The sequence below is a fragment of the Noviherbaspirillum album genome (genome assembly GCF_035916955.1).
GTDB classification, from domain to species: Bacteria; Pseudomonadota; Gammaproteobacteria; order Burkholderiales; family Burkholderiaceae_D; genus Noviherbaspirillum; species Noviherbaspirillum album.
This window is the reverse complement of sequence record NZ_JAWIIV010000010.1, coordinates 1-212,347: the sequence shown is the minus strand read 5'-3', so window position 1 is coordinate 212,347 and position 212,347 is coordinate 1. Positions and strand designations below refer to the sequence as shown.

Genomic DNA, 212,347 nt, shown 5'->3' with positions numbered 1-212,347 from the left:
GACGCAGGTTAACAGCCCTCGCGACCGTTTACAACACCCGAAAAGAAAAATGCCGCTCAGTCTTAACTGAACGGCATTAGCGGCAGCGCCGCTCTTTTTCATTCTTTCTACTCTGCCGGGCCGGCATCAGGCCGCGATGACAGCTTCGGCTTCGATGTCTTGTGCCGGGGCCTGGGTCGGGGGCTCGTTCTCCCGGCTAGCGGACTTGCCGGCCTGGACCTCGTCCGCGGCCTGCGCCAGCTTGCGCAGCGCCTGCGCTGCAGCCACCAGGCCAAAGCTGGCGGTGACCACCATGGCGGAGCCGAACCCGGCGCAATTGAGTCCGGTAATGCCGGGCTTGCCGTCCGCGTTGCCGTCGATCTCGCAGGCCTCTTCCGTTTCCGGGGAGCGCAGGGGCTCGGTTGAGAAAACGGCATCGATACCGAACTTGTTCTTTGTCCCTCGCGGGAAACCGTATTGGGCGCGCAGGCGCTTGCGTACCTTGGCCAGCAGCGGCTCCTGCTCGGTCCGGCACAGGTCGCGCACTTCGATGCGAGTCGGATCGACCTGCCCGCCGGCCCCGCCGATGGTGATTAGCGGAATCTTGCTGGCGCGGCAATACGCGATCAGCGCGGTCTTTGCTTTCACGCTGTCGATCGCGTCGATCACGTAGTCGTAGTTGCGGCTGCCGATCATGGCATCCAGATTGTCCGGATCGATGAAGTCTTCGATCTCGGTCACCTTGCAATAGGGATTGATCTGGGCGATGCGCTCGGCCAGCGCTGTGACCTTGGCCTTGCCGATGGTGTCGGTGAGCGCATGGATCTGACGGTTGACATTCGATTCGGCTACGTTGTCGAGATCGATCATCGTGATGCGTCCGATGGCGCTGCGCGCGAGCGCTTCGACGATCCAGGAGCCTACGCCCCCGACGCCGATCACGCAGATGTGGGCATTACGGAAACGGGTAAGCGCAGCTTGGCCATACAGGCGCGCAATGCCGCCGAAACGACGATCGAAATCGATATCGTTGCTGGCGCCGCTGCTGCCGTTGTCATTCGAGCCAGTCTGCTGGGGAAAGGGAATAATGGCGTTCATCCCCTTATTTTAACGCGAGGCAATCGCGGAATTTTTCCCTAGAATGTTTTTTCTTGACCTGTAGTATCGTTGCCTTGATCGATTGTCAGCGTTTCCGACTCCTCTGTCTTTAAACTGATCCCACAGAAGAGTGTCGGCATCCGCGTTCTTCGCTCAGGGATGGAGGTGACTCCGGGTCCGAAGCGGCCGCCTCGACTGACGTTGGTCTCGTTTCCTGCAAACATTGATGTGGGACAAGGAATTTGCAAGACGGGACGATTATCTTGTTTGAGTCGTCTCCCGCCTGCCTCATCAAGTCCCGCTATGCCCCGCAAATCCTTGAAGGTCCTGAAGACCCGAAGTCCATCGAGGCTCCGGCCATAGCCCGGCGCTGATTTGCGATAATGGTTTCATTTGGCGCCCGGCTTTGGCTCGTGCGCCGGTTCAGCGTAAAACACCACAGGAAAAAATGATGTCGATAGCGGATCTACGTAAGGACTACAGTCGCGCCAGCCTGTCCGAACAGGATGTCTTCCCGAACCCGATAGACCAGTTCTCGAAATGGTTCTCGGAGGCACTGGCCGCAGAAGTGCCCGAAGCCAATGCGATGAGCGTTTCCACGGTCGATGCCGGCGGCAGGCCGTCGTCGCGAATACTGTTGATCAAGGATGTCGACCAGCGCGGCTTTACCTTCTTCACCAATTACGATAGCCGCAAGGGCAGTGAACTGCAGAACAACCAGTTCGCGGCACTGCTGTTCTACTGGATCGAGCTGGAAAGGCAGGTGCGCATCGAAGGCCGGGTCGAGCGGATTTCCGCTGACGAAAGCGATGCCTATTTCAACAGCCGCCCGCTGAAGAGCCGGCTGGCGGCAATCGCATCGGCGCAGAGCCGCCCGATAGATAGCCGCGAAACGATGGAACGGCATTATGCCGAGGTGGAACAGGCATATGGCGGACAGCCGGTGCGCCCGCCGCATTGGGGCGGCTATCGCCTCGTTCCGGATTACATGGAATTCTGGCAGGGGCGGCCATCGCGCTTTCACGACCGCATCGCCTACCGCCTGCAGCAGGACGGTTCCTGGCAACGGCAACGGCTGCAGCCGTAAGGCCTTTTTGATCCGCCATCAATGGTGCGGGTTATAGCTGGGCCGGCGCCTTGAGCTTGTCGGTGAAGATCTTGCGGAACTTCGTGACCTTGGGCGCCACCACAAAGGCGCAGTAACCCTGGAGCGGATGCTGGCGGAAATAATTCTGGTGATAGTCTTCCGCCTTGAAATACGGCTGCAGCGCGCTGAGTTCGGTCACGATGGGCGCATCCCAGACGCTGGCCATGCAGGCGATCACCTGTTTGGCGATGTCTTGCTGTTCGGGAGTGTGATAGTAGATGACCGAGCGGTACTGCGTGCCGACGTCATTGCCCTGCCTGTTGAGGGTGGTCGGATCGTGAATCGTGAAAAAGATCTCGAGGATCTCCCGGTAGCCGATCTGCGCCGGATCGAATTCCAGCCGCACCACTTCCGCATGCCCGGTGTTGCCTTCGCAGACCTGTTCATAGGTCGGGTTCGCCACATGTCCGCCGGTGTAGCCCGACTCCACATGCTGCACACCCTTGAGTTCCTGATAGACCGCTTCCAGACACCAGAAGCAGCCGCCGCCGAGTGTTGCAATTTCCGTCGTCATGATGAACTCCACATGTTATGTCATGACTTTAGCGTAAATGCATGACCCTGCCTATGTAAGAATGTTGACTTCAATCAACTTTGTGCGCCCGTTCATGGCATCGGGAGCCGGATCAGGCCAGCACGCGGCATCCGGCAATTCCATGGTGTAATGCGCTTTTGACTTTCGGTTTCCCTTCATGCGACAAGCCATTTCCCTAGTCGATTCCCTGAAACGTGAAATGAAGGCGCGCGGCATTACCTATGCGGAACTCGCAGCGCGCATCGGCATGTCGGAGGCCAGCGTCAAGCGCATGTTTTCGCAAAAGAACTTCACGCTGCAGCGCCTGGATGAAATTCTGCAGGCCACAGGCATCGATTTCCGCGACGTGGCCATGTCCGCACAGGACGAATCGCGGCTGATTTCCGAGCTGAGCCATGCGCAGGAAAAGGAAATCATCGGCGATACCCGGCTGTTCGCCGTCGCCGTTTCGGTACTGAACCAGCTGACGGTGGAACAGATCGTGCAGACATATACCTTGAATGAAGCGGAAGTCGTAAGGCACCTGGTGCGCCTCGACCGCATCGGCTTCCTCGAACTGCTGCCGAATAACCGGGTCAAGCTGCTGGTATCGCGCACCTTCCGCTGGATTCCCAACGGGCCGATCCAGACGTTCTTCCGGCATCAGGCCTACAGCGACTTCCTGGCTTCGCAATTCGATGGCGACAACGAGGCGCTGCGCCTGGTCAACGTGATGCTGTCAAAACGCTCGATCGCCGCCCTGCTCGATCGCATGAACCAGCTTGCGCGCGATTTTGCGCAGCAGCACCAGGAAGATGCGCGCCTGCCCTACGAGGAACGCTTTTCCCTCAGTTTTCTGCTGGCGGCGCGGCCCTGGATGCCCACGCTGTTCCAGGACCTGCTGCGCCCGCCCGCGCCCCGGGTCAAGTCAGTGCGTCAGCGGTAACGTCAGCGGTAAGCCCCCGCATGGCCGGGGCTTTTTCGGCATAATGGGCAAAATTTCCTGGATTTCCGATGTCTTATTCATTTCCCGGCGCGGAGCCGCCGGCATTCGATTCAACCCATTTCCGCCAGGCGCTGTCGCAGTTCGCTACCGGCGTGACCGTGATCACCACGCGGCTGCCGGACGGCACTTTCGTCGGCCTGACGGCCAGTTCCTTCAATTCCGTGTCCCTTGATCCGCCGCTGGTGCTCTGGAGCCTCGCCCAAGGTGCAAGCAGCATGCCGGTGTTCAGCGTCAATTCGCATTACGTCATCAATATCCTGTCCGGCGACCAGGCGGTGCTGGCCGAGCGCTTCGCGATGCGCATCGACAACCGTTTCGACGGCGTGGATTTCGACCTGTCGTACACCGGCCTGCCCATCCTCAAGGGCGTGTCAGCCTGGTTCGAATGCCACAACCGCAGCCGCTACCCGGAGGGCGACCATGTGATCTTCGTGGGAGAAGTGGAGCGATGCGACGTATCGCCGAAGCCGGCGCTGGTTTTCCACGGCGGAAAATTCACTTCGACCAGGCCGTGACGCAACAATGAGCTAATGCCGCCTTGTCCGGAAGAGCGTGCCGGATCAGGCCGAATCAGCGCGCATTCAGCAAGCGCTCAAGTACGCCTTGCGAATCATGGGCGGCGCGCCGCAACCTGTCATTCACGCCCTGCCATGCCGACGCCCGGGGCGGCGCTTCGACCAGGATGATGTCCGCACCGGCGGCATCGGCGCTGCGCAGCGCCGCATACAGACCATGCGCATAACCGTCGGCCGCGGCCGGCAACATGAAAAGACTTGCGGCGGGAAGCGCGAGCGCATCGCCATAGCCGATGAGCGCCGCCTGCCTGCCTTTTCCGTTCAACTGCTGCATGATCGGGCCCAGGTCCGATGGTTCGACCAGCGCCACCGGCGTACGCGGCGCGTAGTGGGCTTCCAGCGTGCCGGAAGCGCGCGGCGCGGCCGCATCCGGCTGCCTTGGCACGATGCCGATGACAGCGGCGATCTGCGCTGCGCCGAGTTGCCCGGGGCGCAGCAGCACCGGCCCGTGCGTTGCCATGCGGGACAGATCGACAATCGTGGATTCGATGCCCACCTCGCTCTGCCCGCCATCGAGCACGCAGGCAAGCGGTCCTTCATCCATGCTTCCGAACTCGTCGCGCACATGCTGGGCGGTTGTCGGGCTGACATGGCCGAAGCGGTTGGCCGAAGGTGCCGCAACGCCTCCCCGGCCGCCCTTAAAGGCCCGCAGCAGCGACTGCGCGACCGGATGCGAGGGGCAGCGCAAGCCGATCGAATCCTGTCCGCCGGACACCGCGTCCGGTATGTGGCTTGCGCGCTTGAGGATCAGCGTCAGCGGTCCCGGCCAGAAGGCGGCGATCAGCTTGCGCGCTTCCTCGGGAACGGCCTGCACCCAGTAGCCGATATCGGCATCCGGCGCGACATGCACGATCACCGGATGATTCGACGGGCGCCCCTTGGCGGCATAGATGCTGGCGACCGCTTCCGGGTTTTCCGCGTCGGCCCCCAGGCCGTATACGGTCTCGGTCGGAAAGGCGACCAGCTTCCCCGCCTCCAGGAGGCGGGCGGCTGCATTGATGGCGTTCTGGTCTGGTTCGGACATGGCGGTGATGATGACGAAGGACGCGGCTGTTGCAGGTGACGTCAGGGCGCGATGCCAAGAATGCGGCAAGCCGCCTGCAGGCCGGCCTGCGCTGCCTCCAGCGTGGGGGCGACGAAAGTGACATGGCCCATCTTGCGGCCGCGGCGCGGGTCGTCCTTGCCGTACAGGTGCAGGTTCGCTCCCGGCAGGGCCAGAACCTGGTCCCAGGCCGGCTCGCGCGGCTGATCGCTGCCGTTCTCGAACCAGACATCGCCGAGGATATTGAGCATGACCGCCGGCGAATGCTGGCGCACGTCGCCCAGCGGCAGCATGGCCATGGCGCGCGCCTGCTGCGCGAACTGGCTGGTGACGCAAGCGTCGATCGTGAAGTGTCCGCTATTGTGCGGACGCGGCGCCATCTCGTTGACAACCAGCGAGCCGTCCTGCAGCACGAAGAATTCGATGCACAGCACGCCGACGTAACCGAGCGCGGCAATGATCTCCAGCGCGGCATGCTGGGCCTTCGCTGCCGACTCGGCCGACACGTTCGGACCGGGCACGGTGGTGGTGAACAGGATGCCGTCGCGATGCACGTTCTCCGCAATCGGATAGACCACCGACTCGCCGTCGGCGCCGCGCGCCGTCAGCACCGAGACCTCGTAGGCCAGCGGCAGCATCTTTTCCAGCACGCAGGCCACGCCCTTGAGCGCGGCGAACGCCTGGCGCACCTCGTCCTTGCTCCTGACCCTGACCTGGCCCTTGCCGTCATAACCCATCCGCACGGTCTTCAGGATGCCGGGGAACAGCGCATCCGGAACGGCGTCGATATCCTGTTCGCTCGCGATGACGTGGTAGGGAGCGGGAAGCACGCCGGAAGCCTGGCCGCATTGGGTGAAGAAGCGCTTTTCCTCGATGCGGTCCTGCGCAACCGATACGCAGGAAGCCGACGGCGCGACAAAGGTGCGTTCGGCAAGGAAGGACAGGCTTCGCGCCGGCACGTTCTCGAATTCGGTGGTGACGGCCCTGCACTGCAGCGCCAGTTCGGCCAGCGCCGCTTCATCGTCATAGCCGGCGCACAGCAGGTGGTCCGCGGCATCGCCCGCCGGGCAGTCGCGCGCGGGTTCCAGCACGGCCACCTTGAAGCCCATCTTCTGCGCCGCGTGCACGAACATGCGGCCGAGCTGGCCGCCGCCCATCACGCCCAGCCAGGTGGCCGGCGCGGCAGACGGCAGCAATGGTTGAAACTTGTCGTTCATGCCGGCAATGTCATGTCGAGTGCGGCCTGCGTCTGGCGGGCACGGAATGCCTGCAGCCGCTCGGCCAGTTGATCATCGGTGGCGGCGAGTATCGCAATCGCCGTCAGCGCCGCATTGGCCGCGCCGGCCTCGCCGATGGCGAAGGTCGACACGGGTATGCCCTTCGGCATCTGCACGATGGACAGCAGCGAATCCTCGCCGCGCAGGTACTTCGAAGGCACCGGCACGCCCAGCACCGGCACGATGGTCTTGGCGGCTACCATGCCCGGCAGGTGGGCCGCGCCACCGGCGCCGGCGATGATCGCCCGCAGGCCGCGCGAGCGCGCCGACTCGGCATAGGCGAACATCTGGTCCGGCATGCGGTGGGCGGAAATCACTTTCGCCTCATGCGGAATGCCGAATTCCTTCAGCATCGCGACCGCGTGCTGCATCACGTCCCAATCGGAGGACGAACCCATGATGACGCCGACGACCGGCGTCGCAGAGGAAGCTGCGCTCATCTCGATTCCCAGTTCAGTTCTTTAGTTCTTCAAGGTGGTACCGGTCAGGCGCTCCAGGGCCTCGCGGTATTTCGCGCCTGTCTTCTCGATCACGTCGGCCGGCAGCGCCGGCGCCGGCGCGGTCTTGTTCCAGTCCTTGAGGGTTTCCAGGTAGTCGCGCACGAACTGCTTGTCGAAGGACGGCGGCGAGATGCCGGTCGCGTAGGAATCCGCCGGCCAGAAACGGGAGGAATCGGCGGTCAGCACTTCATCCATCAGGTGCAGCGTGCCGTTGTCGTCGAGACCGAATTCGAACTTGGTGTCGGCGATGATGATGCCGCGCGTGGCCGCATAGTCGGCAGCGGTCTGGTAGAGCTTGATGCTGACGTCGCGCATCCTGGCGGCGAGTTCCTTGCCGATCCGGCTTTCCATTTCCTCGAAGCTGATGTTCTCGTCATGCTCGCCGAGATCGGCCTTGGCCGCCGGCGTAAAGATCGGAGCGGCCAGCCTCTCGGCCTGCTTCAGGCCGGGCGGCAGGGCGATGCCGCAGATGGCGCCGGATGCCTGGTAATCCTTCCAGCCGGAGCCGATGATGTAGCCACGCACCACCGCCTCCACCAGGATGGGCTTGAGGCGCTTGGCGACCACGGCGCGGCCGCGCACCTGCTCCGCTTCGTCTTCCCGCACCACCGATTCCGGCGCGATGCCCGTCAGGTGATTCGGCACGATGTCGCCGAGCTTCTGGAACCAGAAGTCGGACATCTGGTTGAGCACCTTGCCCTTGCCGGGGATCGGCTCGTTCATCACGACGTCGAAGGCCGACAGGCGGTCGGTGGTCACGATCAGGATCTTGTCGTCGCCGACGGCGTAGTTGTCGCGGACTTTGCCGCGGCCCAGCAGAGGCAACGACGAGATGGTGGATTGGTAAAGACTGTTCATCGTATTTCCAAAAAAGCCAAACCGGCGGGTGCCGTGGCAGCCCGCCGGTTGATTGAATGCCGAACCCGAATTTTACTGCACGATCTGCGCGAGTTCGCCTTTTTTGTATTTCTCGGCAATCTTTTCGAGCGGGATCGGCTGGATCTTTCCTGCCTGTCCCTCGCAGCCGAAGGCGATCATGCGCGACTTGACCACCTTCTTCGCGGCTTCGCGGGCCGGCTTCAGGTATTCGCGCGGGTCGAACTTGGACGGATTTTCAACGAAGAAACGGCGGATCGCGCCGGTCATCGCCAGGCGGATGTCGGTGTCGATGTTGATCTTGCGCACGCCGTGCTTGATGCCTTCCTGGATCTCTTCGACCGGCACGCCATAGGTTTCCTTCATGTCGCCGCCGAATTCGCGGATCTCGGCCAGCAGTTCCTGCGGTACGGACGACGAACCGTGCATCACCAGGTGAGTGTTGGGGATGCGCGTATGGATTTCCTTGATGCGCTCGATCGCGAGGATGTCGCCGGTCGGCTTGCGCGAGAACTTGTAGGCGCCGTGCGAGGTGCCGATGGCGATGGCAAGCGCGTCGCACTGGGTCTGCTTGACGAAGTCGGCCGCCTGGTCGACGTCGGTCAGCAGCTGTTCGCGGGTCATGGTGCCTTCCGCGCCGTGGCCGTCCTCCTTGTCGCCCTTCATGGTTTCCAGCGAACCGAGCACCCCGAGTTCGGCTTCAACGGTAACGCCGATGGCGTGCGAGAACTCGACCACCTTGCGGGAGACTTCGACGTTGTATTCGTAGCTGGCAACGGACTTGCCGTCTTCCATCAGCGAACCGTCCATCATCACCGAGGTGAAGCCGGACTTGATCGCGGCCATGCAGACCGCCGGCGACTGGCCGTGGTCCTGGTGCATGACGACCGGGATGTGCGGATAGGCTTCGACCGCGGCTTCGATCAGGTGGCGCAGAAAGGCTTCGCCGGCATACTTGCGGGCGCCTGCGGAGGCTTGCATGATCACCGGGGAGCCGACTTCGTTCGCGGCTTCCATGATCGCGGTGACCTGCTCCAGGTTGTTGACGTTGAATGCGGGCAGACCGTAGCCGTTTTCAGCGGCGTGGTCGAGCAGTTGACGCATGGATACGAGAGGCATGATGTTCTCCAGACAATGAAATTAGTATTCGCCGATCTTCATGATCTTCAGGGCATTGGTACCGCCGACTTGGCCCATCGGTTCTCCCCAGGTCAGGACAATCATGTCACCTTTTTGGACCACACCTTTGGCAAGGAGCAAATCCTGCGCGCCTTTCAGCACCGCTTCCCTGTCGGTGGAATGCGCCAGCTCAAAGGTGCTGACATTGCGGTACAGCGCCGCCTTGCGCTGCGTGGCGAGGATGGGCGTGATCGCGAAGATCGGGATATCGATATTGTGGCGGCTCATCCAGAGCGCGGTCGAACCGGATTCGGTCAGCGCCGCGATGGCCTTGACCCGCAGGTGATAGGCGGTGAACAGCGCACCGTAGGCGATGGACTGGTCGATGCGGGTGAAGGTGGCATTGAGGAAATCGGCGTCGAGCTTGACCGCGTCGGATTTCTCGGCTTCCTGGCAGACCGCGGCCATGATCTCGACGGTTTCGACCGGATACTTGCCGGCGGCGGTTTCCGCCGAGGTCATCACCGCATCGGTGCCGTCGAGCACGGCGTTGGCGACGTCGGAGACTTCCGCGCGCGTCGGCACCGCGTTGACGATCATCGATTCCATCATCTGCGTGGCGGTAATCGCCAGCTTGTTGGATGCGCGCGCCATCTTGATCATGCGCTTCTGCAGCGCCGGCACGGCCGCGTTGCCGACCTCGACCGCCAGGTCGCCGCGGGCGACCATGATGCCGTCGGAAGCGTCGAGGATTTCCTGCAGCACGGGAATGGCTTCGGCGCGCTCGATCTTGGCGATCATCTGCGGCCTGTGGCGCACGCCTTCGCCGGCGATATTGGCCAGCTGGCGCGCCATGATCATGTCGGTCGCGCTCTTGGGGAAGGACACCGCGATGTAGTCGGCCTGGAAGCTCATCGCGGTCTTGATGTCGTCCATGTCCTTGGCGGTGAGCGCCGGCGCGGACAGCCCGCCGCCGAGGCGGTTGATGCCCTTGTTGTTCGACAGTTCGCCGCCGATCCTGACGGTGGTGTGGATGGCGCTGCCGATGATGCGGTCGACCACCAGCACGATCAGGCCGTCGTTGAGCAGCAGCACATCGGCCGGCCTCAGGTCGCGCGGCAATTCCTTGTAGTCGAGCCCGACCTGCGCCTGGTTGCCCATTTCGCAGTCGGCATCGAGGATGAACTTGCTGCCGTTCTCAAGGAAGATCTTGCCCTGCTCGAACTTGCCGATACGGATTTTCGGTCCCTGCAGGTCCGCCATGATGGCGATCTCGCGGCCGCATTCGGCGGCGACCTTGCGGATCATCTCCGCGCGGTCGATATGGTCCTGCGCCTTGCCGTGCGAGAAATTGAGGCGCACCACGTTGACGCCGGCCTTGATCATGCGGCTGAGTATCTCGGGGCTGCTGGAAGCAGGGCCGATGGTGGCAACGATTTTGGTAGCTCTGATCATGTGGAAACCTTCAGGGAGCGGAGAGCGGAGCGGCGGCGGATGCAGTGCAGTGGACCGGTGATACAGCGGGAGCGTGCGGCGCGCAAGGCGCCGCAGCCCCGCCTGATTATTTCGCCCGCTGCAGCAGGATATCGACCGCAGGCAGGGTTTTGCCCTCCAGGAATTCGAGGAAAGCGCCGCCGCCGGTCGAGATGTAGCCGACCTTGTCGGCAATGCCGTACTTGGCGATTGCAGCCAGCGTATCACCGCCGCCGGCGATCGAGAAGCCCTTGGATTCGGCAATTGCCATGGCCAGCGTCTTGGTGCCTTCGGCGAACTGGTCGAATTCGAACACGCCGACCGGGCCATTCCAGACGATGGTGCCCGACTGGGCGATCTGCTGCGCCAGCTGGGCCGCCGTCTTCGGGCCGATGTCGAGGATCATGTCGTCGTCGGTGACATCCTTGACGTCCTTGACGGTGGCGGCCGCCGTCGGGGAAAACTCCTTCGCGCACACCACGTCGACCGGAATCGGCACCGAGGCGCCGCGCTTGGCGAGCATGTCGATGATGGCCTTGGCTTCATCGACCAGGTCGGCCTCGACCAGCGACTTGCCGATCTTCAGTCCGGAAGCCAGCATGAAGGTGTTGGCGATGCCGCCGCCGACGATCAGGTTGTCCACCTTGTCGGCCAGCGATTTCAGGATGGTGAGCTTGGTGGACACCTTGGAGCCGGCGACGATGGCCACCAGCGGGCGCGCGGGCTGGCCGAGCGCCTTGCCCAGCGCATCGAGTTCGGCTGCCAGCAGCGGGCCGGCACAGGCCACCGGAGCGAACTTGGCGATGCCGTGGGTGGTCGCTTCGGCGCGGTGCGCGGTGCCGAACGCGTCATTGACATAGACGTCGCACAGCCTGGCCATCTTCTGCGCGAGTTCGTCGCTGTTCTTCTTCTCGCCTTTGTTGACGCGGCAGTTCTCGAGCAGCACGACCTGGCCCGCCTCTACATCAACGCCGTCGACCCAGTTCTGCTTCAGTTCGACCGGCTTGCCGAGCAGCTCGGACAGGCGCTTGGCGATCGGCGCCAGCGAATCTTCCGGCTTGAACTCGCCTTCGGTCGGACGGCCCAGGTGAGAAGTCACCATGACTGCGGCGCCGGCCTGCAGCGCCTGCTGGATCGCGGGAACCGAGGCGCGGATGCGGGTATCTTCAGTAATGTTGCCGGCGTCGTCCTGCGGCACGTTGAGATCGGCGCGGATGAATACGCGTTTGCCTTGAAGTTGGTTGCTTGCGGTGAGGTCGCTCAGACGGTTGAATTGCATGGCAGGCAGACAATTATTGAAATAATGGAAAAGCCGCTATTCTACTCCAGCGCATCTGGCCGGGAACCGTTTTCCGCTCACAAGATGACGCGGAGCAAAGTGTAGAGGCCCATGCCGACAATGATGGTGCCGAGCAGGTGGCGCGTGGTTAAAAAGAAAACCGTTGCTCCCAGGCCAGCCATCAGCTTCGGATTCATCCAGTCCAGCTGCACCGCCCCGTTTATCGTCACCAGGTCGGGCATGACGATGGCCGCCAGCGCTGCTGCCGGCGCATAGCGCAGCGCGTGCTGCACCTTGGGCGGCAGGCGCACCGCGTGGCCGAACATGAAGAAGGAACCGCGCGTGATGAGCGTGGCGAGCAGAAGCAAGCCGATGGCCATCCAGATTTCAAGATCGCTCATGCCGCCCCCTTCCCGCCCGCTTTTTTCTTGCCGAACAAGGCATCGAACCCCATGGCCGCCGCCATCCCGAGCACGACGGCGAGCAGCAGCCCGAGCCGGTAAGGCAGGCCGGCGGCTAGCACCGAGGTGGCGCCTGCCACCACCACGCCGGCCAGCGCGGCGAGGTTGGCCGTTAGCGGAATCATGATGGACAGCAGCGCCAGCGTGCCGGCAAAGCCGATGCCCCAGCTCTGCGGAATCTGGCTTGCCAGCAGGATGCCCAGCACGGAGCCGCCCTGCCATGCCAGCCAGTTGGGATAGGCGATGCCGTTGAAGTAGCCGACCTTGCCGGCGGTCTCGCCGGCGGTATGGCTGGAAAAGCGCAGGGGAAAGATGCCCATGGTGAGGTCGGCGGTGAAATAGGAATGCCACAGGCGGCGGTGCCATGGCAGGTGGCTGAAATGCGGCGCCAGCGCGGCGGAGAAGATGACGAAGCGCAGGTTGACCACCAGCGCCGTCACGAAGATCACCCACAGCGGCACAGCGGCCGCGATCAGCGGCAGCGCCGCCAGCTGGGCGGAGCCGGCGAAGACGACGAAGGTCATGCCCAGCGCCTGTCCCAGAGTGAGCCCGCTCTTGACCATGGCCATGCCGGTGACCATGCCCCAGGCGAATATGCCAGGTATCGTGCCGGCAGAAGCCTTGACGGCTTCGCGAAATGCCTGCTTCTCCACATCGGACGAAGCGGCCTGGTTGGTGTTCGCTATTGATTTGCTCATATTCCGGCACTTGCGAACCTTGCAAGGCGACGACCTTGCAATGCTCGATGGAGGGCGGCAGCCATGCCCCATGTGCAGGCTGCCGCGAGATTGAAAGGCAATGAAAATGCCAAAGGCAACATTCTACAGACGAATTTTCTCGCCCGTTGGGATGGGCTAAAATCGACGTTTTGCCACAATTGACTATTCTTTGGAGAAGCTCACATGTCCATGGCCGACCGCGACGGGAAAATCTGGAAAGACGGCGAACTCATCGACTGGCGCGATGCCACCATTCACGTCCTGACGCATACCCTGCACTACGGGATGGGCGTATTCGAGGGCGTCAGGGCCTACAAGACCGAACAGGGCACGGCGATCTTCCGCCTGAAGGAACACACGCAGCGCCTGTTCAATTCGGCCAAGATCTTCCAGATGAAGATTCCCTTCGACATGGAAACCCTGATGGAGGCGCAGCGCCAGGTGGTGCGCGAGAACAAGCTCGAGTCCTGCTATATCCGCCCGCTGGTGTGGATCGGTTCGGAAAAGCTCGGCGTGTCGGCCAAGGGCAACACCATTCACGTGGCCGTCGCGGCCTGGCCGTGGGGCGCCTATCTCGGCGAAGACGGCATCGCCAAGGGCATCCGCGTCAAGACGTCTTCCTTCACCCGCCATCATGTGAACGTGTCGCTGGTGCGCGCCAAGGCCTGCGGCTATTACATCAATTCCATCCTCGCCAACCAGGAAGCGCTGGCCGACGGCTACGACGAGGCGCTGCTGCTCGACACCGAAGGTTACGTGTCGGAAGGCTCCGGCGAGAACGTCTTCATGATCAAGAACGGCAAGCTGTACACCCCCGACCTCGCGTCCTGCCTCGACGGCATCACGCGCGACGCGGTGCTCACCATGGCGCGCGACCTCGGCATCGAGGTCATTGAAAAGCGCATCACGCGCGACGAGATGTACTGCTGCGACGAAGCCTTCTTCACCGGCACCGCGGCCGAAGTCACGCCGATCCGCGAACTCGACAACCGCCCGATCGGCGAAGGCAAGCGAGGCCCGATTACCGAAAAGCTGCAGTCCCTGTTCTTCGACGTCGTCGCCGGCAGGGCGCCCCAGTACGCGCACTGGCTGACGCCGGTCTGACCCCGATCCCTCACCATTTCATTTGCATATACCAAATACAACCATGAGCCACGCACCGGAACCGCACAACATGAGCTACGTCGAACTCGACGGCAAGGACCTTCCCGCCTATTGCCCCAACCCGGCAATGCCGATGTGGTCCTCGCATCCCCGCATCACCATTCCGCTCGACCATCACCACACCGGCAAGTGCCCGTACTGCGGCACCGTGTACCGACTGAAGGAAGGCGCGGTGGTCAGGGGGCATTGATTCCTTGACCGCACGCCCTGCGGCCGGGTCATGCCTGTCCTGACCCGGCCGCAGCTTCATCTCCCGCACGCCGTCAAGCTGCGCTCCCTGCGTTTCCCCATTGCTCTATACTGTCCGTCTCCGGCGTTACCTTTCGTCCCCTGATCGTCGGACATCGTTCCGCCCGGAAAGGACACCGATCTACCATGCCCACCACACACAGCAAATTCCTGGAAACACCCGAAGATACCGAGGCCGCGTTCTACGAAGCCATCAGCCGCGCCGACGTCGATGCCGTCATGTCGCTTTGGGCCGATGAGGAAAATATCGTCTGCATCCATCCCGGCGCTCCTCGCCTGATTGGCCATGCCGCCATCCGCGCTGCCTGGGAATCGATCTTCGAGCAGGGCGGCGTGCAGATCCGTCCGGTGCAGCGGCATATCACGCAGAACATGATGACCTCGGTGCACAATATCATCGAGGAAGTGCATCGTACCGTGTCGCGCCAGGCTGATATCCACATTCTCGCGACCAATGTTTATATAAAAACGCATGTAGGCTGGCGGCTGGTCACCCACCACGCATCGGTGGTCCCGGGCGAAGCGCCGCCGGACATCTCGGTCGCCGCGCTGCTGCATTGAGTTTTGGCGGCAATGAAATATCTTCCCCCGTCCTGGCTGCCGGGCGGCCATCTGCAGACCATCTACCCGGCGACCTGCGCGACCAAACCGGCCGTCGCCTACCGCCGCGAACGCTGGCCGACGCCGGATGGCGATTTCATCGATCTGGATTTCGTCGACGGCCAGCCCGGGCAGCCATTCGTGGTGCTGTTCCATGGGCTCGAAGGCTCGTCCGACAGCCACTATGCGCGCGGGCTGATGGCGCACCTGCAGACGCTCGGCTGGTGGGGCGCGGTGCCGCATTTCCGCGGCTGCTCGGGCGAGCCGAACCATGCGCCGCGCTTCTATCATTCGGGCGATGCGGGCGAAGTTGACTGGATCATCCGCCGCCTGCACGACATGCGTCGCCAGCAGCATGCCGGTACGAAATTCTATGCGGCCGGGGTCTCACTCGGCGGCAACGCGCTGCTGCGCTGGCTGGGAGAATCCCAGCACCAGGCCGATTTCGTCGATGCCGCCTGCGCGATTTCCGCGCCGCTGGACCTGGCAGGCGGCGGCGCGGCGCTGTCGAAAGGCGTGAACATGATCTATACGCGCGTTTTCCTGCAGACCCTCAAGCCGAAATGCCTGCACAAGCTGAGCCAGTTCCCCGGCCTGTTCGACCGCGACCGGATGCTCGGCGCGCGCAACCTCTATGAATTCGACAATATCGTCACCGCGCCGCTGCACGGCTACCGCGATACCGACGATTACTGGAACCGAGCCAGTGCCAGGCACATCCTAGATGATATTACCGTGCCCACCCTGGTGCTCAACGCAAGGAACGATCCTTTCCTGCCGGCGAGGCATCTGCCGCAAAGCGCGGCGCCTTGCGTCACGCTGGAGTATCCCGAGCATGGCGGCCATGTCGGCTTTGCGGTCGGCGGGCCGCCGGGAAGGCTGCACTGGCTGCCGCGGCGCATTACGGCATTTCTCCAGGCTGCGGGCTGACATCGGGTTGAATTCAGGTTGAATTCGGGCGGAAACGAAAGGATAGAACATGGATGACATCGTCAGGCAAGCGATGGCCAAATGGCCGAACGTGCCGCACTGCTATGGCTGGCTGGGACTGGATGCGCGCGGCGTCTGGCGTATGCGCGACGAGCGCGCGCAGGCGCAGGGGCTTGCGGGCGACAAGATCGCCAATGCCGCCCTGCTCGGCTTCATCAACCGCAACTATACGCATGACGACCTGGGCCGCTGGTATTTCCAGAACGGCCCGCAGCGGGTCTATGTGAATCTCGAAGCGGCCCCCTATGTCGTGCGCACCGATCCGGAACAGGGCCTGCTGGCGCATACCGGCGAAGCCTGGCCGGCGCTCGATGCCGCGTGGCTGACCGATGGCGGCCTGCTGGTATTCCAGGGCGGCGGCAAGGTAGGCATCATCGACGACCGGGACATGGCGCAATGCCTGCCGCAGCTGCAGATGAACGGTGCGCCGGTCGATGACGACGCACTGCTGGCTTGGCTAGGTTCACGCGAAGAAGGCCGGCTGTCCTTCGAATATCAAGGACGCAGCCTGCCGGTGTCGTTCATCGAACGCGCGCAGCTTGCCACAACATTCGGCTTCGTGACCGAGCCACAGCCGCAGGGCGGGGAAGAAAAGGCCTGAGCCTGCTGGCGCGAGCGAACGAACAAGCAGCCACGCGCCCTAGAGCGGATTGCGAATTGGTGTACGGTCGCTTCGGCCTGCCTTGGGCCCACTTCACCATGGCAGCGTTGTTCGTCGCTTGTGTGGCCCGCTACACGGCGCTCCTCTTGCCTTGCCCTGCATCCCAGGACAAACCGATTCTCCTCTACACCCACCCGCAATCCACTCTAGCGCTCGCGCTGCTGCTCTTCTTTCATCTCTTCCATCCAGCGCGCCTTGAATTCCCGCTCGCGGGCATCGATCATCGCCTGGTCGTAAAAGGAGGCGTCTCCCGCGCGGCGCGCAATGCCCAACTGGTCGATCGCGGCCGGCATGCTGCCATTGATTGCATAGGCTTCGGCCAGTGCCAAGTGCTGCAGCGCCTGCTTGCCCTGGGCTGCATAGGCGCGGGCCAGGAGGTCTTGCAGCTTGGCATCCTGCCGGTATAGCTGCGCCTGGTCGCGTAGATAATTGATCGCATCGTCATTGCGGCCGACACGCAGCAGCGCATCCGCATACTGCCGCGCGATGCCGCGCGAAACCGGGTATTTCGTCCTTGCCGCATCGGCTTCCCTGACCGCGCCTGCAGCATCGTTCGCGGCCAGCTTGATATCGATGGCCATGCTTGCGATCAGCGGGCTCTGCACCGGCGCCGAAGCGCCGTTGGCCGCGGCGACCGATTCCTGCAGCAGGCTCTGCGCCTTGGCGGCATTGCCCTGGCGCAGCGCAATGAATGCCTGGCCGTACTTGGCTGACATCACCGGCACCCTGGCCTTTAGTTGCAGCTGGCTGTCGAAAGCAATCGAGGCTTCCCGCAAGCCTTGCGCCGACGGATCCTGCAGGACGCGCAGGCGCGCGCGCGCCAGGTGGAAATCGATGCTGTCGGCGCGCTGCTTGTAGCGCAGGTCGCGGGTACGGGCCTGAATGTCGGCGATGCGCTCGGTGGTCATCGGATGCGAGCGCAGGTAGGCCGGCGCCGAATCGGTGTAGGAGCGTGTCGCATTTTGCATTCTGGCAAAGAAGGAAATCATGCCGGAAGTGTCATATCCGGCTTCCCGCAGAATCTGCAGGCCGATGCGGTCGGCCTCGCGCTCCGCGTCGCGGCTGAAATTGAGCTGGCGCTGCAGGGCAACACCCTGCCCGCCCATCAGCAACGCGGCAGACGTATCCGGACTGCCGCGCACCGCCAGTGCCGCCAGCAGTGCCGTGGCGAGCGGAATCAGGGAGTCCTGCTTTTGGCGGCCGAGCATGCGCGCAATATGGCGCTGGGAAACGTGGCCGATTTCGTGCGCGAGTACAGACGCCAGTTCCGATTCATTTTGTGCTGCAAGGACCAGCGCGGAATGCACCCCGATGAATCCGCCCGGCAAGGCGAATGCATTGAGCATCGGATCGCGCACCGGGAAGAAAAAGAAGTCGTAGCCCGCCTCCCCGCGCGCCTCGGGATGGGCCGTCAGCAGGCTGGTACCGAAGTTGTTGAGATACTCGAGGACGGGATCATCGTCGAGATAATCCTTATCGCGCCGGATGTCGCGCATGATCTGTTCGCCGAGCTTGCGCTCCATCTGCGGCGACAGCGATTCGCGCTCGGTGTCGCCCAGGCTGGGCAGGTTCTGCGCATGCCCGGGTAATGGTTGCACTGTGGCACTCATGGCGATGATCGCCGCGAGCAGCATGGCACGTACTCCGGGCATTCTGGGCACTCCAGACACTAGGTGAAGGGAAAGGAATTTGGGGTTCACGATGCTATGATACCCCGACCTCAAACCTATGCACCACGCGATCAAGTTTGTTACCTATGGACACAAAAAACTACACGCCGGGAGACGGCGCCAATGGCGGCCTGACGCATTTCGACACAGCGGGCCAGGCTCACATGGTGGATGTCGGTGCCAAGGATGAAACGCATCGCGTCGCCGTCGCCGCCGGAAGAATCGGCATGAAGCCTGAAACGCTGGCCATCGTGCTGTCCGGCTCAGCAAAAAAGGGCGATGTGCTGGGGATCGCGCGCATCGCTGCGATCATGGGCGCAAAAAAGACCAGCGACCTGATTCCGCTTTGCCATCCTCTCGCCCTCACCCGGGTAAAGGTCGAATTTCAAGCCGATGAAACTTCGTCGTCCATTCTCTGCACCGCGCAGGTGGAAACCCGTGGCAAGACCGGCGTCGAGATGGAAGCGCTGACGGCGGTGCAGGTCGGGTTGCTGACCATTTACGATATGTGCAAGGCGGTGGATCGCGGCATGGTGATGACCGACGTGCGCGTGCTGGAGAAGCGCGGCGGCAAGTCGGGAGACTGGAACGCGGACGTCGAGCCCGCGCGCTGACGAGGCGGCAAACTTTCAAGCCGGCGGGATGAAGCGGGCCTGGCTCAGCCGCAGGAAAACATCATCTTCACGCCGGCGATGTCCAGCATGTCGCCATCGTCAAGTGCGCAGCTCTCGCCATCCATTGATGCACCATTGATCAGCGGCCGGATCCTGCCTTCCACATGCACGATCCGGTAAGCATCCGCCTCGCGGATCAGGCCGGCCACGCCGATGCCGGGCCGGCCGATGGTCGTCAGCGTTTCCCGCACCGTGACTTCCCTGCCCGCCGTCGGACCGCTCAGCATGCGCAGACGGGCGCCGGCGGCTTTCGCACCTTTCCGCGGTGAAGATGCTTCTTCACCCGCAATGAACTGCAGCCGGTAATGCGCAAGCATGACGACATCATCATGCTGGAGAAAGTGCTTCTTGAACGGCTGGCCGTTGATCTGGGTGCCGTTGGTGCTGTTCAAGTCTTCGATATACGGGCCGTCGGCACCCGGCACGATCATCGCATGCATCGCGCTGATGGCGAGGTCTTCCAGCACCAGGTCGTTTTGCGGCGCGCGTCCAATGGTCACGCGCTCGCTTCCGAGAGCGAGCTCCTGCAGAACAGTTGTTCCCGAAGACACGATGATCTTTGCCAAGCCGCCTCCCGCTGCCAGAATTCCGCCAATGCTCAGCCTATCCACCTGAGCATCCGGCTCAAGACCCCGCCCGGCTGCGAAGCAAGGGTCTGCACCCGGATCAGGATCACTGAGATATTGTCATGACCGCCCTTCGCATTTGCTTCGGCGACCAGCGCTTCGCATGCCGCTTCCAGCGAGGCCCGATGCTCCCGCAGGATGCGTCCCATGCCGTCGATGTCGAGCATGTCGGACAGGCCGTCGGAACACAGCAGATAGATGTCGCCCGCCTGGACGGAATGCGCATGCAGTTCGACCTCCATCTCTGGATCAACGCCCACCGCCCGCGTCACGAGGTTACGGTGCAAAGCATAAGCCGCGGACGCAGGATCGACAAGGCCGGCATCGATCTGCTCCTGCACCAGGGAATGGTCTTTCGTGATCTGAACCAGTGCCTCGCCGCGTAGCCGGTAGGCGCGCGAATCGCCGACATGCGCGAGGGTAAGCCGGTCTTCGTCGAAGACGGCGGCAACGATGGTGGTGCCCATGCCCCGACAATCGGCGTCCGCTTCCGCTGCGGCGAGAATGGCCTTGTTGGCTTCGTGAATCGAGGCATTCAGGAGCTGGAGCACCTGGGCATCCCTGCGCCGCTCGGACAGGCTGGGCAGGCCGGCCTGCAGGCGCAGGCGCACCGCATCGACCGCCATCGCGCTCGCCACCTCGCCGGCGTTGTATCCTCCCATGCCGTCGGCCAGGACGGCGAACGCATGCTCCGGACTCGCATGGATGGCGTCCTCGTTATGCGAGCGCACCATTCCGGTATCCGTCCGGGCGGCGAATTCAAGGTCGGGTCTGGGAAGCATGGGGGAGATTATACGTCCACGCCGGGCGCATATTTTCAAACTGGCAAGGAAACTTGGCAATTCGACCGATCCCTCGTGTCGTCACGCCCTGTCCACCCCTTGCTTCAAAGCGATAGGCACAGAAAACGCATAAAAAACGGGGAGCTCGAAAGCTCCCCATTTTCACGCACTGCTGCGGCTGCAGCCGCATGGATCCTGATTACAGCGCGGCCTTCAACAGCTTCGCCATCTCGGACGGGTTCTTGGTAACCTTGATGCCGCAGGCTTCCATGATTTCCAGCTTGGCTTGCGCCGTGTCGTCGCCGCCGGAGATCAGCGCGCCTGCATGGCCCATGCGCTTGCCCGGGGGAGCGGTAACACCGGCAATAAAGCCGATAACCGGCTTCTTCATGTTGTCCTTGATCCAGCGCGCCGCGTTGGCTTCATCCGGACCGCCGATCTCGCCGATCATGATGACGGCATCGGTCTCGGGATCGTCATTGAAGGCCTTCATGACGTCGATGTGCTTGAGACCGTTGATCGGGTCGCCGCCGATGCCGACTGCGGAGGACTGGCCCAGGCCGAGCGCGGTCAGCTGGCCGACGGCTTCATAGGTCAGCGTGCCGGAACGGGACACGACGCCGATGCGGCCCTTCTTGTGGATGTGGCCGGGCATGATGCCGATCTTGATTTCATCGGGCGTGATCAGGCCGGGGCAGTTCGGTCCGAGCAGCAGGGTCTTGCTGCCGGCCTTGGCCATGCGGTCCTTCAGTGCCAGCATGTCGCGCACCGGGATGCCTTCGGTGATGCAGATGGCCAGGTCGAGTTCGGCTTCGACCGCTTCCCAGATGGCGGCGGCGGCGCCGGCCGGCGGAACGTAGATGACCGAGACGGTCGCGCCGGTCTTCTCTTTCGCGTCCTTGACGTTCGCGAAAATCGGAATGCCTTCGAAATCCTCGCCTGCCTTCTTCGGATTCACGCCGGCGACGAATGCATTCTTGCCGTTCGCGTACTCGCGGCACATGCGTGTGTGGAACTGGCCGGTCTTGCCGGTGATGCCCTGCGTGATGACTTTGGTATCTTTATTGATCAGAATCGACATATTTCTTCCCTCGATTATTTACCGTTGGCCGCGGCGACAACCTTCTGCGCGGCTTCTTCCATGGTGTCGGCCGAGATGATCGGCAGGCCGGATTCGGCCAGCATCTTCTTGCCCAGGTCTTCGTTGGTGCCCTTCATGCGCACGACGAGCGGCACCTTGAGGGAAACGGCCTTGGATGCGGTGATCACGCCTTCGGCGATCACGTCGCAGCGCATGATGCCGCCGAAGATGTTGACCAGGATGGCTTGCAGGCCGGGATTCTTCAGCATGATCTTGAAGGCTTCGGTCACTTTCTCCGCGGTGGCGCCGCCGCCGACGTCGAGGAAGTTGGCCGGCTCGCCGCCGAACAGCTTGATGGTATCCATGGTAGCCATCGCCAGGCCGGCGCCGTTCACCAGGCAGCCGATGTTGCCGTCGAGGGAGATGTAGGCGAGGTCGAACTTGGAAGCTTCGACTTCAGCCGGATCTTCTTCGTCGATGTCGCGCATCGCGACGATCTCGGGCTGGCGGAACAGCGCGTTGGAATCGAAGTTGAATTTCGCGTCGAGGGCGATGACCTTGCCGTCGCCGGTGAGAATCAGGGGGTTGATTTCTGCCAGGGAAGCGTCGGTTTCCCAGTAAGCCTTGTACAGGCCCTGCAGCTGCGTGCGCGCATCGGCGATGGAGCCGGGCGGCACGCCGATCTTGGCGGAGATGGAATCCGCGTCGGCATCTGTCAGGCCGGTGGCCGGGTCGATCACGACCTTGTGAATGAGTTCAGGGTGCTTTTCGGCGACTTCCTCGATGTCCATGCCGCCTTCGCTGGAAGCCATCAGGACCACGCGCTGGCTGAGGCGGTCGGTCACCATGGAGACATACAGTTCCTTCTTGATGTCGGCGCCTTCTTCGATCAGCAGGCGGCGCACCTTCTGGCCGTCCGGGCCGGTCTGGTGCGTGACGAGCTGCATGCCCATGATGGCGTCAGCGTATTCCTTGACCTGGTCGAGCGACTTGGCAACCTTGACGCCGCCGCCCTTGCCACGGCCGCCCGCATGGATTTGTGCCTTGACGACCCACACCGGGCCTCCCAGGGTTTCGGCCGCCTTGACCGCTTCTTCAACGGAAAAGCACGGGATACCGCGCGGAACCGTCACTCCGTACTTGCGGAGGATTTCTTTGCCCTGATACTCATGGATTTTCATGCGAGCTTCCCTTCAGACGCTTAGTAAAAAATTGAAACTTGTGGGTTAACTGGGTTCATTTGTGACTTCGGAGCGATCCGCCCAGCGCGGATAGAACCGTGCGACCGCGGGGCCATCGGTGCGCAATGCATGGCAGCGGTCGAGTTGAAATGGTTTGTGCTGCTGGCCATCCGCCCGGTCGCCATCACGGGTATCGATGACATCGCCGGCGAAAGCCTGGATCGCGGCGGTAGGCAGGACCTGCGCGAGTTCTGTCAGATGGGTGCAACCCTGGATGCCGGCCATGCGCTGCCTGACGCCTTCGCGGAATCCCTTCATCAGGTTGAGGCCGACCAGCTTGCCGTAGTCCGGGCCGATGGTATCGCAATAGCCCGGATAAGGTACCGCGTCGGACGCGGCTTCGGCCGCAACGACATTGAGGTGCAGATCGATGGTCAGGCGCAGCGTCAGGTCATGGATGGGTGCGCCGGCCGGCCGCACGCCGGATGCCAGCTTGCTGTCGCGGGTTTTTGTGTCGGTGATGCGCGCGTCGATGTCCCACAATCCATCATCGCGTGCGAACGCTTCGATATGGATTGCACGAATGTGCCTGAGGGCACGGCGTGATGACGGCGGAGATAAGGGCATAACAACCAATGCCTGCGAAGCGGCCAAAGTAAGCCGCATTTGCGTGTCGCTGCCGCAGCTTCTACGGCAACAGCCGCTCATGCGGCGCTGCAAAAACCCCGAAAGTGTAGCACAGGTCAGGATCGCATAGCCAACCCGATATTTCAGAAATGAAAGTTAGCTGGAGTTACCAATGACTTGTGGCGCTTTAACGGTGTAGTTAGGCTTGGCATTCACGAGGCGAATATCATGACTTTCGCCCTGCCGATATCTCGATGCGGCACTGCAACCAGACTTATTCGTCGTCGCCGGAAGTTTCGGCCGCGCGCAACGCGGCACGGATCGCGGAATGGGAAAAGCCGCGTTGCTGCAGGAAGCGCATCTGCTTCGCACGCTCCGCCGCGTCGGCGGGCGCTTGGCGGAAACGCCTGGACCATACCTCCTTCGCACGGGATGCTTCGTCCTGCACCAGGCTGGTCTTGATCTCGCTTAGCGCATCGCCGCCAATGCCATGGCTTTGCAATTCGGAGAGGATGCGGGAGTTGCCGAAGCGCGAGGCGCGGCGATGAACCAGGGATTCGGAAAAACGGGATTGGGAAAGAAACTTGGAGGATTCCAGCCAGTCGAGCAAAGCTTCGATATCGTCGCCTTCCTGGGCATAACGCGACAGCTTGCGTGCCAGTTCTAGGCGGCTGTGCTCACGGTTAGACAGATACTTCAGAGCCCGCGCTTTCAGGCTCATTTGAGGCTTTGCCATGATGGGTCAGAAGGAAGTTTGCACAGGTACGCTGTATTGCAAGTATTGAAGCACTGTTACCGGAAAATCATTGCAATGCAAGCGAAAAACTGGATATCGCCCAACCAGGCGGCTCGCGATCCGCCAAGCCGGACAACATCGAAAAGTGCCTTGCCGAATTCATGCTAATTCATGCCATGGGATGGCTTGCTGCGGCTTGGCACTTCTCTGCAACTTCAAACTGCAGCGCGGGCTCTCTCACGCGAAGTAACCACATTAACTGAAAAAGGCAGAAGCACTCCTGCTGACTGCTTCTGCCCTGCTACCCGATTGCTTGATTACTCTTCTGCGGCCTGAGCAGCCACGGAAGCGCTTGCACTTGCCGGGGGCAATTCCCGCACACCAAGCGAGGCGCGAACCTTGTTTTCGATTTCGCGCGCCAGCTCCGGATGCTCCCTCAGATAGGTACGCGCATTGTCCTTACCCTGACCGATACGCTCGCCGTTATAGCTATACCAGGCGCCCGATTTCTCGACGATCTTGGCTTCGGCACCCAGATCGAGGACTTCACCTTCGCGGGAAGTGCCTTCGCCATACAGGATGTCGAAGTGAGCTTCCTTGAACGGCGGAGCGACCTTGTTCTTGACGACCTTGACCTTGGTCTCGTTGCCGATCACTTCGTCACCCGACTTGATGGACCCGGTACGACGGATGTCCAGGCGAACCGATGCATAAAACTTGAGTGCATTACCGCCGGTCGTGGTTTCCGGATTGCCGAACATGACGCCGATCTTCATGCGGATCTGGTTGATGAAGATGACCAGCGTATTGGTACGGTTGATGCTGCCGGTCAGCTTGCGCAGCGCCTGGGACATCAGGCGAGCCTGCAGACCCGGCAGGGAGTCGCCCATGTCGCCTTCGATTTCGGCGCGCGGTGTCAGTGCCGCCACGGAGTCGACCACCACCAGGTCAACGCTGCCGGAACGTACCAGCGCATCGCAGATTTCCAGCGCCTGCTCGCCTGTGTCCGGCTGCGAAATAAGCAGCTCGGACAGATTGACGCCCAGTTTCTGTGCATAAACCACGTCCAGCGCATGTTCCGCGTCGATGAAGGCGCAGGTGCCGCCAAGCTTCTGCATTTCCGCAATGGCTTGCAGCGTCAATGTGGTTTTACCGGAGGATTCAGGGCCATAGATTTCAACCACGCGACCCCGCGGCAAGCCGCCGACGCCAAGCGCGATGTCCAGACCAAGAGAACCCGTCGAAACTACCTGCACTTCCTCGGCGACCGCGCCATCGACCATGCGCATGACGGAGCCCTTGCCGAACTGCTTTTCAATTTGCGCCAGCGCCGCAGCGAGTGCCTTGCCCTTTTCCGAGTTTTGCGCTGTTTTCTTGTCGTCCATAACTGTATTCTTTCGACGGTTGAGTATTCACATAGAGCTCATTGAGCTGAGTCTCTTATCTGGAGGCGGCATTCAAAGTCACAAGCCATACTGTATAAAAAAACAGTGATTGGCGCAAGCACCAAATACCACTAATTTTCATCCGGAGCAAAGTTGACTAATATGAATGGCAAAGTACCAGCGTGGTGCGCCTTGCTGCTATTAACGAAAAGCAATAGACTTGCTGCAACCCAGTTGTCTCAATTGTCTCACCTTGATTGCCGGTCCCGACCATGCGTATCCTGCTTGCCGAAGACGATAGTGTACTTGCCGACGGACTCACCCGCTCCCTGCGCCAGTCCGGCTATGCGACCGATTGCGTCAAGAACGGCCAGGAGGCCGATTCGGCGCTGTCGACCCAGGATTTCGACCTGCTGATCCTCGACCTGGGCCTGCCCAAGATGCCCGGCCTCGAAGTCCTGCGCCGGCTGCGCGCCCGCAATTCCCGGCTACCGGTGCTCATCCTCACCGCCGGCGATTCGATCGAGCAGCGCGTCAAGGGGCTGGACCTCGGCGCCGACGACTTCATGGCCAAGCCCTTCGCCCTGTCCGAACTCGAAGCCCGGGTGCGTGCGCTGACCAGGCGCGGCGCCGGCGGCGGACCGACCGTCATCAAGCATGGCCCTCTGTCGTATGACCAGGTCGGCCGCATCGCTTACATAAACGAGCAGATGCTCGACCTGTCGGCCCGGGAGCTGGGTTTGCTGGAAGTGCTGCTGCAGCGAACCGGCCGCCTCGTGTCGAAGGAGCAACTGGTGGACCATCTGTGCGAATGGGGCGAGGAAGTCAGCAACAACGCCATCGAAGTCTACGTGCATCGGCTGCGCAAGAAGATCGAGGTGGGCGGCGTGCGCATTGCCACCGTCCGCGGACTCGGATATTGCCTTGAAAAGTTTTCCGATGCCGCGCATCACGCCGCGCCTCCCGGCTGAAATTCCCCATGGATGATGCACGCCATGCAGATGCCGATGGCAAGGAAAAGCCTGCCGCGGCATCGCCCATTCAGCATGACCTGATGGACACGCAGCCCGAGGAACGTATCCAGCGTTCGCTGTTCGGCGAGATCCTCGACTGGATGCTAGTGCCGCTGCTGCTGCTGTGGCCGATGAGCATTGCGATCACTTACCTCGTGGCGAAATCGATTGCCAATCATCCTTTCGACCGCGCGCTCGATGACAATGTCATCGTCCTGGCGCAGCAGGTCAAGGAAGTCAACGGCAAGGTCGTCGCCCCGCTGTCGGGCGCGGCAAGGGATATCCTGCGCGCCGACGATATTGACAACGTCTTCTTTCAGGTCGTCGGCCCCGGCGGCGAACTGATCGACGGCGACCGGGAATTGCCGCTGCCGGTCGACGAGGAAAAGCCGGTGTCGGGCTCGGTGCAGTTCCGCAACGACACCATACGCGGCGCGGATGTGCGGGTGGCCTATGTCTATGTCGACCTGCGCCGCACGCGCACGCGCACTCCCGTGAGCGGCAAGCAGGAATCGATGGTCGCCCTGATCCAGGTTGCCGAAACGCTGGACAAGCGGGCCTTCCTGGCCAATGAAATCATCAAGGGCGTGATCCTGCCGCAGTTCATCATCCTGCCGGTGGCCCTGGCGCTGGTGTGGTTCGCGCTGTCGCGTGGACTGTCGCCGCTGGCGGAACTGCAGCAGCGAATCCGCGCGCGTCGCTCGGACGACCTGAGCCCGATCGATTCTGGCCAGGTGCCGGAAGAGATCACGCCTCTCGTGCGCTCGCTCAACGAGCTGCTGGAACGCCTGTCGCAAAGCATCCAGATGCAGAAGCGCTTCATCGCCGATGCGGCGCACCAGATGAAGACCCCGCTGGCCGGCATGCGCATGCAGTCGGAGCTGGCCCTGCGCGAGGAACGCCCGGAGGAGATCCATCGCTCGCTGGAGCAATTGTCGAAAAGCTCGGAAACGGCGACGCGCCTGGTCAACCAGCTGCTGTCGCTGGCCCGCGCGGAGAACCAGAACCCGGAATCGAACCTGTTCGTGCCGGTGGAATTGTCTGAACTGGCGCGCAACACGGTGCACGACTGGGTGCAGCAATCGTTTGCGCACCGCATCGACCTCGGTTTCGAACAGCCCGGCCATCCGATCATGGTCAAGGGCAATCCGATCATGCTGCGCGAAATGCTGACCAACCTGATCGACAATGCCCTGCGCTACACGCCCGCGGGAGGAAGCGTGACCGTGCGGGTGCGCGCCAACGCCGCCGACGAGCTGGCGATCCTGGAAGTCGAGGACACCGGCCCCGGCATTCCGCCCTCGGAGCGGGCGCATGTGTTCGAGCGCTTCTACCGCATCCTCGGTAGCAACGTCGAGGGAAGCGGGCTCGGCCTGGCCATCGTGCGCGAAATCGCGCAGCAGCACAATGCGATCGTCGACATCTTCAATAATCCCCACTCCCATGATCCGAAGCATCCCGGCAGCCTGTTCCGCGTCACCCTGCGCATGGAGCAGCGTCCCGAATTCATCGAGGACATAGGCTGATGAGCGCCGAGAAGATCCAGCACAACCGCGCGCTGCACTGGCGGCGCACGCGCCGCCTGACCGCCATCCTCATCTTGACCTGGTTCCTGACGACCTTCGTCTTCATTTTCTTCGCCCGTGAATTTTCCGCACTGACGATACTCGGCTGGCCGGTCTCCTTCTACATGGCCGGCCAGGGGCTGACCGTGCTCTACCTCGCCATCATCGCGGTCTACATGCGACGCATGGGCAGGCATGACCGGCTGCTCGAGAACGAGATCGACGATGCCAAATAGCACTTTCTTCATTCGACTGGTGCGCTACTACGGCTGGTACACGCTCGGCTTCATTGCCCTCCTGGCCGTGCTGTCCATCCTGGAGAACGAGGGTTTCCCGCGCGCATGGATCGGCTACATGTTCATGTTTTCCACCATCGTGCTGTATGCGGGCATCGGCGTGCTCAGCCGTACCTCGGACGTTTCCGAGTACTACGTCGCCGGCCGCCGCGTCCCGCCCATGTTCAACGGCATGGCGACCGCCGCGGACTGGATGTCGGCGGCCAGCTTCATCAGCCTCGCCGGCGGACTTTACGTGCTGGGGTTCGACGGCTTGGCTTACATCCTCGGCTGGACCGGCGGCTTCTGCCTGGTTGCGCTGCTGATCGCGCCCTACCTCAACAAGTTCGGCCAGTACACGATTCCCGATTTTCTGGCGGTGCGCTACTGCGGCAGCAACAACGGCAGCATGGTGCGCGTACTCGCCGTGATGGCCACCGTGCTGGTGTCCTTCACTTACGTGGTGGCGCAGATCTACGGCGTCGGCCTGATCACATCCCGCTTTACCGGCGTCGATTTTTCGGTCGGCATCTTTCTCGGGCTGGCGAGCATCCTGGTTTGCTCCTTCCTCGGCGGCATGCGCGCCATCACCTGGACCCAGGTGGCGCAGTACATCATCATGATCATCGCCTACATGATTCCGGTGGTCTGGCTGTCGGCCAAGCACACCAGCGTGCCGATTCCCCAGGTGGCCTACGGCTCGGCGCTGGCAAAATTGAGCGAACGCGAAAAGGCACTGAATCTCGATCCGGGAGAACGGCAGGTGCGCACCATTTTCCTGGAGCGCGCGCGCCAGTACGAGGAAAAGCTGAAGGCCCTTCCCAAGTCATGGGAGGACGGACTGCAGGATGCCCAGTGGCATGTCGACAGCCTCAAGCGCAGCAACGCCACGCTCATCGAGATCAAGGCGGCCGGACGCGCGCTCGCGAGTTATCCGAAGGATCCGAACGAAGCCAGGCGAAAGTGGACGGAAGCCCGTGCCTATAACCTGGCGCGGTCGGAGCCGCTGGTGGCCCACGAGGAACCGTTTCCGGGCAAGACCAAGGAAGCATCGGACAACAAGCGCAACAATTTCCTGGCGCTGGTGCTGTGCCTGATGATGGGCACGGCGGCGCTGCCCCATATCCTGGTGCGGTTCTACACGACCCCGACGGTGAAGGCGGCGCGCCGGTCGGTGTTCTGGTCGCTATTCTTCATCATGCTGCTGTACATCACCGTGCCGGCATTGGCGGTGCTGGTCAAGTACGACATCTACACCTCGCTGGTGGGTACATCCTTCTTGAAGCTTCCGTCCTGGGTATCCTACTGGGCAAGCATCGACAAGATCAACCCGCTGGTCACGATCACCGACATGAACCGCGACGGCATCGTGCAGCTGGCGGAAATCGTGATGGACGGCGATATCGTCGTGCTGGCCACGCCGGAAATCGCCGGCCTGCCCTACGTGATTTCCGGCCTGATCGCCGCCGGCGGCCTGGCCGCCGCGCTGTCCACCGCCGACGGCCTGCTGCTGACCATCTCCAATGCCCTCTCGCACGACATCTACTACAAGACCGTCGATCCGAAGGCGTCCAGCCAGAAGCGTGTGACGATTTCCAAGCTGCTGCTGCTGGTGGTGGCGCTGGTCGCGGCCTATGCCGCCTCGCTCAAGCCGGGCGACATCCTGTCCATGGTGGGGGCGGCCTTCTCGCTGGCTTCCTCGGCCCTGTTCCCTGCCCTGGTATTGGGCGTTTTCTGGAAACGTGCGAACCAGCAAGGTGCAATCGCCGGCATGCTGACCGGGTTCACCATCTGCGTTTATTACATGGTGCGCACCTATCCCGCGCTCGGCGGCTCCTCGCTCAACCAGTGGTTCGGTATCGCCCCGATCTCCGCCGGCGTCTTCGGCGTGCCGGCCGGGTTCGCGGCCATCGCCCTGGTCAGCCTGCTCACGCGCGCGCCGGACCAGCGTACCAGCGCGCTGGTCGACCACATCCGGACGCCCTAGCGCGGATTGCCCATGCCGGCATGCCTGCTGGCACGCTTCTGGCATCACTCATGACGAAGCGCAGCGAGCAGGCGGCTGGCTTGCGCTAAGCTGCAGCTGTTTACCCTCAATTCGAACTTGCAAGCAGAACAGGCCATGCCCAATTTTTTCAACGAGATGTACTCGGACGGATCGGCACAGGTGCGGGAGCACTATCGCGAACTGCAGGCGTGGCTGGGTGAGCAAACCCCCGACACGGTGGCCCGAAAGCGAGGCGAAGCGGACCTGATCTTTCGCCGCGTGGGCATTACCTTCGCCGTCTATGGAAACGATGCCGGGACCGAGCGCCTGATTCCCTTCGACATCATTCCCCGCATCATTCCCGCAGCCGAATGGACCACGCTGGAAACCGGCCTGGTGCAGCGCGTAAAGGCGCTGAACATGTTCATCCATGACATCTACCATGAGCAGAACATCGTCAAGGCGGGCGTCATTCCGGCCGAGCAGCTGTTCAGGAATGCGCAGTACCGTCCCGAGATGCAGGGCATTTCCGTCGTTTCCGACATCTATGCGCATATCGCCGGCATCGACATCGTGCGCGCCGGCGAAGGCGAGTTCTACGTGCTGGAAGACAATCTGCGCGTGCCGTCCGGCGTGTCGTACATGCTGGAAGACCGCAAGATGATGATGCGCCTGTTCCCGGAGCTGTTCTCCCGCTACAAGGTCGCGCCGGTCGCCCATTATCCCGACATGCTGCTCGACAACCTGCGCTCGGTGGCGCCGATGGGCGTTACCGATCCCACCGTGGTGGTCATGACGCCGGGCATGTACAACTCGGCCTACTTCGAACATGCTTTCCTGGCCCAGCAAATGGGCGTGGAACTGGTCGAGGGCAAAGACATGTTCGTCGACGACAACGCGGTATTCATGCGCACCACGCGCGGACCGAAACGGGTCGACGTGATCTACCGCCGCATCGACGACGACTTCCTCGATCCGCTGGCGTTCCGCCCCGATTCCTCGCTGGGCGTGCCCGGGCTGCTGTCGGTTTACCGCGCCGGCCGGGTAACGCTCGCCAACGCCATCGGCACCGGCGTGGCCGACGACAAGTCCATCTATCCCTTCGTGCCGGATATGATCCGGTTCTACCTATCGGAAGAACCCATCCTGAACAACGTGCCGACCTTCCAATGCCGCAAGAAGGACGAACTGGAATACACCCTGGCCAATTTATCCAAACTGGTGGTCAAGGAAGTGCATGGTGCCGGCGGTTACGGCATGCTGGTCGGGCCAGCTTCCACGAAGGCCGAGATCGAGGCCTTCCGCGAGCGCGTGATTGCCAAACCGGACGGCTACATCGCCCAGCCCACGCTGGCCCTGTCGGCCTGCCCCACCTATGTGGAATCTGGCGTGGCGCCCCGCCATATCGACCTGCGGCCCTTCGTCCTGTCGGGCAAGACCATATCGATGGTCAAGGGCGGCCTGACGCGCGTGGCGCTCAAGGAGGGCTCGCTGGTGGTGAATTCGTCGCAGGGCGGCGGCACCAAGGACACCTGGGTTTTGGAGAAATAAGATGCTGAGCCGTACCGCCGATCATTTGTTCTGGATGGCCCGCTACACCGAGCGCGCCGAAAATACCGCCCGCATGCTGGACGTCAACGTGCAGACCGCCCTCATGCCGCAATCCGCCCATGCCGCCGAACAGGGCTGGCGGGCGATGCTGGGCATTTCCGAATTGCTGCAGGCCTTCGACGACAAGTACGGCCTGCTCACCGCCCGGGATGTGCTCAATTTCATGGTGCGCGACCCGGACAATCCCTCGTCGATCGTATCCTGCCTGACCCAGGCCAGGGAAAACGCGCGCGCCGTGCGCGGCACGCTGACCACCGAGGTGTGGGAAACCCAGAACGCGACTTACCTGGAGCTGCAGAACAAGCTGCGCAGCGGTCTGCTCGAACGCGATCCCAGCCAGTTCTTCGAATGGGTCAAGTACCGTTCCCACTTGTCGCGCGGCGTCACCATCGGCACCATGCTCAAGGATGAGGCGTTTTACTTCATCCGCCTCGGCACCTTCCTTGAGCGGGCCGACAACACCGCGCGCATCCTGGATGTGAAGTTCCACGGTGCGAAGTCGAGCGCCTATGCGGATGAAGCGGAGGAAGTCGCCGAACCGCCCGAGGAAGAGTCGCGCCGCGACTTCTACTACTGGGCGGCGATCCTGCGCTCGGTGTCGGCCTTCGAAATCTACAGGAAGGTGTACCGCGACGTGATCACGCCGGAACGGGTGGCCGAACTTCTGATGCTGCGCGGCGACATGCCGCGTTCGCTGCTGGCCTGCCTTGCGGAAGTGGTAAGCAACCTGGAGCAGGTGCGCAACGACGTTTCGGCGGATACCGAACGCTTCGCCGGGCGCCTGCATGCGGAGCTGAAATTCGGCGACATTCACGAAATCCTGAAGGAGGGGCTGCACGACTATCTGACCGAGTTCCTGGAACGCATCTTCGAACTCGGCAACCGCGTCAGCCGCGACTTCCTCGTTCCGCTGGCGGCATGAGCATGGCACTCTCGATCCGCCATGAAACGGTGTACCACTACACCGCGCCGCAGAGCTACACCATCCAGCAGCTGCGCCTGTCGCCGCGCACCGAGCCGCACCAGCAGGTGCGGTCCTGGTCCATCGCCACCACCGGCCGGCGGCATGCGTTCAACGATGCCTTCTGCAATCACTGCCACATGCTGACCATTACCGGCCAGCATGACGAGGTCCGCATCATTGCCGGAGGCATCGTCGAGGTGGCGCCGCTCGACCGCGGGCGGCTGCCCGACGCCTCAGGCTTCTCGCCGCTGGTCTTTACCGTGCCGACGCGGCTTACCGAAGCCGATGACACTGTCACTGAATTTGCCCATGCATTCCTGCCGCAAGGCGCCAGCGGAAGCCAGCTGCTTGCCTTTTCGGAAGCCATCCGCGACAGGGTGACCTACCAGAGCGGCGCCACGGTGGTTACATCCACCGGCGCGGAAGCCTTGAAGCTCGGCCGCGGAGTCTGCCAGGATTACGCGCATCTTTTCCTTGCCTGCTGCCATGTGCGGGGCATCCCGGCGCGCTATGTTTCCGGATACATCGACCCGGGCGACAGCAGCCATGCGGAAAGCCACGCCTGGGTCGATGTCTGGGTCGAGGAAAGCGGTTACGCCGGCTGGTGCAGTATCGATATCACGCATGCACGCTATGCCGACACCTCGCTGTGCCGGCTGGCAATCGGGCGCGATTACGATTCCGCCGCGCCGATACGCGGCGTACGCCGTGGCGGGGGCACCGAAACCCTGGATGTCAGGGTCGATATCGTACTGAAATGATAATCCTGTTGCATGCGGACAAAATCTGCGGCATGGCGCGCCAATTCGGACAGCAGCATAAGGGCATCCTGTAGAATTTCGATTTTGCATTCCCGTTTGCAACCATGACTTACTGCGTCGCCATACGCCTCGATTCGGGGCTGGTCTTTCTGTCCGACTCGCGCACCAATGCCGGTGTCGACCAGGTGAGCACCTTCCGCAAGATGACGGTGTTCGAGAATCCGGGCGACCGCATGATGGTGCTGATGACTGCCGGCAACCTGTCGATTTCGCAATCGGTGCGCCAGATGCTGAACCATCCGGCGTCCACCGGGGGCAGAAGCATCTGGACCGCGAACAGCATGGATGAAGCGGCCCAGATCGTCGGCGATGCGGTGCGGGCCGTCTATGAACGCGATGCGCGTTCGCTGCGCGAGTTCGGCATCGACTTCAATGTCAGCCTGGTATTCGGCGGCCAGATCAACGGCGAACGCTGCCGCCTGTTCCAGATCTATTCCGCCGGCAATTTCATCGAAGCCCAGAACGAGGCGTCCTATTTCCAGATTGGCGAGGCCAAGTACGGCAAGCCCATCATCGACCGCGTGATCACTCCCGCCACCAGCCTCGACGAAGCGGCGAAATGCGCCCTGATCTCGATGGATTCCACCCTCAAGTCCAACGTCTCGGTCGGCCTTCCCCTCGACCTGCTGATCTACGAAAAGGATTCGCTGGCGGTCACGCGCTTCGTCACCATCGACGAAAAGAACCAGTACTTCCAGATGATCCGCGATACCTGGGGCCAGCAGCTGAAGCGGGTATTCGAGAGCATCGACGATCCGGTCTGGAATGCCGCGCCGGATGCGCAGACCAATGTGCTGTCCACCAGCGCGGTGCGCAACCAGCCGGTGCGCATGGCGCCGCCGCAGAATATCGCCAATGTCGATCCGCATCCGGCGCCCCTGCAGACGCTGGCGCAGCAGAACCGGTCGCGGCAGCAGCACTGAGACATAGGACAGGATGACGCAAGCTCCTGTCTGCGCAATTGATTCAGGCGTTACGGTGCGCGCCAGCTAACGTGAATCGGACCATTCTTCGAAGTTCTCGACAACTGGACAAGATCAAATCCCCTACCCGAACCATGGCGAGCGGCCCAATCGACTCTTATCAATAAATCTTCACTGCCGTCCTGATCGAAGTCTGCTCGAGACATGATGATATAGGTACGTTCATCTTCATCAGTCGCTATCTTGATCCCGCCATGCGCGGCCCGAGAAGCACGCCATCCCTTTCGATTGTGCCGAAGGGATGTTCCTGTCACCGATTCGCTGTGACCACCGATATTCACCGTCGCCGTCGCCGGAAATACCGAGACAAGAGACTCGGACAGTTGCGGTGGGAAGTAGCTTCGCGTTGCGGGCAAGCCTTGAGCGTGCCGTTTCAATGCAAGGCAATTTATTGCAAGGAGACGAAACAATGCATATTGCGGCTCGACGATGGACGCGCTGCTGGTATTTTCTACTTGCTGACAATTCGAGAAATGTATGGCACCCGACACGCCTTCCAGTTCGTAGTCCAACCTTGCGCTTGCATAGTGAGCAGCGGGTATGTCGTGTACAAGCCCGGCAAATGCATGCCGATTGAATACGCGCTCCGGCATGGGCCGTCGAGTTTGCGCTGTCGCTTCTGCCGCTAGGGCAAGAGTAAATAAAACCAATATTAACCGCGACTGAAAAGCGATCATTGCAAGGCCTTTTCGCGTGCTGCAGAAAGAAACAATTGCATAACATACTGATTCCTCGCCACGCTCAACTGCGGACGATAAGACTGTTGAGCTGCACGCCGCCACTCACCAGCCCGGATGCTGGCATTCAATAATGGGAACTTGTTGATCAATCCGCGTGCACCGAGATTAAATATCAAGTCGAACAATGCCATTTGGACGCTGTGCGACATGTGATCAAAATCGTTCGGGTAACCTTTGCTCTTTTTATAGATATTGCATAAATCCAGATAGAACCTTTCAAGGTGCTCATCCAAAAGCCTGTCGATGTCGATGTCGCTGTCTTTCATGAACAATCTGGCGTGCTTCTTGTACCACGACGCGCTATAGCCGACTAGCTGTCTAGCCATGTTTTCATATTCGGATTGCTTCTCGTGTGTGCTGGCGGCGACATTCTCGCCATGTGCCCCAAGCTTATACATCGGCAGAACAGCCATTGCAGGTTTAGCAGATACAAGGTGTCCGACACCTACAGTTACCTTACCAACCGAATCCAGATAAAGATGTTTGACCCGGCCCTCATATGTTTGAAGATTTTTTAAGACTTCCTGCTTGATATAGGGATGCAGAGACATTGTGAACACCGCAAAGAAGGTGGACTAAATGAAATTTGAAAAGAGAAATTCCCAGCACTAGATTAATAATTTTATAACTTTAATTGCAAATAGTGCAATAACTTATGCAGTTGGGAACTAGGGTGGTGTCATCCAGACCGAAATAACCAAGGCGGTACACAGAAGCAAGAACACATGGCCTCTCTTCGGTATGCAAGGCAGAAAAACTGATACTGGAAGACAGCCGCCATGGAAAAACAGCAGCGACCCGGTACAGCGGGACAAGGAAATCGGCGACTGTGATTGAACTCGGCTTAAACGGTTTTTGTATATACGGGAATACAGGAAGGCCAAAGAAAAACGGCTGCCGGTTTTTTCACCTGGCAGCCGTTTTTGAGTTCCTATCTGGCGTCAAAGCACGATGGTCTGCGCCTCGCCTTCCTTGCGCTCGCGGATTTCGCCGATCCGGGTGACCGTCTCGCCGGCCGCCTTGAGCTGGGCGACGGCCGCATCCGCGTTTTCCTTCGACACGATGACCACCATGCCGATGCCGCAGTTGAACACGCGGTGCATTTCATCGTCGGCGACATTGCCGTGCTGCTGCAGCCAGGTGAACAGCGGCGGCATGGTCCAGGCATCGCGGTGCAGGACGGCGGTGAGATTGTCGCGCAGTACGCGCGGCACGTTCTCGACCAGGCCGCCGCCGGTGATGTGGGCCATGCCCTTGACTTCCAGCGTCTGCATCAGCGCCAGCAGCGGCTTGACGTAGATGTGGGTCGGCTCCAGCAGCACGTCGGCCAGGCGGCGGCCATGGAAATCGGCGTTCAGGTCGGGCTGGGCCACCGAGATGATCTTGCGCACCAGCGAATAGCCGTTGGAATGCGCGCCCGAAGACGCCAGGCCCAGCACCACGTCGCCCGGCACGATCTTGCTGCCGTCGATGAGCTGCGACTTTTCCACCACGCCGACCGCAAAGCCCGCCAGATCGTATTCGCCGTCGGGATACATGCTCGGCATTTCCGCCGTCTCGCCGCCGATCAGCGCGCATCCCGCCAGTTCGCAACCCTTCGCGATGCCCTTGATGACATCGGTCGCCGACGGCACGTCGAGCTTGCCGCAGGCAAAGTAATCGAGGAAGAACAGCGGCTCTGCACCTTGCACCAGGATGTCGTTGACGCTCATCGCCACCAGGTCGATGCCGACGGTGTCATGCTTGTTCAGGTGGAAGGCCAGCTTGAGCTTGGTCCCAACGCCGTCGGTGCCGGAAACGAGCACCGGTTCCTTGTATTTCTTGCTGATTTCAAACAGCGCGCCGAAGCCGCCGATGCCGCCAAGCACGCCTTCGCGCATGGTGCGCTTGGCAAAAGGCTTGATGGCTTCGACCAGGGCATCGCCCGCGTCAATGTCAACACCGGCATCGCGGTAGGAAAGGGAGACGTTGGAAGTGGAACTCATGATTAGATTGGGTGCAGAGGCGGTAAAATAGGCGGTTGATAGCCAAATCGGCGACCAAACCGCTATTTTAACAAACCGATCAGTGCAAGCTTCCAGTTTCATGCCATTTTCTTTCCCTCCCCAGCAGGAATGCGGCCGGACGGGCAGCTTTTCCCTTCCGTCATGAGGCAAATGCTGCTCGACCTGGGTGCGGAAAAGCCGCAGACCCTCGATACCTTCGTTGTCGGCCGGAATGCCGAACTGCTGCAGCGCCTGCGTCTTTTCGCACAGCGCGGCGCCCCGTCCGGCGACCGCTTCCTCTATTTATGGGGAGAGACCGCAGCCGGCAAGACGCACCTGCTGCGGGCGCTGGCGGCGCTGCCGGACGCCCGCTACATTTCGGCCGGTGCACCCGCGCACGATTTTTCCTTCGACAGCCGTATCGGCCTGTACCTGATGGACGACTGCCACGACCTGCCGGCGGACTCCCAGATCGAGGCATTCGCGCTCTTCAACCAGGTCAGGGAAAACGGCGCGCTGCTGGTCAGCGCCGGCAACAAGCCGCCGCTGGGGCTGGAATTGCGCGAAGACCTGCGCACCCGGCTGGGCTGGGGGCTGGTGTACCAGGTGCAGGGATTGACCGACGAGGAAAAGATCGCCGCCCTGACCCAGGCGGCGCAGGCACGCGGCATTAGCCTTCCGCCCGGCGTGTTACCCTATCTGATCACCCATTTTCGCCGCGACATGCGCTCATTATCGGCAATGCTCGATGCGCTGGACCAGTATTCCCTGGAAACCCAGCGCCCGATCACCCTGCCCCTGCTGCGCAGCCTGCTGCAACTCGAAGGTGAACCCAAACCATAATGAATATTGCCCTCTTCGACCTAGACCATACCCTGATACCGCTGGACTCCGATTATGAATGGGGCCAGTTCCTCGTCCGCATCGGCGCCGTGGACGGCGAAGCCTTCTCCCGGCGCAATGCCGCGTTCTACGCGCAATACGAAGCCGGCACCCTCGACCCGGTCGAATACCTGGAATTCGCGCTCGGCACGCTGGCGGCCTTTCCGCGCCGCCAGCTCGACGCCTGGCACGAGCAGTTCATGGCGGAAGTGATCCGCCCGGGCATCCGCCAGTCGGCGCTCGACCTCGTGCGACGCCACCAGGATGCCGGCGACGAAGTCGTCATCATCACGGCGACCAACCGCTTCGTCACCGCCCCGATCGCCGCCGCGCTCGGCGTGCGCCACCTGATCGCCGCACAGCCGGAGGAAACGCCGGAAGGCGAAATCACCGGCAAGCTGATCGGCATCCCCACATCCGGTTCCGGCAAGGTCGTTCATCTCAACGACTGGCTGGCCGCGCAGGGCAAGTCACTTTCCGGCTTTGCGCGCAGCTATTTCTACAGCGATTCCCAGAACGACATTCCGCTGCTGTCCGCCGTGACCGATCCCGTCGCCACCAACCCGAACGCCTTGCTCAGAGCGCATGCCAGCGCACAAGGCTGGCCCATCTTGTCCCTGTTCGAATGATTAAAAAGCTTATCAAGCGCATCCTCGGCGTAAAGAGTAAAACCGAAAGCCCGAACCAGCCGGCCATTCTCGGGCCGAACGAGCATGGCATCGATCCGCAGCTGCTGTCGCCGAACGCGGTGCGCGTCACGCAGGCGCTGCAGGAAGCCGGCTTCAAGGCCTTCGTGGTCGGCGGCGCGGTGCGCGACCTGCTGCTCGGCGTCAAGCCCAAGGATTTCGACGTCGCCACCAATGCCACGCCGGAGCAGGTGAAGCGCCTGTTCCGCCGCGCCTTCATCATCGGCAAGCGCTTCCAGATCGTGCATGTGATGTTCGGCCAGGAAGTCATCGAGGTCACGACCTTCCGCGGCACTTCGGCCGACAACGCGCCCAAGGACGAGCATGGCCGCGTGCTGCGCGACAATACCTTCGGCGAGCAGCATGAAGACGCCGTGCGGCGCGACTTCACGATCAATGCCATGTACTACGACCCGGCCACGCGGCAGGTGCTCGACTATCACCAGGGTATCGCCGACATCCGCAGCAAGACCCTGCGCATCATCGGCGTGCCGGAAGCGCGCTACCGGGAAGACCCGGTGCGACTGCTGCGCGTGGTCCGGTTCGCCGCCAAGCTCGGCTTCTCCATCGATCCGCACACCCGCGCGCCCATTCAGGTGATGGCGCCGCTGATCAACAACGTGCCGGCCGCCCGCGTGTTCGACGAAATGCTCAAGCTGCTGATGAGCGGCCAGGCGCTGGCCTGCCTGCAGCAGCTGCGCCAGGACGGCCTGCACCACGGCCTGCTGCCGCTGCTCGACGTGGTGCTGGAGCAGCCGCTGGGCGAGAAATTCGTCACCCTCGCGCTGGCCGGCACCGACCAGCGCATCCGTGAAGGCAAGCCGGTATCGCCGGGCTTCCTGTTCGCCTCGCTGCTGTGGCACCAGGTCCTGGAAAAATGGACGGCCTACCAGGCGGCCGGCGAATATCCGATTCCCGCGCTGCACCTGGCGGCCGACGATGTGCTCAATACCCAGACCGAAAAGCTTGCCCTGCAGCGGCGCATCGCTTCCGACATGCGCGATATCTGGGCCATGCAGCCGCGCTTCGAGCGGCGCATAGGCAAGTCACCCTACAAGCTGCTCGAACATCCGCGCCTGCGTGCCGGCTACGACTTCCTGCTGCTGCGCTGCGCCTCGGGCGAGATCGACCAGGAAGTCGGCGAGTGGTGGACAGACTTCATGGCGGCCGACGGCCCGGAGCGCGACGCCCTGCTCTCGCGCAAGCCGAAGGCCGAGGGCGAGGCAACGGCGGCCCGCAAGCGCCGCCGCCGCGGCGGACGCAGCAAGCCCAAGGACGCTCCGGGAGCAGGCCCGACGGAAGGCTCGGCGCAATGAGCCGTGCGCGGCAGGCATGCTGCATAGGCATCGGCGCCAACCTCGGCAATGCGCAGGACCAGGTCGAGCAAGCCATTGCCCGCCTGGCGCGGCTGCCTGATTCGGCGCTGCTTGCGCGGTCGAGCCTGTTTTGCAGCGCGCCCCTCGATGCCGGCGGCGACGACTACATCAACGCCGTCGTCAAGCTTGAAACCGGCCTGAGCGCGCAGGCACTGCTCGCGGAGCTGCAAGCCATCGAACAGGAATTCGGCCGGGAAAGGCCGTACCGCAACGCGCCCCGCACCCTCGATCTCGACCTGCTGCTGTACGGGCGCGAACAGATCGAAAGCGAAACGCTGAGCGTGCCGCACCCGCGCATGACGCAGCGCGCCTTCGTGCTGATTCCCCTGCTGCAGGTCGATCCCTTCATCGACATTCCCGGCCAGGGCCCTGCCCACTCCTTCGTCCCGGGTGTCGCCGCGCAAACCATCCGAAAGATTTGATCATGCAGATTCCCGTTTCACTGCAGACCGTCGGCCTGCTGGTGCTGTCGAACATATTCATGACCTTTGCGTGGTATGGCCACTTGAAGAGCCTGGCCAGCAAGCCGTGGTGGATTGCGGCGCTGATCAGCTGGTCAATTGCGCTGTTCGAGTACCTGCTGCAGGTGCCGGCCAACCGCATCGGCTACACCGAGTTCAGCGTGGGCCAGTTGAAGATCATGCAGGAAGCCATCACCCTCACCGTGTTCGTCCCGTTCGCGATGCTGTACATGAACGAGCCGTTCAAGCTCGATTACGTCTGGGCGGCGCTCTGCCTGGTCGGCGCGGTGTATTTCATTTTCCGCGCATGAACCCGGACCGTTATCGAAGCATTGTCGTCGAAGGCCCGATCGGCGTCGGCAAGACCTCGCTCGCGGAAAGACTGGCCGATGTGCTGCATGCGTCGAAGCTGTTCGAGCGTCCGCAGGACAATCCCTTCCTCGAGAGGTTCTATCGCGACCCGGCGCGCTTCGCGCTATCGACCCAGATGGCCTTCCTGTTCCAGCGCATGAACCAGCTGCGCGAACTGGCGCAGGCGGCCGCGGGCAACACCCGTGTGGTATCCGATTTCCTGCTTGACAAGGATGCGCTGTTCGCGCGACTGACACTCGATGCCGACGAACTCAAGCTCTACGAGCAGCTCCGCGATCATTTGCAGCCGCAGGCGCCCGCACCGGACCTGGTGATTTACCTGACAGCCGAACCGGCGACGCTGACCGAGCGCATCCGCAAGCGCGGCATTGCGATGGAAGCCGGCATCTCCGAGACCTACCTGGAACGCCTTTGTGAAAGTTACAGCCGATTCTTTTATCATTACGACGCCGCGCCCCTGCTGATCGTGAATACCGAGCATTTCAATCCGGTCGGGCGCGACGAGCACTTCACCCAGCTGCTCGCCCGCATTGATGCAATGCGTGGCAAACGGGAATATCTCAACCTCGGGGAATAATGATGGCAGCCTATCTGCAAGACGGTGAATCGGCCGGACGCACCAAGGCCGTGACGGCACCGGCGCTGCTGGCCATGCGCGCGGCCGGAGAAAAGATCGCGATGCTGACCTGTTATGACGCAAGCTTCGCCGCATTGATGGACCGCTGCGCGGTCGATGCGTTGCTGGTCGGCGATTCGCTGGGCAACGTCTGCCAGGGCCATACATCGACCCTGCCGGTCAGGCTTGACGATATCGCCTATCACACCGCGTCGGTCGCGCGCGGCAACAAGCATGCGCTGCTGATCGCCGACATGCCCTTCGGCACTTATGCGACGCCTGAATCGACCTTTGACAATGCCGTCAGGCTGATGCAGGCCGGCGCGCAGATGGTCAAGCTCGAAGGCGGCGCCTGGCTGGCCGATACCGTGCGATTCCTGACCGAGCGTGCAATACCGGTCTGCGCGCATCTCGGATTGACGCCGCAATCGGTGCACCAGTTCGGCGGATTCAAGGTGCAGGGCAAGACCACCGAAGGCGCCGACAGGCTGAAGGCGGATGCGCTTGCGCTGCAGGCTGCAGGCGCTTCGCTGCTGGTGCTGGAAGCGATTCCGAGCGCGCTCGGCAAGGAAGTCACCGACTTGCTGGCGATACCGACCATCGGCATCGGCGCGGGCGTGGACTGTTCCGGGCAGGTGCTGGTCATGCATGACATGCTGGGCGTGTTCCCCGGCCGCAAGGCGCGCTTCGTCAGGAATTTCATGGACGGCCAGACCAGCATCGAAGCCGCCGTCCGCGCCTATATCGCCGCGGTGAAGGACCAGTCCTTCCCTGCCGCCGAACACTGCTTCTGAGCGGATGGCTGAAGCGGGTAGTGGAAGCGGATAGCCGAGACGCGTCGCTCAAGCTTGCCCCTGGAGCGGCCGGCACTGGCTTGCCGGCCGGTCTCTATCCCTGCATCCGGTTTTATTTGATCGCTTCGGTCGCTTCGCCGCGCTCTTCGTCGTACCGGTTCAGGATGCCGGCCATCCTGGCGCCCAGGTCTTCAATGCTTCCCATCGTCAGCCCGAGGTCGCGCAGCAGGCCGTCCTGGAGGCCGTAGATCCAGCTGTGCACGGTCAGTTCCTGTCCGCGTTCCCAGGCATCCTGCACCACGGTGGTCTGGCAGACATTGATCACCTGCTCCAGCACGTTCAATTCGCACAGCCGATCCTGCTTGATCTTGGCCGGCAGCGCGTCGCCGAGATAGCGTTCATGCTTCTGGTGCACGTCCTGCACATGGCGCAGCCAGTTGTCGGCCAGGCCGACGCGGCGCCGGGCCAGTGCCGCATGGACGCCCGAGCAGCCATAGTGCCCGCAGACGATGATGTGCTTGACCTTCAGCACGTCGATCGCGAACTGCAGCACCGACAGGCAGTTGAGGTCGGAATGCACGACCACATTGGCGATATTGCGGTGGACGAACAATTCGCCCGGCAGCAGGCCGACGATTTCATTGGCGGGCACGCGGCTGTCGGCGCAACCTATCCAGAGATACTCAGGGGATTGCTGGCGGGCCAGCGTTTTGAAGAAATTGTCATCCGTGGCCACCATGGAGGCAGCCCAGCTGCGATTGTTGTCGAACAGTTGCTCCAGCAGCTGGATGGTAGGTTTGGGAGAATTCATGGCGCCTGCCGGTTGGTGAAGTGGCGGCCCGGACGCGCCGGTTCCGGATCGGACTCGGCGGAAGAGCGGGTCAGCGCCGCGGCAAGCGGCCGCGGGCAGTGCGCATTATAACGGCGGGAACAGTTGCAAGAATGGAAAAGCACGAGCGGCAGAAAATGTCCGCCACGGGCAGCCGGCGCACTGACGGGACCGGGCTATTGACCCAACTATTGAATCAGCTATTGCCGCGCTGCGGTTCTTCTGGCTTTTCGCCCAGCATCGCGGGTTTCAATCCTGCGTCGACGGGTTTGTCACCCAGCCAGATCTTGAGCAGGGCATTGTAGAAGGCCGGATCAGGCAGCGCATCGGACACCTTTCTGCCGTTGACATGGATGACCGTCCCGCTGCCGGGGACCCAGTCGGTGGTCAGGACATCGCCCTTCTTCAATTCCGGAATCGAAGCGAAAATCTCGCCGAACTTCTGCAGCTGCGAGATGAACCTGGCTTTTTCGGACTTGTCGCTGTTTTGCTGGATGCCGCTCATGAAGCCTCGCGCCAGTTCCTCGTTGCCGACATTGCGCAGCATGACTAGGGTCACCCGCTTGGCGCCGGGAGCGTTCAGCACTTCCGCCGCCGTTGCCTTCCTGTCGTTGAGATACAAGGCGGCGACATACACCTTGAAGATGGCCTTGTGGCGAATGCCTGCCCCATTGAGCTTGAGCTCCTGGTTGCCGACATGCGCGATGTCGTCGATCCTGACGCCGGCCACTTCGGCGGCGGAAACGGATGAGGTGATCAAGGTGAGCGAGGCGGCAGCAAAAGCCAGCGCAGCGGCAAAGCCTGATCTGCGGACGAACCTGACGGCGCTTTTCATTTCATTGTCTCCGGTAAGTTGGATGCGTCAACAGTCACCGACGAAACCCGGCGAAGTCCAGCAACGCCCAAGCATGATTATTGGAAGCAACTGATTATCCGCAGAAATACTAGAGGCCGAATTCTAATGCCTGCGCTGATTGCGCCGGGTTTGAGAAAAAGCAAAAGCCGCGGGCTCCGAAGAAGCCGCGGCTTTTGATTATCAACTCGCGTTGCCGGCGCATGACACATGGCACATCCTGCATGCGCCTCGGCAGGCGGTTTATTCGAAGAACTCCTTGACCTTGTCCTTCCATGACTTGCTTTGCGGACTGTGCTTGGACCCGCCTGCATTGGTCAGCTGCTCGAATTCCTGCAGCAATTCCTTCTGCCGCTCGGTCAGCTTCACCGGCGTTTCCACGACGACGTGGCAGAACAGGTCGCCGGCATAGCCGGAGCGCACGCCCTTGATGCCCTTGCCGCGCAGGCGGAAGGTCTTGCCCGACTGCGTGCCTTCCGGCAGGGTGAACGATGCCTTGCCGTTGAGCGTGGGCACTTCCACCTCTCCGCCCAGCGCGGCCTTCGCGAACGACACCGGGATCTCGCAGTGCAGGTCGTCGCCGTCGCGCTGGAATACCGGATGCGCCTTGATGTGAATCTCCACATACAGGTCGCCCGGCGGCCCGCCGTTCATGCCCGGTTCGCCATTGCCTGAGGAACGGATGCGCATGCCGTCGTCGATGCCGGCAGGGATCTTCACTTCCAGGGTCTTGTTGCGCTTGATGCGTCCCGCGCCGCTGCAGGTCGAGCATGGCGTCGGAATGATCTTGCCTGTGCCGTGACATTTCGGGCAGGTCTGCTGGATGCTGAAGAAGCCCTGCTGCATGCGCACCTGTCCCTGGCCGCCGCAGGTGGTACAGCTGGTCGGCGAGGTGCCCGGCTTGGCGCCCGAGCCATGGCAAGTCTCGCACTCGTCCCAGGAAGGTACGCGAATCGTGGTGTCATAGCCGTGCGCGGCCTGTTCCAGGGTGATTTCCAGGTTGTAGCGCAGGTCGGCGCCGCGATAGACCTGCGGTCCCGCACTGCGGCCGCCGCGCGCGCCCTGCCCGAAGATGTCGCCGAAGATGTCGCCGAACGCATCGCCGAAGCCGCCGAACCCCGGGCCGCCGGGACCGCCGCCGCCCATGTTGGGATCGACGCCGGCATGGCCGTAGCGGTCATAGGCTTCCCGCTTGCTCGCGTCGGAAAGCATCTCGTAAGCCTCTTTGGCTTCCTTGAACTTGTCTTCAGCGCCCTTGCTGTCCGGATTGCGGTCCGGATGGTATTTCATCGCCAGCTTGCGATATGCCTTCTTGATTTCATCATCGGAGGCATTCTTCGCTACACCGAGTATTTCGTAATAATCACGCTTTGCCATATGGGAGGCATCCTGAATTTAAGCAAAAACGCCGAGTCGAGGATCGCTTGACGATCTTCGGCCCGGCGGGGTCACCACGGCGCAAGCCGAGGCCCATCGATTATTTGTCTTTCACTTCCTTGAAGTCGGCGTCGACAACGTCTTCTTCCTTCGCTTTCGATTCCGATGCGCCGCCTGCTGCACCCGCTGCGCCGGCAGCACCTGCCTGCTGCGCCTGTGCGTCGGCATACATCTTCTCGCCCAGCTTCTGGGCAGCGGTCGAGAGAGCGGAGACCTTGTCGTCGATCGCGGACTTGTCGTTGCCCTTGAGGGCTTCTTCCAGGTCCTTGATCGCGGCTTCGATTTTTTCCTTCTCGCTGCCTTCGAGCTTGTCGCCGTATTCGGCAACAGCCTTCTTGGTCGAGTGCACCAGCGCATCGCCCTGGTTGCGGGAATCGGCCAGCTCCTTGAGCTTCCTGTCCTCGTCGGCGTACAGCTCGGCATCCTTCACCATCTTCTGGATTTCATCCTCGGAGAGACCGGAGTTGGCCTTGATGGTGATCTTGTTTTCCTTGCCGGAGGCCTTGTCTTTCGCGCCGACGTGCAGGATGCCGTTGGCGTCGATGTCGAAGGTCACTTCGACCTGCGGAATGCCGCGCGGTGCCGGCGGAATGCCTTCCAGGTTGAACTCGCCGAGCAGCTTGTTGCCGGTGGCGATTTCACGCTCGCCCTGGTACACCTTGATGGTGACGGCCGGCTGATTGTCGTCGGCGGTCGAGAACACCTGGCTGAACTTGGTCGGGATCGTGGTGTTCTTCTGGATCATCTTGGTCATCACGCCGCCCAGGGTTTCGATACCCAGCGACAGCGGAGTCACGTCGAGCAGCAGCAGGTCCTTGCGGTCGCCGGCCAGCACGGAACCCTGGATGGCGGCGCCGACGGCGACGGCCTCGTCCGGGTTGACGTCCTTGCGCGGCTCCTTGCCGAAGAATTCCTTGACCTTTTCCTGCACCTTGGGCATGCGGGTCATGCCGCCGACCAGGATCACGTCCTGGATGTCGGACACCTTGACGCCGGCATCCTTGATCGCGGTACGGCACGGATCGATGGTGCGGGAGATCAGTTCCTCGACCAGCGATTCCAGCTTGGCGCGGGTGATCTTCATGTTCAGGTGAACCGGCGCGCCGTTGGCCATGGCGATGTACGGCTCGTTGATCTCGGTCTGCTGCGAGGACGACAGTTCGATCTTGGCGCGCTCGGCGGATGCCTTGATGCGCTGCAGTGCGATCGCGTCCTTCGACAGGTCAAGGCCGTTGATCTTCTTGAATTCGTCGATGATGTAATCGATGATGCGCTGGTCGAAGTCCTCGCCGCCGAGGAAGGTGTCGCCGTTGGTGGACAGCACTTCGAACTGCATTTCGCCGTCGACGTCAGCGATCTCGATGATGGAGATGTCGAAGGTGCCGCCGCCGAGGTCATACACGGCGATCTTGCGGTCGCCCTTGCCGCTCTTGTCGAGGCCGAATGCCAGCGCAGCCGCGGTCGGCTCGTTGATGATGCGCTTGACGTCGAGACCGGCGATACGGCCTGCATCCTTGGTGGCCTGGCGCTGCGCGTCGTTGAAGTAAGCCGGCACGGTGATCACGGCTTCGGTGACTTCCTCGCCGAGATAGTCTTCGGCGGTCTTCTTCATCTTGCGCAGGGTCTCGGCGGACACCTGCTGTGCGGCGAGCTTCTTGTCGCGCACCTGTACCCAGGCGTCGCCGTTGTCGGCCTTGACGATCTGGTACGGCATCAGGTTGATGTCCTTCTGGACTTCCTGTTCCGCGAACTTGCGGCCGATCAGGCGCTTGACAGCGTAGAGGGTATTTTTCGGATTGGTGACGGCCTGGCGCTTCGCAGGCGCGCCGACGAGGATCTCGCCGTCTTCCTGGTACGCGACCACGGAAGGCGTAGTGCGCGAACCTTCGGAGTTTTCAATGACTTTCGGCTGACCGCCTTCCATGATGGCGACGCAGGAGTTGGTCGTGCCGAGGTCGATACCAATGATCTTGCCCATGATGTGTTCCTTTATAAAGCTGGATTTCTGATGTGTTGTATATGTGGAACGAGACGCCGGTTTCAAGCGCCTCTCAAGCCAATTTTTACTGTGCGACAGTGACCAGGGCCGGACGCAGCAGGCGGTCCGCGATCGTATAACCCTTCTGCAGCACGCTGACGATGGTGTTGGCGTCCTGCTCGGCGGGCACCATGGAGATCGCCTGGTGCTTCATCGGGTCGAGCTTCTCGCCGGCGACCGGGTTGATTTCGATCAGCCGGTTGCGCTCGAAGGCGGCCGACAGCTGCTTGAGCGTCATTTCAACGCCTTCCTTCAGCGACTCGACGGCCGGGGTCTCGAGCTTGAGCGCCATTTCAAGGCTGTCCTTGACCGGCACCAGGGCCTCGGCGAAGTTCTCGATTGCAAACTTGTGAGCCTTTGCAATATCTTCCTGCGCGCGGCGCCGGATGTTCTCGGTATCCGCCTTGGCACGGAGGAAGGCATCCTGCAGCTCCGCCAGCTTGGCTTCCGTTGCGGCCAGTTTTTCCTCGAGGGAGGCATTTTGCTGGGGCGACGCGGCAGCCTGTGCCTGGGAAGCGCCGTTATCCGATGCCGGTGCCTCGGAGGTCTGAGCAGCCTGCGGATTCTGAGCGGCCTGATTGGCCTGTTCGGTCTGTTCGTGCATCTTTTCTTGATCTTGCATCACAAAAAGTCTCCAACAATCAATGGCTTAGCGTTTGTTGCCTTCATACATGAGGGTAGCCCCCACTTTTTCAAGGGGAATTTTGAAACATGTCGCGAAGAATTTTTCGGGCATTCCAGCCCATGGCTCCAAGCCATTGCAAGCAGCGGGAAATCCAGGCTTTCAATCCTGGCTTGGCGTACTACGATGAAGTTAGGGCTGCCTCAATCCGGTTCAAGGCCGAAATTCACAAGCGTTCACAAAATGCAACCCGCATGGCCTTGATCTTGCATCGGATCCGAAACCGTCAGGCCCCTATGGATGAATATGATGAAACTGCCACTGATATCCGCGGGCGTCGTTGCATACTCGCTATTTGCCGCCGCCTGGATCTGCGAAGCGCGGCTGATACCCCTGCTGTAAAGGCGCCCCGCTCCCTGCAGCGCCCTACTGCTCGGCGCCGTGCAGCAGCGCCTGCTGCCGCGATACCGCCGCTTCAGCCTGGCTCTCGGCCTGCATGGCAGGGGTCAGCATGGTCGGCCAGCCGATAAGATGCTGCTCGGTGATTTCCGCCAGCGCGGTGATCCATGCCGGGTCTTCATTCAGGCAGGGGATGTAATGAAATTCCTTGCCGCCGGCATGCAGGAACTCCTGCTTGCCTTCCATGGCAATTTCTTCCAGCGTTTCCAGGCAGTCGCTGACAAAGCCCGGGCAAACCACGTCGACGCGCCGCTTGCCTTCCTTGCCCAGCGTCTGCAGCATCGGCGCGGTGTAGGGCTGCAGCCATTCCGCCTTGCCGAAACGCGACTGGAAGGTCACGACATAATCATCGGCCGACAGCTGGAGCTGCCTGGCGAGCAGGCGCGCGGTCTTGTGGCATTCGCAATGATAAGGATCGCCCAGCATCAGCGTGCGCTTGGGCACGCCGTGAAAGCTCATCACCAGCTTATCGGGACGTCCATTCAGGTCCCAATAATTCTGGATGGATTTCTTCAGGGCGAGAATGTAAGCCTCATGGTCGTGGTAATGCTTGACCAGCCGCAGCTCGGGCACATTGCGCACCCTGGAAAAGTGGCGGAACACGACATCGAACACCGACGCGGTGGTGGTGCCGGAATACTGCGGATAGGCCGGCAGTATCAGGATGCGGTCGCAACCGTCGGCCTTCAGCTTGTCGAGCACATCGGGCAGCGCGGGCTGGCCGTAGCGCATTGCATGCGCCACTTCCACCTGGTGGCCGCGCTCGCCGAGATAGCCGCGCAGCAGCTTGGCCTGGCGCTCGGTATGCACCTTCAGCGGCGAGCCGTCGGTGGTCCAGATCGACGCGTATTTTTCCGCCGACTTCGCCGAGCGCAGCGGAAGAATGATGCCATTCAGAATGCACCACCAGACCGCGCGCGGTATCTCCACCACGCGCGGATCCCACAGAAATTCCTTCAGGTAGCGGCGCACCGCCGGTGCCGTCGGCGACTGCGGCGTACCTAGATTGACCAGCAGAACGGCGGTCTTCGGGATGGCGCCATGGGTATAAGAAGGTTCCTTGTCGGGGCGCATTGGGTGTCGGTTGTCCTCGGATGTTGGCCGGGTGGCGGCGGATGCAGGTTGTCGAAGCGAGCGGTCTGGTCAGGAAACTCAGGAAGCAAGCAGTTCGCGCGCATGCTTGCGGGTGGTCGCGGTGATTTCGATGCCGCCGAGCATGCGCGCGATTTCCTCGATGCGGGCCTTGGCGTCGAGGAAATCGATGCGTGACATCGTTCGCCCTTCGCTGCTGCGCTTGCTGACCTGGAAATGCTGGTTTGCCTGGCTGGCGACTTGCGGCAGGTGAGTCACGCACAGCACCTGGCTGTCGCGCCCGAGGCGCTTGAGCAGGCGCCCCACCACTTCGGCGACGCCGCCACCGATGCCGCTGTCGACCTCGTCGAAAATAAGGGTCGGCGTTGCAGTGGCGCTCGAGGTGATGACGGAAATCGCCAGCGAGATGCGCGCGAGTTCGCCGCCGGAAGCGACCTTAGCCAGCGGCCGTGCCGAGGTGCCGGCATGGGCGGCCACCATGAATTCCACCTGTTCGACGCCGTAGCTCGCCGGCTCGCATGAACGCAGGGCGACTTCGAAGCGCCCGCCCGTCATGCTGAGATCCTGCATGGCGGCGGTCACTGCATCGCCGAGCGCGCTGGCTGCCTTGGCACGGGCCTTGGACAGCTTGGCGGCGACCTCCAGGTAGGCGGCCTTGAGTTTTTCCTCCTGCGCGCGCATGGCATCGAGATCGGTGACGCTGGCGAGCTGCCTGAGCTGCGCCGACAGGCTTTCGTATTCCTGAGGCAGGTCTTCCGGCGCCACGCGGAACTTGCGGGCGGTGGAATGGATCGCGTCCAGGCGCGACTCCACGAGATGCAGCCGCTCGGGGTCGAGCTCGACGCGGCCGAGATAATCATTGAGGCCGTACACCGCCTCCTGCAGCTGGATGCGCGCCGGTTCCAGCGCATCCACCACCGGCCTGAGCGCGGCATCGATGTCGGCCAGGCGGGACAGCTTCAGCGTCAGCGCCGACAGCTGCGACAGGATGGGGCTGCTCTCGGATTCGGAGATCGCGTTGAGCGCTTCCTGCGCGCCTTCGATCAGGCTGGCCGCATGCGACAGCCGGCTGTGTTCGGTGCTGATGTCGCCCCATTCGCCGGGCTTGACGGCCAGCTTCTGCAGCTCGTTGACCTGCCATTCCAGCCGTTCGCGTTCGAGCAGCACGCTCTTGGCGTTGGCCTCGAATTCCTCGCGCTGCTTGGCCAGCGCGCGCCAGGTCTTGTAGGCCGCGGCCACGGCGCGCGCGTCGTCGAGCAGGCCGGCCTGGCTGTCGAGCAGCACGCGCTGCGCATCGGTCTTGAGCAGCGACTGGTGCGCATGCTGGCCATGGATGTCGACCAGCATCTCGCCGAGTTCGCGCAGCTGCGACGCGGTGGCCGAGATGCCGTTGATGAAGGCCTTGGAGCGGCCCGCATTGTCGATCACCCGGCGCAGCAGCACGCCGCCGTCCTCGTTGCTGAATTCATGCTCGGCAAGCCAGGTGTCGGCGGCGGCGCCGGTGCTGAATTCGGCGGTGATATCGGTTTTTGCCGCACCTTCGCGGACCACGCTGGCATCGCCCCGTCCGCCGAGTGCCAGCGCCAGCGCGTCGATCAGGATGGATTTACCGGCGCCGGTTTCGCCGGTGAAGACGGTGAAACCCGGGGCAAATTCCAGTTCTATCGAATCGACAATAACAAAATCGCGTATGGAAAGTGTGCGAAGCATAACCCGTTCAAATTGAATAACAACGGCGAATCGACAAGAGCCCGCCGGTATCTTTCCGATGCCTGGCCGACTCTGGGACAGCCGCTATTTTAACTTGCCCGTCACGGATGGATATTCGTTCCAGTGCAGCTTCTCGCGCAAGGTGTCGTAATAGCTCCAACCTTGCGGATGCAGGAAGGTAATGGTGTAGGCGGACCGGCGGATCACGATGCGGTCGTGGTGCTGCAGGCTGGCCAGCGACTGCATGTCGAAATTGGCGCTGATGTCGCGTCCTCCCATGATTTCGATCTCGATGGTGCTCGAATCGGGCACGATGATGGGACGGTTCGACAACGCATGCGGCGCGATCGGCACCAGCGCCAGGCCCGACAGGCTGGGATGCAGGAGGGGGCCGCCGGCGGACAGGGCATAGGCGGTCGAGCCGGTCGGCGTCGCGACGATCAGGCCGTCCGAGCGCTGGTTGTACATGAACCGGCCATCGACTTCGACCTTGAGTTCGGCCATGCCGGTGGTGGCGCCGCGCGCGACGACGACATCATTGAATGCGAGTGCATGGAAAATCTGTTGTCCGTCGCGCAAGACGGAACCTTCGAGCAGCGTGCGTTGCTCGGATTCAAGATTGCCGTTCAACATTTCCGCGAGCACGTTGAACATGCTCTCCTGCGGAATGTCAGTCATGAAACCGAGGCGTCCCTGGTTGATGCCGACCAGCGGAACGCCGAAACGCGCCAGCTGCCGGGCGATGCCCAGCATGGTGCCGTCGCCGCCGACGACGATGGCGACGTCGGCATGCTGTCCGATTTCCTCCGGTGTCATCTTGGTCAGGCCGGGCAGCGCAACATTATTGGCCGTTTCCGACTCAAAGACGATTGCATGCCCGCGCTTGACCAGGAACGAGGCAAGGTCCGACAGGGATTGCTCGATACCGGCGGCCATGTACTTGCCGATGACGGCGATCGTCTTGAATGCGGGTGGAGAGGAAAGTGGCGTGGCGGGCAACATGCTGCAGATTAGACCATAATTTCGCTGTGCCATGCAGGTGCGCTGTCAGTCGCAACGTCCGTCGCTCCTACAGTTGGTCCTTCGGCCGCTCCGTGCGGCACGCCGTTGAAAACCCGTTTCCGGAAATCCTATGTCAGTGATAAAAGCGGTTCTGTTCGACCTTGACGATACCTTGTGGCCGATTGTCCCCGTCATCAGGCGCGCCGAAAATATTCTGTTTGAATGGCTCCGGCAGAATGTGCCCGGCGTGGCCAGCCGCATATCGATCGACGGCATGCGCGCGCGGCGCCAGGCATTGATGGACACCGATCCGGTCTATCAGATCGACCTGCGCGCATTGCGGCATGTGGTGCTGCTGGAGGCCTTCAACGAAGCCGGCGAGGATGTGCGCCTGGTGGAAGAAGCCATGGAGGTGTTCTCCCGCGCCAGGAATGAAGTGACCCTGTTCCCGGATGTCGTCCCAGCGCTCGGCCGGATGCGGCCCAAGCTGGCGCTGGCCTCGGTGTCGAACGGCGTCGCGGACCTGGAAGCCATCGGCATTGCGCATCTGTTTGACGCCTCGATCGCGGCCTACAGCTTCGGCCGGGCAAAACCTGACGCCGCGATATTTCATGCCGCATGCGACGCCTTGAAAATCAGGCCGGCCGAGGCCATCTATGTCGGAGACGATCCCTTGCTCGATGTCGTCGGCGCCCAGAAGGCGGGGTTGCGCGCGGTATGGATGAACCGGCATGAGCTGGGACCGTCCCGCACGCTGCCCGAACATGTCAGGCCGGACGCGATTTGCGGCGACCTGATCGAACTGGAACGCTGGATCGGTCATTGAAAACGACGGATGGCGGCCCCGGCGGTGCGGGCTCCCGACTGTTCTCGACTGTATCTGCAATGCGATAAAACTCTGATAACTATCAACTTTTTCTGACCACAAGCAGCAACAGACGGTGGCACGCGGCGTGTGGCATCGTTAGAATACCCCTATGCAACTCGATACTCGCGCACAAACTTTGCTTAAGGCCCTCGTGGAACGCTACATCGCCGATGGTCAGCCGGTGGGTTCCCGTGCGCTTTCCAAGATCTCCGGCCTGGAGCTGTCGCCGGCCACCATTCGCAACATCATGGCGGACCTGGAAGAGATGGGATTTGTTGCAAGTCCGCACACCTCGGCCGGCCGCGTTCCGACTCCGCGCGGCTACCGCATGTTCGTCGACACGCTGCTGACCGTGCAGGTGATCGACGAAACCACCGTGGAGTCCAAGCTGCAGCCCCGGCTGCAAACCAAGTCGCCGCAGAAGATCATTTCCAATGCCGCCCAGGTGCTGTCGTCGCTGTCGCAGTTCGCCGGCGTGGTGCTGACGCCGCGGCACGAGTCGGTATTCCAGCAGATCGAATTCCTGCGCCTGTCGGAAAAACGCATCCTGCTGGTGATCGTCGCACCCAACGGCGACGTGCAGAATCGCCTGCTCCTGACCGACGCCGACTATTCGCCGTCGCAGCTGGTGCAGGCGGCCAATTACATCAACCAGCATTTTGCCGGCCACAGTTTCGATGAAGTACGCGCCCGGCTGCACGGCGAGCTGAAGAAATTGCGCGACGACATGACCAACCTGATGCAGGCGGCGGTCGAAGCCGGCAGCGATGCCATGGCGGAAAGCGCGGAAGAAGTCGTGATTTCCGGTGAACGCAATCTGCTCAGCGTCACCGACCTCGCGTCCAACATGACGTCCCTGCGCAAGCTGTTCGACCTGTTCGAGCAGAAAACCAGCCTGATGCAGCTGCTCGATGTGTCGAGCAAGGCGACCGGGGTGCAGATTTTCATTGGCGGGGATTCGCAATTGCTGCCGGTCGACGATATGAGCGTGGTGACCGCGCCCTATGAAGTCAACGGCAAGATCGTCGGCACGCTGGGCGTGATCGGACCGACGCGGATGGCTTACGAACGGGTGATACCGATCGTGGACATCACCGCGAAACTGCTCTCGAACGCCCTGAGCCATACCTGACCCCTGCCCCCTGACCGGCTGCGCCTCTCCTGCACGGGAAGCGTCATCCCATCATCAGCTGGGCGACGGTCTTGCTGTTGGCGGCATCGATGTTGGTGAACTGAAAGCCGATGCGAAAGCCGTCGGCTCCGGCAAGAATGCTGTACACCACCTTGCCCTGTCCCATCACTCTCACCATTTTCCCATTGAGCGGCGCCTCGAAGCCGACCGTGCATTCCTGTCCCACCCGCAACTGTTCACTCACCAGCATGCTCAGCCCTCCGAGGGAAATGTCGAGCGTGCGGCAGCGCACCGGGTTATTGCCGGGCACGACAATGATTGCCTGGCAACGCATGACCTTGCGGGGAAAGCTTCTCGGTTCAGGTTTCATGCGGAATTGGGCTGTATGCCAGGGCCGGGAGTTGGACTCGCCCTGGCAGTGTCATGGAATGCCTTGCGGCACAGTTCAGGTTGGCGATCAAGGCGGAGCCGGAAGAACTATCTCGAGCGATGCGGGCAATCGGTCTTGGTGCAGTGGGCGTACAGGGCAAGCGCATGTTCGGAAATGGAAAAACCGCGCTCCTTGGCAATGCTCTGCTGGCGCTTTTCGATTTCTTCATCGAAGAACTCCTCAACGCGGCCGCAGTCGAGGCAGACCAGGTGATCATGGTGTGAGCCTTCATTGAGCTCGAATACCGCCTTGCCGGTTTCGAAATGATTGCGATGCAGCAGGCCTGCCTGTTCGAATTGCGTCAGGACACGATAGACCGTTGCCAAACCGACATCCATATTTTCGGTCAGCAGGATTTTATAGACATCTTCCGCACTCAGATGGCGCACCGCGCTATTCTGGAAAATATCGAGGATCTTCAGGCGCGGCAGGGTCGCTTTCAGGCCGCTTGCCTTTAACTCGGAGGGATTGCTGGGCATGTTGTTGATCGGAATCGGATTATCTGCTTTATCATATAGCGTTTTGGGCCAATTGCCCAATGACCCAATTGCTCAACGAATTGAGATCCACTATGCGACCGTTGTTTTCTTCCATTGATCGTACACCAGTTACCGTCCGTATGGTGTGCCTGGCCATCGCCGCTTGCCTGGCCGGATGCGCGTCCAAGAATCCGCTGATCGACGAACCCGCAAGCGTTTCCGCTCCTGCAGCCAAACCGGCCCAGGCCGATACCGCGAACGCAGGCACGGCCGCAACCACAACTGCGCAGGCAAGATCCGAGGCATCGTCTGCTTCGGCTCCCGCAGCAAGCGGCGTCACAACCACCGGCCCGACCGGCATCCAGCGTTTCCTCGGCATCATTTCGCCATACAAGATTGATATCCAGCAGGGCAATTTCATTTCCCGCGAAATGGTGGCGCAGCTCAGGGAAGGCATGCAGCGTCCCGAGGGCGTCACCCGCGAGCAGGTGCGTTTCGTGCTCGGCACGCCGCTGCTGACCGACATCTTCCACTCCGACCGCTGGGATTATCCGTTCCGCCTCAAGAAGCGCACCGGCGAAGTCATTTCCAGCCACGTGACGGTATTCTTCAAGGACAATCGCCTCGTCGATATCGACGGCGGCACGCTGCCGACCGAACAGGAATATCTCGCATTCATCGCCGGCTCAGCGCCGGGCAATAAATAACAAGCAACAGGTAACGGGTTTCGACATGACTCCATTGAAAATCGCTGTCGCGGGCGCATCGGGCCGAATGGGCCGGATGCTGATCGAGGCCATCCAGAACGCCGATGACGCCGTACTCGCCGGCGCGCTCGACCTGCCGGGCTCACCGGGACTCGGCAGCGACGCCGCCTCCTTTCTCGGCAAGCCGGCCAATGTGCCGATCGAGTCGGACTTCGCCAAAGGCCTTGCCGACGCCGAATTCCTGATCGATTTCACGCGCCCCGAGGGCACGCTCAAACATCTCGAATACTGTGCCGCGCACGGCATCAAGATGATCATCGGCACCACCGGTTTCGACGAGGCCGGCAAGGCCGCCATCGCCGCCGCCGCCCAAAAGACGGCGGTGGTGTTCGCGCCCAACATGAGCGTGGGCGTCAATGTCACGCTCAAGCTGCTGCAGATGGCGGCGAAAAGCTTTTCGCACGGCTATGACATCGAGATCATCGAAGCGCACCACCGCCACAAGGTCGACGCGCCGTCGGGAACCGCGCTCAAGATGGGCGAAGTGATCGCCGAGTCGATCGGCCGCGATCTCAAGGATGTCGCCGTCTATGCGCGCGAAGGCGTGACCGGCGAACGCGACCCGTCCTCCATCGGCTTCGCCACCATCCGCGGCGGCGATATCGTCGGCGACCATACCGTGCTGTTCGCCGGCATCGGCGAGCGTATCGAAATCACGCACAAGTCGTCCAGCCGGCTCAGCTATGCGCACGGCAGCTTGCGCGCGGCCCGCTTCCTGGCCGACAAGAAGACCGGACTGTTCGACATGCAGGCGGTGCTCGGGCTGGAATAGGCCATGCGCGCACGGTGCGAACGCGGATCGGCCTTCGCATGAAACCCGCGACGGCGATCCTGTCCGCCATGGCAGCCCTGCTGCTGCATGGCGGCCTTGCACTGATTGCCGTGAACCTGCTGTCGCCGAAGGACAAGGCACGGGAACCGCCGAAGCCGATCGAGGTGGCGCTGCTTTCCGAAGAGCCGCCGGCTCAAGCCCCTCCGGCGGCTCCTGCTCCCACCGCTCCCTCTCCTCCGCCCGCACCGCCCGCGCCCCTGCCGGCACCGCCGCCGGTCCCGGCACCCGCAGTCGAGCGAAAGCGGCCTCCCCTGAAGCCGCCCGCCAGGCCGCGTATCGATCGCAAGCCGCCGCGACCGCAGCCCGAAGCGCCCGCCGCCCGGCCTGAAGAACGCCCCTCGCAGTCCAGCGCCGGCAACGCCCCGCCGGCAGCTGCCCCCGTCGCCGAGCCGCCATCCGCCGCGCCGCCCGCGCCGCCTTCCGTGCCGCGCACCCCGGTTTCGATCTCCGCCAGTTATGCCGCCACCAACCGCAAGCCGGAATATCCGCGCCTGTCGCGGCAGCTGGAAGAACAAGGTACCGTGGTATTGCGCGTGCTGGTCAGGGCCGACGGCAGCGCGGGCGCCGTCGAGATTAGGACATCGAGCGGATTTGCGCTGCTCGACCAATCTGCAAGAAGCGCGGTGCAGACATGGCGCTTCAATCCCGCCACCCAGGAGGGCAAGCCGGTGGATGAGTGGTTTCTGATCCCCATTCCGTTTAAACTGCAAAACTAATTTCATTCTGACAAGCACCATGAAAGATACTCTCGGATTCGCGCACTACTGGGCTCAAGGCGATGCCGTCACCCATTCGGTGGCCTACCTGCTGCTGCTGATGTCCATCGCCAGCTGGTATTACATTTTTTCCAAGGCCTGGAGCTCATGGCGTATCCGCAGGAGCGCCGGCGCGCTGGATGGCTTCTGGAAAGCGCCGACCCTGAACGATGCCATCGATATCGTCAGGAACGCGGATACCGAGGATGTCTATGCCCCTCTGGCAATACAGGGCGCGCAGGCCGCCAATGTGAAGGCCCAGACTGGTTCGCTCAACGCCAATGTCGATCCGGGCGAACTCATCACCCGCACGCTGCGCCAGGAAATCAACCGCGTGTCGGCGCGCCTGGAAAGCGGCCTGACGCTGCTGGCGTCGGTCGGGTCGACGGCGCCTTTCGTCGGGCTGTTCGGTACGGTATGGGGCATCTACCATGCGCTGGTGGCCGTCTCGAGCAGCGGCACCGTGCAGATCGACAAGGTGGCCGGCCCGGTCGGCGAAGCGCTGATCATGACCGCGCTCGGCCTGCTGGTCGCCATTCCCGCGGTGCTGGCCTACAACGCTTTCACCCGCGTCAACCGGGTGACGCTGGCGGAACTCGATGCCTTCGCCCATGATCTGCATGCATATCTCACCACCGGCGCGCGCGTCGGGAAATAAAGGAGCCTGCGATGGCATTCGGCGGTTTCAATGACGACAAGAAGCAGGCGCCGATGGCGGATATCAATGTCACGCCCATGGTCGACGTCATGCTGGTGCTGCTGGTGATCTTCATCATCACCGCGCCGCTTTTCACGCATTCGATCAAGCTGGACCTGCCCAGCGCCGAATCGACTGTTTCACCCGACAAGCCCGACACCATTTCGGTGTCGATCGACGGCGAGGGCAAGATCTACTGGAACAATGAAGCGCTGGACCAGGCGGAACTCGGCAAGCGGCTTGAAGTCGCAGCAAAGAAGCAGCCGCAGCCCGAACTGCAGTTGCGCGCCGACAAATCCACCCGCTATGAGATCATTGCGCAAGTCATGTCGGCCGCGCAGGGCAGCGGCATGGCGAAGATGGGCTTCGTCACCGAATCGCAGCAAAAACCCTAGGCTTCACGAACCCAGACAGCAAATAGTAAACGCCTGCCAAATTGACAACCGGAATCCATGCCCTCCATACAGATCGACGGCCGCCAGCTGACCAACTGGGACCAGTTCCACGATACCTGCAAGACCGCCTTCGGTTTTCCCGACTTCTACGGGCGCAACATGGACGCCTGGATCGATTGCATGAGCGGCCTGCGGGATGACGACGGCATGTCGTCCTGGGTGCTCGCCGAGGATGAACAGCTGCAGATCCAGGTCCTGAATTCCGATGTCCTGCGGCGCGACGCCCCCGATATCCTGTCGGCGCTGGAGGAATGTACCGCCGAAGTGAATCAGCTGTGTTCGGAAAGCGGCGAAAAGCCGGCCCTCGGCTTGGTACTGCGCTGATTTTTCAGGACCATTGCCGGCGATTCAGACTGCGCCGGGCGGCAATTGCCGGCGGCAACCCAGTATAATGACGGGTTCAATTCCACTTCCGGCTTCATCCGTCATGCAAGAAAAATATCTCCCCGGCGACGTAGAAAAAGCGGCGCAAGACCATTGGCAGGCCGTCGACGCCTACAAGACCGTCGAACACGCGAAGGACAGGAACGGCCAGGACAGGAAGAAATTCTATGCCTGTTCCATGCTGCCCTACCCGTCCGGCAAGCTGCACATGGGCCATGTGCGCAATTACACCATCAACGACGTGATGTACCGCTACCTGCGGATGAACGGCTACAACGTGCTGATGCCGATGGGCTGGGACGCCTTCGGCATGCCGGCCGAAAATGCGGCGATGGCCAACGGCGTGCCGCCTGCGCAGTGGACCTACTCGAACATCGAGTACATGAAGAAGCAGATGCAGGCGATGGGCCTGGCGATCGACTGGTCGCGCGAGATGACCGCCTGCAAGCCGGATTACTACAAGTGGAACCAGTGGATGTTCCTGAAGATGCTCGAGAAGGGCATCATCTACAAGAAGACCGGCACCGTTAACTGGGACCCGGTGGACCAGACCGTGCTGGCCAACGAGCAGGTGATCGACGGCCGAGGCTGGCGTTCCGGCGCGCTGATCGAAAAGCGCGAGATCCCGATGTACTACGCCCGCATCACCTCCTACGCCGAGGAGCTGCTCGACTTCGTCGACAACAAGCTGCCCGGCTGGCCCGAGCGCGTGCGCATCATGCAGTCGAACTGGATCGGCAAGTCGACCGGCGTGCGCTTCGCTTTCCCGCACGACATCAGCGACGAGAGCGGCGCCAGGATCAACGACGGCAAGCTCTGGGTGTTCACCACCCGCGCCGACACCATCATGGGCGTCACCTTCTGCGCGGTCGCGCCCGAGCATGCGCTGGCCACCCATGCCGCGCAGTCGAATCCGGAACTGGCCGCCTTCATCGCCGAATGCAAGAAAGGCAGCGTCATCGAAGCCGACATGGCGACGATGGAAAAGAAAGGCATGCCGACCGGCCTGTTCGTCACCCATCCGCTGACCGGCGACAAGGTCGAGGTCTGGGTCGGCAACTACGTGCTGATCACCTACGGCGACGGCGCCGTGATGGGCGTGCCGGCGCACGACGAACGCGATTTTGCGTTTGCCAAGAAATACAATCTGCCGATCAAGCAGGTGGTCGCAGTCGAAGGCAAGGCCTATTCGACCGACGCCTGGCAGGAATGGTATGCGGACAAGGAACACGGCATCTGCGTCGCCTCCGGCAAGTACGACGGTCTCAATTACCAGGCGGCGGTCGAGGCGGTCGCGGCCGACCTCGCCGCCCAGGGCATCGGCGAGAAGAAGATCACCTACCGCCTGCGCGACTGGGGCATCTCGCGCCAGCGCTACTGGGGCACGCCGATCCCGATCATCCACTGCGAATCCTGCGGCGACGTGCCGGTGCCGGAGAAAGACCTGCCCGTGGTACTGCCGGAAGACTGCGTGCCGGACGGCAGCGGCAATCCGCTCAACAAGCATGAGAAGTTCCTGCACGTCGACTGCCCGCAGTGCGGCAAGCCGGCGCGCCGCGAAACCGACACCATGGACACCTTCGTCGATTCGTCCTGGTACTACATGCGCTATTGCTCGCCGGGCAGCAGCGAGGCGATGGTCGATGCGCGCAACGATTACTGGATGCCGATGGACCAGTACATCGGCGGCATCGAGCATGCGGTGCTGCACCTGCTGTACGCGCGCTTCTGGACCAAGGTGATGCGCGACTTCGGCCTGGTCAAGTTCGACGAGCCCTTCGTCAACCTGCTCACCCAGGGCATGGTGCTCAACGAAACCTATTACCGCGAAGACGCCAGCGGCAAGAAGACCTGGTTCAATCCGGCCGATGTCGAGCTGAGCTTCGACGACAAGGGCCGCCCGGTGTCCGCGCTGCTCAGGAGCGACGGCCAGCCGGTCGAGATCGGCGGCACCGAGAAGATGTCGAAGTCGAAGAACAACGGCATCGACCCGCAGGCGCAGATCGACCAGTACGGCGCCGACACCGCCCGCCTGTTCACGATGTTCGCCTCCCCGCCGGAGCAGACGCTGGAATGGTCCGGCGCCGGCGTCGAAGGCGCGAACCGCTTCCTGCGGCGCGTCTGGGCGTTTGCTCATGCGCAGGCAGGCCGCTTCGCCGCTGCAAACAATCCCGGCAGCGACTTCGGCAACCTGCCCGAAACGCACAAGACGCTGCGCCGCGAAGTGCACAAGATCCTGCAGCAGGCCGACCACGACTTCAAGCGCATCCAGTACAACACCGTCGTTTCCGCCAGCATGAAGATGCTCAACACGCTGGAAGCGGCCAAGTTCGACGACTCGGCCGCGTCCAATGCGGTGATCGCCGAAGGCTATTCGATCTTCCTGCGCATGCTGTATCCGGTCGCGCCGCACATCACCCATGTGCTGTGGAAGGAGCTGGGCTTCGACGGGCTGCACGGGGATATCCTCGATGCGCCATGGCCGCAGGTCGACGCCTCCGCGCTGGAACAGGCCGAGATCGAGCTGATGGTGCAGGTCAACGGCAAGCTGCGGGGCAGCGTCACGGTGCCCAAGGAAGCCGACAAGGCCGCCATCGAAGCCGCTGCGCTGGCCAACGACAACGTGAAAAAGTTCGTGGAAGGCACGCCGAAGAAGGTCATCATCGTGCCGGGCAAGCTGGTCAACATTGTCGCCTGATCGGAGAACATTCATGCAACGACGCAGCCTTGTCCTCGCGCTGTCCGGCGCCGCCCTGCTGTCGGCATGCGGCTTCCGCCTGCGAGGAGCCGACGGCAAGTCGGGCCTGCCGTTCAGGACCGTGTACATCGGCGTGCCGGAGCGTTCGCCGCTGGGCGTCGAGCTCAAGCGCTACATACGGGCGAGCGAGGACACCACCATCGTCGCCGAACCGAAAGAGGCCGAAGCGGTCATCGAGATTCTCAGCGAAACAAGGGACCGGGCCACGCTGTCGCTCAACACCCAGGGACGCGTGCGCGAATACTCGCTGTATTACCGGCTGACTTTCCAGGTGAAGAACGCCGCGGGAGGCGTGCTGCTGGCGCCGACCGAACTCGTTCTCAAGCGCGACATCAGCTTCAATGAATCGCAGGTGATCGCGAAGGAGAAAGAAGAGGACATGCTGTACCGCGACATGCAGTCCGACGCGGTACAGCAGATACTGCGCCGCATGTCGGCGCTCAAACCCGCTTGAACGGACGCACCGATGCAATTGCGCGCTGACGCACTCGAATCCCACCTGGCGAAGGCGCTGGCGCCGCTCTACGTCATCACCAGCGACGAGCATCTTCTGGCGCTCGAAGCGGCCGACAGGATACGCAAGGCGGCCCGCGCCAACGGGTATTCGGAACGCGAAGTGCTGGTGGTCGAGCGCAGCTTCAAATGGGGAGCGCTGCTGGCAGCCAACCAGTCGCAGTCGCTGTTCGGCGACCGCAAGCTGATCGAACTGCGCATTCCCACCGGCAAGCCGGGCAAGGACGGCGGCCAGGCGCTGCAGGAATACGTGGGCGGACTCAATCCGGACAACGTCACGCTGATCACCCTGCCCAAGCTCGATTGGCAGACGCAGAAGGCGGCCTGGGTGGCGGCCCTGCAGCAGGCAGGCGTGTACATCGACATTCCCCTGGTCGAACGTGCGCAATTGCCGGCCTGGATCGGTGCCCGGCTTGCCGCGCAAAAACAGAGCGCCGACCGGCAGAGCATCGATTTCATTGCCGATCGGGTGGAAGGCAACCTGCTCGCCGCGCACCAGGAATTGCAGAAACTTGCCCTGCTGCATCCGGAAGGCAAGCTTGGTTTCGAGCAGGTGCAGGATGCGGTGCTCAATGTTGCCCGCTACGATGTTTTCAAGCTCAATGAAGCCATGCTGTCCGGCGATACGGCGCGGCTGGTACGCATGATCGAAGGCTTGAAAGGCGAAGGCGAGGCGCTGCCGCTGGTGCTGTGGGCGATGGCCGAGGAAATCCGCACTTTGCTCAAGATAAAATCCGGCGCCGCGCAGGGAAGGCCCATCGGCATGCTGCTCAAGGAGTACCGGATATGGGGCCCGAGGGAGCGGCTGATGGAGCCGGCCGTCAAGCGGCTGCGCCTGTCCACGCTGGAAACGGCGCTGCAGGAAGCGGCGCAAATCGATAAGATGGTCAAAGGCTTGAGAGCCCGGGCATTTGCCGGCGATGCCTGGGACGCCCTGCTGCAGCTGGGCCTGAAGGTGGCGCGCGGCTGAACGCCATGGGCCATGGCGCTCCGCGCGGCCAGCCACGGTGAATTCGCAATTTCACGATTTCGGATTGACATTGATTCGCATAGAAAAGAGCAGGAACATGGACATCAAGCACTACATGAACGACGTCGGCCAGCGTGCCCGCAAGGCTTCCCGCGCCATGGCCAAGGCCGATACCGGCGCCAAGAACAAGGCGCTGGCGCTGATCGCCGCCGCCATCCGGCGCGACGCCGATGCGCTGCGCGCGGCCAACCAGAAAGACATGGAAGCGGCGCGCGCCAACGGCCTGGCGCCGGCGATGCTGGACCGTCTCGCGCTGTCCGACAAGGCGATCGCCACCATGGCCGAGGGCCTGGAGCAGATCGTGTCCCTGCCCGATCCGATCGGCGAAATGTCCAACATGAAATACCGCCCCACCGGCATCCAGGTCGGCCAGATGCGGGTGCCGCTGGGCGTGATCGGCATCATCTATGAAGCCCGGCCCAACGTGACCGTCGATGCCGCCGGCCTGTGCATCAAGAGCGGCAATGCGACCATCCTGCGCGGCGGCTCGGAAGCGATCCACTGCAACCAGGCGCTCGCGAAACTGGTCAAGGAAGGCCTGGCCGGCGCCGGCCTGCCGCAGGACGCGGTGCAGATCGTTGAAACCACCGACCGCGCCGCGGTGGGCGAACTGATCACCATGCCGCAATACGTGGACGTGATCGTGCCGCGCGGCGGCAAGGGCCTGATCGAGCGTCTGATGAAGGAATCCAAGGTGCCGATGATCAAGCACCTCGACGGCATCTGCCATGTCTACATCGACGACAAGGCCGACATCGACAAGGCATTGAAGATCGCCTTCAATGCCAAGTGCCACCGCTACGGCACCTGCAACACCATGGAAACCCTGCTGGTGGCGCGCGGCATCGCGGCGCAGGTGCTGCCGAAGCTAGCCGAGCTGTATGGCACCAAGGAAGTCGAACTGCGCGCCGACGAGGAAGCGGGCAAGGTCCTGGCCGGCTATCCGCGCCTGGCCCGGGCCACCGAGGAAGACTGGCGCACCGAATACCTGGCCGCGATCCTTGCGGTGAAGATCGTCGGCGATGTGGGCGAAGCCATCGAGCACATCAACACCTACTCTTCCCAGCATACCGATGCCATCGTCACCGAAGACTACAGCCGCGCAATGCGTTTCCTGCGCGAAGTCGATTCGGCCTCGGTGATGGTCAATGCCTCGACCCGCTTTGCCGACGGCTTCGAATACGGCCTCGGCGCCGAGATCGGCATCTCCAACGACAAGCTGCATGCGCGCGGCCCGGTCGGCCTGGAAGGATTGACCTCGCTGAAGTACGTGGTGTTCGGCCACGGCGAAGTGAGGGAGTAGCCATGGGCATGCTTTGGATCAAGGCGCTGCATATCGTTTTCGTCGCTTCCTGGTTCGCCGGCCTGTTCTACCTGCCGCGCATTTTCGTCAACCTGGCGATGGAAACCGATGCAACCGCCACCACCCGCCTGCTGCTGATGGCGCGCAAGCTGTATCGCTTCATGTCGCTGCTGGCGATCCCGGCAGTGCTGCTCGGCCTGTGGCTGTGGCTCGGCTACGGCATCGGCAAGGGCCCGGGCAACGGCTGGCTGCATGCGAAGCTGGCGATCGTCGTGCTGCTGATCGGCTATCACCATGCCTGCGGCTCGCTGCTGAAGAAATTCGAGAACGGCCGCAACGCGCGTTCGCACACCTGGTACCGCTGGTTCAACGAAGTACCGGTGCTCGGCCTGCTGGCGGTCACGATACTGGTGGTGGTCAAGCCGTTCTGACGGCCCCGGCTTTGCTACAAGCCCCGTTGCAAGCTTCGTTGCAACATTGTTCGCATACTTAACCGATAGGAGGCCGCCATGGCCCAGGTCTGCCAGTATTTCTTTGCTCCGCAATCTCCTTGGACTTATCTCGGCCATGAGCGCTTCGTCGCGCTGGCGAAGAAGCACGGCGCGCAGATCGAACTCAAGCCTTGCGATCTCGGCAAGGTCTTCAGCGTATCTGGAGGCGTGCCGCTGGCCAAGCGGGCGCCGCAGCGGCAGGCTTACCGGCTGGTCGAGCTGAAGCGCTGGAGCGAGCACCTGCAGATGCCGATGAACCTGCAACCTGCATTCTTCCCGGTGGCCGGCGATGCGGCGGCCATGCTCATCATCGCGGCGCGTCTTGCGCATGGCACCGATGCCGCGCTCGCACTGGCCGGCGCCGTCATGCGGGCGGTCTGGGCCGAGGAGCGCAATATCGCCGATGCGGCGACCCTGGCCGCGATCGCGCGGGAATGCGGCCTTGACGGCCAGGCGCTGGTCAAGACAGCGGAAACATCCGGCGTGCAGGAAGAATACAACCGCCATACCGAGGAAGCGATCGCGGCCAATGTCTTCGGTTCGCCCTGGTATGTGGTCGACGGCGAAGGCTACTGGGGCCAGGACAGGCTGGACTTCGTCGAGCGGGCACTGCAGAAGTAGGACAGCCGCATCGTCGCTCCAGGTCGCAAGATAGATTCAAGCAGCAGTACAACGGAAAAAAGGTACCCCATGACATATTCATATTTCTGCCCCTGCCCGCGCGGGCTGGAAGCGGCACTGGCCGAAGAGATCAACGAGATCGCCCAGGGCAGCCGCACGCTGAAGGTGCACAACCAGGTGCCCGGCGGCGTGCACTGCTCCGGCTCGCTGGCCGACAGCTACCGCCTCAACCTGCATTCCCGCATCGCCTCGCGGGTGCTGCTGCGCATGGCGCAGCGCGCCTATGCCAATGAAAACGACATCTACGACCTGACGCTGGAGCAGCCCTGGGAAGAATGGTTCGGCGTCGATCACACCATCCGTGTCGACCTCACCGCGATCAAGTCGCCACTCAAGAGCCTGGAATTCACCACGCTGAAAATCAAGGATGCGGTCTGCGACCGCTTCCGCGACCTGTACCAGGAACGGCCGTCAGTCAATACCCGCACGCCGGACATGCGCATCGTCGGCTTTCTCGATGCACGCAATTACACCGTCTATCTCGACACCTCGGGCGAAGCGCTGTTCAAGCGCGGCTGGCGCCAGGAAACCGGGGATGCGCCGCTGCGCGAAAACCTCGCCGCCGGCCTGCTGCGCGTGTCCGGCTGGACGCCGGGCACCATCCTGTTCGATCCGATGTGCGGTTCCGGCACCATCCTGGTGGAAGCCGCGCAGATCCTGGCCGGCATTCCGCCCGGCGCCAACCGGAGCTTCGGCTTCGAGAAATTTCTCGGTTTCAAGGCTGCGGAATGGCAGGCCATCAAGGCCGAAGTCAAGCCGAACGCCCTGCCGCGCACGCCCACCCTGTTCGGCAGCGATATTTCCGGCGACATGGTGGTCATGACGCGCAACAACCTGAGCAATGCCGGCATCCAGTTCGATGTGCCGCTCAAGCAGATCGAGGCGCAGGAAGTCAAGCCGCCGAGCGGCATTCCCGGCATCATGCTTACCAATCCGCCGTATGGCGAACGCATCGGCGTGCGCGGCGACAGCAGTCAGCCGGCCGACGAACTCACCACCGCGTTCTACAACGCGTTCAGCACCACGCTCAAGCAGCGCTTCCCGGGCTGGAAAGTCTTCCTGTTCACTGCCGATCTAAGCGTGCCGAAACTGCTGCGTCTGAAGGAAGCGCGCAAGACGCCATTCTTCAATGGCGCGCTGGAGTGCCGGCTGTTCCGCTTCGACATGGTGGCGGGCTTCAACCGCCGCCCCGAAGCGACGCCGAAACCCTCCTGAGAAGCCAAACGGCGCAGATCCGCGCCGTTTGACCCAGCGCAAGCATTTCGACCCGCCTTTTATTTCCATGTGTCAATAAAAGGAAAATATTGCTATATTGCGCCTTTGGAAAAAGGTGCATCGTGGCAGAACTTGATCCGCGCTCGTTGATCTTTGTTGCCGGCCTGCTTGGCCTGCTGTGCTCGGCCATTCTCTTCATGCTGCGCCGCAGCTTTCCGCCTTCCATCGGCGGCCTCAATGAATGGAGCTGGGGTTTGTCCGGCATGGTAGTCGCCAGCGGCCTGTTCGGCATGACCGGCGCCATCCCGGATCTTTTCTGCGTGGTGCTTGCCAATGCCATGCTGGTCGGCGGCATCATGTGCTTCTATGCCGGTTTCCGCCATTTCGCCGGCCTGCCCAGCCGCAGCAGGCTGCTCAAGACGGTGCTGCTGCTGGTGACCGCCTATGTCGCCTGGTTCACTTACGTATCGCCGCATTACCCGTCGCGCGCATTGCTCGTGACCTTCGCCAATACCATCCTGTTCCTTGCCTGCACCGTGCTGGTCTACCGCACCACCGGCGCCTCGCTGGCGGGCCGCTTTACCTGCATGGTCTTCACCGGCATTGGCATGGTGTCCGCCTTCCGCATCGGCGTGCTGCTCCTGCATTTCGATGCGACCACCAGCGTGTTCGGCGCCACCCCGATGCAGAAAATCTATCTGGCGGCGCTGGCGTTTTCTGTGCTGGCCATCACCCTCGGTGCGATCATGCTGGCCAATGAGCGCTTGCGCGCCGAACTGGAATTCATCGCATCGCATGACCAGCTGACCAAGGCTTATTCGCGCGGGGCCTTCATCGACATCCTGGCACGCGAACTTGGCCGCAGCCTGCGATCCGGCCGTCCGCTGGCCCTGCTGATGTGCGACCTCGACAGCTTCAAGTCGATCAACGACCGCTTCGGCCATGCGATAGGCGACCGCGTGATCATCGATTTCGCGCAGCGCGTGCAGGAAGTGCTGCGCAATATCGATTGCCTCGGCCGCTACGGCGGCGAAGAATTCGTCATCCTTCTGCCGGATGCATCACCGAAGGATGCCGAATCCATTGCCCGGCGCATCTGCGGCCACATCGCGGCAACCGCGCCCGACGCGGCACTGCCCCACTACACGGTCAGCATCGGCCTGGCCATCGCGCAGGAAGGCACGATGCAGGTCGACACCCTGCTGTCGGCGGCCGACGGCGCGCTGTACCGCGCCAAGGCGAACGGACGCAACCGGGTCGAACTGGCGTTCCCCCCGCCCCAGCAGCGGCGGGGGGAGCGCTGGGCGGCCGCCTGACATCAGGGGCATTTCCCGTACGCGTAATACCCGGCCGAGGTCCTGCGCACATCGGTATAGGCAGCCGTCGAATAGTAGCCGAGATACTGGTTGGAATTGGTGGCGTAGACATTCCCCGCATATGCATAGGCGCGGCCGTAATAAACATGCTCGACATTGCTGCCGAACCACTGCGCGCAGGTGTAGGGCGCCGAGGCGCTGCCGCTGACGACGCGGTCGATCATGGTCTTGACCGCCACCATCTGCCCGCCGCTCTTGGCGGGGAAATTCACATCGTCATAGCCCCACCAGTCCCAGCAGCCGTTCGGATTGGCAAACGTCGCATTCGCCTGCGGATAGAGAATGATCATGTTATTGGTGTCGGCCCAGCGGTTATATCCGGTCCTCTGGTAGAACTGCGTGCCGACAGTGGCGACATTCTGCTTGCAGCCATGGAAAACGACATGCAGCTTGCAGGCCTGTCCGGCGGCGCAGTTAGCCGGCACATAGGCCCAGCCGTCATTGGCCATGCCGTGATTGGTCGGGTCGCCGTTGCCCCAGAAGGACCGCTGGTTGAAGTTGACGAAGCTGCCGCCAAGCGTACCCGCGTTCTTGGCATTCAATGTACCGTAGATCCATTTCAGGATTTCCCCGGCCGTATCGAAGTTGCAGTCGTTGATGTAGGGACTGGCATTGACGCTGCAGTCATTTCCGTAATCATCGGTCGCCAGCGCATGTTCCGCGGCGATGTTGTTCTTGTAGGTGACGTTGGCCGCGGGCACATAGTTGGCGTACATGGTTTTCAGGTCGTTCATCACCGGCTGCTTCACCGTCGAGTCGATGGTGCCCGAAAAGAGATAGACCTTCGACGTGGACAGGTTCGACGTTGGATCGATATAGCCGTTGCCGGACCAAGTATTGATGGTGGAAATGAGATAGGACAGATTGCGCGAACCGGTGTCGGCCATGCAGGGCCCGGTCGCGATCGTTACACTGCCTTGCGAGCAATACACCGGCCCGCCTGCGATGATGCCGGCACCCTTGCGGATCGTCTTCGAATACGCGAAATGCATCTGCGCCGCCATGTAGCCGCCGGAGGAAATGCCGGATACCGACACCTCGGCCACGTTGACGTTGTACTTCGGCAGCGTCACGACTACGGCGCCGGCGGAATGCGAAAGGACTGCGCCGCCGGCGAGCATTAATGCCCCGGCGGTCCGACCTAGAGTGGATACCATGCTGTCTCCTGAAATTGTTCGATTCCGAGCCGATCGTTGCCGTCTTGGCGGCAATCTGGAAGATAGGCGAGTTTTGGGCACAGTCAAGATGAATGGTAGTTCTACGGGAGCAATGCGCATAATCAACATCCCGCAATTTTTCACTTGACCACATGCCGAGCCCTTGCAGCGCAACATCGGATTCGCGTCCGCAATGCGAAATCCAGTGAACCTGACAGGCCGCAAGTTATCTCATCGCTATCACCGTGACAGAGCGATTGAGATCGCGGTCACTCCCATCGCAGTCAAATCATTCCATTGCATAAAGGAGCTTGTTTCATGAACCTATTGCTTACCGGCCAGCATGTCGACATTAGCCCGGCCCTGCGCGAATACGTAGAGACCAAGCTGGAACGCGTGATCCGCCATTTCGACCAGATCATCGATATCGCGGTCGTGCTCGGCGTGGAGAAACCTTCAGAGAAGGACAAGCGCCAGCGGGCCGAAGTCAACCTGCGCGTCAAGGGCAATGTGATCCACCTCGACCACTACGCGGAGGATCTCTATGCAGCCATTGATGGGCTCATCGACAAGCTCGACCGGCAGGTGGTTCGCCACAAGGACAAGGTGCAGAGCCACAAGAACGAATCGCTGAAGAGCATCAGCGCAAACATCAGCGCGACCGATATGTAACGAGGTTGCACAACGCACTCGCAATGAGTGCGTAGAGTTTGAACGGCCGCGCAAGCGGCCACTCCCGGTTTGTCCCCTTCCCATTTGCAGACACATACATTTTCAGCATTGCCATAATTGCAATTAAATGTTATTTTTGCAATTTCCGGTGTTCATGATTCGTCCCGAACCATGCGCCGATCACTGCTTTTCAAAGAGGCGGCAAAGTGGCGATGCTGAGAAAAGGGTCAACAGGCGGCAAGGTGCGAGAGCTTCAGCAAGCGCTTGCAAAGCATGGCGAAAAACTTTTTATCGATGGGAGATTCGGAGCCCAGACAGATAGCGCGGTAAGAGGTTTTCAGCGGCGAAAAGGCATGCTGCCCGACGGTATTGCCGGGCCCAAGACCTTCGGTGCGTTGGGGCTTTCGGCAACCAATACGGGCCTTGTCCATCGCCCGGCGCTCTTCACCGACGATGCGATCAAAAACATCGGCGGCACCATTATTCATTCATCCGCCGCAGCGAGAATCCTCCCTCTTTCCCATGGCGTATCGCGTCCCGCGTCCGCACTTTGGACATCTGCGCAGGGTTTGGATTTCATCTATGGCCATGAAGCTCTGGCCGGCGTAAGCAGCCGACTTCATTGGCCGCGAGGGGCTAGCGGCGTGACCCTGGGACCGGGCTATGACATGAAAGAGCGAAGTGCTGCGTCGGTGGTCGCCGACATGCAGGCCATCGGTCTTGCGCCAGCTATCGCCGGGCAAATATCAAAAGCGGCAGGCCTGGCCAATCAAGCGGCGGCCAAATTTGCCGAGCACCATCGTGCGCTAGTCAAGCTCAGCCGCATGCAGGAAGTGCAATTGCTGAGACACGTCATTCCGCGTTACGAGTCGCTGGTCAAGCGGATGATCAGCATTGATCTGCTCCAGCATGAATTCGATGCCCTCGTATCGTTTGCCTACAATCCCGGAGGCCAGTTCCGTACCGTCGCCCATCATCTCAATCAGGGCCATGTTGCCGACGCCATGAAAACGATCAGGTCTGTCGTGACCTCAAAGGGGATTGTATTCAGGGGACTTGTTCGGCGCCGCGACCATGAGGTTGCGTTATACCTCTATGGTCATTACCACAGCATCTGAGGTCGGGCCAAAACATGATCCTTCAACTTCTTCTGCGCCCCTCTCATTGGCGGCATGCGATCACATCGCTTGCCTTGTGCATGGCGGCAGCTTCGCATGCCTCGGATACGCTAAAGACACCTGGCGCTGGAATGCCTTCCGATATTGTCGGCACCTGGGAAGTGGTTGGCATTCACGTCGATACAGGGGCAACCCGTACTCTGCACTATCGGCCGGATGACTTCCGACTCAACGGCAGGATCTTCCACTTCTCTCATGAAGCCATTGCGTCGAATACGCCCGAACGCCAGGATTGCCCATCACCCGGAATTGCGGCGTCGATACCGGTTGCTGGATTGATCGAGTCCAGCATGGCCGGACGGGCCACTCCGCCGGCAAACCCTACCGCCGAAGACTATCAACTGCAGCTTCCCGCCGATCCGGGCGCATCGGCTATAACGGTGAAATGCAAAGGCAAGCTTTGGGGTTTTGGTTTGGGGCGCGAAGACGGCATCCATGGTGCCTGGCTCTTGCCTCTTCCAGGCGAAAGACTAGCAGTGCGCTGGCATGATGAAACCATACTCGAATTGAAACGCGTACCGGAAAACGCACGTCCGATCCCTTCCTTCGATTGCACCAGGACATCGGTCGAAAGCGAGCGAGCAATATGCCATTCGATCCCGCTAGCCAAGCTGGATGTCAGTGTCGCCAAATCATATGCCGCTGCGACGCGTGAGTTGCAAGAAGCCAAGCTGCAGAATTCGCTGACTGTTCTGAAGGCGGAACAACGCGCATGGTTATTGAAGAGGAATCGCTGCAAGTCCGATGCGGCCTGTTTGGAAAATGCAATGTCGTTGCGCCTCGAAGCCATTGACCGCATGCAAAGAGAAGACTAAGCAAACCTTATCACGTAGACCAGGGCTATCGCATAGAAGCTGGCTAGTTTTCAATGCGTTGCGTAGAGGGTGGCCGATGCTGACTGAACTTTGCCAGCTGGGGCCATGCGACGGACGAGCGAGGGCATGGTCGCCAGGAGAAGCGGCGCTGCATTGCACTTGCATGCCTACCAGGTGAACCGTTCAATGCCTGGGCAGGCATGCGAACGATGGCGGTGGACGAACCGATGCGGCAAACCGAAGAGGGAGTATCATCCGAAAGGCGGTACTACGTCAGCTCGCTGCAGCCGGCTTTGGAAGAATTGGCGCGGGGCATACGCAGTCACCAGTAGATTGAGAACCGACGGCACTGCTGCCTAAACGTGACGTTTTTTGAAGATGCGTGCCGCACTCGCACTGACCATGCGCCGTAGAACCTGAACATGTGCGCAATATCGGCATGAACTTTTTGCGCTTGAGTTCATTGAAAAGCCCCCTACGCAAGAAGCGTCTGAGGGCATGCCTGATCGGTCAGTATATCGAGGAGTTACTGGGAGCAACGCAATGAATCATCACGGAGCCATTCATCCTCTCCGGCTAAGCCATTGAAGTGACTTGCGTTTTAATGCGATAGCCCTGGAGTGGGTGTTAATCCCTGATGTCGCCACGCTGTGCAGCCTGGGTAGCCTCCCCAGGCTGCACAGGCTGGAGAGCCTGGAGAGGTTCAGGCTCGGGCTCAAGGGATTTCCGCAAATCAGCCTCTGAAAACCACGGATCCCCCTTTGGATTAATCACGGTCGGTCCGCCGTTATCCAAGATGGTCTGTGCCGCATTCCTGACATCATCAGAGACGGGTACTAGGTCGCCATTAGCGCTTCTCAACGTTCCATTCTTTACTATGTGATCGAGACTTTGCTGATCGAGTGTAACCAGAGTCGACTTAGTATCCATAACGCTGTCGGGATACAGGCGCTTCATTTCATCGGCCATAACTCTTTTTGCATGGTTGAAGTCTTCGTTAAGGGGGTTGGCCTCTTTATTAACAGCTGACGTTTGCGAGTTAGGTGAAGCGAATCGGTTAGGAGATATGGTTGACATTTCAAGCTCTCTTGATAAGCATTGTTAATTAATGTATTCCGCTTACCTCTTGCGTAAGCCGTCGAAGCAGCTTCGTCTTCCACATGCTCCCCCGACCTTGCCCAAGGTTAGGACAAGAGCCTGATCCGGACTGGGTACAAGAACCGCGTTCCTTCTTATGTGGCACCTGCAATGAGAAAGTTCCAGATGCTCTCGATGCCGGCTTAATCCTTCACCCGCTATCCGAAAAGGCGCCCTGCCGTCGCACCAATACTGCAGCAGTAACAGCAGTATGGCTGCCGAGCCTGATGCAACGAGACATTGGCGGTATGCGATCACATCGCTTGCCATTTGGATGGCAGCAGCTGCGCGTGATATGCATGCATCGAAGCTGCAAAATTCTCCGGCTGCTCTGAAGGTTGAGCAACCCGCAAGGCTGCTCCAAAGAAAACGCTGCAAATCCAATCTGAGTTGTTTAGCGAAGACAATGTCTCCACGACTTGAAACCATCGAAAATACATCGACTTATGAATAAAACCCGAAAATGTTCATGGTTTGCGAAAACTTATACGGAACAAGCAATCTGGCTGCTCTTCTTTGAATCCAAAGGAAATATCCCACTGCGAACGTTTAACCGTCCACACTGCCGTTTCCTGTCGTGATTTGCCTCGAGGGATTTGTGCTAGCTCGACATCACCGAAATTGCGACGTACATCGTGAATTGTGACGCAGGTGCCACGTAACTCCATCGCAAATGCGCGCTTGTTTCCCAAATTTGGTGAAGACTCAAGCATCAAATTCAGTTTTGAAAGAATGATGCCATCCCGCAGGGTGGGACCCGGCCCGGCCAGCTTGATAAAATTTGGGTCGTACTCAATTTCAAACAACGTCGTCCCCAGCAACTTTTCAATGCTTGCTTTGGAGAGTGGCATTTGCTGTTCCAAGTTGTAGATCGCATCCCATAAACTTAGCTGGACCTTGTTATTTAATCGTTCACTTGCATATGCATTTGTAAAGATCATCGTGGCCAATATGATTATCTTGTAACCGAGCCAGTCTCTCTTGGCGGTAAGTCTTCTCATACCTGACTTAACCATGGCCTGTGAACGATGGATTGAAGATGCGGGATGTTTTTCGTTAGGTTGTTTTTCATTAATTGTGCATATGACAGCGAAATCAACAGTCTCGTCATGTCGCGGTTTTTTGTGAATTTTATGATCGGGCAAAGTCTGGACGGCACAATTATCTTGCCTGCTATTGGGACTAATTCCTGTTGCAGGTTCCGAAACTTTTTCATTTTTTATGTGGGTCAAATGCTATATAAGCAAGGCAGTTTGGATTCTTTTCCCTGAATCCGAAAGAAAGCGTGCTGCGGCTTTGCATGGTGGTATGGACAGTAGCTTCCTCAACTGAGTGTCCAGAGGGAATCTGGGCAATCTTTGTGGCATTGAAGTTAGATTGAACATCCGTCAGGGTAAAGCACGTTCCACTTAAATCAAGCACCAAAAATCCGGGGGCACCTTCATCCAATCCAATACGCAGATCAATCTTCTCCAGGACCGCACCATCACTCAGCCCTACTGGCTGACCTTCATAAAAAATTGTATGTATAGTCTTTCTGGTTTCCATAAATGGAATACGAAGAAGTTCTTCCAGTGAGGATTTTGTAAATGGAACTCTTTTGATTAGCTCCTCAACCAAATGCCAGAGAGTTTTGTTAATTTGTTTTTCATCTAGTGGTTTCACTCTGCTATTTGTATCTACCCCTGCCGCAAATCCTGGAGCGACCGAAATTATTAAAAGTGCTGCAAGAAGATAGCGGCGTTTCTTATTTATTTCCACGATAGTTCTTTCATGCCTGAGCTTCCATCGGTTGTTTACCTTCCAACTGGTTCCTGTTATTCAGCCTGCTCTTCGTCAATCACAGGATGTCCACCCTCTACGTCGATATAAACGGCGCGCTAGAGCCTGTTATGAACTAAAGCCGAAGATGGACATTGTTTTACTGAGCATGAGGCAGACGAAGGCGACATAGTGAAGTCCGGCCAATGTCTGTGCCATGCGTTCATAGTCACGAGCCAATCTTCGAAATCGTGCGGCCCAGGCGAAACTGCGTTCAACGACCCAGCGCCGTGGTAGCAGCACAAAGCCCTTCTTGGCCTCAGTATGCTTGACCACCATGAGCTCCATGCAGAAGTCCTGTGCCTGCTCGGCCGCAGCTTCGCCGGTATAGCCCTGATCGACATATGCGATCTCGACATTAAGGTTGGTTGCTTCCTGTACGCTTTTGGCCAGCTGGGCTACCTGATCCCGATCCTGTTCATTGGCCGGCGTTACATGCAGCGCTAGTAATTGACCCAAGGTATCGACGGCCGCATGCACCTTCGATCCTTTGCGGCGTTTTGCACCGTCATAGCCGGCACGAGCACCACTTTCCGGTGTGGATTGAATCGTTCTGCTATCGAGAATCGTCGCCGTCGGTGCCGGTTCGCGTCCGGCAGCCAGGCGTAGTAGTGAACGCAGATCATGCGCAATCGATTCGAAGCAACCTGCCTTGATCCAGCGCTGCGTCTGTTGATACACGGTGTACCAGGGCGGGAAGTCATGCGGCAACATACGCCATGGCGCACCACTTCTCACCAGCCAGCGTAAGGCATTGAACACCTCACGCAATGAATGCTCACGTTGCGCTGCGTCCAATGGCAGCAATGACAAATAAGGTGCAACGAAGTCCCATTCTTCGTCTTGCACATCGCTTGGATAAGGTTTTCTGGCAGTCATGCCGCCATGGACTTGTTGCTATTTCATTAGTTCATAACAGGCTCTAGAGTTGAATGTCTATTCGCATGACTTAACAAGTAGCGTCGCTACTCTCGCGTTGACCCTCTTTATGCCTTATTACCGCACCAGCGCCAGCCGCGATTTCTTTCGAACCTTGTCCTCCACAGGCAGCCGACGCCAGGTGGAATGAGCGTTGTTACATTTACGATATCGAAAATCGATCAATCAGCATCCTGGCCCTTGGCTGATTTAATGGTTTTGTCAAGTCCGGATTCGCAAGCTCGTAAAGGACTTCCTCAACCAATTGTTCACAACCAGATTCAAATTGAACATCCTCGCGTCCTTCAATTTGATTTGCCCAAGACTCAATATCGGAATGAGACAATACACCTTGAAGATATCGCTGCAGTGCCAAGGTCAAATGCTTTTTCTTTAGCTCAATACCATCCCCTTCGTAGTCCAAGTCCAAAACAGCAAGCTGCGGCACAATTTCTTCCAATGGTTTAGACAACTCAAGCAAATCGCGAACTAAAGTGAGCCTTTTCGTTTCATGAGAAGTCATGGGAGCATTTCTCCATTCATAGTTTGAGAAAGATATTGGCCTGTCAGCGGTCCAAGCCCATGATGATGCAAGAGGTGAAACATGGGCATGAGCAAGGACGACGATGGCTGGCGTCTCCCGGACAGACTGTGGGCGCAGATGGAGCCGCTTTTACCACCACGCAAGCCGCACCTGACGCTCGAATTACTGCCAGCATAGCGCCCGTCCTTGTTGGCTGTGCGGGCACAGGGTTCGTGCATAGACAAGGTGTACGACTATCCGCATAGGACGTGTCAGGAATTCTGTGTGCGAGGTCGATTTAGTTGATGGCGTTGGTAAAGCGCTCACCGAACATGATGGCGAACTGATTGGCCGCCTGCTTCCACGTCCGCTGTAACTGTGGCCGCGTCCAGTCTTTTTCAATATTGCGCAAGGCCAGGAACTGTAGCTTGGTTGCAGCCTCGTCGCCGGGGAAGCGCCCCCGGTTCTTAACGATCTTGCGTAGCCGCATGTGCAAGCTCTCTATCGCGTTTGTTGTGTAGATGATGGTTCTGACCTCAGGCGGATACGCAAAGAACGGAATCACTTGCTGCCATTGACGCTTCCACATCGCTGCCACCGTCGGAAACTTGCTGCCCCAAGGGCCAGCGCAAAACTTATCCAGAGCCGCTTGCTGCCAAGTCTGCGTGGCCGCCTGGTAGACTGGTTTGAGCGCTGCAGCGAGCTCCTTGCGGTCCTTCCACGCTGCCAGCGTGGTTGAGTTGCGGCTCAGGTGCACGATGCAAGTTAGATCCGCGTACTCATTTACTCATCCATTTAAAGGAAATTGAGCAGTGCTGACCTCAACTGCCAGGTAAATCCTTCTGACGGCAAAAGATCTGCTATGGCTATTCAAACATTTCCATGATTTCTCGGGGAATAGCTGTTCTGCGCTGCCCAATTTTCAATTTCTTCAGCCAGATTCCCGCATTCAGATCCACATCATCTATTCCATTTGAAGAAAATGCTCTGGTGACATCTTCACAAAATTTCTGGAAGCCCTCTTCGTAAACACGATACTGATATGTTTCATCCTGTTGCTTCACTGTTTTTCCAAGACAGAAGTCGTCGCTTGATATCAAATAATTAGCCAATTTAATTGCATCCGACATACGTTTTTCAGGTGTCTTATCAAATGGGTTATCATTTTCGTCGTAGCTCACGACGCCTAATATTTGGCCAAAAAATATTAGATCTCTATCCCCTTCTTCATAGAGATAATCAACCATATCAATTACATATTGAGGATTCTTCATAAGTTATTCCGGGTTGACATGAACCTTGTAAGGCTTTCCGCTAATAGGGAACACATCGATAGTCTGACCGCCAGTTGTTGACACATTTCGTAGTCCAATTCGGGTTCCATCTGGCAGAACTTTCATGGTGCCATCATATTTGGCGGTAACATGTTTAGCTTCAGTAGTAATTTTTTCGAACAGCGCATTCAGTTCAGTTTCTGATCCTATATTAAAAGCTTGCCCACTTTTCCCAAACGGTACGCTAGCTTCTCGCACAACTGCTCTTACTTCAGAGGAGCTTAGTGCTGATATCTTATTTGCACCTTTGGTCAGATTGTCTCCGTTACTTGCAAGTACTTTCCCCATCGCCTTAGGCACTTTTCCAATCGCCCCCGTCGGCAGAAATCCGGTTGCCGCCATCGCAATGTCTGTCGGATTGCCGCTCTCGATGCCATCCCAGAAGTCCCGTGCCGGCCCTTTGTACATTTCTTCGACAATCTGCGCACCTGTACGGATATGCTTGCCCAGAGTCTGCGTCGCAGATGACTTTTCCATCACCGACGTCTCGCCCCGCAAACCCTGCATCAGTCCGGCCATCCCTGATGCTGAGTCGGGCGGAACGAAGCCTGCAGCATAAACAAGATTTGGCACAGCACTGTTTTATGCCTGAGTTGCCCCATTCGTGTTCAGATCAATCCGATTCGTTCCAATCACATCCACATGCAAGCCCTGTATCGTGATCTTCCCATTCGCCCCCATCCGTATCCGGCTAGACCCCACCTCCAGCACGATCTCCGTCGCCGCCTTCAACTGGATGAACTCCGTCTGCGACTCCAACTCAACCCGCTTCTTCACCTTCGTCACCTGGAAGCCGTTAGTCACCGTGTTCATCTGGTGCGGCCCGTTCACCACCGTGGCCTGCGTGTGCTGAACCGTCGTGACCATGTCCTTCTGCGAATGGATGTTGATCAGCTCCTGACCCTTTTTGTCATGGATCACCATCTCGCAATACCCGCCTCCGCCAGGCGTCGAGCGGCTCTTGAAGCCCATCACGTGTGCAGCACCCGGCATTGAATACGGCAACGGCTGCGCGCTGTTGTACAGCCGCCCGGTGCAGATCGGCCGGTCCGGGTCGCCTTCCAGGTAATCGATGATCACTTCCTGGCCGATGCGTGGTATCGCAACCGTCCCCCAGCCGGCACCGGCCCATGGCTGTGACACCCGGATCCAGCACGAACTGCGCTCGTCATGCCGGCCATACCTGTCCCACGGAAACTGCACCTTGATGCGGCCATACGGATCGGTATGGATTTCCTGTCCCTTCGGACCGACCACCGTGGCCGTCTGCGGGCCCGGCATGCGCGGCTTCCTGTGCTGGCGCCGGGGGCGGTACGGGATCTTGCGGCGGATGCAGCTGAAACTGTTGGCATACACCGGCGCGCTGCCGCGGTCGGCGAAGTTATTCCTGGCATCGATGCTCACCGACACCACCAGGAAGTCGGCATCGGTGTCGTCGTGGGCATCGAACCAGTGGTGTTCGCTCAGCTTGAAGCTGCGCCCCGGGCTTAGGCTGCGGCAGTCCGACGCGCCGCCGAACTGCTTGGCCTGCCATTCCAGCNATGCTCACCGACACCACCAGGAAGTCGGCATCGGTGTCGTCGTGAGCATCGAACCAGTGGTGTTCGCTCAGCTTGAAGCTGCGTCCCGGGCTCAGGCTGCGGCAATCCGACGCGCCGCCGAACAGCTTGGCCTGCCATTCCAGTACTTCCAGCCGCTGCTTCGCCTCGCGTACGCCTTCGCTTGCATTGCGGTAGGCGAAGGCCGGGTTGCCGTCGAAGATTTCCAGTTGCGGCACGTCGCCCTGTCTGGCCAGCGTGGGCTGCTCGACATACTGGGGCGCGGACGGCGCCTTGAAGTCGAAGGTGTTGAGCGCCACGCGCGAGGGCTGCAGGCTGCGCTGGGCCGACAGCTGGGTGATGCCGCCGCGCTGGTGGGTGCGATGGCCGCCATTGAACTCGACTGTTGCATGGTGCTCATGCGGCGGGCAGAAGGCGGCGTTGCAGGAGTCGTCGCAAATGACCAGGGTATGGCCGTCGGCGCGGTGCTCGTAGAAATAAAACAGGCCGTGGCGCTCCATCAGGCGGGCGAGGAACTGGGCGTCGGACTCGTGGTACTGGACGATGTAATTCTCCGGCTCGTACTTGCCGCCGAGGCGGAACTGGACATCGGCGATGCCCTGGTAGTCCTCGCGCAGGACGCGGTCGATGACTTGCTCGACAGTCTGATCCTGGAAGATGCGGCAGTTGACGCGGTGCGAGAGAAACGACATCCAGGGCAGGACTTCGGCGTGGTAGCAGGCGAAGCCGCCGTCGGCATGGGAGAAGGCGAAGTGATGGATGTAGCCGTTGAGGTAGTGCTCGCTGCCGTCGTCCTGCTCGATGCCGATGGTGACGTTCTTGCCGATGAGTTCCTTGAGTTCGATGCCGGCATGGGTGGAGAGCAGTTGCAGGCGGATGTGGAAGGCTTCGGACAGCGCGGCATGGGCATGCAGGGTGTCGATGAGGAGCGTCTTGTCGGGTGGCAGCGGGGAGTAGAAGCGCAGCAGGCGGTTAGTGTCGGTGAACTGGGGGATGTTGACCAGGGCGGCCAGGCTTTCCTCGACGGCGTCGGCCTGTTCGGTGGAGGCGAAGGTGGGGAAGAACGGCGTGGCCGGGGTGGCGAAGTCGCGGATGGCTTGGCCGTGCAGCGGGTGGCCGGCGATCTGCAGGACTTCGGCGGCTTGCGAGCCGTCCGCGGGGATATCGGCTCGGTCTGCGGCGATCGCTTGACGTGCCGAGGAAGCCGGCTGCGCTTTCCTAGACACTGATCTGGTCGAGGCGACAGCGTCTGGCGCGAGCGCGGTTAGCGATGAAGAGGAAACCAGACCTCTGAGCGGGTTCTGCTCAAGGTCATCGAACGAGTTGGGCGACATGTGTTGATCCCGGCGACAGCATCATTCTTGCTGCTCTCGATCGCCTGCCTTGCTGTGATGGTAGAAAAGATAGGCCAATCCAACCGGTGCAATGAAGATCGCCAGGAGCCAGCAGAGCATTATTGTCACGGCTTTCGTGATCAACATGAAGAAAGCGTTGACGACAAATGTATTGTTGCCCAGGATGAAATCGATGATGCTTTCGTAGACAAACCTGGAATAGGGATAGAGCAGGGTGCTGAGGGCGAAAAACAGATATTTGTCTGTGGGGATGCTAGGCGTTCCATCGTTGCTTCCGATTAGAAACATCCCTACCGGAAAGATCATGCCGAATAGAAAGTGGCGGAAATAATACGGCGCAGACAAACCCCCAAAGGTTTTGGCAATCATTGGATGCATCATGTTCCTTTACATGAGTTTCTAGATTTATGAACGTCGATCGGCTCTCGATGTGGGAGGACCGGAGCGACTTCGTTCAAGTGTTAAGGAAATGATAATATTTTCTAGATTGCAATCATGTCAACATCGTAGTCGTTAACATTCAGATGAGAGTTGTCTGATCGCGGTCCATACACGAGGCTTTGTCGCGGTTGCGGTGAGTCCGAAGAGGCGATTGCCGTCTCTGCGACAAAATGGGATGGATCAGAAGTCGAGGAAGACTGGAGTGCCGGTTCGGAGTCAGGGGAGTTGCGGTGCCACCCCGGTTTGGCGCGCCGCCATATGAGTGGCTTCCGAAGGAGTTCCTATTTGAGGACAGTGTTCAGCCGTGCATGAGTTATGAGAAGCTTCTTGGCCTCGATTTGATCGACTGCCGCGCAGCTGAGCCTTGGGCTGCAGCGCCCGGCCTAGCCCGTCCACGCAGGAGCGCCAAAGCCGAGCCGGCTAGCCGCAGTTGGAACAACGAAGCAGAAGACTGTTATTTGCAGTCTTCCGCAAATCACTCAGGGGCAATCTCCGCAATCGCGGCATCAATCCACTTCCCGCTTCCTGCCCTTTTCCCAAAGCACGTCGCTCCCGCCGGCAAACCGGTTGAGCACCCGCGACAGCACAAACATCAGGTCCGACAGCCGGTTCATGTACTGCCTGGGATTGTCGTTGATCTTTTCAGTATTGCCGAGGCTGACGATCGCGCGTTCGGCGCGGCGGCAGATGGTGCGGCAGACGTGGGCGAGGGCGGCGCCTCGCGAGCCGGCGGGCAGGATGAAGTCCTTCAGCGGCGGCAGGTCGGCATTGTATTTTTCCAGCAGGATGTCGAGCCGGCCCACGTGCACATCAGTGATCAGCGTGTAGCCGGGAATGCAGAGTTCGCCGCCGAGGTCGAACAGGTCGTGCTGGATGGAAACCAGTTCCTCGCGCAGCGCGCTCGGCAATTCCTCGCACAGCAGCAGGCCGATATGCGAATTGAGTTCATCCACGTCGCCCATCGCATGCACCCGCAGGCTGTCCTTGGCGACCCGGCTGCCGTCGCCCAGTCCGGTGGTGCCGTTGTCGCCGGTGCGTGTCGCAATTTTGGAGAGTCGGTTGCCCATGGCTTTTCATCGAATTGGGAAAGCGGCCAGCATACGTCAAAAACCCTGCCTGCGCAGTCGTCCGGGTGACGATGTCACCGGCCGCAGGCAGGGTCAACAGAGTAGAATCAGGCAACGCCTGCAATCACACAGATTACATCGGAGACGATCATGAACCACCCCGCCCAACTGGCCGCGCTGAGGAAGCCGGTGCCCGCCGAGCTGCTCGCTGCGCTCGAATCGATTTTCGAGGATCGCTTTTCCACGTCGCAAGCCATGCGCGAACATCACGGCCGCGACGAGTCTTCCTATGACCCGATGCTGCCCGATGCGGTGGTGTTCGCGCAGACCACCGAGGAAGTCGCGCAGGCGGTCAAGCTGTGCCACCTGCATGAAGTACCGATCATTCCATACGGCACCGGCACCTCGCTGGAGGGGCATATCCTGGCATTGCGCGGCGGCGTGACCATCGACCTGTCGCAGATGAACCAGGTGCTGGCCGTGCATGCGGAAGACCAGACTGCCACGGTGCAAGCCGGCGTCACCCGCAAGCAGCTGAACCAGGAAATCCGCGACACCGGCCTGTTCTTCCCGATCGATCCGGGCGCCGATGCCTCGCTCGGCGGCATGGCGGCCACCCGCGCTTCCGGCACCAATGCCGTGCGCTACGGCACCATGCGTGAAAACACGCTGGCGCTGACGGTAGTGACCTCCGACGGCCGCATCATCAAGACCGGCACCCGCGCCAAGAAATCCTCCGCCGGCTACGACCTGACCCGCGTCTTCGTCGGCAGCGAAGGCACGCTCGGCATCATCACCGAAGTCACGGTGCGCATCTATCCGCAGCCGGAAGCGGTGTCGGCCGCCGTGTGCTCGTTCCCGACCACGGCCGACGCGGTCAATGCGGTGATCCAGACCATACAGATGGGCGTGCCGATCGCCCGCGTCGAATTCCTCGATGAGAAGAGCGTGCATTCCATCAATGCGCACGACAAGCTCAACCTGCCGGAAAAGCCGCTGCTGCTGTTTGAATTCCATGGCAGCGAACGCGGCGTCGAGGAGCAGGCGCAGACGGTGCAGGAAATCGCCGCCGAGTTCAATGCCATCGGCTTCGAATGGGCGACACGGCCGGAAGACCGCACCCGGCTCTGGGCGGCGCGCCACAATGCCTACTTCGCGATGCTGCAGATGCGCCCCGGCGGCAGGGCGATTTCCACCGACTGCTGCGTGCCGATCTCGCGCCTGGCCGAATGCATACTCGATACCAAGGCCGACTGCGAAAAGAACGAGATCATCCACGCCATCATCGGCCATGTCGGCGACGGCAATTTCCATGTGCTGATGATGGTCGACCCCAATGACCCCGCCGATATCGCCAAGGCCGAAGGCGTGAATGCCCGCATGGTGGCGCGCGCGATCTCGATGGACGGCACCTGCACCGGCGAACATGGGGTCGGCCTGCACAAGATGGATTTCCTGATCCAGGAGCATGGCGAGGAAGCCATTGCCACCATGCGCCTGCTCAAGCATGCCCTCGATCCGAAGAACATCATGAATCCGGGCAAGATCATTCAATGGTAGGACGACTTCCCATGGCAACCCGTCTTCCTCCCGTACATGCCCTGTCCGCCTTCGAGGCGGCGGCCCGGCTCGGTTCCTTCGCGCTGGCGGCCGAGGAACTGTGCATCACGCCGTCGGCGCTGTCGCACCGCATCCGGCTGCTGGAGGAATTCGTCGGCGAACGCCTGTTCCTGCGCGACGGCCGCGCGGTCAGCCTGTCCGAATTCGGCAGGCGCTATCTGGACGTGGTGCGGGCGGCATTGCGCACTCTGACCGAGTTTCCGATGCCGCATCGCAGCGCCCCGGCGCAGCCGCGCATCAAGGTAACGGTGCCGCCCACCTTCGCCCGCTACTTGCTGGTGCCGCGGCTGGGCGACTTTACCCGCCAGTATCCGGATATCGTGCTGGAACTGTTCCTGTCGGTGCCGCTGTACGACCTGGCGCTGTCGGAAAGCGACGTCGAAGTGCGCTTCGGCGCCGGCAACTACACCGATACCGTCACCGAAAAGCTGTTCGAGGAACCGACCTTCGCCGTCGCCAGCCCGGCCTACCTGGAAAAGATCGGCGGCCTGGAGCAGCCGTCGGACCTCGCCAGGGCCACCTTGCTGCGCTCGGCACTGGAGCCCTGGCAGCCATGGTTCGAAGTCGCCGGCCTCGACTGGCCCGAACCCTCCAATGCGCTGCGCCTCGACGACCTCGGCCTGCTGCTGGAAGCGATCCGCCACGGCTATGGCGTCGGCCTCACCCGCAAGCATTTCGTGCAGGAGTCGCTGGAGCGCGGCGAAGTCGTCCACCTGTTCAAGGATGTGGAACTGAAGACGCCGCCGCATGCCTATTACGTCGTCTATGAGCCGCAGGCCCGGGTGCGCCCGGAAGTCGGCGCTTTCATCGACTGGCTGCGGAAAAGCTTCGGCCGGCTGTGAAGTTGTTCGGCCGGCAATATTCGTGAAAAGAATTCAAGCGGCGCTTCCGCAGCTTTCACCTCAGGCAGGGCCATTGCACGGATAATGGCCCCGTCATTGCATTGATGCGCGCATTGATGACTAATGCATCGCCGACCCTCCCTGGAGCAGCACATGAACGCCCCCGCACCCGCCACTCCCCGATTCACCCTGGAGCGCCAGCGCCAGGTCGCCAGCGCCCTCGACCGCCTGCTGCCCGCCGGCTGCGTGCTCTTCAACGAGGAAGATACCCGTCCGTATGAATGCGACGGCCTGACCGCCTATCGCCAGCTGCCGATGGTGGTGGTGCTGCCGCGCACCGAGGCGCAGGTGATCGATATCCTCAAGACCTGCCGCGAACTGCAGGTGCCGATCGTGCCGCGCGGCGCCGGCACCGGCCTGTCCGGCGGCGCGATGCCGATCGCCGACGGCGTGGTGCTGTCGACCGCCAAGCTCAACAAGATCCTCAAGCTCGATCCTTATTCCCGGACCGCCGTGGTGCAGCCCGGCGTGCGCAACCTCGCCATCTCCGAGGCGGCGGCGCCGCACGGGCTTTACTACGCGCCCGATCCCTCGTCGCAGATCGCCTGCACCATCGGCGGCAACGTGGCCGAGAATTCCGGCGGCGTGCATTGCCTGAAATACGGCCTCACCGTGCACAACGTGCTGCGGGTACGCATGGTGACCATCGAAGGAGAGGTGGTCGAGCTCGGCGGCGAAGCGCTCGATGCGCCCGGGCTGGACCTGCTGGCGGTGTTCATCGGCTCCGAGGGCATGCTGGGCGTGGTCACCGAAGTCACGGTCAAGCTGGTGCCAAAGCCGCAGCTGGCGCGGGTCATCATGGCGTCGTTCGACGACGTGGTGAAGGGCGGCGACGCGGTGGCCAGGGTGATCGCCGCCGGCATCATTCCCGCCGGCCTGGAAATGATGGACAAGACCTCGTCGCGCATGGTCGAGCCTTTCGTCAAGGCCGGCTACGACACCGAGGCCGAAGCCATCCTGCTGTGCGAGTCGGACGGTATCCCGGAAGAAGTGGAAGAGGAGATCGCGCGCATGACCGAAGTGCTCAAGGCTTCGGGCGCCACCGCCATCGCCGTGTCGCAGAACGAGGTCGAGCGCTTGAAATTCTGGTCCGGTCGCAAGAATGCCTTCCCGGCCGCCGGCCGCATTTCCCCCGATTACTACTGCATGGATGGCACCATCCCGCGCAAGCAGCTGGCCCATGTGCTGATCCGCATCACCGAAATGGAAAAGAAGTACGACATGCGCTGCGCCAACGTCTTTCATGCCGGCGACGGCAACCTGCATCCGCTGATCCTGTTCGATGCCAACACGCCCGGCGAATTCGAGCGGGCCGAAGCCTTCGGCGCCGACATCCTGGAACTGTGCGTCGAGGTCGGCGGAACGATCACCGGCGAACACGGCGTCGGCATCGAAAAGATCAATTCCATGTGCGTGCAGTATTCGCCGCAGGAACGGGAAGCCTTCTTCGCCGTCAAGCGGGCCTTCGACACCGCCTTCCTGCTCAACCCGGACAAGGCGATTCCCTCGCTGCACCGCTGCGCCGAGTACGGCAAGATGCATGTGCAGCGCGGACAGCTGAAGTTCGCCGACCTGCCGCGCTTCTAGGAGACTTATGGAACACGGATTGCGACAATTCCGCGAAGCGGTCACATCTGCGACATCGGCAGGCAAGCCGTTGCGCATCCGCGGCGGCGGCACCAAGGACTGGTACGGGCAGACGCTGCAGGGCGACATACTCGATACCCGCGAGTACGCCGGCATCATCGCCTACGACCCGACCGAGCTGGTCATCACCGCGCGCTGCGGCACGCCGCTGCTGGAGATCGAAGCCGCGCTGGCGCAGCAGAACCAGGCGCTGGCCTTCGAGCCTCCGCAGTATGGCCCCTCATCCACCATCGGCGGCGTGGTCGCCGCCGGCCTGTCCGGTCCCCGGCGGCAGGCGGTCGGCGCGGTGCGCGACTTCGTGCTCGGCGCGGTGCTCATGGATGCGCAAGGCGAGGTGCTGCATTTCGGCGGACAGGTGATGAAGAACGTCGCCGGCTATGACGTGTCGCGCCTGCTGGCCGGCTCGCTCGGCACGCTGGGGCTGATCCTCGAAGTTTCGCTCAAGGTGCTGCCGAAGTCCTTCGCCGAAACCACGTTGCGCTTCGAGATGCAGGAAGCGCAGGCGATCGAGCAGCTCAACCGCTGGGGCGGACAGCCGCTGCCGGTTTCGGCCAGCGCCTGGCATGGCGGCGTGCTGATCGTGCGCCTGTCCGGCGCCGAGGCGGCGGTGCGCTCCGCGGTGCAGAAGATGGGCGGCGAGGAAGACACCCAGGCCGAGATGTTCTGGAGCGAACTGCGCAACCACAACAACGCCTACTTCGCCGCAACCACCGGGCCGACCGCGCTGTGGCGCCTGTCGCTGCCATCGGTGGCGCAGCCCTTGGCGCTGGAAGGCGAACAATTGATCGAGTGGGGCGGCGCCCAGCGCTGGCTGCGCAGCGATGCCGATGCGGCCAGCATACGCACTGCGGCCGAGCGCGCCGGCGGCCATGCGATGCTGTTCCGCGGCGGCGACAAGAGCGCCGGCGTATTCCATCCGCTGGCACCGGCGGTGGCGAAGATCCACCGCAACCTGAAACAGGCTTACGATCCGGCCGGCATCTTCAACCGCGGCCGGATGTACAACGAGTTCTAATATGCAAACCAATCTTGCCGATTTCATCAAGAACACGCGCGAAGGCGAGGAAGCCGACGCCATCCTGCGCAAGTGCGTGCATTGCGGCTTCTGCACCGCGACCTGTCCGACTTACCAGTTGCTGGGCGACGAGCTGGACGGCCCGCGCGGACGCATCTACCTGATCAAGCAGGTCCTCGAAGGCAAGCCGGCGACGCAGAAGACCCAAACCCATCTCGACCGCTGCCTGACCTGCCGCAACTGCGAATCGACCTGTCCGTCGGGCGTGCAGTACGGCCGCCTGGTCGACATCGGCCGCAAGGTGGTGGAAGACCAGGTGCCGCGCCCGCTGTCGCAACGCATCGTGCGCAATGCCCTGAAGGAAGGCTTGCCGCGCCAGTGGCTGTTCAAGCCGGCGATGGGCGCCGGGCAGATGGTCCGCCCGCTGCTGCCCAGGGTGCTGCAGAACAAGGTGCCGAAAAAGCAGAATTCCGGCGCCTGGCCGCGCACCGGGCATGCGCGCAAGATGCTGGTGCTGCAGGGCTGCGTGCAGCCTTCGATGGCGCCCAACATCAATGCCGCCACCGCGCGCGTGCTCGATGCGCTCGGCGTGCAATTGATCACCACGCCCAAGGCCGGCTGCTGCGGCGCGATCCGCTATCACATGAACGACCATGACGGCGGCCTGAACGACATGCGCAACAACATCGATGCCTGGTGGCCGCTGGTCGAGTCGGGCGTGGAAGCCATCGTCATGACGGCATCCGGCTGCGGCGTGACAGTGAAGGATTACGGCCACCTGTTCGCGCATGACGAGAAATACGCGGCCAAGGCGAAACGTATTTCCGAACTGACCAGGGACCTCAGCGAAATCCTGCCGGCCTTCGAAGCCGAGCTGGCGGCGAAGCTGCATGGCAAGTTGAACAAGCGCGTGGCCTACCATCCGCCGTGCACGCTGCAGCACGGCCAGCAGATCCGCGGCAAGGTGGAAGGACTGCTGCGCGCCATCGGGGTCGACGTGCAGCTGTGCGCCGACAGCCACCTGTGCTGCGGCTCGGCCGGCACCTACTCGGTGCTGCAGCCGGAAATGGCTTACCAGCTGCGCGACAACAAGCTGCAGAATCTGCATGCCACCAAACCGGACATGATCGTCTCCGCCAATATCGGCTGCCAGACCCACCTGCAGTCCGGCACCGATACGCCGGTCAGTCACTGGGTTGAACTGGTCGACCAGGCGCTCGCGCAGGCACGCTGAGCGGGCGCCTGCCACCGCCACTGTTACAATGGCGCATGTTCAGCGGCGTCCCGTCCCGGTAATGCCGGAATGGCAATCCGCTGACAAGACTCCTGGAAACGGGCCGCGGCGGTAAGCGCCGCGGTCCGGTTTTCCGCTCCTCCCGCCTGCCCCATCCCCGCAGTCGATGTTTCTGAAGAGAACCAACCGGAATTCATCCGGTCAATGTTCCGGTGCCCGGCATGTCCGGCATTTTTCGCTCCCAAGCAATGAAGCGAAGCACGCCATCGCATGGCAAGCGCTCGGCAAAGGCGTATAGCCGCATAGCCGTATAGCCGGCTTGCATCGATGACATCGACATTCAACGCCAGCAGGGCAGGGCAGTCGGCCCGCCGGCTGGCAGCAGGGGAATACGCACCGTGATTACAGAACGAGACGATCTGTTCCTGCAGGCGTTCAGGTTCACCTCCATGGGCATGGCCCTGGTGGCGCCGGACGGACGCTGGCTCGATGCCAACGAGGCATTCACCAGCCTGGTCGGCTACACCAGGATAGAACTGCGGGAATTGACCTTCCAGGACATTACGCACCCGGACGACCTGGCGGCCGACGTGCACCTCGCCAACCAGATGGTCAAGGGACTGATCCCGTCATACCAGATGGACAAGCGTTACCTGCATCGCAGCGGCCACTCCGTCTGGGTATCGCTGACGGCGTCGATGGTGCGCGACCGGGACGGCGATCCCGATTTCGTGGTGGTGCAGGCCGACGACATCTCGGCGCGCAAGCGGGCCGAGGCCGACCGCGATGCCTACTTCGATCTCTCGCCCGACCTGCTGGTGATCCAGGGCCGGTCCGACTGCTTCGAACGGGTCAACGACCGCTGGACCGCCGTGCTCGGCTGGACTCCGCAGGAACTGACATCCCGCCCGTTTCTCGACTTCGTGCACCCGGACGACCGCGCGCGCACCATGACGGAAGCGCAGGCCACGTATCGGGGACAGCCGCTGAGGGGCTTTCGCAATCGCTACCGCCACAAGGACGGCGACTATCTCTGGCTGGAATGGAGCAGCCGCGTGGTGGGCAGCGGCCGGCTGTACTGCAGCGCGCGCGACGTCAGCGCGCAGCAGCAGGTGCTGGAGCGCCTGCGCGTGCAGGGAGACGCCTTGCGCGCCGCCAGCAACGGCATCGTCATCACCGATCCGAATGCGCCGGAACGTCCCATCATCTACTGCAATCCGGCGTTCGAGCGCATCACCGGCTACAGCCAGGCAGAAGTGCTCGGCCGCAACTGCGCCTTCCTGCACCGCAACGACAAGAACCAGGAGCCGCTGCGGCAGCTCAATGAGGCCATGGCCATGGGCCGCGAGTGCCAGGTCGTGCTGCGCAACTACCGCAAGAACGGCGAACTGTTCATCAATGAACTGCTGATGGCGCCGGTGCGCGACAAGGACGGGCGGCTGCTCAATTACGTCGGCATCCTCGAGGACATCACCGAGCGGGTACGGGCGCAGGATGAACTGCGGCACCGCGAACTCCACCTGCAGCAGATCATGAAGCGCGTGCCGGCGCTGATCTTCCAGTGGCATGCCCGCCCGAACGGCAGGCAGGGTTTCAATTACATCAGCGAACGCTGCCAGGATGTATTCGGCGTGCCGGCCAGGGCGCTGATGGCCGACTGGAGCCGCGTGCCCATCCATCCCGATGACATGACCTGCTTCACCGACTCGATCGAACTGGCGATCGCCGACCGCAGCGACTGGTATTTCGAGGGCCGGCTGCTGCGGCCGGATGGCGAGCTGCGCTGGATCAAGGCGACTTCCTCTCCCACCGAGACGACGGCCGACGGTATCACCTTCACCGGCATCGTGCTCGACGTGACGGCGGAAAGGCATGCGCAGGAGCATCACCGGGTGCATGAGCATCGCATCCGGGAAGTGGTCGAGACCGCCAACGAGGCTTGCTCCACGCGCAAGGAACTCGAACGCAAGCTGGAACAGGAGCGCCAGCTGCTCAACACCATACTCGAAACCATCGACGTCGGCGTCAAGGTATGCGACGCCGACGGCCTCATCGTGCTGGTCAACCGCGCCGCGCGGGAGCTCAGCGGCATTGCCGATGGCCGCGGCATGGCGCTCGCCGAGTGGGCCGATGCATCGGGCATGTACGGCACGAGCGAATCCGGCGAGAAGCAGGAGATGGGCCTGTCGCAAGCCTTGCAGGGCAGGCCGGTGCGCAATCTCGAACTCGAGGTCAAGCGCACGGAGGACACGCGGAAAGTCAACGTCAATGCCAAGCCGCTGCGCGACAGGGCCGGAACCCTCTATGGCGCGGTGGCCGTGCTGACCGACGTTACCGAACTCAAGGCGGTCGAGCAGCAACTGACGCTGCTGGCGCGCTATGACACGCTGACGGGATTGCCGAACCGCCGCCATTTCGATGAAAAGCTGGAGGAAGGCCTGGCGCGCTCAGGTCGCACGGGGCAGATGCTCGCGCTGATGTACATCGACGTCGATTACTTCAAGGAGATCAACGATACGCGCGGACACGCGGACGGCGATGCGGTGCTGCGCGAGATGGCGATGCGGTTCAAGCGCCATGTGCGCGCGACCGACACCGTGGCGCGCATCGGCGGCGACGAATTCGTCATCATTCTCGAAGGCTTGCGCAGCGCCGACGAGGCGGCGCTGATTGCCGCCAAGCTGGTCGATGCCGGCAGGCAGCCCTTCATGCTGCGCGAAGGCAGTGTCGGCATCAGCATCAGCATCGGCATCGGCCTGGCGTCGCCCAACCGGCACAACGACAAGGATGTGCTGATGCTCGAAGCCGACAAGGCGCTCTACCAGGCAAAGAAAGCCGGCCGCAACTGCTTCCGGCGTATGGATTGAAATTACCGCAGGTAAGCAATGCATCCGGCCTGCCCGGGCCCGCCCGGATTACACTAGCACCGTTATCGTTCGAGTCCGGATGCAAGACGTGATCTATACCTTTGCCACCCTGCTGGTGTTCCAGACGCTGGGCGAAAGCCTGGCCTTCGCGCTTTCCCTGCCGGTCCCCGGGCCGGTGATCGGCATGCTGCTGCTGTTCTGCTACCTGCTGCTGCGGCCGGCGGTGGCCGAGCGGCTGGCGCCGTCCACGCTGGAGTTCCTGAAGCACCTGTCGCTGCTATTCATCCCGGCCGGCGTCGGCATCATGGTGCATGCGCAGCGGGTCGCGTCGGAATGGCTGCCGCTGGCCGCCGCGCTGCTCATCAGCGCCACGGTGTCGCTGGTGGTCACCGCGCTGGTATTGAAGGCGCTGCAGAAATGAAGTCCGAACTCAACCAGGTCTGGGTTTACCTGTCGGCGTCGCCGCTGCTGTGGCTGACCGCCACCCTGCTGGCCTACCAGTTCGCCTACACGGTCTATGCGCGCGCCAAGTTCAATCCGCTGGTCAATCCGGTCGCGATTGCCGTAGCGCTGCTGGTGTTGGTACTGGTCGGCACCGGCACCCGTTATCCCGCCTATTTCGAAGGCGCGCAGTTCGTCCACTTCCTGCTCGGTCCGGCGACGGTGGCGCTGGCCATACCGCTGTACCAGCAGCTGGAAAAGCTCAGGCGCAACTGGTTCGCATTGATCGTCAGCGCACTGGTCGGCGGCGCGGCGGCGATCGCCACCGCGATGGGCGTGGCCTGGGCGCTGGGCGCATCGCCGGCCACGGTGCTGTCGCTGGCGCCGAAGGCGGTGACCATGCCGATCGCGATGGGCGTGTCGGAAAAGATCGGCGGCCTGCCTTCGCTGACCGCGGTGCTGGTGATGCTGACCGGCATCCTCGGCGCATCCACCGCGCGCTGGATCTTCAACCTGATGAAGATCGACGACCACGGCGTGCGCGGCTTCGCGCTCGGCGTGACATCGCATGGCATCGGCACGGCGCGGGCGTTCCAGGTGAGCGAGGAAATGGGTGCGTTCTCGGGGCTGGCGATGGGCCTGTCAGGGGTGCTGACGGCCTTGCTGCTGCCGTTCGTGCTGCGGCTGCTGGGAGCGGCCTGAGCGCTTTGAGGTTTCTTCGGACAGAGGTGTTTTGTGCAGGCGCGGAGGCCTGCACTACCTGGGCGGCGGTGTTTTATTCTGCCAGCAGCTTTTCGATGTCGTCGGCCAATTCCTTGGGCGCGGTCTGCGGCGCATAGCGCTTGTACACCGTGCCGTCCTTCTTCACCAGGAACTTGGTGAAATTCCACTTGATCGCCTGCGTGCCCATCAGGCCGGGCGCTTCCGCCTTCAAATGCTTGAACAGCGGATCGGCATTGCCGCCGTTGACGTCGACCTTGGAGAACAGCGGGAAGGTGACGCCGTAATTCTTTTCGCAGAAGGCGCCGATCTCTTCCTCGCTGCCCGGTTCCTGCGAGCCGAACTGGTTGCAGGGAAAGCCGAGCACTTCCAGGCCGCGTCCCTTGAACTGCTTGTAAAGCGCTTCCAGCCCCTGGTACTGCGGGGTGAAACCGCACTTGCTCGCGGTGTTGACGATCAGCAGCACGCGGCCGCGATAGGTCTTGAGGTCGACCGGCGCGCCGGCGATGCCCGCGGGGCTGAATTCGAAAACGCTCATACGATTCCCAGGTGTTCGGTGCCCTTGCTCAGGTCGCGGCCGTGGGCTTCCTTGCCGTGCAGCTTGATCGACAGGCGCAGGTCGTTGACGGAATCGGCATTGCGCAGCGCATCCTCATAGGAAATCTTGCCGGCTTCGTGCAGGTCGAACAGCGCCTGGTCGAAGGTCTGCATGCCGAGCTCGCGCGATTTCTTCATGATTTCCTTGATCTCGTGGACCTCGCCCTTGAAGATCAGGTCGGAAATCAGCGGCGAATTGAGCATCACTTCCACCGCCGCGCAGCGGCCCTTGGTGTCTTTCAGGGGAATCAGGCGCTGCGAAACCATCGCTTTCAGATTGAGCGATAAATCCATCAAAAGTTGCGCCCGCCGTTCCTCGGGGAAAAAGTTGATGATGCGGTCCAGAGCCTGGTTGGCGCTGTTGGCGTGCATCGTGGCCAGGCAAAGGTGGCCGGTCTCGGCGAAGGCCACCGCGTAGTCCATGGTCTCCCGGTCGCGGATCTCGCCGATGAGAATGACGTCCGGCGCCTGGCGCAGCGTGTTCTTCAGCGCGGCGAACCAGTCGGCGGTATCGACCCCGACTTCGCGCTGCGTGATGATGCAGTTCCTGTGCGGATGGATGTATTCGACCGGGTCTTCGATGGTAATGATGTGGCCGTAGCTGTTTTCATTGCGGTAGCCGATCATGCCGGCCAGCGTGGTGGATTTGCCCGAGCCCGTCGCGCCGACCATGATCACCAGGCCGCGCTTGGTCATCGCCACGTCCTTGAGCACCTGCGGCACGCCAAGATCTTCCAGCTTGGGAATGGTGGTGGTGATGGTCCGCAGCACCATGCCGACCCGGCCCTGCTGCACGAAGGCCGATACCCGGAAGCGGCCCAGCCCGCCGGGGCTGATCGCGAAGTTGCATTCCTTGGTCGCCTCGAATTCGGCGGCCTGCTTGTCGTTCATGATGGCTCGCGCCAGCTCGACGGTATGCGTCGGCGTCAGCGGCTGGTTGGACACCGGCGTCATCTTGCCGTCGATCTTGAAGGCCGGCGGAAATTCCGCGGTGATGAACAGGTCGGAGCCGTTCTTGCTGAGCATCAGCCGCAGCAGGTCGTGCATGAATTTGGTGGCCTGGTCGCGTTCCATGTTGCTTCCTTGTCGTATTCGGTCAACCGGGGTAAACCCGGAATCAGCCCGGGAAATTTTCCGGGATCTTCGCCGCGGCGCGCGCGGCGGCGGACGAAATCACGTTGCGGCGGACCAGGTCGGTCAGGTTCTGGTCCAGCGTCTGCATGCCGACATTGCTGCCGGTCTGGATCGCGGAGTACATCTGCGCGATCTTGGCTTCGCGGATCAGGTTGCGGATCGCCGGCGTGCCCAGCATGATTTCATGCGCGGCAACGCGGCCGCTTCCGTCCTTGGTCTTGAGCAGGGTCTGCGAGATGACCGCCTGCAACGATTCCGACAGCATCGCCCGCACCATTTCCTTTTCTTCCGCCGGAAACACGTCGACGATACGGTCGATGGTCTTGGCCGCCGACGAAGTGTGCAGCGTGCCGAACACCAAGTGGCCGGTCTCGGCCGCGGTCAGTGCGAGGCGGATGGTTTCGAGGTCGCGCAGTTCGCCGACCAGGATCGCGTCCGGGTCTTCGCGCAGCGCCGAGCGCAGCGCATTGTTGAAAGACATGGTGTGCGGGCCGACTTCGCGCTGGTTGATCAGGCATTTCTTCGACTCGTGCACGAACTCGATCGGATCTTCCACGGTGAGGATGTGCGCGTATTCGGTTTCGTTCAGATGGTTGATCATCGCCGCCAGCGTGGTCGATTTGCCGGAGCCGGTCGGGCCGGTCACCAGCACCAGGCCGCGCGGCTTGAGCGCGAGTTCGGCGAAGATCTTCGGCGCATTCAACTGTTCCAGGGTCAGCACCTTGGAGGGAATGGTCCGCAATACCGCAGCCGCGCCGCGGTCCTGGTTGAAGGCATTGACCCGGAAGCGCGCGAGGCCGGGGATGGCGAAGGAAAAGTCGCACTCCAGCACTTCCTCGTAAGCCTTGCGCTGGCCGTCGTTCATGATGTCATAGATCATGCCATGCACGTCGCGGTGCTCCAGCGGCGGCAGGTTGATGCGGCGCACGTCGCCATGCACGCGGATCATCGGCGGCAGGCCTGCCGACAGGTGCAGGTCGGATGCCTTGTTCTTCACGGAAAAGGCAAGGAGTTCGGAGATGTCCATTTATAATCCCGGGGATTGGCGAAAAGCCATGAATGTTAAGCAACACGCGCAGGCCGGTACGAAAGCGGGCCGAGTGTGCGGGCCGATGCCGCCGACTGGCGCCGATGGTCGCCGATTGTTGCGAAATGCCGCAGTATCGCGAAATGTTGCTTTGTGCAAACTGATTATGTCCTCAATCTCCAGCAACTTGCAAGCCGTCAACGAACGTATCACCAATGCCGCCCGGGACGCTTCCCGCGACCGCGGCGGCATTCGTCTGCTCGCCGTGTCCAAGACTTTCGGCGCGGAAGCGGTGATCGAGGCGGCGGCATGCGGCCAGAATGCATTCGGCGAGAACTATTTGCAGGAAGCCTTGGACAAGATGGCCGTGGTGAAGGCGCAACGCCCGGACCTGTTGCTGGAATGGCATTTCATCGGACCGATCCAGAGCAACAAGACCCGGCCCATCGCCGAGCATTTCGACTGGGTGCATTCGGTCGACCGCGAAAAGATAGCGCAGCGGCTGTCGGAACAGCGGCCCGCGCACCTGCCGCCGCTCAACATCTGCCTGCAGGTCAACATCAGCGGCGAAGCCAGCAAAAGCGGCGCGATGCCGGCCGAAGCGCCGGTGCTGGCGCAGCGCATCGCCGGCTTGCCGCGCCTGAAACTGCGCGGCCTGATGGCGATTCCTGAGCCGGCGCAGGACGAAGAGGCGCAGCGCGCGCCGCACCGGCGGCTGCGGCAGCTGGCGGAAGAGATCAAAGGGCAGGGCATCGAACTCGACACCCTGTCGATGGGCATGTCGGCAGACTTGGCGGCAGCGGTTGCCGAAGGCGCCACCATCGTCAGGATAGGAACCGCAATTTTTGGACAACGACACTATGGCTAACTTGAAGATCGGATTCATCGGCGGCGGCAACATGGCGACCGCATTGATCGGCGGCCTCGCCGGCAGGCTGACGGCGGGAGGCAACATCCACGTGGTCGACCCCAATGCGGAGGCGTTGGACCGGCTGAAGCAGCAGTTCGGCGTCACCACCGCCGGCGGCATCGACGCCGCGCTGGCGCAGAGCGATGTGATCGTGCTGTCGGTGAAGCCGCAGCAGATGAAGGACGTGGTCGCGCAGTTGCGGCCGCATGTCGCGCGCCAGCTGATCCTGTCGATCGCCGCCGGCATCCGCGCGGCCGACCTGTCGCGCTGGCTAGGCGGGCATCGCGCCATCGTGCGCACCATGCCCAATACGCCGGCGTTGATCGGCAAGGGCATCACCGGCATGGTGGCGATGGATGGCGTGTCGCAGGAACAGCGCGATGCCGCCGACGCCATCCTGCGCGCGGTCGGCGCCACCGTCTGGCTGAGCGATGAAGCGCTGATCGATCCGGTGACCGCGGTCTCCGGCAGCGGTCCGGCCTACGTGTTCTATTTCATCGAGGCGATGCAGCAGGCGGCCCAGGAAATGGGGCTGACGGCCGAGCAGGGCAACGAGCTGGCGATCGCCACCTTCGTCGGTGCGTCACAGCTGGCGGCGCAATCGACGGAACCGGTATCGCTGCTGCGCGAGCGGGTCACGTCCAAGGGCGGCACCACCTATGCCGCGCTGACCAGCATGGAGGAAAGCGGCGTGAAGGAGTCCATCGGCAGGGCCTTGAAGGCGGCCGCCGCGCGCGGCAAGGAACTGGGCGAGGAATTCGGCAGGGACTGAATCCGTCGGAATCCGTCGGATTCAGTTCCGATCATGAGATGATCGGGATCAGTCGAAATCCCGCGACGGCCGGTAGCGGCGGCTGATGCCGATCGCGACGCCGAGCGCGATGCCGGCGAGAGCGCCGACTGCCACCGCCTGCCACGGGTTTTCCTTCACGTAGCGATCGGTGTTTTCCATGGTTTCGCGCGCCGTCACGCTCAACTGCTCTTCCAGGTCCGATATGCTGTCCTTGGCGCTGCTGAGCGTCGATTCGAAGCGTTCGCGGGCGACCTGGTAGCCTTCGCCGGCCTGCTGGCCGGTGCTGCGCAGCAGTTCCTCGGCTTCCCGCATCACCATCTTGATGTCGTCCAGCAGGCGGTCGCGCGTCTGACCGCCCTGGCCGTTACCACTGCCCTGGCCGTGGCCATCGTCGTATTCGTTGTTCATGGGTGCGCTCCGCTGGTTGGTAAATTGGTGGGTTGATCCGGCAGTGTATAGGTCTGCTCGAAGGGCGCACTTTGCGCGACATCAAACTATTTCCCGCTGTTCACATCCATCGCTCATCCATTGGGATCTATCGCAGCGCATAGTCGAGCGCGATGCCGCCGAAGATCGCCGCGCCCAGCCAGTTGTTATGCCGGAAAGCGGCGAAGCAGCCCATGCGGTCGCGCTCGCGGATCAGCCGGTAGTGATAGATCGCGCAGACGGCCGCCACCGCCAGTCCGGCAACGAACCAGAAACGCAGTCCGACCTGCCAGCCGACGACGAGGATGATCGCAAAGCTCACCGCATAGCACAGCATCACCGCCGCCACGTCGTAGCGGCCGAAGGTGATGGCCGAGGTCTTGATGCCGATCTTGAGGTCGTCGTCGCGGTCCACCATCGCATACTCGGTGTCGTAGGCGACCGCCCAGAAGATATTGGCGATCAGCAGCAGCCATGCCGCGGCCGGCACGCTGCCTTGCACCGCCGCGTAGGCCATCGGAATGCCGAAGCCGAAGGCGATCCCGAGATAGGCCTGCGGTATGGCGAAGAAGCGCTTGAAGTAGGGGTAGCTGGCGGCAATCAGCACCGCCGCGACCGACAGCTGCTTGGTCAGCGCATTGAGCGGCAGGATCAGCGCGAAGGAAACCAGCGCCAGCACCGCGGCCACGGCCACCGCTTCCCAGCCGGCGATCTTGCCGCTCGTCAGCGGACGTTCGGCGGTGCGCTTGACATGCCTGTCGAAATCGCGGTCGGCATAGTCGTTGATCGCGCAGCCGGCCGAGCGCATCAGGATGGTGCCGAGCGTGAATATGGCGACCAGCTTCCAGTCCGGCCTGCCTTCCGCCGCCAGCCACAGTGCCGCCAGCGTCGGCCACAGCAGCAGCAGGATGCCGATGGGCTTGTCGATGCGGACCAGGCGGGCGTAGAGGACAAGACGGTTCATGGGCTGCTATTTACATGAAAGTTGATGGGGGCGGCAACGCGGAAAGCGGAACGCGGCTACACTTGCGTGCGTTGCTGGCGGACCGATTTTGCGCTGCAAAATCGAATTATAAGCGCCGCGTGCGGGGTTTCAGTTATCGTAACGGAGCTGTCACATCGCACCAATACACTACAAAATTTCTGGAGACAAGACATGCAATTCCGATGGAAGGCGCTGGCCGCAGCCAGCCTGTGCGCGACATTCACCGCCCCCTCCCTGGCCGCCACCGAAATCGCCTGGTGGCATTCGATGACCGGCGCCCTCGGCGAACGCGTCGCCGGCCTGGCCGAGCAGTTCAACAAGAGCCAGAACGAATACAAGGTCAACCCCATCTTCAAGGGCAACTACGAAGAGGCGATGGCCGCCGCGATCGCCGCCTACCGCGCCGGCAACGCGCCGCACATCCTGCAGGTGTTCGAGGTGGGCACGGCTACCATGATGTATTCCAAGGGCGCTATCGTGCCGGTCACCGAAGTGATGAAGACCGCCGGCGAAAAGTTCGACTCGTCGGTCTATGTGCCCGCGGTCGCCGGCTATTACACATCGCCCAAGGGCGACATGGTGTCCTTCCCGTTCAACAGCTCGACCACGGTGTTCTATTACAACAAGGACATGTTCGCCAAGGCCGGCCTCGATCCCAACAAGCCGCCGGTCACCTGGCAGGAAGTGGTGGCCGCCGCCGCCAAGCTGAAGGCCGGCGGCGAGAAATGCGCGTATACCACCGGCTGGCAGTCCTGGGTGCACCTGGAGAGTTTCTCGGCCTGGCATAACGTCGAGCTGGCGTCGAAGAACAACGGCTTCGGCGGCCTCGACGCCAGGCTCAAGTTCAACAGCCCCTTGCATGTCAAGCATATCGAGAACCTCGCCAACTGGTCCAAGCAGGGCTACTTCACCTATGCCGGCCGCAAGAACGAGGCGGAAGCCAAGTTCTATTCGGGCGAATGCGCGATGCTGACCTCGTCCAGCGCGGCCTATGCCAACATCACCAAGAACGCCAAGTTCAAGTTCGCCGTCTCGACTCTGCCTTACTACAATGACGTGCAGGGCGCGCCGCAGAACACTATCATCGGCGGCGCCTCGCTGTGGGTCATGAGCGGCAAGAAGACCGACGAATACAAGGCGGTTGCCAAGTTCTTCAAGTTTCTGTCGCAGCCGGAAATCCAGGCCAAGTGGCACCAGGAAACCGGCTACCTGCCGATCACCAGCGCCGCCTACGATATGACCAAGAAATCCGGCTTCTATGAAAAGACGCCGGGCCCCGACATCGCGGTGCAGCAGATGATCGTCAAGACCACCGACAAATCGCGCGGTCTGCGCCTCGGCAACTTCGTGCAGATTCGCACCATCATCGACGAGGAACTCGAGATGGTGTGGAACGGCAAGAAGACCGCCAAGGAAGCGCTCGATACGGCCGTCAAGCGAGGTGATGAGCTGCTGGTGCGCTTCGAGAGGGCGAACAAATAAGGCGCCGTCCTGGTAGTGCGGGCCTCCGTGCCCGCACATAGCGGTAGCCGATGCATCAAGTGCAGGCACGGAGGCCTGCACTACCTTATTCTATTCGCCTGAAACACATTCATGGAAAAACGCGCCCGTTTCAAATCGGCCTGGCTGCCGTATGCGCTGGTGGCCCCGCAAATCCTGGTCACGCTGCTGTTTTTCTTCTGGCCTGCGGCGCAGGCGCTGTACCAGTCGGTGCTGATCCAGGATGCCTTCGGCGTCTCGTCGCAATTCGTCTGGTTCGATAATTTCAAGGACCTGTTCAACGATCCCAACTACCTTGAATCGTTCAAGACCACCGCGATGTTTTCAGTGATGGTGGCCTTCTTCGGCCTGTCGCTGTCGCTGATCCTGGCTGTCTTCGCCGACCGCATCGTGCGCGGCGCGTCGGCCTACAAGACCTTCCTGATCTGGCCCTACGCGGTTTCGCCGGTGGTGGTGGGCGTGCTGTGGATGTTCCTGCTCAATCCGACGCTGGGCGTGATCGCCCACGCGCTGCGCGGCATCGGCATCGAATGGAACAACCTGCTCAACGGCCGCCACGCCATGATCCTGATTGTGCTGGCGGCGATCTGGAAGCAGATCAGCTACAACTTCCTGTTCTTCCTCGCCGGGCTGCAGGCCATCCCGAAGTCGCTGATCGAGGCGGCCGCCATCGACGGCGCGGGACCGGTGCGGCGCTTCTTCACGATCGTCTTTCCGCTGCTGTCGCCGACCACCTTCTTCCTGCTGGTGATCAATATCGTGTATTCGTTCTTCGATACCTTCGCCATCATCGAGGCCACCACCCACGGCGGACCCGGCAAGGAAACCGAGATCCTGGTGTACAAGGTGTTCCAGGACGGCTTCCGGGGCGGCGACCTCGGCAGCGCCGCGGCGCAGTCGGTGGTGCTGATGGTGATCGTCATCGCGCTCACCGTGGTGCAATTCAAGTACGTGGAAAAGAAGGTGCAGTATTCATGAACACATTCAGCATGCGCATCGATATCCGTAGCGATCTGGAGACGCGCCATGATTGAGCGCCGTCCCATCCTCGATCTCATCAGCCACCTGGTGCTGATCCTCGGCGTGGCCATCGTCGCCTTTCCGGTGTACGTGGCTTTCGTCGCCAGCACGCAGACGCCGGAGCAGGCAGCGATGGCGCCGATCTCACTGATCCCCGGCGACCAGTTCTTCCACAACTATGCCTCGGTCATCATCAGCGGCGCCTCCGGCAACGCGGCGGTGCCGCCGGTGGCGCGCATGATGTGGGTCAGCCTGGTCTCGGCGCTGATCATCGCCTTCGGCAAGATCGCGATCTCGATGCTGTCGGCATTCGCGATCGTGTATTTCCGCTTCCCGGGGCGCAGCTTCTTCTTCTGGATGATTTTCGTCACGCTGATGCTGCCAGTGGAGGTGCGCATTACGCCGACCTACCAGGTCGTATCCGACTTCGGCATGCTCAACAGCTACGCCGGCCTGACCATACCGCTGATCGCCTCGGCCACCGCCACCTTCCTGTTCCGCCAATTCTTCCTCACCGTGCCCGACGAGCTGGCGGAAGCGGCGCGCATCGACGGCGCGGGACCGATGCGCTTCTTCAAGGATGTGCTGTGGCCGCTGTCGCGCACCAACATCATTGCGCTGTTCGTAATCATGTTCATCTTTGGCTGGAACCAGTATCTGTGGCCGCTGCTGGTGGCGACCGAGCAGAGCATGTATCCGATCGGCATCGGCATCAAGACCATGATCACCGGCGGCGACGCGGCCATCGAATGGAACATGGTGATGGCCACGCTGATTCTTGCGATGCTGCCGCCGGGACTGGTGGTGGTCATCATGCAGAAGTGGTTCGTCAAGGGCCTGGTGGACTCCGAAAAATAAGAGAATGAACAAGACAGGCGAGTCGGCGCTCCGGCGCCCGGCCGCCAAGGGATGCAGGCACACATGGCACAAGTACATCTGAAAAACATCACCAAGACCTACGGCAAGGGAGACAAGGGCGTCGCCGTCATCCACGGCATATCGATCGATATCGCCGACGGCGAATTCATCGTGATGGTGGGGCCGTCCGGCTGCGGCAAGTCGACGCTGCTGCGCATGGTGGCGGGGCTGGAGGAGATCACCGGCGGCGACATCGTGATCGGCGATCGCGTGGTCAACAACCTGGAACCGAAGGACCGCGACATCGCAATGGTGTTCCAGAACTATGCGCTGTATCCGCACATGAGCGTGTACGAAAACATGGCGTACGGACTGAAGATCCGCAAGTTTTCCAAGGCCGACATCGATACGCGGGTGCAGAAGGCGGCCAAGATCCTGGAACTCGGCGCGCTGCTCGACCGCACGCCGCGCCAGCTCTCCGGCGGCCAGCGCCAGCGGGTGGCGATGGGCCGCGCCATCGTGCGCGAGCCGGCGGTATTCCTGTTCGACGAGCCGCTATCGAACCTCGATGCCAAGCTGCGGGTGCAGATGCGTCTGGAAATCCAGAAGATGCACCGCGCGCTCGGCACCACCAGCCTGTATGTGACGCATGACCAGGTGGAAGCGATGACGCTGGGCCAGCGCATGATCGTGATGAACGCCGGCCGCGCGGAACAGATCGGCACGCCGGCCGAGGTGTATGGCCGGCCCGCCACCACCTTCGTCGCCGGCTTCATCGGCTCGCCGCCGATGAACCTGCTGCCCGGCAAGCTCGGCATCGACGGCACGCAATTTCTGCTCGGCGATGGTACGGGCATCACCTTGCCGAGCGCGATGGGATCACTCGCCAACCGCGATTGCATTCTCGGCGTGCGGCCCGAGCACCTGGTGCTGGGCAGGCCGGGCATTGCGATGCGGGTGGAGATGGTGGAGTCGCTGGGGGCGGACGTGCTGGTGCATGCGCTGGCGGGAGGCCAGCCGCTGGTGATACGGGCGCCGGCGGGTATTGCGGTGGAAGCGGGACAGCAGGTGCAGGCGGGGTTCGATGCGGGGGCGATGCACTGGTTTGATCCGCAAAGCACGCGGCGGATCGAGGAGTAGGAAACCTTAATCAAGTAAGTGAAAATCTCAGAAGCTTGTGTACCGAGAGCGACGCCCCTCTCCCGCAGGCGGGAGAGGGGCGGGGGTGAGGGCGGTATTAACACTGCAGCAGGTAGTTCGAAGCCCCTCATCCCCAACCCTTCTCCCGCCTGCGGGAGAAGGGGGTAATCCAAGCTGGCTTCTTGAGACAAGGGCGCTAGCCTGCGCCATGCATCGTCTCAATCAAGCCTCCGCAGTCTCCGCCTCATCCAGCATCACCACCCCGTGCAAGTCACAAGCCAGCACCGCCTGACGCACCGCCTCGATCGCCGGCCTGCGGGTGAAGCTCTTGCGCCAGGCAATCACGACGCGGCGCGACGGACCCGGCTCCTTGAACGGCACGTAGCGCAGCATGCCGTCCTTGGCCTGCATGTCGGGCACCGAAGCCTGCGGCAGCACCGTGATGCCGATGCCGGAAGCCACCATGTGGCGGATGGTTTCCAGCGACGAACCCTCGAAGGTGCGGGCAATGCCGTCACCGCTGGTCGAGAAGCGCGCCATCTCCGGGCAGACTTCCAGCACCTGGTCGCGGAAGCAATGGCCGTTGCCGAGCAGCAGCATGGTTTCCGATTTCAATTCTTCCGCATCGATGGCGTCGCGGCTGGCCCAGGCATGGTGCTTCGGCAGCGCCACCACGAAGGGCTCGTCGTACAGCGGCTGCACCATCAGGCCCTGGTCGGCGAAGGGAAGGGCCATGATGGCGGCGTCGAGTTCGCCCTGGCGAAGCAGCTCGATCAGCTTGGTGGTGAAATTTTCCTGCAGCACCAGCGGCATCTGCGGCACGGTTTCGATCATGGTCTTGACCAGCGGCGGCAGCAGATAGGGCGCGATGGTGTAAATGACGCCAAGGCGCAGCGGGCCGGCTAGCGGGTCCTTGTTCTGCTTGGCAATTTCCTTGATCGCCGCCGTCTGTTCCAGCACCCGCTCGGCCTGGGCCACGATCTGGGAGCCGAGCGGCGTCATCGAGATTTCCGTGCCTCCGCGCTCGAAGATGGTGACGCCGAGTTCGTCTTCCAGCTTCTTGATCGCCACTGACAGGGTCGGCTGCGCAACGAAGCAGGCTTCGGCCGCATGCCCGAAATGTTTTTCACGTGCAACGGCAACGATATATTTCAGTTCAGTCAGAGTCATGTGTGCTGCTTACCTCAACGCTTAACGGATAAGGAAAATAAGGAAATCGGGACAGGCGCATCCTTGTTTTCCAAAATCAATCGTTTTTTAAATATTGATAGTGACAGTATATAAGCAATTCCGGAATTTTCAGCAAGCGGATGTAGCGTCGCCGCCGGCGGTCGCATTCGATGCCAAAACCCCGGCGGCGTTCGCTTGTCGAACCAGGGAACCGCACGGCGTCATACCTTCAGGAATTCCTCGCGCCCGCCCAGCCAGCGCGCAAGGTGAGCCTCGACGGTGGCCGGATCGGTCTGAAGCAGCTCCTGGGCCAGGCCACGCGCCTTTTCCACCAGCCACTGATCCGCTTCCAGATCGGCAAAGCGCAGCATCGCCTCGCCCGACTGCCGCGCGCCGAGAAATTCCCCGGGGCCGCGTATTTCGAGGTCGCGCCGCGCGATCTCGAAGCCGTCGGTGGTTTCCCGCATGGTCATCAGGCGCTGCTTCGCTACCTGTCCCACCGGGCTCTGGTAGAGCAGCAGGCAGATGCTGGCGGCCGAACCCCGGCCCACGCGTCCGCGCAACTGGTGCAGCTGCGACAGGCCGAAGCGTTCCGCATGCTCGATCACCATCAGCGAGGCATTCGGCACGTCGACGCCGACCTCGATCACGGTGGTTGCGACCAGCACATGCACTTCCGCCCGAGTGAAGGCATCCATCACGATCTGCTTCTCGGCCGGCTTCATGCGGCCGTGCACCAGCCCCACCCGCAGGTCCGGCAGCGCGGCCGACAGAGCGGCATGGGTGTCGGTGGCGGTCTGCAGCTGCAGCGCTTCCGATTCCTCGATCAGCGGGCAGACCCAGTACACCTGCCGGCCTTCCAGCGCCGCCGCGTGCACCCGCTCGATCACTTCCTCGCGCCGGTTCTGGTCGATGACACGGGTGACGATCGGCGTCCTGCCCGGCGGCAGCTGGTCGATCACCGACACTTCCAGGTCGGCGTAATACGTCATGGCCAGCGTGCGCGGAATCGGCGTGGCCGACATCATCAGCTGGTGCGGCACGGTCTGTGACACTTGCGCGGTCTGACCGGTAATTCCGCCCGCCGCATCCAGCCCCTTGTTGCGCAGCGCCAGCCGCTGGCCAACGCCGAAGCGATGCTGTTCATCAACGATCACCAGGCCCAGCCGGGCGAATTCCACGCCTTCCTGGATCAGCGCATGGGTGCCGATCACGAGATGGGCCTCGCCCGACCCGATCAGCGCCTGCGCCGCTTCCTTTTCCTTTTTCTTCAGGCTGCCGGTCAGCCAGGCCACCCGCACGCCTAGCGGCTCCATCCACTGCGCGATCTTGCGGAAATGCTGCTCGGCGAGGATCTCGGTGGGCGCCATCAGCGCCGCCTGGAAGCCGCTGTCGATCGCCTGCGCCGCCGCCATCGCGGCGACCACCGTCTTGCCGCTGCCGACGTCGCCTTGCAGCAGGCGCTGCATCGGAAAGGATTCGCGCAGGTCGGCGCGAATCTCGCCCAGCACCCGTTGCTGGGCATCGGTCAGCTGGAAGGGCAGGGCCTTGAGGAAGGATTCCGACAGCGCGCCGATCACCGGCAGGGCGGCCGCGCCTTTCGCCCGGCGCGCCTGCTGCGCCCGCTTCAGCGACAGCTGCTGCGCCAGGAGTTCGTCGAATTTCATCCGTGTCCAGGCCGGATGGGTGCGCTCCATCAGCGCATATTCGTCAACGTCTGGCGGCGGATTGTGCAGCAGCTTCACCGAAGCCTCGAAACCCTGCAGCTGCAGCGATTCCAGCAGCGCCGGCGACAGGGTGTCGCGCCAGTCGACGCGTTTCAGGGCATTGGCAATGGCCTTGCGCAGGTAAGTCTGCGACAGGCCTTCGCCGGCCGGATAAACCGGCGTCAACGCATCGGGTAGCGGATCGCCTTCCTCCACCACCTTGTAGGTCGGATGCACCATCTCGGCGCCGAAGAAGCCGTGGCGCACCTCGCCGCGCGCCCGGATGCGGGCGCCGACCGCGAACTGCTTGACCTGGCTGCCGTAGAAATTGAGAAAGCGCATCACCAGCGGGCCGCTGTCGTCGGCGATCGTCACCACCAGCTGGCGGCGCGGCCGGTACTGGATGTCGCAGGCGGTAACCAGGCCTTCAACCTGGGCCGCGTTGCCGCCCATGAAGCCGGCCTCGCTGATCGGCCGGATTTGGGTTTCGTCCTCGTAGCGCATCGGCAGGTGCAGCACCAGGTCCATGTCGCTGCGCAGCCCGAGCTTGGCCAGCTTGCTCTCGTTGGTGGCTTTCGGCTTGGCAGCAGGTTTGGCCTTGGCGCCAGCCTTGGCCTTGACCTTGTCCGGGGTCTTTTCTATGTCGGCGGGACTTGGCTTGGCGTCGGGCATACGTGAATCGGGCGGCAAGGCGTAAAATAGCGGGTTTTGTTTGCGGAAGTCGGCGGGTTGCTGCCGGATTGCTGCGCCGGGAAGGCGCAGCTGTCATTGTATGGCAATCTTGTTAAGTCCGGATGCGGTATGCAGTCCGGATATATTCGCACCGCGCCGGCCGCAGCCACCTTGTATGCGATCCTGAAGCATGTATTCCCTTTCCGATTTCGATTTCGACCTGCCGCAAGATTTGATTGCGCAGCTGCCGCTGCCCGAGCGCAGCGCCTCGCGTCTGCTCCATGTGGACGGCGACCGCGGCGACCGGCTGGTCGACCGCGCCTTTGCCGACATTGTCGATCTGCTCATGCCGGGCGATCTGCTGGTGTTCAACAATACCCGGGTGCTGAAGGCCCGCTTCTTCGGCGCCAAGGAAACCGGCGGCAAGGTCGAGGTGCTGGTAGAGCGGGTGCTCGACAGCCGCACCGTGCATGCCCAGGTGCGCGCCTCCAAGACGCCTCAGCCCGGCAGCCGCATCCGCCTGGCCGATGCCTTCGACGTCACCGTCGGCGAGCGCGCCGGCGAATTCTTTACGCTAGTCTTCCCCGATGATGTGTTCGAGCTGATCGAAGCCCACGGCCGCCTGCCGCTGCCGCCGTACATCGAGCACGCCGCCGATGCGGTCGACGAACAGCGCTACCAGACTGTCTATGCGAAGGAACCGGGCGCGGTCGCAGCGCCCACCGCCGGACTGCACTTCGACCAGGCGCTGCTTGACCGGCTGCAGGCGAAGGGCGTGCGCTTCGCCTACGTCACGCTGCACGTGGGCGCCGGTACTTTCCAGCCGGTGCGCACCGAAAACCTGGCCGAGCACAAGATGCACAGCGAGTGGTACACCATTGCCCAGGACACGGTCGACGCGGTGCGCGAGACCAGGGCCGCCGGCCGCAGCGTGGTCGCCGTCGGCACCACTAGCATGCGCGCGCTGGAATCGGCCTCGCAGTCCGGTCAGCTGCAGCCTGGCAGCGCCGACACCGCGCTGTTCATCACGCCGGGCTACGCATTCAAGACGGTCGACCGCCTGGTCACCAATTTTCATCTCCCCAAATCCACGCTGCTGATGCTGGTGTCGGCCTTCGCCGGCTACCGGCAGATCCGCGATGCCTATGCGCACGCGATCGCCCAGCGCTACCGTTTCTTCAGCTATGGCGACGCCATGCTACTGACCCGACTCTGAATTTCCGATTTCCGACATGCTTAATTTCAAACTTCTCAAGACCGACGGCAAGGCTCGCCGCGGCCAGCTGACGCTCAACCACGGTGTGGTCGAGACTCCGATTTTCATGCCGGTGGGCACCTACGGTTCGGTGAAGGCGATGTCGCCGCTCGAACTCGAGGAAATCGGCGCCCAGATCATTCTCGGTAACACCTTCCACCTGTGGCTGCGCCCCGGCCTGGACGTGGTCGGCAAGTTCGAGGGCCTGCACCGCTTCATCGGCTGGAGCAAGCCGATCCTGACCGACTCCGGCGGCTTCCAGGTGTTTTCCCTGGGCGCGATGCGCAAGATCACCGAAGAGGGCGTGAAATTCGCGTCGCCCATCAACGGCGACAAGCTGTTCCTCTCGCCGGAAATCTCGATGCAGATCCAGCGCGTGCTGAACTCCGACATCGTGATGCAGTTCGACGAATGCACGCCTTACCAGATCGGCGACCGCCCGGCCACCGAGGACGAAGCCGGCAAATCGATGCGCATGTCGCTGCGCTGGGCCAAGCGCTCGCGTGATGAATTCGACAAGGGCGAAAACCCGAACGCGCTGTTCGGTATCGTGCAGGGCGGCATGTACGAGAACCTGCGCGACGAATCGCTGGCCGGGCTGCAGGAAATCGGTTTCGAGGGCTATGCGATCGGAGGCCTGTCTGTAGGCGAGCCGAAGGAAGACATGATGCGCGTGCTTGAGCATGTCGGCCCGCGCCTGCCGGCCGACAAGCCGCATTACCTGATGGGCGTGGGCACGCCGGAAGATCTGGTGGCCGGCGTGGCCAACGGCGTCGACATGTTCGACTGCGTGATGCCGACCCGCAATGCGCGCAACGGCTGGCTGTTCACCCGGTTCGGCGATCTGAAGATCAAGAATTCCCGCTATAAAGATGATGAAAAACCGCTGGACGAAAGCTGCGGCTGTTATGCATGCCGCAACTTCTCCCGCGCCTACCTGTACCATCTGCACCGGGCCGGCGAGATCCTCGGCGCGCGCCTCAACACCATTCATAACCTGTACTATTACCTTGAACTGATGCGTGAAATCCGCAGCGCCATTGACGAAGATCGCTTCCAGGCTTTCGTCATCCAGTTCCATGCCGACCGCGCCCGCGGGGTCTAGGGCAGCTGCCGGGCAGTACCGCGAATTGTCAGTTGGGCATGCCGGGAAGTCACCGTGCAAGGCCGGCTGACAATTGAGCAAGGCGACGGCAACGCGGCAAGAGAGTTTCCCGAACGCTCGAGAATCGCATTCCCGGGTGTTAGAATCCCCGGTTGATCACCATTACAAACCGGAGTTAAAAAAGTGTTCATTTCCAACGCCTACGCACAAACCGCCGCAGCCGGTGCCGAGAGCAGCCTGTTGAGCTTCCTGCCCATCATCCTGATGTTCATCGTGCTGTACTTCCTGATGATCCGTCCCCAGATGAAGCGTCAGAAAGAGCAGAAAGCCATGATGGATGCGCTCGCCAAGGGCGATGAAGTCATTACCGCCGGCGGCATCGTCGGCAAGGTGTCCAAGGTGACCGAAGCCTACGTCACGCTGGAAATCGCCAACGGCACCGAAATCATCGTTCAGAAAGCCGCTGTTTCGACCTTGTTGCCGAAAGGCACAATCAAGGCGCTGTAACGTAGCGCGGCCAGCCAAGGCAAGCGCCGGCAAGCCGCGGCGCTTCCTGCGGGCGTATCGCCCGCTCAACATGCAAGTTGAACCCTATGAATCGCTACCCCATCTGGAAATACATCCTCATCCTGCTGGTGCTCACCTTCGGTGTGCTCTACACGGTGCCCAACTTCTTCGGCGAGTCGCCGGCGGTGCAGATCAGCAGCGCCAAGGCCACGGTCAAGGTCGACCAGTCGATGCTGACAAGGGTCGACGAGGTGCTGAAGAGTGCCGGCATCACCGCCGACGGCGTGCAGTTCGATGTGACCGGCAACCAGGGTTCGGTGCGCGCGCGCTTCCACGATACCGACACCCAGTTCCGCGCCAAGTCGCTGCTGGAGAAGGCGCTCAATACCGATCCCGCCGATCCGACCTATATCGTCGCCTTCAACCTGCTGCCGAATACGCCGCAGTGGCTGCAGAGCATGCGTGCGCTGCCGATGTATCTGGGCCTCGACCTGCGCGGCGGCGTGCACTTCCTGATGCAGGTGGATACCAAGGCGGTAGTGAACAAGCGCATGCAGGGCCTGCAGGTCAGCGTGCGTACCCTGCTGCGCGACAAGAACGTGCGCCATGCCGGCATCAGCCGCAACGGCGATCAGATCGTGGTGCTGTTCCGCGACGAAGATACCCGCAAGAAGGCGCGCGACGTGCTCGAATCCCAGTTGGGCGAACTCGCGCTGCAGGATGCTGCCGAAGGCGCCGACCTCAAGCTGATCGGCAGCTTCCGGCCGGAGGCGCTGAGAACCACGGTCGAGGACGCGGTGCAGCAGAACATCAGCACCCTGCACAAGCGCGTCAATGAACTCGGCGTGGCCGAACCGATCATCCAGCGCCAGGGCGCCGACCGCATCGTGGTGCAACTGCCCGGCGTGCAGGACGTCTCGCGCGCCAAGGACATCATCGGCCGCACGGCAACCCTGGAAGTGCGCATGGTGGACGAAAGCGTGATGCGCGGCACCGAGGAAACCGCAGCCGTGCCGCTCGGCTCCGAACTGTTCAAGATCGGAAAGGGCGCCCCGGTCGTGCTGTACAAGGAGCCGATCATCACCGGCGAGTACATCTCAAGCGCCAGCGCCAGCTTCGACCAGAACCAGCAGCCGGCGGTCAGCATCGACCTCAACGGCGACGGCGGCCGCCGCATGCGCGACGCCACGCGCAGCAAGATCGGCAAGTCGATGGCCATCGTGCTGTTCGAAAAGAACAAGGGCGAGGTCCTGACGGTCGCCACCATCCGCGACGAGCTCGGTTCCCGTTTCCAGATCACCGGCATGGGTTCGGCCGAGGCGGCCAACGACCTCTCGCTGCTGCTGCGCGCCGGTTCGCTGGCGGCGCCGATGGAGATCATCGAGGAAAGCACCATCGGCCCGCAGCTCGGCGCCGAAAACATCCAGAAGGGCTTCAACTCGACACTGTACGGTTTCGCGGCGATTGCCATCTTCATGATTGTGTACTACCACCTGTTCGGCTTCTTCAGCGTGTTCGCGCTCGCGGTCAACCTGATGCTGCTGATCGCGGTGCTGTCGGTGATGCAGGCGACGCTGACTCTGCCAGGCATGGCGGCGATCGCCTTCACGCTCGGCATGGCGATCGATGCCAACGTGCTGATCAACGAACGCATCCGGGAGGAACTGCGCAACGGCAATTCGCCGCAGGCGGCCATCGCCACCGGCTTCGACCGCGCCTGGGCCACGATCCTCGACTCGAACGTGACCACCATGATCGCCGGCCTCGCGCTGCTGATCTTCGGCTCCGGAGCGATCCGCGGCTTTGCGGTGGTGCACTGCATCGGCATCCTGACCTCGATCTTCTCGGCGGTGTTCGTATCGCGCGGCGTCGCCAACCTGTGGTACGGCCGCAAGAAGCGCCTGGCCAGCGTATCGATCGGCCAGGTGTGGAAGCCCAATGCTTGATGGCCTGAGGGCCTGATGACCCCCGATCCGTGACGCCCGGGCGCGTCACGGAGGCGGCACGGACGCAGCACGGAATTGCATGTGCTGGATGAAGATTGATTGCGGTTTGATGGGTGTTTCGCAGGAGCGCCAGCCTTGCAAGGCGGCGCCGGCGGCAAGACCCGAAAGGAAAAAGTAATGGAGTTGTTCCGGATTAAGAAGGATATTCCCTTCATGCGCCACGCGGTGATCTTCAACGTGATCTCGGCGCTTACCTTCGTCGCGGCAGTGTTCTTCCTGGTTTACAAGGGATTGCACCTGTCGATCGAATTCACCGGCGGCACGGTGGTCGAAGTCGTTTACGACAAGCCGGCCGACCTGGAGAAGGTCCGCGCCACGATCGAAAGGCTCAATTACACCGACACCCAGGTGCAGAGCTTCGGCACAGCGCAGAACGTGATGATCCGCCTGCCCGCGCGCAAGGACGTGACTTCCGCGCAGCAGAGCGAACGCGTGCTGGCCGCGCTCAAGGCTGAGGACAGCAGCGTGCGCCTGCATCGCGTCGAATTCGTCGGCCCGCAGGTCGGCGACGAGCTCACGCACGACGGCCTGCTGGCGCTCGGCATGGTGATCATCGGCATTGTGATCTATCTTGCATTCCGCTTCGAATGGAAGTTCGCCATCGCCGCGATCATCGCCAACCTGCATGACGTGGTGATCATTCTCGGCTTCTTCGCCTTCTTCCAGTGGGAATTCTCGCTGACCGTGCTGGCGGCGGTACTGGCCGTGCTCGGTTATTCGGTCAACGAATCGGTGGTGGTGTTCGACCGGGTGCGAGAAACCTTCCGCGACCGCCGCTACGGCAAGCTCGGCACGGACGACGTGATGAACCATGCCATTACCAGCACGATTTCCCGCACCATCATTACCCACGGCTCGACCCAGATGATGGTGCTGTCGATGCTGCTGGTCGGCGGCGCCACGCTGCATTACTTTGCGATCGCGCTGACCATCGGCATCCTGTTCGGCATCTACTCCTCGGTCTTCGTTGCCGCCGCGGTGGCGATGTGGCTGGGCGTGACCCGCGAAGATCTGATCAAGCCGGTCAAGGAAAAGGACGAGACCGACGGCGCCGTCGTTTGACCAGGCCCTCGTCCAGGCAAAAAGGCCGGCTCGCGAGCCGGCCTTTTTTTCGTCTACACTTTCTTCATGAATGCATAACCGTAAGCAAGGAGAAAACATGAAGAAAGTGCGTGTCTGGGATTTGCCGGTCCGCCTGTTCCATTGGGCGCTCGCGGTATTGATTGTTGCCGCGGTAGTGACCCAGAACATTGGCGGAAACGCGATGGAGTGGCACTTCCGCGCCGGCTACTCGATACTTGCGCTGCTCGCTTTCCGCATCGTCTGGGGCCTGATCGGCCCGCGCTATGCCCGGTTTTCAAGCTTTATTTACGGACCGTCGACCATCGTCGGTTATGTGCGCGGCGGCAAGGAAGCACTCAAGCGGAAATACCTCGGACACAATCCTCTCGGCAGCCTGTCGGTGTTTGCCCTGCTCGGCGCGGTGCTGGCGCAGGCGGTCAGCGGCCTGTATGCGAACGACGATATCGCCAGCGAAGGCCCGCTGGTCAAGTTCATCAGCAAGGACTTGTCGGACCAGATCACCTGGTTCCACAAGGATGTCTCCGCCACCCTGATCTACATACTGGTGGCGATGCATATCCTGGCGATCATCTTCTACCATGTCCGCAGGCGGCAGAACCTGGTCAAGCCCATGCTGACCGGCGACCATGAAGTCGATTTCGATGCCGTGCCGGCCAACGACTCCTGGGGCATGCGGCTGCTTGCCGCTGTCATTCTTGCCCTGTGCGCCGCGGCAGTGTACTGGCTGATCAGCCTGCCGCCGAGAGGCATGATGTAGCAGGCATCTCGATCAAGGTGTCTTCCTCAAATGAAAACGCCCGGCTATGTGCCGGGCGCCACACACGCAAGCCGTGTCCTGCTTACTTGTTCCGGTAATTGTCGTGGCAAGCCTTGCACGACTGGCCGACGGCGCCGAAGGCGGTCTTGATGGCGTTCAGGTCGCCCGACTTGGCGGCGGTGGAAAGCTTGCCGATCTCGCCCTGCATCTTGTCGGCGGCCGCCATGAACTTGTCCTGCTCCTTCCAGATTTCCGGCTTCGCCTTGGAATTGGCCGCCTCGCTCCCCTGCGGGAAGGCAGTCCACGGCAGCTTCGCCACCATTTCCATTACGGCCACATCTGCTTCAACCGCGGCCTTGTCATAGGGCCTCTCTCCCTTGACCACCGCGCCGACGCGCCCGGTATGCGCGCCTAGCAGGGTGAAGGCCGCCTGGCGGTATTTCACGGCATCCTCGGGTTTGGCGAATTGCGCCTGGGCCTGTGCGGCAAACGGCACGGCGAGCATGGCAGTCAGGGTAATGCTGGCTAACGCAAGTTTCATACACTCTCCTTGTGAACGGATGAACGGCTGGCTTCCCCATTGGACCCGCGTAACAGGCAGAGGCGGGACGGCGCTTAGTCCGGCTTCGCGCTGCTGGCGTCCAGGTGATTCTTCAGCTTTGCCAGCTCGCGGTCGAGCGCGGCAAAGTCTTCGTCACTGTAGCCCAAAAAAGCTTGCTTGCAAAATTGTATGTGGGGAGAGAACAGCCGCTCGAACTCGGCCTGCCCCCGCGCGGTGAGCCGCACGATGATGCTGCGCCGGTCCTCGAGGCAGCAGGTGCGCTCGGCCAACCCTTTTTCCTCGAGGCGGTCGACGATGCCGGTCAGCGTGCCCTTGGTGATCAGCGTCTTCTGGCCCAGCTCCTTGAACGACATGCCGTCGGTGTTGCCGAGCGTGGCAATGATGTCGAACTGCGGCGACGTCAGTCCCAGGGTGCGTATGTGGGCATCCGATATCTGCTGGAAGGCATGGAAGCATTCCGCGAGCAGGCGGATGCTGCGCAGATAGCGCTCTTTTTTCATGGGCTGCTCAATGAAGAATTTTTCGATAATAAAAAAGCCGGCGCAATCGCAGCCGGCTTGCGCGCGAAACCTTGCGCGATCAGTCGGCGATCAGGGCTTCTACCTGGATGGCCAGCTTGACCTCCGGAGAGAACCGCGGCGTGGCGTAATTCAGGCCGAAGTCGGTGCGCTTGAATTCGCCGGAGGCGTCGGCGCCGCAGACTTCGCGCTTGAGCATAGGATGCTGGATGCACTTGAACTTGCTGATCGTCAGGTTGACCGGCTTGGTCACGCCCAGCATGGTCAGCTCGCCTTCGACGGCCACCGGCGTATCGCCGTTGAACTTGATCGACTTGCCCTTGTAGGTGATGGTCGGATGCTGCTCCACGTTGAACATGTCCTTGTTCTTTGCATGGTCGTTCATCTTCGCATGTCCGAAGTCGATCGAGTTCGCATCGATGGCGATGTCCATGGTGCCGGTCTTGGCCTTGCGGTCGAGGTTGATGGTGCCGCTGGTCTTGGTGAACTTGCCGCGCCATACGGAGATGCCCATGTGGTCGGCTTCGAAGCTCGGGTAGGTATGGCTGGGATCGATGTTGTAGGTCTGGGCGTAAGCGGAAGCTGCGCTGAGCGCCAGCAGGGCTGCGGCAAGATGCTTGAACGTCATGAAAACTCCTTGTGAGATGGCTTGGTTGACTGCGTTTGCTGAACGGTAATTACTGTGCCGCGACGACGCGGAACTTGATGACAACCTCATCGGCGACCATGCTGGTGTCTTTCCATTCACCTTCGCCGATGTTGAAGGCCAGCCGCTTGATCGGCAGCGCGCCTTCGAAAACCTGGGTGGAACCCTCCTTCTTCACCGTCAGCGGGAAGGCGACGTCGGCGGTCTTGCCCTTGATGGTCAGCTTGCCGGTCACATCCAGCTTGCCGCCGGCCGCCGGCTTGATCGCGGTCGACACGAAGCCGGCTTTCGGGAACTGCGCGCCGTTGAACCATTCCTTCTTCTGCACTTCCTTGTTGTACTCGGCATCGCCGAGATCGAAGCTGGGAATGTCGATATCGATGCTCGCCCTGGACGCTTCCGGCTTGGCGCCGTCATAGTCGATCTGCGCATTGAACTTCTTGAACTTGGCTTCCACCGGCACGTTCATTTGCTTGAAGATGGCCGATACGCTGCTCTTGGCGGGATCGGTCTTGAGCATGGCGGCGACGGCGGTCACGGCTGGCAGCGCGAGCACCAGGGCGGCGGCCGCCACGGTGCGACGCAGGACGGGGGACATATGCATTGTTGTAATCCTCGTTGATGGAGTTGTAGGCATCAGGGCAGCATGCGCTTGAGCACGCCGTCGCGGTCGATGAACTGGTGCTTGAGGGCGGCCGCCACATGCAGGACGAACAGCGCGAGCAGCGTCATGTTGAGCCAGTAGTGAACGGACTTGAGCAGGGTCTTCAGCTCGGGGTTCGGCTCGATCAGCGCCGGCATGGGAATGATGCCCAGGTAGACCACCGGCACGCCCGCCGCCAGGCTGTAGAGGTAACCCGATACCGGAATGGCGAACATCAGCACGTAAAGCAGCCCGTGCAATCCGTGAGCGGCGCTCTGCTGCCAATTCGCCATGCTGGCGGGATAGGCAGGCGCCTTGTGGCCGAGACGCCAGAGCAGGCGCAAGCAGGCGAGGCCGAGCACGGTAATGCCCAGCCACTTATGCCAGGAAAAGTACTTGAGCTTGGTCGGCGTGATGCCGGGAATATCGACCATCGTCACGCCGAGAGCGAAGGCGGCGATGATGAGCAGGCCGATCAGCCAGTGCATGAGTATTGCGGGAAGCGTGTAGCGCTGCATTATTTTTCTGATTGCAATTAGTTCGAGTTAGAACTAAATGTACCACAAAAAATTTCGATGCTCGCCAAGTGCCGGTACGTGCTTGTACCTGCGTTTGCGTCCCGTTTTCCGGGGAAGGAGGGGCAGGATTTGTACTGTGGAACGGCAGCGGAGGCACATGCCGTGCCTTCGCTGCCATCCGATCAGGCTCGCTTGATCGGTCCGGCTGTAGCCTAGACGGCTCGCGCCAGCTTTTCGGCGTGGCCAATGTAGTTGGCGGGCGTCATCGCCAGCAGGTGATCCTTGGCATCCTGCGGGATCGCCAGGCCATTGATGAATTCCCGCAGCGCGTCGCGCGAAATACCCTTGCCGCGGGTGAGTTCCTTCAGCTGTTCGTACGGGTTCTCGATGCCGTAGCGGCGCATCACCGTCTGCACCGGCTCGGCCAGCACTTCCCAGGTGGCGTCCAGGTCTTCCGCCAGGCGGGCGGGATTGACCTCGAGCTTGTTGAGGCCGCGCAGGCAGCTGTCGTAGGCCAGCACCGCGTAGCCGAAGGCCACGCCGATGTTGCGCAGCACGGTCGAGTCGGTCAGGTCGCGCTGCCAGCGCGAGACCGGCAGCTTTTCCGACAGGTGCTTGAGCACCGCATTGGCCAGGCCGAGGTTGCCTTCGGAGTTTTCGAAGTCGATCGGGTTGACCTTGTGCGGCATGGTCGACGATCCGATTTCCCCCGCCTTCGTGCGCTGCTTGAAATAGCCGAGCGAGATGTAGCCCCAGATATCGCGGTTCAGGTCGAGCAGGATGGTGTTGGCGCGGGCGATCGCATCGAACATCTCGGCCATGTAGTCGTGCGGCTCGATCTGGATAGTGTAGGGATTGAAGGTCAGGCCGAGGCGCTGCTCGATTACGTTCTTCGAGAAGTTTTCCCAGTCGAATTCCGGATAGGCGGACAGGTGGGCATTGTAGTTGCCGACCGCGCCGTTCATCTTGCCCAGCAGTTCGACGCCGGCGATGCGCTGCTCCGCGCGCTTGAGGCGGGCCACGACGTTGGCGATTTCCTTGCCGAGCGTGGTCGGGCTGGCCGGCTGGCCATGGGTGCGCGACAGCATCGGCAGGGCGGCGTTCTCGTGCGCCAGATCGGTCAGCCTTGCGATCACCGCGCGCAGCGAAGGCAGCAGCACATCGTTGCGGGCCGCCTTGAGCATCATGCCGTGCGAGGTATTGTTGATGTCTTCGGAGGTGCAGGCGAAATGAATGAATTCGCTCGCGGCGACCAGTTCCGGCACGCCGGCGACCTTTTCCTTGAGCCAGTACTCGACCGCCTTCACGTCATGGTTGGTGACAGCTTCGATAGCCTTGATGCGCTCGGCGTCGCTTTCGCTGAATTCGCTGGCGAGTTTGTCCAGCAGCGCATTGGCCGAGGCCGAAAACGGCTTGATTTCCGCGAATCCCGCTTGCGACAGCGCCTGCAGCCATGCAATTTCCACCTTCACGCGATGATGCATGAAGCCGGCTTCGGACAGGATGGGACGCAGCTTGTCGGTCTTGGCGGCGTAGCGGCCGTCCAACGGGGAGAGGGCGGAGAGAGCGGAAAGCGACATGATATGAAATGCGGAGAAGTGAGTAAAAGTGCGCGCAATCGAAGACAATGATGCGCCAAACCAGCGGAATCCGGCATTTTACCATTCCCGTCCGGCGCCAAAGCGCGGCCGGCGGAATGCCCTTAGCCGCGGCTCCGGCGGATTCCGTGAGTTTGCTCAATGTTATAATCGTGCCCACTTCATACCATATGCATCTATGAAACTCATCGGTTCCACCGCCAGCCCCTACGTTCGCAAGGTCCGTGTCGTGATGGCGGAAAAGAAGCTCGACTACGAACTCGTCCTGGAAAACGTCTGGGCGCCCGACACCAGGATCATGCAGTCCAATCCGCTCGGAAAAGTACCTTGCCTGGTAATGGAGGACGGCGGCGCGATGTTCGATTCGCGCGTGATCGTCGAGTATCTCGATACGCTGACTCCAGTCTGCAAGCTGATTCCGCCCAATGGACGCGAACGCGCCGAGGTCAAGTGCTGGGAAGCGCTGGCCGACGGCGTGCTCGACGCCGGGGTGACCGTGCGCCTTGAGCGCACCCTGCGTCCCGAGGCGCAGCAGAGCGAGGAATGGATCAAGCGCCAGATGGACAAGGTTCACGCCGGATTGAAGGCCATGTCTGCCGGCCTCAAGGACACTCCGTTCTGCACCGGCACCCATTACTCGCTGGCGGACGTGGCGGTTGGCTGCGCGCTCGGCTGGCTGTCGTTCCGCTTCCCGGAAATCGACTGGCGCGGCGACTATCCCAATCTTGCGAAGCTGTTCGACAAATTGTCCGAGCGGCAGTCGTTCAAGGATACGGTGCCGCAGTAACGGCATGAGGTTTGCAGCCGGCTGTGCAAGCCTTGCCGGCAATGAGCAATGAAAAAGGGCAGTCATCGAGACTGCCCTTTTCTTTTGTTCGCACGACGACGGCTTACTCGCCCATTTGCGATTGCAGGTAATTCTGCAGGCCGATCTTGTTGATCAGATCGAGCTGGGTCTCGAGCCATTCGATGTGCTCTTCCGTGTCATCGAGAATCTCGACCAGGATTTCGCGCGAGATGAAGTCGCCCGCCGCTTCGCATGCCTTGATTCCATCCTTCACCGTTTGCTGCGACACCTGTTCCAGCTTGAGGTCGCATTCCAGCATTTCCGGTGTCGACTCGCCGATCATCAGCTTGTGCAGCGCCTGCAGGTTGGGCAAGCCGTCGAGCATCAGGATGCGGTTGATCAGATTGTCGGCATGCTTCATTTCGCCGATGGATTCTTCGTACTCTTTCTTGCCGAGCTTCTCGAAACCCCAGTGCCTGTACATGCGGGCATGCAGGAAATACTGGTTGATCGCGGTGAGTTCATTGGTCAGCTGCGCATTAAGCAGTCTGATGATATTGGGGTCACCTTTCATGGGGTCCTCTGGATTCGTGTCGTAAAGGGATGGACCTGCCGCTGCCAGTCATCCCGGGAAGTACACGCATGATAACGCACGATATTGTTTTTTCCATCCATCGCCTGCATTTGCCCTGCATTTCGTTAGCGCTAATCATTCGCACTTCGAACAGCATTCGAATGCGCGATGCTATCTCATGCCGTCAAGCAAGGGGGATCGAAGAGGTAGAAAGAGGAGGTCGGAGAAGCGAGGGGAAACCGGCACGCTCGATCGAGCCCGCTTTGGGGCTCGATCGGGAGATCCGGGTGGCGCCGGACGCTGCCGTGCCGATGGCTGGTAGGAGGTCCGGACGGCAGGACCGCAGGACTGTGTCTCGCCTGGCCTGGTATGTCAGGCGGCGAACGCCGGGCGGAACATGACCGGCTGCGCTTCCAGCTCGCGCTCCTCGAGACATTCGCGCAGGACGGTTTTTGCGCAGGAGTGGCATTTGCCGCAGCAGGTGCCAACGCCGAGCTGTTCGCGCAGCTGCGGCATCGTGGTCAAGCCCTTGTCGACGGCTTGCTGGATCTTTCGTTCAGAAACATTGTGGCAAACGCAAACGATCATTCGTACACCTTGTGGTTGTCTTCCAGTTGGTTGTCTTTCGGTTTCTTGCGGACGGGGCGGCGAACCCCGTCATGCTTCAGTGCTGCTTGGGAAAATCGACCTGCGCGATCCGCGCCGTCAATTTGCCCGGTTGCCCGTTACCAGGCGGAGAAAGCGGTTCTGGCGCTGCGCCGTCGATGCCATCGTGCGTTCGACGACCAGTGCCCATTGCTCCGACAGCTGCTGGCAGGTTGCCCGCAATACGGGGGCCAGTTCCGGCAGGTCGGCCAGTGCCTTCAGATGCCGTTCGATCACGGAGGCCAGCTTGGTGCATGCCCGCGACTCCTGGCTGTTGGCCGTGTAGTGCGACATCAGGTGCAGCACTGCGGAGACCAGCAGTTCGGGTTGGGCCGGCACGCTAGCCGGTTCGAAGAGCAGGGGATCGATTGTTTCAGTTGCCATCAGACATTCCTTTCCTTCGTTGTTTGCTGGCTACCGTACGATCCGCGATCGGCTGGCTGGCTGGAGTTCATGCTAAGCGTTAGCGCCCTGACATTGGCTTGCTGCTTATGCCGTCAGGATCAGCTTGTTAAGCTGTGTCAGCCTCAGCCGGTAAATCCTGCCGTGATGATCGATTTCGACTTCCCGCTGCTGCTGCAGCAGGTCTTCGCTCTTGATCCTCGTGACTTGCGTGACCGGGTCAGGATCGGTCCCGGACGCCACGGCTTCCTTCTGTTGCGTGAGATGGTTCATGATCTTGTCCCTATGTAAATGCGAACTATTCTTATTTCGATTATTGGCCAATTCAATCGGGATTGCAAGGGTTTTTCTATGAAGCCTTGACTTCAGTGTGGGAAAGCCTGAAAAAGGCAACACTTTTCTTGATGCAGGGAAATTTTTCCAGCAAATTCAAGGATTTACCGGGCAGCTGGCATGGGAAAAAAGACGCGATCTCATGTCATGGAATGACTTGGGATTGGTATCAGGCCAAGCTTCGGCATTTCGGCGGCAGCAAAGAAAAGACAACGGCCACGGGCAGCGCCCACCGCCGTTTTGCGGACTAGAGAAGGATGAAATGCAGAGGGAGGGCAGCCATGGAGCACGAAGCTCCATGGGGAAGAGAATCAGGCGATCGCGGAATTGATGATGCCGCCGCCCAGGCAGACATCGCCGTCATACAGAACCGCGGACTGGCCGGGCGTGACCGCCCATTGCGGCGATTCGAAGTTCAGCGCGAACCGTTCCGCATCGCTGACCGCGATCGAGCAGGGCACATCCGCCTGCCGATAGCGGGTCTTCGCGGCAAGCTGCTCGATGCCCGGCGGTTCGCCGGCAATCCAGCTGGCCTGGGCCGACTCCAGCGCAGCCGACAGCAGCCAGGGGTGATCATGCCCCTGCACGACATACAGCACGTTATTGGTCACATCCTTCTTCGCCACGTACCAGGCATCGCTGCTGCCTTCGGCGTTCTGGAAGGACTTGATGCCGCCCAGGCCGATGCCCTTGCGCTGGCCGAGCGTATAGAAGCTCAGGCCGACATGCTCGCCGACTACGGTGCCGTCAGGTGTCATCATCGGCCCGGGCTTGTAGGACAGGTAACGGTTCAGGAATTCCCGGAACGGCCGCTCGCCAATGAAGCAGATGCCTGTGGAATCCTTTTTCTTCGCATTCGGCAGGCCGATCTTCTCGGCGATCTTGCGCACTTCGGTCTTGGGAATCTCGCCCAGCGGGAACAGGGTTTTCGACAGCTGCGCCTGGTTCAGCCGATGCAGGAAATAGCTCTGGTCCTTGCTGGCATCGAGCGCCTTCAGGAGTTCGAAGCGTCCGTTTCCGGCCTGCTGCACACGCGCATAGTGCCCGGTGGCGATCAGGTCGGCGCCGAGTTTCATCGCATGATCGAGAAAGGCCTTGAACTTGATCTCGGCATTGCACAGCACGTCCGGGTTGGGCGTGCGCCCGGCCTGGTATTCGCGCAGGAATTCGGCGAATACCCGGTCCTTGTATTCGGACGCGAAGTTGACCGCTTCGATATCGACGCCCACCACGTCAGCCACGCTGGCGGCATCGATCCAGTCCTGCCGGGTCGAGCAGTACTCGGAATCGTCATCGTCTTCCCAGTTCTTCATGAACAGGCCGATGACTTCATATCCTTGTTCCTTCAGCAGCCAGGCCGACACCGACGAATCGACGCCGCCCGACATGCCGATCACGACGCGCTTCCTAGCCACTGAATGCTCCGATTACGCTGGGATGGGTATAGATCAGCGACAGCGGCGCGCGCTGTCCCGCGAGATAGTCGTCGACGCAGCGCATGACCAGCGGGCTGCGATGCTTGCTTTCGCAAGCCAGCATTTCCTCGCGCGTCATCCATACCGCGCGCAGGATGCCTTCGTCGAGCGGGCGTTCATGCCGCGCGCCGACCTTGCCGCAGAAGGCGAAGCGCAGATAGGTCACTTCCTTGTTGGTGCGGGACGACAGATAGCGCGTCATGTACATGCCGACCATTGCCGTGGCTGCGAATTCGTGCGCGGTTTCTTCCATCGTTTCGCGCGCCACCGCCTCGATCAGCGATTCGTTCGGATCGAGATGGCCGGCCGGCTGGTTGAAGCGGATGCCGTCGCTGGTTTCTTCTTCGACCAGCAGGAACTGGCCGTCGCGTTCGACGACCGCGGCAACGGTAACGGAGGGTTTCCAGACTTCAGACATGGTATTCCTTGAGAAGGGCGACATTTTACCTCGCAAGCCGCGACGATGCCTCGCTCAGCGGCAAGGATGCAGCCGTGCAGGTTGTTGATTGGCGGAATGATCGCTTTCCCATGGAATACGATATTGATTTTGCGCAACGGTTTTCGGAAGTGTAAAAATGGCATGGAAAGCTGCTACATTCGCTTTGTGATCGGTATGCGGATCAAGCTGCAGACAAGCACCGAAAACCTACAAAATTCGGGAATTCTGGAGTTTTTCGAAGAAAACCACAAAAAAGAACGGTTGTGCTAATTTTTGGATTGCGTGTAAGATCGGTGTAAGTCTTAATCAACTGTAATGACTTTGCTGCAACATGCCGGGTGCATCGGCACGGCGGGCCTGTTTCGGATTGCGGATTTCAAATATTCAACACGAAGGGGAAGCGTATGTCTCTAGTCATTGGCGTCCCCCGGGAAGTATTTCCGGGCGAAAAGCGCGTTGCCACGGTACCCGATGTCGTCGAAAAACTGATCAAGCTCGGTTTTTCGGTAACGGTCGAGTCCGGTGCGGGCGATGCCGCAAACTTCAGCGATGATGCATACCGGGCCGCCGGCGCGCAGATCGTTGAAGGGGCGGCCAACCTGTGGTCGTCTTCCGACATCGTCTTCAAGGTGCGCGGTCCGACACCCGGGGAAGTCGGCCTGATCCGCGAAGGCAGCACCCTGGTCAGCTTCATCTGGCCGGCGCAGAACCCGGAATTGATGCAGCAGCTGGCAGCCAGACGCGTGACCGTGCTCGCGATGGACAGCGTGCCCCGCATGTCGCGCGCGCAGAAGATGGATGCGCTGAGCTCCATGGCCAACATCGCCGGCTACCGCGCGGTGATCGAGGCGGCTCATCATTTCGGACGCTTCTTTACCGGCCAGATCACGGCCGCCGGCAAGGTGCCGCCGGCCAAGGTGTTCGTGATCGGTGCCGGCGTTGCCGGCCTGGCAGCCATCGGCGCAGCATCAGGCCTCGGCGCCATCGTGCGCGCCAACGACACCCGTCCGGAAGTGGCGGACCAGGTCAAGTCGATGGGCGGGGAGTTCGTCGGCGTCGACTATATCGAGGAAGGTGCCGGCGTCGGCGGCTACGCCAAGGTCATGAGCGAAGGCTTCCAGAAGGCCCAGCGCGACACCTTCGCCAAGCAGGCGAAGGACGTCGACATCATCATCACCACCGCGCTCATTCCGGGCAAGCCCGCGCCCAAGCTGATCACCGCCGAAATGGTGCAGTCCATGCGCCCGGGCAGCGTGATCGTCGATCTCGCCTCCGAACAGGGTGGCAACTGCGAACTGACCGAGCCCGGCCAGGTCGTGGTCAGGCACGGCGTCACCATCATCGGTTATGCCGACCTGCCGAGCCGCCTGTCGAAGCAGTCCAGCACCCTGTACGCGACCAACCTCCTGCGCCTGACCGAAGAATTGTGCAAGAACAAGGACGGCACCATCAACGTCAACATGGACGATGAAGTCATCCGCGGCACCACCGTGATCAAGGAAGGCAGCATCACCTGGCCGCCGCCGCCGCCCAAGCTGTCGGCGGCGCCCGCCGCGGCGGCCAAGCCGGCCGCCGTGCCGCAGGCCAAGTCGCACGGGCACGGCGCACCCAGCGCGCCCGCGTCAGGCGCACGGCTCGCCGTGGTGTTTGGCATTGCCGCCCTGCTGTTCTGGCTGATCGGCGCCTATGCGCCGCCAGCCTTCCTCGGCCACTTCACCGTCTTCGTGCTGGCCTGTTTCGTCGGCTACATGGTGGTCTGGAACGTCACTCCCGCGCTGCATACGCCGCTGATGAGCGTCACCAATGCGATTTCCAGCATCATCGCCATCGGAGCGCTGGTGCAGATCGCGCCGCCGCTGGCGACTGGCGTCGAGCGCCCGGGCGACTGGATCCGCTGGCTGGCCGTGATCGGCATCGTGCTGACCACCATCAACATGTTCGGCGGCTTTGCCGTCACCCGCCGCATGCTGGCGATGTTCCGTAAATAAGGGAGCGGTCAATGTCTGAAAGTCTCACAACAGTCGCTTACCTTGGCGCGGCCATTCTGTTCATCCTGAGTCTCGGGGGCCTGTCCAATCCGGAAACCTCGCGTCGCGGCAACCTGTACGGCATGATCGGCATGGCGCTGGCGGTGCTGGCCACGGTATTCGGACCCTACGTGACCGCCGCCGGCATTCCCTGGATCGTCGGCGCGATGGTGGTCGGCGCGGCGATCGGCCTCTACGCGGCGCGCACCGTGCAGATGACGCAAATGCCGGAACTGGTGGCGCTGATGCACAGCCTGGTCGGCCTCGCCGCGACGCTGGTCGGCTATGCCAGCTTCATCGACCCGGCCGCCTCGGCCAACTTCAGCGGCGCCGAAAAGGTAATCCATGAAGTGGAGATCTACATCGGCGTGCTGATCGGCGCGGTCACCTTCTCCGGCTCCATCATCGCCTTCGGCAAGCTGTCGGCGCGCATCGGCGGCAAGCCGCTGCTGCTGCCGGGACGCCACATCCTGAACCTGATCGGCCTCCTGCTCGTGATCTGGTTCGGGGTGCAGTTCGTGCGTGCCGGCTCGATCGAGGAAGGCATGATGCCCCTGATCATCATGACGGTGATCGCGCTGCTGTTCGGCATCCACATGGTGATGGCCATCGGCGGCGCAGACATGCCGGTGGTGGTCTCCATGCTCAACAGCTATTCCGGCTGGGCTGCGGCGGCGACCGGCTTCATGCTGTCGAACGACCTGCTGATCGTGACCGGCGCGCTGGTCGGCTCCAGCGGCGCCATCCTGTCCTACATCATGTGCCGGGCGATGAACCGCAACTTCTTCAGCGTGATTGCCGGCGGCTTCGGCGGCGACACCGGCAAGGCCAAGCCGGTGGGCGGCGCGGCGGCGCAGCCCGAGGGCGAGGTGGTGCCGGTCAATGCCGTCGAAACCGCGGAGATGCTGCGCGATGCGAAGAACGTGATCATCGTGCCGGGCTACGGCATGGCGGTCGCGCAGGCCCAGCACACCGTGTACGAGATCACCCGGCTGCTGCGCGAGAAAGGCGTCAACGTGCGCTTCGGCATTCACCCGGTGGCGGGCCGCATGCCCGGCCACATGAACGTGCTGCTGGCCGAAGCCAAGGTGCCTTACGACATCGTGATGGAAATGGACGAGCTCAACGAAGACTTCGCCGATACCGACGTGGCGATGGTCATCGGCGCCAACGACATCGTCAACCCGGCGGCGCAGGACGATCCGGACAGCCCGATCGCCGGCATGCCGGTGCTTGAAGTCTGGAAGGCAAAGACATCCATCGTCATGAAGCGCAGCATGGCCTCCGGCTATGCGGGCGTGGACAATCCGCTGTTCTACAAGGACAACAACCGGATGCTGTTCGGCGATGCGAAGAAAATGCTCGACGAGGTGCTCGGCGCATTGAAGACGGCTTGAGCGCTCGCTCCGACGTGATCGATTCCGCGTGTTAGAAAAACAAAACCCCCGGCTGGTCCGGGGGTTTTGTTTTTCCGCTGCCTGCTATCCGATGCCGGAAGGCGGCGGGGGGTTACAGTCGGCGCCCGAACATCATCTGCTCCGCGAGTAGCTTCTTGGCAGGATCGACCAGGTCGATGAGGCCCAGCGACAAGCCGAGCACTCCCTGCGAAAGCGTGCCGCCGCCGGTGTTGGCGAACAGGCGGGCCATCGCATCGGTGAGGCGGATGGTAAGGCTGCGATCGGCTTGCCGTTCGGCGGCGAAGCGCCGCAGCGCCGACGAGGACAGGTCGGCCGCGAGAAGCCGCGCCAGCACCACGGCGTCGCGCATGCCGAGATTGAGGCCTTGGCCGGCCACCGGATGCAGCGTCTGCGCCGCATTGCCAATGGCGACCGTGCGCGCGGCGGCGGCGGGATGGGCGTTGAGGCCGAGCGGATAGGCGGCGCGCGGAGACACATTGACGAACTGGCCGACGCGGGTGCCGAAGGCATTGCCGAGTTCGGCGAGGAAGCCGGCATCCGGCAAGGCCTGCAGGCGAGCGGCCGTCGACGGCCGCACGCACCATACCATCGCATAGCCGTCTTCCTGCGGCAGCAGCGCCAGCGGACCCTCGTCGGTGAAGCGCTCGAAAGCGCGGTGGGCGACCGGGGCGGTCGAGCTTACATGAGCGATCAGCGCAGTCTGGTCATAATCGCGCCGCATGCTTTTCGCCGCCTGCTCGGAAAATACGCCGCCCTCGGCCTGCACCATGATGCCGGCGGTGATCGAACGGCCTTCGGCGAACAGCAGTTCGACTTCGTCGGCGCGTTCGGTCGCGGACGACACGTGCATCGGCCGCAGCGATGCGATGCCGGCGCTGCCTGCCGCCTTGGCGAGCGAGGACACCAGCGTGCCGTAACGGGCGACATAGCCGAGCGCCGGCAGGCCGTAGGCGTCGCGCTCGATCAGCGTGCGGCCGAAATGCCCGCGCCGCGAGACATGGATCTGATGGATGGGATCGGCGGCGACCGGCCAGCAGCCGACCTCATCGAGGATCTGCCGGCTGCCGTAGGAGAGGGCGATGGAACGCGGATCGGCGGCGGCCTGCCCGGCGGTCTTGGCATCGATCAGCGCGATGCGCTGCGAAGGCACGCCACGGCGGACCAGCTGCAGGGCCAGCGTCAGCCCGACCGGGCCGGCGCCGCAGATGGCAATGTCGTAATCGCTTGTCGTCATCGATCGTCTCTTGTGTCCGGCGCGGGATGGCTACGCTTCGTCAGCGCTTCATCACCGCTTCGATCTCGGCCACGGTCTTGGGCGCGGCGGCGGTGATCAGTTCGCAGCCGCCTTCGGTCACCAAGGCATCGTCTTCGATGCGGATGCCGATGTTCCAGTATTTTTCCGGCACGGCCGGGTCGGGGCGGACATAGATGCCGGGCTCGATGGTCAGCACCATGCCGGGCTGCAGCGTGCGCCACGGCTTGCTGCCGTCGGGCGCGGCGGGATCGCGGTAGTCGCCGACGTCGTGCACGTCCATGCCCAGCCAGTGGCCGGTGCGGTGCATGTAGAACTGGTTGTAGGCATTCTTGGCGATCACATCGTCCAGCGAGCCGACCTTGTTCCTGTCGAGCAGGCCGGTGTCCAGCATGCCCTGCGCCAGCACCTTCACGGCGGCGTCGTGACCATCCATGAAGCGCATGCCCGGCCGGGTCACCGCAACGGCGGCCTCCTGGGCGGCCAGCACCAGTTCATACAATTCCTGCTGCGGCGCGCTGAACCTGCCGTTGGCGGGGAAGGTGCGCGTGATGTCGGAGGCATAGCTGTCGAGTTCGCAGCCGGCGTCGATCAGCACCAGGTCGCCGTCCTTGAGTTCGGCATCGCTGGCGCGGTAGTGCAGCACGCAGGCATTGGCGCCGGTGGCGACGATGGAGCCGTAGGCGGGAAACTGGGAACCGTTGCGGCGGAATTCATGCAGCAGTTCGGCTTCGAGATGGTATTCGCGCAGGCCCGGGCGCGAGATCTGCATCGCGCGCCGATGGGCTTCGGCGGAAATCGCGGCGGCCTTCTTCATGATGGCGATTTCTTCCGCATCCTTGAACAGCCGCATGTCGTCGAGCAGCACCCGCACGTCATGCGCGGCGGTCGGCGGGGTGACGCCGGCGCGCGCCTGCATGCGCACCGCCTGCAGCCACTGCTGCACCTGGGCGTCGAGCTTGCTGTCGCTGCCGAGCGCGTAGAACATTGCTGGTGCATTGGCCATCAGCTTGGGCAGTTCGGCATCGAGCGCGGAGATCGGATGGGCAGCGTCGAAGCCGAAGGTTTCGCGGGCGGCTTCCGGGCCGTAGCGGTAGCCGTCCCAGATCTCGCGTTCGAGATTCTTTTCGCGGCAGAACAGGATGCTTTGATCCTTCTGCCCCTTGGCGCCGGCCACCAGCACGATCACCGCTTCCGGCTCGGTGAAGCCGGACAGATAGTAGAAGTAGCTGTCGTGCCGGTAGGGATAGTCGGCATCGCGGTTGCGCATGACTTCGGGCGCGGTCGGGATGACGGCGACGCCGCCGCCCTTGGCCCGCATCTGCGCCAACAGTGCGGCGCGACGTGCTGCGTAGGTATTCATGTTGTCCTTTCCCCGTTGAGTTGCGCCAGCCGTTCCGGCGTGCCGACATCGGTCCAGTCGCCGCGGTACACCTCGCCGCCCACCTGGCCGCGCGACGCGTATTCGCGCAGGATGGGTGCCAGCTTGGCGGCCTGCCCCGGCTCGACCGAGTCGAAGATTTCGGTGCGGTAGACGCCGATGCCGGAAAACGTGTATTTCGGATCGCCTTCATTGGCGATCGAGAAACTGTTGAGCGCGAAGTCGCCCTTGGGATTGTGCGCCGGATTCTTCACCAGATAGAGCCAGGCCGCGTCGCGCTTGTCGGCCGGATGCGGGTTGCCCCACATGTCCTTGTCCTGCAGCGCTTCCTTGACCTGTTCGAAATCGAAGTGCGGGCAATAGATGTCGGCAGCGATGGCGACGAAGGGTTCGTCGCCGAGCAGGTGGCGCGCCTTGGCGATGCCGCCGGCGGTTTCCAGCGCCGTGCCCTCGGCGGAGTAGCTGATGCGGGCGCCGAACTTCGAGCCGTCGCCGAGCGCTTCCTCGATCAGGTGCCCGAGATGCGCGTGGTTGATCACGATGTCGCGGATATCGGCGCGCACCAGGTTGAGAATGTGCCAGACGATCAGCGGCCGGCCGCGCACCGTCAGCAGCGGCTTGGGACAGGTATCGGTCAGCGGACGCATCCGTTCGCCACGTCCGGCGGCGAAGAGCATGGCTTTCATTCGATGGCTTTCTTCAATGCATTGATGACGGCGGGCGGCGCACTTGCGCGGGCCGGATGCCGCCTATTCTATCGGTTGTTGCCGCGGCCGGAGCGGAGGTGCGTCAGAAGGTAAAGCCGACCGACGGTCCCTTTTCTTCCAGTTCGTCGAGCAGGCGGATCAGCGGCGCCAGCGCGTTGTAGCGGCCGGCGGCCTTGCGGGTGTATTCCATGACCAGCGGCAGGTCCTTCAGATAGCCGTCCTTGCCGTCGCGGTGATAAAGGCGGGCGAAAATGCCGAGCACCTTGAGATGCCGCTGCAGGCCCATGAATTCGAAGTCGCGATAAAACGCGTCGACGTCCGGATTGACCGGCAGACCGGCGCGGCGCGCCTTTTCCCAGTAGCGGATCGCCCAGTCGAGCACCATTTCCTCGTCCCACTGGATGTAGGCGTCGCGCAGCAGCGAGACCAGGTCGTAGGTGATCGGTCCGTACACCGCATCCTGGAAGTCGAGGATGCCGGGATTGCCCTGGCTGGTGACCATCAGGTTGCGCGAATGATAATCTCGGTGCACGTACACCTGCGGTTGCGCCAGGTTGTTGGCCAGCAGGGCTTCAAACACCTTGTTCAGGGTTTCGGTCTGCTTCTCGGTCATCGCGATGCCTAGGTGCTTGCCCACATACCAGTCGGGAAACAGCATCAGTTCCCGGTGCAGCAGCGCGCGGTCGTATTCGGGCAGCACGCCGGGCTTGCTCTGCGCCTGGATCAGCACCAGGGCATCGATGGCATCGAGGTAAAGCTTGTGCGCGGTATCGTGGCTGAGCTGGTGCAGGTAGGTGGTATTGCCGAGATCGCTCAGCAGCAGATAGCCGCGCTCGACGTCGCGCGCCAGAATTTTGGGGACGGAAGCGCCGGTCTTGCCGAAGACTTCGGCGACATGAATGAACGGACGCACGTCTTCCTGGGGCGGCGGCGCATCCATCACGATGTAGGTTTCGCCGTCACCGCCGTCAACGCGGAAATAGCGGCGGAAGCTGGCATCGGCAGACGCCGGACGGACCGATTCGGGGGAAATCCTGGTGTCAGGCAATGCTGCAAGCCATTGTTTTATTTCGGAAAGGCGGATATCGGAGGGGGAATTTACAGACATGAAACAACCTGGCAATGAATACAATCCGGATACAATCCGTTGGAGGGTACGAGTTCCCATATAATAAGGGATTCATCTCAAAAAAGCGCCCGCCGATCCCTCTTTTCATGAACCGGTCTCCCGCAATTCCCCCTTCGCAACTTTTGCTCCGCCTCCTGGCCGCCACCATTGCCGTTGCCGCAACGCCCTCGCTCGCATCGGCCCAGGCGACCAGCCAGGCAGCCGCGGCAGATGAAAAAAATGCGCCGGCCACCGTGAGCGCCGAACAGATGAGCGGCAGGCCTGACCGGGAAGTGATCCTCGAGCGCGATGTCGAAATCATCCGCGGCCCGACCACGGTCAATGCCGACCGCGCCACCTACCGCGTGGTCGAGGACGAGATCGAGGCATCGGGCAATATCCGCCTGCGGCGCTACGGCGATACGTACACCGGCGACGAAATGCGCTTTCGGATGGAGGCCCAGGAAGGTTACGTCACCCAGCCGACTTACCGGCTGCAGCTTAACAATGCACAGGGCGGGGCGGCGCGCATCGACTTCGAGGGCGAGGACCGCGCTACCGTCACCGACGGCACCTACAGCACCTGCGAGGCGCCCGATCCCGACTGGTACCTGAAATCGAGCAAGCTCAATCTCGATACCGGCCGCGAACAAGGCCTGGCCCGCAATTCCGTCTTATATTTCAAGGGCGTGCCCATCCTGGCCGCGCCCGCCATGTCCTTCCCGCTGTCAGCCGCCCGCAAGAGCGGCGTGCTGCCGCCGACCATCGGCACCACCAACAAGGGCGGCCTCGACGTGACGGTGCCGTACTACTTCAACATTGCACCCAACCGCGACCTGACGCTGTACCCAAGGCTGTTTGCACGGCGCGGGTTGCAGCTGGGCGCGGAGGCGCGCTATCTCGGCGAATCCTATTCCGGCGAAACACGCGTCGAATACCTGCCCGAGGACAGGCGCACTCGCACCACGCGCTATGCGTATTCCTCCACCCATACGCAGTCGCTGTCGCCCAACCTGTTCTATACCTGGAACATCAACGGCGCTTCCGACGACCAGTATCCGGACGACATCACCCGCACCCGTACCGCGGCCAGCCAGCGCCTCCTGCCCCGGGATTTCGCGCTGAACTACGGCGGCACTTTCTGGAATGCTTCGGCGCGGGCGTCGAGCTACCAGGTGTTGCAGGATCCGATCGTGCCTATCGCGCGGCCTTACGATCGCCTTCCGCAGATCAGCTTCCAGAGCGGCCGCCAGGATGTCGCCGGCGGATTCGACTGGAACGCGGATGCCGAATACACGCATTTCTACCACCCGGACCTGCTGCGCGGCGACCGCCTGCTGATCAATCCGCGGATCGCGTATCCGATCATCCGGCCCGGCTATTTCATTACGCCCAAGCTGTCGCTGCACGGCACCAAGTACAACCTGGAAAATCCCGCGCCCGGCGCCCGGGACAGCCTGTCGCGCTTCCTGCCCACGGTGTCGCTCGACAGCGGCATGGTGTTCGAACGCGATGCAAAATTCCTCGGCAACAGCATGACCCAGACGCTGGAGCCGCGCCTGTTCTACGTGTACACGCCCTACCGCGACCAGAGCGCATTCCCCCTGTTCGACACGGCCGAGGCGGACCTCAGCTTCGCCCAGCTGTTCAGCGAAAACCGTTTCATCGGCAATGACCGTATCAGCGACGCCAACGAAGTCACCGCGGCGCTGATCTCGCGCTACATCGAACCTTCCGGAGCGGAGCGCATCCGCTTTGCCGTGGGCCAGCGCTTCTATCTCGACGAGCAGCGCGTGACCCTGGGCACCACCCGCAATGAAAGCCGGTCCGACTTGCTGGTGTCGATCTACGGGCGCGTGTCCCAGAGCGTCAGCGTCGACACCAACATACAGTACAGCCAGACGCTCGACTCCATCAGCCGCGCCAATTACGGCGTGCAGTGGCATCCGGCGCCGCGGCAGGTGCTCAATCTCAAGTATCGCCGCGACCGTGTCAACAACCTGGAACAGGTCGATCTTTCCGGCCAATGGCCGATCTCCAGCCGCTGGTACGGCGTGGCGCGCGTCAACTATTCGCTGCCGGACAGCAAGGTTGCAGAAGGCCTGCTGGGCCTCGAATACAAGGCCGACTGCTGGATATTCCGCGTGGTCGGCCAGCGCACGCCGACCGCGACCACCGCGGCCACCACCTCGCTCTTCTTCCAGCTGGAATTGAACGGCCTGACCCGTCTCGGCTCCAATCCGCTGGATGCGCTGCGAGCCAATATTCCCGGCTACCAGTTGGTGAACCAACCCAGTAACCCCTAACGAAGTACGCGAATCATGAAGACATTATCGACACTGCGAGTTGCAACGAACCCGGTCCGCAGCATTGCGCTGGCGGCGGCAATGCTCTGCGGCGCAGGCCTGCTGCAGCAGGCGCATGCCCAGTTCAAGGCTGCGCCCTCGGCGGTCGCGCCGGCGGCTCCTTCCGGGGCAATGCCCGCGCCGGCAGCCCAGAGCGCGCCGCGCATCTACCTGGCCGATGCGATCATCGCCGTCGTCAACAATGAAGTCATCACGCGCCAGGAACTGGTGGAGCGGCTGCGGCAGGTGGAGCAGCGCATGCGCAACCAGAACATCGCGCTGCCGCCGCAGGCCGAATTTCAGAGGCAGATGCTCGAGCGCATGATCGTCGATCGCGCGCAGCTGCAGCTGGCAAAGGAACTCGGCATCCGCGTCGACGACGCCATGCTCGACCGCGCGGTTGCGCGTATCGCCGAACAGAACAAGATGACGCTGACGCAGTTCCGCTCCGAACTGGAGCGGGGCGGCACTCCGTTCGCCCGTTTCCGCGAAGAGATCCGCGAAGACATCATCATGCAGCGGCTGCGCGAGCGCGAAGTCGACAACAAGATCCAGATTTCCGAATCCGAGGTCGACAACTATCTCGCGGCGGAACAGAGCGCGGCGGCCAATCAGAAGGAATACAACGTGGCGCACATCCTGGTGCGCATCCCGGAAAACGCCACGCCCGAGCAGACCGCCGAACGCCGGCGCCGCGCCGAGGAAGTGCTGCGCCAGGTCCAGGGCGGCGGCGATTTCGCCAAGCTGGCGGCCACCTATTCGGATGCCACCGACGCCCTGACCGGCGGCGACCTCGGCTGGCGCGGCCCGGAGCGGCTGCCGCAATTGTTCGTCGATGCCATCGCGTCCATGAAGCAGGGCGATGTGTCGCAGCTGCTCAAGAGCAATACCGGTTTCCATATCGTCAAGCTGGCGGGCGAGCGCACGCCCAGCGTGATGAAGGGCGGCGCCGCCGTGGCGTCGGTGCAGCAGACCCGCGTGCGCCACATCCTGATCAAGACCAACCAGATCGTGACGCCGTCGGAAGCGCGCCGCAAGCTCAACGAACTGAAGCAGCGCCTGGACAATAAGGCGGCGACCTTCGAGGAGCTGGCCAAGCTGTTCTCCAACGACTTGTCCGCTTCGCGCGGCGGCGACCTCGGCTGGATCTACCCGGGCGACACCGTGCCCGAGTTCGAGCGCGCAATGGATGCCCTGCAGCCGGGGCAGGTCAGCGAGCCGGTGGAGTCGCCGTTCGGCTATCACCTGATCCAGGTGGTCGAGCGCAAGACGGATGACGTATCGAAAGAGCGCCAGCGCCTGATCGCGCGCCAGGCCATCCGCGAGCGCAAGCTGGAAGAGGCGACTCAGGACTGGCTGCGCCAGCTGCGCGACCGCGCCTACGTCGAATACCGCTTCGACAACGCCGATTCGCGTTCCTGATTTCCGGATGAAGACCAGGCCGATCATTGCCGTCACCTGCGGCGAACCCGCGGGCATCGGTCCCGAGATTTCCATCCGGGCCGCCTGGGAGCTGCGCGAGCAGGTGCGCAGCGTGCTCGTCGGCGATGCCGCGCTGCTGTCCATGATCGCGGGCGACATCGATCCGGCGATTCGCCTGACGGCGCTGTCCACCATGGCGCTCGAACACGGCGGCCTGCCCGATCTCGGGCCGGACCGGATCGCGGTGATCGATTGCCCGCTCGCCGAACCGGCGGTGCCCGGCCGGCTCGATCCGCGCAACGGCCATGCGGTGCTGCAGACACTCGACGTGGCCATCGAAGGCGCGATGCGGCGGCGCTTCGACGCCATCGTCACCGCGCCGTTGCAGAAGAGCACCATCAACGACGCCGGCGTTCCGTTCACCGGCCACACCGAGTATCTCGCCGAAAAGACCGGGACGCCGCAGGTGGTAATGATGCTGGCCGGCGGCGAACCGCTGCTGCGGGTGGCGCTGGCGACCACCCACCTGCCGCTGAAGGATGTCTCCGCGGCCATCACCTTCGATAGCCTGATGACGACAATCGAGATCGTGCATGCCGATTTGCGGCGCAAATTCGGCCTCGCGCAGCCCCGCATCCTGGTCACAGGCCTGAATCCGCATGCGGGCGAGGGCGGCTATCTCGGCCGCGAGGAAATCGACGTCATCACGCCGGTGCTGCAGTCTGCGCAGGCTGCGGGCATCGCCGTCAGCGGCCCGTATCCTGCCGACACGCTGTTCCAGCCGAAGTATCTGCAGGACGCCGACTGCGTGCTGGCCATGTACCATGACCAGGGCCTCCCGGTGCTCAAGCATGCGAGCTTCGGGCGCGGCGTCAATATCACGCTCGGCCTGCCCATCATCCGCACCTCGGTCGACCACGGCACGGCGCTCGACCTGGCCGCCGCCGGCATTGGCCAGGCTGACCATGGCAGCATGGTGGTCGCCATCCAGGTCGCGGCGCAGATGGCGCGGGCGGCCGCCGCACCCTGAGCAGGTCACGCATCCGGGGCCGCTCGTGCCGGCCCGGCTCCACCAACGATTTCGGCATTCCATGAAACACATTCCCCGCAAGCGCTTCGGCCAGAATTTCCTTACCGATCAGACCGTGCTGTACGACATCATCCGCGCGATCGATCCACAGCCAGACGACGCCATGGTTGAGATCGGCCCCGGCCTGGCGGCGATGACCGGCCTGCTGCTGGAATCGCTGCGCCAGCTGCATGTGGTGGAACTCGACCGCGACCTGGTCGCGCGGCTGAAAAAGAATTTCGATCCCGCGCGCCTGGTTGTGCATGAGGGCGATGCGCTGAAATTCGATTTCGCATCGATACCGGTGGCCGAAGGCGGCAAGCTGCGCGTCGTCGGCAATCTTCCCTACAACATCTCCAGCCCACTGCTGTTTCACCTGGCGGCCATTGCGCCGCAGGTGCAAGACCAGCATTTCATGCTGCAGAAGGAAGTGGTGGAGCGCATGGTGGCCGAGCCGGGCGGCAAGAGCTTCGGCCGCCTGTCGGTGATGCTGCAATGGCGCTATTACATGGACCTGCTGTTCGTGGTTCCGCCGTCGGCCTTCGATCCGCCTCCGCAGGTGGATTCCGCGATCGTGCGCATGATTCCGCTGCCCAATCCGCTTCCTTGCGACGAAAAGAAGCTGGAGCAGGTGGTGACCAAGGCTTTCTCTCAGCGACGCAAGGTGATCCGCAACTGCGTGGCCGGCATGTTCACGGAGAATGACCTGATCGATGCAGGGGTGGATCCGCAGGCGCGTCCGGAGGCGGTGCCGGTCGAGCAGTTCGTGGCGCTGGCGAACCGGCTCGGAACATGAGTCCGGGGCTCGCGCACTGACGTTTTTCCGCGCGGGCGCGAAACCTCTTCGCGCCGCAGTTTGAAAGAGTTTTACCCGGCCCTCAATCCCGCTGGATAAATTCGATCTTGTACCCGTCCGGATCCTGCACGAAGGCGATCACGGTGGAGCCACCCTTGACCGGGCCGGCTTCGCGCGTGACCGTGCCGCCCTGCGCCTTGACCGCATCGCAGGCCTTGTAGGCATCCTCGACTTGGAGCGCGATATGGCCGTAGGCGGTGCCCAGGTCATACTTTTCCACGCCATAGTTGTAGGTCAGCTCCAGCTCGGCATGCTCGGGATTGCTGCCGTAGCCGACGAAGGCCAGCTTGTACTGCTGTTCGGGCCGGTCGGTGGTGCGCAGCAGTTTCATGCCGAGCACCTTGGTGTAGAAATCGATGGAACGCTGCAGGTCGCCGACTCGCAGCATGGTGTGAAGAATGCGCATGGTTGCTCCGTTTGATGGTTAGACCATTAGGCCGCGCGGCACCTTGCGGCGCGGCTTCGTGGTTGCTGAAAATTGAATGATGGACGCGTTCCGGGACGACGGCCTGGCCGCTCGTCCTGATGCTGAAGTACCGGTTGCTAGGATACCGGCAAAGCGCCAGGCCTGCTTTCACGCGGCGCCCCGAACTGCAAGCCCGATGCTTGAAAACACCAGCCCGCGATGCGCCGATGCGCCGATGCGCACATCGATGGAACCAAAGCCGCCCCGGCTGCCACAGACATGGCCAACGTAACCGGCCCGGTGCCGTGCCTGACCATGACGCTCAAGATCATTCGCCCTGCTTATCCAACCACATTGCTCGTCTTCAGCACGCTGTTCGACAACTACGGCGTCGCGCATCACCGTGCCCATGCTTATGAACCCGAATCCTACCTGGAGCTTCCGGATCTGTACGCCATCTGCGTCATCGACGAATTGCAGAGGCCTGAACGGATGGTGGGCGGAATGCTCGTCAAGACCAATATCGGCTACGACGAGCCGGGCTTCCTGCCCGGGCTGCTGAGCATCATCAGCCTCGTTCCCGAGCTTCGCAGCGTCTCGCATGAGCACTGCAGCCTGCTGCCGGCGCCGATCGACGCCGATAACCCGGCTCCGCTGACGGAAGACCAGTCGCTGCATGTCTTCCGTCAGTTGTGGTCGGAACACCAGTCGAAGCAGCTTTTGCAGGCGCTTCCGAAGCTGCATGCCGGCTGAATCCACGCATCCGCCTGCCGCGACGCGGCATCGGCAGGCGTCATACCAATCCCAAACCATGTCATGACTTGGGATTGGTATCGCATGCCTTTAATCCCTTTTATTCGCCAATCAATTATCAATCCGGGATTCCGATGAATATCCTGCCTGCTCTATTCACGACTGCTGCCATCGGCCAGCAGCCTCTATTCGAGACCGAACGCTTTACCCTGGTCCCGCTCTCGCCGGCAAAGGTGCGCGAACTCGCCGAAATGCTCTTGCAGGATGAAGCACTGGCGTCGCAGATTCCCTGGCTGGAAGATAAATCACGGGATGGCGCGGCACGAGAAGCCTACGGCATGGAATTGCAGGCCGCCGCCGGACAGCTCAAGGCCTGGGGCGTCATCGCGCGCGAACTGCGGATGCATGTCGGCATGATCTTCACCAAGAATTCACTGGCAGGGATCGACGTGGAAGTGCTCGTCGCCTCGCAGTTCGGGGGCCGGGAAGTCGCCGACGAGGCAGGCGATCCCGTGCTGGACTGGCTGGATGATCATGCCGAAGTGATACATGAATTTCCGGCCATCCTGCATTGATCGGAGCCTTGGGGCAGCCGCATGGCCGGCGCAGTCCCGGCTCAAATGCATCGGCCGTCAGAATGACGGCAAGGTGTCCGGCCCGCTTTCGCGCAGCACCCGCTTGGCCGCCTGGAATTCCGGAAATACCGATTGCACGGTGGCCCAGAAGCGCGGGCTGTGGTTCATCTCGCGCAGGTGCGACAATTCATGCGCGACCACGTAATCGATCATCGGCATGGCGAAATGCACCAGGCGCCAGTTCAGCCGGATCTTGCCTTCGGCCGTGCAGGAGCCCCATTGCGTGGTGGCGGATGACAGCGCAAAGGATTTGTAGACCACGCCCAGCCGCTCGGCATAGATGGGCAGGCGCTCGGCGAAGATGCGCCTGGCTTCCGTCTGCAGCCAGCCCTGCACCCTGTCCTTTAACTGTTGTTCGCCGGCGTCCGGCGGCAGGCTCACCGTCAGCTCGCGGGCGGCGGCATCGAAGGCGATGCCGGATGCCTGCGCGGCCAGGATGCGCAGCGTGATGTCGCCGCCGAGATAGGGCAGCGTCGCGCCGTCGCACCATTGCATCTGCGGCTGCAGTCGCCGCGCGGAACGCTCGCGGCGTTCGCGCAGCTTGGTCAGGATCCAGCGCTGCTTTTCGCGGATCGCGCTTTCGATTTCCGCGATCGGCACCCAGCGCGGCGCGGTAATGCGCAAGCCGTCCTCGTCGATCAGGAAACCGATGGTGCGCCGCTTGGAACGCTGCAGACGATATTCGAGCAGATGTTCCCCGAGCTGCAGCCGGCGCCGGCCCGCCAGGGACGACGGCTTGTCGGGCGTGGCCGGTTCCGCGGAAGAGGGAGACGATTCAGCCGCCTGGAATTGGGGCATTTGCCCGGACCTCGGCGCATGCTTCGGCGCCGGCTGGTCCACGGCCGGCACCGAGGTATCGGAAGAAAAGAAGTCGAGCTGCAGCGCGAGCTGCTGAGGATCAGGCGGAATCTGGCGTAGCAGCTTCAAGGGAGTCGGTGACCTTGTGGTTGGCATAGATGCCGGGCGAGGAAATCACCCGCATCTCGGATTCTATCCAATTTTCAACTTGTTGCATCAGTTCGGCCGGATGGCGTCCTTCGGAAGAGATCGGCTTGCCGATCGAGACGGTGATCAGGCCCGGCTTCTTGATGAATGAATTCTTCGGCCAGCATTCGCCGGCGTTCAATGCGATGGGCACTACCACGGCACCCGTCTCGACCGCGAGCCGGGTGCCGCCGCTCTTGTACTTGCCCTGCGTGCCGACCTTCGAGCGGGTACCTTCGGGGAACATGATGATCCACTGTCCGCTGGCCAGGCGGCGCTTGCCGTGTTCGACCACCTGTGCGAATGCATCCTTGCTCTTGCTGCGGTCGATCGGGATCATGCGCAGCAGGGCGATGCCCCAGCCGAAGAAGGGAATGTAGAGCAGTTCCTTCTTGAACACGTAGACCAGCGGGCGCGGCAGCGCATAGAACAGAAAGATGGTTTCCCAGGCCGACTGGTGCTTCGACAGTACGATCGCCGGGCAGTCGGGGAAATTTTCCGCGCCCTTGATCTGATAGCGGATGCCGCATATCACGCGCGCCGATCCGATGATGAACTTGTTCCACAGGCCGGTCATGTAATAGCGCTGGTTATACGGCAGCGGCGCGAACAGGAAGCACAGCGGCGCCCAGATGACGGTGGCGACCAGCATCAGCAGGGCGAACACCACGGAGCGCAGGAATAAAACGGGATGTGACATCGATTCTCCAAAAGCGGCCGGTTGTGCCGGCCTGTTACTTATGCGGCATTCATGCAGCGCTCAGGCGGCGGCGTCCGCGGTTGACTTGAGCAGGTGGTCGACCACGGCGGCAAGATCGGCGTGAATGGTGGTGCCCGGCGGCAGGCCGCCCTTGCTGCGCGTGCTTTCACCCTTGCCGGTCAGGACCAGGTAGGGAACGCAGCCGACCATGAAGCCCGACTGCAGGTCGCGCAGCGAATCGCCCACCGTCGGCACGCCTTTCAGGTTGACGTCGAAGCGCGCGGCGATATCCTGCAGCATGCCCGGCTTGGGCTTGCGGCAGTCGCAATGGTCATCGGCCGAGTGCGGGCAGAAGAAGATGGCGTCGATGTCGGCGCCGGCCTGCTGCGCCGCGGTGTGCAGCTTCTGGTGGATGGCATTGAGCGTGACGATGTTGAACAGGCCGCGCGCAATGCCGGACTGGTTGGTCGCCACCACCACGCGGTAGCCGGCCTGGTTGAGCCGCGCGATCGCCTCAAGCGAACCCGGGATAGGCACCCACTCGTCCGGCGACTTGATGAATTCGTCGGAATCGTGGTTGATCACGCCGTCGCGGTCGAGGATGATCAGCTTCATGTTCAGGCGGCCAGCTTGGAAATGTCGGCGACCCGGTTCATCATGCCGTGCAGGTCCGACAGCAGCGCGATGCGGTTCCTGCGCAGCTGCTCGTCCTCGGCCATGACCATGACATCATTGAAGAAGGCATCGACATTGTCGCGCAGCCTGGCCAGCGACATCAGCGTGCCGGCGAAATCGCCCTTGGCGAAGGCGGCATCGACCTGCGGCTTGAGCTGCGACATCGCCGAGTGCAGTCCTTCCTCGGCGCTTTCCTTGAGCAGGTTCGGCTGCACCGCGGCCGCGGCTTGTGCGCCTTCATTCTTCTTCAGGATGTTGGTGATGCGCTTGTTGGCGGCAGCCAGCGATTCGGATTCCGGCAATGCGGCAAAGGCTTTCACCGCGTCGAGACGCTCGAGAATGTTGTCGAGGCGGTCGGGATTCTGCGCGACCACCGCTTCGATCTCGTTCTGCGCATAGCCGCGCTCGCGCAGCAGGCCGCGCAGGCGGTCGAGCATGAAGGCAAACACTTCGCCGGTGGCATCCTTGAAGTTGGCATTGCCGGCGAACAGCTGCGCGGCGTCGCCCAGCAGGCTGGTCAGCGACAGCGGCAGGCGCTTTTCCACCAGCATGCGCAGCACGCCGAGCGCATGGCGGCGCAGCGCGAACGGGTCCTTGTCGCCGGTCGGCTGCAGGCCGATGCCCCAGATGCCGACCAGGGTTTCGAGCTTGTCGGCCAGGGCGACCACGGTGCCGGTCTGCGTCGAAGGCAAGGCATCGCCGGCGAAGCGCGGCTGGTAATGCTCGGAGGCGGCCAGCGCCACTTCTTCCGGCTCGCCGTCGTGGCGCGCATAGTAGGTGCCCATGATGCCCTGCAGTTCGGGGAACTCGCCGACCATGTCGGTCAGCAAGTCGGCCTTGGCCAGCAGCGCGCCGCGTTCGGCGAGCGCCGTATCGGCGCCGAGCGCGGCGGCGATCCTGCCGGCCAGCGCCTGCACGCGTTCGGTGCGCTGGCCCTGGGTGCCGAGCTTGTTGTGATAGACCACGCTGGCCAGCCCGGGAATGCGGTCGGCCAGCTTCTTCTTCTTGTCCTGCTCGAAGAAAAATTTCGCATCCGAAAGGCGCGGGCGCACCACGCGCTCGTTGCCGCCGATGATGTGCTGCGGATCGCCGGTCTCGATGTTGGAGACGATGAGGAAGCGCGAGCGCAGCTTGCCGGCGGCGTCGGTCAGGGCGAAGTATTTCTGGTTGGTCTGCATCGTGAGAATCAGGCATTCCTGAGGCACGCTCAGGAAGACGTCCTCGAAACGGCATTCATAGACCACCGGCCATTCGACCAGCGCATTCACCTCGTCGAGCAGCGATTCCGGCATCAGCACCTGGTCGCCGTTGGCCTTGTCCTGCAGCGATGCGCGGATGCGTTCCTTGCGCTCGGCAACGGAAGCAATGACGCGGCCCTTCGCCTGCAGCGTGTCGGCATAGGCGTCGGCATGATTGATCTCCAGCTCGCCGGCGGACAGGAAGCGATGGCCGAGGGTGGTGCGGCCTGCGCTCAGCCCAAGCGCGGTGACCGGCACCACGTCGGCGCCATGCAGCGCGATCAGCTTGTGCGCGGGACGCACGAACTGCACCGTCTCGCCGTCGGGACGCTGGTAGCTCATCAGCTTCGGGATCGGCAGCTTGCCCAGGGTTTCCTCGAGCGCCGCCTGCAGGCCGGCCTGCAGGCGGGAGCCGGCCGCGGTGTAAGTGTAGAAGAAGCTTTCCGCCTTGCCGTCGGAAGCTCGCTCCAGGTCGCCGACCTTCAGATCGGGGAAGCCGAGGGCGGCCAGCTTCTTGGCCAGCGGCGCGGCGGGATTGCCGTCCTTGTCGAGCGCGACCGATACCGGCAGTATCTTTTCACGGATGGACTTGTCGGGCGAGGTGGCACGCACGCCGGTGATCGACACGGCCAGGCGGCGCGGCGTCGCGTAGGCGGTGGCCTTGGCGTCGGCCTCGATGAAATCGCGTGCCTTCAGGCCGTTGAGAATGCCTGCGGCGAAGGCGTCGCCCAGTTTTGCCAGCGCCTTCGGCGGCAGTTCTTCGGTGAGCAGTTCGACTAAGAGTGTTTGGTTCATATGTTTGCCGTCGTGCCGGCGCGGGGCCGGCCTATCGTGTCTATGCGGGTCGGTGCGGATCGTTTCAAGCAGCCATCGCGCCACGGGAATGGAATGTGCAATGGCTCATGCGCTTACGCTGCCTTGCGGGCATCTCCGCACATCGGGAAGCCCAGCTTCTCGCGCGATTCGTAATATGCCTGCGCGACCGCGCGCGACAGGTTGCGGATGCGGCCGATGTAGGCGGCGCGTTCGGTCACCGATATGGCGCCGCGCGCGTCGAGCATGTTGAAGGTGTGCGCCGCCTTGAGGATCATTTCATAGGCCGGCAACGCCAGCGGCACTTCCATCAGGCGCTTGGCTTCGGACTCGTAATTGCCGAACAGCGAGAACAGGAACTCGGTATTGGAGTGCTCGAAGTTGAAGGTCGACTGCTCGACCTCGTTCTGGTGGAACACGTCGCCATAGGTCAGGCGCTTGGTTACGCCGTTTTCCTGCCACTCGGTCCAGACCAGGTCGTAGACGTTTTCCACGCCCTGCAGGTACATCGCCAGGCGCTCGATGCCGTAGGTGATTTCGCCCAGCACCGGCTTGCAGTCGAGACCGCCGACCTGCTGGAAATAGGTGAACTGGGTGACTTCCATGCCGTTGAGCCAGACTTCCCAGCCGAGGCCCCAGGCGCCCAGTGTCGGGTTTTCCCAGTCGTCCTCGACGAAGCGCACGTCGTTCTGCTTGAGGTCGAGGCCGAGCGCTTCGAGCGAGCCGAGATACAGGTCGAGGATGTTTTCCGGCGCCGGCTTGAGTACCACCTGGTACTGGTAGTAGTGCTGCATGCGGTTGGGGTTTTCACCGTAGCGGCCATCCTTGGGGCGGCGCGACGGCTGCACATAGGCGGCGCGCCAGGGTTCGGGTCCGATCGCGCGCAGGAAGGTAGCGGTGTGCGAGGTGCCGGCGCCGACTTCCATGTCGTAGGGCTGGAGCAGTGCGCAGCCTTGCGCATCCCAATACTCCTGCAGCTTGAGAATGACTTGTTGAAATGTGAGCATCGTGTCGTGGCCGGCCGCGAAGGCGCACCGGTTCCAAAGAGGGGAAATTGCCAAAACCGTAGATTTTAGCGGGTTTTACCGGCATGGGGCGCATTCTTGCCACCCTTGCGAAGCCGCGCGGCGGCCACGCCCAGCGCCAGCAGCGCGGCGATCACCGCGGGAACATTGCCAAGCCGGCTATAGGGCGTGAGGCCGGCATAGCCCTGCACTTTCGTCTCGAGTTCGCCCTGCGTGAAAGGCTCGAGCTGCGCGATCACCGCGCCGTCGGGGCCGACATGGGCGGTGGCGCCGGTATTGGTGGCGCGCAGCATCGGCCGGCCGGTCTCCATCGCGCGCAACTGCGAAATCTGAAGGTGTTGTGGCAATGCAATGGAATCGCCGAACCAGGCGATGTTCGACATGTTGAGCAGGATGGTCGCTTGCGGCATGCCGCTCGTTGCTCCGGCCGACAACTGTGCGGCGATCTCCTCGCCGAACAGGTCTTCGTAGCAGATGTTGGGCATCACCCACTGGTCCTTCACCGCGAACGGCTTCTGCAGCAGGATGCCGCGATTGAAGTCGCCCAGCGGAATGTGCATCATCTCGACGAACCAGCGGAAGCCGGGCGGAATGAATTCTCCGAAGGGAACGAGATGGTGCTTGTCGTAACGGTAAGCCTGGGCCGCGGGGTTCGGTACCAGGCCCAGCACGCTGTTCGCATACTGGCGCGGACCGTCGCTGACCGGGATGCCGAGCGCGATGTGGCTGCCTGAATCCTGCGCGAATTTCGACAAGAGCCCGAGGTAATCCGGGGGCAGCTGCGTCGACAGCAGCGGGATCGCGGTTTCCGGGGTGGCGATCAGGTCGGCGGGGCGACGCGTGATCGATGCGTGATACAGCGCGAGGCTGGCCTGCAGCTGTTCGGGCGCGAATTTCATCTCCTGCGGCACGTTGCCCTGCAGCAGGCGCACCGAGATCGGCGCGCCGTGCGGCGTGGTCCACCGGATTTGCTTGAGGATCAGCCCGCCGGCGAGAATTGCCAGCGCAAGTCCGACTGGCAGCGCGTGCCGGCCTATGCCCGTGCTTTTGGGCAGAAGGGCGATGCAGCCTGCGATCACGCCTGAAATCAGGGCCAGGCCATAGACGCCGACCACCGGCGCATAGCCGGCCAGCGGCCCGCTGGTGTGCGCATACCCCGCGCTGACCCAGGGAAAACCGGTGAATATCCAGCCGCGCAGCCATTCCGCCAGCGTCCATACGGCCGGCAGCAGCAACAGGGCGCTCACTGTGGTGGCGGAAGCGCCGAGCGATGCGCGCCGCCTCAGCCAGCCGGCCAGTCCGAAGCCCAGCGCCGCGTAGGCGCTCAGGGCCACCGATAGCAGGACCACGGCCAGCGCCGCCATCCAGCCCGGCATGCCGCCGTAGCGATGCATGCTGATATACAGCCAGTGCACTCCGGCAATCAGGATGCCGGAACTGTAGGCCCATCCTATCAATGCGCTTTGGGCAAAGCCGGAGCTGCGCAGGGCCAGCATGAAGACAAGCGCCAGCGTCAGTATCTGCAGCGGCCACAGTCCGAAGGGCGCGAAGGCGAACACGGTCAGTCCGCCGGCGGCCAGGGCGGCAAGCGGGGGGAGCAGGCGGGGGAAAAGCGAAGCGGGGCGGTTGTTCACGCGGTATTTTTCCGATGAGTCTGGAAGGGGCGCCGGAAGAATGCTGGCGGTTTCCCGCGCAGCGCAAGCACCGCATGCCGGGCGGTCGGGGCCGTACCGCCCGTCGGCAGCGGCACCGTCAGGACACCACTTCCGTGCGCGCTTCCGGCAGTCTCTCGACCAGAAGCACATGGACCTGGCGCGCGTCGGCCCGCAGGACTTCGAAGCGCAGATGGTCGATGTCGAAGATGTCGCCCTTGCGAGGCACCCGTCCGAGGTGGTTGGCGACCAGTCCGCCGATGGTGTCCACATCCTCGTTGGAAAAATTCACGCCCATCGATTCATTGAACTGTTCGATCTCGGTCAGCGCCTTGACGCGCCAGCGCAGGCCGAGCGAGCCGTTGTTGATCGGAATGATGTTGTCTTCCTCTTCCTCGATATCGTATTCATCCTCGATATCGCCGACAATCTGTTCCAGCACATCCTCGATCGTGATCAGGCCGGCAACGCCGCCGTATTCATCGACCACGATGGCCATGTGGTTGCGGTTGGCGCGAAAGTCCCGCAGCAGTACGTTGAGCTGCTTCGATTCCGGGATGAAGATGGCCGGGCGCAGCATGTCGCGCACCTCGAAGGATTCCTCGGCGTAATAACGCAGCAGATCCTTGGCCAGCAGGATGCCGACGACCTTGTCGCGGTCGCCGTCGATGGCGGGGAATCGCGAGTGCGCGGTATCGAGCACCAGCGGCATCCATTCCTCGATGGGCTTGTTCAGGTCGATCACGTCCATCTGCGGGCGCGGCACCATGATGTCGCGCGCGGAGAGATCGGAGACCTGGAACACGCCTTCGATCATCGACAGCGCGTCGGCGTCGATCAGATTGCGATCATGGGCATCTTGCAGGATTTCAAGCAGTTCCGACCGGCTTTCGGGCTCGGGGGAAATGAGTGCGCTCAGTCGTTCGAACAGGGAGCGCTGAGGTTTGGTGTCAAGGTATTTGGCACCACTAGGGTGATCTTGCATATGGCTGGGAGCCGTAGTTGGCAGGCTTATAGGATACAACAAATGGAGCGGCCATCAATGAAAAATGCCTGTTCCACTGTTGTCGAACATCTAACCCGCGTATGGATTGGCCTGACCGAGGCTTGCCAGGATTTCAATTTCCAGGCCTTCCATTTCGGCGGCTTCCTCGTCGGTTTCGTGGTCATAGCCCTGGGCATGCAGGACACCGTGCACCACCAGGTGCGCGGTATGGGCCTGCACCGTCTTCTTCTGCTCATCGGCTTCGCGCTGCAGCACGTCGGTGCAGAGGATGATGTCAGCTTGCGTCACTTCGCTTTCCTCGTCTTCCGTATAGGCAAAGGTCAGCACGTTGGTGGCGTAGTCCTTGCCCCGGTATTCGCGGTTGAGCGTGCGGCCTTCGTCCGCATCGACGAAGCGTATGGTCAGTTCGGCGGGCGCGAACAACGCCGCCTGTACCCAGCGCCGGAGGTCGGCGCGGGTCACGATTTCTTTGAGGCGGGTATCGGGATACTGGACGGACAGGCTTAATTTACTTTTTTGCGACATTTCTCAGGCTTGCGCTTTTGGGTGTTGCCGCATCATACGCGTCAACAATCCGGGCCACCAGAGGATGGCGCACCACGTCGGCGCTGGTGAATTGCGTGAAGGCAATGCCGCGCACGTTTCTCAGGATGTGGGCGGCATCAACCAGGCCGCTTTTCTGGGTGCGCTGCAGGTCGATCTGCGTGACGTCGCCGGTGACCACCGCCTTGCTGCCGAAGCCTATACGCGTGAGAAACATTTTCATCTGTTCCGGCGTGGTGTTCTGCGCTTCGTCGAGAATGATGAAGGCATGATTCAGCGTGCGGCCCCGCATGTAGGCCAGCGGCGCGATCTCGATGACTTGCTTCTCGAACATTTTCTGCGTGCGGTCGAAGCCGAGCAAGTCGTACAGCGCGTCGTACAGCGGGCGCAGGTAAGGGTCGACCTTCTGCGTCAGGTCGCCCGGCAGAAAGCCGAGCCGCTCGCCGGCTTCCACCGCCGGGCGCGTCAGCACAATGCGCTTGATGGCGTCGCGCTCGAGCGCATCGACCGCGCAGGCGACCGCGAGATAAGTCTTGCCGGTGCCGGCCGGACCGATGCCGAAGGTGACGTCATGCTCCAGGATCGCTTTCAGATACTGGTTCTGGTGCGGTGTTCGGCCGCGCAGGTCGCTGCGCTTGGTCTTCAGCACCGGAGTGGCTTGCGATTCCTCGCTTGCTGCGGCACCATCCGCATCGGATGCGGCCGGCGCTTTCTTGGCGGCAGTTTCCTGCTCAACCGCGCGCTGTTCCACTAGCGCAAGCTGAACGTCTTCCACGGAAATCGGGTTATCCGCAAGCTGGTAGAAATTGTCGAGGATCTCGACGGCGCGGGGCGAATTGTCGCCGCTGATGACGAACTTCTCGCCGCGACGGAAGATCGTCACGTCGAGCGCGGCGGATATCTGCCGCAGGTTCTCGTCCATGGGGCCGCAGAGGTGCGCGAGCCGCTTGTTGTCGAGCGGTTCGGGGATGAATTGTTGAGTTTGAGCAGGAATTTTGGGCTTCAAAGTGAGTTGTTCGTCTCGCTAGGATTCATTGTTTGATGACTAGTTCGCCGCGTAGCGAATAGGGATAGGCTTGCACGATGCTGACATCCACCAGCTGCCCGATTAGCCTTGCGGAATTCGGGCCGCCGGCGAAGTTGACCACCCGGTTGTTTTCGGTGCGTCCCTGCAACTCTTGGGGATCCTTTTTCGACGGGCCTTCCACCAGGATGCGCTGCACGCTGCCGACCATCCCTTCGCTGATGCGCCGCACATTCGCTTCGACCGTGGCCTGCAGATGCTGCAGGCGCTTGAGCTTGACCTCGTAGGGCGTGTCGTCGGCAAGGTTGGCCGCCGGCGTTCCCGGGCGGGGGCTGAAGACGAAGCTGAAGCTGGTGTCGTAGCCGATATCGTTGATCAGCTTCATCAACGCATCGAAATCGGCCTCGGTTTCGCCGGGGAAGCCGACGATGAAGTCGCTCGACACCGAAATGTTGGGACGCACTTCCCGCAGGCGGCGAATCACGGACTTGTATTCCAGCACGGTATAGCCGCGCTTCATCGCCATCAGGACACGGTCGGAGCCATGCTGCGCCGGCAGGTAGAGATGGTCGACCAGCTTCGGCACTTTCGCGTAGGTATCGATCAGGCGCTGCGTGAATTCCTTCGGATGGCTGGTGACGAAGCGGATGCGCTCGATGCCGGGAATCTCGGCCACATATTCGATCAGCAATGCGAAATCGGCGATCTCGCCGTCGGCCATGGCGCCGCGGTAGGCATTGACGTTCTGGCCGAGCAGCGTGATTTCCTTGACGCCCTGGTCCGCCAGGCCGGCCACTTCGGCCAGCACGTCTTCGAAGCGGCGCGACACTTCTTCGCCGCGCGTGTACGGCACCACGCAGTAGCTGCAGTATTTGCTGCAGCCTTCCATGATCGACACGAAGGCGGTCGCCCCCTCGACCTTCGCCGGCGGCAGGTGGTCGAATTTCTCGATCTCGGGGAAGCTGATGTCGACCTGCGAGCGGCCGCTGCTGCGGCGCTGATTGATCAGGTCCGGCAGGCGGTGCAGGGTCTGCGGGCCGAACACCACGTCGACATAGGGCGCGCGCTTGACGATTGCCTCGCCTTCCTGGGAAGCGACGCAGCCGCCGACCCCGATCACCAGGTCGGGCTTGGTCTTTTTCAGTTCGCGCAGGCGGCCAAGATCCGAGAACACCTTTTCCTGCGCCTTCTCGCGTACCGAGCAGGTGTTGAGCAGGATGACATCGGCGTCTTCCGGCGTGTCGGTCTTGACGAGGCCGTCGGCGGCATTGAGCACGTCTGCCATCTTGTCCGAGTCGTACTCGTTCATCTGGCAGCCGAAGGTCTTGATGAATACTTTTTTCGGCATGACTTAAGGGGCCTTGCTGTTCGTTTGCGTTTGCGTTTGCGTTTGTTTCGTAATGGGCTCGCTGGCTTCGTCCGCGGTCAGGATCCAGACGCGGTCGATATGGCCGTTGGCGTCCTCGGTGTAATTGACCGCCAGGCCGCTTCCCCGCAGCGATGCCGGCATCTGCAGCAGGTTGTCTTCATTCCAGATGCGGGCGCCGGGCGAAAGCTGGCGCAGCCTGCCCCCGATCACGATATCCGGGAAGGAAGCCGGCGTCATCTTCCCGCGCTTTGCCTGCGCGGGGAACGGCCGCTCGAAGGCATGCGCAGCCGGGAGCATGGCGATGGAAAGCAGCAAAAGGAGAAGGGGGCGAAGCCACATCTCGAACCCCGTTTCGTCAAAAACGTGTGCGGAAGACACGGAAGAAAGGAAATAGCCCTGGCTTGCATCGCCGCCGGAGCGGAATTCGGCCAGCAATGCCGCAGTGATGCGGTGGCGCGATGGTTGCCGTGAAGAGGCTCAGACAAGCGTGCGAATTATACCACCGGGCGAAACCGCCTCCGCTGCAGGCGCCCAGACCTGGTACCCGAAACGCGACATACCAATCCTCAAAAAGTTTCATTAAAGTCAATTAAGTTATTGACAATTGTCAATTCGACCATCATCATTCGTCCCGTTAAGTTGCATTTGTAGCAATTTGTTACTTTTGACGAAAGATCTGGTGAAGATATCCACGAGCTTGATGATGGTCTGCCTTACCGGCTGGATAACGGCGTTCCCGGTGTTCGCCGCCCCCGCTTCATCGTCGATGGACGGCGAGCGCAGGCTGTCGGAAAGCTACGGCGGCATCGTCGTCAATCAGACCGTCACCGTCGCCGGCCAGGAATTCTTTCAGTACTTCGTTGCGCATTGGCGCGAACGCGCGTTGAGCGAGCGCTTTGCCATTGCCGTGATCGAACGTCCCTCGGCGCGCTGGGGCGGGCAGATCTGGGTGGAATTTGCGCAGCGCCGGGTGTTTCAGGCGCCGCTGTCGACGGCCCGGGCCGGGCTTCGGAACCTGAGCGAGCAGGCGGTCGAGCTGGTGTACCAGACGGTCATCGATACCGAGGCCGAACGCCTGCTGTTTCGGGATGCCGACCTTGGCGCCGACGAGTTTTGATGAACATGGGATGAACGCAATGAGAGTCAGGGTCAGATCAAGGCAGGCTTTTTCCGCGGCGCTGCTGCAGGGAGTGCTGGGTGCGGCGGGTATATGGTGCGCGGCCGCTGCGTGCCAGGCAACCGAACTTGTCTACACGCCTGTGAATCCCTCTTTTGGCGGCAGCGCATTGAACGGCTCGGTGCTGCTCAATGCCGCGCAGGCCCAGAACAGGACCACCGATCCCGATGCGCCCAAAGCGAGCACCGGCAGCACCCAGACCTCGCTGCAGCAATTCAACGACATCCTCGAGCGCTCGGTCCTCAGCCGCCTCGCCTCGGCCGCAACCTCCGGCATCATGGGTTCGAATGGCCAGCTGGTGCCCGGCACGGTCAGCACCGGCAATTTCTCCATCCAGATTTCCGACCTTGGCGGCGGCCTCCTGCAGGTGACCACCACCGACAAGGTGACCGGCGCCAGCACGTCTTTCCAAGTGGGCCAGCCATGAGATTTCCCTGTATTTCCCGCGGGCTTGCGTTTCGCCCTTTCCTTGCGGTTTTGTCGCTTCTGGCATTGGGCGGATGTGCGAGCACCCAGCTGCCGGCGGATGTTGCCGCCAACGCCAGGCTGACGCCGGCCACCGGCGCCACGCGCGACCTGCTGCGCCTGCCCGAACCGAGGGGCAAGGTGGTGACCGCAGTGTATGGTTTCCGCGACCAGACTGGCCAGTACAAGCCGGCGCCTGACAGTTCCTTCTCGACCGCCGTGACCCAGGGCGCGGCGACCATGCTGGTCAAGGCATTGAAGGATTCCGGATGGTTCACGCCGGTCGAGCGCGAAAACCTGCAGAATCTGCTGACCGAGCGCAAGATCGTGCGCGCGCTGGAGACGCCCCAGGACAAGGGCAACCAGCCGATCAGCCTGCCGGCGCTGGTGCCGGCCACCGTCATCATCGAAGGCGGCATCGTCGCTTATGAAACCAATGTCCGCACCGGCGGCGCCGGCGCCCGCTATCTCGGCATCGGGGCCAAGACCCAATACCGGGTCGACCAGGTGACCATCAGCCTGCGCAGCGTCGATATCCGCAGCGGCCAGATACTCAACAGCGTTTCCACCACCAAGACCATCTATTCCTACGAACTGTCGACCGGCGTATTCCGCTTCGTCAACTTCAAGGAACTGCTGGAACTCGAGGGCGGCTACACCCGCAACGAACCTTCGCAGCTCTGCGTCAGGGAAGCCATCGAGGCCGCGGTGGTCCACCTCATCGTGCAAGGCTTGCAGGACAAGATCTGGGCGCTCAAGCGCGAAACCGACTGGCAATCCCCGGTGCTGCGCACCTATCTCCAGGAGAGCGCCAGTTACCTCGACAGCCAGGAAGCCAAGGCGCCGCTCCATGAGGAGGCGCCTGCTCATGGAGCGGCGTACTGAGGCGGCCTGCCGTTTTCTCCCTATTCAAGAAAGGTCACGCCATCGTGAAATTACTGTTGAACGCCGCCGTACGTCGCCGTGCGGCCGGGTTGCTGCTGCCTGTCGCTTTCACCTGCTGGGCCATGGCGGCGGCCACGGCTGCCGACATGTCCGCCAAGTCGGATCTCGGGCCCGCTGACGCCGGCCTTGGAGGCCATCAGGGGCATCACGCCCGGGTAACGCAGAACGGCGAATTCAATGAAGCCTTCCTGCGCCAGCAGGGCAACCGGCACACCGGCGAGATCAGCCAGTCCGGTCAAGGCAACGGCATCGAGGTTAGCCAGCAGGGCAGGGACAACCGCATCGCATCCCGCCAGGCCGGCGATGGAAACGGCATCGCAGTGACGCAGGCCGGCCGCAACAACCTTGTCACCGTGACCCAGGCCGGCAACGGCAACACCGCCGTCGTCGGACAGGCCGGCAATTCCAACGTGGTGAACATCCAGCAGAACCCGCTGAGCCCGCATCTGATGGTCCAGCAACACGGCAATGGCCTCGCTGCAAAGGTGATCCAGTACTAGGGGCGCTGGATCGCATCGTTTTTACCGCCCTTATCCATTTAGGAGAAACAATTGAAAACAAAATTGACTGCTCTCGCGCTCGGCATCAGCCTGGCGTACGCTGCATCGCCGGCTTTCGCTCAAGCCACCATCTCTTCCACCGGCTCCGGCAATGATGCCTACATCGAGCAGAACGCATCGTCGTCCGCATCGGCATCCATCAACCAGGTCGGCAACGGCAACCGCGCCGGCGTCCCCGGCGCAACGCCGAGCGACCCGGCTTCCGTACCTGGCATCCTGCAGAAGAACAGCACTTCCGTTGCCGCCGCGATCGACCAGTCCGGCAATAGCAATGTCGCCGGCATCACCCAGGACGCCGCTTCCAACAGCGCAGCGGCCATCGGCCAGTCCGGCACCGGCAATGAAGCCGCCGCGTCCCAAACCGGCAACAACCAGAGCGCGTCGGTCTTCCAGTCCGGCAGCGTCAACCAGGCATCCGTGACCCAGAGCGGCGCCAACCAGGCCGCGACCGTAACAACCGCCAACTCCACCGGCGGCAAGGTCACCGTGTTCCAGGCCGACGGCGTCGTTGCAGGCAACACAGCCAACGTGCTGCAGGATAACGTCACCAACCAGGCCGCCGCGGTCAACCAGTTCGGCAACGGCCAGAACGCGTCCCTGACGCAAAATGCCGGCAGCCGCGAAGGCAGCGCTTCCATCACCCAGTCTGGCGACAGCAACACCGCCAACGTGCTGCAGACCAATACCTGGTTCAGCAACGCTTCCGTCACGCAGCAGGATTCCTCCAACTCCGCCAGTGTGACCCAGGGCGGCCTGGCCGACTACAGCTCTGCCACCGTGTTCCAGTCCGGCACCGGCCAGACTGCCACCGTCAGCCAGAGCGGCGCAAGCTACTTCCCGGGCGGCGCGGTCTCGGCAGGCAAGTTCCAGGCAACCGTGAACCAGACCGCCGGCGCAGCCAACAAGGCTAACGTGACCCAGTCCAACGGCTACCAGAGCACCGCGCTGGTAAACCAGAACGGCACCTTCAACCAGCAGGCCAACGTGACCCAGACCGGCGACAACCAGAACGCGGTCGTTACCCAGAACAACGGCAGCAAGGACGGCAGCGCCACCGTGACCCAATCCGGCAACGGCAGCACCGCCAACGTCCTGCAGACCAACACCTGGTCCTCCACCGCGTCGGTGACGCAGTCCGGCTCGGTCCAGACAGCCAACGTGACCCAGGGCGGCCTGGCCGACTTCAGCAAGGCATCGGTCGAACAGTCCGGCAACAACAATATCGCTTCCGTGCATCAGAGCGGCGGCTCGGTATCGGCCGGCAACGGCGTGGTGCAGGGCTTGTTCGAAGCCACGGTGACCCAGTCCGGCAGCAGCAACATCGCCGGCGTCAGCCAGACCAACGGCTACAAGGATGTGGCTTCGGTATACCAGAACGGCTCGTTCCAGACCGCATCCGTGTCGCAGGACGGCGGCAACAGCAGCACCGCGCTCATCTCCCAGGACGGCTCGCTGAACAATGCATCTGTCACGCAGAGCAATGCATCCAGCTCGCTGGCGCAGATCACCCAGGGCGGCAACAACAATGATGCCGGCATCACCCAGGGCGGCTCCCTGCTCAACGCATCGGTGGCGCAGACCGGCGAATGGAATTATGCGAATATCGCACAGGCCGGCAACGGCAACCTGGCGACCATCGCGCAGGCAGGCGACGGCGTCAGCTATGCTGCGCGCAACACCGCGGCGATCCTGCAGACGGGCAATGGCCATGTCGCGGCAATCACGCAGTCCGGCAACACCAACCATGCCGCCATCTGGCAGCATTGATCGGATAGCCGCGACGCCGATCGGAGGCGCGGCGCTCTGAGTGGTAAAAGTGGAAAAGGCGGGCAGAAGCTGTCCGCCTTTTTTGCATCATCGACATGAAAGGCGCAATGATGACCATGACTCCCGACGCGGATCTTCAAGTCTGGCTGGACACCCATGCCAACCAGGGGCAGATGCGAATCGTTCCGTACGTGAAAAGCATGAAGGATGTGCTGCTGGAATTCAGGATGCAGGTCGTCCAGCAAGGGCGCGGCGGCAATTCCCGCGTCAGCCAGCAAGGGCAGCTACGGGTGCCGGCGTCGCAGGCCATGCCGCTGGCGCAGGTGAATGTGGGCATGTCGGACCGGGAAAGCTGCAGCGTCGAGATCAGCCTGCGCAAGGATGGGATGGATGCGGGGGTGTATCGCTTCGATTGCAACGAGACTGGCGGCCCGCGATAAGAAGGCGCGCCCGGCATGGCCGTAGAGGCGATTTCGTGGCGTCCTCGGACATCATGACAAAACAGCTGGCGCGACCTGTCAAAATCTTTATCTGGATGAACCTCATGCGCCGGATACTAAGTCTCATTTTTCTTTTGCCGCTTGGCGTTCTCACTGTGTTCTGCTTCATCGGTTACGCAAACGTGGTGGATACCATGAGCATGAAGATGGGTTCATTCTTCATGTATCAGGTCTTTTTCTGGATTGCTTGCGGAGGCATGGCATCGCTGTTTATCTGCCAGGGCCTGCGTCTGTTCGCCGCACGATGGATACTCATCGTCTCGTTGCTGATATGCGCCGGCTTTACCGTATTTTCAATTGCCGCCTATCCTGGGAATCATGACGATCCGCACGTGCCGCGTGCGTTGTCACACTCCCTCCGAGAACTGCATATTCTGTTGATTGCAACAACTTTGTTGCTGACGTTTGCTGTCTTCGAGCCGCGCGTACGGAGACTTGTCACAAAAATCGTGCGTTGATATATATGCCAGGTACATGTTTCGGCCTTTCGGTATCGTCTCCGCGACAGAGATGCATCGAGTTGATCGTTTGGAAGCAGGCCGTAAACCAAAAAGGCCGCAAGTCATTTTTCGATGACTTGCGGCCTTGAATTCTGGTGGTGATAGGTGGACTTGAACCACCGACCCCAGCATTATGAGTGCTGTGCTCTAACCAACTGAGCTATATCACCAAGAAGCCCGCAATTATGCTGACATCGATTATTCCTGTCAAGGTGGATGGCAGGAAAATCTTATCGGACCTGATTTTCCCGGTCCGCCAACGCCCGCCGGGTCAGGTCCAGCAGCTGCGATGCCGCATCGGGCGCGAGGCAATCGACCACCGTCCGGTCCGGCATCGAGCGCAGCCAGGTCAGCTGACGCTTGGCCAGCTGCCTTGTTGCCGCAATGCCTTTTTCCCGCAGTTCCTCGAAGTCTATCGTGCCGTCAAGATACTCCCAGGCCTGGCGGTAGCCGACGCAGCGCATCGAGGGCAAGCCGAGATGCAGGTCGCCTCTTGCTCTCAGGAAGCGCACCTCTTCAAGCAGTCCTCCTTCGGCCGCCAGCATCGCATCGAAGCGGGTTGCGATCCGGGCATGCAGCACGCTGCGGTCCGAAGGTTCCAGCGACAGCGGCAGCAGGTCGAACGGCAATTCCTCCTTCGGCGCGCGTGCGATCAGCTGCGACATCGGCTGGCCGGTCAGCGCATGGATTTCCAGCGCGCGCTGGATGCGCTGCGAATCGTTGGGCTTGAGGCGGGCCGCGGTCTCCGGATCGATGGTTGCCAGCCTGGCATGCAGGGCCGGCATGCCGAGGCGGGCGGCTTCTTCGTCGAGGCGGGCGCGCAGTTCCGGATCGGCTTGCGGCAGGGCATCGATGCCATCCCTGAGCACCTTGAAGTAGAGCATGGTGCCTCCGACCAGCAGCGGCAGCCTGCCGCGCGCGGAGATTTCCGCGACCAGGCGCATGGCATCCTGCCGGAACTGCATCACGGAGTACGACTCCGCCGGATCGAGGATGTCGATCAGGTGGTGCGGCACGGCGGCGCGCTCGTCCGCGCTGGGCTTGGCGGTGCCGATATCCATGTCGCGATAGACCAGCGCAGAATCCACGGAAATGATTTCGGCCGGAATCTCGCCGGCGATCTGCAGCGCGGCGGCGGTCTTGCCGGACGCCGTGGGGCCCATGATGGCCACTGCCAGTGGCTTGCCTGTCTGCTGCATCATGCGGTACTCGCGGCGCCGGAGGCAATGGCGCGCACCGAAACGAAGATCAGCGCGCCGAGGGTGCAGACAATGAGGGCAAGAGGATAGAGCGTGCCGTCATGGGTGCTGCCGACCACCGTGCCGACCGCGAAGGCGACCGTCATGTAGAGCGCCCCCATCAGGCCGGCCGCCGTGCCCGCCTGCTGGGGAAAGGGCGATACAGCGCCGGACTGCGCGATCGGAAAGTTGATGCCGTGCGCAAGCATGGTCAGGAACATCGCCGCGAGCATCAAGCTCCAGTGCGCAATGCCGACGCCGACCGCGGCCAGGAACAGCATGCCGGTAGCCAGCGACAGCGCGCTGCCGATGCGGAAGGCGCGAGGCGCGCCGATGCGCGGCAGCAGCCGGCGGCAGACGATGGTGCCGCTCAGGTAGCCGCTCACCCCGAAGGCGAAGCAGTAGCCGAACCAGGCGGTCGGCACACTGAGCACGCGGATCAGCACGAAGGAGGAGCCGGAAATGAAGGCGAAGATGGCGCCGTAGGACAGCGCGCCGGGCAGCGCATGCGCCCAGAATTCGCGCGATCCCAGCACGATGCGGTAGTTCGCCATCAGGCCGGAGAGTTGGGTGGCCCGCGGATTGAGGTGCATGTTGGTTTCCGGGAGGCGCCAGACGCTGGCCGCCAGCACCAGCGTCGACAGCAGGCCGAGGGTGACGAAGGCTGCGCGCCAGCCGAAGGCGACCTGCAGATAGGAGCCGAGGATGGGGCCCAGCAGCGGTGCCAGCGACAGCCAGGTGCTGGCGGCCGCCACGACGCGGGCGCTGTGTTCGGGCGCATAGGCATCGCGCACGATGGCGCGGGCGATGATGACCGCCGCGCAGCAGCCCAAGGCCTGCAGGAAGCGGGCTGCGATCAGCAGGCCGATCGAGGGAGCCAGTGCGCACAGTGCGCTGGCCAGCATGTACAGCATCAGGCCGCACAACAGGACCGGCCGCCTGCCGAAGCGGTCCGACAGCGGGCCGATGATGAGCTGGGCGCCGCCGAAACCGATCACGAACAGCGACAGCGTGAGCTGCACGGTCGATGCCGGCACCGCGAACGTGGACGCGAGGCTGGGCAGCGAGGCAAGGTAGAGATCCGTCGACAGCGGCTGCAGCATCATGAAGGCGATGAGGAGCGGCATCAGCGGGGCATGCGCGAATTGCGCAAGCGGTCGGGAGCGATTATCCAAGGGGTTACTGTCCGCGCAGGAAAAGCTTGTCGAGGTCGGACAGCGCGAGCTGTACCCAGGTCGGCCGGCCGTGGTTGCACTGGTCGGCGCGTTCGGTGGCTTCCATCTGGCGCAGCAGGGCATTCATTTCCGGGATGGTCAGCGTGCGGTTGGCGCGCACGGCGGTATGGCAGGCCAGCGTGCCCAGCATCTCATTGCGCCGTTCCACCAGCACCCGCGAGCCGCCGAACTCGCGCACGTCGCGCAGCACGTCGCGCGCCAGCGACTGCGCATCGGCATTCTTGAGCAGCGCCGGAATCGCGCGCACGGCCAGCGTGGTCGGCGACAGCGCGCTGATGTCGAAGCCCAGGGCCTGCAGGGCGTCCCGGTTTTCCTGCACGGTGCCAACTTCCACCGGGTCCGCATGGAAGGTAACCGGGATCAGCAGGGGCTGGATCTGCAAGGCGTCGGAATCCAGCGCATTCTTGAGTTGCTCGTACAGGATGCGCTCATGCGCGGCATGCATGTCGATCAGCACAAGGCCCTTCCTGTTCTGGGCAAGAACGTAGATGCCGTGCAGCTGCGCCAGTGCGAAACCGAGCGGGAAGTCGTGGTCGGGCAGGGTCTGCGAAGGCTGGGCTGCCTGCGCCTGGTAGGGAGACTCAGCGTCCCGTGTGGCAAACAGCGTCGCCGGCCCGCTCGCCGGTGTGCGTATAGACGCTGCATCTGCATCCGGCATCTGCATTGACGGCGACGACGGCGAAAACAATGCGCCGTAGGCAGCTGTGGACTGCGCCACGCCGCTGCCACCCGTGGCGAACGGCATGCTGAATTCGGTCTGCTTCTGTTCGCGCAGCCAGGGCAGCACGCCCGTGGTCGCGGTCACCGGCGCCGGGGTCGCGCCGAAGGAGGTGGCCGAAGTCTGCGCCAGCGCCCGGCTGACCGCGTGAAAGATGAACTGGTGCACCGCCCGGCCGTCGCGGAAGCGCACTTCGATCTTCGACGGATGCACGTTGACGTCCACCAGCGCCGGGTCGAGCTCCAGGCTGAGCACATAGCAGGGATAGCGGTCGCCGTGCAGCACATCCTGATAGGCGGCGCGCACCGCGTGGGCGAGCAGCTTGTCGCGCACGAAGCGGCCGTTGACATAAAAATACTGGCTGTCGGCGCGGGCCTTGGAAGCGGTCGGCAGGCCGACGAAGCCGTGCAGGCGCAGCTGGCCCGAGTTCTCGTCGAGCGGCAGGCGGGCCGTCGCGAATTCGCCGCCCAGGATCATCGCGCTGCGCTTTTCGATTTCGCTGACGTTCCAGTGGTCGACCGTCTTGCCGTTGTGCGAGAGCGAGAAGGCGACATCGGGCCGCGACAGGGCGATGCGGCGCACCACCTCGGCGCAATGGCCGTATTCGGTCTGGTCCGATTTCAGGAACTTGCGGCGGGCAGGGGTGTTGTAATACAGGTCGCGCACATCGACCGTGGTGCCGAGCGCGCCGGAGGAGGGCGTCACCTGGCCATCCTGGTTGCCCGAGATTTCCCAGGCATGATCGGCATCGGCGGTGCGCGAAGTCAGCGTGACCTGCGCCACCGAGGCGATCGATGCCAGCGCCTCGCCGCGAAAGCCGAGCGTACCGACATTTTCCAGGTCGGACAGCGAGGCGATCTTGGAAGTCGCGTGCCTGGCCAGCGCCAGGGGCATCTGGTCGGGGGGAATGCCGCGCCCGTTGTCGGTGATGGCGATGCGTTTCACGCCGCCTTCCTCGAGCCTTATGGTGACCTGAGTGGCGCCCGCGTCGAGCGCGTTTTCCAGCAATTCCTTGACGACGGCAGCGGGACGGTCGACCACCTCGCCGGCGGCGATCTGGGAAATCAGCTGGTCGGGAAGCGCCAGGATGGGGCGGGGCGGGGTGTGCGGGGCGTTCATTGCGAGATTATACCGTCGCGCCCAATCCCTTTCCTGGCTCGTGCCAGGCCCGATTTTTTGGAGATAAGGAAAGCTTTCCTGCCGCGTTCGATGGCGCCGGCAGGAAGCAGGCTATTCAATAGCGCCGGGTGATCAAGCCGCGATCGCGTCCATCAGGCCGAGTTCGGCGCTGGACATCAGCTTGTCGATGTCGACCAGGATCAGCATGCGCTCGTCGATGGTACCCAGGCCGATCAGGTGATCGGTATTGAGCGCGGTGCCCATTTCCGGCGCGGGCTTGACCTGTTCCGGCGACAGGGTGATCACGTCCGACACGCTGTCGACCACCATGCCCATCACGCGGCCGGCAATGTTGAGGATGATGACGACGGTGAACTGGTCGTAGGTCGGCGTGCCGAGGTTGAACTTGATCCGCATGTCGACGATCGGCACGATGATGCCGCGCAGGTTGACCACGCCCTTGATGAAGGCCGGCGCATTGGCGATGCGGGTCGGCGCCTCGTAGCCGCGCAGTTCCTGCACTTTGAGAATGTGGATGCCGTACTCTTCCTTGCCCAGCGTGAAGGCCAGGAATTCGTGCGCCGAGATATCGGTCTGGCTGGATTCCGTAGTAGTGGCTTGCATCAGGATCTATCCTTATCTGAGGATGCGTCGGAAACGCGGCAACGAAGCAGCAGGGAATTTAATTGCCCTGCTGCAATAAAGAGTAGCAGATTTGATGATCGATAGCGACTGTTTTGATGCATGGCGTTCCGCAGGTTTCCGCTTTGGGAAATAGCGGGGATCCACGGGAAACCGCATGAATGCAGGTTCCTCGACCCCGCTTTCATGCGCCTCAGGTCATGCGGTTCTTGGCCAGCGGTGGATTGCGGGCGAAATACTTCTGGATGCCGCGCAGTACCGCGTTGGCCATCTGGTCCTGGTACTTGTCGTCGGTCAGCTTGGATTCTTCTTCCGGATTGGAGATGAAGGCGGTCTCGATCAGGATGCTGGGGATGTCGGGCGCCTTCAGCACGGCAAAGCCGGCTTGCTCCACCGCCCGCTTGTGCAGGCGGTTGATGCCGCCGATTTCCGCCAAGACCGCCTTGCCCAGCTTGAGACTGTCGTTGATCTGCGCTGTGGTCGACAGGTCGAGCAGCACGCTGGCGAGCTGGCGGTCATGCGACTTGATATTGACGCCGCCGATCAGGTCGGCCGCATTCTCCTTGTTCGCCAGCCAGCGGGCGGCGGTGGAGGAGGCGCCCTTTTCCGACAGCACGAAAACGGAAGATCCGCGCGCCGTCGGTTCTATCCAGGCATCGGCATGGATGGAGACGAACAGGTCGGCCTGCACCTTGCGCGCCTTCTGCACCCGCGTGTGAAGCGGAACGAAGAAATCGCCGTCGCGCGTCAGCATCACCCGCATGTTGGGCTGGCTCTCGATCTTGGCTTTCAGGCGCTTTGCGATGTCGAGCACCACGTCCTTTTCCTTGCTGCCGCCGCGTCCCAATGCGCCGGGATCCTCGCCGCCATGGCCGGGATCGAGGACGATGGTGATCATGCGCGTGAGCGTCGCAGGCCTGGAAGCCTCTTCCTTGTCATTGTCCTCGGCTTTCGGTGCCCGCAGCTCGGGCTGCACCTGCACCGGCGGAACCGATGGAAGGCCCGAAACAGGAGGGACCGCCGGTGCCGGCTTGGGCTCCGGGCCGGCCGAGGCCAGCGGCGGCAGGCTTTCCGCCGGCTTTTCGCGCAGCCATTCGCCCTTGTTGATCAATGCGGCGATCGGATCGACCGGATTGACGGGGTAAAGGTCGAAGATCAGGCGGTGCTTGTATTCGCCGACCGGGGCCAGCGTGAAGACCTGTGGATTGACCTCTTCCTTCAGGTCGAATACCAGGCGCACGACGTTGGGTCGGTTCTGGCCCACGCGCACCTGCTTGATATACGGGTCGTTCGACTGGATTTTCGCGACCAGTTGCTTGAGGGTCGGATTGAGCTCCAGTCCTTCGATGTCGACCACCAGCCGCTCCGGGTCCTTGATGATGAAGTGGCTGGTCTTCAGGTTGGTGTCGTTCTCCAGCGTGACCCGCGTATAGTCCTCGGCCGGCCAGACGCGGACCGCCATGATCTGCGCGGCGCGGGCGGGCAAGGACGTGAAGACGGAGAGGAGAAGGGTGCCGCCGGCTTTCAGAACGGTGCGGCGTCTGGACTTCGCGGAGGAAGTTACATGTTCAGCGCTAATTTCAGACGATCGAGACATTGAGTACCCTGGACGGACAAGGCCTCACATTTTATATCACGACCGTTGCCGGAAATGCTCAAATGCATCTCGATGTCTGGCGAGGGCAACACTCCCTCGGCCTTTTCCGGCCATTCTATGATGCAGATCGTGTTTGCGCCGAAGTATTCGCGAAAGCCGGCATCAAGGAATTCTTCCGGACTGGCGAGGCGATACAGGTCGAAATGGACCGCATCCACCGGCTGTCCGCCGACCTGCACCGTATAGGGTTCGGCCAGCGTATAGGTCGGGCTCCTGACATGGCCGGCATGGCCGGCGGCCTGCAGCATGGCCCGCGTCAGCGCGGTCTTGCCCGCGCCGAGGTCGCCGTGCAGGTAGATGGCGAGGCCCGGCGCCAATGCCCGGGCGAGGGCGCCGCCAAGCGCGATGGTGTCGGCTTCGTCGCGTAAATGAGTCTGAAAGTGCTGCATCTCGTAAAATGGCTTCTTTGATGGTGCTGAAAAACGGCGCCTGAACGCCAATCTGTTTCCCGTCCTGTCCCGCATGTGTGCGGAACAGGACGGGAAATGCCACGCTCATGACATTTTCCGATGACAATTTGACCACGCTTGCCCTTGCCATCAAGGCCTGGGGGCGAGAACTCGGCTTTGCGGAAATCGGCATCGCCGATATCGACCTGTCGCGGCATGAAGCCGGTCTGCAGGCATGGCTGGACGCGGGGCACCACGGCGAGATGGATTATATGGCAGCGCACGGAATGAAGCGCGCCCGCCCGGGAGAACTTGTTCCCGGCACGATCCGGGTCGTCACGGCGCGCATGAATTATCTGCCTGCCAATGTCGACGCCGGCGATGAGGCCGCGGTAGTCTGGCGCGCACGGGAGGAAGCGCGCGCCGCCGATCCGGGGGCTGCGGTGATCTCGGTCTATGCGCGCGGTCGCGATTACCACAAGGTCCTGCGCGCCAGGCTGCAGCAGCTGGCCGACCGCATCCGCGGCGAGATCGGCGAGTTCGGCTATCGGGTCTTCACCGATTCGGGGCCTGTGATGGAAGTGGCGCTGGCGGAAAAGTCAGGCATCGGCTGGCGCGGCAAGCATACGCTGCTGCTCAACCGCGAGGCGGGATCGATGTTCTTCCTCGGCGAGCTGTACACCGACCTGCCGCTGCCGGTGGATGAGCCGGCAAGCGGGCATTGCGGGCAATGCCATGCCTGCATCGACAGCTGTCCGACCCAGGCGATACTCGGCCCCTACCGGCTGGATGCGCGCCGCTGCATCTCCTACCTCACGATCGAGCTCAAGGGCAGCATACCCGTCGAACTGCGGCCGCTGATCGGCAACCGCGTCTACGGCTGCGATGACTGCCAGCTGGTCTGCCCCTGGAACAAGTTCGCGCAGCGGTCCACGCTGGCGGATTTCGATGTCCGCAACGGGCTCGATGCAGCGAGCCTGGTGGGACTGTTCGCCTGGAGCGAGGACGACTTCAACCGCCGGCTGGAAGGCAGCCCGATCCGCCGCATCGGCCACGAGCGCTGGCTGCGCAACCTGGCGGTGGGCTTGGGGAATGCCTTGCGCGCATTGTCCGGCGCACCGGAGTCCGGGCCGCTGATCGCCGCATTGATGTCGCGCGAGAACGACAGTTCGAATATGGTGCGCGAGCATGTGGCGTGGGCGCTCGCACAGGCAGGGAGCTAGCGAGCACCTACCGAGCCAGCCCCAGCCAGAGCGGCAGGGTCAGCGCCGACAATACCGTGCCGCCGGAAATGAGAAAGGCCACGAAAGGCCCGTTGCCGCCCATGCGCGCGGCCAGCACATAGGCGCTCGACGCGGTGGGCAGGGCGGCGAACACCACCACCAGCTGCAGCTGCAGCGGGGGCAGCTGCAGCCAGCGCCCGAGCAGCAGTGCCACCGCCGGCAGCGCCAGCAGCTTGACCGCCGTGAAATACAGGGCCATCCCCTTGGCTTCGTTTACGCCCGACAGGCGCAGGCCGGCGCCGACCGCAATCAGGCCGAGCGCGATGGAGGCATTGGACATGCGCGACAGGGTGGCGCCGATCACCTCGGGGATCTGCAGGCCGGCGAGGTTGCATGCCATTCCGCATGCGGTAGCCACCAGCAGCGGATTCTTGGCCATCTCGCGCAGCAGTCCGCCGCCTTTCTTCACCAGCGCATGCACCGCCGCCATGTTGCAGAGCGGGACGCCGAAGCCGATGATCAATGCCATCATCGACGTGCCCTGTTCGCCGCCCAGGCGCGAGGCGACCGCCAGCGCGATATAGGAATTGAAGCGGAAGGCGGTCTGCACGCCCGACTCGAACATCATCGGCGGGACATTGAACAGCGGCTTGGCGATCCAGCCGAGCGCGATGCCGGCGGTGATCGTCAGCAGCGCGACCTTGAGCATGGTGCCCGTGGTGGCGAAGTCGAACGGAGTGCGGGCGGTGGAGTAGAACAGCAGGGCCGGAAACAGGAAGTAATAGATCATCTTCTCCAGCCCGCTCCAGAATGGCTTGCCCCAATCGGTGTAGCGCATCAGCAGGAAGCCGAGCAGGATCAGCGCGAAATCGGGGAACAGGATGGTGACGATCGACATGGGGAAGCAGGAAGGCGGGCGAAGCAGACAAACCGCAATGTTACAGAGGATTGCGCAGGAAGGGCAGGGTCTGCCCGACGTCAGGGCGGGGAAGCGGGCGCGATCCCGCAGGCATGATCCGGCGGACTGCTACTTGAGCACGCGCGCCAGCTCCACCGCCGTCTTCACATTCATCTTGTCGAAGATGTGGGCGCGATGCACTTCGACGGTGCGCATGCTAATGCCGAGTTCGTCGGCGATGACCTTGTTCATCTTGCCGGCCAGGATCAGATCGAGCACTTCGCGTTCGCGGGTCGACAGCGTGGCGAGGCGCTCATGCACCTGCGCGGTGGCGCCGGCTTCGCGCGATGCCGCGAGCGCCTCTTCCACCCGGTCCATCAGCTTGTTGTCATTGAACGGCTTCTCGAAAAAATCGAAGGCGCCGCGCTTGAGGGTATCGACCGCCATCGGCACGTCGCCGTGGCCGGTCAGGAAGATGACCGGAATGCGCTGGGTCAGCCCGCGCGCGGCGAGCGTGTCGAACAGGGTGGAGCCGCTCATGTCCGGCATGCGCACATCGAGCAGGATGCATTCGCCGGCAGCATCGAAGCCTGCGGCATTGTCCAGCGCCGCCAGGAAGGCGGCACCGCTTTCATAGGCGGTCGCGCCGATGGCCCTCGACTGCGCCAGCCATGTCAGCGAGTCGCGGATCACTTCTTCATCATCGACAATATGCAGCATTCAGTCTCCTCTGGGGCCTGTGGGTTTTTGTTCGCTGCCGAAGACACCCACGTGCGATCGGACATGCAGTTTGCCGGATGACTGCGCATGCCCGGCAACTCAGGTTTCACGGATTATCGCCGAATCGCCGTCAACCGGCACTCCCTGCGCCAGCACCGGCAGCGTAAAGCGGAAGATGGTGCCGCCGCCCGGATTGTTTGAGTGGATCAGTTTCCCGCCGTGGAATTCCACCGCCGTCCGGCAGATGTTCAAGCCCATGCCCATGCCTTCTGCCTTTGTCGAGAAAAACGGCGAGAACAGCCGTTCGGCGACTTCGGGCGGGATGCCATGGCCGTTGTCGATCACCGAAATCTCAACAGTCTGGTCGGCGCTCCCGGCGGCGGTGCGCCGGGCGGCGATCCGCAGGATGCGGCGCTCGGGCGCGATGCCCTGCATCGCTTCGATCGCGTTTCGGGTCAGGTTGAGCAGCACCTGCTCCAGCAGCACCCGGTCGGCCAGCACCGGCGGCAAGCCTTCGTCGATCTCGGTGCGGGTCGACACGAAGAACTGCCGCGCCTGCAATTCGATCAGCGGCATCACGTTGTCGATCAGCATGGCCACGGTGGTCGGTTCCCGGCTCGGTTCGCGGCGCTTGACGAAGGTATGGACGCTGCGGATGATCTGGCCGGCGCGCTGCGCCTGCGTGCCGGCCTTTTCCAGTGCCGGCTTGAGCAGGTCGAGATTGAGCCTGCCAGGATCGTTGGCGCTCTGCTCGATCATGTTCAGCGCGCCGGTGGTGTAGCTGGAGATGGCCGCGAGCGGCTGGTTGAGCTCATGCGCCAGGGTGGAGGCAATTTCCCCCATGGTGGCCAGCCGCGCGCTGGCCTGCAGCTTCTCCTGCTGGCGCCGGTTCAGGTCTTCGGCCTGCTTGCGGTCGGAGATGTCGAGGATGGAACCCATCCATCCGGTCTGCTTGCCGCTGTCGTCCACCAGCGGCGATTCGAAGATCAGCACCGGAAATCGTTCGCCGTTGGCGCGCAGGAAGATGGTCTCGAACTGCGGCGTCACCGTGCCGGCCAGCACCTGGGTGAAGCGCTGGTTGTATTCGTTCATCGCTTCCGGCGCCCAGTAAGGCATGGGCGGCGCCTTGCCGATCAGCTCTTCGGCCGGGATGCCGACCATGCGGCAGAAGGAGGGATTCACATAGGTGATGCGGCCGGTGAGGTCGCGCGCGCGCAGGCCGGTCATCAGCGAATTTTCCATCGCGGTCCGGAACGCCACCTGCTGCCGCAATGCGCCTTCCGCCGCCAGGCGGCGGTTGATGTCCCGCCACAGTGCGCCCAGGCTCCATAACAGGCCGAGCGACAAGGCGATCACCGATCCGACCAGCAGGCTGGGCAGCAGCTTCGGCTCGCCCTTTACGCTGTTGGTGCGCAGCGTCAGGGTGACGCCGGGCAGGTCGAGCGCGCGCCGGTGCGTGTACACGCCGCGGCCCGGCCCGCCAGCGGCGCGCCGGTCGATGATGTTGTCGTCCGGGTCGGTCAGCAAAACTTCATTGTCCTGGGCGAACCACCACGGCACCATTTCATTGAGGATGGCGGAAATCGAGTAACTGGCGGTCAGCATGCCGGCGTAGGTGTCGCCGGAATAGATCGGCACATGGTAGTCAAGCGTCATCGGCGTACCTGGGTCAGGCTGCGCGTACAGCGGCGTTTTCGACTTGCGCGCGCGTTCCGCCGTCGCGATCGAGCCGGGTGCCAGGTCGCGCAACCGTGTGTCCATGTCGTCCGAAGACATGACCGGCTCGCCTTGGACGTTGAATTGCACGATGCGAACCAGTTCGCCGTTGGCGCGCGCCATGGTGACTATCCGGTCGCGCAGGCGCTTTTCCGTACCGTAGCCGGATGCGATTTCATTGGCGATCACGCGCAGGTTGTCTTCATGGCGGCCGAGCTGGAAGCGGATGGTCTGTTCCACCCACAGCGTATCGGCAATCAGCTGTTCCTGGCGCTCGCTGGATTCCATGCGCTGCGTCTGCCAAGGCAGCCACAGCAGCGTGGACAGGAAAAGCAGCACCAGCAGCACCGGCAGCACCCAGCGCCAGCCCTGGCGCCGGGTCGGCAATGTGAAACTGAACTTTTGACGGGAAGGCATGGGCATGATGTTGGTGGCGGACCGCGGCTCGGGAACATTGTAAGGCGACATGGTCGCCGGCGGCGCAAATCCGATCATGCGGACAACCTGCAAGGCGGGCCATGAATCGCGTGCGCGGGTCCGATGACGGCGGTTGTGCGGCGGCTGTTGTGGTTAACCACACTTGCCAGATGTATATCGCTTGGTGAAAATCGGCGGATGTATAGCAGCACATTGCGCTTCCGGAGACGCTCATGCAATTCAAAGCCCTGGTAATGGCCCTGGCGGCCGCGCTGGCAATGAATGCCGAGGCGCTCGCCGACGCCCCCATCGTCATCAAGTTCAGCCATGTGGTGACCAGCGACACGCCGAAGGGAAAGGCCGCCGAGCGCTTCAAGCAGCTTGCCGAATCGGCAACAAAAGGCCGTGTCAGGGTAGAGGTGTATCCCAACAGCACCTTGTACAAGGACAAGGAGGAATTGGAAGCGCTGCAGCTGGGTGCCGCCCAGATGCTGGCGCCATCGCTTGCCAAGTTCGGTCCGTTCGGCGTGAAGGAATTCGAGATTTTCGATCTGCCCTACCTGTTTCCCAGCAAGGAGGCGCTGTACCGGGTAACGGAAGGACCGATCGGGCGCGACCTGTTCAAGAAGCTGGAGTCCAAGGGCATCACCGGGCTGGCGTATTGGGACAATGGGTTCAAGGTCATGTCCGCCAACAAGCCGTTGAAGTTGCCCGCCGACTTCAAGGGCCTCAACATGCGCATCCAGTCGTCCAAGGTGCTGGATGCGCAGATGCGTGCGCTCGGCGCCAATCCCCAGGTGCTCGGCTTTTCCGATGTCTACCAGGCCCTGCAGACGGGCGTCGTGGACGGCACGGAAAATCCGCCGTCCAATCTCTACACCCAGAAAATGCACGAGGTGCAAAAGCACGTGACCGTATCCAACCACGGCTACCTGGGTTACGCGGTCATCGTCAACAGGAAATTCTGGGACGGATTGCCGACCGACATCCGCAGCGCGCTGGAAAACGCGATGAAAGAAGCCACCCGCTATGCAAATGCGATTGCCCAGCAGGAAAACGACGCCGCCCTGAACGCAGTCAGAAAGAGCGGCAAGTCCGTGGTTTACGTGCTCAATGAGAAGGAAAGGGAGGAGTGGCGCAAGGCATTGCTGCCGGTCCAGAAGGAAATGGAAAGCCGCATCGGCAAGGATCTGATTTCGTCGATCAACAAGGAGACTAACGGTGCCGGGTTTCGGTAGGCCGGTTGCTTCCCTGCGGAAGCGGAACAAGGAAATTGCCTGAAGCGCTTATACTTCGAACCACGCATGCTCGCCGCAGCGCAGGCATGTCCCATTGCAGGAATGATCGGACCCCCAAGCAGTTCACCATGCAGTCCACCGGGCGGTCTGCCAATCAGGGTGTTTAAAACAGGAGACCAACAATGAAGTTACACCAGCTACTCGTGCCAGTCGTTGCATCGTTTGCCGTCGCGACAAGCGCCTACGCGCAAACCTATCCCAACAAACCGATCCGGTTGATCGTACCTTTCGCTCCGGGCGGCACGACTGACATCGTTGCTCGCGTGGTCGGCGACAAGCTCGGCAAGGAGCTTGGCCAGGCCGTCGTGATCGAGAACCGCGGCGGCGGCGGCGGCAGCATCGGCGCAACCGCGATCTCCAAGGCAGATCCGGACGGCTACACCATTGGCATTTCCACGGTGTCCACGCACGCGGTCAATCCGGCGTGCAATTCCAAGCTCGGCTATAACCCTCTGACCGACTTTGCGCCCATCACCAACCTTGCGCGCACGCCTAACGTGCTGACCGTCAATCCCAAGTTTCCCGCTCAGGATTTCAAGGGTTTCCTGGAGCACGTGAAGAAGAACCCGGGCAAGCTCAACTATGCCACCTCCGGCACCTGCAGCATCCAGCACATGGTGGGCGAGCAGTTCAAGCTTTCCACCGGCACCTTCATCCTGCATATTCCTTATCGCGGAGCGGGTCCGGCGGTCAATGACCTGCTTGGCGGCCAGGTCGACATGATGTTCGACAACCTCCCGTCGTCGATGTCGCATATCCAGGCTGGCAAGCTCAAGCCGTTTGCGATCGCATGGAACAAGCGCCTTGATTCCCTGCCGAACGTGCCGACTTTCGCTGAACTCGGCCTCAAGCAGGTCAATGATCCCGCATGGTACGGCCTGGTTGCGCCGCCGAAAACTCCGGACGACATCATCAAGAAGATCAATGCCGCCGCGGTGAAAGTACTGGCGATGCCGGAAGTGCGAGAGCGCCTGATGCAAAGCGGCGCCGAGCCGGTCGGCAATTCGCCGGCAGAGCATGCCGCCGAAATCAAGGCGGAACTGGAGAAGATGAGTACTCTGGTCAAGAAGCAAAACATCAAGTTCGACGGCAGCTGATCAGCCGGCATTCAGTCCTGCAAGACCAAGCCGATGCGGTTAAGCCGCATCGGCTCACAGAATAGTTTTCGTTGTGACGGGCAGAACGCGAAACGTCATTCGTCCACAGCAGTCCCATCATGCAGTTGAGCTGCGTTTTTTCCGCAGAAAATCATCGAATAATCAGATGTTGCCGTCTTGTATACTCTCGCGGCTATTATGATGCGGCAGGTATTCTTGCTCATCTGACATGACTTTCCCTGCGGGAGGCTGAAACCGGCTTGCGTCATGTCTTCCACAACCCTTCCGCACCAGAGGTAATCATGGACTTCAGTAATCCCCAGTTTTGGGTAGCCGTTCTGCAAATTGTTGCAATTGATATCGTGCTCGGCGGCGACAATGCCGTCGTCATCGGCCTGGCATGCCGTCGCCTGCCCGAGCATCAGCGCCGGCTGGGCATCCTGTGGGGCATGGCCGGAGCGATCGGCCTGCGCGTCGTGCTTATCATGTTCGCGGTTACCCTGCTCGCCGTTCCCTATCTGAAACTGGTCGGCGCGGTCCTGCTGCTCTGGATCGGTATCAAGCTGCTGCTGCCAGAGCCGGATGAGGGTGGTCACAATATCGAAGCCGGCGCCACTCTGGCTGCAGCGATCAAGACCATCATCGTCGCGGACGCGGTCATGAGCCTGGACAATGTGATTGCCATCGCCGGCGCCGCAGGCGACAGCAAGTTCCTGATCGTCTTCGGCCTGCTGCTCAGCATCCCGATCATCATGCTGGGCAGCCAGCTGGTCATCAAGCTGATGGACCGCTTCCCCTTCGTTATCGTGGCCGGCGGCGCGCTGCTCGGCTGGATTGCCGGCGGTATGGCGGTCAGCGATGTCTCGGTGAAAGACTGGTTTGCGGCGAACATGCCCACAGCCAGCTGGATCGGCCCGATCGCCGGCGCACTGCTCGTCGTCGCTGTCGGCAAGCTACTGGCGGCGCGCATGCGAGCCAAGCAGCCGGTACTGGAAGACCTTGCCGATCCCAAGCATTCCAGCGAAACCGGCAACAAATAACAAGAAAGCGGATGCTGCAACGCGGCGTCCGCAATGAATGACTGGTTCTCTCAACTTGATGGAGAAGGCGATGTTCAAGATTCTATTGGCGGTCGACGGCTCGGAAAACTCGATGCGTGCAGTGCAGCATGTGATCAAGCGGTCCTCGGCGGCAAAAGACCAATACCAGATCGAACTGGTCAATGTGCAGTATCCGCTGCATGGCAGCGCTGCCGGTTTTGTCAGTGCAGACCAGGTAAAGCAATATCACCATGATGAAGGCATGAAGGTGCTCACAGGCGCCGCCGATGCGCTCAAGGCAGGAGGAGTTCCGTTTTCTCAGCATCTGTTCGTAGGCCAGCCGGCGGAAGTTATAGCCCGCTTCGCCGGCGAGCAGAATTGCGATGAGATCGTGATCGGCACGCGGGGTCTGTCCGCGCTCGGCGGACTGCTGGTTGGCTCGGTCGCGAGCCGGATCATTCACTTGGCGGATGCACCGGTCGTACTGGTCAAGTGAGTCTGGCATGAGTCCGCGCCAGCATTCTGCGCGGGATGCTCAAACGGGGGATCGATGCATCCCCCGCGATTGAAGCACCGCTTCGCAGAAGGCCATATTGATAATTTACGTTGCCTGAATTAACAGATGCAGGCATAGTATTTTCAAGCTCATCATGACATGCATGTCTAGCAACACATCCTGGTAAGACACTTGCACACTTGCCTTAGTGCGCAGGATGCATACCTGCTGTATCTGGCTTTCGCTTCCGCCGATGGCCAGGCATTTCGCAGCTATGCCAGAGACAATGCTAAGCAATGACTGCAAAAATCGAAAAGGAGACTACTGTGGCATCGTTCATCCGCAACCCCAAGGACTTCTGGTCAGGGGCAATCTTCATCGGCTTCGGCCTCGCGGCCGTGCTGATCGGCCGTGATTATTCAATGGGCACTGCGGGCCGCATGGGGCCGGCTTACTTCCCGACCATCCTAGGTTCAATGCTGGTCGTTCTCGGCGCCATCGGCATCGTGCGATCGATGTTCAGGCAAGGTGAAGCAATTACCGGATTCACGCTCAAGGGCATGTTTCTCGTGATTGGCGCCACCGTCCTCTTTGGTTTCCTTGTACGTGGCGCCGGCTTGCCTATCGCCATCATCCTGATGGTCATGCTCAGCGGCCTGGCCAGCATCAAGTTCAAGGTCGCCTCCTACCTGATGGTGGCGGTCGGAATGGCAATCTTCTGCTCTCTGGTCTTTGTCAAAGGCCTGGGTCTGCCGATGCCCATTATCGGCAACTGGTTCGGTATCTAAGGAAAGACGCAACATGGAAATTCTCAGCAATCTTGCCCTTGGTTTCGATACCGCCCTGAACCTGTCCAACCTGATGTACTGCCTGATCGGCGTGTTCCTCGGCACCGCCATCGGCGTGCTGCCCGGACTCGGCCCGACCGCGACGATCGCCATGCTCTTGCCGATCACGTTCTCGCTGTCGCCGATCTCGTCGCTGATCATGCTGGCCGGCATCTATTACGGCGCCCAGTACGGCGGTTCCACCACTGCCATCCTGGTCAACCTTCCCGGCGAGGCATCCTCGGTGGTGACCGCCATCGACGGCTACCAGATGGCTCGCAACGGCCATGCCGGCAAGGCGCTGGCGACTGCCGCACTCGGCTCGTTCTTCGCCGGTTCGGTCGCCACCGTGCTGCTGGCGCTGTTCGCGCCGCCGCTGGCGGAACTGGCGCTGAAGTTCGGTCCCGCCGAATACTTCTCGCTGATGGTGCTCGGCCTGGTCGCATCAGTGGTGCTGGCCCACGGTTCGCTGCTGCGCGCCATCGGCATGATCATTCTCGGCCTGCTGCTCGGCCTGATCGGCACCGATGTCAACTCCGGTACGCCGCGCTACACCTTCGACGTGCCGCAGATGGCCGACGGCATCAACTTCGTGGTAGTGGCCATGGGTATGTTCGGCCTGGGCGAAATCATTTCCAACCTCGAGCGTCAGGAAACCCGTTCGGTCGTCATGAAGAAGATCGAAGGCCTGATGCCGAGCAAGGATGACTTGAAGCGCATCATCGCTCCCGTGCTGCGCGGCACGGCACTGGGCTCGATGCTCGGCATTCTGCCCGGCGGCGGCGCGATGCTGTCGTCGTTCGCGGCTTACTCGATCGAGAAAAAGATCTCCAAGAACTCGGCCCAGTTCGGCAAGGGCGCGATCGAAGGCGTGGCAGCTCCCGAGTCGGCCAACAATGCCGGCGCGCAGACTTCCTTCATCCCGATGCTCACGCTGGGTATTCCGTCGAACCCCGTGATGGCGCTGATGATCGGCGCCATGATCATCCAGGGCATCCAGCCCGGACCAGCGGTGATGACGGAACAGCCGGCGCTGTTCTGGGGCATTATCGCCTCGATGTGGATCGGCAACTTCTTCCTGGTGGTGCTGAACCTGCCGATGATCGGCTTGTGGGTACGCATGATCATGGTGCCGTACCATTTCCTGTACCCGGGTATTCTGGTGTTCTGCGCGATCGGCGTGTTCAGTCTGAACAACTCCGAGTTCGATGTGTTCATGATGGCGGCCTTCGGCTTTTTCGGCTATATCTGCAGCAAGCTGGAAATGGAAGCTGCGCCGATGCTGCTGGGCTTCATCATCGGCCCGATGATGGAAGAGTATCTGCGCCGCGCCCTGTTGCTGTCGCGTAGCGATCCGATGGTGTTCCTGGAGCGTCCGATCAGCGCGACGATGCTGATCCTGTCGGCGCTGGCCATGGCGGTGGTGCTGCTGCCATCGCTGCGCAAGAAGCGCGAGGAAGCTTTCGAGGAATAAGCCCGTGCCAAGGTAGGGAAGGGCCGATAAAGGTTTTTCCCGAAAACAGAACCGGCGCATTTCGCAAGGAATGCGCCGGTTTTGTATTTGCAGTAATACGACGGCGACGTGTGGAATGCCGCAGGCTTTTCAGTGGATGCTTCGAAACACGGCGGCTTTGATTTATCCTAGCGGCATGAATCCATCGCAAAGCCATCCGCAGTTTTCCGCCGTTGTCGAGGCGCCCTGGGGCGCCGTCGGCATCCGGACCGAAGCCGGTCTGGTGCGGGAATTCGTCTATCTGCCGCCCAGCTTCAATGAGAAAGCGCCCGCCGATGCCCTCTCCGAGCAGGCGGCGCGGCAGGTCGAGCATTACCTGCAGGATCCGGATTTCCGTTTCGATCTCGCACTGGCCGCCGTGGGAACGGAGTTCCAGCGCAGGGTGTGGGGTGCGATTTCTTCCATTCCCCGCGGCGAAGTGCTGACTTATGGCCAAGTTGCCAAGCTGATCAGGTCCGCACCGCGCGCGGTCGGGCAGGCCTGCGGCGCCAACTGGTTTCCATTGGTGGTGCCATGCCATCGAGTCACGGCCTCGGGCGGACTGGGCGGCTTTTCCAACCATGACGACGAGACCGGCTTCCATCTCGGCGTCAAGCGCTGGCTGCTGGCGCACGAGGGCGTCAAGGCATATCGATGAGCGACCTGCGGGCGAACAACCAGGCCGCCATCGACGAATTCTGCGATACGCTCTGGCTGGAAGACGGCTTGTCCCGGAACACGCTGGATGCCTACCGGCGCGACATGTCGCTGTTCAGCATCTGGCTTGAAAGCCAGCGCGGCAAGCTGCTGCATGCGGCGCAGGCGGAAGACATCAATGCCTACTTCGCCGCACGCCATGCCGAGACCAAGGCGACTTCCGCCAACCGGCGGCTCGCTGTCCTGAAGCGCTTCTACCAGATGGCATTGCGGCAGAGCCGCATTCATGTCGACCCATGCATGAAGCTGAAATCCGCGAAGCAGCCGCCGCGCACGCCGAAGGTATTGTCGGAAATGCAGGTGGAAGCCTTGCTCGGCGCACCGGACATCAATACGCCATTGGGCCTGCGCGACCGCACCATGCTCGAATTGATGTACGCCAGCGGACTGCGCGTGTCGGAACTGGTCCTGCTCAAGACCATGGAACTCGGCATGAACGAAGGCGTGCTGCGCGTCACCGGCAAAGGGGCCAAGACGCGGCTGGTACCTTTTGGCGATGAGGCGCGCTCATGGATAGAGCGCTATCTGAAGGAAGGGCGTCCGGTGATCCTGAACGGTCAGATGGACGATGCCCTTTTCGTCACCGCGCGCGGCGCGGCAATGACGCGCCAGATGTTCTGGACCCTCATCAAGAAGCATGCGCTCAAGGCCGAAATCAATGCGCCGCTGTCCCCGCACACCTTGCGCCACGCATTCGCAACGCACCTGCTCAACCACGGCGCGGATCTGCGCGTGGTCCAAATGCTGCTGGGACATGCCGATATCTCGACCACGCAAATCTATACGCACGTGGCCCGCGAACGCCTGAAGAAGCTGCACGCCGAACATCATCCGCGGGGTTGAACGCTACCGCCTCGACCACTGCCGGCATTGCCATGTGAAGAATGGATTTAACGCAAACCTGCAATTGAGACGACAAAACCTTGCTTACCGTCAATTTGTCGCGAGTGACGTGTTGCTAGAGTAAATCCACTTGGCTTTTTCGGGACCTCGATCATGGAAACCTTGCGGACTCTCTCCTACATCATGCTGGTAGTGGCGACCTTTACGGCGACCTACATGGTGTCGCGTCTTTGAATCTTTTCTTTTGTGAGGTACGTAACCTTCGCGGTTAGGTCAGGTCGCTGCCATTGCGGCGCAGATCGCATTGCCCGCCTGGGCCGAACAGCCGCGCTTGCCGCACTGGCTCAATGATCCTTTCCTGAGCCTGTCCGCAAGCGCATGGACCACTACATCAGTGGCGCGGAGAGATCATCTGAAGTGTACCCGCATCGAGCGCATCATCGCCGGGCGATGCCGGGCGATGCCGGGCGCCGACGGCAAGCAGCCATACTTGACAAAAAATGGACGCCTCAAAATGAAACGGGCCGCATGTCTGCGGCCCGTTTTTATTTCCCAAGTGCGGACTCAGGAATGGCGTCGATTACTTGCGTGCACGGCCGGCGGCTGCTGTCTTTTCCACGGCTTGCGAAAACTGGGAAACGGCCGAATTCACATTCGCTTCCATGACTTCCACGGCTTGCTTGGTGGTCTTGCTGAATTGTTCGTAACCGGCATTGGCGCTGCCGATCGCATTCTTGAACAGGGCGACCACGTTTTCCGAACCTGCCGGCGCATTCTTCGACACGTCGTCGACCAGGGCGGAAACCTTGCGGCCGGTTTCAGCGATCTGCTCTTCGGTGATGCGTGCGAATTCGGCTTGTGCCGTGGTGGTGATGCCTGCCAGATGGCGGCCGTAGGCGATTGCCTTGGCGGCGGACGGCTGCGCCTGGGCAGCGGTCAGGGAAAAGAATTCCTGCGGATCCTTCGCCGACAGAAGCTGCTTCGCGGTGATCGAGGAATCTTCAAGCGAGGCCTTGGCGACGTTCAGGTTCAGGTCGACGATTTTCTCGACGCTCTCGAAAGCCTTGCCGGTCAATGTGGTGAAGAGAGCCAGCTGCGCTTCGAAATTGGCTTTGGCTGCTGCGGAAAACTGTTCAGGAACGGTAAACATGAAGAACTCCTTGGTGAGATATGGTTGAGTCAGCTCACAGGATTTATTGTGCGCTGCAATAAAACGAATTCTAAAGGACGCAGTTGGCAAGTCAAGCACTATTTGGTGCGCTGCACAAAATAGGGTTTCTACAATGCATTTTCATTTCTCGAATGCATTTTTCCCTGCATTTTCAGTAGCTTATGGAAACTAATGTTTTTCATGTGAAATATTTGCAGAAGCAGTTTTACCATGCGTGCGGCATCGCAGCATCCAATCATCGGCCTGAACTTCGGAATTGTTGATATTGATCAAGCCTGAGTGTTGTTGAGAAATCGGCAGGTTCTCGTTGCGGCCGGCCGGCAAGACGGCGCGGCGGCGGTACCGCAACGCAGTCCCTTGCTGCATAATGTGCTCCGCATTTTGATTACCTGCGCCATGGCAAAAAAAGAACATATTTCGGAAACTCCCGCGACGCAATTCCTGCGGCGCCAGGGTATCGCCTTTACCGAACATCCCTATACCTATGAAGAGCACGGCGGCACGACGGTGTCGGCGCGCGAACTGGGTGTCGACGAGCATCATGTCGTCAAGACCCTGATCATGCAGGACGAGGCTGCCAAGCCGCTGGTGGTGCTGATGCATGGAGACCGCAAGGTCTCCACCAAGAACCTGGCGCGCCAGATCGGCTGCAAGTCGGTCGAACCCTGCAAGCCCGATGTGGCGAACCGGCATTCCGGCTATCTGATCGGCGGCACCTCGCCGTTCGGCACCCGGAAGGCGATGCCGGTCTACGTCGAGGAAAGCATCCTGGCGCTCGACAAGATTTACATCAACGGCGGACGGCGCGGCTACCTGGTGGGCGTCGACCCGAACATTCTGACCGCGGTGCTTTCGGCCCGGGCCGTCAACTGCGCACTGGAAGAATAAGCCGTACGCTCGTGTCCCGCCGGACTCGCGGCGGCCGGACCGTGCCGGAAAGACGGAAGCGGCCGGGGCCAATAGATAAAAAAGGATAATGGATGAATACCGTATTGTTTGTCATCGCCGCCTACCTGATCGGCTCGGTGTCGTTTGCCGTGGTATGCAGCAAGCTGTTCGGGCTTGCGGACCCGCGCACCTATGGTTCGAAGAATCCGGGCGCCACCAATGTTCTGCGCAGCGGCAACAAGGCCGCGGCCGCGCTGACGCTGCTGGGCGACGGCTTCAAGGGGACGCTGGCCGTCTGGCTGGCCCAGTGGCTGGGGCCGCGTTTCGGTGTCGACGATACCGGCATCGCGCTCGTTGCGCTGGCCGCCTTCATCGGTCACCTGTGGCCGCTGTATGCCCGCTTCGTCGGCGGCAAGGGCGTCGCCACGCTGCTCGGGGTCCTGATCGGCATCAACGGCTGGCTGGGCCTCGCCACCATCGTCACCTGGCTCGTGATCGCCTATGCATTCCGCTACTCGTCGCTCGCCGCGCTGGTGGCCAGCGTGTTCGCACCGTTCTATTACGGCCTGCTGTTCGGCCTGCAGCCTGCGCTGTTTGCAATCGCCGCGATGAGCGCCCTGCTCATTTATCGTCACCGCCAGAACATCGTCAATCTGATGTCCGGCAAGGAAAGCAAGATCGGCAGCAAGAAGACCTGATCAAGCAGGGCGGTGAGGCACCGGGCATGCTTCTTCCGGCTGCCATTGCTTTACGTCTAATGATGCACGCGCAGCCCGTTCTGGCTGCCCGGCATTCCGGTCGAAAGCGTGCGCACCGATCCCGCCCGCATGGCCCAAGGCATCATGACCGGCATCGGCTTCCCCGGCGACGGCGCCATCTTCAGGGAAGTCCAGCTTTCCCCTACGGGCGATTGAGCTATCCGGAGCCCGGCGGAGGGGATGCTCAGATCACCCTCAATTCATCCAGCGGCCAGCGCGGCCGCACGTTGAATGCATAGTCGCGCTTGGCGGCATCGGGATTGATCTGCAGGCGCATCGCGCCGGCGAAGGCGATCATCGCACCGTTGTCCGTGCAAAATTCCAGCTCGGGGTAAAACACCCGGAAACGTTTTTTCTGCGCGGCCGCATTCAGGGCGTCGCGCAGCTGCCGGTTGGCGCCGACGCCGCCGGCGATCACCAGCCGCTTGAGACCGGTCTGCTTGAGCGCGGCCAGGCATTTCGCCACCAGCACTTCCACGATGGCGTCGACGAAGGCGCGGGCGATATGCGCCTTGTCCTGTTCGCAGATATTGGTGGACTGGTTCCTCACCAGCGTCAGCACCGCGGTCTTGAGCCCGGAGAAGCTGAAGTTCAGGTCTTTCGAATGCAGCATCGGACGCGGCAGCTTGTGCACATCCGAATCGCCGAACTCCGCCAGGCGCGATATCGCCGGCCCGCCCGGATAGCCGAGGCCGAGCAGCTTCGCCGACTTGTCGAAAGCTTCACCCGCCGCGTCATCCAGCGTTTCGCCCAGCAGCGTGTACTGGCCGACGCCGTCGACCTGCATCAGCTGCGTATGGCCGCCCGATATCAACAAGGCAATGAAAGGAAATTCCGGGCGCTCCCCCGCCAGGAGCGGCGACAGCAGATGGCCTTCGAGGTGATGCACGCCGAGCACCGGCTTGTCCATGGACAGTCCGAGCCCGCAGGCGATCGAGGCGCCCACCAGCAGTGCGCCCGCCAGGCCGGGGCCCTGGGTATAGGCGATGGCGTCGATGGTATCGCGCGTGACCCCGGCCTTGTCCATCACCTGCTCGAGCAGCGGAATGGCGCGGCGGATATGGTCGCGCGAAGCCAGTTCCGGCACCACGCCGCCGTACTGCTCATGCATGGCGACTTGCGAATGGAGGGCATGTGCGAGCAGGCCGCGTTGCGTGTCATACAACGCCAGGCCGGTTTCATCGCAGGAGGATTCGACGCCGAGAACGATCATGGGAGAAATGGAAGATGGCAAGCTTCTTGCAAAGCTTGGGGTGCAAAGCTCTATTTTAAAGGAACTCCAAAGAAGGATTCCGTTACACACAACCATGACTGAACTGAAACGCTGAAACACTGAGACAGGCAGGAATGGAAGTCCACCGAGGGAACTCCACTAAAGGTAAAGCATGACCGACTCCAAACAGCTGAAAATCGTCGTAATCAATTCCCTGGTCGCGCCTGAAGGAGCAGGCCACGCGGCGCAGGTCCAGGCCGAGCGGGCGCGGGCGCTGCGCATCGGATTGCTGGAAGGCGGCTACAACATCCTGGCCGCGCTGCCGCCGGATGCCGATCTCGAAGACCAGATCGCCCAGCTGCAGCCGGACGTCATCATCGTCGACGAACAGTCGGACGCCGCGCTGAAGAAGGTGGTCGCTGCCACCGCGAATGACAGGCGCGCCATCGTCTGCTTCACCGAGGACAAGGACAAGGACAAGATGCACGCGGCCATCGAGGCCGGTGTCTCCGCCTATGTGGTGGCCGGCCTGTCCGCCGAGCGGGTCAAGGCGGTGCTCGACGTTGCGCTGGCCCGCTTCGAAGTCGACCAGAAACTGCGTCATGAACTGTCGGAGACCAAGCTCAAGCTGGCCGAGCGCAAGCTGATTGAGCGGGCAAAGGGCCTGCTGATGGAACGGCATCATTGCAGCGAGGATGATGCCTATCGCAAGCTGCGCCGGCTGGCCATGGACAAGAATCTCAAGCTGTCCGAAGTGGCGCAGCGCATGATCGACGTGGCGGACCTGCTCCTTTAAATGCGGCATGCACCGCCCCGTTTTAATGCGGTGCACAAACAGGGTGCGGAAAACGTGCTGTTCAAAATCAAATTCGGGAAATAAGCACCAGGACGGGTTGGCACAGGGATTGCAAACAATCCTGATGTGCCAAGGATGGCACAACGATTAGTAGGGTGTTTCGACCAATGGTGGTCGAGACATTTTGGACAAAGGCGTCCGAGGCAAGATGAGCTAGCGCTCATGCTGCCCGGACGCCTTTTCTTTTTGCCGGATTCAAATCAATGCATGAGGAAATCATGACAAAAAAAGAAAGCAGCACCAATTTGACCCGTCGCAGCATCATCAAGGCGGGCGCAGCAGTCACAGCCGGCGCATTCGGTGGATTGGCCACGCAAGGCGCATGGGCTGCCGGTTCCGACAAGCCGGAAAAGGAAGAGGTCAAGATCGGCTTCATTCCGCTGACCGATTGCGCATCCGTCGTGATGGCATCCGTCCTCGGCTTCGACAAGAAATACGGCATCAAGATCACCCCGACCAAGGAAGCCTCCTGGGCAGGCGTGCGCGACAAGCTCGTCAACGGCGAACTCGATGCGGCGCATGTGCTGTATGGCCTCATCTATGGCGTTCACCTCGGCGTCAGCGGCCCGAAGAAGGACATGGCCATGCTGATGACACTCAATAACAACGGCCAGGCCATCACGCTGTCGAAGAAGCTGTCCGACAAGGGCGCGGTCGACGGTGCGTCGCTGGCCAAGCTGATGCAGACCGAGAAACGCGAATACATCTTCGCGCAGACATTCCCGACCGGCACCCATGCAATGTGGCTGTATTACTGGCTGGCCAGCTACGGCATCAACCCGATGAAGGATGCCAAGATCATCACCGTGCCGCCGCCTCAGATGGTGGCCAACATGCGGGTCGGTAACATGGACGGCTATTGCGTCGGCGAACCCTGGGGCCATCGTGCGATCGCCGACGGCATCGGCATCACCGGCGTCACCACGCAGGACATCTGGAGGGATCATCCGGAGAAGGTGCTCGGCACCACCGCCGACTTCGTCAAGAAATACCCGAATACCGCGCGCGCGATGACCGCCGCCGTGCTGGAAGCCAGCAAGTGGATCGACGCCGGCCTCACCAACAAGAACAAGATGGCCGAGATCATCGCCGACAAGTCCTATGTGAACACCTCGGTCGACGTGATCAACCAGCGCATCCTCGGCCGTTACCAGAATGGCCTCGGCAAGACCTGGGACGATCCAAACTACATGAAGTTCTACAACGACGGCGCGGTGAATTTTCCGTACCTGTCAGATGGCATGTGGTTCCTTACGCAGCACAAGCGCTGGGGCCTGCTCAAGGAAGACGTCGACTATCTCGCGGTCGCCAGGCAGATCAACCAGATCGACCTCTACAAGGATGCGGCCAGCATGGCGAAGGCGAGCGTGCCAAAGGATGCGATGCGCACCTCGAAGCTGATCGACGGTACGGTCTGGGACGGCAAGAATCCCAAGGCCTATATCGACTCTTTCAAGATCAAAGCCTAACTTACCGTATCGGAGAACAGCATGAGCGCAGTTATGAACAACGTCTCCCTCAATACGCCGGCAGAGCCGGTCTCGGAGTCACCGCCTATGAAAGCCAATGCCGGAGAACATGCCGCCGTGCGGACTCGGGCAAGCACGGCGAAGCCCGCGAAGAAGCTTTCCTTCAAGCCCTTCTTCATGGCGGTGATACCGCCGATCTTCGGCCTTGCGGTGCTGGTGCTGATCTGGGAAATCGTCGCGGCAAAGAACGCCGGCTTCCCGTCGCCGATGGTGACCTTCCGGGAAGCCGTCAATGTGTTCTCCGATCCTTTCTACCAAAAGGGGCCGAACGACCAGGGCATAGGCTGGAACTTGCTGCTGTCCCTGCAGCGCGTGGCCACCGGTTTCGGCCTGGCGGCGCTGGTCGGCATTCCGCTCGGCTTCATGATCGGCCGCTTCAAGTTCCTGGCGGGCATGTTCAATCCCATCGTCAGCCTGCTCAAGCCGGTGTCGCCGCTGGCCTGGCTGCCGATCGGACTGCTGGTCTTCAAGGCTGCCAATCCGGCCGCCATCTGGGCCATCTTCATCTGCTCGATCTGGCCGATGATCATCAACACCGCCGTCGGCGTGCAGCGCGTGCCGCAGGACTACATGAACGTGGCCAAGGTGCTCAACCTGTCGGAGTGGAAGATCGTCACCAAGATTCTTTTCCCGTCGGTGCTGCCTTACATGCTGACCGGCGTGCGGCTGGCGATCGGCACCGCATGGCTGGTGATCGTCGCGGCGGAAATGCTGACCGGCGGCGTGGGCATCGGCTTTTGGGTCTGGGATGAGTGGAACAACCTCAACGTGCCGCACATCATCATCGCCATCGTCGTCATCGGCGTGGTCGGCCTGCTGCTGGAACAGGCGCTCGTGGCGCTGGCCAAGGCCTTCACCTACGAAGAAGTGCGCAGCTAGGCAGCACCAACCTTATACAGCGCCCCTTGCTGCTTCAGGCAGTAAGGGGCCATGGAGAACATCATGGAAAACCTCGGCAAATTCATCGAAATCCAGAGCGCGGAAATGGTCTTTCACACCAGGAAGGGCACCTTTCATGCGCTGCGCGACATCAACCTGACCGTGACGAAGGGCGAATTCATTACCCTCATCGGCCACTCCGGCTGCGGCAAGTCGACGCTGCTCAACCTGATCGCCGGCCTGCTCAAGGCCAGCGACGGCACGCTGCTGTGCGCCAACCGGGAAATCGCGGGACCGGCGCCGGAGCGCGCGGTCGTGTTCCAGAACCATTCGCTGCTGCCGTGGCTGACCTGCCACGAGAATGTCTATCTCGCGGTCGAGCGCGTCTTCGGCGCTACCGAAAGCAAGGCCAGGCTGAAGGAGCGCACCAGCGCGGCGCTGGCACTGGTCGGCCTGACCCATGCCGAGCAGAAGCGCCCGAATGAAATCTCCGGCGGCATGAAGCAGCGCGTCGGCATCGCCCGCGCGCTGTCGATGGAACCCAAGGTCCTGCTGATGGACGAGCCCTTCGGCGCGCTCGATGCACTGACCCGCGCCCACCTGCAGGATGAATTGCTGAAGATCGTCGCCAAGACGCAGTCCACCGTGGTGATGGTAACGCACGACGTGGATGAGGCGGTGCTGCTGTCGGACCGCATCGTGATGATGACCAACGGACCGGCGGCGACCATCGGCGACATCGTCAACGTCAGGCTTGCGCGCCCGCGCGACCGCGTCGCACTGGCGCATGATCCGCTGTACATCGAGTACCGCAGCGCGGTGCTGGAATTCCTGTATCACCGCCAGTCGCATCCGGCGGCGGAGAAGGAAGCGGCATAGCCTTGCGTCGGATTCGGCCGGGAAGAGAAAAGCGGCGTTAGAAAGGCCGTCGTCGCTATTCCCGGCTGCGCTTATCTTGATGCCGGACTGTTTCGTTCGGCGGCTTCCAGCAAGCGAATATTTTCAGGAAGCCTAGGATCGCCCGGGAAGCGCTGCAGGGCGCGACGGGCAACATCCAGCGGGGTAGAGCCGTGTTTGTCGCGCACATCGGTGCGGGCGCCGTAGCGAAGCAGCATGGCGACTCGGTCAGGAGCGCTGTTCATTGCGGCCGAATGCAGGGCCGTCCAATCGTTTGCCCGTTTGTCTGCAGCATTGATGTCGACACCTCGGGAAAGGAACAAGCCCAGGATGTCTTCCGCGTCGTTCGCATCTTGCATTGAAACTGGATAAGAGGCGCCCCCTGAATCATTTAGCTCGCGCACATGATCTGGAGATAGAGACGCATGGAGGAGGACTTGCTTGCATGTCCATGCGAGCCATTTCGCTTCCACCTCGATGCAGCTGATGAGGGAAAGCGGTTCGTCGTCGAGTTCGTCATATACGATCACCGCATACAAGCCGGCCATGCCCATGATTATGGCGACCACCGCTGCGCCCAAATACCGGCTTGCCAATCGTTTTCTCTTCATACCCATACGGCGTCAGACTGACTGGCGGCGACATAGAAAGGTATCGGGATGCGCCGCAATGCTACGCCCTGGGATAAGTTTTCCAGTCGATGTCTGAGCGCGCGAGCAACCTGGTCTTTTATTCGATCATATATTTTTACGTTTTCAAGATCGCGCTGAGTGGTGTGCTTCCACCAATGCTTGACGAACCGGCTTGCAAGCTTTTTACAAAGCGACTTGATGCCTGATCCAGGCCGGGCGACAGTGTAGGCCAGCGCATGGATGAAACCGAGCGCATATGATGCTTCTATCGCCGCGATCAGGGCGGTCTGCGCCAGGCGCCTGACGTCATTTTCAATCTGCATGGCCTCAATGCGTTCCTTCATGAACGGCCAGAAGAAATTCAAGATGCGCTTCGTTTCAATTTCGTCATAAACAAGTTCGGAGTCCGGAATATCAGGAACATTGATCAATATGGAACCCATGACAGCTTCTCTCTTTGCATGGTCAAAAACAGAGGCCATTCTCAGTGGGAAATTGCAAACCTGTCAACAAAGTAGGTCGCTACATTGGCGAAAGCGCATCACGCCCGCATTACCTCATGACAAGCAGATACAGCATCAGCAGATTGAGCACGACTGAACTCACGGCAACGGCGCGCCATAGCCCGGCGGGATCGCGCTTCGCAAGCGGCGTGACCGATCGCGCCGGTACCGGATTGCTGGCGCCGCGCTCCAGAGCGATCAGAAATTCCTCTGCAGTCTCATAGCGGTCCGCCGGATCGCGCGCCACCGCCTTGAGCAGCACATTGTCAAGCCATGCAGGCACATCGGGCCGATAGCGACTCGGCGGCGCCGGCTCGCCGAAGCGCGGGCGCTGGAAGGGCTCAATCTCGCCGTAGGGATAGTGTCGCGTGAGCATCTGGTAAAGCGTGACGCCAGCCGCATACACATCGGTCTGCCGCGACGGCGGCGCATTGTCGAATTGCTCTGGTGCGAGAAACGATGGCGTGCCGGCCTGCGGCGCATGGATGCCGTCCTCCCTTTCCAGTCCCGACAGCGCCACGCCCAGGTCGAGCACCCGCAATTCGCCATCCGCGCCGAGATGCACATTGCCCGGTTTGATATCGCGATGGAGAATGCTGCGCCGGTGCAGCGCGCCGATCGCGCGCACCAGCTTCTCGCCATGTGTGACCACTTCCGGTGCGGTGAAGTGCGTGCCGGCGTCGAGCATCTGCTGCAGCGTCGCGCCTTCATGCCAGGTGCTAAGGTAATACAGGTAATTCTTTTGCTCGGGCACGATGACCTGCGGGAAGAAGCGCGCGACGACGCGCTTGGCCAGCCATTCCTCGTGCGCGAAGGCCGAGCGTTCATGGGCATCGCTGGCGCGGTCCGGGTGCAGGGTCTTGAGCACCAGCTGCCGCTGCGACTTCGGCTCTCGCACGCGGTAGAGCAGGGTCGCCTGCGAAGCATGGATCACGTCCTCGACCTCGTAGCCATCAATGGCCTGCCCCGGCTTGAGCTTCGGCGGCAAGGGCAGCTGCCGCGAACCCGACAGCGCGTCGCGCAGGTTCTCTTCAGGCAGCGTCACGACCTTCAGCACCAACGCGCTGCAGTTGTCGGACGAATCGGCCGCCAGCGCCGCATCGACGAGCGCCGCAGCGGTCGCCTCGGGATCGGACCGATCCATGGCTACGGCGGACAGCGCATGCGTGATGTCGTATTCGCTCATCCAGCCCCACACGCCGTCCGAGGCTAGCAGAAACACGTCGCGCTCGCGCAGCTCGCCCATGCCATGGTCGATCGCGATGCGCGTATCGAGTCCGATGGCGCGGGTGAGCACATGCTGCATTTCCGGGCGGTCCCAGACATGGTCGGTGGTCAGCCGCGTCAGCGCGCCGCCGCGCAGCAGGTAGAGCCGCGTGTCGCCGACATGGGCAAAGTAGTAATAGGTGCCGCGCAGTACCACCGCAGTTAGTGTGGTGGCCATGCCAGCCAGTTCACGCCGTATCGATCCCTGGTGCTGCACCCATCCATTGATCGCCTTGATCACCTTGTCCATCGCCTGGGTGACCGGCCAGGTATCGGGCGTCGCATAGTAATCGGTCAGCAGGCCGCGCACCGTGTACTCGGAGGCTTCGCGTCCGCCGTCATTGCCGGAGACACCGTCGGCGACGGCGGCCATCAGGCCCTTGGTGGACAAGTCGGGTTCGGCAGGCGTGACCATGCCGACAAAGTCTTCATTGCGTTCGCGTACGCCGGTGCGCGAATCGTGGCCGGTCAGGACAGCAAGAGGCATGAATGATCGAATAATGAAACGGGTGGCGGAAATGCACTTGCGGCGGATGAAGCCTTGCATGCTTCATCCGCCGCAGGTGCGGCAGTGTCATTGTAGCCACTGCCGTGGCTGGAGTCGCGAAGACCTAGATTTTTGCCGTCGTCATCGCAGCGCTGCCCCAGGTAGTGCGCCAGCGGTTCTTCACGAAGCTGAGGCCGACCAGCGCCGTCACCGCCAGCGCTGCGAAAATCGTCAGGCCGAGCTGGTAGCTGCCGGTGACCTGCTTCGAATAGCCGAGGCTGGATGCCAGGTAGAAGCCGCCGATGCCGCCGGCCATGCCGACCAGGCCGGTCATGACGCCGATCTCCTTGCGGAAGCGCTGCGGCACCAGCTGGAATACCGCGCCGTTGCCGGTGCCCAGCGCCAGCATGGCCAGCACGAACACGGCCAGCGCGCCAACGTAGGACTGCATGCCGAGGCTGGCGATGAACAGGAACAGGCCGGCCAGCACATACATGATAGACAGCGTCTTGATGCCGCCGATGCGGTCGGCGACGATGCCGCCCAGCGGGCGCACCAGCGAGCCGGCGAACACGCAGGCTGCGGTGAAGTATCCCGCCGTGACCGGCGACAGGCCGTACTGGCCGTTGAAATAGATCGTGAGCGAGGAAGCCAGGCCGGAGAAGCCGCCGAAGGTGACGCTGTAGAAGAACATGAACCACCATGCGTCCTTGTCCTTGAGCACATGCAGGTATTCGGTCAGCGACTTGGGCGGCGGCGCGGACGGCGCGTCCTTGGCGAAGGTCATGTAGACCGCGAACGCCACGCCCAGCGGAATCAGGCACAGCCCGAATACGTTCTGCCAGCCGAAAGCGATCGCCAGGGAGGGCGCAAACAGCGCCGCGAAGGCGGTGCCGGAATTGCCGGCACCGGCGATGCCCAGCGCGGTGCCCTGGTGCTCGGGCGGATACCAGCGCGAGGCGAGCGGCAGGGCCACCGCGAAGGCCGCGCCGGCGACGCCGAGCAGCACGCCCAGGGTCAGCATGTGTCCGTAGCTGGCCAGGTTGCCCAGCCAAGCCCATGCCAGGCCGGCGATGACCACGAGCTGGCCGATGGCGCCTGCCTTCTTGGGCTTGAGGTGATCGACCAGCACGCCCATGACGATGCGCAGCAGCGCGCCGGCCAGCAATGGCGTGGCCACCATCAGGCCTTTCTGGGCGGGCGTCAGGGCGAGATCCGTCGAAATCTGCACGGCGAGCGGGCCGAGCAGCACCCACACCATGAAGCTGAGATCGAAATAGAAAAATGAAGCGAGCAGGGTAGGCGTGTGTCCCGCCTTCCAAAACGACGTTGTTTTCACGATGCTCCTTTGCACCAGGGTTTGAGAGACTGCCATGCACTTATGCAAGCAGCATGCCACTGCGTTTGCGCGCGCGGGCGCCCGTCATGAGGCAAACCATGCCGTGATTAGGTGCGTTGTGAGGCATGAAGCCGCACGCCGCACCGGCGCAGTGCAAAACCGGAGCCGCCGCAGTGCGTTTTCCCACGCAATCGATTGGCATGCCTCCTGCTTAGAGACATGCATGTTTATCTTCAGGCTTCAATGGCGAGGCCACACGAGAGGGAGCTTTGATGAAGAAGCTGAAGTTAGTCATGGTGGGGAACGGCATGGCGGGCGTGCGCACGCTGGAAGAGCTGCTGAAGATCGCGCCGGATGTGTACGACATCACCGTGTTCGGTGCCGAGTCCTATGCCAACTACAACCGCATCCTGCTGTCGCCGGTGCTCGCCGGCGAACAGACCATCCAGGACATCATGCTCAACGATGTCGACTGGTATGAGCAGAACAACATCACTCTCCATCTCGGCAAAAAGATCGCCAAGATCGACCGCGTGCGGCGGCAAGTGATCGCGGAAGACGGCACGGTGGCGGAATACGACCGCTTGCTGCTCGCCACCGGCTCCAATCCATTCATCCTTCCGGTGCCCGGCAAGGATCTCGAGGGCGTGATTTCCTACCGCGACATCCAGGACACCAACGCGATGATCGAGGCCGCGCAGCAGCACAAGCACGCGGTGGTCATCGGCGGCGGCCTGCTCGGTTTGGAGGCGGCCAACGGCCTCAAGCTGCGCGGCATGGACGTGACCGTGGTGCACCTGCCGAACTGGCTGATGGAGCGCCAGCTCGACCCGGTCGCCGGCAAGATGCTGCAGAAGTCGCTGGAAGACCGCGGCCTGACCTTCCTGCTCGAAAAAAACACGAAAGAAATCGTCGGCGACGAGAACGGCCGCGTAAAAGCCATCCGCTTCACCGACGGCGTCGAAGTCCCGGCGCAACTGGTGGTGATGGCGGTCGGCATCCGGCCGAACACCGCGCTGGCGGAATCGGCTGGCCTCTACTGCAACCGCGGCATCGTGGTCAACGACACCATGCAGACCTACGATCCGCGCATCTATGCGGTCGGCGAATGCGTGAACCACCGCGGCACCGCCTACGGTCTGGTCGCGCCGCTGTTCGAGATGGCCAGGGTCTGCGCCAACCACCTCGCCAACTTCGGCATCGGCCGCTACCAGGGATCGGTGACTTCCACCAAGCTCAAGGTCACAGGCATCGACCTGTTTTCCGCCGGCGAATTCATGGGCGGAGAAGGCACCGAGGAAATCGTGCTGTCGGACCCGATAGGCGGCGTCTACAAGAAGCTGGTGATCAAGAACGACAAGCTGGTCGGCGCCTGCCTCTACGGCGATACCGTCGACGGCTCCTGGTATTTCAGCCTGCTGCGCGAAGGCCGCGACATCGGCGAGATCCGCGATACGCTGATGTTCGGCGAATCCAACACCGGCCGCCCCGGCGATGTCGGCCACGAGGGTTTCACCAAGGCCGCGGCCATGCCCGACACCGCAGAAGTCTGCGGCTGCAACGGCGTGTGCAAGGGCGCCATCGTCAAGGCCATCAAGGAGAAGGGCCTGTTTACGCTGGACGACGTGCGCAAGCACACCAAGGCATCGGCCTCCTGCGGTTCCTGCACCGGTTTGGTCGAGCAGATCATCATGTTCACCGCCGGCGGCGACTATTCGACCTCGGCCAAAGTCAAGCCGATGTGCGGCTGCACCGACCGCACCCACCAGGAAGTGCGCGATGCGATCAAGGTCAACAAATTGCTGACGATTTCCGGTGCGATGCATTTCCTCGAGTGGCGCACGCCGAACGGCTGTGCCAGCTGCCGGCCCGCGCTGAACTACTACCTGATCTCGACCTGGCCGCATGAAGCCAAAGATGACCCGCAGTCGCGCTACATCAACGAGCGCGCCCATGCCAACATCCAGAAGGATGGCACCTATTCCGTCATTCCCCGCATGTGGGGCGGCGAAACCACCGCGTCCGACCTGCGCCGCATTGCCGACGTTGTCGACAAGTACAACATCCCCACCGTCAAGGTCACCGGCGGCCAGCGCATCGACCTGCTGGGAGTGAAGAAGGAAGACCTGCAAGCCGTGTGGAAGGATCTCGACATGCCCTGCGGCCATGCCTATGCGAAGGCATTGCGCACGGTGAAGACCTGCGTCGGTTCCGAGTGGTGCCGCTTCGGCACCCAGGATTCCACGCTGATGGGCCAGCAGCTCGAACGAGCGCTGTGGAAGATGTATGCGCCGCACAAGGTCAAGATCGCCGTCTCCGGCTGCCCGCGCAACTGCGCCGAATCCGGCATCAAGGATGTGGGCGTGATCGGCGTCGACTCCGGCTGGGAAATCTATGTGGGCGGCAACGGCGGCATCAAGACCGAGGTTGCGCATTTCTTCGTCAAGCTCAAGACGCACGAGGAAGTGCTCGAATATTCCGGCGCCTTCCTGCAACTGTACCGCGAAGAAGGCTGGTATCTCGAACGCACCGTGCATTACCTCGCTCGCGTCGGCCTGGAGCATGTGAAGCAGAAGGTGCTGGAAGACGCGGAAAACCGCAAGGCGCTTTACGAGCGGCTGCTGTTCTCGCTGGAAGGCGAGCCAGATCCCTGGCATGAGCAGGACAAGGCCCAGGTCGATGCGCGCCAGTTCATGCCGCTGACGGCCTGATCCGGCAGGCTCCTACGATTCAACGGAATTCAAGCAAAGCAAAGGGACCCCATGTCGCAACAATGGAAAGCCGTCTGCAACGTCGCAGACATCCCCGTGCTCGGCGCACGGGTGGTCAATCGGGCAGCGAAGCCGGATGTGGCCATTTTCCGCAACGGCGAAGACAAGATTTTCGCGCTGCTCGACCGCTGCCCCCATCGCGGCGGCCCGCTGTCGCAGGGCATCGTATTCGGCGAGCGCGTCGCCTGCCCGCTGCACAACTGGAACATCGAGCTCGATTCCGGCTGCGCCGCTGAGCCGGATGAAGGCTGCACGCCGAAGTTCAGCGTCAAGGTGGAAGACGGCAAGGTCTTCCTGGACCTGAACGAACTCCAAACCCTTGCAACGGAAATCGAGGCGGCATGAATGAAACAATCAGCGCCGTCATTCCTGCTGTACTAAACAAGCCGGAAACCAAACCCGCCGCTGGCGCGCGGACGGAAACCAAAGCCACCTGCTGCTATTGCGGCGTGGGTTGCGGCGTCATCGTGGAAAGCGACGGCCAGCAAGTGACCGGCGTGCGCGGCGACCCGGACCATCCGGCCAATTTCGGCCGCCTGTGCACCAAGGGCAGCACCCTGCACCTGACCGCCAGCCCGGTGCTCCAGCAGCAGGTGCGCGCACTGCATCCGGAAATGCGCTTCCGGCGCGATGCGCGGCGCGAGCGTGCATCCTGGGAATCGACGCTGGACTACCTTGCGCGCCACGTGGATGAAACCGTTCGCCGGCACGGGCCGGACAGCATCGGCTTCTACATTTCCGGGCAGCTGCTGACCGAGGACTATTACGTCTTCAACAAGCTGGCCAAGGGTCTGATCGGCACCAACAACATCGATACCAATTCCCGCCTGTGCATGTCGAGCGCGGTGGCCGGGTACAAGCAGACGCTGGGTGCCGATGCGCCGCCGCCCTGCTACGAGGATATCGAGCAGGCGCAGCTGCTGTTCATCGTCGGTTCCAACACCGCGTATGCGCATCCCATCCTCTACCGCCGCATCGAGGAAGCGCGCAGGAAGAATCCGGCGCTCAAGATGATCGTCGCCGACCCGCGCCGCACCGACACCGCGCGCGACGCCGACCTGTTCCTGCCCATTCTGCCAGGCACCGATGTCGCACTGTTCAACGGCATGCTGCACATCTGCCTGTGGGAAGACCTGGTCGATGCGGAATACATCGACTCCCATACCGAAGGCTTCGCGGAACTCAAGAGCATCGTGCGCGACTACACGCCGAAGTTCGTGGCCGAGACCTGCGGTATCCGCGAAGAGGATCTGGTCACGGCGGCCCGGTGGTTCGGCCAGTCGAAAGCGGCGCTGTCGCTGTATTGCCAGGGCTTGAACCAGTCGGCTTCCGGCACCGCCAAGAATGCGGCACTCATCAATCTGCATCTCGCAACGCACCAGATCGGCAAGCCGGGAGCGGGGCCGTTCTCGCTGACCGGGCAGCCGAACGCAATGGGCGGGCGCGAGGTCGGCGGCATGGCTAACCTGCTGTCCGCGCATCGCGATCTCGCCAATCCCGAACACCGCGCCGAGGTGGCGCGCCTGTGGGGCATCGACGAAGTGCCCGCGAAGCCCGGCAAGACCGCCGTGGAAATGTTCGAGGCGGTGCGCACGGGCGAGATCAAGATCATCTGGATTGCCTGCACCAACCCCGCCCAGTCCATGCCCGAGCAGGCGCTGATCCGCGAAGCGCTGCGGCATGCCGAACTCGTCATCGTGCAGGAAGCGTACAAGACCACGGCAACCGCCGACTATGCGGATGTGCTGCTGCCGGCAACGACATGGAGCGAAAAGGAAGGCACGGTCACCAATTCCGAGCGGCGCATCACCCGTTTCAAGCCGGTGCTGCCCAAGCCCGGCGAGGCCCGGCACGACTGGGAAATGGTGATCGATTTCGCGCGCAGGCTGGAGGTGCGCATGGGTAGGGGCAGGGACGGGACTCGCAGCCTGTTTCCGTATGAGGGCGTCGAGCAGATATGGAACGAGCACCGCGAATCCACGCGCGGTCGCGATCTCGACATCACCGGATTGACTTACCAGATACTGGAACAGCAGGGGCCGCAGCAATGGCCTTTCCCGGAAGGTGCAACCGAAGGTAGTAAGCGCCTGTACGAAGACGGTGTTTTCCCGACCGCAAGCGGCAGGGCGCGCTTCGTGCCGACCGTCTATCAGCCGGTGGTAGAAAAAGCCGATGCGCGCTTCCCGTTCGGCTTGACTACCGGCCGCCTGCGCGACCAGTGGCACGGCATGAGCCGCACCGGCACCGTGGCGCAATTGTTCTCGCATGCCTCCGAGCCCGCGGTCCTGATGTCGCGCCAGGACATGGAGCGGCGCATGATGGCCGACGGCGACCTGGTCCACGTGACCAGCCGGCGCGGCTCGCAGATCCTGCCGGCGCTGGCGAGCGAAGACATCCGCGCAGGGCAGGCCTTCATCGGCATGCACTGGGGCGAGGAATATGTGTCGGGCCGAGGGAATGACGGCAACGGCAGCCATGGCGTCAACGCTCTGACCGTGGCGGCGTACTGCCCGAGTTCCAAGCAGCCGGAACTCAAGCATGCGGCGGTCAAGATTCTGAAGGCGGAACTGCCGTGGCGCTTCCTGGTGTTCGGCTGGATCGACGCTTCCCAGGCGCTGACCCTGCAGGCGAGCCTGCGGCCGCTGATGCGGAGTTTTGCCTATGCATCCTGCACGCTGTTCGGCCGCGACAAGGTCGGCGTGCTGTTCCGCGCCGCGGACGACTATCCGGCCGCGGCCGAGCTGGTCGGCGATATCGAAGCCCGCTTCGGCATCGCCGGCGCAGAGGTGCTGCGCTACGACGATGCCAGGCGGGGCACGTCGCGGCGCGTCCGCTTGCAGGACGGCAGGCTGGCGGCGGTGTCGCTCGCCGGCGATACCTCGGCAGAACACTGGCTCAAGGAGTACCTGGAAAGCGAGCAGCCGGTCGCCGCACTAGGACGCCTGCTGCTGATGCCATCGGCCAAGGCGCCGCAGGGGTTCAAGGCGCGAGGGCGCATCGTCTGCAACTGCTTTAATGTTGCGGAAAGTGAAATCGACGAAGCGCTGGCCGGGCAGGACGGGATCAACGAGGGCACGCCGGAAGTCGTTCTTGCTTCGCTGCAGGGCAAGCTCAAGTGCGGCACGAATTGCGGGTCGTGCGTGCCGGAGCTGAAGAAGATCATTCTGGTGAAGAGTCCGGCGGGGAAGGTGGCGGCGTAGGCGGAGAGAGTATTCCCTTCCTTGCAGGGGCGGTCGGCGGGATAAACCTAGCCAAGTGCTGAAAAGAACACTCCTTCCCTTTCAAGGGGGAGGTTGGGAGGGGGATGGGGTTTATGCAGCCTGAAGTAACCCATCCCCACCCCAGCCCTTTCCTTGAAGGGGAGGGAGCCTTCTTACTCTTCGCACCCGCCTGCACTTCGTAGTACCCTTCCGCCATGAACCCGATATCAGACTCACCCGACTCATTCCCCGCCGCCCGTTTCATCAAGGAAATCGGGCGCGGCAAGAAAGGCGCGCGCAGCATGTCGCGCGACGACGCGCGCGACCTGTACGCCGCCATGCTGGAGCGCCGCGTTTCCGACCTGGAACTCGGCGCCATCGTTCTCGCGATGCGCATCAAGGGCGAATCGGTGGACGAGATCGCCGGCTTCCTCGATGCCGCCGAAGCCTCGTTCGAGCCGCTGCTATTGCCGCCAGCGGAGTACGCGCCCATCGTCATCCCCAGCTACAACGGCTCGCGCAACATCCCCAACCTCACGCCGCTGCTTGCCATGCTGCTTGCGCGGCGCGGCGCGCCGGTGCTGATCCACGGCGTGTCCAATGACCCGGGGCGCGTGACCACCGCGGAAATCCTCGCCGAGCTCGGCCTGCGTCCCGCGCACTCGCATGCCGAAGCCGCCGCCGGCTTCGCCCGCCGCGAGCCCGTCTTCATGCCGGTGGAAGCCTTGGCGCCGCGCATGGCAGGCCTGCTGGCATTGCGCGGCATGCTCGGCGTGCGCAACTCGACCCACACGCTGGTCAAGATCATGCAGCCGTTCACGGGACCGGCGCTGCGGCTGACCTCGTACACCCACCCGGAATACCTGGAGATGCTGTCCGCCTATTTCGAGACGGCGGCGCCGGTGGAGCGCGGCGATGCCTTCCTGATGCGCGGCACCGAAGGCGAAACCGTGGCCAATCCGAAGCGGGCCCAGCAGATCGAGTGGTTCCACCGGCATCAACGCACGGTGCTGGTGCAAAAACAGGAGCCGGTGGACGAAATGCCGCCGCTGCCGCACTCAAGTGATGCGACAACGACCGCGAAATGGATCGCACAGGCCATCGAAGGCGGGCAACCCGTGCCTGCACCCATCCTCGAACAGGTGGAACACTGCTTGCATGTAGCGAAGCATCTACATGCAACAACGGTGTTCCATGAAAACGCAGAATAAATTCGCGCAGGGTAAAGTCGCTCTGGTAGGCGCCGGTCCGGGAGATCCCGAACTGCTCACGCTCAAGGCCGTCAAGGCCATCTCTCGAGCCGACGTGCTGCTGGTCGACGATCTCGTCAATCCCGAGATTCTCGACCATGCCCGCTTCGATGCGCGCATCGTTCATGTCGGCAAGCGCGGCGGCTGCCAGTCGACGCCGCAGGAATTCATCGAGCGCCTGATGATCGCGGACGCCCGCGCAGGCCATTTCGTGGTTCGCCTCAAGGGCGGCGACCCCTTCATCTTCGGCCGCGGCGGGGAAGAGCGCGCGCACCTGCTCGCCGCCGGCATCGAGGTCGATGTCATTAACGGCATCAGCAGCGGCCTGGCCGCGCCTTCGTCCATCGGCATCCCGCTCACCCACCGCGACTGGAGCCAGGGCGCGGTGTTCGTCACCGGGCACGGCAAGACTGCTGACGCCAATCCCGATTGGGCCGCGCTTGCCAGGCTCGACATGACGCTCGTGATCTACATGGGCGTCGCGCGCAGCAGCGACATCCAACAGGCCCTGCTGGCGGGCGGCAAGGCTGCCTCGACGCCGGTCGCCGTCATTCATGCGGCCACCTCGGCATCCCAGGCGCAACTGGTGACCACGCTGGGCGAATTGCCAGAGGCGCTGGCCGAATCCCGGCTGGCCAGCCCGAGCATCATCGTGATCGGCGATGTGGTGCGCTGCGCTTCACAGGACGTGTTTCATCAACTGATGGCAAAGCCGGAGCGCGTGGCCGGCTGAACCGCACGGCTGAACTGTTTTCCTCCTCGTTCAAGAGATGTCATTTCGGCCACGGTATCTTCGTGGCCGTTTTTTTGCCGTGGGCGAGTCCGACGCATCTCAATGGATAAGGCAGGGTGCGCTTACAATCATGGCTTCGTCTGAATTCAACAAGCCATGCAAAACCAGTTTGACCTTGCCGTGATCGGCGCCGGCGCCGCCGGAATGATGTGTGCCGCCGTCGCCGGCCAGCGCGGCAAGAAAGTGGTGCTGATCGACCATGCCGCCAAGCTCGCTGAAAAGATCCGCATCTCCGGAGGCGGGCGATGCAATTTCACCAACCTGCATGCCGGGCCGCAGAATTATGTTTCCGCCAATCCGCATTTCTGCCGCAGCGCCCTGTCGCGCTATACCGCGCAGGATTTCCTGGCGCTTGTGAAGCGCTATCGCATCGCGTACCACGAAAAGCACAAGGGCCAGCTCTTCTGCGATCATTCCGCCGAGCAGATCATCGACATGCTCAAGGCGGAATGCGATGCGGGCAAGGTGGCTTGGCGCATGCCATGCACCGTCGAAGCCGTCGGCAAGGACGGTGATATCTTCAGGCTCGATACCAGTGCCGGCCAGATCCATGCGGCCCATGTCGTGATCGCCACGGGCGGCTTGTCGATACCCAAGATCGGCGCAACCGATTTCGCATTCCGCATCGCGAAGCAGTTCGGGCTCAAGCTGATCGATCCGAAGCCAGGACTGGTGCCGCTGACTTTCGATGCCAATGCCTGGGAGCCGTTCGTCCCCTTGTCCGGCATCGCGCTGGAAGTCGACATCGAAACCGGCCAGAAGAAATCCCGCATGCAGTTCCGCGAGGATCTGCTGTTCACGCATCGCGGCCTTTCCGGGCCGGGCGTGCTGCAGATCTCCAGCTACTGGGACTCCGGCACGCCGATCGCCGTCAACCTGGTGCCGGAAACCGATATTGCCGAAGCGCTCATTCAGAACAAGGCCGTATCAAAAAAGAATATCGGCAACCTGCTGCCGCAGTGGCTGCCTGGCCGTCTGGCGGAAGGCATGCTGGCGTTGAACGGCGTCCGGCCCGATGCCCGTCTTGCCGACATGCCGGACAAGCAATTGCGCAAGCTCGGCGAATCCATCAACCGCTGGCTGCTGACGCCCAACGGTTCCGAAGGTTACCGCAAGGCCGAAGTCACGCGCGGCGGCGTGGATACCCGCGAACTCTCGCAGCAGACGATGATGACAAACAAGGTGCCCGGGCTGCACTTCATCGGGGAAGCGGTCGATGTCACCGGCTGGCTCGGCGGATACAACTTCCAGTGGGCATGGGCTTCCGGTGTGGCCGCCGGCTTGTCGATTTCATAATGGAGTTGGCCGCGCCGCGACATCCAAACGAAAATCTTTGCTTCGGCGAGCGAAGCTGCTATACTCGCCGTCTTCCTTATAAAACCCTCGGTTAGAGTTAGACTTACATGACCACAATTCGCCTTAAAGAAAACGAGCCGTTCGAAGTCGCCATGCGCCGCTTCAAGCGGACCATTGAGAAAACCGGTTTGCTGACAGAATTGCGTGCGCGTGAGTTCTACGAAAAGCCGACCGCCGAGCGCAAGCGCAAGCTCGCAGCCGCCGTGAAGCGCCATTACAAGCGCATCCGCAGCCAGCAGCTGCCGAAGAAGCTCTACTGATTTTCGTTGCCGCACTCAGTGTGCGGTAATGTGCCGACCCGCTCCGGAAACATGCCGCAGCGGGTTTTGTTGCTTACATGAATTGTTAATTGCATATCGGGTTGGCATGCGCTTCCCTGCTTCTCGGTATGGAGGGGCGCGGCGGTCCGCCGGCTTTCCTTCCCCCGACTGCAATGACTTGCTTACTGGAGAAAAAATGAGCCTGAAAGAGCAGATCACCGAAGACATGAAAGCGGCAATGCGCGCCAAGGACACCGGCAGGCTCGGAACGATCCGCCTGCTGACTGCCGCGATGAAGCAAAAGGAAGTCGACGAGCGCATCGAACTGACGGATGCCCACGTTCTCGCCATTATCGAAAAGATGATCAAGCAGCGCAGGGATTCCATTTCCCAGTTCGAGGCGGGCGGTCGCCAGGATCTGGCCGACATTGAAAAAGCGGAGCTGGCCGTGCTGTCGGCTTACATGCCTCCGGAATTGTCGGAAGCCGAAATTTCCGGCGAGGTCGCCGCGGCAATTGCCCAGACCGGTGCGGCAGGTCCGCAGGACATGGGCAAGGTGATGGGCGTGCTCAAGCCCAAGCTGGCCGGCCGCGCCGATATGACGGCGGTGTCCGCCGTGGTAAAACGGGCCTTGTCCACGGCTTGACGATGTCATGGAGCAGCGGCAACACTTTTAAATTGCCGCTTTGTCTCCATCTGAGCTGCACGGCCCGGGCTGCTGTCATCCAGCCCGGATTCCCAAGGACATCTTGCCAACCGCACCGCCGTGATTCCACAATCGTTCATTCAGGATTTGCTCAACCGTGTCGACATCGTTGATGTTGTCGGTCGTTACGTGCAATTGAAGAAGGGCGGCGCGAATTACATGGGCTTGTGCCCATTTCACAACGAGAAATCCCCCAGTTTCACTGTCAGCCCGACCAAGCAGTTTTACCATTGCTTCGGTTGCGGCGCCCATGGCACGGCAATCGGTTTCCTGATCGAGTATTCCGGCCTTGGCTTCGTGGAAGCCGTCAAGGACCTTGCCCAGGGCGTGGGCATGATCGTTCCCGAACAGGACAAGCTGCCGCCGGCCCAGCGCGCCGAGGTGCAGGCAAAAAGCATGGCCTTGTCCGAGGCAATGATGAAGGCATCGGATTACTACCGGCAGGAATTGCGCGGCGCGCAGAATGCCATCGGCTATCTGAAGAATCGCGGATTGACTGGCGAGATCGCCGCCCGTTTCGGCCTGGGTTACGCTCCTGACGGCTGGGACAACCTGCGCACGGTGTTTTCGGACTACGATGCCCCGGCGCTGGTGGAAGCGGGCCTCGTCATCGATCGCAGCGAAGAGGAAGGCGGCGGCCGCAAGCGCTATGACCGGTTCCGCGACCGCATCATGTTCCCGATCCGCAACACCAAGGGCCAAGTCATTGGGTTCGGTGGCCGCGTACTCGAGAGCGGCGAGCCCAAATACTTGAATTCCCCGGAAACACCCTTATTTCAAAAGGGTCTTGAACTGTACGGCCTGTTCGAGGCGCGGCAGGCCATTCGCGAAGCAGGCTACGTTCTGGTAACCGAAGGCTACATGGATGTTGTTGCATTGGCGCAACTGGGTTTTCCGCAGGCCGTAGCCACGCTCGGTACCGCATGCACGAGTACCCATGTGCAAAAGCTGCTGCGGCAAACGGATCACGTGATCTTCAGTTTCGATGGAGATGCCGCCGGCCGCCGTGCGGCGCGCCGCGCACTGGAAGCCTGCCTGCCTTATGCCGGCGACGACAAGACTCTGAAATATCTGTTCCTGCCCGCCGAGCATGACCCAGACAGCTACGTGCGCGAGTTCGGTGCGCAGGCGTTTGAACAGCAGGTGCGCGACGCGATGCCGCTGTCGCAATTCCTGCTCAAGGAAGTCACCCAGGATAACGACTTGAGCAACCCTGAAGGAAGGGCGCGGGCCCAGTTCGAAGCCAAGCCCCTGCTGCAGGCAATGCCGCCGTCAGGCTTGCGCCTGCAGATCGTGCGGGGCCTGGCGCAGATGACCCAGACCACGCCCGCCGAAATCGAGGCATTGTTCGAGCTGGCCCAGCCTGTTGCCCGAACCCGCGTTGCGCCGCCGCGCACCAAGCGCACGCCGCCGATGGGCCTGGAACGGCAGATGATCCGCCTGCTCGTCGCGCATCCGGCCCTGGCTGCGGGAGTGGATCAGGCGGCAATCGACGCAGTGGCGCAGCTTTCGCCGGACAATGCGGCCATGCTCACGCAGCTGCTAGAAGCGTGCTGGGCATTGGGCGACAACGCCCACTTCGCGGCACTCGCCGAGCAATTGAAATCGGCCGCTGCCGACTTTGATTCCCTGATCGGGGAGATCGCCGCGGAGGTCGAGTCCGAGCCGGAAGCGGCCCGTCTTGAGCTTGCCGGAGCTATACGACAGACTAAAATGCAAGTATTGAAAGCGGAGATGGAACGGCTCGCAAGCACCGGCCTGTCAACAGAAGAGGCGCGTAACCGTTATCGGGAATTGATGCAGCAGCAGGAGCAACTCCGAAGACAGGCAGAGGTCGAAGCAACATCGCGGTAGTTGACAACATGGCTTTGAATTGGAGAAACATTGCGCTGTATGCTATCATTAAAAGCTTTTGATTCAAGGTCTTAGGGTGTTTTTCGGCCTTTGGCCGGCAAAATGATCGAGAACATGCAGCGCGGGCGAATGCCGAGCCAGGATTGCAAATCGGCTCCACCAAGCTTAATTCACTCGGCGCACGAGGGTAGTCCAGTTGGTAGTGATTCCATGGCAAACGCAATGAAAAAAACCGCGAATTCGAGTGTAACGGCAAAAAATGCCGCTTCGGCTGCAACTAAGTCTGCCTCCGGCAAGTCGATGGCAAAGCCCGCCGAAAAGCAGACCGCTTCCGCCTCATCCGCAAGCAAGGCAAAGACGCCGAACAAAGCCGCGACGAAAGACGTCGCCAAAGTAGCGCCGACGACCGCGACTGCAAGCATGTCAAAGGCGAAACCTTCATCCAGAGCCGCCGAACCGACGGCTCCCGAGAAATTGAAAGAACCCGTGACAAACAAGAAAACCGAACCCAAGACAGCCAGCAAGCCAGCCAAGGTCGCGCCGGCGGCGGAAGCCAAGTCGGAGAGCAAAGTAATGGCGGTCAGCCAGACAACCGATGCCGCGGCGTTGGCTGCCATCGACACGTCCGGATATGTTTTGCCATCAGTCAAGGTGCCGGGCCGTCGCGGTCGCAAACCGAAGGACTTCCAGCCCGAAAACGATGAAGTCGCGGCGCTCAACGCTGTCGAACGCGCCGAGCTCAAGGCGGCCGACAAGGCCAAGGCCAAGGACCGCAAGGCCAAGGAAAAGGCCTTGCTCAAGGATGCATTCTCCGACAGCGAGGCTTCGGAAGAGGAACTCGAGCAGCGCCGGCAGAAGCTCAAGTCGCTCATCAAGCTGGGCAAGGACAGGGGCTTCCTGACCTACTCGGAAATCAATGACCACCTGCCCGAAAACATCGTTGACCCCGAAGCCATCGACGGCATCATCGGCACCTTCAACGACATGGGCATTGCCGTGTACGAGCAGGCGCCGGACGCCGAAACGCTGCTGCTGTCCGACAGCGTTGCCTCCGGCGCCAGCGACGATGATGCCGAGGCCGCCGCGGAAGCCGCGCTGTCGACGGTCGATTCCGACTTCGGCCGCACCACCGATCCGGTCCGCATGTACATGCGTGAGATGGGTTCGGTCGAGCTGCTGACGCGCGAAGGCGAAATCGAGATTGCCAAGCGCATCGAAGACGGCCTCAAGGACATGATCCAGGCGATCTCCGCCTGCCCGACCACGATCGCCGAAATCCTGGCGGCCGCTTCCCGTATCGAGAAGGACGAGATGAAGGTGGACGAGATCGTGGATGGACTCGTCGACCCGAATGCCTCTGAAGAAGTTGCGCCTCCGCCCGTCGTCGCCTCCGAGGAAGAGGAAGAGGACGAGGAAGGAGACGAGGAAGACGAAGAGGAAGAAGACAACAGCGGCGGCGGTGCTGCCGGCTTCTCCGCGGAGCAGCTCGAACAGCTCAAGCGCGATTCGCTCGCCAAGTTCGAGGAAATCTCGAGCCAGTTCGACAAGATGCGCAAGGCCTATGAGAAGGAGGGCTATAACTCCAAGCCCTACGTCAAGGCCCAGGAAACGATTTCTAACGAGCTGCTGTCGATCCGCTTCACCGCGAAATTCGTCGAAAAGCTTTGCGATACCCTGCGCGGCCAGGTCGATGAAGTGCGCCACATCGAGAAGCAGATCCTCGATGTCGCGGTCAATCGCTGCGGTATGCCGCGCGCGCATTTCATCAAGGTCTTCCCGGGGAACGAAACCAACCTGGACTGGATCGACGGCGAAGTCTCGGGAAATCATTCCTACAGCGCGGTCCTTGGCCGCAACGTGCCGACCATCAAGGAACTTCAGCAAAAGCTGATCGACCTGCAGGCGCGCGTCGTGCTGCCGCTGCCCGATCTTCGCAACATCAACAAGAAGATGGCGGCCGGCGAGATGAAGGCGCGCAAGGCCAAGCGCGAAATGACGGAAGCCAACCTGCGTCTCGTGATTTCCATCGCAAAGAAATACACCAACCGCGGCCTGCAGTTCCTCGACCTGATCCAGGAAGGCAATATCGGCCTGATGAAGGCCGTGGACAAGTTCGAATATCGCCGCGGTTATAAATTCTCGACATATGCGACATGGTGGATCCGTCAGGCCATCACACGTTCGATCGCCGATCAGGCGCGCACCATCCGTATTCCGGTGCACATGATCGAAACGATCAACAAGATGAACCGCATCTCGCGCCAGATCCTGCAGGAAACCGGTGCCGAGCCCGATCCCGCGACGCTGGCAATCAAGATGGAGATGCCGGAAGATAAGATCCGCAAGATCATGAAGATCGCGAAAGAACCGATCTCCATGGAGACGCCCATCGGCGACGATGACGACTCCCATCTTGGCGACTTCATCGAAGACAACAACACGCTGGCCCCGGCCGATGCGGCCCTGCATGCATCGATGCGCGGCGTGGTCAAGGACGTCCTCGATTCGCTGACGCCGCGCGAAGCCAAGGTGCTGCGCATGCGCTTCGGCATCGAAATGTCGACCGACCATACGCTGGAAGAAGTCGGCAAGCAGTTCGACGTGACTCGCGAGCGTATCCGCCAGATAGAAGCCAAGGCGCTGCGCAAGCTGCGTCATCCGTCCCGCTCCGACAAGCTGAAGAGCTTCCTCGAAGGCAGTTAAGGCAGGGCGGCCGGGTCGATGCAAATCATCCGGCCACCACTTGCAGCTTGCTCAAAGTTTCTTGGCAAGTTGCAAATGAGCCTAGCTGTATAGTGCTTCTTTGGAATAAAATGTCTGCCTTCCAGGGCCTCTAGCTCATGCTTGGTTAGAGCAGCGGACTCATAATCCGTTGGTGCCGTGTTCGACTCACGGGAGGCCCACCAGAATATGTTGCAAGGACAAAGGGTTACAGGTTGATTCCTGTAACCCTTTTATTTTGGAAGTATCGATCAGCAAGGGACTGCGCCCTTCATGTTCAGGCAGTTTCAACAGCGCTTCGTCTTATAACTGCTTCGTCTCCGTGAGCCTTCGCTTGAATTGCATTTGGATGTGCTACGGCGTCACACGCCTTTCCAACCTTTATTGCCTTATCTCTCAACCCTGATAATGCGCTGACGATGTATCGGACGAGCTCCTCGTTTTAACTTGGATCCTTCCGTGACTATCGCCACAAAATCTGTTGCATAAAAATAATTGATAAAATAAACATTAATTTGCATCCTTGGGTTTATCGGAGGACTAAGCAATGATGACCTGGAGTTTCAAATTGAATGGGAAGCCCAAAAGCGCTCTGACATGCGGAGCGTCTTCCTTTCCAGCTTTTTCCGGAATGGACAACTACAGAAACGACCTGCGTTTCCAATGCATGTCAGGTAATGGGCCCATACCAGTTGGTACCTAATTACATTCTTCAACGGGAATCAGGTGGCAGGCTGGAATGGCTGCGTGAACTCTGGAGCGGAAACAATAAAAAGGAATGGTTCGCGTTGTACGCTGCGGACGGAAAAGTTGATGACGAATTATTTTGCAACAAGGTCAAGCAGGGTGCATTTCGTTTACATCCGAAAGGCCCGCTTGGCATTAGTGAGGGTTGCATTACGATTGATAGCAGCACCGACTTTATGAGGATCAGTCACATGCTCAAGCACAGCGTGCTTGAAAAGGTACCCAACAGCGAAATTCTCGCATTTGGAAAAGTCACGGTCGTGTCATGAAAGCTGTCTTCAAAGTCGTGGGATTGTTGGCTTGGCTTGTTCTGCTTTTATTCTGTTACGGCGCTATCTGGAACCGGAATCCTGAAGGTTTTTTCCCTGTCCCGCCTGAGCCGGTCAACAACTGGATTGCAAGCCGCCTTCTTGCCGGGTTCAATATCGAAGACAAAACAGACATTCTTGTTCTCTCGTACTCGTTTGTCGTATCGTGCTGCATTACGCTTTGCATTTGGCTGGTCTTCAGGCTTTGGAAAAGGATTCGCTGAAACTGATGCGACAATTCTCAGAGAACTTTTATTTTCAAGAATGGGGCGAGTGCAGCCCAGTACTTGCCAGGAAATGATGAAGGCCTAGCCGTTCACATCACCTTCTCATACACCCCCGAAAACCCCGCCCCATCCCATTGATAAAGCATCTGGCTGCCATGCCGGCAGTTGGAGAGGATGGCGGTGCGAAACGCGGCGATGCACTGTCCGTCCGGGTCCCTTACGCTGCGATATGCCAAGCCGTTGGCACCTTCCTGGCGCAGCGATTTTCCGATCCCCTGCGCCACGCCGTAGGCTTGCGGATCATAGACGGCGTGATCCGGCTCCAGTGCGCGCAGATCATGCAGCCAGCCCGCGACCTCCACATGATAGACCCGCATCTGCAGCTGTATCGGGCCTTCATTGGTGGCCTTGAGGAAGCGTCCCTGATGGTAGGTGGTTTCGGCGATCGCGGTCCGCTTCTGGAAGGCGGCGTAGAACACGCCATAGCTGCCGTCGCTGAAGCGGCTGCCTGCGGGATTCAGGTGGGTGAACGCCGCCATGATCGGCCCGCATCCCGGTCCGAAAAGCCGCTCTTCCTTCGGTACCAGTTCGATCTCGCCGATCTCGTCGCGAATGCGGTCGTTGGTCATTGCTTCCAGTGCGTACAGGGCATCGAAGTCCTCGGCCGACGCGACGCGGTCGAACAGGTTGATGGTGGGGAAGCGGGTAGGGATGATGCGATAGGCGGGATGCCAATCGATGCGCGCCAGCGGATACGTCATTCAACCACCGCGCATGGCATCAAGATACTGGCGGACGACATAGAGATCCGCGACATTGCCTGAAAGCATGCGCTGCAGGGCGCTTTTGCCGCCGAAGATGGAGGCACTGTTGGGTTTGTGGATCCAGTGATCGGCCACCTCGGGATCGGGCAGGAGAATCTGCAGCGCCTTGTAGATGCCGAGAATGTAGGAAATCCGCTCCAGGGTATCGCGTCCGAGGCGTGCCGCTTCCGGCTCCTTCTTCCACTTGTAAAAAGTCGAGCGCGGCGGATTTCCAAGCAGTACCAGCTGCATGTCCATATCCAGCCGCCACAGGCGCGCAATGTTGTCAAATGCGCGGATGGCGGCGGGGGACATCGCGTCCGGACTGATACCTGCTGCAACATATGGATAACGCACAGCCATGGAAATTTCACTGAATACTATGGAATGAAATCAATTTATTCCATAATTGGAAAAATTGCAAAGTAAATTCCAAAACTGGATTATATTGGCGCCGGAACTGAAACTTTCTGCAATTTTTCCGCCTTGGCGTGGTCATAGAAAGTCGCGATTTCATCTTTCTTCATTCCAAGCCTGCTGTCATCAAGTCGACAAAACAACGGTGTATAAACGCAGGCGTATAATGAAGGGTTGTTCATACAGACAGCACCCGAAGCACCCGGGGCATTGAAGCATCCGACGCTTCCAGGCCGCATCGGGATGCCGTGCTTAACCGTACCACTCGGCCCATCCGGCCCATCGATAGCGATTATGTCAGACACCCTGTTAGCACCCACGCAACCTGCCACGCCTGCGGTCCGCTTTGAAGACTTCGGACTCTCGCCCGACATCTTGCGCGCGCTTGCCGACCAAGGTTATGTTCACCCGACCCCGATCCAGGCGGAAGCGATTCCCATCGTCCTCCAGGGCCGCGACGTCATGGGCGCAGCACAAACCGGGACCGGCAAGACCGCCGGCTTTTCCCTGCCCATCATCCAGCTGCTGCTCGCGCATGCCAGCACCAGCGCATCGCCGGCACGGCACCCGGTGCGCGCCCTGATCCTCACGCCCACGCGCGAACTCGCCGACCAGGTCGCCGACAACGTGAAGGCCTACTCCCGCCACACGCCGCTGCGCTCCACCGTGATCTTCGGCGGCGTCGACATGGCGCCGCAGACCGCGGCCCTGCGCAGCGGCGTCGAGATCGTGATCGCCACGCCTGGCCGCCTGCTTGACCATGTGCAGCAGAAGACGCTGAACTTGTCGCAGACGCAGATTCTCGTGATGGACGAGGCCGACCGCATGCTCGACATGGGCTTCCTGCCCGACCTGCAGCGCATCATCAACCTGCTGCCGAAGCAGCGCCAGAACCTGATGTTCTCGGCCACCTTCTCGCCCGAGATCAAGAAGCTGGCCAACAGCTTCCTAAAGAACCCGGTCACCATCGAAGTCGCGCGCAGCAATGCCACCGCCGACAACGTCACGCAGATGCTGTTCAAGGTCGAGGAAGACGCCAAGCAGGACGCGGTGGCCCACATCATCCGCACGCGCGGCCTCAAGCAGGTGATCGTGTTCTCCAACACCAAGATCGGCGCATCCCGCCTGTCGCGGCACCTAGAAAAGGAAGGCGTCAAGGCGTCGGCCATCCATGGCGACAAGACCCAGACCGAGCGCATGGCGGCGCTGGAAGCCTTCAAGCAGGGCACCATTGAAGTGCTGGTGGCGACCGATGTCGCGGCCCGCGGCCTGGATATCGCCGAACTGCCCTGCGTGATCAACTTCGACCTGCCTTACAACGCGGAAGACTACGTCCACCGTATCGGCCGCACCGGCCGCGCCGGCGCGTCAGGCGATGCGATTTCCCTGTTCACCGACAAGGATGCACGGCTGCTGACCGACATTGAAAAGCTGATCAAGCACACCATTGCGCGCCAGACGCTCACCGGTTTCCTGCCGCAGCGTTCGTCGGACCGCAGGCCGCCGCGCCACGAGGAAGGCGAAGAGCGCTCCGGCGGCAGCGCGCCCCGGGGCGCAAGCCAGTATGGCCGCAGCTCCCATTCGCCGCGCAAGGAAAAGATCGACCCCTGGTTCCTGAAGCCTTACGAACCCGCCGCGCCGACGCCGCAATCGGACAACGGCAACGGAGCCGACCAGGGCAACGGCAAGCCGCCGAAGGTCAAGGTGGCGGCACTGCTGGGCGGCCTGCAGAAGCGCTAGTCCAACAGCTAACAATCAACGATTTTCAGGCGGTATCAATCCCCGAACCGCCTGCGCCAGCCGTGCAGCGCGGCTTGCCAAAACTGCTCGACCGTGCCAACGCCGCCGTTCATCGGCAATTCCAGAGTGGCGGCCGCCCGCACAAGTTCCGGCAATGGCTTCGCAACATCCAGCGCCAGCGCGCCGGTCTGCTTGGATAACTTCTCTCCCGCCGCATTGGTCACCACCGGAACATGCAGGTAGCGCGGCGTCGGCGCGCCGAGCAGCCGTTGCAGGTAGATCTGGCGCGGCGTGGAATCGAGCAGGTCGGCGCCGCGCACAATGTCGGTCACCCGCTGGTCGGCGTCATCCACCACCACCGCAAGCTGGTAGGCCCAGAAACCGTCAGCCCGCCTGAGCACGAAATCCCCCGCCTCGGATGGCAGATGCTGCGACACTTCGCCCTGCCAGCGGTCGACGAAGCCGATGCGGCAATCATCGGCAATGCGCAGCCGGTAAGCGCGCGCAGCCTTTCCTTCCATTAACCCGTTGCGGCAAGTTCCCGGATACACGGCTGCGCCGTCGCTCGCCACCCCGATGCGCGAATCCGCGATTTCCCTGCGCGTACAGCCGCAGGCATAGGCGTGGCCGCCGAGGCGGGCGAAGGCGGCCTCGTACAGCGCCTTGCGGCGGCTCTGCCAGACGACTTCGCCGTCCCAGCGCATGCCGAATGCCTGCAGGCATTGAAGGATGGCCTCGTCCGCGCCCGGCACCGTGCGCGCCTCGTCGATGTCCTCGATGCGAACCAGCCATGTTCCCTGATGCATGCGCGCGTCGAGATAACTCGCCATCGCGGCGACAAGCGAGCCCATGTGCAGAGGGCCGGTGGGGGAGGGGGCGAAGCGGCCGATGTAAGCGGTCTGGTTCATGCGGGGATAGAATTCGTCGGAAAGTGCCGATGCGGTTGCCGACATTGTAAGCCGGCGGATCATCCCAATCTGGTTCGATGGCGGCAATGCCGTGAATAGCATGCATGCCACCAATGCCACCACTGCCCAATGGAAAGGATGCCAACATGATCGAACTGCGCAGGAGCGAGGAGCGGGGCCATGCGAACCACGGATGGCTGGATTCGTACCACAGCTTTTCCTTCGCCGATTATTACGACCCGGAACACATGGCCTTCGGCCCGTTGCGGGTGATCAACGAAGACCGTATCGACGGCGGCACCGGGTTCGGCGCCCATGGCCATCGCGACATGGAGATCATCAGCTATGTCCTGGAAGGCGAGCTGGCGCACAAAGACAACATGGGCAACGGCAGCGTAATCCGCCCCGGCGACGTGCAGCGCATGAGCGCGGGGCGCGGCATCATGCATTCCGAATTCAATCATTCCAAGGACAGCCGGGCGCACTTCCTGCAGATATGGATCGAGCCAAACCGCTTCGGCATCCAGCCCGGCTACGAGGAAAAGCGCTTCGAGCCTGAGGAGAAGCGGGGCCGGCTGCGCCTGATCGCGAGTCCGGACGGCAGCGACGGCTCCGTCACGATTCACCAGGATGCGCGGGTGTATGCGGGCTTGTTCGATGGGATGGAAAGCGCCGCATTTGACGTGTCGCCTGGGCGCCGTGTTTATGTGCACGTTGCCCGGGGCGAGGTCAGCATCAACGGCACGCCGCTCAAGGCAGGCGATGCGGTGAAGGCAGTCGGCGAAGACCGGATCGAGATCCTGAACGGGCGGCAAGCCGAAGTGCTGGTCTTCGATTTGAATTGAAGCCGCCTAGCCCCGCCCGCCTGTACCGCCTGTTTAAGTTTTAATATCGACCTTGATGACGTCGAGCAGGGCGCGGGCGCTCTGTTTCCAGGTCACGGTGGGAATCTGTNATGCTGCTGGCGGCGCCGGCGATGTTGACGACGCGATCGGGTTCGATGCCGAGAATGCGGATCGCATCGTCGCGCGTGGCATCGGAAATGGCCAGCAGGAGGTCGAACTCCTTCAGCGCCTCCAGCCGCCGCTCGTACCACTTCCTGACCACCGGCGAGCCCAGGTAATGGGAATGAAACAGCCAGGGAATGAAATCGTAGACGACCGCCACGCGCATCATCGCTGGCAGGGAGCGGTGCGGCAAGGCGACAATGGGTTCGTCTTCGAACAGGCCGGCATAGAGAATGGCGTCCGGCGCTATCGCCTGGTAGGCATGGTGAATCAGCGCGGTGGCAACGGCGGAATCGCTATTGCTGTCGAACTGGGTTCCGGAAATAGGCGTGTGGGTAAAACAGGCGAAATGGCTGCGCGGCAGGAGATCCCCGATCGAGTGCCGCAAGTCGTTGGCGCTGGCCGTATACAGTCCGTTGGCAATCCCGTACATGTCGTGCCCGCCCCGTAGCCGGGCCATCGTTTCCAGGAGGGATTGCGTGAAGCGGCCAATGCCGCGGTAGCGCGAAACGGTCTGGCAAGGGAAGAGATCGAATAGTAGTCGCATTGTGATGGCTTGTTAATACACGCAGGTGACTGACGGAGCGTGTCGAAATTCAACGATGTTCAACGCATCTCGCCGGGCGGGGACTTGCAGCTCCAAAGCGAGCAAGTGGCCCGCCCGGCGGGAATGCCTTCATCGCAAATCAGGGCGACTGGATGCCGATGACGTCGAGCAGGGCGCGTGCGCTCTGCTTCCAGGTCACGGTGGGAATCTGCGCCGCCATCTCCAGCCTCTGCTCGGCCGGCATCGCCGCAAACTCCGTCACCGCCTGCGCCAGGTGCCCCGGATGCTCCAGCGAGAAGTAGCGCGCTCCGGCCCCGCCGACTTCACGGAACACCGGAATATCGCTCGCCAGCGCCGGCACCCGGTGCAGCGCCGCCTCCACGATCGGCAGGCCGAACCCTTCCGCCACCGAGGCCGCGATCAGCCCGGTCGCCGCCGCATAGCACAGGTTGATCTCGGCATCGGTGAAGCGTTCGATGAAGAACAGCCGCTTGCCAAGTTCGGGATGAGTGCGGATGTGATCGAGCGTGTGGGCATCGAGCCAGCCGATCGAGCCGGCCATGCACACCCGCGCCGTGCTGCCCTGCTGCCACAGCTGCTCGAACGCCTGCAGTGCAAACGCATGGCCCTTGCGCGGCTCCAGCGTGCCCACCATCAGGAACAGCGGACTCGCGGTGTTGGCGGTGTCTTCCAGCATGCGCCGCACCTCGTCGCGCACGGCCGACTCGCTGCTGCGCACGGTCAGGTCCGCGCCCAGCGGCCAGTGCGTCACTTCCAGCTGACGCGGCATGGGCAGCTGGTGTTTCGCGATATAGGCGCGCACCTCATCGGCCACCGCGCCGGAAATGCACAACAGCATGTCGCTGTGCTGCACGGCCAGCGGGAACCAGCTCTCGAACACCCGCACCAGCGCCGGAATGCAGGTATGCGGCAGCTGCAGCGGAATCAGGTCGTACACCACGGTGACGATGCGTCCGCCGAGCTGGCGCACGGCCTGGAACACCGGGGCGAAGTCGGCATACTGCTCCCAGGAGGAATCGATCATCAATAGCGTGTCGCCCGGCTGCACCGTCACTTCCAGCGCCTGCAGGCTGTCGGCGGGCACGCCGAACAGCGAGGCCACGACACCGGGGGCGCGCCACAGCTTGCCCTCGTGCTGGCGCACCAGTTCCACGGGCTGGCCGGGGCTGGCCATGCGCAGGATCTCGCTGGCGATGTTGCGCACCACGCGCTGGATGCCGCTGCCCAGGTCGGAGCGGGCCAGCTGGGTGACATCGATGAGCAGGCGCGGCTGCTTGCGCAGGCGCCAGTTGCTGGCGGCATGGGCGGCAATGGCCTGGAGCTGGTCGTCGCCGGGCGAAGTGCCTGCCAGCGCATCGGCCAGGTTCGACAACGTATGGCGCTGGCTGGCATCGATGGCGGACGCGATGGCGGCGCGATACGTGTCGATATCGACGCCTCCTTCACCGCGCAGCACGGCCGCGGGCGGCAGCCAGGCGCCGGGATTGGCCGACTGCAGGGCATCGAGCTGAGCCTGGTCGAACACCAGCAGACGGTCCGCGCCTTCGATGATGCGGCGGTTGAGCGTCAGGCCAAGCTCGCTTGCCGGTACGCCATCGTGTTCCAGGCAAGCCAGCCAGCCCTGCAGCCCATGGCAATACAGCACTTCCTGCTGCAGCACGGTCTGNCATCGGCCAGGTTCGACAACGTATGGCGCTGGCTGGCATCGATGGCGGACGCGATGGCGGCGCGATACGTGTCGATATCGACGCCTCCTTCACCGCGCAGCACGGCCGCGGGCGGCAGCCAGGCGCCGGGATTGGCCGACTGCAGGGCATCGAGCTGAGCCTGGTCGAACACCAGCAGACGGTCCGCGCCTTCGATGATGCGGCGGTTGAGCGTCAGGCCTGCCGGCTGGCCATCGCGTTCCAGGCAAGCCAGCCAGCCCTGCAGCCCATGGCAATACAGCACTTCCTGCTGCAATACAACCTCCTTGCCCGGCTGCCGCGACAGCGCCAGCACCGGCTCGGCCAGCGCCACGTCATGCAGCACCGCCAGCCCGCCGGACTGCTCGATGAGCGGCAGCATGGCGGCATGGCTGGCATGGTTGTCGAGCTGGTAAACCACGGTATCGTAGAGCACGCGGCGCGACGCCAGCTCGCCCTGCGGCAGCATCCGGCAGCCCGGCACCGGCGCAACCTCCTGCAAGGCGGCGTCATCGACGAACAGGTCGATATCCATGTGTTCGGCCAGCCGGGGCAGCACGTCCTGGCAGTGCAGCGTGGCACGCGCCCCGGGCAGCATCGGGCAGGCCACGGCAATGCGCGCGCGGGCCAGCGGCACATGATGCCGCAGCGGTTGCNATGTGTTCGGCCAGCCGGGGCAGCACGTCCTGGCAGTGCAGCGTGGCACGCGCCCCGGGCAGCATCGGGCAGGCCACGGCAATGCGCGCGCGGGCCAGCGGCACATGATGCCGCAGTGGCTGGGTGGCGCGGTTGGCCAGGCGCTGCTCGATGGCCTGCCATGCCAGGGTGGCGGTGCGTTCCCAGCTGAAGTCCCTGGCGCGCTCGATGCCGTAGGCGGCCAGTTCCTCGCGCCAGGCGTCGTCGGTGAGCACATGCTGCAGGGCGGCGGTGATGGCGGCCGTATCCTTGGCATCGAACAGCACGTCGCTGCGGCCCATGACTTCGGGAATGGACGAGTTGTTGGCGGCGATGACGGGCGCGCCGCAGGCCATGGCCTCGAGCGCGGGCAGGCCGAAGCCCTCGTAGAGCGAAGGGAAGACGAAGACCTTGCAGCGGTTGTAGAGGGAGATCAGGTCGTGGTCGGAGATGTGTCCGGTGACGACGACTTCATCATCGGCCAGGCCGAGGGCCTGTGTGCGGCGGCGGAAGTCGTCGAGGTTGCCGACCTGGTTGAGCACGAGCTGGTGGGCTTGCCGCAGCGGTGCGGGGAGTGCGGCATAGGCGCGCAGCATGCCGTCCATGTTCTTGCGGTAGTCGACATTGCCGGTATAGAGCACGAAGGGGCGGCTGATGCCGAAGCGGGCGGTGTCGGCGCATTCATGGTGCGCCAGGCGGCGGAAGATGCTGCTGGCGGCGCCGGCGATGTTGACGACGCGATCGGGTTCGATGCCGAGAATGCGGATCGCATCGTCGCGCGTGGC

210 protein-coding genes, 2 tRNA genes and 2 pseudogenes are annotated in these 212,347 nt (G+C 61.9%); 110 read left to right on the top strand and 104 right to left on the bottom strand.

The features are described 5' to 3' along the window. Positions 1-126: 126 nt before the first annotated feature. Entirely contained in the window at positions 127-1,077 is a 951-nt protein-coding gene (gene tcdA, locus RY831_RS14400) for a tRNA cyclic N6-threonylcarbamoyladenosine(37) synthase TcdA (RefSeq protein WP_326507044.1), read from the bottom strand. A gap of 451 nt (positions 1,078-1,528) precedes the next feature. On the opposite strand from tcdA, the gene pdxH reads away from it, so the two are divergent. Beyond that, positions 1,529-2,164 carry a pyridoxamine 5'-phosphate oxidase gene (pdxH, locus tag RY831_RS14395; protein ID WP_326507057.1) on the top strand — a complete coding sequence of 212 codons (636 nt, stop codon included), beginning with the start codon at positions 1,529-1,531 and terminating at the stop codon, positions 2,162-2,164. A 31-nt stretch (positions 2,165-2,195) separates the two neighbouring features. On the opposite strand, the gene msrA is transcribed toward pdxH, so the two are convergent. Then, complete coding sequence (gene msrA, locus RY831_RS14390) at positions 2,196-2,738, bottom strand: peptide-methionine (S)-S-oxide reductase MsrA (protein ID WP_326507043.1); 543 nt, start codon at positions 2,736-2,738, stop codon at positions 2,196-2,198. A 178-nt stretch (positions 2,739-2,916) separates the two neighbouring features. On the opposite strand from msrA, the gene RY831_RS14385 reads away from it, so the two are divergent. Next, entirely contained in the window at positions 2,917-3,684 is a 768-nt protein-coding gene (locus RY831_RS14385) for a helix-turn-helix domain-containing protein (protein WP_326507042.1), read from the top strand. A gap of 68 nt (positions 3,685-3,752) precedes the next feature. Further along, on the top strand, positions 3,753-4,259 hold the full coding sequence (locus tag RY831_RS14380) for a flavin reductase family protein (protein WP_326507041.1): 507 nt from the start codon (positions 3,753-3,755) through the stop codon (positions 4,257-4,259). Positions 4,260-4,314: 55 nt separating this feature from the next. Here the strand turns inward: RY831_RS14380 and RY831_RS14375 are convergent, their stop codons facing one another. From RY831_RS14375 to RY831_RS14335, 9 genes are all read right to left on the bottom strand, one after another. Beyond that, the gene (locus RY831_RS14375; RefSeq protein WP_326507040.1) at positions 4,315-5,343 is read right to left on the bottom strand and encodes an L-threonylcarbamoyladenylate synthase; all 1,029 of its coding nucleotides are present in this window, start codon (positions 5,341-5,343) and stop codon (positions 4,315-4,317) included. Positions 5,344-5,384: 41 nt separating this feature from the next. Further along, the gene (locus RY831_RS14370) at positions 5,385-6,578 is read right to left on the bottom strand and encodes a 5-(carboxyamino)imidazole ribonucleotide synthase (protein ID WP_326507039.1); all 1,194 of its coding nucleotides are present in this window, start codon (positions 6,576-6,578) and stop codon (positions 5,385-5,387) included. Further along, positions 6,575-7,078 carry a 5-(carboxyamino)imidazole ribonucleotide mutase gene (gene purE, locus RY831_RS14365; RefSeq protein ID WP_326507038.1) on the bottom strand — a complete coding sequence of 168 codons (504 nt, stop codon included), beginning with the start codon at positions 7,076-7,078 and terminating at the stop codon, positions 6,575-6,577. Before purE ends, RY831_RS14370 begins: the two co-directional genes overlap by 4 nt. A 21-nt stretch (positions 7,079-7,099) precedes the next feature. Continuing rightward, positions 7,100-7,996: a phosphoribosylaminoimidazolesuccinocarboxamide synthase gene (locus RY831_RS14360; protein ID WP_326507037.1), complete on the bottom strand. Its 897-nt coding sequence runs from the start codon at positions 7,994-7,996 to the stop codon at positions 7,100-7,102. 72 nt (positions 7,997-8,068) lie between these two features. After that, positions 8,069-9,133: a class II fructose-bisphosphate aldolase gene (fba, locus tag RY831_RS14355; protein WP_326507036.1), complete on the bottom strand. Its 1,065-nt coding sequence runs from the start codon at positions 9,131-9,133 to the stop codon at positions 8,069-8,071. A gap of 21 nt (positions 9,134-9,154) precedes the next feature. Then, on the bottom strand, positions 9,155-10,588 hold the full coding sequence (gene pyk / locus RY831_RS14350; protein WP_326507035.1) for a pyruvate kinase: 1,434 nt from the start codon (positions 10,586-10,588) through the stop codon (positions 9,155-9,157). 106 nt (positions 10,589-10,694) lie between these two features. Further along, a complete protein-coding gene (locus RY831_RS14345; RefSeq protein WP_326507034.1) occupies positions 10,695-11,885 on the bottom strand; it encodes a phosphoglycerate kinase in 1,191 nt (396 codons plus the stop codon). A gap of 77 nt (positions 11,886-11,962) precedes the next feature. Beyond that, positions 11,963-12,286 carry an AzlD domain-containing protein gene (locus tag RY831_RS14340; RefSeq protein WP_326507033.1) on the bottom strand — a complete coding sequence of 108 codons (324 nt, stop codon included), beginning with the start codon at positions 12,284-12,286 and terminating at the stop codon, positions 11,963-11,965. Continuing rightward, complete coding sequence (locus tag RY831_RS14335; protein ID WP_326507032.1) at positions 12,283-13,044, bottom strand: AzlC family ABC transporter permease; 762 nt, start codon at positions 13,042-13,044, stop codon at positions 12,283-12,285. The genes RY831_RS14340 and RY831_RS14335 overlap by 4 nt, the downstream gene beginning before the upstream one ends. Positions 13,045-13,248: 204 nt before the next feature. On the opposite strand from RY831_RS14335, the gene RY831_RS14330 reads away from it, so the two are divergent. From RY831_RS14330 to RY831_RS14310, 5 genes are all read left to right on the top strand, one after another. Then, positions 13,249-14,169: a branched-chain amino acid transaminase gene (locus RY831_RS14330; protein ID WP_326507031.1), complete on the top strand. Its 921-nt coding sequence runs from the start codon at positions 13,249-13,251 to the stop codon at positions 14,167-14,169. A 70-nt stretch (positions 14,170-14,239) separates the two neighbouring features. Then, positions 14,240-14,419 (top strand): zinc-finger domain-containing protein, encoded by a 180-nt coding sequence (locus RY831_RS14325; RefSeq protein ID WP_326507030.1) that lies wholly within the window; start codon positions 14,240-14,242, stop codon positions 14,417-14,419. 185 nt (positions 14,420-14,604) lie between these two features. Continuing rightward, positions 14,605-15,039: a YybH family protein gene (locus RY831_RS14320; protein WP_326507029.1), complete on the top strand. Its 435-nt coding sequence runs from the start codon at positions 14,605-14,607 to the stop codon at positions 15,037-15,039. A gap of 12 nt (positions 15,040-15,051) precedes the next feature. Continuing rightward, on the top strand, positions 15,052-16,008 hold the full coding sequence (locus RY831_RS14315; RefSeq protein WP_326507028.1) for a YheT family hydrolase: 957 nt from the start codon (positions 15,052-15,054) through the stop codon (positions 16,006-16,008). Between the two features lie 49 nt (positions 16,009-16,057). After that, positions 16,058-16,669: a DUF2946 family protein gene (locus RY831_RS14310; protein ID WP_326507027.1), complete on the top strand. Its 612-nt coding sequence runs from the start codon at positions 16,058-16,060 to the stop codon at positions 16,667-16,669. Positions 16,670-16,875: 206 nt separating this feature from the next. On the opposite strand, the gene RY831_RS14305 is transcribed toward RY831_RS14310, so the two are convergent. Continuing rightward, complete coding sequence (locus tag RY831_RS14305) at positions 16,876-18,381, bottom strand: M48 family metalloprotease (protein WP_326507026.1); 1,506 nt, start codon at positions 18,379-18,381, stop codon at positions 16,876-16,878. A 104-nt stretch (positions 18,382-18,485) separates the two neighbouring features. Here RY831_RS14305 and moaC point away from each other — a divergent pair, with 104 nt between their 5' ends. Continuing rightward, on the top strand, positions 18,486-19,013 hold the full coding sequence (gene moaC / locus RY831_RS14300) for a cyclic pyranopterin monophosphate synthase MoaC (RefSeq protein ID WP_326507025.1): 528 nt from the start codon (positions 18,486-18,488) through the stop codon (positions 19,011-19,013). Between the two features lie 44 nt (positions 19,014-19,057). On the opposite strand, the gene RY831_RS14295 is transcribed toward moaC, so the two are convergent. The 7 genes from RY831_RS14295 to recA all read right to left on the bottom strand — a co-directional run bounded on the left by RY831_RS14295 (position 19,058) and on the right by recA (position 25,491). Beyond that, positions 19,058-19,639: an FHA domain-containing protein gene (locus tag RY831_RS14295; RefSeq protein ID WP_326507024.1), complete on the bottom strand. Its 582-nt coding sequence runs from the start codon at positions 19,637-19,639 to the stop codon at positions 19,058-19,060. Positions 19,640-19,671: 32 nt separating this feature from the next. Continuing rightward, positions 19,672-20,481, bottom strand: a complete 810-nt coding sequence (locus RY831_RS14290; protein WP_326507023.1) for a Stp1/IreP family PP2C-type Ser/Thr phosphatase — start codon at positions 20,479-20,481, stop codon at positions 19,672-19,674. 199 nt (positions 20,482-20,680) lie between these two features. Then, positions 20,681-21,562, bottom strand: coding sequence for a succinate--CoA ligase subunit alpha (sucD, locus tag RY831_RS14285; protein WP_326507022.1), 882 nt, complete (start codon positions 21,560-21,562; stop codon positions 20,681-20,683). A 14-nt stretch (positions 21,563-21,576) separates the two neighbouring features. Further along, positions 21,577-22,743: an ADP-forming succinate--CoA ligase subunit beta gene (gene sucC, locus RY831_RS14280; protein WP_326507021.1), complete on the bottom strand. Its 1,167-nt coding sequence runs from the start codon at positions 22,741-22,743 to the stop codon at positions 21,577-21,579. Between the two features lie 45 nt (positions 22,744-22,788). Next, positions 22,789-23,370, bottom strand: coding sequence for a DUF2889 domain-containing protein (locus RY831_RS14275; protein ID WP_326507020.1), 582 nt, complete (start codon positions 23,368-23,370; stop codon positions 22,789-22,791). A 274-nt stretch (positions 23,371-23,644) separates the two neighbouring features. Next, complete coding sequence (gene recX, locus RY831_RS14270) at positions 23,645-24,106, bottom strand: recombination regulator RecX (RefSeq protein WP_326507019.1); 462 nt, start codon at positions 24,104-24,106, stop codon at positions 23,645-23,647. A 317-nt stretch (positions 24,107-24,423) separates the two neighbouring features. After that, positions 24,424-25,491 carry a recombinase RecA gene (gene recA, locus RY831_RS14265; RefSeq protein WP_326507018.1) on the bottom strand — a complete coding sequence of 356 codons (1,068 nt, stop codon included), beginning with the start codon at positions 25,489-25,491 and terminating at the stop codon, positions 24,424-24,426. A 272-nt stretch (positions 25,492-25,763) separates the two neighbouring features. Here recA and RY831_RS14260 point away from each other — a divergent pair, with 272 nt between their 5' ends. The 8 genes from RY831_RS14260 to RY831_RS14225 all read left to right on the top strand — a co-directional run bounded on the left by RY831_RS14260 (position 25,764) and on the right by RY831_RS14225 (position 34,650). Then, complete coding sequence (locus RY831_RS14260) at positions 25,764-26,462, top strand: response regulator (protein WP_326507017.1); 699 nt, start codon at positions 25,764-25,766, stop codon at positions 26,460-26,462. 8 nt (positions 26,463-26,470) lie between these two features. Then, positions 26,471-28,030 (top strand): sensor histidine kinase, encoded by a 1,560-nt coding sequence (locus tag RY831_RS14255; protein ID WP_326507016.1) that lies wholly within the window; start codon positions 26,471-26,473, stop codon positions 28,028-28,030. Beyond that, a complete protein-coding gene (locus RY831_RS14250) occupies positions 28,030-28,305 on the top strand; it encodes a DUF4212 domain-containing protein (RefSeq protein WP_326507015.1) in 276 nt (91 codons plus the stop codon). Before RY831_RS14255 ends, RY831_RS14250 begins: the two co-directional genes overlap by 1 nt. Then, the gene (locus tag RY831_RS14245; protein ID WP_326507014.1) at positions 28,295-30,331 is read left to right on the top strand and encodes a sodium:solute symporter family protein; all 2,037 of its coding nucleotides are present in this window, start codon (positions 28,295-28,297) and stop codon (positions 30,329-30,331) included. The genes RY831_RS14250 and RY831_RS14245 overlap by 11 nt, the downstream gene beginning before the upstream one ends. 135 nt (positions 30,332-30,466) lie before the next feature. Continuing rightward, positions 30,467-31,882, top strand: a complete 1,416-nt coding sequence (locus tag RY831_RS14240; protein ID WP_326507013.1) for a circularly permuted type 2 ATP-grasp protein — start codon at positions 30,467-30,469, stop codon at positions 31,880-31,882. Between the two features lies 1 nt (position 31,883). Beyond that, positions 31,884-32,864, top strand: a complete 981-nt coding sequence (locus RY831_RS14235) for an alpha-E domain-containing protein (protein ID WP_326507012.1) — start codon at positions 31,884-31,886, stop codon at positions 32,862-32,864. 2 nt (positions 32,865-32,866) lie between these two features. Further along, positions 32,867-33,667, top strand: coding sequence for a transglutaminase family protein (locus RY831_RS14230; protein WP_326507011.1), 801 nt, complete (start codon positions 32,867-32,869; stop codon positions 33,665-33,667). Between the two features lie 104 nt (positions 33,668-33,771). Continuing rightward, positions 33,772-34,650, top strand: a complete 879-nt coding sequence (locus RY831_RS14225; RefSeq protein ID WP_326507010.1) for a proteasome-type protease — start codon at positions 33,772-33,774, stop codon at positions 34,648-34,650. A gap of 50 nt (positions 34,651-34,700) precedes the next feature. Here the strand turns inward: RY831_RS14225 and RY831_RS14220 are convergent, their stop codons facing one another. From RY831_RS14220 to purM, 3 genes are all read right to left on the bottom strand, one after another. Further along, on the bottom strand, positions 34,701-35,387 hold the full coding sequence (locus tag RY831_RS14220) for a hypothetical protein (protein ID WP_326507009.1): 687 nt from the start codon (positions 35,385-35,387) through the stop codon (positions 34,701-34,703). Then, positions 35,384-36,001, bottom strand: a complete 618-nt coding sequence (locus RY831_RS14215; RefSeq protein WP_326507008.1) for a lysozyme family protein — start codon at positions 35,999-36,001, stop codon at positions 35,384-35,386. Before RY831_RS14215 ends, RY831_RS14220 begins: the two co-directional genes overlap by 4 nt. Before the next feature lie 390 nt (positions 36,002-36,391). Next, positions 36,392-37,435: a phosphoribosylformylglycinamidine cyclo-ligase gene (gene purM / locus RY831_RS14210; RefSeq protein ID WP_326507007.1), complete on the bottom strand. Its 1,044-nt coding sequence runs from the start codon at positions 37,433-37,435 to the stop codon at positions 36,392-36,394. Between the two features lie 162 nt (positions 37,436-37,597). Between purM and hda the strand changes: the two genes are divergently transcribed. From hda to panB, 7 genes are read left to right on the top strand one after another with little or no spacing between them, the layout of a single operon-like run. Then, entirely contained in the window at positions 37,598-38,278 is a 681-nt protein-coding gene (gene hda, locus RY831_RS14205) for a DnaA regulatory inactivator Hda (protein ID WP_326507006.1), read from the top strand. Then, the gene (locus RY831_RS14200) at positions 38,278-38,946 is read left to right on the top strand and encodes a histidinol-phosphatase (RefSeq protein ID WP_326507005.1); all 669 of its coding nucleotides are present in this window, start codon (positions 38,278-38,280) and stop codon (positions 38,944-38,946) included. Before hda ends, RY831_RS14200 begins: the two co-directional genes overlap by 1 nt. Continuing rightward, positions 38,943-40,319: a polynucleotide adenylyltransferase PcnB gene (gene pcnB / locus RY831_RS14195; RefSeq protein ID WP_326507004.1), complete on the top strand. Its 1,377-nt coding sequence runs from the start codon at positions 38,943-38,945 to the stop codon at positions 40,317-40,319. The genes RY831_RS14200 and pcnB overlap by 4 nt, the downstream gene beginning before the upstream one ends. Then, complete coding sequence (gene folK / locus RY831_RS14190; protein WP_326507003.1) at positions 40,316-40,801, top strand: 2-amino-4-hydroxy-6-hydroxymethyldihydropteridine diphosphokinase; 486 nt, start codon at positions 40,316-40,318, stop codon at positions 40,799-40,801. The genes pcnB and folK overlap by 4 nt, the downstream gene beginning before the upstream one ends. Positions 40,802-40,803: 2 nt before the next feature. Next, a complete protein-coding gene (locus RY831_RS14185) occupies positions 40,804-41,151 on the top strand; it encodes a DMT family protein (protein ID WP_326507002.1) in 348 nt (115 codons plus the stop codon). Next, on the top strand, positions 41,148-41,789 hold the full coding sequence (locus RY831_RS14180; protein ID WP_326507001.1) for a deoxynucleoside kinase: 642 nt from the start codon (positions 41,148-41,150) through the stop codon (positions 41,787-41,789). The genes RY831_RS14185 and RY831_RS14180 overlap by 4 nt, the downstream gene beginning before the upstream one ends. Before the next feature lie 2 nt (positions 41,790-41,791). Further along, positions 41,792-42,622 (top strand): 3-methyl-2-oxobutanoate hydroxymethyltransferase, encoded by an 831-nt coding sequence (panB, locus tag RY831_RS14175; RefSeq protein ID WP_326507056.1) that lies wholly within the window; start codon positions 41,792-41,794, stop codon positions 42,620-42,622. Between the two features lie 112 nt (positions 42,623-42,734). Here panB and can read toward each other — a convergent pair whose 3' ends face one another. The 8 genes from can to RY831_RS14135 all read right to left on the bottom strand — a co-directional run bounded on the left by can (position 42,735) and on the right by RY831_RS14135 (position 52,664). Further along, entirely contained in the window at positions 42,735-43,433 is a 699-nt protein-coding gene (can, locus tag RY831_RS14170) for a carbonate dehydratase (RefSeq protein WP_326507000.1), read from the bottom strand. 214 nt (positions 43,434-43,647) lie between these two features. Beyond that, entirely contained in the window at positions 43,648-44,286 is a 639-nt protein-coding gene (locus RY831_RS14165; protein WP_326506999.1) for a chalcone isomerase family protein, read from the bottom strand. Between the two features lie 261 nt (positions 44,287-44,547). Next, positions 44,548-45,681 (bottom strand): molecular chaperone DnaJ, encoded by a 1,134-nt coding sequence (dnaJ, locus tag RY831_RS14160; RefSeq protein ID WP_326506998.1) that lies wholly within the window; start codon positions 45,679-45,681, stop codon positions 44,548-44,550. Between the two features lie 100 nt (positions 45,682-45,781). Then, positions 45,782-47,719: a molecular chaperone DnaK gene (gene dnaK, locus RY831_RS14155; RefSeq protein ID WP_326506997.1), complete on the bottom strand. Its 1,938-nt coding sequence runs from the start codon at positions 47,717-47,719 to the stop codon at positions 45,782-45,784. Positions 47,720-47,804: 85 nt separating this feature from the next. Continuing rightward, complete coding sequence (grpE, locus tag RY831_RS14150) at positions 47,805-48,401, bottom strand: nucleotide exchange factor GrpE (RefSeq protein WP_326507055.1); 597 nt, start codon at positions 48,399-48,401, stop codon at positions 47,805-47,807. Positions 48,402-48,827: 426 nt separating this feature from the next. After that, positions 48,828-49,934, bottom strand: coding sequence for a ferrochelatase (gene hemH, locus RY831_RS14145; RefSeq protein ID WP_326506996.1), 1,107 nt, complete (start codon positions 49,932-49,934; stop codon positions 48,828-48,830). A 78-nt stretch (positions 49,935-50,012) separates the two neighbouring features. Then, the gene (gene recN, locus RY831_RS14140; RefSeq protein WP_326506995.1) at positions 50,013-51,662 is read right to left on the bottom strand and encodes a DNA repair protein RecN; all 1,650 of its coding nucleotides are present in this window, start codon (positions 51,660-51,662) and stop codon (positions 50,013-50,015) included. 84 nt (positions 51,663-51,746) lie between these two features. Further along, on the bottom strand, positions 51,747-52,664 hold the full coding sequence (locus RY831_RS14135; protein WP_326507054.1) for an NAD kinase: 918 nt from the start codon (positions 52,662-52,664) through the stop codon (positions 51,747-51,749). A 130-nt stretch (positions 52,665-52,794) separates the two neighbouring features. Here RY831_RS14135 and RY831_RS14130 point away from each other — a divergent pair, with 130 nt between their 5' ends. Beyond that, positions 52,795-53,490: an HAD family hydrolase gene (locus RY831_RS14130; RefSeq protein ID WP_326506994.1), complete on the top strand. Its 696-nt coding sequence runs from the start codon at positions 52,795-52,797 to the stop codon at positions 53,488-53,490. 151 nt (positions 53,491-53,641) lie between these two features. Then, entirely contained in the window at positions 53,642-54,664 is a 1,023-nt protein-coding gene (gene hrcA / locus RY831_RS14125; protein ID WP_326506993.1) for a heat-inducible transcriptional repressor HrcA, read from the top strand. 43 nt (positions 54,665-54,707) lie between these two features. On the opposite strand, the gene RY831_RS14120 is transcribed toward hrcA, so the two are convergent. Together RY831_RS14120 and fur are read right to left on the bottom strand one after the other, a co-directional pair. Continuing rightward, a complete protein-coding gene (locus RY831_RS14120; RefSeq protein WP_326506992.1) occupies positions 54,708-55,034 on the bottom strand; it encodes a PilZ domain-containing protein in 327 nt (108 codons plus the stop codon). Positions 55,035-55,141: 107 nt separating this feature from the next. Next, positions 55,142-55,573 carry a ferric iron uptake transcriptional regulator gene (fur, locus tag RY831_RS14115; RefSeq protein WP_326506991.1) on the bottom strand — a complete coding sequence of 144 codons (432 nt, stop codon included), beginning with the start codon at positions 55,571-55,573 and terminating at the stop codon, positions 55,142-55,144. Between the two features lie 92 nt (positions 55,574-55,665). Between fur and RY831_RS14110 the strand changes: the two genes are divergently transcribed. From RY831_RS14110 to RY831_RS14045, 14 genes are all read left to right on the top strand, one after another. Further along, complete coding sequence (locus tag RY831_RS14110) at positions 55,666-56,280, top strand: outer membrane protein assembly factor BamE (protein ID WP_326506990.1); 615 nt, start codon at positions 55,666-55,668, stop codon at positions 56,278-56,280. A 25-nt stretch (positions 56,281-56,305) separates the two neighbouring features. Then, positions 56,306-57,112 carry a 4-hydroxy-tetrahydrodipicolinate reductase gene (dapB, locus tag RY831_RS14105; RefSeq protein ID WP_326506989.1) on the top strand — a complete coding sequence of 269 codons (807 nt, stop codon included), beginning with the start codon at positions 56,306-56,308 and terminating at the stop codon, positions 57,110-57,112. A 38-nt stretch (positions 57,113-57,150) separates the two neighbouring features. Beyond that, on the top strand, positions 57,151-57,888 hold the full coding sequence (locus tag RY831_RS14100) for an energy transducer TonB (RefSeq protein ID WP_326506988.1): 738 nt from the start codon (positions 57,151-57,153) through the stop codon (positions 57,886-57,888). A gap of 19 nt (positions 57,889-57,907) precedes the next feature. After that, complete coding sequence (locus tag RY831_RS14095; protein WP_326506987.1) at positions 57,908-58,585, top strand: MotA/TolQ/ExbB proton channel family protein; 678 nt, start codon at positions 57,908-57,910, stop codon at positions 58,583-58,585. 11 nt (positions 58,586-58,596) lie between these two features. After that, a complete protein-coding gene (locus RY831_RS14090) occupies positions 58,597-59,019 on the top strand; it encodes an ExbD/TolR family protein (protein ID WP_326506986.1) in 423 nt (140 codons plus the stop codon). 57 nt (positions 59,020-59,076) lie between these two features. After that, the gene (locus RY831_RS14085; RefSeq protein ID WP_326506985.1) at positions 59,077-59,403 is read left to right on the top strand and encodes a barstar family protein; all 327 of its coding nucleotides are present in this window, start codon (positions 59,077-59,079) and stop codon (positions 59,401-59,403) included. Between the two features lie 103 nt (positions 59,404-59,506). Beyond that, positions 59,507-62,161, top strand: coding sequence for a leucine--tRNA ligase (gene leuS / locus RY831_RS14080; RefSeq protein WP_326506984.1), 2,655 nt, complete (start codon positions 59,507-59,509; stop codon positions 62,159-62,161). 13 nt (positions 62,162-62,174) lie between these two features. After that, positions 62,175-62,675, top strand: a complete 501-nt coding sequence (locus tag RY831_RS14075; RefSeq protein ID WP_326506983.1) for an LPS-assembly lipoprotein LptE — start codon at positions 62,175-62,177, stop codon at positions 62,673-62,675. A 12-nt stretch (positions 62,676-62,687) separates the two neighbouring features. Beyond that, a complete protein-coding gene (holA, locus tag RY831_RS14070; RefSeq protein ID WP_326506982.1) occupies positions 62,688-63,704 on the top strand; it encodes a DNA polymerase III subunit delta in 1,017 nt (338 codons plus the stop codon). 97 nt (positions 63,705-63,801) lie between these two features. After that, the gene (locus RY831_RS14065; protein ID WP_326506981.1) at positions 63,802-65,067 is read left to right on the top strand and encodes a glutamate-5-semialdehyde dehydrogenase; all 1,266 of its coding nucleotides are present in this window, start codon (positions 63,802-63,804) and stop codon (positions 65,065-65,067) included. Positions 65,068-65,075: 8 nt separating this feature from the next. After that, positions 65,076-65,498 carry a CopD family protein gene (locus tag RY831_RS14060; RefSeq protein ID WP_326507053.1) on the top strand — a complete coding sequence of 141 codons (423 nt, stop codon included), beginning with the start codon at positions 65,076-65,078 and terminating at the stop codon, positions 65,496-65,498. Positions 65,499-65,576: 78 nt separating this feature from the next. Further along, a complete protein-coding gene (locus RY831_RS14055) occupies positions 65,577-66,179 on the top strand; it encodes a 2-hydroxychromene-2-carboxylate isomerase (RefSeq protein ID WP_326506980.1) in 603 nt (200 codons plus the stop codon). 69 nt (positions 66,180-66,248) lie between these two features. Beyond that, positions 66,249-67,454, top strand: a complete 1,206-nt coding sequence (locus tag RY831_RS14050) for a THUMP domain-containing class I SAM-dependent RNA methyltransferase (protein ID WP_326506979.1) — start codon at positions 66,249-66,251, stop codon at positions 67,452-67,454. Positions 67,455-67,576: 122 nt separating this feature from the next. After that, the gene (locus RY831_RS14045; protein WP_326506978.1) at positions 67,577-68,770 is read left to right on the top strand and encodes a GGDEF domain-containing protein; all 1,194 of its coding nucleotides are present in this window, start codon (positions 67,577-67,579) and stop codon (positions 68,768-68,770) included. Between the two features lie 2 nt (positions 68,771-68,772). Here RY831_RS14045 and RY831_RS14040 read toward each other — a convergent pair whose 3' ends face one another. Further along, positions 68,773-69,987, bottom strand: a complete 1,215-nt coding sequence (locus RY831_RS14040) for an extracellular catalytic domain type 2 short-chain-length polyhydroxyalkanoate depolymerase (RefSeq protein WP_326506977.1) — start codon at positions 69,985-69,987, stop codon at positions 68,773-68,775. A gap of 318 nt (positions 69,988-70,305) precedes the next feature. Between RY831_RS14040 and hpf the strand changes: the two genes are divergently transcribed. The 3 genes from hpf (at position 70,306) to RY831_RS14025 (ending at position 72,652) form a co-directional block, all read left to right on the top strand. Then, the gene (gene hpf, locus RY831_RS14035; protein ID WP_326506976.1) at positions 70,306-70,659 is read left to right on the top strand and encodes a ribosome hibernation-promoting factor, HPF/YfiA family; all 354 of its coding nucleotides are present in this window, start codon (positions 70,306-70,308) and stop codon (positions 70,657-70,659) included. Positions 70,660-70,871: 212 nt separating this feature from the next. Beyond that, positions 70,872-71,777 (top strand): DUF8812 domain-containing protein, encoded by a 906-nt coding sequence (locus tag RY831_RS14030; RefSeq protein WP_326507052.1) that lies wholly within the window; start codon positions 70,872-70,874, stop codon positions 71,775-71,777. A gap of 131 nt (positions 71,778-71,908) precedes the next feature. Beyond that, on the top strand, positions 71,909-72,652 hold the full coding sequence (locus RY831_RS14025; protein WP_326506975.1) for a lysozyme inhibitor LprI family protein: 744 nt from the start codon (positions 71,909-71,911) through the stop codon (positions 72,650-72,652). A gap of 627 nt (positions 72,653-73,279) precedes the next feature. Here RY831_RS14025 and RY831_RS14020 read toward each other — a convergent pair. From RY831_RS14020 to RY831_RS13960, 12 genes and pseudogenes are all read right to left on the bottom strand, one after another. After that, positions 73,280-73,729, bottom strand: a complete 450-nt coding sequence (locus RY831_RS14020; protein WP_326506974.1) for a hypothetical protein — start codon at positions 73,727-73,729, stop codon at positions 73,280-73,282. 527 nt (positions 73,730-74,256) lie between these two features. Continuing rightward, positions 74,257-75,021: a hypothetical protein gene (locus RY831_RS14015; RefSeq protein ID WP_326506973.1), complete on the bottom strand. Its 765-nt coding sequence runs from the start codon at positions 75,019-75,021 to the stop codon at positions 74,257-74,259. Next, complete coding sequence (locus RY831_RS14010) at positions 75,002-75,550, bottom strand: hypothetical protein (RefSeq protein ID WP_326506972.1); 549 nt, start codon at positions 75,548-75,550, stop codon at positions 75,002-75,004. Before RY831_RS14010 ends, RY831_RS14015 begins: the two co-directional genes overlap by 20 nt. Positions 75,551-75,679: 129 nt before the next feature. Next, on the bottom strand, positions 75,680-76,489 hold the full coding sequence (locus RY831_RS14005; RefSeq protein WP_326506971.1) for an IS5 family transposase: 810 nt from the start codon (positions 76,487-76,489) through the stop codon (positions 75,680-75,682). Between the two features lie 202 nt (positions 76,490-76,691). Further along, entirely contained in the window at positions 76,692-77,051 is a 360-nt protein-coding gene (locus RY831_RS14000; RefSeq protein WP_326506970.1) for a hypothetical protein, read from the bottom strand. A 298-nt stretch (positions 77,052-77,349) separates the two neighbouring features. Further along, positions 77,350-77,817 (bottom strand): annotated as a pseudogene (locus RY831_RS13990) (transposase); the annotation flags it as partial. Positions 77,818-77,917: 100 nt separating this feature from the next. Next, positions 77,918-78,325, bottom strand: coding sequence for a hypothetical protein (locus RY831_RS13985; protein ID WP_326506969.1), 408 nt, complete (start codon positions 78,323-78,325; stop codon positions 77,918-77,920). Positions 78,326-78,328: 3 nt separating this feature from the next. Further along, positions 78,329-78,904 (bottom strand): hypothetical protein, encoded by a 576-nt coding sequence (locus tag RY831_RS13980; RefSeq protein ID WP_326506968.1) that lies wholly within the window; start codon positions 78,902-78,904, stop codon positions 78,329-78,331. A gap of 63 nt (positions 78,905-78,967) precedes the next feature. Further along, positions 78,968-79,924, bottom strand: a complete 957-nt coding sequence (gene tssI / locus RY831_RS13975; protein ID WP_326507051.1) for a type VI secretion system tip protein TssI/VgrG — start codon at positions 79,922-79,924, stop codon at positions 78,968-78,970. A 7-nt stretch (positions 79,925-79,931) separates the two neighbouring features. After that, positions 79,932-81,278: pseudogene (locus RY831_RS13970) on the bottom strand (type VI secretion system Vgr family protein); the annotation flags it as partial. A 21-nt stretch (positions 81,279-81,299) separates the two neighbouring features. Further along, positions 81,300-81,668, bottom strand: coding sequence for a hypothetical protein (locus RY831_RS13965; protein ID WP_326506967.1), 369 nt, complete (start codon positions 81,666-81,668; stop codon positions 81,300-81,302). 578 nt (positions 81,669-82,246) lie between these two features. Further along, complete coding sequence (locus RY831_RS13960; protein ID WP_326506966.1) at positions 82,247-82,807, bottom strand: cob(I)yrinic acid a,c-diamide adenosyltransferase; 561 nt, start codon at positions 82,805-82,807, stop codon at positions 82,247-82,249. A gap of 150 nt (positions 82,808-82,957) precedes the next feature. On the opposite strand from RY831_RS13960, the gene RY831_RS13955 reads away from it, so the two are divergent. The 8 genes from RY831_RS13955 to RY831_RS13920 all read left to right on the top strand — a co-directional run bounded on the left by RY831_RS13955 (position 82,958) and on the right by RY831_RS13920 (position 93,235). Further along, on the top strand, positions 82,958-84,367 hold the full coding sequence (locus RY831_RS13955) for an FAD-binding oxidoreductase (protein WP_326506965.1): 1,410 nt from the start codon (positions 82,958-82,960) through the stop codon (positions 84,365-84,367). An 11-nt stretch (positions 84,368-84,378) separates the two neighbouring features. Further along, a complete protein-coding gene (locus tag RY831_RS13950) occupies positions 84,379-85,269 on the top strand; it encodes a LysR substrate-binding domain-containing protein (RefSeq protein WP_326506964.1) in 891 nt (296 codons plus the stop codon). A 153-nt stretch (positions 85,270-85,422) separates the two neighbouring features. Further along, positions 85,423-86,916 carry an FAD-linked oxidase C-terminal domain-containing protein gene (locus RY831_RS13945; RefSeq protein ID WP_326506963.1) on the top strand — a complete coding sequence of 498 codons (1,494 nt, stop codon included), beginning with the start codon at positions 85,423-85,425 and terminating at the stop codon, positions 86,914-86,916. A gap of 7 nt (positions 86,917-86,923) precedes the next feature. Further along, a complete protein-coding gene (gene glcE, locus RY831_RS13940; RefSeq protein WP_326506962.1) occupies positions 86,924-87,991 on the top strand; it encodes a glycolate oxidase subunit GlcE in 1,068 nt (355 codons plus the stop codon). 1 nt (position 87,992) lies between these two features. Continuing rightward, positions 87,993-89,225, top strand: a complete 1,233-nt coding sequence (gene glcF / locus RY831_RS13935; RefSeq protein WP_326506961.1) for a glycolate oxidase subunit GlcF — start codon at positions 87,993-87,995, stop codon at positions 89,223-89,225. A gap of 398 nt (positions 89,226-89,623) precedes the next feature. Next, a complete protein-coding gene (locus tag RY831_RS13930; protein WP_326506960.1) occupies positions 89,624-92,092 on the top strand; it encodes a sensor domain-containing protein in 2,469 nt (822 codons plus the stop codon). A gap of 88 nt (positions 92,093-92,180) precedes the next feature. Continuing rightward, a complete protein-coding gene (locus RY831_RS13925) occupies positions 92,181-92,513 on the top strand; it encodes a CidA/LrgA family protein (protein WP_326507050.1) in 333 nt (110 codons plus the stop codon). Continuing rightward, entirely contained in the window at positions 92,510-93,235 is a 726-nt protein-coding gene (locus RY831_RS13920; protein ID WP_326506959.1) for an LrgB family protein, read from the top strand. Before RY831_RS13925 ends, RY831_RS13920 begins: the two co-directional genes overlap by 4 nt. Before the next feature lie 73 nt (positions 93,236-93,308). Here RY831_RS13920 and RY831_RS13915 read toward each other — a convergent pair whose 3' ends face one another. Genes RY831_RS13915 through RY831_RS13905 form a run of 3 tightly spaced genes read right to left on the bottom strand, consistent with a single transcriptional unit; the run spans position 93,309 to position 96,011 of the window. Further along, the gene (locus RY831_RS13915; protein ID WP_326506958.1) at positions 93,309-93,791 is read right to left on the bottom strand and encodes a glutathione peroxidase; all 483 of its coding nucleotides are present in this window, start codon (positions 93,789-93,791) and stop codon (positions 93,309-93,311) included. Beyond that, the gene (locus RY831_RS13910) at positions 93,788-94,924 is read right to left on the bottom strand and encodes a PilT/PilU family type 4a pilus ATPase (protein ID WP_326506957.1); all 1,137 of its coding nucleotides are present in this window, start codon (positions 94,922-94,924) and stop codon (positions 93,788-93,790) included. Before RY831_RS13910 ends, RY831_RS13915 begins: the two co-directional genes overlap by 4 nt. Before the next feature lie 43 nt (positions 94,925-94,967). Next, positions 94,968-96,011, bottom strand: coding sequence for a type IV pilus twitching motility protein PilT (locus RY831_RS13905; protein WP_326506956.1), 1,044 nt, complete (start codon positions 96,009-96,011; stop codon positions 94,968-94,970). Between the two features lie 166 nt (positions 96,012-96,177). Between RY831_RS13905 and RY831_RS13900 the strand changes: the two genes are divergently transcribed. Both RY831_RS13900 and proC read left to right on the top strand, forming a co-directional pair. Continuing rightward, entirely contained in the window at positions 96,178-96,879 is a 702-nt protein-coding gene (locus RY831_RS13900) for a YggS family pyridoxal phosphate-dependent enzyme (protein ID WP_326506955.1), read from the top strand. Then, positions 96,872-97,693 (top strand): pyrroline-5-carboxylate reductase, encoded by an 822-nt coding sequence (gene proC, locus RY831_RS13895; RefSeq protein WP_326506954.1) that lies wholly within the window; start codon positions 96,872-96,874, stop codon positions 97,691-97,693. Before RY831_RS13900 ends, proC begins: the two co-directional genes overlap by 8 nt. A gap of 48 nt (positions 97,694-97,741) precedes the next feature. On the opposite strand, the gene RY831_RS13890 is transcribed toward proC, so the two are convergent. Next, a complete protein-coding gene (locus RY831_RS13890) occupies positions 97,742-98,122 on the bottom strand; it encodes an ElaB/YgaM/YqjD family protein (protein WP_326506953.1) in 381 nt (126 codons plus the stop codon). A 127-nt stretch (positions 98,123-98,249) separates the two neighbouring features. Then, a complete protein-coding gene (ubiA, locus tag RY831_RS13885) occupies positions 98,250-99,104 on the bottom strand; it encodes a 4-hydroxybenzoate octaprenyltransferase (protein WP_326506952.1) in 855 nt (284 codons plus the stop codon). A gap of 192 nt (positions 99,105-99,296) precedes the next feature. On the opposite strand from ubiA, the gene ugpB reads away from it, so the two are divergent. From ugpB to RY831_RS13865, 4 genes are all read left to right on the top strand, one after another. After that, positions 99,297-100,607, top strand: a complete 1,311-nt coding sequence (gene ugpB / locus RY831_RS13880; RefSeq protein WP_326506951.1) for a sn-glycerol-3-phosphate ABC transporter substrate-binding protein UgpB — start codon at positions 99,297-99,299, stop codon at positions 100,605-100,607. 111 nt (positions 100,608-100,718) lie between these two features. Further along, positions 100,719-101,603 (top strand): sn-glycerol-3-phosphate ABC transporter permease UgpA, encoded by an 885-nt coding sequence (gene ugpA / locus RY831_RS13875; RefSeq protein ID WP_326506950.1) that lies wholly within the window; start codon positions 100,719-100,721, stop codon positions 101,601-101,603. 48 nt (positions 101,604-101,651) lie between these two features. Then, positions 101,652-102,503: a sn-glycerol-3-phosphate ABC transporter permease UgpE gene (gene ugpE / locus RY831_RS13870; RefSeq protein WP_326506949.1), complete on the top strand. Its 852-nt coding sequence runs from the start codon at positions 101,652-101,654 to the stop codon at positions 102,501-102,503. Positions 102,504-102,566: 63 nt separating this feature from the next. Continuing rightward, the gene (locus RY831_RS13865) at positions 102,567-103,643 is read left to right on the top strand and encodes a sn-glycerol-3-phosphate import ATP-binding protein UgpC (RefSeq protein WP_326506948.1); all 1,077 of its coding nucleotides are present in this window, start codon (positions 102,567-102,569) and stop codon (positions 103,641-103,643) included. Positions 103,644-103,865: 222 nt separating this feature from the next. Here the strand turns inward: RY831_RS13865 and RY831_RS13860 are convergent, their stop codons facing one another. After that, positions 103,866-104,813, bottom strand: a complete 948-nt coding sequence (locus RY831_RS13860; RefSeq protein WP_326506947.1) for a hydrogen peroxide-inducible genes activator — start codon at positions 104,811-104,813, stop codon at positions 103,866-103,868. 221 nt (positions 104,814-105,034) lie between these two features. Next, positions 105,035-107,191 carry an ATP-dependent DNA helicase RecG gene (recG, locus tag RY831_RS13855; protein WP_326506946.1) on the bottom strand — a complete coding sequence of 719 codons (2,157 nt, stop codon included), beginning with the start codon at positions 107,189-107,191 and terminating at the stop codon, positions 105,035-105,037. Positions 107,192-107,381: 190 nt separating this feature from the next. On the opposite strand from recG, the gene queA reads away from it, so the two are divergent. The 6 genes from queA (at position 107,382) to RY831_RS13825 (ending at position 113,904) form a co-directional block, all read left to right on the top strand. Further along, positions 107,382-108,407, top strand: coding sequence for a tRNA preQ1(34) S-adenosylmethionine ribosyltransferase-isomerase QueA (gene queA / locus RY831_RS13850; protein WP_326506945.1), 1,026 nt, complete (start codon positions 107,382-107,384; stop codon positions 108,405-108,407). Between the two features lie 16 nt (positions 108,408-108,423). Continuing rightward, positions 108,424-109,551, top strand: coding sequence for a tRNA guanosine(34) transglycosylase Tgt (gene tgt, locus RY831_RS13845; protein ID WP_326506944.1), 1,128 nt, complete (start codon positions 108,424-108,426; stop codon positions 109,549-109,551). A 183-nt stretch (positions 109,552-109,734) separates the two neighbouring features. Then, positions 109,735-110,058: a preprotein translocase subunit YajC gene (gene yajC / locus RY831_RS13840; protein WP_326506943.1), complete on the top strand. Its 324-nt coding sequence runs from the start codon at positions 109,735-109,737 to the stop codon at positions 110,056-110,058. Positions 110,059-110,144: 86 nt separating this feature from the next. After that, positions 110,145-112,004, top strand: coding sequence for a protein translocase subunit SecD (gene secD / locus RY831_RS13835; RefSeq protein WP_326506942.1), 1,860 nt, complete (start codon positions 110,145-110,147; stop codon positions 112,002-112,004). Between the two features lie 177 nt (positions 112,005-112,181). Continuing rightward, complete coding sequence (gene secF / locus RY831_RS13830) at positions 112,182-113,126, top strand: protein translocase subunit SecF (protein ID WP_326506941.1); 945 nt, start codon at positions 112,182-112,184, stop codon at positions 113,124-113,126. Between the two features lie 97 nt (positions 113,127-113,223). Beyond that, positions 113,224-113,904 carry a cytochrome b/b6 domain-containing protein gene (locus tag RY831_RS13825; protein WP_326506940.1) on the top strand — a complete coding sequence of 227 codons (681 nt, stop codon included), beginning with the start codon at positions 113,224-113,226 and terminating at the stop codon, positions 113,902-113,904. 82 nt (positions 113,905-113,986) lie between these two features. On the opposite strand, the gene RY831_RS13820 is transcribed toward RY831_RS13825, so the two are convergent. From RY831_RS13820 to purB, 6 genes are all read right to left on the bottom strand, one after another. Beyond that, entirely contained in the window at positions 113,987-114,445 is a 459-nt protein-coding gene (locus RY831_RS13820) for a c-type cytochrome (RefSeq protein WP_326506939.1), read from the bottom strand. A 74-nt stretch (positions 114,446-114,519) separates the two neighbouring features. After that, on the bottom strand, positions 114,520-114,966 hold the full coding sequence (locus tag RY831_RS13815) for a MarR family winged helix-turn-helix transcriptional regulator (protein WP_326506938.1): 447 nt from the start codon (positions 114,964-114,966) through the stop codon (positions 114,520-114,522). 79 nt (positions 114,967-115,045) lie between these two features. Then, positions 115,046-115,612: a YceI family protein gene (locus RY831_RS13810; protein WP_326506937.1), complete on the bottom strand. Its 567-nt coding sequence runs from the start codon at positions 115,610-115,612 to the stop codon at positions 115,046-115,048. Positions 115,613-115,661: 49 nt separating this feature from the next. Continuing rightward, positions 115,662-116,234 carry a YceI family protein gene (locus RY831_RS13805; protein ID WP_437126270.1) on the bottom strand — a complete coding sequence of 191 codons (573 nt, stop codon included), beginning with the start codon at positions 116,232-116,234 and terminating at the stop codon, positions 115,662-115,664. A 32-nt stretch (positions 116,235-116,266) separates the two neighbouring features. Next, the gene (locus RY831_RS13800; protein WP_326506936.1) at positions 116,267-116,791 is read right to left on the bottom strand and encodes a cytochrome b; all 525 of its coding nucleotides are present in this window, start codon (positions 116,789-116,791) and stop codon (positions 116,267-116,269) included. Positions 116,792-117,003: 212 nt separating this feature from the next. After that, a complete protein-coding gene (gene purB / locus RY831_RS13795) occupies positions 117,004-118,371 on the bottom strand; it encodes an adenylosuccinate lyase (protein WP_326506935.1) in 1,368 nt (455 codons plus the stop codon). 196 nt (positions 118,372-118,567) lie between these two features. Here purB and RY831_RS13790 point away from each other — a divergent pair, with 196 nt between their 5' ends. After that, on the top strand, positions 118,568-119,176 hold the full coding sequence (locus RY831_RS13790) for a glutathione S-transferase C-terminal domain-containing protein (RefSeq protein ID WP_326506934.1): 609 nt from the start codon (positions 118,568-118,570) through the stop codon (positions 119,174-119,176). A gap of 103 nt (positions 119,177-119,279) precedes the next feature. Here RY831_RS13790 and bfr read toward each other — a convergent pair whose 3' ends face one another. The 4 genes from bfr to hemP all read right to left on the bottom strand — a co-directional run bounded on the left by bfr (position 119,280) and on the right by hemP (position 121,070). Next, the gene (gene bfr, locus RY831_RS13785; protein ID WP_326506933.1) at positions 119,280-119,750 is read right to left on the bottom strand and encodes a bacterioferritin; all 471 of its coding nucleotides are present in this window, start codon (positions 119,748-119,750) and stop codon (positions 119,280-119,282) included. Positions 119,751-120,122: 372 nt separating this feature from the next. Next, positions 120,123-120,338: a (2Fe-2S)-binding protein gene (locus tag RY831_RS13780; protein WP_326506932.1), complete on the bottom strand. Its 216-nt coding sequence runs from the start codon at positions 120,336-120,338 to the stop codon at positions 120,123-120,125. A 117-nt stretch (positions 120,339-120,455) separates the two neighbouring features. Beyond that, on the bottom strand, positions 120,456-120,779 hold the full coding sequence (locus RY831_RS13775) for a hypothetical protein (RefSeq protein WP_326506931.1): 324 nt from the start codon (positions 120,777-120,779) through the stop codon (positions 120,456-120,458). Positions 120,780-120,884: 105 nt separating this feature from the next. Continuing rightward, positions 120,885-121,070: a hemin uptake protein HemP gene (gene hemP, locus RY831_RS13770; RefSeq protein WP_326506930.1), complete on the bottom strand. Its 186-nt coding sequence runs from the start codon at positions 121,068-121,070 to the stop codon at positions 120,885-120,887. A gap of 62 nt (positions 121,071-121,132) precedes the next feature. On the opposite strand from hemP, the gene RY831_RS13765 reads away from it, so the two are divergent. Next, positions 121,133-121,381 (top strand): hypothetical protein, encoded by a 249-nt coding sequence (locus tag RY831_RS13765; protein WP_326506929.1) that lies wholly within the window; start codon positions 121,133-121,135, stop codon positions 121,379-121,381. A gap of 60 nt (positions 121,382-121,441) precedes the next feature. Here the strand turns inward: RY831_RS13765 and mnmA are convergent, their stop codons facing one another. Then, positions 121,442-122,545 carry a tRNA 2-thiouridine(34) synthase MnmA gene (gene mnmA / locus RY831_RS13760; protein ID WP_326506928.1) on the bottom strand — a complete coding sequence of 368 codons (1,104 nt, stop codon included), beginning with the start codon at positions 122,543-122,545 and terminating at the stop codon, positions 121,442-121,444. Then, entirely contained in the window at positions 122,538-123,023 is a 486-nt protein-coding gene (locus tag RY831_RS13755; protein ID WP_326506927.1) for an NUDIX hydrolase, read from the bottom strand. Before RY831_RS13755 ends, mnmA begins: the two co-directional genes overlap by 8 nt. A gap of 425 nt (positions 123,024-123,448) precedes the next feature. Between RY831_RS13755 and RY831_RS13750 the strand changes: the two genes are divergently transcribed. Both RY831_RS13750 and pntB read left to right on the top strand, forming a co-directional pair. Next, a complete protein-coding gene (locus tag RY831_RS13750) occupies positions 123,449-125,032 on the top strand; it encodes a Re/Si-specific NAD(P)(+) transhydrogenase subunit alpha (protein WP_326506926.1) in 1,584 nt (527 codons plus the stop codon). Between the two features lie 11 nt (positions 125,033-125,043). Further along, positions 125,044-126,468: a Re/Si-specific NAD(P)(+) transhydrogenase subunit beta gene (gene pntB / locus RY831_RS13745; RefSeq protein ID WP_326506925.1), complete on the top strand. Its 1,425-nt coding sequence runs from the start codon at positions 125,044-125,046 to the stop codon at positions 126,466-126,468. Positions 126,469-126,580: 112 nt separating this feature from the next. On the opposite strand, the gene RY831_RS13740 is transcribed toward pntB, so the two are convergent. The 4 genes from RY831_RS13740 to RY831_RS13725 all read right to left on the bottom strand — a co-directional run bounded on the left by RY831_RS13740 (position 126,581) and on the right by RY831_RS13725 (position 130,937). Continuing rightward, complete coding sequence (locus RY831_RS13740; protein ID WP_326506924.1) at positions 126,581-127,723, bottom strand: UbiH/UbiF/VisC/COQ6 family ubiquinone biosynthesis hydroxylase; 1,143 nt, start codon at positions 127,721-127,723, stop codon at positions 126,581-126,583. 40 nt (positions 127,724-127,763) lie between these two features. Further along, complete coding sequence (pepP, locus tag RY831_RS13735; RefSeq protein ID WP_326506923.1) at positions 127,764-129,104, bottom strand: Xaa-Pro aminopeptidase; 1,341 nt, start codon at positions 129,102-129,104, stop codon at positions 127,764-127,766. Continuing rightward, a complete protein-coding gene (gene murU, locus RY831_RS13730; protein WP_326506922.1) occupies positions 129,101-129,808 on the bottom strand; it encodes an N-acetylmuramate alpha-1-phosphate uridylyltransferase MurU in 708 nt (235 codons plus the stop codon). The genes pepP and murU overlap by 4 nt, the downstream gene beginning before the upstream one ends. Positions 129,809-129,911: 103 nt before the next feature. Then, positions 129,912-130,937, bottom strand: coding sequence for an aminoglycoside phosphotransferase family protein (locus RY831_RS13725; RefSeq protein WP_326506921.1), 1,026 nt, complete (start codon positions 130,935-130,937; stop codon positions 129,912-129,914). Positions 130,938-131,080: 143 nt separating this feature from the next. Here RY831_RS13725 and RY831_RS13720 point away from each other — a divergent pair, with 143 nt between their 5' ends. From RY831_RS13720 to rsmA, 4 genes are all read left to right on the top strand, one after another. Beyond that, positions 131,081-133,243, top strand: a complete 2,163-nt coding sequence (locus RY831_RS13720; protein WP_326506920.1) for an LPS-assembly protein LptD — start codon at positions 131,081-131,083, stop codon at positions 133,241-133,243. 15 nt (positions 133,244-133,258) lie between these two features. After that, the gene (locus RY831_RS13715; protein WP_326506919.1) at positions 133,259-134,704 is read left to right on the top strand and encodes a peptidylprolyl isomerase; all 1,446 of its coding nucleotides are present in this window, start codon (positions 133,259-133,261) and stop codon (positions 134,702-134,704) included. 7 nt (positions 134,705-134,711) lie between these two features. After that, positions 134,712-135,734 carry a 4-hydroxythreonine-4-phosphate dehydrogenase PdxA gene (pdxA, locus tag RY831_RS13710; RefSeq protein ID WP_326506918.1) on the top strand — a complete coding sequence of 341 codons (1,023 nt, stop codon included), beginning with the start codon at positions 134,712-134,714 and terminating at the stop codon, positions 135,732-135,734. Positions 135,735-135,795: 61 nt separating this feature from the next. Continuing rightward, positions 135,796-136,569, top strand: coding sequence for a 16S rRNA (adenine(1518)-N(6)/adenine(1519)-N(6))-dimethyltransferase RsmA (gene rsmA / locus RY831_RS13705; RefSeq protein ID WP_326506917.1), 774 nt, complete (start codon positions 135,796-135,798; stop codon positions 136,567-136,569). A gap of 82 nt (positions 136,570-136,651) precedes the next feature. On the opposite strand, the gene gloA is transcribed toward rsmA, so the two are convergent. Then, complete coding sequence (gene gloA / locus RY831_RS13700; RefSeq protein ID WP_326506916.1) at positions 136,652-137,035, bottom strand: lactoylglutathione lyase; 384 nt, start codon at positions 137,033-137,035, stop codon at positions 136,652-136,654. Positions 137,036-137,314: 279 nt separating this feature from the next. On the opposite strand from gloA, the gene RY831_RS13695 reads away from it, so the two are divergent. Further along, on the top strand, positions 137,315-137,788 hold the full coding sequence (locus tag RY831_RS13695; RefSeq protein ID WP_326506915.1) for a hypothetical protein: 474 nt from the start codon (positions 137,315-137,317) through the stop codon (positions 137,786-137,788). A 134-nt stretch (positions 137,789-137,922) separates the two neighbouring features. Further along, on the top strand, positions 137,923-138,363 hold the full coding sequence (locus RY831_RS13690; RefSeq protein ID WP_326506914.1) for a hypothetical protein: 441 nt from the start codon (positions 137,923-137,925) through the stop codon (positions 138,361-138,363). Between the two features lie 57 nt (positions 138,364-138,420). Here RY831_RS13690 and RY831_RS13685 read toward each other — a convergent pair whose 3' ends face one another. The 11 genes from RY831_RS13685 to RY831_RS13635 form a co-directional block, all read right to left on the bottom strand. Further along, positions 138,421-139,350 (bottom strand): M48 family metallopeptidase, encoded by a 930-nt coding sequence (locus RY831_RS13685; protein ID WP_326506913.1) that lies wholly within the window; start codon positions 139,348-139,350, stop codon positions 138,421-138,423. Beyond that, complete coding sequence (locus RY831_RS13680) at positions 139,322-140,107, bottom strand: lysophospholipid acyltransferase family protein (RefSeq protein WP_326506912.1); 786 nt, start codon at positions 140,105-140,107, stop codon at positions 139,322-139,324. Before RY831_RS13680 ends, RY831_RS13685 begins: the two co-directional genes overlap by 29 nt. A 60-nt stretch (positions 140,108-140,167) precedes the next feature. Continuing rightward, positions 140,168-140,722 carry a D-glycero-beta-D-manno-heptose 1,7-bisphosphate 7-phosphatase gene (gene gmhB, locus RY831_RS13675; RefSeq protein WP_326506911.1) on the bottom strand — a complete coding sequence of 185 codons (555 nt, stop codon included), beginning with the start codon at positions 140,720-140,722 and terminating at the stop codon, positions 140,168-140,170. Between the two features lie 2 nt (positions 140,723-140,724). Further along, positions 140,725-142,815: a glycine--tRNA ligase subunit beta gene (glyS, locus tag RY831_RS13670; protein ID WP_326506910.1), complete on the bottom strand. Its 2,091-nt coding sequence runs from the start codon at positions 142,813-142,815 to the stop codon at positions 140,725-140,727. Between the two features lie 113 nt (positions 142,816-142,928). Then, positions 142,929-143,840 (bottom strand): glycine--tRNA ligase subunit alpha, encoded by a 912-nt coding sequence (glyQ, locus tag RY831_RS13665; RefSeq protein WP_326506909.1) that lies wholly within the window; start codon positions 143,838-143,840, stop codon positions 142,929-142,931. Between the two features lie 65 nt (positions 143,841-143,905). After that, complete coding sequence (gene lnt, locus RY831_RS13660; RefSeq protein ID WP_326506908.1) at positions 143,906-145,492, bottom strand: apolipoprotein N-acyltransferase; 1,587 nt, start codon at positions 145,490-145,492, stop codon at positions 143,906-143,908. Between the two features lie 118 nt (positions 145,493-145,610). Next, positions 145,611-146,495: a CorC family transporter gene (locus RY831_RS13655; protein ID WP_326506907.1), complete on the bottom strand. Its 885-nt coding sequence runs from the start codon at positions 146,493-146,495 to the stop codon at positions 145,611-145,613. Between the two features lie 90 nt (positions 146,496-146,585). After that, positions 146,586-147,041, bottom strand: a complete 456-nt coding sequence (gene ybeY / locus RY831_RS13650) for an rRNA maturation RNase YbeY (protein WP_326506906.1) — start codon at positions 147,039-147,041, stop codon at positions 146,586-146,588. Further along, a complete protein-coding gene (locus tag RY831_RS13645) occupies positions 147,025-148,065 on the bottom strand; it encodes a PhoH family protein (protein WP_326506905.1) in 1,041 nt (346 codons plus the stop codon). The genes ybeY and RY831_RS13645 overlap by 17 nt, the downstream gene beginning before the upstream one ends. Positions 148,066-148,090: 25 nt before the next feature. Beyond that, the gene (gene miaB / locus RY831_RS13640) at positions 148,091-149,431 is read right to left on the bottom strand and encodes a tRNA (N6-isopentenyl adenosine(37)-C2)-methylthiotransferase MiaB (protein WP_326506904.1); all 1,341 of its coding nucleotides are present in this window, start codon (positions 149,429-149,431) and stop codon (positions 148,091-148,093) included. Between the two features lie 3 nt (positions 149,432-149,434). Continuing rightward, positions 149,435-149,791, bottom strand: a complete 357-nt coding sequence (locus RY831_RS13635) for a hypothetical protein (protein ID WP_326506903.1) — start codon at positions 149,789-149,791, stop codon at positions 149,435-149,437. 340 nt (positions 149,792-150,131) lie between these two features. On the opposite strand from RY831_RS13635, the gene RY831_RS13630 reads away from it, so the two are divergent. The 7 genes from RY831_RS13630 to RY831_RS13600 all read left to right on the top strand — a co-directional run bounded on the left by RY831_RS13630 (position 150,132) and on the right by RY831_RS13600 (position 155,324). Next, entirely contained in the window at positions 150,132-150,569 is a 438-nt protein-coding gene (locus RY831_RS13630; protein ID WP_326506902.1) for a CsgE family curli-type amyloid fiber assembly protein, read from the top strand. A gap of 10 nt (positions 150,570-150,579) precedes the next feature. Next, complete coding sequence (locus RY831_RS13625) at positions 150,580-151,056, top strand: curli assembly protein CsgF (protein WP_326506901.1); 477 nt, start codon at positions 150,580-150,582, stop codon at positions 151,054-151,056. Next, positions 151,053-151,979 (top strand): CsgG/HfaB family protein, encoded by a 927-nt coding sequence (locus tag RY831_RS13620; protein WP_326506900.1) that lies wholly within the window; start codon positions 151,053-151,055, stop codon positions 151,977-151,979. Before RY831_RS13625 ends, RY831_RS13620 begins: the two co-directional genes overlap by 4 nt. A gap of 44 nt (positions 151,980-152,023) precedes the next feature. Further along, positions 152,024-152,539: a hypothetical protein gene (locus RY831_RS13615; RefSeq protein WP_326506899.1), complete on the top strand. Its 516-nt coding sequence runs from the start codon at positions 152,024-152,026 to the stop codon at positions 152,537-152,539. Between the two features lie 51 nt (positions 152,540-152,590). After that, positions 152,591-154,366 carry a beta strand repeat-containing protein gene (locus RY831_RS13610; protein WP_326506898.1) on the top strand — a complete coding sequence of 592 codons (1,776 nt, stop codon included), beginning with the start codon at positions 152,591-152,593 and terminating at the stop codon, positions 154,364-154,366. A gap of 107 nt (positions 154,367-154,473) precedes the next feature. Beyond that, positions 154,474-154,806, top strand: a complete 333-nt coding sequence (gene csgH, locus RY831_RS13605; protein WP_326506897.1) for a curli-like amyloid fiber formation chaperone CsgH — start codon at positions 154,474-154,476, stop codon at positions 154,804-154,806. A 53-nt stretch (positions 154,807-154,859) separates the two neighbouring features. After that, complete coding sequence (locus RY831_RS13600; protein WP_326506896.1) at positions 154,860-155,324, top strand: hypothetical protein; 465 nt, start codon at positions 154,860-154,862, stop codon at positions 155,322-155,324. A gap of 135 nt (positions 155,325-155,459) precedes the next feature. Here the strand turns inward: RY831_RS13600 and RY831_RS13595 are convergent. From RY831_RS13595 to tsaE, 7 genes are all read right to left on the bottom strand, one after another. Next, a tRNA-Met gene (locus RY831_RS13595) sits at positions 155,460-155,536 on the bottom strand. A 60-nt stretch (positions 155,537-155,596) separates the two neighbouring features. Beyond that, complete coding sequence (miaA, locus tag RY831_RS13590; protein ID WP_326506895.1) at positions 155,597-156,568, bottom strand: tRNA (adenosine(37)-N6)-dimethylallyltransferase MiaA; 972 nt, start codon at positions 156,566-156,568, stop codon at positions 155,597-155,599. After that, positions 156,565-157,779 (bottom strand): multidrug effflux MFS transporter, encoded by a 1,215-nt coding sequence (locus RY831_RS13585; RefSeq protein ID WP_326506894.1) that lies wholly within the window; start codon positions 157,777-157,779, stop codon positions 156,565-156,567. The genes miaA and RY831_RS13585 overlap by 4 nt, the downstream gene beginning before the upstream one ends. A gap of 4 nt (positions 157,780-157,783) precedes the next feature. Next, a complete protein-coding gene (gene mutL, locus RY831_RS13580; protein WP_326506893.1) occupies positions 157,784-159,676 on the bottom strand; it encodes a DNA mismatch repair endonuclease MutL in 1,893 nt (630 codons plus the stop codon). 132 nt (positions 159,677-159,808) lie between these two features. Continuing rightward, positions 159,809-160,300: a chemotaxis protein CheW gene (locus RY831_RS13575; RefSeq protein WP_326506892.1), complete on the bottom strand. Its 492-nt coding sequence runs from the start codon at positions 160,298-160,300 to the stop codon at positions 159,809-159,811. Positions 160,301-160,511: 211 nt separating this feature from the next. After that, positions 160,512-161,915, bottom strand: coding sequence for an N-acetylmuramoyl-L-alanine amidase (locus RY831_RS13570; protein ID WP_326506891.1), 1,404 nt, complete (start codon positions 161,913-161,915; stop codon positions 160,512-160,514). Then, positions 161,879-162,364, bottom strand: a complete 486-nt coding sequence (tsaE, locus tag RY831_RS13565) for a tRNA (adenosine(37)-N6)-threonylcarbamoyltransferase complex ATPase subunit type 1 TsaE (RefSeq protein ID WP_326506890.1) — start codon at positions 162,362-162,364, stop codon at positions 161,879-161,881. Before tsaE ends, RY831_RS13570 begins: the two co-directional genes overlap by 37 nt. A gap of 107 nt (positions 162,365-162,471) precedes the next feature. Between tsaE and queG the strand changes: the two genes are divergently transcribed. Then, entirely contained in the window at positions 162,472-163,587 is a 1,116-nt protein-coding gene (queG, locus tag RY831_RS13560) for a tRNA epoxyqueuosine(34) reductase QueG (RefSeq protein ID WP_326506889.1), read from the top strand. 7 nt (positions 163,588-163,594) lie between these two features. Here the strand turns inward: queG and RY831_RS13555 are convergent, their stop codons facing one another. The 3 genes from RY831_RS13555 to RY831_RS13545 all read right to left on the bottom strand — a co-directional run bounded on the left by RY831_RS13555 (position 163,595) and on the right by RY831_RS13545 (position 167,344). Beyond that, entirely contained in the window at positions 163,595-164,485 is an 891-nt protein-coding gene (locus RY831_RS13555) for an AEC family transporter (RefSeq protein ID WP_326506888.1), read from the bottom strand. A 129-nt stretch (positions 164,486-164,614) separates the two neighbouring features. Beyond that, complete coding sequence (locus RY831_RS13550) at positions 164,615-165,205, bottom strand: response regulator transcription factor (RefSeq protein WP_326506887.1); 591 nt, start codon at positions 165,203-165,205, stop codon at positions 164,615-164,617. Between the two features lie 99 nt (positions 165,206-165,304). Then, a complete protein-coding gene (locus RY831_RS13545) occupies positions 165,305-167,344 on the bottom strand; it encodes an ATP-binding protein (RefSeq protein ID WP_326507048.1) in 2,040 nt (679 codons plus the stop codon). A 227-nt stretch (positions 167,345-167,571) separates the two neighbouring features. Between RY831_RS13545 and RY831_RS13540 the strand changes: the two genes are divergently transcribed. From RY831_RS13540 to xerD, 8 genes are all read left to right on the top strand, one after another. Beyond that, positions 167,572-168,576, top strand: a complete 1,005-nt coding sequence (locus RY831_RS13540; RefSeq protein WP_326506886.1) for a TRAP transporter substrate-binding protein — start codon at positions 167,572-167,574, stop codon at positions 168,574-168,576. A 182-nt stretch (positions 168,577-168,758) separates the two neighbouring features. Next, the gene (locus RY831_RS13535; RefSeq protein WP_326506885.1) at positions 168,759-169,733 is read left to right on the top strand and encodes a tripartite tricarboxylate transporter substrate binding protein BugE; all 975 of its coding nucleotides are present in this window, start codon (positions 168,759-168,761) and stop codon (positions 169,731-169,733) included. Positions 169,734-170,035: 302 nt separating this feature from the next. Then, the gene (locus RY831_RS13530) at positions 170,036-170,773 is read left to right on the top strand and encodes a TerC family protein (RefSeq protein ID WP_326506884.1); all 738 of its coding nucleotides are present in this window, start codon (positions 170,036-170,038) and stop codon (positions 170,771-170,773) included. A gap of 70 nt (positions 170,774-170,843) precedes the next feature. Beyond that, positions 170,844-171,269 (top strand): universal stress protein, encoded by a 426-nt coding sequence (locus tag RY831_RS13525; RefSeq protein WP_326506883.1) that lies wholly within the window; start codon positions 170,844-170,846, stop codon positions 171,267-171,269. A 326-nt stretch (positions 171,270-171,595) separates the two neighbouring features. Next, the gene (locus RY831_RS13520) at positions 171,596-172,057 is read left to right on the top strand and encodes a tripartite tricarboxylate transporter TctB family protein (RefSeq protein WP_326506882.1); all 462 of its coding nucleotides are present in this window, start codon (positions 171,596-171,598) and stop codon (positions 172,055-172,057) included. A gap of 13 nt (positions 172,058-172,070) precedes the next feature. Next, the gene (locus RY831_RS13515; protein WP_326506881.1) at positions 172,071-173,570 is read left to right on the top strand and encodes a tripartite tricarboxylate transporter permease; all 1,500 of its coding nucleotides are present in this window, start codon (positions 172,071-172,073) and stop codon (positions 173,568-173,570) included. 175 nt (positions 173,571-173,745) lie between these two features. Next, positions 173,746-174,246 carry a methylated-DNA--[protein]-cysteine S-methyltransferase gene (locus RY831_RS13510; RefSeq protein ID WP_326506880.1) on the top strand — a complete coding sequence of 167 codons (501 nt, stop codon included), beginning with the start codon at positions 173,746-173,748 and terminating at the stop codon, positions 174,244-174,246. Further along, positions 174,243-175,148, top strand: coding sequence for a site-specific tyrosine recombinase XerD (xerD, locus tag RY831_RS13505; protein ID WP_326506879.1), 906 nt, complete (start codon positions 174,243-174,245; stop codon positions 175,146-175,148). The genes RY831_RS13510 and xerD overlap by 4 nt, the downstream gene beginning before the upstream one ends. Positions 175,149-175,728: 580 nt before the next feature. On the opposite strand, the gene RY831_RS13500 is transcribed toward xerD, so the two are convergent. Further along, positions 175,729-176,298, bottom strand: a complete 570-nt coding sequence (locus RY831_RS13500; RefSeq protein WP_326506878.1) for a phasin family protein — start codon at positions 176,296-176,298, stop codon at positions 175,729-175,731. A gap of 189 nt (positions 176,299-176,487) precedes the next feature. After that, entirely contained in the window at positions 176,488-176,685 is a 198-nt protein-coding gene (locus RY831_RS13495; RefSeq protein WP_326506877.1) for a hypothetical protein, read from the bottom strand. Between the two features lie 30 nt (positions 176,686-176,715). Here RY831_RS13495 and ybaK point away from each other — a divergent pair, with 30 nt between their 5' ends. Beyond that, positions 176,716-177,207 carry a Cys-tRNA(Pro) deacylase gene (ybaK, locus tag RY831_RS13490; RefSeq protein ID WP_326506876.1) on the top strand — a complete coding sequence of 164 codons (492 nt, stop codon included), beginning with the start codon at positions 176,716-176,718 and terminating at the stop codon, positions 177,205-177,207. Between the two features lie 92 nt (positions 177,208-177,299). Further along, the gene (gene plsY, locus RY831_RS13485; RefSeq protein WP_326506875.1) at positions 177,300-177,905 is read left to right on the top strand and encodes a glycerol-3-phosphate 1-O-acyltransferase PlsY; all 606 of its coding nucleotides are present in this window, start codon (positions 177,300-177,302) and stop codon (positions 177,903-177,905) included. A gap of 244 nt (positions 177,906-178,149) precedes the next feature. Here plsY and tsaD read toward each other — a convergent pair whose 3' ends face one another. Further along, positions 178,150-179,178, bottom strand: a complete 1,029-nt coding sequence (gene tsaD / locus RY831_RS13480) for a tRNA (adenosine(37)-N6)-threonylcarbamoyltransferase complex transferase subunit TsaD (protein WP_326507047.1) — start codon at positions 179,176-179,178, stop codon at positions 178,150-178,152. A 172-nt stretch (positions 179,179-179,350) separates the two neighbouring features. Between tsaD and RY831_RS13475 the strand changes: the two genes are divergently transcribed. From RY831_RS13475 to RY831_RS13460, 4 genes are all read left to right on the top strand, one after another. Next, positions 179,351-179,974 carry an ANTAR domain-containing response regulator gene (locus RY831_RS13475; RefSeq protein WP_326506874.1) on the top strand — a complete coding sequence of 208 codons (624 nt, stop codon included), beginning with the start codon at positions 179,351-179,353 and terminating at the stop codon, positions 179,972-179,974. Positions 179,975-180,252: 278 nt separating this feature from the next. Beyond that, complete coding sequence (locus RY831_RS13470; RefSeq protein WP_326506873.1) at positions 180,253-181,503, top strand: CmpA/NrtA family ABC transporter substrate-binding protein; 1,251 nt, start codon at positions 180,253-180,255, stop codon at positions 181,501-181,503. A gap of 21 nt (positions 181,504-181,524) precedes the next feature. Continuing rightward, the gene (gene ntrB / locus RY831_RS13465; RefSeq protein WP_326506872.1) at positions 181,525-182,442 is read left to right on the top strand and encodes a nitrate ABC transporter permease; all 918 of its coding nucleotides are present in this window, start codon (positions 181,525-181,527) and stop codon (positions 182,440-182,442) included. Between the two features lie 63 nt (positions 182,443-182,505). Beyond that, positions 182,506-183,321, top strand: a complete 816-nt coding sequence (locus tag RY831_RS13460; RefSeq protein ID WP_326506871.1) for an ABC transporter ATP-binding protein — start codon at positions 182,506-182,508, stop codon at positions 183,319-183,321. 71 nt (positions 183,322-183,392) lie between these two features. Here RY831_RS13460 and RY831_RS13455 read toward each other — a convergent pair whose 3' ends face one another. The 4 genes from RY831_RS13455 to RY831_RS13440 all read right to left on the bottom strand — a co-directional run bounded on the left by RY831_RS13455 (position 183,393) and on the right by RY831_RS13440 (position 187,566). Continuing rightward, positions 183,393-183,950: an ankyrin repeat domain-containing protein gene (locus RY831_RS13455; protein ID WP_326506870.1), complete on the bottom strand. Its 558-nt coding sequence runs from the start codon at positions 183,948-183,950 to the stop codon at positions 183,393-183,395. After that, positions 183,947-184,414 carry a hypothetical protein gene (locus RY831_RS13450; RefSeq protein ID WP_326506869.1) on the bottom strand — a complete coding sequence of 156 codons (468 nt, stop codon included), beginning with the start codon at positions 184,412-184,414 and terminating at the stop codon, positions 183,947-183,949. Before RY831_RS13450 ends, RY831_RS13455 begins: the two co-directional genes overlap by 4 nt. A 109-nt stretch (positions 184,415-184,523) precedes the next feature. After that, on the bottom strand, positions 184,524-186,227 hold the full coding sequence (locus RY831_RS13445; protein ID WP_326506868.1) for a bifunctional protein-serine/threonine kinase/phosphatase: 1,704 nt from the start codon (positions 186,225-186,227) through the stop codon (positions 184,524-184,526). A 124-nt stretch (positions 186,228-186,351) separates the two neighbouring features. Next, the gene (locus RY831_RS13440) at positions 186,352-187,566 is read right to left on the bottom strand and encodes a nitrate/nitrite transporter (protein ID WP_326506867.1); all 1,215 of its coding nucleotides are present in this window, start codon (positions 187,564-187,566) and stop codon (positions 186,352-186,354) included. A gap of 272 nt (positions 187,567-187,838) precedes the next feature. Here RY831_RS13440 and nirB point away from each other — a divergent pair, with 272 nt between their 5' ends. The 9 genes from nirB (at position 187,839) to dnaG (ending at position 199,756) form a co-directional block, all read left to right on the top strand. After that, positions 187,839-190,277, top strand: coding sequence for a nitrite reductase large subunit NirB (gene nirB / locus RY831_RS13435; protein ID WP_326506866.1), 2,439 nt, complete (start codon positions 187,839-187,841; stop codon positions 190,275-190,277). 51 nt (positions 190,278-190,328) lie between these two features. Next, positions 190,329-190,682: a nitrite reductase small subunit NirD gene (nirD, locus tag RY831_RS13430; RefSeq protein ID WP_326506865.1), complete on the top strand. Its 354-nt coding sequence runs from the start codon at positions 190,329-190,331 to the stop codon at positions 190,680-190,682. After that, on the top strand, positions 190,679-193,537 hold the full coding sequence (locus tag RY831_RS13425) for a nitrate reductase (protein ID WP_326506864.1): 2,859 nt from the start codon (positions 190,679-190,681) through the stop codon (positions 193,535-193,537). The genes nirD and RY831_RS13425 overlap by 4 nt, the downstream gene beginning before the upstream one ends. Positions 193,538-193,752: 215 nt before the next feature. Next, positions 193,753-194,748, top strand: a complete 996-nt coding sequence (gene ybiB, locus RY831_RS13420; RefSeq protein WP_326506863.1) for a DNA-binding protein YbiB — start codon at positions 193,753-193,755, stop codon at positions 194,746-194,748. Beyond that, positions 194,732-195,520 carry a uroporphyrinogen-III C-methyltransferase gene (cobA, locus tag RY831_RS13415; RefSeq protein ID WP_326506862.1) on the top strand — a complete coding sequence of 263 codons (789 nt, stop codon included), beginning with the start codon at positions 194,732-194,734 and terminating at the stop codon, positions 195,518-195,520. Before ybiB ends, cobA begins: the two co-directional genes overlap by 17 nt. A 156-nt stretch (positions 195,521-195,676) precedes the next feature. Beyond that, positions 195,677-196,876 carry a BaiN/RdsA family NAD(P)/FAD-dependent oxidoreductase gene (locus tag RY831_RS13410; RefSeq protein WP_326506861.1) on the top strand — a complete coding sequence of 400 codons (1,200 nt, stop codon included), beginning with the start codon at positions 195,677-195,679 and terminating at the stop codon, positions 196,874-196,876. Positions 196,877-196,983: 107 nt separating this feature from the next. Next, on the top strand, positions 196,984-197,196 hold the full coding sequence (rpsU, locus tag RY831_RS13405; RefSeq protein WP_005665410.1) for a 30S ribosomal protein S21: 213 nt from the start codon (positions 196,984-196,986) through the stop codon (positions 197,194-197,196). 196 nt (positions 197,197-197,392) lie between these two features. Further along, positions 197,393-197,842, top strand: coding sequence for a GatB/YqeY domain-containing protein (locus tag RY831_RS13400; protein WP_326506860.1), 450 nt, complete (start codon positions 197,393-197,395; stop codon positions 197,840-197,842). Positions 197,843-197,962: 120 nt separating this feature from the next. Next, positions 197,963-199,756, top strand: a complete 1,794-nt coding sequence (gene dnaG, locus RY831_RS13395) for a DNA primase (RefSeq protein WP_326506859.1) — start codon at positions 197,963-197,965, stop codon at positions 199,754-199,756. Positions 199,757-199,926: 170 nt separating this feature from the next. Here dnaG and RY831_RS13390 read toward each other — a convergent pair whose 3' ends face one another. Further along, positions 199,927-200,373, bottom strand: coding sequence for a hypothetical protein (locus tag RY831_RS13390; RefSeq protein ID WP_326506858.1), 447 nt, complete (start codon positions 200,371-200,373; stop codon positions 199,927-199,929). On the opposite strand from RY831_RS13390, the gene rpoD reads away from it, so the two are divergent. The 4 genes from rpoD (at position 200,330) to RY831_RS13370 (ending at position 203,756) form a co-directional block, all read left to right on the top strand. Next, positions 200,330-202,459 carry an RNA polymerase sigma factor RpoD gene (gene rpoD / locus RY831_RS13385; protein ID WP_326506857.1) on the top strand — a complete coding sequence of 710 codons (2,130 nt, stop codon included), beginning with the start codon at positions 200,330-200,332 and terminating at the stop codon, positions 202,457-202,459. The two genes, RY831_RS13390 and rpoD, sit on opposite strands and share 44 nt — an antisense overlap. A gap of 124 nt (positions 202,460-202,583) precedes the next feature. After that, a tRNA-Ile gene (locus RY831_RS13380) sits at positions 202,584-202,662 on the top strand. 492 nt (positions 202,663-203,154) lie between these two features. Further along, positions 203,155-203,493, top strand: a complete 339-nt coding sequence (locus RY831_RS13375; RefSeq protein ID WP_326506856.1) for a DUF2778 domain-containing protein — start codon at positions 203,155-203,157, stop codon at positions 203,491-203,493. Then, positions 203,490-203,756 (top strand): hypothetical protein, encoded by a 267-nt coding sequence (locus RY831_RS13370; protein ID WP_326506855.1) that lies wholly within the window; start codon positions 203,490-203,492, stop codon positions 203,754-203,756. Before RY831_RS13375 ends, RY831_RS13370 begins: the two co-directional genes overlap by 4 nt. Positions 203,757-203,848: 92 nt before the next feature. Here RY831_RS13370 and RY831_RS13365 read toward each other — a convergent pair whose 3' ends face one another. Both RY831_RS13365 and RY831_RS13360 read right to left on the bottom strand, forming a co-directional pair. After that, complete coding sequence (locus RY831_RS13365; RefSeq protein WP_326506854.1) at positions 203,849-204,520, bottom strand: RES family NAD+ phosphorylase; 672 nt, start codon at positions 204,518-204,520, stop codon at positions 203,849-203,851. Then, positions 204,521-204,925 carry an MbcA/ParS/Xre antitoxin family protein gene (locus tag RY831_RS13360; protein WP_326506853.1) on the bottom strand — a complete coding sequence of 135 codons (405 nt, stop codon included), beginning with the start codon at positions 204,923-204,925 and terminating at the stop codon, positions 204,521-204,523. It abuts the gene before it with no gap. A 348-nt stretch (positions 204,926-205,273) separates the two neighbouring features. Between RY831_RS13360 and RY831_RS13355 the strand changes: the two genes are divergently transcribed. Next, positions 205,274-206,719: a DEAD/DEAH box helicase gene (locus RY831_RS13355; protein ID WP_326506852.1), complete on the top strand. Its 1,446-nt coding sequence runs from the start codon at positions 205,274-205,276 to the stop codon at positions 206,717-206,719. A 35-nt stretch (positions 206,720-206,754) separates the two neighbouring features. On the opposite strand, the gene gluQRS is transcribed toward RY831_RS13355, so the two are convergent. Beyond that, complete coding sequence (gene gluQRS / locus RY831_RS13350) at positions 206,755-207,627, bottom strand: tRNA glutamyl-Q(34) synthetase GluQRS (RefSeq protein ID WP_326507046.1); 873 nt, start codon at positions 207,625-207,627, stop codon at positions 206,755-206,757. A gap of 146 nt (positions 207,628-207,773) precedes the next feature. On the opposite strand from gluQRS, the gene RY831_RS13345 reads away from it, so the two are divergent. Further along, positions 207,774-208,472, top strand: coding sequence for a pirin family protein (locus RY831_RS13345; RefSeq protein ID WP_326507045.1), 699 nt, complete (start codon positions 207,774-207,776; stop codon positions 208,470-208,472). A gap of 40 nt (positions 208,473-208,512) precedes the next feature. Here the strand turns inward: RY831_RS13345 and RY831_RS33535 are convergent, their stop codons facing one another. The 3 genes from RY831_RS33535 to RY831_RS13335 all read right to left on the bottom strand — a co-directional run bounded on the left by RY831_RS33535 (position 208,513) and on the right by RY831_RS13335 (position 212,158). Then, entirely contained in the window at positions 208,513-209,181 is a 669-nt protein-coding gene (locus tag RY831_RS33535; RefSeq protein WP_496196642.1) for a glycosyltransferase, read from the bottom strand. Between the two features lie 139 nt (positions 209,182-209,320). After that, positions 209,321-210,862 (bottom strand): glycosyltransferase family 4 protein, encoded by a 1,542-nt coding sequence (locus RY831_RS13340; RefSeq protein WP_326506851.1) that lies wholly within the window; start codon positions 210,860-210,862, stop codon positions 209,321-209,323. Between the two features lie 534 nt (positions 210,863-211,396). Continuing rightward, on the bottom strand, positions 211,397-212,158 hold the full coding sequence (locus RY831_RS13335; protein ID WP_437126271.1) for a glycosyltransferase family 4 protein: 762 nt from the start codon (positions 212,156-212,158) through the stop codon (positions 211,397-211,399). Positions 212,159-212,347: the final 189 nt, after the last annotated feature.

Bases quoted from the DNA above. Each gene is read 5' to 3' on its own strand.
- tcdA (WP_326507044.1), bottom strand. From the start codon at position 1,077: ATGAACGCCATTATTCCCTTTCCCCAGCAGACTGGCTCGAATGACAAC.
- pdxH (WP_326507057.1), top strand. From the start codon at position 1,529: ATGTCGATAGCGGATCTACGTAAGGACTACAGTCGCGCCAGCCTGTCC.
- msrA (WP_326507043.1), bottom strand. From the start codon at position 2,738: ATGACGACGGAAATTGCAACACTCGGCGGCGGCTGCTTCTGGTGTCTG.
- RY831_RS14385 (WP_326507042.1), top strand. From the start codon at position 2,917: ATGCGACAAGCCATTTCCCTAGTCGATTCCCTGAAACGTGAAATGAAG.
- RY831_RS14380 (WP_326507041.1), top strand. From the start codon at position 3,753: ATGTCTTATTCATTTCCCGGCGCGGAGCCGCCGGCATTCGATTCAACC.
- RY831_RS14375 (WP_326507040.1), bottom strand. From the start codon at position 5,343: ATGTCCGAACCAGACCAGAACGCCATCAATGCAGCCGCCCGCCTCCTG.
- RY831_RS14370 (WP_326507039.1), bottom strand. From the start codon at position 6,578: ATGAACGACAAGTTTCAACCATTGCTGCCGTCTGCCGCGCCGGCCACC.
- purE (WP_326507038.1), bottom strand. From the start codon at position 7,078: ATGAGCGCAGCTTCCTCTGCGACGCCGGTCGTCGGCGTCATCATGGGT.
- RY831_RS14360 (WP_326507037.1), bottom strand. From the start codon at position 7,996: ATGAACAGTCTTTACCAATCCACCATCTCGTCGTTGCCTCTGCTGGGC.
- fba (WP_326507036.1), bottom strand. From the start codon at position 9,133: ATGCCTCTCGTATCCATGCGTCAACTGCTCGACCACGCCGCTGAAAAC.
- pyk (WP_326507035.1), bottom strand. From the start codon at position 10,588: ATGATCAGAGCTACCAAAATCGTTGCCACCATCGGCCCTGCTTCCAGC.
- RY831_RS14345 (WP_326507034.1), bottom strand. From the start codon at position 11,885: ATGCAATTCAACCGTCTGAGCGACCTCACCGCAAGCAACCAACTTCAA.
- RY831_RS14340 (WP_326507033.1), bottom strand. From the start codon at position 12,286: ATGAGCGATCTTGAAATCTGGATGGCCATCGGCTTGCTTCTGCTCGCC.
- RY831_RS14335 (WP_326507032.1), bottom strand. From the start codon at position 13,044: ATGAGCAAATCAATAGCGAACACCAACCAGGCCGCTTCGTCCGATGTG.
- RY831_RS14330 (WP_326507031.1), top strand. From the start codon at position 13,249: ATGTCCATGGCCGACCGCGACGGGAAAATCTGGAAAGACGGCGAACTC.
- RY831_RS14325 (WP_326507030.1), top strand. From the start codon at position 14,240: ATGAGCTACGTCGAACTCGACGGCAAGGACCTTCCCGCCTATTGCCCC.
- RY831_RS14320 (WP_326507029.1), top strand. From the start codon at position 14,605: ATGCCCACCACACACAGCAAATTCCTGGAAACACCCGAAGATACCGAG.
- RY831_RS14315 (WP_326507028.1), top strand. From the start codon at position 15,052: ATGAAATATCTTCCCCCGTCCTGGCTGCCGGGCGGCCATCTGCAGACC.
- RY831_RS14310 (WP_326507027.1), top strand. From the start codon at position 16,058: ATGGATGACATCGTCAGGCAAGCGATGGCCAAATGGCCGAACGTGCCG.
- RY831_RS14305 (WP_326507026.1), bottom strand. From the start codon at position 18,381: ATGCCCGGAGTACGTGCCATGCTGCTCGCGGCGATCATCGCCATGAGT.
- moaC (WP_326507025.1), top strand. From the start codon at position 18,486: ATGGACACAAAAAACTACACGCCGGGAGACGGCGCCAATGGCGGCCTG.
- RY831_RS14290 (WP_326507023.1), bottom strand. From the start codon at position 20,481: ATGCTTCCCAGACCCGACCTTGAATTCGCCGCCCGGACGGATACCGGA.
- sucD (WP_326507022.1), bottom strand. From the start codon at position 21,562: ATGTCGATTCTGATCAATAAAGATACCAAAGTCATCACGCAGGGCATC.
- sucC (WP_326507021.1), bottom strand. From the start codon at position 22,743: ATGAAAATCCATGAGTATCAGGGCAAAGAAATCCTCCGCAAGTACGGA.
- RY831_RS14275 (WP_326507020.1), bottom strand. From the start codon at position 23,370: ATGCCCTTATCTCCGCCGTCATCACGCCGTGCCCTCAGGCACATTCGT.
- recX (WP_326507019.1), bottom strand. From the start codon at position 24,106: ATGGCAAAGCCTCAAATGAGCCTGAAAGCGCGGGCTCTGAAGTATCTG.
- recA (WP_326507018.1), bottom strand. From the start codon at position 25,491: ATGGACGACAAGAAAACAGCGCAAAACTCGGAAAAGGGCAAGGCACTC.
- RY831_RS14260 (WP_326507017.1), top strand. From the start codon at position 25,764: ATGCGTATCCTGCTTGCCGAAGACGATAGTGTACTTGCCGACGGACTC.
- RY831_RS14255 (WP_326507016.1), top strand. From the start codon at position 26,471: ATGGATGATGCACGCCATGCAGATGCCGATGGCAAGGAAAAGCCTGCC.
- RY831_RS14250 (WP_326507015.1), top strand. From the start codon at position 28,030: ATGAGCGCCGAGAAGATCCAGCACAACCGCGCGCTGCACTGGCGGCGC.
- RY831_RS14245 (WP_326507014.1), top strand. From the start codon at position 28,295: ATGCCAAATAGCACTTTCTTCATTCGACTGGTGCGCTACTACGGCTGG.
- RY831_RS14240 (WP_326507013.1), top strand. From the start codon at position 30,467: ATGCCCAATTTTTTCAACGAGATGTACTCGGACGGATCGGCACAGGTG.
- RY831_RS14235 (WP_326507012.1), top strand. From the start codon at position 31,884: ATGCTGAGCCGTACCGCCGATCATTTGTTCTGGATGGCCCGCTACACC.
- RY831_RS14230 (WP_326507011.1), top strand. From the start codon at position 32,867: ATGGCACTCTCGATCCGCCATGAAACGGTGTACCACTACACCGCGCCG.
- RY831_RS14225 (WP_326507010.1), top strand. From the start codon at position 33,772: ATGACTTACTGCGTCGCCATACGCCTCGATTCGGGGCTGGTCTTTCTG.
- RY831_RS14220 (WP_326507009.1), bottom strand. From the start codon at position 35,387: ATGATCGCTTTTCAGTCGCGGTTAATATTGGTTTTATTTACTCTTGCC.
- RY831_RS14215 (WP_326507008.1), bottom strand. From the start codon at position 36,001: ATGTCTCTGCATCCCTATATCAAGCAGGAAGTCTTAAAAAATCTTCAA.
- purM (WP_326507007.1), bottom strand. From the start codon at position 37,435: ATGAGTTCCACTTCCAACGTCTCCCTTTCCTACCGCGATGCCGGTGTT.
- hda (WP_326507006.1), top strand. From the start codon at position 37,598: ATGAGGCAAATGCTGCTCGACCTGGGTGCGGAAAAGCCGCAGACCCTC.
- RY831_RS14200 (WP_326507005.1), top strand. From the start codon at position 38,278: ATGAATATTGCCCTCTTCGACCTAGACCATACCCTGATACCGCTGGAC.
- pcnB (WP_326507004.1), top strand. From the start codon at position 38,943: ATGATTAAAAAGCTTATCAAGCGCATCCTCGGCGTAAAGAGTAAAACC.
- folK (WP_326507003.1), top strand. From the start codon at position 40,316: ATGAGCCGTGCGCGGCAGGCATGCTGCATAGGCATCGGCGCCAACCTC.
- RY831_RS14185 (WP_326507002.1), top strand. From the start codon at position 40,804: ATGCAGATTCCCGTTTCACTGCAGACCGTCGGCCTGCTGGTGCTGTCG.
- RY831_RS14180 (WP_326507001.1), top strand. From the start codon at position 41,148: ATGAACCCGGACCGTTATCGAAGCATTGTCGTCGAAGGCCCGATCGGC.
- panB (WP_326507056.1), top strand. From the start codon at position 41,792: ATGGCAGCCTATCTGCAAGACGGTGAATCGGCCGGACGCACCAAGGCC.
- can (WP_326507000.1), bottom strand. From the start codon at position 43,433: ATGAATTCTCCCAAACCTACCATCCAGCTGCTGGAGCAACTGTTCGAC.
- RY831_RS14165 (WP_326506999.1), bottom strand. From the start codon at position 44,286: ATGAAAAGCGCCGTCAGGTTCGTCCGCAGATCAGGCTTTGCCGCTGCG.
- dnaJ (WP_326506998.1), bottom strand. From the start codon at position 45,681: ATGGCAAAGCGTGATTATTACGAAATACTCGGTGTAGCGAAGAATGCC.
- dnaK (WP_326506997.1), bottom strand. From the start codon at position 47,719: ATGGGCAAGATCATTGGTATCGACCTCGGCACGACCAACTCCTGCGTC.
- grpE (WP_326507055.1), bottom strand. From the start codon at position 48,401: ATGCAAGATCAAGAAAAGATGCACGAACAGACCGAACAGGCCAATCAG.
- hemH (WP_326506996.1), bottom strand. From the start codon at position 49,934: ATGCGCCCCGACAAGGAACCTTCTTATACCCATGGCGCCATCCCGAAG.
- recN (WP_326506995.1), bottom strand. From the start codon at position 51,662: ATGCTTCGCACACTTTCCATACGCGATTTTGTTATTGTCGATTCGATA.
- RY831_RS14135 (WP_326507054.1), bottom strand. From the start codon at position 52,664: ATGTTGCCCGCCACGCCACTTTCCTCTCCACCCGCATTCAAGACGATC.
- RY831_RS14130 (WP_326506994.1), top strand. From the start codon at position 52,795: ATGTCAGTGATAAAAGCGGTTCTGTTCGACCTTGACGATACCTTGTGG.
- hrcA (WP_326506993.1), top strand. From the start codon at position 53,642: ATGCAACTCGATACTCGCGCACAAACTTTGCTTAAGGCCCTCGTGGAA.
- RY831_RS14120 (WP_326506992.1), bottom strand. From the start codon at position 55,034: ATGAAACCTGAACCGAGAAGCTTTCCCCGCAAGGTCATGCGTTGCCAG.
- fur (WP_326506991.1), bottom strand. From the start codon at position 55,573: ATGCCCAGCAATCCCTCCGAGTTAAAGGCAAGCGGCCTGAAAGCGACC.
- RY831_RS14110 (WP_326506990.1), top strand. From the start codon at position 55,666: ATGCGACCGTTGTTTTCTTCCATTGATCGTACACCAGTTACCGTCCGT.
- dapB (WP_326506989.1), top strand. From the start codon at position 56,306: ATGACTCCATTGAAAATCGCTGTCGCGGGCGCATCGGGCCGAATGGGC.
- RY831_RS14100 (WP_326506988.1), top strand. From the start codon at position 57,151: ATGAAACCCGCGACGGCGATCCTGTCCGCCATGGCAGCCCTGCTGCTG.
- RY831_RS14095 (WP_326506987.1), top strand. From the start codon at position 57,908: ATGAAAGATACTCTCGGATTCGCGCACTACTGGGCTCAAGGCGATGCC.
- RY831_RS14090 (WP_326506986.1), top strand. From the start codon at position 58,597: ATGGCATTCGGCGGTTTCAATGACGACAAGAAGCAGGCGCCGATGGCG.
- RY831_RS14085 (WP_326506985.1), top strand. From the start codon at position 59,077: ATGCCCTCCATACAGATCGACGGCCGCCAGCTGACCAACTGGGACCAG.
- leuS (WP_326506984.1), top strand. From the start codon at position 59,507: ATGCAAGAAAAATATCTCCCCGGCGACGTAGAAAAAGCGGCGCAAGAC.
- RY831_RS14075 (WP_326506983.1), top strand. From the start codon at position 62,175: ATGCAACGACGCAGCCTTGTCCTCGCGCTGTCCGGCGCCGCCCTGCTG.
- holA (WP_326506982.1), top strand. From the start codon at position 62,688: ATGCAATTGCGCGCTGACGCACTCGAATCCCACCTGGCGAAGGCGCTG.
- RY831_RS14065 (WP_326506981.1), top strand. From the start codon at position 63,802: ATGGACATCAAGCACTACATGAACGACGTCGGCCAGCGTGCCCGCAAG.
- RY831_RS14060 (WP_326507053.1), top strand. From the start codon at position 65,076: ATGCTTTGGATCAAGGCGCTGCATATCGTTTTCGTCGCTTCCTGGTTC.
- RY831_RS14055 (WP_326506980.1), top strand. From the start codon at position 65,577: ATGGCCCAGGTCTGCCAGTATTTCTTTGCTCCGCAATCTCCTTGGACT.
- RY831_RS14050 (WP_326506979.1), top strand. From the start codon at position 66,249: ATGACATATTCATATTTCTGCCCCTGCCCGCGCGGGCTGGAAGCGGCA.
- RY831_RS14040 (WP_326506977.1), bottom strand. From the start codon at position 69,987: ATGGTATCCACTCTAGGTCGGACCGCCGGGGCATTAATGCTCGCCGGC.
- hpf (WP_326506976.1), top strand. From the start codon at position 70,306: ATGAACCTATTGCTTACCGGCCAGCATGTCGACATTAGCCCGGCCCTG.
- RY831_RS14030 (WP_326507052.1), top strand. From the start codon at position 70,872: ATGCTGAGAAAAGGGTCAACAGGCGGCAAGGTGCGAGAGCTTCAGCAA.
- RY831_RS14025 (WP_326506975.1), top strand. From the start codon at position 71,909: ATGCCTTCCGATATTGTCGGCACCTGGGAAGTGGTTGGCATTCACGTC.
- RY831_RS14020 (WP_326506974.1), bottom strand. From the start codon at position 73,729: ATGTCAACCATATCTCCTAACCGATTCGCTTCACCTAACTCGCAAACG.
- RY831_RS14005 (WP_326506971.1), bottom strand. From the start codon at position 76,489: ATGACTGCCAGAAAACCTTATCCAAGCGATGTGCAAGACGAAGAATGG.
- RY831_RS14000 (WP_326506970.1), bottom strand. From the start codon at position 77,051: ATGACTTCTCATGAAACGAAAAGGCTCACTTTAGTTCGCGATTTGCTT.
- RY831_RS13985 (WP_326506969.1), bottom strand. From the start codon at position 78,325: ATGAAGAATCCTCAATATGTAATTGATATGGTTGATTATCTCTATGAA.
- RY831_RS13980 (WP_326506968.1), bottom strand. From the start codon at position 78,904: ATGGCCGGACTGATGCAGGGTTTGCGGGGCGAGACGTCGGTGATGGAA.
- RY831_RS13965 (WP_326506967.1), bottom strand. From the start codon at position 81,668: ATGATTGCCAAAACCTTTGGGGGTTTGTCTGCGCCGTATTATTTCCGC.
- RY831_RS13960 (WP_326506966.1), bottom strand. From the start codon at position 82,807: ATGGGCAACCGACTCTCCAAAATTGCGACACGCACCGGCGACAACGGC.
- RY831_RS13955 (WP_326506965.1), top strand. From the start codon at position 82,958: ATGAACCACCCCGCCCAACTGGCCGCGCTGAGGAAGCCGGTGCCCGCC.
- RY831_RS13950 (WP_326506964.1), top strand. From the start codon at position 84,379: ATGGCAACCCGTCTTCCTCCCGTACATGCCCTGTCCGCCTTCGAGGCG.
- RY831_RS13945 (WP_326506963.1), top strand. From the start codon at position 85,423: ATGAACGCCCCCGCACCCGCCACTCCCCGATTCACCCTGGAGCGCCAG.
- glcE (WP_326506962.1), top strand. From the start codon at position 86,924: ATGGAACACGGATTGCGACAATTCCGCGAAGCGGTCACATCTGCGACA.
- glcF (WP_326506961.1), top strand. From the start codon at position 87,993: ATGCAAACCAATCTTGCCGATTTCATCAAGAACACGCGCGAAGGCGAG.
- RY831_RS13920 (WP_326506959.1), top strand. From the start codon at position 92,510: ATGAAGTCCGAACTCAACCAGGTCTGGGTTTACCTGTCGGCGTCGCCG.
- RY831_RS13915 (WP_326506958.1), bottom strand. From the start codon at position 93,791: ATGAGCGTTTTCGAATTCAGCCCCGCGGGCATCGCCGGCGCGCCGGTC.
- RY831_RS13910 (WP_326506957.1), bottom strand. From the start codon at position 94,924: ATGGAACGCGACCAGGCCACCAAATTCATGCACGACCTGCTGCGGCTG.
- RY831_RS13905 (WP_326506956.1), bottom strand. From the start codon at position 96,011: ATGGACATCTCCGAACTCCTTGCCTTTTCCGTGAAGAACAAGGCATCC.
- RY831_RS13900 (WP_326506955.1), top strand. From the start codon at position 96,178: ATGTCCTCAATCTCCAGCAACTTGCAAGCCGTCAACGAACGTATCACC.
- proC (WP_326506954.1), top strand. From the start codon at position 96,872: ATGGCTAACTTGAAGATCGGATTCATCGGCGGCGGCAACATGGCGACC.
- RY831_RS13890 (WP_326506953.1), bottom strand. From the start codon at position 98,122: ATGAACAACGAATACGACGATGGCCACGGCCAGGGCAGTGGTAACGGC.
- ubiA (WP_326506952.1), bottom strand. From the start codon at position 99,104: ATGAACCGTCTTGTCCTCTACGCCCGCCTGGTCCGCATCGACAAGCCC.
- ugpB (WP_326506951.1), top strand. From the start codon at position 99,297: ATGCAATTCCGATGGAAGGCGCTGGCCGCAGCCAGCCTGTGCGCGACA.
- ugpA (WP_326506950.1), top strand. From the start codon at position 100,719: ATGGAAAAACGCGCCCGTTTCAAATCGGCCTGGCTGCCGTATGCGCTG.
- ugpE (WP_326506949.1), top strand. From the start codon at position 101,652: ATGATTGAGCGCCGTCCCATCCTCGATCTCATCAGCCACCTGGTGCTG.
- RY831_RS13865 (WP_326506948.1), top strand. From the start codon at position 102,567: ATGGCACAAGTACATCTGAAAAACATCACCAAGACCTACGGCAAGGGA.
- RY831_RS13860 (WP_326506947.1), bottom strand. From the start codon at position 104,813: ATGACTCTGACTGAACTGAAATATATCGTTGCCGTTGCACGTGAAAAA.
- recG (WP_326506946.1), bottom strand. From the start codon at position 107,191: ATGCCCGACGCCAAGCCAAGTCCCGCCGACATAGAAAAGACCCCGGAC.
- queA (WP_326506945.1), top strand. From the start codon at position 107,382: ATGTATTCCCTTTCCGATTTCGATTTCGACCTGCCGCAAGATTTGATT.
- tgt (WP_326506944.1), top strand. From the start codon at position 108,424: ATGCTTAATTTCAAACTTCTCAAGACCGACGGCAAGGCTCGCCGCGGC.
- secD (WP_326506942.1), top strand. From the start codon at position 110,145: ATGAATCGCTACCCCATCTGGAAATACATCCTCATCCTGCTGGTGCTC.
- secF (WP_326506941.1), top strand. From the start codon at position 112,182: ATGGAGTTGTTCCGGATTAAGAAGGATATTCCCTTCATGCGCCACGCG.
- RY831_RS13825 (WP_326506940.1), top strand. From the start codon at position 113,224: ATGAAGAAAGTGCGTGTCTGGGATTTGCCGGTCCGCCTGTTCCATTGG.
- RY831_RS13820 (WP_326506939.1), bottom strand. From the start codon at position 114,445: ATGAAACTTGCGTTAGCCAGCATTACCCTGACTGCCATGCTCGCCGTG.
- RY831_RS13815 (WP_326506938.1), bottom strand. From the start codon at position 114,966: ATGAAAAAAGAGCGCTATCTGCGCAGCATCCGCCTGCTCGCGGAATGC.
- RY831_RS13810 (WP_326506937.1), bottom strand. From the start codon at position 115,612: ATGACGTTCAAGCATCTTGCCGCAGCCCTGCTGGCGCTCAGCGCAGCT.
- RY831_RS13805 (WP_437126270.1), bottom strand. From the start codon at position 116,234: ATGCATATGTCCCCCGTCCTGCGTCGCACCGTGGCGGCCGCCGCCCTG.
- RY831_RS13800 (WP_326506936.1), bottom strand. From the start codon at position 116,791: ATGCAGCGCTACACGCTTCCCGCAATACTCATGCACTGGCTGATCGGC.
- purB (WP_326506935.1), bottom strand. From the start codon at position 118,371: ATGTCGCTTTCCGCTCTCTCCGCCCTCTCCCCGTTGGACGGCCGCTAC.
- RY831_RS13790 (WP_326506934.1), top strand. From the start codon at position 118,568: ATGAAACTCATCGGTTCCACCGCCAGCCCCTACGTTCGCAAGGTCCGT.
- bfr (WP_326506933.1), bottom strand. From the start codon at position 119,750: ATGAAAGGTGACCCCAATATCATCAGACTGCTTAATGCGCAGCTGACC.
- RY831_RS13780 (WP_326506932.1), bottom strand. From the start codon at position 120,338: ATGATCGTTTGCGTTTGCCACAATGTTTCTGAACGAAAGATCCAGCAA.
- RY831_RS13775 (WP_326506931.1), bottom strand. From the start codon at position 120,779: ATGGCAACTGAAACAATCGATCCCCTGCTCTTCGAACCGGCTAGCGTG.
- hemP (WP_326506930.1), bottom strand. From the start codon at position 121,070: ATGAACCATCTCACGCAACAGAAGGAAGCCGTGGCGTCCGGGACCGAT.
- RY831_RS13755 (WP_326506927.1), bottom strand. From the start codon at position 123,023: ATGTCTGAAGTCTGGAAACCCTCCGTTACCGTTGCCGCGGTCGTCGAA.
- RY831_RS13750 (WP_326506926.1), top strand. From the start codon at position 123,449: ATGTCTCTAGTCATTGGCGTCCCCCGGGAAGTATTTCCGGGCGAAAAG.
- pntB (WP_326506925.1), top strand. From the start codon at position 125,044: ATGTCTGAAAGTCTCACAACAGTCGCTTACCTTGGCGCGGCCATTCTG.
- RY831_RS13740 (WP_326506924.1), bottom strand. From the start codon at position 127,723: ATGACGACAAGCGATTACGACATTGCCATCTGCGGCGCCGGCCCGGTC.
- pepP (WP_326506923.1), bottom strand. From the start codon at position 129,104: ATGAATACCTACGCAGCACGTCGCGCCGCACTGTTGGCGCAGATGCGG.
- murU (WP_326506922.1), bottom strand. From the start codon at position 129,808: ATGAAAGCCATGCTCTTCGCCGCCGGACGTGGCGAACGGATGCGTCCG.
- RY831_RS13725 (WP_326506921.1), bottom strand. From the start codon at position 130,937: ATGTCTGTAAATTCCCCCTCCGATATCCGCCTTTCCGAAATAAAACAA.
- RY831_RS13715 (WP_326506919.1), top strand. From the start codon at position 133,259: ATGAAGACATTATCGACACTGCGAGTTGCAACGAACCCGGTCCGCAGC.
- pdxA (WP_326506918.1), top strand. From the start codon at position 134,712: ATGAAGACCAGGCCGATCATTGCCGTCACCTGCGGCGAACCCGCGGGC.
- rsmA (WP_326506917.1), top strand. From the start codon at position 135,796: ATGAAACACATTCCCCGCAAGCGCTTCGGCCAGAATTTCCTTACCGAT.
- gloA (WP_326506916.1), bottom strand. From the start codon at position 137,035: ATGCGCATTCTTCACACCATGCTGCGAGTCGGCGACCTGCAGCGTTCC.
- RY831_RS13695 (WP_326506915.1), top strand. From the start codon at position 137,315: ATGGCCAACGTAACCGGCCCGGTGCCGTGCCTGACCATGACGCTCAAG.
- RY831_RS13690 (WP_326506914.1), top strand. From the start codon at position 137,923: ATGAATATCCTGCCTGCTCTATTCACGACTGCTGCCATCGGCCAGCAG.
- RY831_RS13680 (WP_326506912.1), bottom strand. From the start codon at position 140,107: ATGTCACATCCCGTTTTATTCCTGCGCTCCGTGGTGTTCGCCCTGCTG.
- gmhB (WP_326506911.1), bottom strand. From the start codon at position 140,722: ATGAAGCTGATCATCCTCGACCGCGACGGCGTGATCAACCACGATTCC.
- glyS (WP_326506910.1), bottom strand. From the start codon at position 142,815: ATGAACCAAACACTCTTAGTCGAACTGCTCACCGAAGAACTGCCGCCG.
- glyQ (WP_326506909.1), bottom strand. From the start codon at position 143,840: ATGCTCACATTTCAACAAGTCATTCTCAAGCTGCAGGAGTATTGGGAT.
- RY831_RS13655 (WP_326506907.1), bottom strand. From the start codon at position 146,495: ATGCAAGATCACCCTAGTGGTGCCAAATACCTTGACACCAAACCTCAG.
- ybeY (WP_326506906.1), bottom strand. From the start codon at position 147,041: ATGTCGCAAAAAAGTAAATTAAGCCTGTCCGTCCAGTATCCCGATACC.
- miaB (WP_326506904.1), bottom strand. From the start codon at position 149,431: ATGCCGAAAAAAGTATTCATCAAGACCTTCGGCTGCCAGATGAACGAG.
- RY831_RS13635 (WP_326506903.1), bottom strand. From the start codon at position 149,791: ATGTGGCTTCGCCCCCTTCTCCTTTTGCTGCTTTCCATCGCCATGCTC.
- RY831_RS13625 (WP_326506901.1), top strand. From the start codon at position 150,580: ATGAACGCAATGAGAGTCAGGGTCAGATCAAGGCAGGCTTTTTCCGCG.
- RY831_RS13620 (WP_326506900.1), top strand. From the start codon at position 151,053: ATGAGATTTCCCTGTATTTCCCGCGGGCTTGCGTTTCGCCCTTTCCTT.
- csgH (WP_326506897.1), top strand. From the start codon at position 154,474: ATGATGACCATGACTCCCGACGCGGATCTTCAAGTCTGGCTGGACACC.
- RY831_RS13600 (WP_326506896.1), top strand. From the start codon at position 154,860: ATGACAAAACAGCTGGCGCGACCTGTCAAAATCTTTATCTGGATGAAC.
- miaA (WP_326506895.1), bottom strand. From the start codon at position 156,568: ATGATGCAGCAGACAGGCAAGCCACTGGCAGTGGCCATCATGGGCCCC.
- mutL (WP_326506893.1), bottom strand. From the start codon at position 159,676: ATGAACGCCCCGCACACCCCGCCCCGCCCCATCCTGGCGCTTCCCGAC.
- RY831_RS13575 (WP_326506892.1), bottom strand. From the start codon at position 160,300: ATGCAAGCCACTACTACGGAATCCAGCCAGACCGATATCTCGGCGCAC.
- RY831_RS13570 (WP_326506891.1), bottom strand. From the start codon at position 161,915: ATGTCTCGATCGTCTGAAATTAGCGCTGAACATGTAACTTCCTCCGCG.
- tsaE (WP_326506890.1), bottom strand. From the start codon at position 162,364: ATGCAGCACTTTCAGACTCATTTACGCGACGAAGCCGACACCATCGCG.
- queG (WP_326506889.1), top strand. From the start codon at position 162,472: ATGACATTTTCCGATGACAATTTGACCACGCTTGCCCTTGCCATCAAG.
- RY831_RS13555 (WP_326506888.1), bottom strand. From the start codon at position 164,485: ATGTCGATCGTCACCATCCTGTTCCCCGATTTCGCGCTGATCCTGCTC.
- RY831_RS13550 (WP_326506887.1), bottom strand. From the start codon at position 165,205: ATGCTGCATATTGTCGATGATGAAGAAGTGATCCGCGACTCGCTGACA.
- RY831_RS13545 (WP_326507048.1), bottom strand. From the start codon at position 167,344: ATGCCCATGCCTTCCCGTCAAAAGTTCAGTTTCACATTGCCGACCCGG.
- RY831_RS13540 (WP_326506886.1), top strand. From the start codon at position 167,572: ATGCAATTCAAAGCCCTGGTAATGGCCCTGGCGGCCGCGCTGGCAATG.
- RY831_RS13535 (WP_326506885.1), top strand. From the start codon at position 168,759: ATGAAGTTACACCAGCTACTCGTGCCAGTCGTTGCATCGTTTGCCGTC.
- RY831_RS13530 (WP_326506884.1), top strand. From the start codon at position 170,036: ATGGACTTCAGTAATCCCCAGTTTTGGGTAGCCGTTCTGCAAATTGTT.
- RY831_RS13525 (WP_326506883.1), top strand. From the start codon at position 170,844: ATGTTCAAGATTCTATTGGCGGTCGACGGCTCGGAAAACTCGATGCGT.
- RY831_RS13515 (WP_326506881.1), top strand. From the start codon at position 172,071: ATGGAAATTCTCAGCAATCTTGCCCTTGGTTTCGATACCGCCCTGAAC.
- RY831_RS13510 (WP_326506880.1), top strand. From the start codon at position 173,746: ATGAATCCATCGCAAAGCCATCCGCAGTTTTCCGCCGTTGTCGAGGCG.
- xerD (WP_326506879.1), top strand. From the start codon at position 174,243: ATGAGCGACCTGCGGGCGAACAACCAGGCCGCCATCGACGAATTCTGC.
- RY831_RS13500 (WP_326506878.1), bottom strand. From the start codon at position 176,298: ATGTTTACCGTTCCTGAACAGTTTTCCGCAGCAGCCAAAGCCAATTTC.
- RY831_RS13495 (WP_326506877.1), bottom strand. From the start codon at position 176,685: ATGCAGCAAGGGACTGCGTTGCGGTACCGCCGCCGCGCCGTCTTGCCG.
- ybaK (WP_326506876.1), top strand. From the start codon at position 176,716: ATGGCAAAAAAAGAACATATTTCGGAAACTCCCGCGACGCAATTCCTG.
- plsY (WP_326506875.1), top strand. From the start codon at position 177,300: ATGAATACCGTATTGTTTGTCATCGCCGCCTACCTGATCGGCTCGGTG.
- tsaD (WP_326507047.1), bottom strand. From the start codon at position 179,178: ATGATCGTTCTCGGCGTCGAATCCTCCTGCGATGAAACCGGCCTGGCG.
- RY831_RS13475 (WP_326506874.1), top strand. From the start codon at position 179,351: ATGACCGACTCCAAACAGCTGAAAATCGTCGTAATCAATTCCCTGGTC.
- RY831_RS13470 (WP_326506873.1), top strand. From the start codon at position 180,253: ATGACAAAAAAAGAAAGCAGCACCAATTTGACCCGTCGCAGCATCATC.
- ntrB (WP_326506872.1), top strand. From the start codon at position 181,525: ATGAGCGCAGTTATGAACAACGTCTCCCTCAATACGCCGGCAGAGCCG.
- RY831_RS13460 (WP_326506871.1), top strand. From the start codon at position 182,506: ATGGAAAACCTCGGCAAATTCATCGAAATCCAGAGCGCGGAAATGGTC.
- RY831_RS13455 (WP_326506870.1), bottom strand. From the start codon at position 183,950: ATGAAGAGAAAACGATTGGCAAGCCGGTATTTGGGCGCAGCGGTGGTC.
- RY831_RS13450 (WP_326506869.1), bottom strand. From the start codon at position 184,414: ATGGGTTCCATATTGATCAATGTTCCTGATATTCCGGACTCCGAACTT.
- RY831_RS13445 (WP_326506868.1), bottom strand. From the start codon at position 186,227: ATGCCTCTTGCTGTCCTGACCGGCCACGATTCGCGCACCGGCGTACGC.
- nirB (WP_326506866.1), top strand. From the start codon at position 187,839: ATGAAGAAGCTGAAGTTAGTCATGGTGGGGAACGGCATGGCGGGCGTG.
- nirD (WP_326506865.1), top strand. From the start codon at position 190,329: ATGTCGCAACAATGGAAAGCCGTCTGCAACGTCGCAGACATCCCCGTG.
- RY831_RS13425 (WP_326506864.1), top strand. From the start codon at position 190,679: ATGAATGAAACAATCAGCGCCGTCATTCCTGCTGTACTAAACAAGCCG.
- ybiB (WP_326506863.1), top strand. From the start codon at position 193,753: ATGAACCCGATATCAGACTCACCCGACTCATTCCCCGCCGCCCGTTTC.
- cobA (WP_326506862.1), top strand. From the start codon at position 194,732: ATGAAAACGCAGAATAAATTCGCGCAGGGTAAAGTCGCTCTGGTAGGC.
- RY831_RS13410 (WP_326506861.1), top strand. From the start codon at position 195,677: ATGCAAAACCAGTTTGACCTTGCCGTGATCGGCGCCGGCGCCGCCGGA.
- rpsU (WP_005665410.1), top strand. From the start codon at position 196,984: ATGACCACAATTCGCCTTAAAGAAAACGAGCCGTTCGAAGTCGCCATG.
- RY831_RS13400 (WP_326506860.1), top strand. From the start codon at position 197,393: ATGAGCCTGAAAGAGCAGATCACCGAAGACATGAAAGCGGCAATGCGC.
- rpoD (WP_326506857.1), top strand. From the start codon at position 200,330: ATGGCGGTCAGCCAGACAACCGATGCCGCGGCGTTGGCTGCCATCGAC.
- RY831_RS13390 (WP_326506858.1), bottom strand. From the start codon at position 200,373: ATGGCAGCCAACGCCGCGGCATCGGTTGTCTGGCTGACCGCCATTACT.
- RY831_RS13375 (WP_326506856.1), top strand. From the start codon at position 203,155: ATGGGCCCATACCAGTTGGTACCTAATTACATTCTTCAACGGGAATCA.
- RY831_RS13370 (WP_326506855.1), top strand. From the start codon at position 203,490: ATGAAAGCTGTCTTCAAAGTCGTGGGATTGTTGGCTTGGCTTGTTCTG.
- RY831_RS13365 (WP_326506854.1), bottom strand. From the start codon at position 204,520: ATGACGTATCCGCTGGCGCGCATCGATTGGCATCCCGCCTATCGCATC.
- RY831_RS13360 (WP_326506853.1), bottom strand. From the start codon at position 204,925: ATGGCTGTGCGTTATCCATATGTTGCAGCAGGTATCAGTCCGGACGCG.
- RY831_RS13355 (WP_326506852.1), top strand. From the start codon at position 205,274: ATGTCAGACACCCTGTTAGCACCCACGCAACCTGCCACGCCTGCGGTC.
- gluQRS (WP_326507046.1), bottom strand. From the start codon at position 207,627: ATGAACCAGACCGCTTACATCGGCCGCTTCGCCCCCTCCCCCACCGGC.
- RY831_RS13345 (WP_326507045.1), top strand. From the start codon at position 207,774: ATGATCGAACTGCGCAGGAGCGAGGAGCGGGGCCATGCGAACCACGGA.